Annotated in this window: 206 protein-coding genes, 2 pseudogenes and 1 riboswitch (2 of these 209 only partly in view); of the genes and pseudogenes, 122 read left to right on the top strand and 86 right to left on the bottom strand. The window is 68.6% G+C overall.

Annotated elements, in window-relative coordinates; all coding sequences use genetic code 11:
* Both ACYVKL_RS26765 and ACYVKL_RS26770 read left to right on the top strand, forming a co-directional pair.
* Positions 1-1,474, top strand: the 3' portion of a protein-coding gene (locus ACYVKL_RS26765; RefSeq protein ID WP_379165899.1) for an alpha/beta fold hydrolase. The gene continues 35 nt to the left of window position 1, outside the view; only the last 1,474 of its 1,509 coding nucleotides appear in the window; its start codon lies beyond the left edge, outside the window; its stop codon occupies positions 1,472-1,474.
* 204 nt (positions 1,475-1,678) lie between these two features.
* The gene (locus ACYVKL_RS26770; RefSeq protein ID WP_379165900.1) at positions 1,679-2,002 is read left to right on the top strand and encodes a nuclear transport factor 2-like protein; all 324 of its coding nucleotides are present in this window, start codon (positions 1,679-1,681) and stop codon (positions 2,000-2,002) included.
* A 22-nt stretch (positions 2,003-2,024) separates the two neighbouring features.
* Here the strand turns inward: ACYVKL_RS26770 and ACYVKL_RS26775 are convergent, their stop codons facing one another.
* The 3 genes from ACYVKL_RS26775 to cynR form a co-directional block, all read right to left on the bottom strand.
* Positions 2,025-3,443: a serine/threonine-protein kinase gene (locus ACYVKL_RS26775; protein WP_379165901.1), complete on the bottom strand. Its 1,419-nt coding sequence runs from the start codon at positions 3,441-3,443 to the stop codon at positions 2,025-2,027.
* Positions 3,444-3,569: 126 nt separating this feature from the next.
* Positions 3,570-3,857 carry a hypothetical protein gene (locus ACYVKL_RS26780; protein WP_379165902.1) on the bottom strand — a complete coding sequence of 96 codons (288 nt, stop codon included), beginning with the start codon at positions 3,855-3,857 and terminating at the stop codon, positions 3,570-3,572.
* A 100-nt stretch (positions 3,858-3,957) separates the two neighbouring features.
* Positions 3,958-4,875, bottom strand: coding sequence for a transcriptional regulator CynR (gene cynR, locus ACYVKL_RS26785; protein ID WP_379165903.1), 918 nt, complete (start codon positions 4,873-4,875; stop codon positions 3,958-3,960).
* A 123-nt stretch (positions 4,876-4,998) separates the two neighbouring features.
* Here cynR and ACYVKL_RS26790 point away from each other — a divergent pair, with 123 nt between their 5' ends.
* The 4 genes from ACYVKL_RS26790 (at position 4,999) to ACYVKL_RS26805 (ending at position 8,061) form a co-directional block, all read left to right on the top strand.
* On the top strand, positions 4,999-5,607 hold the full coding sequence (locus ACYVKL_RS26790) for a carbonic anhydrase (protein WP_379165904.1): 609 nt from the start codon (positions 4,999-5,001) through the stop codon (positions 5,605-5,607).
* A gap of 36 nt (positions 5,608-5,643) precedes the next feature.
* Complete coding sequence (gene cynS / locus ACYVKL_RS26795) at positions 5,644-6,114, top strand: cyanase (protein WP_379165905.1); 471 nt, start codon at positions 5,644-5,646, stop codon at positions 6,112-6,114.
* Between the two features lie 125 nt (positions 6,115-6,239).
* The gene (locus ACYVKL_RS26800; RefSeq protein ID WP_379165906.1) at positions 6,240-7,619 is read left to right on the top strand and encodes a metallophosphoesterase family protein; all 1,380 of its coding nucleotides are present in this window, start codon (positions 6,240-6,242) and stop codon (positions 7,617-7,619) included.
* Positions 7,620-7,788: 169 nt separating this feature from the next.
* Positions 7,789-8,061 carry a hypothetical protein gene (locus tag ACYVKL_RS26805; RefSeq protein ID WP_379165907.1) on the top strand — a complete coding sequence of 91 codons (273 nt, stop codon included), beginning with the start codon at positions 7,789-7,791 and terminating at the stop codon, positions 8,059-8,061.
* A gap of 70 nt (positions 8,062-8,131) precedes the next feature.
* On the opposite strand, the gene ACYVKL_RS26810 is transcribed toward ACYVKL_RS26805, so the two are convergent.
* From ACYVKL_RS26810 to ACYVKL_RS26830, 5 genes are all read right to left on the bottom strand, one after another.
* On the bottom strand, positions 8,132-9,325 hold the full coding sequence (locus tag ACYVKL_RS26810; RefSeq protein ID WP_379165908.1) for a hypothetical protein: 1,194 nt from the start codon (positions 9,323-9,325) through the stop codon (positions 8,132-8,134).
* Between the two features lie 222 nt (positions 9,326-9,547).
* Positions 9,548-13,831 (bottom strand): TIGR02680 family protein, encoded by a 4,284-nt coding sequence (locus tag ACYVKL_RS26815; RefSeq protein WP_379165909.1) that lies wholly within the window; start codon positions 13,829-13,831, stop codon positions 9,548-9,550.
* Complete coding sequence (locus ACYVKL_RS26820) at positions 13,831-15,246, bottom strand: TIGR02678 family protein (protein ID WP_379165911.1); 1,416 nt, start codon at positions 15,244-15,246, stop codon at positions 13,831-13,833. Before ACYVKL_RS26820 ends, ACYVKL_RS26815 begins: the two co-directional genes overlap by 1 nt.
* A complete protein-coding gene (locus tag ACYVKL_RS26825; RefSeq protein WP_379166656.1) occupies positions 15,246-16,772 on the bottom strand; it encodes a TIGR02677 family protein in 1,527 nt (508 codons plus the stop codon). The genes ACYVKL_RS26820 and ACYVKL_RS26825 overlap by 1 nt, the downstream gene beginning before the upstream one ends.
* A 217-nt stretch (positions 16,773-16,989) precedes the next feature.
* Positions 16,990-17,562: a GlcG/HbpS family heme-binding protein gene (locus ACYVKL_RS26830; RefSeq protein ID WP_379165912.1), complete on the bottom strand. Its 573-nt coding sequence runs from the start codon at positions 17,560-17,562 to the stop codon at positions 16,990-16,992.
* A gap of 206 nt (positions 17,563-17,768) precedes the next feature.
* On the opposite strand from ACYVKL_RS26830, the gene ACYVKL_RS26835 reads away from it, so the two are divergent.
* From ACYVKL_RS26835 to ACYVKL_RS26855, 5 genes are all read left to right on the top strand, one after another.
* Entirely contained in the window at positions 17,769-18,944 is a 1,176-nt protein-coding gene (locus ACYVKL_RS26835; protein WP_379165913.1) for a sensor histidine kinase, read from the top strand.
* A complete protein-coding gene (locus tag ACYVKL_RS26840; protein WP_379165914.1) occupies positions 18,941-19,582 on the top strand; it encodes a response regulator in 642 nt (213 codons plus the stop codon). Before ACYVKL_RS26835 ends, ACYVKL_RS26840 begins: the two co-directional genes overlap by 4 nt.
* 255 nt (positions 19,583-19,837) lie before the next feature.
* Positions 19,838-20,173, top strand: coding sequence for a YidH family protein (locus ACYVKL_RS26845; RefSeq protein WP_379166658.1), 336 nt, complete (start codon positions 19,838-19,840; stop codon positions 20,171-20,173).
* Positions 20,170-20,541: a DUF202 domain-containing protein gene (locus tag ACYVKL_RS26850; protein ID WP_379165915.1), complete on the top strand. Its 372-nt coding sequence runs from the start codon at positions 20,170-20,172 to the stop codon at positions 20,539-20,541. Before ACYVKL_RS26845 ends, ACYVKL_RS26850 begins: the two co-directional genes overlap by 4 nt.
* Positions 20,538-22,439 (top strand): alkyl/aryl-sulfatase, encoded by a 1,902-nt coding sequence (locus ACYVKL_RS26855; protein WP_379165916.1) that lies wholly within the window; start codon positions 20,538-20,540, stop codon positions 22,437-22,439. Before ACYVKL_RS26850 ends, ACYVKL_RS26855 begins: the two co-directional genes overlap by 4 nt.
* Before the next feature lie 75 nt (positions 22,440-22,514).
* Here ACYVKL_RS26855 and ACYVKL_RS26860 read toward each other — a convergent pair whose 3' ends face one another.
* The 3 genes from ACYVKL_RS26860 to ACYVKL_RS26870 form a co-directional block, all read right to left on the bottom strand.
* Positions 22,515-24,248: an FAD-dependent oxidoreductase gene (locus tag ACYVKL_RS26860; RefSeq protein WP_379166661.1), complete on the bottom strand. Its 1,734-nt coding sequence runs from the start codon at positions 24,246-24,248 to the stop codon at positions 22,515-22,517.
* Between the two features lie 141 nt (positions 24,249-24,389).
* On the bottom strand, positions 24,390-27,281 hold the full coding sequence (locus ACYVKL_RS26865) for a LuxR C-terminal-related transcriptional regulator (protein ID WP_379165917.1): 2,892 nt from the start codon (positions 27,279-27,281) through the stop codon (positions 24,390-24,392).
* A 207-nt stretch (positions 27,282-27,488) separates the two neighbouring features.
* Positions 27,489-28,085 carry a TetR/AcrR family transcriptional regulator gene (locus tag ACYVKL_RS26870; RefSeq protein ID WP_379165918.1) on the bottom strand — a complete coding sequence of 199 codons (597 nt, stop codon included), beginning with the start codon at positions 28,083-28,085 and terminating at the stop codon, positions 27,489-27,491.
* Positions 28,086-28,288: 203 nt separating this feature from the next.
* Between ACYVKL_RS26870 and ACYVKL_RS26875 the strand changes: the two genes are divergently transcribed.
* Both ACYVKL_RS26875 and ACYVKL_RS26880 read left to right on the top strand, forming a co-directional pair.
* Positions 28,289-30,364, top strand: coding sequence for an alkyl/aryl-sulfatase (locus ACYVKL_RS26875; RefSeq protein WP_379165919.1), 2,076 nt, complete (start codon positions 28,289-28,291; stop codon positions 30,362-30,364).
* Positions 30,365-30,420: 56 nt separating this feature from the next.
* Positions 30,421-31,473: an alpha/beta hydrolase gene (locus tag ACYVKL_RS26880; protein ID WP_379165920.1), complete on the top strand. Its 1,053-nt coding sequence runs from the start codon at positions 30,421-30,423 to the stop codon at positions 31,471-31,473.
* On the opposite strand, the gene ACYVKL_RS26885 is transcribed toward ACYVKL_RS26880, so the two are convergent.
* Positions 31,474-32,262, bottom strand: a complete 789-nt coding sequence (locus tag ACYVKL_RS26885) for a DUF2127 domain-containing protein (protein WP_379165921.1) — start codon at positions 32,260-32,262, stop codon at positions 31,474-31,476.
* Positions 32,263-32,319: 57 nt separating this feature from the next.
* Positions 32,320-33,459 carry an XRE family transcriptional regulator gene (locus ACYVKL_RS26890; protein WP_379165922.1) on the bottom strand — a complete coding sequence of 380 codons (1,140 nt, stop codon included), beginning with the start codon at positions 33,457-33,459 and terminating at the stop codon, positions 32,320-32,322.
* A gap of 246 nt (positions 33,460-33,705) precedes the next feature.
* Here ACYVKL_RS26890 and ACYVKL_RS26895 point away from each other — a divergent pair, with 246 nt between their 5' ends.
* On the top strand, positions 33,706-34,011 hold the full coding sequence (locus tag ACYVKL_RS26895; RefSeq protein ID WP_379165924.1) for a hypothetical protein: 306 nt from the start codon (positions 33,706-33,708) through the stop codon (positions 34,009-34,011).
* A gap of 117 nt (positions 34,012-34,128) precedes the next feature.
* Here the strand turns inward: ACYVKL_RS26895 and ACYVKL_RS26900 are convergent, their stop codons facing one another.
* Complete coding sequence (locus tag ACYVKL_RS26900; RefSeq protein ID WP_213555178.1) at positions 34,129-35,022, bottom strand: PAC2 family protein; 894 nt, start codon at positions 35,020-35,022, stop codon at positions 34,129-34,131.
* A 234-nt stretch (positions 35,023-35,256) separates the two neighbouring features.
* Here ACYVKL_RS26900 and metH point away from each other — a divergent pair, with 234 nt between their 5' ends.
* The 4 genes from metH to ACYVKL_RS26920 all read left to right on the top strand — a co-directional run bounded on the left by metH (position 35,257) and on the right by ACYVKL_RS26920 (position 41,803).
* Positions 35,257-38,835, top strand: coding sequence for a methionine synthase (metH, locus tag ACYVKL_RS26905; RefSeq protein ID WP_379165925.1), 3,579 nt, complete (start codon positions 35,257-35,259; stop codon positions 38,833-38,835).
* A gap of 78 nt (positions 38,836-38,913) precedes the next feature.
* Positions 38,914-40,587 (top strand): serine/threonine-protein kinase, encoded by a 1,674-nt coding sequence (locus tag ACYVKL_RS26910; protein WP_379165926.1) that lies wholly within the window; start codon positions 38,914-38,916, stop codon positions 40,585-40,587.
* A 123-nt stretch (positions 40,588-40,710) separates the two neighbouring features.
* Positions 40,711-41,385 (top strand): HAD family hydrolase, encoded by a 675-nt coding sequence (locus tag ACYVKL_RS26915; RefSeq protein ID WP_379165927.1) that lies wholly within the window; start codon positions 40,711-40,713, stop codon positions 41,383-41,385.
* 52 nt (positions 41,386-41,437) lie between these two features.
* Positions 41,438-41,803: an MmcQ/YjbR family DNA-binding protein gene (locus ACYVKL_RS26920; protein WP_213555181.1), complete on the top strand. Its 366-nt coding sequence runs from the start codon at positions 41,438-41,440 to the stop codon at positions 41,801-41,803.
* A gap of 71 nt (positions 41,804-41,874) precedes the next feature.
* Here ACYVKL_RS26920 and ACYVKL_RS26925 read toward each other — a convergent pair whose 3' ends face one another.
* Complete coding sequence (locus tag ACYVKL_RS26925; protein ID WP_379165928.1) at positions 41,875-42,999, bottom strand: epoxide hydrolase family protein; 1,125 nt, start codon at positions 42,997-42,999, stop codon at positions 41,875-41,877.
* 117 nt (positions 43,000-43,116) lie between these two features.
* Here ACYVKL_RS26925 and ACYVKL_RS26930 point away from each other — a divergent pair, with 117 nt between their 5' ends.
* On the top strand, positions 43,117-44,094 hold the full coding sequence (locus tag ACYVKL_RS26930) for a helix-turn-helix transcriptional regulator (protein WP_379165930.1): 978 nt from the start codon (positions 43,117-43,119) through the stop codon (positions 44,092-44,094).
* Here the strand turns inward: ACYVKL_RS26930 and ACYVKL_RS26935 are convergent.
* Positions 44,046-44,993, bottom strand: a complete 948-nt coding sequence (locus ACYVKL_RS26935) for a toprim domain-containing protein (RefSeq protein ID WP_379165932.1) — start codon at positions 44,991-44,993, stop codon at positions 44,046-44,048. The genes ACYVKL_RS26930 and ACYVKL_RS26935 overlap by 49 nt on opposite strands.
* A gap of 268 nt (positions 44,994-45,261) precedes the next feature.
* Here ACYVKL_RS26935 and ACYVKL_RS26940 point away from each other — a divergent pair, with 268 nt between their 5' ends.
* The 6 genes from ACYVKL_RS26940 (at position 45,262) to hisG (ending at position 51,557) form a co-directional block, all read left to right on the top strand.
* Positions 45,262-46,032: a HalD/BesD family halogenase gene (locus ACYVKL_RS26940; RefSeq protein ID WP_379165933.1), complete on the top strand. Its 771-nt coding sequence runs from the start codon at positions 45,262-45,264 to the stop codon at positions 46,030-46,032.
* A 14-nt stretch (positions 46,033-46,046) separates the two neighbouring features.
* A complete protein-coding gene (locus tag ACYVKL_RS26945; protein ID WP_379165934.1) occupies positions 46,047-46,874 on the top strand; it encodes a class I SAM-dependent methyltransferase in 828 nt (275 codons plus the stop codon).
* A gap of 64 nt (positions 46,875-46,938) precedes the next feature.
* Positions 46,939-48,300, top strand: coding sequence for an NAD(P)/FAD-dependent oxidoreductase (locus ACYVKL_RS26950; protein WP_379165935.1), 1,362 nt, complete (start codon positions 46,939-46,941; stop codon positions 48,298-48,300).
* Between the two features lie 187 nt (positions 48,301-48,487).
* On the top strand, positions 48,488-50,290 hold the full coding sequence (locus ACYVKL_RS26955; RefSeq protein ID WP_379165936.1) for a choline/carnitine O-acyltransferase: 1,803 nt from the start codon (positions 48,488-48,490) through the stop codon (positions 50,288-50,290).
* Positions 50,291-50,333: 43 nt separating this feature from the next.
* Positions 50,334-50,597, top strand: coding sequence for a phosphoribosyl-ATP diphosphatase (locus ACYVKL_RS26960; RefSeq protein ID WP_033085388.1), 264 nt, complete (start codon positions 50,334-50,336; stop codon positions 50,595-50,597).
* 108 nt (positions 50,598-50,705) lie between these two features.
* Entirely contained in the window at positions 50,706-51,557 is an 852-nt protein-coding gene (gene hisG / locus ACYVKL_RS26965) for an ATP phosphoribosyltransferase (RefSeq protein WP_213555187.1), read from the top strand.
* A 6-nt stretch (positions 51,558-51,563) separates the two neighbouring features.
* Here hisG and ACYVKL_RS26970 read toward each other — a convergent pair whose 3' ends face one another.
* Complete coding sequence (locus ACYVKL_RS26970) at positions 51,564-52,427, bottom strand: RecB family exonuclease (RefSeq protein ID WP_379165937.1); 864 nt, start codon at positions 52,425-52,427, stop codon at positions 51,564-51,566.
* A gap of 65 nt (positions 52,428-52,492) precedes the next feature.
* On the opposite strand from ACYVKL_RS26970, the gene ACYVKL_RS26975 reads away from it, so the two are divergent.
* Positions 52,493-53,326, top strand: a complete 834-nt coding sequence (locus ACYVKL_RS26975) for a tRNA (adenine-N1)-methyltransferase (RefSeq protein WP_379165939.1) — start codon at positions 52,493-52,495, stop codon at positions 53,324-53,326.
* 100 nt (positions 53,327-53,426) lie between these two features.
* Here the strand turns inward: ACYVKL_RS26975 and ACYVKL_RS26980 are convergent, their stop codons facing one another.
* Complete coding sequence (locus ACYVKL_RS26980) at positions 53,427-53,873, bottom strand: WKL family lipoprotein (RefSeq protein WP_357196158.1); 447 nt, start codon at positions 53,871-53,873, stop codon at positions 53,427-53,429.
* 242 nt (positions 53,874-54,115) lie between these two features.
* On the opposite strand from ACYVKL_RS26980, the gene arc reads away from it, so the two are divergent.
* Positions 54,116-55,876: a proteasome ATPase gene (gene arc, locus ACYVKL_RS26985; protein ID WP_379165941.1), complete on the top strand. Its 1,761-nt coding sequence runs from the start codon at positions 54,116-54,118 to the stop codon at positions 55,874-55,876.
* Between the two features lie 61 nt (positions 55,877-55,937).
* Here arc and ACYVKL_RS26990 read toward each other — a convergent pair whose 3' ends face one another.
* The gene (locus tag ACYVKL_RS26990; RefSeq protein WP_379165943.1) at positions 55,938-56,345 is read right to left on the bottom strand and encodes a hypothetical protein; all 408 of its coding nucleotides are present in this window, start codon (positions 56,343-56,345) and stop codon (positions 55,938-55,940) included.
* A gap of 174 nt (positions 56,346-56,519) precedes the next feature.
* Here ACYVKL_RS26990 and ACYVKL_RS26995 point away from each other — a divergent pair, with 174 nt between their 5' ends.
* The 5 genes from ACYVKL_RS26995 (at position 56,520) to ACYVKL_RS27015 (ending at position 63,052) form a co-directional block, all read left to right on the top strand.
* Positions 56,520-57,356, top strand: a complete 837-nt coding sequence (locus ACYVKL_RS26995) for a nitrilase-related carbon-nitrogen hydrolase (RefSeq protein WP_357196167.1) — start codon at positions 56,520-56,522, stop codon at positions 57,354-57,356.
* The gene (gene hydA / locus ACYVKL_RS27000) at positions 57,353-58,774 is read left to right on the top strand and encodes a dihydropyrimidinase (RefSeq protein WP_379165944.1); all 1,422 of its coding nucleotides are present in this window, start codon (positions 57,353-57,355) and stop codon (positions 58,772-58,774) included. Before ACYVKL_RS26995 ends, hydA begins: the two co-directional genes overlap by 4 nt.
* A 27-nt stretch (positions 58,775-58,801) precedes the next feature.
* On the top strand, positions 58,802-59,842 hold the full coding sequence (locus ACYVKL_RS27005; RefSeq protein WP_379165945.1) for a TIGR03842 family LLM class F420-dependent oxidoreductase: 1,041 nt from the start codon (positions 58,802-58,804) through the stop codon (positions 59,840-59,842).
* A 587-nt stretch (positions 59,843-60,429) separates the two neighbouring features.
* Entirely contained in the window at positions 60,430-61,380 is a 951-nt protein-coding gene (locus ACYVKL_RS27010) for an FkbM family methyltransferase (RefSeq protein ID WP_379165946.1), read from the top strand.
* Positions 61,381-61,624: 244 nt separating this feature from the next.
* The gene (locus tag ACYVKL_RS27015) at positions 61,625-63,052 is read left to right on the top strand and encodes a lipase family protein (protein ID WP_379165947.1); all 1,428 of its coding nucleotides are present in this window, start codon (positions 61,625-61,627) and stop codon (positions 63,050-63,052) included.
* A gap of 6 nt (positions 63,053-63,058) precedes the next feature.
* Here the strand turns inward: ACYVKL_RS27015 and ACYVKL_RS27020 are convergent, their stop codons facing one another.
* A complete protein-coding gene (locus ACYVKL_RS27020) occupies positions 63,059-63,577 on the bottom strand; it encodes an NUDIX hydrolase (protein WP_379165948.1) in 519 nt (172 codons plus the stop codon).
* Between the two features lie 199 nt (positions 63,578-63,776).
* Between ACYVKL_RS27020 and ACYVKL_RS27025 the strand changes: the two genes are divergently transcribed.
* The gene (locus tag ACYVKL_RS27025; RefSeq protein WP_379165949.1) at positions 63,777-64,160 is read left to right on the top strand and encodes a nitroreductase family deazaflavin-dependent oxidoreductase; all 384 of its coding nucleotides are present in this window, start codon (positions 63,777-63,779) and stop codon (positions 64,158-64,160) included.
* Positions 64,161-64,214: 54 nt separating this feature from the next.
* Here the strand turns inward: ACYVKL_RS27025 and ACYVKL_RS27030 are convergent, their stop codons facing one another.
* The gene (locus ACYVKL_RS27030) at positions 64,215-64,706 is read right to left on the bottom strand and encodes a nitroreductase/quinone reductase family protein (protein WP_379165951.1); all 492 of its coding nucleotides are present in this window, start codon (positions 64,704-64,706) and stop codon (positions 64,215-64,217) included.
* 293 nt (positions 64,707-64,999) lie between these two features.
* Between ACYVKL_RS27030 and ACYVKL_RS27035 the strand changes: the two genes are divergently transcribed.
* Positions 65,000-66,376, top strand: coding sequence for an alpha/beta hydrolase (locus ACYVKL_RS27035; protein WP_379166663.1), 1,377 nt, complete (start codon positions 65,000-65,002; stop codon positions 66,374-66,376).
* A 16-nt stretch (positions 66,377-66,392) separates the two neighbouring features.
* Here the strand turns inward: ACYVKL_RS27035 and ACYVKL_RS27040 are convergent, their stop codons facing one another.
* Positions 66,393-66,935 carry an NUDIX hydrolase gene (locus tag ACYVKL_RS27040; RefSeq protein ID WP_379165952.1) on the bottom strand — a complete coding sequence of 181 codons (543 nt, stop codon included), beginning with the start codon at positions 66,933-66,935 and terminating at the stop codon, positions 66,393-66,395.
* 184 nt (positions 66,936-67,119) lie between these two features.
* On the opposite strand from ACYVKL_RS27040, the gene ACYVKL_RS27045 reads away from it, so the two are divergent.
* Positions 67,120-68,664, top strand: coding sequence for a glycosyltransferase family 39 protein (locus tag ACYVKL_RS27045; RefSeq protein WP_379166665.1), 1,545 nt, complete (start codon positions 67,120-67,122; stop codon positions 68,662-68,664).
* Here ACYVKL_RS27045 and ACYVKL_RS27050 read toward each other — a convergent pair.
* The 4 genes from ACYVKL_RS27050 to ACYVKL_RS27065 all read right to left on the bottom strand — a co-directional run bounded on the left by ACYVKL_RS27050 (position 68,594) and on the right by ACYVKL_RS27065 (position 75,436).
* Complete coding sequence (locus tag ACYVKL_RS27050; protein WP_379165954.1) at positions 68,594-70,084, bottom strand: ABC1 kinase family protein; 1,491 nt, start codon at positions 70,082-70,084, stop codon at positions 68,594-68,596. The two genes, ACYVKL_RS27045 and ACYVKL_RS27050, sit on opposite strands and share 71 nt — an antisense overlap.
* 87 nt (positions 70,085-70,171) lie before the next feature.
* Positions 70,172-72,232, bottom strand: a complete 2,061-nt coding sequence (locus ACYVKL_RS27055; RefSeq protein ID WP_379165955.1) for a CocE/NonD family hydrolase — start codon at positions 72,230-72,232, stop codon at positions 70,172-70,174.
* 227 nt (positions 72,233-72,459) lie between these two features.
* The gene (locus ACYVKL_RS27060; protein WP_379165956.1) at positions 72,460-73,662 is read right to left on the bottom strand and encodes a PucR family transcriptional regulator; all 1,203 of its coding nucleotides are present in this window, start codon (positions 73,660-73,662) and stop codon (positions 72,460-72,462) included.
* A 10-nt stretch (positions 73,663-73,672) separates the two neighbouring features.
* On the bottom strand, positions 73,673-75,436 hold the full coding sequence (locus tag ACYVKL_RS27065) for an AMP-dependent synthetase/ligase (RefSeq protein WP_379166666.1): 1,764 nt from the start codon (positions 75,434-75,436) through the stop codon (positions 73,673-73,675).
* A gap of 287 nt (positions 75,437-75,723) precedes the next feature.
* Here ACYVKL_RS27065 and glnA point away from each other — a divergent pair, with 287 nt between their 5' ends.
* On the top strand, positions 75,724-77,160 hold the full coding sequence (gene glnA, locus ACYVKL_RS27070; RefSeq protein WP_379165957.1) for a type I glutamate--ammonia ligase: 1,437 nt from the start codon (positions 75,724-75,726) through the stop codon (positions 77,158-77,160).
* Here glnA and ACYVKL_RS27075 read toward each other — a convergent pair.
* Genes ACYVKL_RS27075 through ACYVKL_RS27085 form a run of 3 tightly spaced genes read right to left on the bottom strand, consistent with a single transcriptional unit; the run spans position 77,145 to position 79,658 of the window.
* Complete coding sequence (locus ACYVKL_RS27075) at positions 77,145-78,128, bottom strand: LysR family transcriptional regulator (protein ID WP_379165958.1); 984 nt, start codon at positions 78,126-78,128, stop codon at positions 77,145-77,147. The genes glnA and ACYVKL_RS27075 overlap by 16 nt on opposite strands.
* 55 nt (positions 78,129-78,183) lie before the next feature.
* Positions 78,184-79,308, bottom strand: coding sequence for a GGDEF domain-containing protein (locus ACYVKL_RS27080; RefSeq protein WP_379165959.1), 1,125 nt, complete (start codon positions 79,306-79,308; stop codon positions 78,184-78,186).
* Positions 79,309-79,346: 38 nt separating this feature from the next.
* On the bottom strand, positions 79,347-79,658 hold the full coding sequence (locus ACYVKL_RS27085) for a hypothetical protein (RefSeq protein ID WP_379165960.1): 312 nt from the start codon (positions 79,656-79,658) through the stop codon (positions 79,347-79,349).
* A 770-nt stretch (positions 79,659-80,428) separates the two neighbouring features.
* Here ACYVKL_RS27085 and ACYVKL_RS27090 point away from each other — a divergent pair.
* Positions 80,429-81,403 carry an AraC family transcriptional regulator ligand-binding domain-containing protein gene (locus ACYVKL_RS27090; protein ID WP_379165961.1) on the top strand — a complete coding sequence of 325 codons (975 nt, stop codon included), beginning with the start codon at positions 80,429-80,431 and terminating at the stop codon, positions 81,401-81,403.
* A gap of 329 nt (positions 81,404-81,732) precedes the next feature.
* On the opposite strand, the gene helR is transcribed toward ACYVKL_RS27090, so the two are convergent.
* Positions 81,733-83,910, bottom strand: coding sequence for an RNA polymerase recycling motor ATPase HelR (gene helR / locus ACYVKL_RS27095; protein WP_379165962.1), 2,178 nt, complete (start codon positions 83,908-83,910; stop codon positions 81,733-81,735).
* A gap of 178 nt (positions 83,911-84,088) precedes the next feature.
* The gene (locus ACYVKL_RS27100) at positions 84,089-84,562 is read right to left on the bottom strand and encodes a nuclear transport factor 2 family protein (protein WP_379165963.1); all 474 of its coding nucleotides are present in this window, start codon (positions 84,560-84,562) and stop codon (positions 84,089-84,091) included.
* 128 nt (positions 84,563-84,690) lie between these two features.
* On the opposite strand from ACYVKL_RS27100, the gene ACYVKL_RS27105 reads away from it, so the two are divergent.
* The 3 genes from ACYVKL_RS27105 to ACYVKL_RS27115 all read left to right on the top strand — a co-directional run bounded on the left by ACYVKL_RS27105 (position 84,691) and on the right by ACYVKL_RS27115 (position 87,781).
* Complete coding sequence (locus ACYVKL_RS27105; RefSeq protein WP_379165964.1) at positions 84,691-85,470, top strand: helix-turn-helix domain-containing protein; 780 nt, start codon at positions 84,691-84,693, stop codon at positions 85,468-85,470.
* A 299-nt stretch (positions 85,471-85,769) separates the two neighbouring features.
* Complete coding sequence (locus tag ACYVKL_RS27110) at positions 85,770-87,371, top strand: hypothetical protein (RefSeq protein ID WP_379165965.1); 1,602 nt, start codon at positions 85,770-85,772, stop codon at positions 87,369-87,371.
* 47 nt (positions 87,372-87,418) lie between these two features.
* Positions 87,419-87,781: an arsenate reductase family protein gene (locus ACYVKL_RS27115; RefSeq protein WP_357196228.1), complete on the top strand. Its 363-nt coding sequence runs from the start codon at positions 87,419-87,421 to the stop codon at positions 87,779-87,781.
* A gap of 244 nt (positions 87,782-88,025) precedes the next feature.
* On the opposite strand, the gene ACYVKL_RS27120 is transcribed toward ACYVKL_RS27115, so the two are convergent.
* Positions 88,026-88,481, bottom strand: a complete 456-nt coding sequence (locus ACYVKL_RS27120; protein ID WP_357196231.1) for a nitroreductase/quinone reductase family protein — start codon at positions 88,479-88,481, stop codon at positions 88,026-88,028.
* 130 nt (positions 88,482-88,611) lie between these two features.
* Here ACYVKL_RS27120 and ACYVKL_RS27125 point away from each other — a divergent pair, with 130 nt between their 5' ends.
* On the top strand, positions 88,612-89,301 hold the full coding sequence (locus tag ACYVKL_RS27125; RefSeq protein ID WP_379165967.1) for a TetR/AcrR family transcriptional regulator: 690 nt from the start codon (positions 88,612-88,614) through the stop codon (positions 89,299-89,301).
* Between the two features lie 18 nt (positions 89,302-89,319).
* Here ACYVKL_RS27125 and ACYVKL_RS27130 read toward each other — a convergent pair whose 3' ends face one another.
* Both ACYVKL_RS27130 and ACYVKL_RS27135 read right to left on the bottom strand, forming a co-directional pair.
* Positions 89,320-89,670, bottom strand: coding sequence for a DUF4873 domain-containing protein (locus ACYVKL_RS27130; RefSeq protein WP_379165968.1), 351 nt, complete (start codon positions 89,668-89,670; stop codon positions 89,320-89,322).
* On the bottom strand, positions 89,667-90,587 hold the full coding sequence (locus ACYVKL_RS27135; protein ID WP_379165969.1) for an AurF N-oxygenase family protein: 921 nt from the start codon (positions 90,585-90,587) through the stop codon (positions 89,667-89,669). Before ACYVKL_RS27135 ends, ACYVKL_RS27130 begins: the two co-directional genes overlap by 4 nt.
* Positions 90,588-90,682: 95 nt before the next feature.
* Between ACYVKL_RS27135 and ACYVKL_RS27140 the strand changes: the two genes are divergently transcribed.
* Together ACYVKL_RS27140 and ACYVKL_RS27145 are read left to right on the top strand one after the other, a co-directional pair.
* Positions 90,683-91,390: a TetR/AcrR family transcriptional regulator gene (locus ACYVKL_RS27140; RefSeq protein ID WP_246597647.1), complete on the top strand. Its 708-nt coding sequence runs from the start codon at positions 90,683-90,685 to the stop codon at positions 91,388-91,390.
* Between the two features lie 23 nt (positions 91,391-91,413).
* Positions 91,414-91,731: a hypothetical protein gene (locus ACYVKL_RS27145; RefSeq protein WP_379165970.1), complete on the top strand. Its 318-nt coding sequence runs from the start codon at positions 91,414-91,416 to the stop codon at positions 91,729-91,731.
* Here ACYVKL_RS27145 and ACYVKL_RS27150 read toward each other — a convergent pair.
* Positions 91,724-92,956 (bottom strand): DUF418 domain-containing protein, encoded by a 1,233-nt coding sequence (locus tag ACYVKL_RS27150; RefSeq protein ID WP_379165971.1) that lies wholly within the window; start codon positions 92,954-92,956, stop codon positions 91,724-91,726. The two genes, ACYVKL_RS27145 and ACYVKL_RS27150, sit on opposite strands and share 8 nt — an antisense overlap.
* Before the next feature lie 131 nt (positions 92,957-93,087).
* On the opposite strand from ACYVKL_RS27150, the gene dop reads away from it, so the two are divergent.
* From dop to ACYVKL_RS27215, 13 genes are all read left to right on the top strand, one after another.
* The gene (gene dop, locus ACYVKL_RS27155; RefSeq protein WP_379165972.1) at positions 93,088-94,587 is read left to right on the top strand and encodes a depupylase/deamidase Dop; all 1,500 of its coding nucleotides are present in this window, start codon (positions 93,088-93,090) and stop codon (positions 94,585-94,587) included.
* A gap of 194 nt (positions 94,588-94,781) precedes the next feature.
* Entirely contained in the window at positions 94,782-94,976 is a 195-nt protein-coding gene (locus tag ACYVKL_RS27160) for a ubiquitin-like protein Pup (protein WP_213555212.1), read from the top strand.
* Positions 94,973-95,833, top strand: a complete 861-nt coding sequence (gene prcB / locus ACYVKL_RS27165) for a proteasome subunit beta (RefSeq protein WP_379165973.1) — start codon at positions 94,973-94,975, stop codon at positions 95,831-95,833. The genes ACYVKL_RS27160 and prcB overlap by 4 nt, the downstream gene beginning before the upstream one ends.
* The gene (prcA, locus tag ACYVKL_RS27170; RefSeq protein ID WP_379165974.1) at positions 95,830-96,600 is read left to right on the top strand and encodes a proteasome subunit alpha; all 771 of its coding nucleotides are present in this window, start codon (positions 95,830-95,832) and stop codon (positions 96,598-96,600) included. The genes prcB and prcA overlap by 4 nt, the downstream gene beginning before the upstream one ends.
* Before the next feature lie 201 nt (positions 96,601-96,801).
* On the top strand, positions 96,802-98,160 hold the full coding sequence (gene pafA, locus ACYVKL_RS27175; RefSeq protein ID WP_213555214.1) for a Pup--protein ligase: 1,359 nt from the start codon (positions 96,802-96,804) through the stop codon (positions 98,158-98,160).
* 159 nt (positions 98,161-98,319) lie between these two features.
* A complete protein-coding gene (locus ACYVKL_RS27180) occupies positions 98,320-99,312 on the top strand; it encodes a helix-turn-helix transcriptional regulator (protein ID WP_379165975.1) in 993 nt (330 codons plus the stop codon).
* A gap of 241 nt (positions 99,313-99,553) precedes the next feature.
* Positions 99,554-100,483, top strand: a complete 930-nt coding sequence (locus ACYVKL_RS27185) for a helix-turn-helix transcriptional regulator (RefSeq protein WP_379166668.1) — start codon at positions 99,554-99,556, stop codon at positions 100,481-100,483.
* Entirely contained in the window at positions 100,480-101,529 is a 1,050-nt protein-coding gene (locus ACYVKL_RS27190; protein WP_379165976.1) for a 2-dehydropantoate 2-reductase, read from the top strand. The genes ACYVKL_RS27185 and ACYVKL_RS27190 overlap by 4 nt, the downstream gene beginning before the upstream one ends.
* Before the next feature lie 65 nt (positions 101,530-101,594).
* Positions 101,595-101,867 (top strand): Sec-independent protein translocase subunit TatA, encoded by a 273-nt coding sequence (gene tatA, locus ACYVKL_RS27195; protein ID WP_033089300.1) that lies wholly within the window; start codon positions 101,595-101,597, stop codon positions 101,865-101,867.
* Positions 101,868-101,990: 123 nt separating this feature from the next.
* Positions 101,991-102,965: a twin-arginine translocase subunit TatC gene (gene tatC, locus ACYVKL_RS27200; protein WP_357197489.1), complete on the top strand. Its 975-nt coding sequence runs from the start codon at positions 101,991-101,993 to the stop codon at positions 102,963-102,965.
* Between the two features lie 3 nt (positions 102,966-102,968).
* Positions 102,969-105,662, top strand: a complete 2,694-nt coding sequence (locus ACYVKL_RS27205; RefSeq protein ID WP_379165978.1) for a DEAD/DEAH box helicase — start codon at positions 102,969-102,971, stop codon at positions 105,660-105,662.
* A 112-nt stretch (positions 105,663-105,774) separates the two neighbouring features.
* Entirely contained in the window at positions 105,775-106,512 is a 738-nt protein-coding gene (locus ACYVKL_RS27210) for a DUF4333 domain-containing protein (RefSeq protein ID WP_379165979.1), read from the top strand.
* A 140-nt stretch (positions 106,513-106,652) separates the two neighbouring features.
* Positions 106,653-107,114, top strand: coding sequence for a hypothetical protein (locus ACYVKL_RS27215; RefSeq protein WP_379165980.1), 462 nt, complete (start codon positions 106,653-106,655; stop codon positions 107,112-107,114).
* Between the two features lie 53 nt (positions 107,115-107,167).
* On the opposite strand, the gene ACYVKL_RS27220 is transcribed toward ACYVKL_RS27215, so the two are convergent.
* Positions 107,168-107,812, bottom strand: a complete 645-nt coding sequence (locus ACYVKL_RS27220; RefSeq protein ID WP_379166669.1) for a lipase family protein — start codon at positions 107,810-107,812, stop codon at positions 107,168-107,170.
* Between the two features lie 79 nt (positions 107,813-107,891).
* On the bottom strand, positions 107,892-108,860 hold the full coding sequence (locus tag ACYVKL_RS27225) for a 5'-3' exonuclease (protein WP_379165982.1): 969 nt from the start codon (positions 108,858-108,860) through the stop codon (positions 107,892-107,894).
* Positions 108,861-109,134: 274 nt separating this feature from the next.
* On the opposite strand from ACYVKL_RS27225, the gene ACYVKL_RS27230 reads away from it, so the two are divergent.
* The gene (locus ACYVKL_RS27230) at positions 109,135-110,262 is read left to right on the top strand and encodes a M24 family metallopeptidase (RefSeq protein WP_379165983.1); all 1,128 of its coding nucleotides are present in this window, start codon (positions 109,135-109,137) and stop codon (positions 110,260-110,262) included.
* On the opposite strand, the gene ACYVKL_RS27235 is transcribed toward ACYVKL_RS27230, so the two are convergent.
* Together ACYVKL_RS27235 and ACYVKL_RS27240 are read right to left on the bottom strand one after the other, a co-directional pair.
* Positions 110,259-111,398: a serine hydrolase domain-containing protein gene (locus tag ACYVKL_RS27235; RefSeq protein ID WP_379165984.1), complete on the bottom strand. Its 1,140-nt coding sequence runs from the start codon at positions 111,396-111,398 to the stop codon at positions 110,259-110,261. The genes ACYVKL_RS27230 and ACYVKL_RS27235 overlap by 4 nt on opposite strands.
* Before the next feature lie 193 nt (positions 111,399-111,591).
* Positions 111,592-112,020, bottom strand: coding sequence for a PPOX class F420-dependent oxidoreductase (locus tag ACYVKL_RS27240; RefSeq protein WP_379165985.1), 429 nt, complete (start codon positions 112,018-112,020; stop codon positions 111,592-111,594).
* Positions 112,021-112,087: 67 nt separating this feature from the next.
* On the opposite strand from ACYVKL_RS27240, the gene ACYVKL_RS27245 reads away from it, so the two are divergent.
* Together ACYVKL_RS27245 and cbiE are read left to right on the top strand one after the other, a co-directional pair.
* Complete coding sequence (locus ACYVKL_RS27245; RefSeq protein WP_379165986.1) at positions 112,088-112,849, top strand: SDR family NAD(P)-dependent oxidoreductase; 762 nt, start codon at positions 112,088-112,090, stop codon at positions 112,847-112,849.
* The gene (gene cbiE / locus ACYVKL_RS27250) at positions 112,846-114,090 is read left to right on the top strand and encodes a precorrin-6y C5,15-methyltransferase (decarboxylating) subunit CbiE (protein WP_379165987.1); all 1,245 of its coding nucleotides are present in this window, start codon (positions 112,846-112,848) and stop codon (positions 114,088-114,090) included. Before ACYVKL_RS27245 ends, cbiE begins: the two co-directional genes overlap by 4 nt.
* Positions 114,091-114,286: 196 nt before the next feature.
* Here the strand turns inward: cbiE and ACYVKL_RS27255 are convergent, their stop codons facing one another.
* The gene (locus ACYVKL_RS27255) at positions 114,287-114,811 is read right to left on the bottom strand and encodes a hypothetical protein (RefSeq protein WP_379165989.1); all 525 of its coding nucleotides are present in this window, start codon (positions 114,809-114,811) and stop codon (positions 114,287-114,289) included.
* Between the two features lie 573 nt (positions 114,812-115,384).
* On the opposite strand from ACYVKL_RS27255, the gene ACYVKL_RS27260 reads away from it, so the two are divergent.
* The 3 genes from ACYVKL_RS27260 to ACYVKL_RS27270 all read left to right on the top strand — a co-directional run bounded on the left by ACYVKL_RS27260 (position 115,385) and on the right by ACYVKL_RS27270 (position 117,562).
* Positions 115,385-116,269, top strand: coding sequence for an alpha/beta fold hydrolase (locus tag ACYVKL_RS27260; protein ID WP_379165990.1), 885 nt, complete (start codon positions 115,385-115,387; stop codon positions 116,267-116,269).
* An 87-nt stretch (positions 116,270-116,356) separates the two neighbouring features.
* On the top strand, positions 116,357-117,103 hold the full coding sequence (locus ACYVKL_RS27265; RefSeq protein ID WP_379165992.1) for a pirin family protein: 747 nt from the start codon (positions 116,357-116,359) through the stop codon (positions 117,101-117,103).
* 255 nt (positions 117,104-117,358) lie between these two features.
* Positions 117,359-117,562 carry a cold-shock protein gene (locus ACYVKL_RS27270; RefSeq protein ID WP_213555228.1) on the top strand — a complete coding sequence of 68 codons (204 nt, stop codon included), beginning with the start codon at positions 117,359-117,361 and terminating at the stop codon, positions 117,560-117,562.
* A 91-nt stretch (positions 117,563-117,653) separates the two neighbouring features.
* Here ACYVKL_RS27270 and ACYVKL_RS27275 read toward each other — a convergent pair whose 3' ends face one another.
* Positions 117,654-118,418, bottom strand: a complete 765-nt coding sequence (locus ACYVKL_RS27275) for a lytic transglycosylase domain-containing protein (RefSeq protein WP_379165994.1) — start codon at positions 118,416-118,418, stop codon at positions 117,654-117,656.
* 51 nt (positions 118,419-118,469) lie between these two features.
* Between ACYVKL_RS27275 and ACYVKL_RS27280 the strand changes: the two genes are divergently transcribed.
* Both ACYVKL_RS27280 and ACYVKL_RS27285 read left to right on the top strand, forming a co-directional pair.
* Entirely contained in the window at positions 118,470-118,862 is a 393-nt protein-coding gene (locus ACYVKL_RS27280) for a hypothetical protein (protein ID WP_379165995.1), read from the top strand.
* Positions 118,863-118,868: 6 nt separating this feature from the next.
* Complete coding sequence (locus tag ACYVKL_RS27285) at positions 118,869-119,312, top strand: hypothetical protein (RefSeq protein ID WP_379165996.1); 444 nt, start codon at positions 118,869-118,871, stop codon at positions 119,310-119,312.
* 280 nt (positions 119,313-119,592) lie between these two features.
* On the opposite strand, the gene ACYVKL_RS27290 is transcribed toward ACYVKL_RS27285, so the two are convergent.
* The gene (locus ACYVKL_RS27290) at positions 119,593-121,623 is read right to left on the bottom strand and encodes a phosphocholine-specific phospholipase C (RefSeq protein ID WP_379165997.1); all 2,031 of its coding nucleotides are present in this window, start codon (positions 121,621-121,623) and stop codon (positions 119,593-119,595) included.
* A gap of 635 nt (positions 121,624-122,258) precedes the next feature.
* On the opposite strand from ACYVKL_RS27290, the gene ACYVKL_RS27295 reads away from it, so the two are divergent.
* The 4 genes from ACYVKL_RS27295 (at position 122,259) to ACYVKL_RS27310 (ending at position 127,561) form a co-directional block, all read left to right on the top strand.
* On the top strand, positions 122,259-124,466 hold the full coding sequence (locus tag ACYVKL_RS27295) for a helix-turn-helix transcriptional regulator (RefSeq protein ID WP_379165998.1): 2,208 nt from the start codon (positions 122,259-122,261) through the stop codon (positions 124,464-124,466).
* Between the two features lie 96 nt (positions 124,467-124,562).
* Positions 124,563-125,246, top strand: coding sequence for an alpha/beta fold hydrolase (locus ACYVKL_RS27300; RefSeq protein WP_379165999.1), 684 nt, complete (start codon positions 124,563-124,565; stop codon positions 125,244-125,246).
* 134 nt (positions 125,247-125,380) lie between these two features.
* Positions 125,381-126,121, top strand: a complete 741-nt coding sequence (locus ACYVKL_RS27305) for a COG4705 family protein (RefSeq protein ID WP_379166000.1) — start codon at positions 125,381-125,383, stop codon at positions 126,119-126,121.
* Between the two features lie 609 nt (positions 126,122-126,730).
* Positions 126,731-127,561, top strand: coding sequence for a SigB/SigF/SigG family RNA polymerase sigma factor (locus ACYVKL_RS27310; RefSeq protein WP_379166001.1), 831 nt, complete (start codon positions 126,731-126,733; stop codon positions 127,559-127,561).
* Here ACYVKL_RS27310 and ACYVKL_RS27315 read toward each other — a convergent pair.
* Both ACYVKL_RS27315 and ACYVKL_RS27320 read right to left on the bottom strand, forming a co-directional pair.
* On the bottom strand, positions 127,555-127,710 hold the full coding sequence (locus ACYVKL_RS27315) for a DUF6131 family protein (protein WP_379166002.1): 156 nt from the start codon (positions 127,708-127,710) through the stop codon (positions 127,555-127,557). The genes ACYVKL_RS27310 and ACYVKL_RS27315 overlap by 7 nt on opposite strands.
* Positions 127,711-127,801: 91 nt before the next feature.
* Entirely contained in the window at positions 127,802-128,617 is an 816-nt protein-coding gene (locus ACYVKL_RS27320) for a COG4705 family protein (protein WP_379166003.1), read from the bottom strand.
* A 142-nt stretch (positions 128,618-128,759) separates the two neighbouring features.
* Between ACYVKL_RS27320 and hypA the strand changes: the two genes are divergently transcribed.
* The 18 genes from hypA to ACYVKL_RS27410 all read left to right on the top strand — a co-directional run bounded on the left by hypA (position 128,760) and on the right by ACYVKL_RS27410 (position 144,802).
* Entirely contained in the window at positions 128,760-129,134 is a 375-nt protein-coding gene (hypA, locus tag ACYVKL_RS27325; RefSeq protein WP_357196350.1) for a hydrogenase maturation nickel metallochaperone HypA, read from the top strand.
* Entirely contained in the window at positions 129,092-129,910 is an 819-nt protein-coding gene (gene hypB, locus ACYVKL_RS27330) for a hydrogenase nickel incorporation protein HypB (RefSeq protein WP_379166004.1), read from the top strand. Before hypA ends, hypB begins: the two co-directional genes overlap by 43 nt.
* Before the next feature lie 124 nt (positions 129,911-130,034).
* Positions 130,035-131,090 (top strand): NADH-quinone oxidoreductase subunit B family protein, encoded by a 1,056-nt coding sequence (locus tag ACYVKL_RS27335; protein WP_379166005.1) that lies wholly within the window; start codon positions 130,035-130,037, stop codon positions 131,088-131,090.
* 13 nt (positions 131,091-131,103) lie between these two features.
* A complete protein-coding gene (locus ACYVKL_RS27340) occupies positions 131,104-132,900 on the top strand; it encodes a nickel-dependent hydrogenase large subunit (RefSeq protein WP_379166006.1) in 1,797 nt (598 codons plus the stop codon).
* 30 nt (positions 132,901-132,930) lie between these two features.
* Positions 132,931-133,848 carry a NifU family protein gene (locus ACYVKL_RS27345; protein WP_379166007.1) on the top strand — a complete coding sequence of 306 codons (918 nt, stop codon included), beginning with the start codon at positions 132,931-132,933 and terminating at the stop codon, positions 133,846-133,848.
* On the top strand, positions 133,845-134,480 hold the full coding sequence (locus tag ACYVKL_RS27350) for a DUF5947 family protein (protein ID WP_379166008.1): 636 nt from the start codon (positions 133,845-133,847) through the stop codon (positions 134,478-134,480). Before ACYVKL_RS27345 ends, ACYVKL_RS27350 begins: the two co-directional genes overlap by 4 nt.
* Positions 134,477-135,121, top strand: a complete 645-nt coding sequence (locus tag ACYVKL_RS27355; RefSeq protein ID WP_357196366.1) for a DUF6084 family protein — start codon at positions 134,477-134,479, stop codon at positions 135,119-135,121. The genes ACYVKL_RS27350 and ACYVKL_RS27355 overlap by 4 nt, the downstream gene beginning before the upstream one ends.
* Positions 135,121-136,446, top strand: coding sequence for a hypothetical protein (locus ACYVKL_RS27360; RefSeq protein ID WP_379166010.1), 1,326 nt, complete (start codon positions 135,121-135,123; stop codon positions 136,444-136,446). The genes ACYVKL_RS27355 and ACYVKL_RS27360 overlap by 1 nt, the downstream gene beginning before the upstream one ends.
* A gap of 15 nt (positions 136,447-136,461) precedes the next feature.
* Positions 136,462-136,581 carry a DUF6893 family small protein gene (locus ACYVKL_RS27365; protein ID WP_379166011.1) on the top strand — a complete coding sequence of 40 codons (120 nt, stop codon included), beginning with the start codon at positions 136,462-136,464 and terminating at the stop codon, positions 136,579-136,581.
* 21 nt (positions 136,582-136,602) lie between these two features.
* Entirely contained in the window at positions 136,603-137,061 is a 459-nt protein-coding gene (locus ACYVKL_RS27370; protein ID WP_379166671.1) for a hydrogenase maturation protease, read from the top strand.
* 5 nt (positions 137,062-137,066) lie between these two features.
* Positions 137,067-137,309, top strand: a complete 243-nt coding sequence (locus tag ACYVKL_RS27375; RefSeq protein WP_213555245.1) for a HypC/HybG/HupF family hydrogenase formation chaperone — start codon at positions 137,067-137,069, stop codon at positions 137,307-137,309.
* Complete coding sequence (hypF, locus tag ACYVKL_RS27380; protein ID WP_379166013.1) at positions 137,306-139,612, top strand: carbamoyltransferase HypF; 2,307 nt, start codon at positions 137,306-137,308, stop codon at positions 139,610-139,612. Before ACYVKL_RS27375 ends, hypF begins: the two co-directional genes overlap by 4 nt.
* 16 nt (positions 139,613-139,628) lie before the next feature.
* A complete protein-coding gene (locus ACYVKL_RS27385; RefSeq protein WP_379166014.1) occupies positions 139,629-139,961 on the top strand; it encodes a HypC/HybG/HupF family hydrogenase formation chaperone in 333 nt (110 codons plus the stop codon).
* On the top strand, positions 139,958-141,070 hold the full coding sequence (gene hypD, locus ACYVKL_RS27390) for a hydrogenase formation protein HypD (protein WP_379166015.1): 1,113 nt from the start codon (positions 139,958-139,960) through the stop codon (positions 141,068-141,070). Before ACYVKL_RS27385 ends, hypD begins: the two co-directional genes overlap by 4 nt.
* Positions 141,063-142,133, top strand: a complete 1,071-nt coding sequence (hypE, locus tag ACYVKL_RS27395) for a hydrogenase expression/formation protein HypE (RefSeq protein WP_379166016.1) — start codon at positions 141,063-141,065, stop codon at positions 142,131-142,133. The genes hypD and hypE overlap by 8 nt, the downstream gene beginning before the upstream one ends.
* A 45-nt stretch (positions 142,134-142,178) precedes the next feature.
* Complete coding sequence (locus tag ACYVKL_RS27400; RefSeq protein WP_379166017.1) at positions 142,179-142,958, top strand: DUF6390 family protein; 780 nt, start codon at positions 142,179-142,181, stop codon at positions 142,956-142,958.
* 95 nt (positions 142,959-143,053) lie between these two features.
* The gene (locus ACYVKL_RS27405; protein ID WP_379166018.1) at positions 143,054-144,364 is read left to right on the top strand and encodes a class I SAM-dependent methyltransferase; all 1,311 of its coding nucleotides are present in this window, start codon (positions 143,054-143,056) and stop codon (positions 144,362-144,364) included.
* Between the two features lie 180 nt (positions 144,365-144,544).
* The gene (locus tag ACYVKL_RS27410) at positions 144,545-144,802 is read left to right on the top strand and encodes a hypothetical protein (protein ID WP_379166019.1); all 258 of its coding nucleotides are present in this window, start codon (positions 144,545-144,547) and stop codon (positions 144,800-144,802) included.
* Between the two features lie 13 nt (positions 144,803-144,815).
* Here the strand turns inward: ACYVKL_RS27410 and ACYVKL_RS27415 are convergent, their stop codons facing one another.
* Both ACYVKL_RS27415 and ACYVKL_RS27420 read right to left on the bottom strand, forming a co-directional pair.
* Positions 144,816-145,304 (bottom strand): DUF1877 family protein, encoded by a 489-nt coding sequence (locus tag ACYVKL_RS27415; protein ID WP_379166020.1) that lies wholly within the window; start codon positions 145,302-145,304, stop codon positions 144,816-144,818.
* Positions 145,305-145,385: 81 nt separating this feature from the next.
* Positions 145,386-146,069, bottom strand: coding sequence for an alpha/beta fold hydrolase (locus tag ACYVKL_RS27420; RefSeq protein ID WP_379166021.1), 684 nt, complete (start codon positions 146,067-146,069; stop codon positions 145,386-145,388).
* A gap of 122 nt (positions 146,070-146,191) precedes the next feature.
* On the opposite strand from ACYVKL_RS27420, the gene ACYVKL_RS27425 reads away from it, so the two are divergent.
* Positions 146,192-146,776 carry an ATP-binding protein gene (locus tag ACYVKL_RS27425; RefSeq protein WP_379166022.1) on the top strand — a complete coding sequence of 195 codons (585 nt, stop codon included), beginning with the start codon at positions 146,192-146,194 and terminating at the stop codon, positions 146,774-146,776.
* Positions 146,706-148,925: a helix-turn-helix transcriptional regulator gene (locus ACYVKL_RS27430; protein ID WP_379166023.1), complete on the top strand. Its 2,220-nt coding sequence runs from the start codon at positions 146,706-146,708 to the stop codon at positions 148,923-148,925. The genes ACYVKL_RS27425 and ACYVKL_RS27430 overlap by 71 nt, the downstream gene beginning before the upstream one ends.
* 27 nt (positions 148,926-148,952) lie before the next feature.
* On the opposite strand, the gene ACYVKL_RS27435 is transcribed toward ACYVKL_RS27430, so the two are convergent.
* A complete protein-coding gene (locus tag ACYVKL_RS27435; RefSeq protein WP_379166024.1) occupies positions 148,953-149,816 on the bottom strand; it encodes an SDR family oxidoreductase in 864 nt (287 codons plus the stop codon).
* Between the two features lie 111 nt (positions 149,817-149,927).
* Here ACYVKL_RS27435 and ACYVKL_RS27440 point away from each other — a divergent pair, with 111 nt between their 5' ends.
* Entirely contained in the window at positions 149,928-150,590 is a 663-nt protein-coding gene (locus ACYVKL_RS27440) for a TetR/AcrR family transcriptional regulator (protein ID WP_379166025.1), read from the top strand.
* 127 nt (positions 150,591-150,717) lie between these two features.
* On the opposite strand, the gene ACYVKL_RS27445 is transcribed toward ACYVKL_RS27440, so the two are convergent.
* The 3 genes from ACYVKL_RS27445 to ACYVKL_RS27455 are packed head-to-tail and all read right to left on the bottom strand — an operon-like array spanning position 150,718 to position 155,478.
* Positions 150,718-152,145, bottom strand: a complete 1,428-nt coding sequence (locus ACYVKL_RS27445; protein WP_379166026.1) for a phytoene desaturase family protein — start codon at positions 152,143-152,145, stop codon at positions 150,718-150,720.
* The gene (locus ACYVKL_RS27450) at positions 152,142-153,983 is read right to left on the bottom strand and encodes a DUF3556 domain-containing protein (RefSeq protein ID WP_379166028.1); all 1,842 of its coding nucleotides are present in this window, start codon (positions 153,981-153,983) and stop codon (positions 152,142-152,144) included. The genes ACYVKL_RS27445 and ACYVKL_RS27450 overlap by 4 nt, the downstream gene beginning before the upstream one ends.
* A gap of 34 nt (positions 153,984-154,017) precedes the next feature.
* The gene (locus ACYVKL_RS27455; RefSeq protein WP_379166029.1) at positions 154,018-155,478 is read right to left on the bottom strand and encodes a class I adenylate-forming enzyme family protein; all 1,461 of its coding nucleotides are present in this window, start codon (positions 155,476-155,478) and stop codon (positions 154,018-154,020) included.
* A gap of 181 nt (positions 155,479-155,659) precedes the next feature.
* On the opposite strand from ACYVKL_RS27455, the gene ACYVKL_RS27460 reads away from it, so the two are divergent.
* The 6 genes and pseudogenes from ACYVKL_RS27460 to ACYVKL_RS27485 all read left to right on the top strand — a co-directional run bounded on the left by ACYVKL_RS27460 (position 155,660) and on the right by ACYVKL_RS27485 (position 161,516).
* Positions 155,660-156,940 (top strand): RsbRD N-terminal domain-containing protein, encoded by a 1,281-nt coding sequence (locus ACYVKL_RS27460; RefSeq protein ID WP_379166030.1) that lies wholly within the window; start codon positions 155,660-155,662, stop codon positions 156,938-156,940.
* 159 nt (positions 156,941-157,099) lie between these two features.
* On the top strand, positions 157,100-158,791 hold the full coding sequence (locus ACYVKL_RS27465) for a PHA/PHB synthase family protein (RefSeq protein ID WP_379166031.1): 1,692 nt from the start codon (positions 157,100-157,102) through the stop codon (positions 158,789-158,791).
* A gap of 38 nt (positions 158,792-158,829) precedes the next feature.
* Positions 158,830-159,282, top strand: a complete 453-nt coding sequence (locus tag ACYVKL_RS27470; protein WP_379166032.1) for a MaoC family dehydratase — start codon at positions 158,830-158,832, stop codon at positions 159,280-159,282.
* Positions 159,279-160,109 (top strand): annotated as a pseudogene (gene phaZ, locus ACYVKL_RS27475) (poly(3-hydroxyalkanoate) depolymerase); the annotation flags it as partial. The gene ACYVKL_RS27470 and the pseudogene phaZ, both read left to right, overlap by 4 nt.
* Positions 160,110-160,184: 75 nt before the next feature.
* On the top strand, positions 160,185-160,442 hold the full coding sequence (locus ACYVKL_RS27480; protein ID WP_379166673.1) for a (4Fe-4S)-binding protein: 258 nt from the start codon (positions 160,185-160,187) through the stop codon (positions 160,440-160,442).
* Between the two features lie 372 nt (positions 160,443-160,814).
* Positions 160,815-161,516, top strand: a complete 702-nt coding sequence (locus ACYVKL_RS27485; protein ID WP_379166033.1) for an SDR family NAD(P)-dependent oxidoreductase — start codon at positions 160,815-160,817, stop codon at positions 161,514-161,516.
* Between the two features lie 7 nt (positions 161,517-161,523).
* Here ACYVKL_RS27485 and ACYVKL_RS27490 read toward each other — a convergent pair whose 3' ends face one another.
* A complete protein-coding gene (locus ACYVKL_RS27490) occupies positions 161,524-162,114 on the bottom strand; it encodes a dihydrofolate reductase family protein (protein WP_379166034.1) in 591 nt (196 codons plus the stop codon).
* A 170-nt stretch (positions 162,115-162,284) separates the two neighbouring features.
* Between ACYVKL_RS27490 and ACYVKL_RS27495 the strand changes: the two are divergent.
* Positions 162,285-162,803: pseudogene (locus tag ACYVKL_RS27495) on the top strand (RNA polymerase subunit sigma-70); the annotation flags it as partial.
* Positions 162,804-162,924: 121 nt separating this feature from the next.
* Positions 162,925-163,338, top strand: a complete 414-nt coding sequence (locus ACYVKL_RS27500; protein ID WP_379166035.1) for a nuclear transport factor 2 family protein — start codon at positions 162,925-162,927, stop codon at positions 163,336-163,338.
* Here the strand turns inward: ACYVKL_RS27500 and ACYVKL_RS27505 are convergent.
* Complete coding sequence (locus tag ACYVKL_RS27505; RefSeq protein ID WP_213555253.1) at positions 163,323-163,745, bottom strand: VOC family protein; 423 nt, start codon at positions 163,743-163,745, stop codon at positions 163,323-163,325. The two genes, ACYVKL_RS27500 and ACYVKL_RS27505, sit on opposite strands and share 16 nt — an antisense overlap.
* 240 nt (positions 163,746-163,985) lie before the next feature.
* On the opposite strand from ACYVKL_RS27505, the gene ACYVKL_RS27510 reads away from it, so the two are divergent.
* On the top strand, positions 163,986-164,243 hold the full coding sequence (locus ACYVKL_RS27510; RefSeq protein WP_379166019.1) for a hypothetical protein: 258 nt from the start codon (positions 163,986-163,988) through the stop codon (positions 164,241-164,243).
* A gap of 159 nt (positions 164,244-164,402) precedes the next feature.
* Entirely contained in the window at positions 164,403-164,606 is a 204-nt protein-coding gene (locus ACYVKL_RS27515; protein WP_379166036.1) for a zinc transporter Slc39a7, read from the top strand.
* A gap of 50 nt (positions 164,607-164,656) precedes the next feature.
* Here ACYVKL_RS27515 and ACYVKL_RS27520 read toward each other — a convergent pair whose 3' ends face one another.
* The gene (locus ACYVKL_RS27520; RefSeq protein WP_379166038.1) at positions 164,657-165,109 is read right to left on the bottom strand and encodes an SRPBCC family protein; all 453 of its coding nucleotides are present in this window, start codon (positions 165,107-165,109) and stop codon (positions 164,657-164,659) included.
* Between the two features lie 33 nt (positions 165,110-165,142).
* On the bottom strand, positions 165,143-165,364 hold the full coding sequence (locus ACYVKL_RS27525) for a glyoxalase (RefSeq protein ID WP_379166039.1): 222 nt from the start codon (positions 165,362-165,364) through the stop codon (positions 165,143-165,145).
* A 250-nt stretch (positions 165,365-165,614) separates the two neighbouring features.
* Here ACYVKL_RS27525 and ACYVKL_RS27530 point away from each other — a divergent pair, with 250 nt between their 5' ends.
* The 5 genes from ACYVKL_RS27530 (at position 165,615) to ACYVKL_RS27550 (ending at position 170,625) form a co-directional block, all read left to right on the top strand.
* Positions 165,615-166,634 (top strand): alcohol dehydrogenase, encoded by a 1,020-nt coding sequence (locus ACYVKL_RS27530; protein ID WP_379166040.1) that lies wholly within the window; start codon positions 165,615-165,617, stop codon positions 166,632-166,634.
* Positions 166,635-166,682: 48 nt separating this feature from the next.
* Positions 166,683-167,423: an SDR family oxidoreductase gene (locus ACYVKL_RS27535; protein WP_379166042.1), complete on the top strand. Its 741-nt coding sequence runs from the start codon at positions 166,683-166,685 to the stop codon at positions 167,421-167,423.
* A 244-nt stretch (positions 167,424-167,667) separates the two neighbouring features.
* The gene (locus tag ACYVKL_RS27540) at positions 167,668-168,615 is read left to right on the top strand and encodes a universal stress protein (RefSeq protein ID WP_379166043.1); all 948 of its coding nucleotides are present in this window, start codon (positions 167,668-167,670) and stop codon (positions 168,613-168,615) included.
* Positions 168,616-168,692: 77 nt separating this feature from the next.
* Positions 168,693-169,691, top strand: coding sequence for an Acg family FMN-binding oxidoreductase (locus ACYVKL_RS27545; protein ID WP_379166044.1), 999 nt, complete (start codon positions 168,693-168,695; stop codon positions 169,689-169,691).
* Positions 169,692-169,725: 34 nt separating this feature from the next.
* Positions 169,726-170,625: a universal stress protein gene (locus tag ACYVKL_RS27550; protein ID WP_379166045.1), complete on the top strand. Its 900-nt coding sequence runs from the start codon at positions 169,726-169,728 to the stop codon at positions 170,623-170,625.
* A gap of 63 nt (positions 170,626-170,688) precedes the next feature.
* Here ACYVKL_RS27550 and ACYVKL_RS27555 read toward each other — a convergent pair whose 3' ends face one another.
* From ACYVKL_RS27555 to ACYVKL_RS27575, 5 genes are all read right to left on the bottom strand, one after another.
* Positions 170,689-172,416: a GAF domain-containing sensor histidine kinase gene (locus ACYVKL_RS27555; protein ID WP_379166046.1), complete on the bottom strand. Its 1,728-nt coding sequence runs from the start codon at positions 172,414-172,416 to the stop codon at positions 170,689-170,691.
* A gap of 207 nt (positions 172,417-172,623) precedes the next feature.
* Positions 172,624-172,800 carry a hypothetical protein gene (locus tag ACYVKL_RS27560; protein WP_357196482.1) on the bottom strand — a complete coding sequence of 59 codons (177 nt, stop codon included), beginning with the start codon at positions 172,798-172,800 and terminating at the stop codon, positions 172,624-172,626.
* Complete coding sequence (locus tag ACYVKL_RS27565; RefSeq protein WP_379166047.1) at positions 172,797-172,997, bottom strand: hypothetical protein; 201 nt, start codon at positions 172,995-172,997, stop codon at positions 172,797-172,799. Before ACYVKL_RS27565 ends, ACYVKL_RS27560 begins: the two co-directional genes overlap by 4 nt.
* A gap of 220 nt (positions 172,998-173,217) precedes the next feature.
* On the bottom strand, positions 173,218-174,096 hold the full coding sequence (locus tag ACYVKL_RS27570) for a DUF302 domain-containing protein (RefSeq protein ID WP_379166048.1): 879 nt from the start codon (positions 174,094-174,096) through the stop codon (positions 173,218-173,220).
* Positions 174,097-174,214: 118 nt separating this feature from the next.
* Complete coding sequence (locus ACYVKL_RS27575; protein WP_379166049.1) at positions 174,215-176,542, bottom strand: heavy metal translocating P-type ATPase; 2,328 nt, start codon at positions 176,540-176,542, stop codon at positions 174,215-174,217.
* A gap of 334 nt (positions 176,543-176,876) precedes the next feature.
* On the opposite strand from ACYVKL_RS27575, the gene ACYVKL_RS27580 reads away from it, so the two are divergent.
* Entirely contained in the window at positions 176,877-177,323 is a 447-nt protein-coding gene (locus ACYVKL_RS27580; protein ID WP_379166050.1) for a pyridoxamine 5'-phosphate oxidase family protein, read from the top strand.
* 44 nt (positions 177,324-177,367) lie between these two features.
* Here ACYVKL_RS27580 and mgtA read toward each other — a convergent pair whose 3' ends face one another.
* The 3 genes from mgtA to ACYVKL_RS27595 all read right to left on the bottom strand — a co-directional run bounded on the left by mgtA (position 177,368) and on the right by ACYVKL_RS27595 (position 182,175).
* On the bottom strand, positions 177,368-180,031 hold the full coding sequence (gene mgtA, locus ACYVKL_RS27585) for a magnesium-translocating P-type ATPase (RefSeq protein WP_379166052.1): 2,664 nt from the start codon (positions 180,029-180,031) through the stop codon (positions 177,368-177,370).
* 424 nt (positions 180,032-180,455) lie between these two features.
* Entirely contained in the window at positions 180,456-181,103 is a 648-nt protein-coding gene (locus tag ACYVKL_RS27590) for a response regulator (protein ID WP_379166053.1), read from the bottom strand.
* 73 nt (positions 181,104-181,176) lie between these two features.
* Positions 181,177-182,175, bottom strand: coding sequence for an Acg family FMN-binding oxidoreductase (locus tag ACYVKL_RS27595; RefSeq protein WP_379166054.1), 999 nt, complete (start codon positions 182,173-182,175; stop codon positions 181,177-181,179).
* 106 nt (positions 182,176-182,281) lie between these two features.
* On the opposite strand from ACYVKL_RS27595, the gene otsB reads away from it, so the two are divergent.
* Positions 182,282-186,283 (top strand): trehalose-phosphatase, encoded by a 4,002-nt coding sequence (gene otsB / locus ACYVKL_RS27600; RefSeq protein ID WP_379166055.1) that lies wholly within the window; start codon positions 182,282-182,284, stop codon positions 186,281-186,283.
* On the opposite strand, the gene ACYVKL_RS27605 is transcribed toward otsB, so the two are convergent.
* Positions 186,268-186,474, bottom strand: a complete 207-nt coding sequence (locus ACYVKL_RS27605; protein WP_379166056.1) for a hypothetical protein — start codon at positions 186,472-186,474, stop codon at positions 186,268-186,270. The two genes, otsB and ACYVKL_RS27605, sit on opposite strands and share 16 nt — an antisense overlap.
* A 230-nt stretch (positions 186,475-186,704) precedes the next feature.
* Here ACYVKL_RS27605 and ACYVKL_RS27610 point away from each other — a divergent pair, with 230 nt between their 5' ends.
* From ACYVKL_RS27610 to ACYVKL_RS27625, 4 genes are all read left to right on the top strand, one after another.
* Entirely contained in the window at positions 186,705-187,643 is a 939-nt protein-coding gene (locus ACYVKL_RS27610) for a universal stress protein (RefSeq protein ID WP_379166057.1), read from the top strand.
* Complete coding sequence (locus ACYVKL_RS27615) at positions 187,640-190,036, top strand: phosphoketolase family protein (RefSeq protein WP_379166058.1); 2,397 nt, start codon at positions 187,640-187,642, stop codon at positions 190,034-190,036. The genes ACYVKL_RS27610 and ACYVKL_RS27615 overlap by 4 nt, the downstream gene beginning before the upstream one ends.
* A 151-nt stretch (positions 190,037-190,187) precedes the next feature.
* A complete protein-coding gene (locus ACYVKL_RS27620) occupies positions 190,188-190,670 on the top strand; it encodes a DUF2231 domain-containing protein (protein ID WP_379166059.1) in 483 nt (160 codons plus the stop codon).
* A gap of 100 nt (positions 190,671-190,770) precedes the next feature.
* Positions 190,771-191,529, top strand: a complete 759-nt coding sequence (locus ACYVKL_RS27625) for a sigma 54 modulation/S30EA ribosomal C-terminal domain-containing protein (protein WP_379166060.1) — start codon at positions 190,771-190,773, stop codon at positions 191,527-191,529.
* Between the two features lie 169 nt (positions 191,530-191,698).
* On the opposite strand, the gene ACYVKL_RS27630 is transcribed toward ACYVKL_RS27625, so the two are convergent.
* The 15 genes from ACYVKL_RS27630 to ACYVKL_RS27700 all read right to left on the bottom strand — a co-directional run bounded on the left by ACYVKL_RS27630 (position 191,699) and on the right by ACYVKL_RS27700 (position 209,811).
* Positions 191,699-192,418, bottom strand: coding sequence for a sterol desaturase family protein (locus ACYVKL_RS27630; protein ID WP_379166061.1), 720 nt, complete (start codon positions 192,416-192,418; stop codon positions 191,699-191,701).
* A gap of 1,044 nt (positions 192,419-193,462) precedes the next feature.
* Complete coding sequence (nuoN, locus tag ACYVKL_RS27635; RefSeq protein WP_379166675.1) at positions 193,463-195,085, bottom strand: NADH-quinone oxidoreductase subunit NuoN; 1,623 nt, start codon at positions 195,083-195,085, stop codon at positions 193,463-193,465.
* Between the two features lie 11 nt (positions 195,086-195,096).
* Entirely contained in the window at positions 195,097-196,713 is a 1,617-nt protein-coding gene (locus tag ACYVKL_RS27640) for an NADH-quinone oxidoreductase subunit M (protein WP_379166677.1), read from the bottom strand.
* A 29-nt stretch (positions 196,714-196,742) separates the two neighbouring features.
* A complete protein-coding gene (gene nuoL / locus ACYVKL_RS27645; RefSeq protein WP_379166679.1) occupies positions 196,743-198,614 on the bottom strand; it encodes an NADH-quinone oxidoreductase subunit L in 1,872 nt (623 codons plus the stop codon).
* Between the two features lie 19 nt (positions 198,615-198,633).
* On the bottom strand, positions 198,634-198,933 hold the full coding sequence (gene nuoK / locus ACYVKL_RS27650) for an NADH-quinone oxidoreductase subunit NuoK (RefSeq protein WP_040808323.1): 300 nt from the start codon (positions 198,931-198,933) through the stop codon (positions 198,634-198,636).
* Positions 198,930-199,769: an NADH-quinone oxidoreductase subunit J gene (locus tag ACYVKL_RS27655; protein ID WP_379166062.1), complete on the bottom strand. Its 840-nt coding sequence runs from the start codon at positions 199,767-199,769 to the stop codon at positions 198,930-198,932. Before ACYVKL_RS27655 ends, nuoK begins: the two co-directional genes overlap by 4 nt.
* Positions 199,766-201,529, bottom strand: coding sequence for an NADH-quinone oxidoreductase subunit NuoH (gene nuoH / locus ACYVKL_RS27660; RefSeq protein WP_379166681.1), 1,764 nt, complete (start codon positions 201,527-201,529; stop codon positions 199,766-199,768). The genes ACYVKL_RS27655 and nuoH overlap by 4 nt, the downstream gene beginning before the upstream one ends.
* Positions 201,530-201,536: 7 nt before the next feature.
* The gene (locus ACYVKL_RS27665) at positions 201,537-204,005 is read right to left on the bottom strand and encodes an NADH-quinone oxidoreductase subunit G (RefSeq protein ID WP_379166064.1); all 2,469 of its coding nucleotides are present in this window, start codon (positions 204,003-204,005) and stop codon (positions 201,537-201,539) included.
* On the bottom strand, positions 204,002-205,324 hold the full coding sequence (gene nuoF / locus ACYVKL_RS27670) for an NADH-quinone oxidoreductase subunit NuoF (protein ID WP_379166065.1): 1,323 nt from the start codon (positions 205,322-205,324) through the stop codon (positions 204,002-204,004). The genes ACYVKL_RS27665 and nuoF overlap by 4 nt, the downstream gene beginning before the upstream one ends.
* Positions 205,321-206,016, bottom strand: coding sequence for an NADH-quinone oxidoreductase subunit NuoE (gene nuoE / locus ACYVKL_RS27675; RefSeq protein WP_379166066.1), 696 nt, complete (start codon positions 206,014-206,016; stop codon positions 205,321-205,323). The genes nuoF and nuoE overlap by 4 nt, the downstream gene beginning before the upstream one ends.
* Positions 206,013-207,344 (bottom strand): NADH dehydrogenase (quinone) subunit D, encoded by a 1,332-nt coding sequence (gene nuoD, locus ACYVKL_RS27680; protein ID WP_379166067.1) that lies wholly within the window; start codon positions 207,342-207,344, stop codon positions 206,013-206,015. Before nuoD ends, nuoE begins: the two co-directional genes overlap by 4 nt.
* Entirely contained in the window at positions 207,344-208,120 is a 777-nt protein-coding gene (locus tag ACYVKL_RS27685; protein WP_379166068.1) for an NADH-quinone oxidoreductase subunit C, read from the bottom strand. Before ACYVKL_RS27685 ends, nuoD begins: the two co-directional genes overlap by 1 nt.
* On the bottom strand, positions 208,117-208,671 hold the full coding sequence (locus ACYVKL_RS27690; protein ID WP_357196545.1) for a NuoB/complex I 20 kDa subunit family protein: 555 nt from the start codon (positions 208,669-208,671) through the stop codon (positions 208,117-208,119). The genes ACYVKL_RS27685 and ACYVKL_RS27690 overlap by 4 nt, the downstream gene beginning before the upstream one ends.
* A 74-nt stretch (positions 208,672-208,745) precedes the next feature.
* Positions 208,746-209,126, bottom strand: coding sequence for an NADH-quinone oxidoreductase subunit A (locus ACYVKL_RS27695; protein ID WP_213555296.1), 381 nt, complete (start codon positions 209,124-209,126; stop codon positions 208,746-208,748).
* 265 nt (positions 209,127-209,391) lie between these two features.
* Entirely contained in the window at positions 209,392-209,811 is a 420-nt protein-coding gene (locus tag ACYVKL_RS27700) for an Rv3143 family two-component system response regulator (RefSeq protein WP_379166070.1), read from the bottom strand.
* A 753-nt stretch (positions 209,812-210,564) separates the two neighbouring features.
* Between ACYVKL_RS27700 and ACYVKL_RS27705 the strand changes: the two genes are divergently transcribed.
* A complete protein-coding gene (locus ACYVKL_RS27705) occupies positions 210,565-210,993 on the top strand; it encodes a CBS domain-containing protein (protein WP_379166071.1) in 429 nt (142 codons plus the stop codon).
* An 8-nt stretch (positions 210,994-211,001) separates the two neighbouring features.
* Here ACYVKL_RS27705 and ACYVKL_RS27710 read toward each other — a convergent pair whose 3' ends face one another.
* Entirely contained in the window at positions 211,002-212,150 is a 1,149-nt protein-coding gene (locus tag ACYVKL_RS27710; RefSeq protein ID WP_379166072.1) for a phosphoribosylaminoimidazolecarboxamide formyltransferase, read from the bottom strand.
* A 28-nt stretch (positions 212,151-212,178) separates the two neighbouring features.
* A riboswitch (ZMP/ZTP riboswitch) is annotated at positions 212,179-212,259 on the bottom strand.
* Between the two features lie 76 nt (positions 212,260-212,335).
* On the bottom strand, positions 212,336-212,584 hold the full coding sequence (locus ACYVKL_RS27715; protein WP_379166073.1) for a hypothetical protein: 249 nt from the start codon (positions 212,582-212,584) through the stop codon (positions 212,336-212,338).
* A 35-nt stretch (positions 212,585-212,619) separates the two neighbouring features.
* Here ACYVKL_RS27715 and ACYVKL_RS27720 point away from each other — a divergent pair, with 35 nt between their 5' ends.
* The 3 genes from ACYVKL_RS27720 to ACYVKL_RS27730 all read left to right on the top strand — a co-directional run bounded on the left by ACYVKL_RS27720 (position 212,620) and on the right by ACYVKL_RS27730 (position 216,066).
* Positions 212,620-213,930 carry a helix-turn-helix domain-containing protein gene (locus ACYVKL_RS27720; protein ID WP_460773268.1) on the top strand — a complete coding sequence of 437 codons (1,311 nt, stop codon included), beginning with the start codon at positions 212,620-212,622 and terminating at the stop codon, positions 213,928-213,930.
* A gap of 120 nt (positions 213,931-214,050) precedes the next feature.
* Positions 214,051-214,392 carry a hypothetical protein gene (locus tag ACYVKL_RS27725; RefSeq protein ID WP_379166076.1) on the top strand — a complete coding sequence of 114 codons (342 nt, stop codon included), beginning with the start codon at positions 214,051-214,053 and terminating at the stop codon, positions 214,390-214,392.
* Positions 214,393-214,560: 168 nt separating this feature from the next.
* The gene (locus ACYVKL_RS27730; protein ID WP_379166077.1) at positions 214,561-216,066 is read left to right on the top strand and encodes an FAD-binding oxidoreductase; all 1,506 of its coding nucleotides are present in this window, start codon (positions 214,561-214,563) and stop codon (positions 216,064-216,066) included.
* A gap of 7 nt (positions 216,067-216,073) precedes the next feature.
* Here ACYVKL_RS27730 and ACYVKL_RS27735 read toward each other — a convergent pair whose 3' ends face one another.
* Together ACYVKL_RS27735 and ACYVKL_RS27740 are read right to left on the bottom strand one after the other, a co-directional pair.
* Positions 216,074-216,433, bottom strand: a complete 360-nt coding sequence (locus ACYVKL_RS27735; RefSeq protein WP_379166078.1) for a MarR family winged helix-turn-helix transcriptional regulator — start codon at positions 216,431-216,433, stop codon at positions 216,074-216,076.
* 101 nt (positions 216,434-216,534) lie between these two features.
* On the bottom strand, positions 216,535-218,301 hold the full coding sequence (locus ACYVKL_RS27740) for an MFS transporter (RefSeq protein ID WP_379166079.1): 1,767 nt from the start codon (positions 218,299-218,301) through the stop codon (positions 216,535-216,537).
* A gap of 476 nt (positions 218,302-218,777) precedes the next feature.
* Between ACYVKL_RS27740 and ACYVKL_RS27745 the strand changes: the two genes are divergently transcribed.
* A complete protein-coding gene (locus tag ACYVKL_RS27745) occupies positions 218,778-219,503 on the top strand; it encodes an MspA family porin (RefSeq protein WP_379166080.1) in 726 nt (241 codons plus the stop codon).
* 44 nt (positions 219,504-219,547) lie between these two features.
* Here ACYVKL_RS27745 and ACYVKL_RS27750 read toward each other — a convergent pair whose 3' ends face one another.
* Positions 219,548-220,033 (bottom strand): SRPBCC family protein, encoded by a 486-nt coding sequence (locus ACYVKL_RS27750; protein ID WP_379166081.1) that lies wholly within the window; start codon positions 220,031-220,033, stop codon positions 219,548-219,550.
* A 131-nt stretch (positions 220,034-220,164) separates the two neighbouring features.
* On the opposite strand from ACYVKL_RS27750, the gene ACYVKL_RS27755 reads away from it, so the two are divergent.
* Positions 220,165-221,130 (top strand): patatin-like phospholipase family protein, encoded by a 966-nt coding sequence (locus ACYVKL_RS27755; protein ID WP_379166083.1) that lies wholly within the window; start codon positions 220,165-220,167, stop codon positions 221,128-221,130.
* On the opposite strand, the gene ACYVKL_RS27760 is transcribed toward ACYVKL_RS27755, so the two are convergent.
* On the bottom strand, positions 221,127-222,002 hold the full coding sequence (locus ACYVKL_RS27760) for a LysR family transcriptional regulator (RefSeq protein ID WP_379166084.1): 876 nt from the start codon (positions 222,000-222,002) through the stop codon (positions 221,127-221,129). The genes ACYVKL_RS27755 and ACYVKL_RS27760 overlap by 4 nt on opposite strands.
* Before the next feature lie 124 nt (positions 222,003-222,126).
* On the opposite strand from ACYVKL_RS27760, the gene ACYVKL_RS27765 reads away from it, so the two are divergent.
* The 5 genes from ACYVKL_RS27765 to ACYVKL_RS27785 are packed head-to-tail and all read left to right on the top strand — an operon-like array spanning position 222,127 to position 227,137.
* A complete protein-coding gene (locus ACYVKL_RS27765) occupies positions 222,127-223,575 on the top strand; it encodes a form I ribulose bisphosphate carboxylase large subunit (RefSeq protein WP_213555308.1) in 1,449 nt (482 codons plus the stop codon).
* A gap of 16 nt (positions 223,576-223,591) precedes the next feature.
* Entirely contained in the window at positions 223,592-224,014 is a 423-nt protein-coding gene (locus tag ACYVKL_RS27770) for a ribulose bisphosphate carboxylase small subunit (protein WP_213555309.1), read from the top strand.
* A gap of 25 nt (positions 224,015-224,039) precedes the next feature.
* Positions 224,040-225,119 carry an AAA family ATPase gene (locus tag ACYVKL_RS27775; protein ID WP_379166086.1) on the top strand — a complete coding sequence of 360 codons (1,080 nt, stop codon included), beginning with the start codon at positions 224,040-224,042 and terminating at the stop codon, positions 225,117-225,119.
* A gap of 16 nt (positions 225,120-225,135) precedes the next feature.
* On the top strand, positions 225,136-226,212 hold the full coding sequence (locus ACYVKL_RS27780; protein WP_379166087.1) for a class 1 fructose-bisphosphatase: 1,077 nt from the start codon (positions 225,136-225,138) through the stop codon (positions 226,210-226,212).
* Positions 226,213-226,258: 46 nt separating this feature from the next.
* Complete coding sequence (locus tag ACYVKL_RS27785) at positions 226,259-227,137, top strand: phosphoribulokinase (RefSeq protein ID WP_379166088.1); 879 nt, start codon at positions 226,259-226,261, stop codon at positions 227,135-227,137.
* 72 nt (positions 227,138-227,209) lie between these two features.
* Here ACYVKL_RS27785 and ACYVKL_RS27790 read toward each other — a convergent pair whose 3' ends face one another.
* Entirely contained in the window at positions 227,210-227,797 is a 588-nt protein-coding gene (locus tag ACYVKL_RS27790) for an HdeD family acid-resistance protein (RefSeq protein WP_379166089.1), read from the bottom strand.
* Between the two features lie 71 nt (positions 227,798-227,868).
* Positions 227,869-228,540 carry a YoaK family protein gene (locus tag ACYVKL_RS27795; RefSeq protein ID WP_379166090.1) on the bottom strand — a complete coding sequence of 224 codons (672 nt, stop codon included), beginning with the start codon at positions 228,538-228,540 and terminating at the stop codon, positions 227,869-227,871.
* Between the two features lie 187 nt (positions 228,541-228,727).
* Here ACYVKL_RS27795 and ACYVKL_RS27800 point away from each other — a divergent pair, with 187 nt between their 5' ends.
* A protein-coding gene (locus tag ACYVKL_RS27800; RefSeq protein WP_379166091.1) for a thiolase family protein crosses the window boundary here: on the top strand, positions 228,728-229,580 show its 5' portion. It continues 314 nt past the right edge of the window; the window shows 853 of its 1,167 coding nt (coding positions 1-853); its start codon is at positions 228,728-228,730; its stop codon lies beyond the right edge, outside the window.

Below are 229,580 nucleotides of genomic sequence, written 5' to 3' on the forward strand. Positions count from 1 at the left end.
GGCCGAGGGGGCGGATCCCTATGAGGATTCGCTCGCGGAGGCAGCCGTAGCGCCTGTGCTGCAATGGGTGGACTGTGCCGAGGGGTTCGAGTGTTCGACTGCCGCGGTGCCGTTGGACTATCACCGGCCGCAGGAGGATCGGATCGAGCTGGCGGTGATCAAATTGCCTGCCACCGATCCCGGTAGCCGGAGCGGGACGCTGTTCGTCAACTTCGGTGGGCCGGGGCCGTCGGGCGTGGATCGACTACGGGAGCGGGCGCGGTGGCCGTGGTTGTTCTCGGCGGAGCTGCGGGAGCGGTTCGATATCGTGTCGTGGGATCCGCGCGGGGTGGCGCGGAGTGCGGCGGCCCGGTGCTTTCCGAACACCACCGAGCAGCTCGCGTTTCTCGGATCCTTCCCGGACATGCCGGGTGACCAGGCCGGGGAGGCGGATTTCTATGGCCGGAACCAGGAGTTGGCCGACCGCTGCCGCGCGCTGGCCGGGCCGGTTCTCGACCACGCCTCGACCGCCAATACCGCGCGGGATCTGGAGCTGCTGCGGCGCGCGGTCGGTGACGCGCAGCTGACCTATCACGGTATTTCCTACGGGACCCTGGTCGGCGCGACCTACGCCAATATGTTCCCCGGCCGGGTTCGGGCCATGGTGTTCGACGGGTCGATGGATTTCGACGGCAGTGTGAACGGCCATGGCGGACAGGGCGATACGGTTCCGGTGGATACCCGCCAGAATGTGGCCGCGGGTATCGCCACGACATTCGATGCGTTCCTGCGCGATTGCGCCGCGGCGGGTCCGAAGTGTGCGTTCTCGGCCGGTGATCCCGCACTGAAGTGGCCGGTGCTCGCGGAGCGGGCGCGGCTGGCGCCGATTCGGATGGCGGGAGAGACCTTCACCTATTCGTCGATAATCAATGCGGCGGCGAACCTTTCGCGCCCGGACACCTATCCGCAGCTCGCGACGCTGTTGCAGATGCTGTTCGACGCGGGCACCTCGTGGCCGGGCATTGTGCCCATCGCAGATCGAGAGTCCTATACCGGCAATCGCACCGAGGCCTTCTACACGACCCAGTGCGTGGACAGCGCCGTCCCCACCGATCTCGGCATCTACAGCCGCACCGCGATCACCGAGGATATGCGAGTTCCGTACTTCGGCCGCATCGGCGTCTTCGACATGATGGCGTGCGCGTTCTGGCAGGCTCGTGACGCCGACCGCTACACCGGCCCGTGGAATCGCCGCACCGCCGCACCGATCCTGGTGCTGAACAGCAGATTCGATCCGGCGACGCCTTTGCAGGGCGCGGTCACCGGAGCCGCTCAGCTGGCGCGGGCGCAGGTCGTGACGATCGAAGGCATGGGCCACAGCAGCATGTATGTGGCCAGCACCTGCGCCGAGCGCGTCAAACGCGACTACCTGTTCAGCACCGAACTGCCGCTGGCCGGAACCGGTTGCGCCGTCGACGCTGCACCGTTCAGTTGAGCGATCAGACGTTCGCCTCGATCGGTCGAGTCATGGTCGACTTGAACCGCGACAACTCCTTCAGGCAGGGCGGGTGGGGCGGCTGACGATCGTTGGTCGGCAGAGCCCTGATGCGGCTGACGAGGGTGGCCGATCATGTGATGGCTCGGCGTGCGATCATCGGATCGTCGAGTCAATCGCTTGTCGATGCAAGGGAGTGAACTCATGAGTATCGCCCTCGATCAGCTGACAGACCCTGCGGTGCGTGCGTTCGTTGCTGCGGTGAATGCGGGCGACCGCAAGGCCTTGGAATCGACCCTCACGCCCGGGGCGACGATGTCCGACGATGGTTCGGACCGCGATTTCGCGGACTGGGCCGAACGCGAGATCTTCTCGTCGGCTGGGCATATGGATGTGTTGACACAAACAGGCGACGGGCTGGGCCTGGTCGCCAACTACCGCAACGACACCTGGGGTGCGATGCGCACCGCTTGGCGGTTCACCGTCGACAATGGGAAGATCAGCCGCTTCGAAACCGGGCAGGCCTAGCGCGCGCCGTGCCGAGGCTCGCCTAGCGCGGGGGCAGACTCTCGAGGGCTGCCTTCGCGGGGGCGTAGCCGGCTTGCGCGGATTTGCGGTACACACGTTTGGCGGCGTCGGTGCGGCCCATGGACTTCCATTGGTCGCCCAACGCTTTCAGGGCGATCATGTCGCCATCTTGTTCCACCTGGCGGTAGAGGAGTTCGGCTCGGTCGTCCTCGCCCCGGGCCTCGTGAACCGCTGCCAGGTGGATCTTTCCGAGGACGTGGCCGTGGTCGACGTAGCGGCGGTACCAGTAGGCGGCTTGGCTGAGGTCACCCGTCTTCATGTACATATGGCCCAGGGTGAGCATCGAGAGCGTTTCGCCGCTCTCGGCGGCCTTGCGGTACCAGCGTTCGGCTTCGGTACGGGCGCCGCGGTTTTCGAGCAGTCGCGCCAGGAAGGACATGGAGAGGGCGTCGTTCATCGCTGCGGCCTGACGGAGTAGCCGTTCGGCTTCACCGATATCGCCGCGCTTCTGATGATCGCGGGCACGGGCCAGTAACTGGCCGACCTCGCCACGCCTGCGGCCGGCTCCCGGTGATCGTGAATTACCCTTGGGTGCTTCCGGTTTCGGTGCGAGCGCCGCCGGCGTCCGAGCCGCGAGCAGGGTCAGTGTCTCGGGGATGGAGGGGCGTAACTCCGGCTTCTTGTTCATCAGCCGGGTGAGGAGCTGGACGAGTTGCCCGGCGCGAGCGGGTGCGGGCGCCGCTGCGAACATCACCGCTTTCATGGTTCCGTGAATGGTGTCGCGACGGAATGGGGAAACCCCCTCCACCGCGTGGTAGAGCGTGACACCGAGGGAGTACAGGTCCCCGGCCGGTGAGTCCTCGCCGTCGATGCGTTCGGGCGCCATGTACTCGAACGAACCGATGATCGTCTCCTTGGCGGTCAGCGTGTGATCGGAATGGTGGCGGGCGGTTCCGAAATCCGTGAGCAGCACCTCGCCACCGGTGGCGAGCAGGATATTGCCCGGCTTGACATCGCGGTGGACCACGCCGGCATCATGGGCGGCCCGCAGGGCCTGCAACAATGCGGCGGCAATGGTGGTGGCCTCCTCGACGGTCACCGGCCCGTCGCTGTCGAGTTTCTGTTTCAGGGATCGGCCGGACACCAGGCGCATGACGATCCAGGGCGTCACGCCCTCGGTGACGACATCGAGGACACCGACGATATTCGGATGGTGGTGCAGCCGTGAGGCATTGCGGGCCTCGCGTTCGGCGCGCGCGACTCGCTCGGCGTGCTCCGTGCTCGATTCGGTGTACGGGAGCAGTACTTCCTTCACCGCGACATCGAGACGCAACTGCTCGTCGCGCGCTTTCCAGACGGTCCCGAATCCGCCACTGCCCAGCTTCTCGATCAACCGGTAGCGGCCGGCGAGCACCCAGCCCGGTCGTCCCAGCGCCGACATGAAGGCCCCTAGCGATTATGTGCCCCAGCAACATTCGGAACCAGACAACCGTACCCGAGTGCGAGCATTGCCGTCCGCGCTGTCGCTGGGACCCGCGCCGGCCGAATCGACCGGCGCGGGGGAGCCTCAGCCGGCGGTCAGGAAGTTGTGGACCGCCTCGAAGCTGATGCGGGGCTCATTGGCCACCCCCGCCTTCTGGAGCGCCGGCGCCAGTTGTTCGTTCGCGAAGCGCTGAAAATCGTCGGCCGAGTTCCAGACATCGGTGACCCGGACGCCGCCGTCCGCGGCGGTCACCCAGTGGAACAGGCCGCCCGCAGCCATGGGGCCGCCCGGTGTGAACCCCAAGATCTCGAGAATCGAGTCGTACTGTGCAACCGTGGTGTCGTCCAATTCGACGATGACGGCGACGGCCATGACGATCTCCTTTCGGGGTAGCGGCCCGCGCGGATGCCGGGCCCTGCGTCGAGAGTAGATCCGGCCGAGGCTTCGACTCGAGGTTTCGCGAAGCGGGCCATCAATCGCGGGGCGTGTCGGGGACTCGTGGGGGTGGGAGCCGGTCACTCACCCACCGGCGGGTCAGGTCGGTGAAGGCGCGGGCGGCGGCGGGCTGGTGGGCCGGCTCGCGGCGCAGCAGGGCGACGGTACGGGTCGGCATCGGAGGATCGAGGTCGACCGGGCGCAGGCCGGGGTGGGATGCGGCGATGGCAGGCGGGAGGACGGTGGCCAGGGTGGTGCCGCGGACAATCTCGATGACGGACTGGACGGCATTGGCGTGCACGGCGATTCGCGGGGTTACCCCGTGGGCGCGGAGGTAGTCGTCGACGTGGCCGCGGGTGGCGAAATCGGGGCTGAGGAGCGCTAGTTCCTGGTCGGCCAGGTCGGCGATCGGGAGGGGCGAGGCAGTCGCGTTGTGTTCGCCCACGACCAGACTGAGGCTTTCCTCGAACAAGGGGGTGGCCGCGATGCCAGGTGTGGTCGCGCCCAGGAAGGCGATGCCGAGGTCGATGTCGTCGGCGAGGATCGCCAGTTCCATGGCGTCCTGGGCGGATTCGCTGACCTCCAGGGTGATGCCGGGATGCCCGGCGTGGAATTCGGCGACGAGGGGGCCGATCAGATACGGGGTGAAGGTGGGGGTGACCGCCAGGCGCAGGGTGCCGCGCTCGAGGTCCTCGACATCGTGGACGGCGCGGTCCGCGGCGGCGAGTTCGCGCAGGGCGCGGCGGGCGTGGTCGGCGTAGACGGCTCCGGCGTCGGTCAGCCGGACCGACCGGCCGGTGCGGTCGAGCAGTCGCACCCCGACCAGCCGCTCGAGCTGGCGGATCTGCTGCGACAGCGTGGGCTGAGATAGATGCAGGTCCTCGGCCGCGCGGGTGAAATTGCCGTGCTCGGCGACCGCGAGCAGGTAGCGCAGATGCCGTAGTTCCGGGGTCACAGCCCGACTATAGACGACAGCAATCGGACCGATCGATATCAAGTCTTGGACACTATAGCCGCAGTTCGGGCAGGGTGAATGGCATCGGTCCACACCAGGCCGCCGCACCCGGAAGGAGTTCCCATGCCGAACCTCGCCGACGGTCTCGGACGGTTCCAGCGCGATGTCTTCCCCGCGAAGGCGGGCCTGTTCGCACGCCTGGCCGGCGACCACCGCCCGGGCGCGCTGTTCATCGGCTGCTCCGACGCCCGGGTGGTGCCCGAACTCATCACCTCCGCCGAAGCCGGTGAACTGTTCGTCATCCGCAACGCCGGCAACCTGGTCCCGCCGCACACCCCGGGCGCGGCCAGCGGTGTGGTCGCGAGCATCGAGTACGCGCTGGGCGTGCTGGGTGTCAGTGACATCGTGGTGTGCGGCCACTCGGCCTGCGGTGCGATGACCGCGCTCGCCGAGGGACAGGACCTCTCGGGTCTGCCCGCGGTCGCGGGCTGGCTGCGGCACGCCGACGCCGCCCGGGCCGCCATCGATCCCGAGATCACCGGCGCCGCAGCGGTTTCCGCGCTGGTTCGCCACAATGTGGTGGCACAACTGGCCAACCTCGCCACGCATCCCGCGGTGGCCCGGGCCCTGTCCCGGCGCACCCTCACCCTGCACGGCTGGGTGTACGACATCGGCACCGGGCGCGTCGAGGCGCTCGACGCCGACGGCGATTTCACCACCCTCGCCGCCTGATTCCCCCGAAAACCCTCACCAGAAGGAGACGCCACCATGGTGCACGCACAGTTCGATCCCACCGCCCGCGAAGCCCTCGCCGACGCCGCCGTCGCCGCCAAGATCGCCAAGGATCTGACCTGGCAGCAGATCGCCGACGCGGCCGGGCTCTCGCCCGCCTTCACCACCGCCGCCATCCTCGGCCAGCACCCGCTGCCGGAGAAGTCGGCCCTGGCCGTGGCCGAGCTGCTCGACCTGGACGCCGACGCGGCCAAGCTGCTGCAGACCATTCCGCTGCGCGGCTCGATTCCCGGCGGCGTGCCCACCGATCCGACCATCTACCGCTTCTACGAGATGCTCCAGGTGTACGGCACCACGCTGAAGGCCCTGGTGCACGAGCAGTTCGGCGACGGCATCATCTCCGCCATCAACTTCAAGCTCGATGTCAAGAAGGTCGCCGATCCCGAGGGCGGCGAGCGCGCGGTCATCACCCTGGACGGAAAGTACCTGCCCACCAAGCCGTTCTGATGCGCCGCTGCCCGGAGATGACCTGAATTCCGGAATCGGAAGCCGTTCGGTCATGTCCGGGCATCTGGCGGTTCAACTGGTCGCTCTACCGTCGCTTGTGGGGGAGCACAGCGGACGGAGATGTGATGCTGGAACCGCGACTTCGAACCATGTGGCTGGCCAACGCCGCGAGCGGGGCGGCGGCGGTCGCCGTGCGGACACCGCGCCCGGTGTTCGCCGACCGGACCCGCACCCCGCGCGAGACGGTGGTGGCCTCGGATCTGGAACTGGTGACGGTGACCGATCATTCGGCCGTCCTGACCTGGACCACCCGGGCTCGCAACCGGGCCGGGCGACTGCGGCCGGTCCCCGCCGACACCGAGGTGCGGATCACCCCCGCTGACTCGCGCGGCGTCCCGCGCACCTGGTTCTTCGAGGGGCTGCGAACCCCCTACCACTACGCCGAGATCCGGGGCCTGGAACCGGGACGCGCCTACCGATTCGAGGCGTACTCCGACGGTCGCCGCGCGGTGCCCGCCCGCACGCTGGTGACCCGTAGATCCGGAACCCCGGAATCCACCGGTGTGTTCACGACAGCCACCCCGCCGCCCGGACGGCTCATCCGCACCATCGCCCTCGCGAATGATCTGCACTACGGCGAACCGGCCAGCGGCCTGTTCGCGGGGCTGTTCGAGGGTGTGCGGCACGGCACCGACGAATACCCCGAATTCATGCTGCATGCCCTGCTCGAGGACCTGCGCCTGCCGGACCGGGCCGCGGACCACCTGGTGGTGGCGGGCGATCTGACCGATTCGGGCACGGCCGAGCAGGCCCTCGGCGTGCGGGCCCAGCTCGACGACTGGGGCGAACTGGGCCGGGACTACTTCGTGTGCCGCGGAAATCACGACGTGCGGCCTCCGGAGGAGACCGACCACTGGGGCAACGTTTTTCATCCGCGCGACCGCCTGCTCGAATACTTCGCGGGCGGACTGCGGATCATCGGCCTCGACACCACCCGGGTGCGTGGCGCCGGCGGCACCCTCGCGCCCGCGCAGCTCGCGCACCTGGGTGAGCTGCTGCGCGGCGAACCCGAGCGGCCGACACTGATTTTCGGGCACCACCCGGTGACCAGGCATGCGGCGGTGAGCAATCCGGGCGGTCCGGGTTTCGTGCTGGACCGCGCCAACGCGGCCGCGCTGCATCGCCTGTACGCGAGCGCGCCCGGCGTGTTCCTGCACCACAGCGGGCACACGCACCGGAATCGGCGCAGTCGTCCCGATTCCGGGATCGGGGTCGAGTTCCTCGAGGTGGGCGCGGTGAAGGAGTATCCGGGCGGGTACACCCTGATCCGGATCTACGAGGGCGGTTACATGGTCAACTTCTGGAAGACGCGCTCGGAGTCGGCACGGCGCTGGAGTACCCGGACCCGCAGCCAGTACCTGGGTTTGCATCCCGATCACGCACTGGGCAGCTGTGCCGATCGCAATCACGTTGTACTGCGGGATTTTTCGGGATTGTCCGGTTAGTCGACGGCAATCCGGCAGCCCCACCCGAAGATTCGGTCATTCCGACCCACAGGTCCGTGGCGTTGGGCATACTGCCTGGTGCGAGTCCGCACGGCGACCGCTCGACCACCTCTATGCGCATGCCGCGGGTTCGACTTCCTGAGTTCGGCACTTCTTCAGCAACGGAGGCATGGTGGGCAGGCAGGGCAGGCAGTACCGTACGAATCACGGCACGCTCCGGCACCAGCGCCCACCCGTCCGAGTCACCCGGCGTCCGGCCCATCCACTCAGAGATGTCGTCTTCGCCACCAGCTGGCTATTTTTCGAGTTGCCGACCGCGGTGCTGCTCGCCGTCTTCGTCGGCACCGGGTGGCTGGGCTACCTGCAGCACGCGGGCACTCCCGCGCAGCCGCGCTCGGCGATCGTGGTGCCGGCCGAGACCGCGCACCAGGACGGTCACTGACCCGGAGCACGAAAACATCGACCCCGGTGCCGCAGCTGGCGGCACCGGGGTCGATTCGATTCGACGACGCTCAGTCGTCGATGGAGCTGCCGTTGCGGGAGCGCGACGCGGCGCGGGCGCGGCGGCGGGCGGCCTGCAGTTCGGCGAGTTCCTGCTCGAGTGTTTCGGCGATGCGGAACTGGCCGGTGTCATAGACGTTCAGCGGCGGGACGGGATCGGTCAGATCGGCGAGCGGAGACCGTTCGTCCTCTTCGGACTTGCGACTTTTGCCCGTCGCCGAGCGACGCTCCTTGTCCGCAGGCTTCGCGGGTTCCGCCTGGCTTTCGGCCTTGGCGGTGGGTCGCGTCTCGACCACTTGGGGTTCTGCATCAACGGTCTTGTCGGCCTCGGCCGGAGCCGCGGTCAGTGCTGCGGGGCCGGCCGAGGCCGACGGCGGGGTGGGGCGGGTCGGCCAGGCGACCACGGTCGGCATGGCACGGCGGATCTGCTCGCCCGGATCCGGGAGGTCCCGGATCTGATCGGTGGCGCGCACGATGGCCAGCCCGTACCGGGAGGCCGCGGCATTGTGGATGAGCAGCGCCACGCCGATCATCACCGGCGCGATGGCGTGCACCGCGACGTCGTACCAGCTGCCGTTCTTCAGGTACGGGTAGGTGTTGAGGATGACGGTCAGGCTCAGCAGCGCCATCTCGGCCACCACGACCTGGCGGCGGCTGTCGATCACACCCCACTCGGCCACCTTGTTGGTGCCGATCATGATGATCACGAGGCAGACGCTGATCATGCCTTCGAGCAGGTAGCTGAACCAGTAGAGGGGATCGCTGGGTCCGCCGGGAGCGATGTTGTGCTGCACGTTGACCGCGGACCAGAGCATTCCGGCCGCGACCACACCGGCGAGCGCACGCTGGCTCCACGCCCGATGCTTGTACAGCGACGCCAGTTTGGCGTGCGGGCTCGATTCCCGCCGTTGTGCGGCGATCGCCTTGCGAGCGAGCAGCAAGTCGCGAATGTCTGCCTTCTCAATCTCTTCGGTGGTCTGGCGGGCGCGGTCCGCGGCGGCGGCGGTGGCTTCGGCGTACTTCCAGCGCTGGGCGCGCTCTTGTTCGCGAATACGCTCGGCGAGGTCACGCTCGGCGACGAGCTCGTTCTCCGACAGCGCGTCGGTCAGCGCGGGATCGTACTGATAGGCCAGCCGGCCTCGCGCCTTCTCGACGCGTAGCGCCAGCTGGGTGACATCGTCCTCGCGAGGGTTTTCGATCGTCAATTGGTCCCCCGTCCGAGGACTCCCGATGGCTGACACGTGATTCCGGTAGGCACGGAAGACATTTCTAGTCCATACAGGCCCAACCGCGAAACTGTTGGTTTGCCGTCGGTCCAATCCTTACGGCGCGCCGCGTTGCGACACGCGGAATCGGGTGTCCGTCAGGGCAGTACGACTGCGCTGCTCGAGGCCGTGTCCAGTGGGGTTGCCGACACCCGAATCCGGTCAATTGGTCAGTTCGAGTTCCTCGTCCATCGGGATCGCGCCCTCGAGGCCGTGCGGCAGGCGGCGGCGGTTGGGGGAACCCAGCGCGGAGGTGAGGTCGGTGCCGTCGTGCTCGGCGAGCAGATCGTCGGAGTCCCACACCAGCAGCGTGGCGCTGACGGTGTTCTCGGCCGCGGAGTGCGCCAGATCGTAGTGGGCGCAGGCGGGAACGTGCGGGTAGGTGATCCACAGGTCGTACCCCGTCATGAACAGGTCGAGGTCGAATTGCACCGACAGGCCCAGCAGTTCGCTGCGGCCGTTGTCGTCGACACCGGCGAACGCCTCGTCCAGCGCCAGCAGCCGCGGGGCCTGCGGGTCGGCCGAATCGAGCATCACGTGCGCGGCCGCGAACAGCGGAAGATGCAGTGAGACCGACTGTTCGCCGCCCGAGAGCGCGCTGTGGCGGGCCACCGTGAGGCGGTCCTCGGTGCCGTCGGCGGTGAGGATGGTGAACGAGAACACCCGCCAGGTGCGGTAATCGAGGGTGGCCGCGAGGATCTCGGGGAACGAGCGTTCCGGATGCGCGGCGCGGGCGGTGCGGATCTCGGCGGCGAAATAGGCGCGGACGGTGGACAGGTCCTCGGGGGTGAGGTCGGCCGAGTCGCGATCGAGCAGCTTGCAGACCGCGCGCGCCGGCTCGGAGAGGTTGTCGGCCAGCACCCAGTGCACCCCGATGGTGTTGCCCGAGGACATGCGCCGCTGCTTCATCTCCGCGCCCATGCGGGAGATGAGATCGCGGGCGTCGGAGGTGCGTTCGTGGATCTGCTGGGCCAGACCGGTCAGCAGCGCGTCCTCGAGGATGCGGCGTTCGGCGTCGGTGAGCAGCAGTTCCTGATCGCGGCGGGCCGCGCCGATGCGCTCGGCGAAATCGGCGAGGGAGGACAGGCCGTGGTCGTCGTGCACCTGCACCACGGTCAGACCGTCGGCGGCGTCCCAGTGCAGGCGGTAGTCCTGGCGGGCGGCGGCCAGGGCGGCGTCGAACTCCTGCAGGGCGGTGGTGACCGCGCTGCGGGTCGCTTTGCGCGCCGCCTCGCCCGCACGCACCGAAGCGGTTGCGGTGGCCAGGTTCTCGAACAGAGCGGCCACCTCGGCGGGCAGCACGGTGGGTTCCTGTTCGGGGTCGCCGTTCTCGATCCGGTACAGCAGCTGCTCGGGGGTCGACCAGGCGGCGTCGCTGGAGGGCCAGCGGCTGTCCGCGGGCGCACCGAGCAGGCTCAGCAGGTCCGGACGCGCGTAGGGGGCGAGATGGCGGACGTCGGAGAGCAATTCGGTGAGCGCGGTGCCCAGGGTGTCATGGGCGGCGCGGTGCGCGCCCTCGGCGGCGCCGACCGCCTCGATGGCCTCGGCGGCGGCCTTGCGGGCCGTCTTCTGCTCGGCGCGCGCGGCGTCGATGCGTTCGCGCGCGGACTCGAGTTCGCGATCGATGTCCGCGGCGCCCGCGCCGAGCGCCTCGCGCAGCGTCTCCAGCTTGCGCAGCTGCTCTTCGTATCCCGCGCGCGCGGCCTCGGCCTCCTCGGCGAACGCCTCGGCCAGATCCTTGGATTCGTCGAGGCGGTCGCCGGCCTCGCGGGCCCGCTCGTGCTCGCGCTGGTGGTCGCCGCGCAAGCGCAGCAGCGCGGTGCCGGCGTTCTCGAAATGCCGGACCGCGGCGGCCAGCGCGTCCAGTTCGGCGGGGTCGCGGGGCGCGCGGTGGTCGGCCGCGATGGCACGGACCTTCTTGTCCGCGTTGCCGTATTCGGTCACGGCCTGATCCAGATCCCGCTCGGCCTGTGCCGCGGCCTCGGACCGGGATCGCAGCATGCCCGCCGCCTCGGCCACGCCGCGCAGGGCGGCGGTGACGGCGGTGGTGCGCGGAAGCGCCTTGGCGGCGGCTGAAATCCGCCCCAGCTCCGCCGTAGCGCCCTGCTCCTCGCTCTGGGCGGTCTCGGCCTCGGTGACGGCCGATTCGACGGCAGCGGCCAGCTCGGCCAGCCGCAGTTCGCGTCGCCGGGCGCGGGCGGTGGTGCCCACGAATTCGGCGTCGGTCTTGAAATGCCGACCGGCCTGTACGCCTTGGCGATAGCGGCCGTCGGTCGCGATGGTCAGCTGCCCCTCGGGACCGACCGCCTGCGCGGCCGCCCCGGAGACGATGTGCGCCTTGTCCGCTCCCGCGCCGGTGGGCGTCGCGTGCGGGGAGTCGTGCAGGGCGATGGAGGCGAGTACCCCGGCGACGATCTCGCGCGGCACCGTCAGCGACGGCGAATCGTCCTCCACGACCAGCACATCGGCGAGGGTGCGTCCGGTGGGCCGCTGCGCGGGCGGCAGCGGAACCAGGAACTGGTCCGAGGCGTGTTGCGGCAGTTCGGTTTCCGTGGTCACCCAGGCGTCCAGCAGATTAGCGGCCTGCAGCGCGGCCTCGATGCCGGCGGCCTCCGGTGCGCCGACGCCGTCGGCGAAGCGGACCAGGCGCCACAGTGGCGCGCCGGACCGCTCCGGCCGGACATCGGTCCGCGCGGCGAAAGCCGGTGGCGCGTCATCGCGTTCGGCCGCGACCCGCTCCCGCTCGGCCCGCAGCTCGCCGGCCCGGGCAGCGGCCTGGGCGGCCCGGGTGCGGGCCTCCTGCCGCCGTCCCCGGATCTCCTCGGTCAGCGGCTCGGTGCGCTCGGCCAGCACTTCGGCCGGGGTCGCGGGGACGGCCAGGTCCGGCTCGGCGCCGACGTCGCCGAGCGACTCGTTCAGGGCCTCGAAAAGGCCGTCGCGGATGGGGGAGTAGACCTCGCGGTGGGTGTCCCACCAGTCGCGCAGGGCGACCGCGGTGTTCGAACGGGCCAGGGCCACGGTGGCTTCGGCCTCGGCCAGCTCGGCGGCGGCCGCGTCGCGCAGTTCGACGGCGCGGCCCGACGCCCGTTCGGCGCGGGTGCGTTCGGTGGCGGCCTGGTCGACCAGGGTCAGCGCGCGGCGCACCGCGCGGACATCGCCGTCGCGCTCCTCGGCGTGCGAGCGGACCGTGGTGGTGAGGTGGTCGGCGCGCGCGGACTCCGGCAGCGTGGTCCACGGAATGCCGGCTTCCTCGGCGACCGAACGCAATTCGTCCTCGCCGCGAGCCAGCGCCGAGCCGGCGTTCGCGACCGCGGCCTGGGCGCGCTCGGATTCCTCGAGCCGCTGGTCCACGGTCTGACGGGATTTCAGCGCCTTGTCGTGGTGCACGGCGGAGGAGGTCTCGAGCCGGCGCACCGCGTCGGCGAGATCGTCGAGCTGCTGCTTGCCCTCGTAGGCGCTGGAGCGCTGCAGTGTCTCGCGGTCGGCGAGGGCCTGTTCGTAGGCGCGGTCGGCGTCCTCGGCGCGGGTCTCGGCGGCGGCGCGTTCGGTGTCACGGCGGGTGCGCAGGGCGGCGGCCGCGTGCAGGGCGGTGCCGGCGTGGGTGACGGTGTCGAGCCGCACCCGCACCTGGTCGACATCGGTCTTCGCCTGCACGGCAAGGTATTTGCGGTACACGGTGACGAAATCGCGGGTCGCGGTGTCGGCCTGGATCAGGCCCTCGAGGGTGCGCCCGACCTCCTCCATATCGCTGAAGGAGCGGGCGGCGTCGAGGATCAGCTGCTCGTCGAGCGGGCGCAGACCGTCGGTGAGCGCCTGCGAGAGTCCGCGCGGATCCAGGTTCTTGGCCAGCTGTGGGCGGCGCAGCGTGAGGATCAGGTTGATGAGCTGGTCGTAGCGCTGCTGCCCCAACCCGAACATGCGGGCGTCGATCGCGGCCCGGTATTCCACCGGGCGGTCCACGATGGTGTCGGAGCCGATCTGCTCGGCCAGCTGCTTGCGGGTCAGCGGGCGGTCGTCGGGGCCCAGCAGCGAGAAGTCCACGCCCACGCGGCCGTCGGCCACGAAATACCAGCGGGTCACCTTGTCGTTGGAGCGGGTGGCGCGCATGCCGATACCGATGGTGACGGTTTCGGGGGAGTCCCAGTCGCCGCGCGCGAACTCCATCCACACGTACGAGTACGCCGATTCCTGCTTGCGGTAGAGCAGATTCGACTTCATGGTGCGTTCCTCGCCCGCGAACGGGTTGAGCCGGCGCGGCTCGATCCGGCCGTCGAACACGAACGGGAACAGCACCTCGAGCGCCTTGGTCTTCCCCGAGCCGTTGGGGCCGCGCAGCACCAGACGACCGTCGGCGAAGCAGAACTCCTGGTCGCGGTAGTCCCACAGGTTGATGATGCCCGCCCGGGTCGGGACGAAGCGCACTCCACCGTGAATGTGGTCGGCCATCAGTGCCCGGATCCCTTCTCTGTGCTGCGGTGCTCGGTGGTGCTGTCGAGTTGTGTGGGGGAGAGGAACAATTCGGACTCCGCGCGGGTGCGGATGGTGACGATCGCACCCCGGTAGCGGGCCAGCGCGGGCAGGATGAGCAGCCCGCCGTCGACCAGCTCCACCAGCCGTAGGCGTTCCAGCAGCGACACCACTTCGCCGGTGAGGCCGGTGAGGTCGGCCTGCCACTGGGCGGCGAAGGTGTTGCCGTAGCGGTCGGTGAGCATCTTGACGGTGTCGCGAATCCACGACGATTCCAGGAACGGGAACTCCGGGATCTCCGGTTCCTCGACCTCGGTGTCCGGATCCGGCTGCGCGCCGAACACTTCCAGCGGGTCGGCCAGTGGCGCGAACACCGTGGTCAGCGGGATGGCGCTGTCGAGTTGCGCCACCAGATCGGTGAACGGGCGCTCCGGGCGGGGCCGGTGCGGCACCGGATTGTCGATATCGAGGACCAGATCGGCGATCTCACCGGCCAGCAGCAACGCGACCTGCGCGAGCGTGCCGGTGCCGGGGAACCGCACATCGGAGAGCCGGCCCGAACTGTCGATCAGCGCAACGCCTTCCGCACGCCGCTCGGCCCGCAACCCGGTCAGGTACTCGACCTCGGTCACCAGCTTCTCCTGCGCCAGCAGCGAGCGCTCCGGCTCGTCGAACTCGTCGGCGTAGACGACCGGCTTCTCGACCAGCGCGCGGCGCACCCTGCGCGCGGCCGAAACCAGGGCGGGAGAACGGGTCTCGGCCGCGCCGCCCGCCGCCTCCGAGAGCAGCCCGGTCACGCTCCGCAGATGCTGCAGCGCGCGCGGCGGCCGGAACAGGGCGAACACGATGGCCCGGTCGATGTCGTAGAGCGCCTCCCCGGCCTCGGGGTCGCTGGCCCAGCCGCCGGCGTCACCGTCGGCCAGGGTGAGCGCGCCGCGTGCGGCCAGCCAGCCGATGGCGTCGACGAAAGCGTCGCGGTCCGGGGCCCGATCCGGCGCCAGTTCCAGGCCGTCCACCCGCTCGGTGTAGGCGGCCACCTGATCGGCCAACTCCGACAACGTGATCTGGTCCCCGGCGCGACCCAGTGCGGCCAGCGCCAGCGCCAGGTAGGCGTAGCGGCGGCGGTCGAACACCCGATCGCCGGTGGTGCGCGCGGGACGGCCCGCGTCGAGCTGATCGAGCACCGGGAACAGCCGGGCGGTGGTCTCGGTGACCTCGAGGCGGTAGCCGAACAGCTCCGCGAGATCCTCGCGCAGTTCGGTCGCCCAGCGCCGCAACAGCGGCAGCGCGATGCGGTCGGGGTAGGTGCGGGTCACCAGGTGATTGGCCAGGATGGTCCGCGCGGCGCGCTGGTAGCTGTCCAGGGCCAGCGAATCGATGGTGCGCGCGTGCATCAGCCGACCTCCTCGTTCCCGGAGTCGGTAGCCGGATGTGGTTTCGCAGCAGGGGATTTGCGTCCGCGCAGGGCGGCGGTCTCGCGCACCTCGAGGCGGCGGTTGTTCAGGTACAGCACGCCCTTGGCGGTGCGGACCAGGGTGGAGCCCTGGTGTTCGGAGACGGTGAGTGTCACCCCGTTGTCGGTACCCGAGGTGCCCGGCACCCGCCCGCTGACCGGCACCCAGGCGGTGGAGGCGGCGTCGAGCAGTTTGAGCAGGACCTCGGTTTCGCCCTCGTCGAGTTCGCGGTCGTGCAGGTCGGCGGTGGCCAGCGAGCGGGCCGCCTCGGCGCGGGCGCGCTGGGCGTCGAGCTGGGCCTGGCGCAGCCGGCGGATCCCGGCGTCGTTGCGCTGCAGGCGCGCGGGCGCGCCCGGCGTGGGCGGGCGGCCGGTCTCGGCGAGGGTGCGGGCGATCTCCAACGGCGGTGCGTCCCACCAGGATCGGATGGCCGGAATCACATCCGCGTCGGGATGCTGCATGGACAGGTGGCGGGGACGGCCCAGCCCGAACACCGCGTCGTAGAGGGCGTGCGCGGCGTCGGCGCTGGGTGCGGCGGTGAACCAGCCCGCCAGGTGCCGCAACGCCGATTCGCGGCTGACACCGCCCTTGCGGGTCTCGGTGACCCGCCGCAGCAGCGACAGCACCGCCGCGATGGCGCTCATGGTGGCCTCACGCAGCCGCTCGCACTCGGTGAGCCCGCCCTCGTCCTCGCCGATGAACCAGCCGCGCAGACCCTGCCAGCGGGCCCGCCAATCGGCTTGGCGCTCCGCGGGATTCAGCAGTACCCGCTCGTCGCAGCGGGCGGCGCGCTCGATCAGGTCGTCGACGCCGGTGGCCTCGACCTCGCGGATGGCGGTGGCCAGCCGCGGCGCGAAACGCGCCAGGTCCATGGAGAATTCGCGCATGTGCGCCAGCAGCGCGTCCTTGTGCGCGAGGAACGCCTCGGGGGTGGCCTCGGTGGTGCGCACCAGATCGCCGAGGGTCAGATAGAAGTGCGCGGCCCGCTCGGCCAGATCGCTCAGCGCCCGGTCGAGCCGGTTCAGCACGCGGTACACCCGCGGCGCGTCGGCGCCCTTGTTGGCCTCGGCGAGGGTGTGCAGATCGGCCAGCAGTTCGGGCAGCACCAGCCGGGAGAGCGAGGCCTCGTCGAGCCGGGCTTCCAGGACATCGGAGACCGCCCGGAACGCCTGATAGCCCGCCTGCGAGAACTGGTAGACGAAATGCCGGTTCCGATACTCGGCCAGCGTGGCCGCCCGCGTCCCGTCGTAACTGCGTTCCAGCACACCCCACTGATGCAGCTGCTCGAGCAGCGGTCCGACCTCGGTGGCGGTGAGCGCGGGCGCGCCCGGGCAACGATCGAGCGTGTCGGCCACGTCGGAGGCGTGCAACAGCACCACGTAGGCGGCGCGGGCGGTGTCGAAAGCCCGCAACACCCACAGGTAGTCGGCCCGTTTCTCGGCGGTGGCGAAGGAGAACAGCCGCAGCCGCTCGACGTCGCCGCGCCTTTCCGCGCGCGGAATCTCCTCGGACCCGACCCCCCTCGGGTCGGGCAGCAATCCGTCAGCGGACTCGGTCACCGGGAGAAGGTTAGTACCCCCTGCCGACCGGTTCGGAATCGTGCCGAGTGTCGGCGCGCCCGATCCGGGCCCGGTGACCGCTTCGTCCGCTCCCGGCCGTGGCGACCGGGTCCGCGGGCCGGGCTCAGTTGCCGAGCGCGGCCACGCCGGCCTGCGCGAACTTCTCGTCCTGATCACCGCTCGGCGCGCCCGCGACACCGATGCCGGCGATCGGAGCGCCGCCCTTGGCGGTCACCGGCGCGCCGCCGCCCAGGAACAGGGTGCCGTCGATGTCGGCCAGATGCGGGGCGTTGTCGAGGCGTTTGGCCAGCACCGAGGTCGGCGCGTTCCACGACACCGCGGTGAACGCCTTCTGCTGGGCGGAGGTGTAGGACTGCGGGCCCGCGCCGTCGCCGCGCAGGGTGACGACGGTATTGCCGTCGCGATCCACCACCGCGACCGTCACGTGCTGGTTCTCCTTGACCGCGGCGTCCAGGGCGGCCTGCGCGGCCTTGGTGGCGGCGGCGATGGTCAGGTGGGTGCTCTGCGCCAGGTTGCCGCCCGCGGCATCGGCGGCCACGGGGGTCTTGGTGCCCGGATCGGGATCCTGGGCGTTCACCGACACCACGCCGATCACGCCGGCGGCCGCCACGGCCGCGACCGCGCCGCCGATGATCAGGCGCTTGCGGGTGGTGTTCGAGGGCTGCTCGGTGGTCATGGGGTCCTCCCGGGGTGTGGTGAAAGCTGTTGGCTTCGTTCGTGTTCCAGCCTGCTGCTCGCGGCGTTCGGGCACATCGGCGCAGTGGATGGGAATCGGCGTGCGCTACGGCTGATCCCCGTATCAGCCGATCGGATGACCCGACCGGCACCGGTGCACGGCAGAATGAATTGGCTGTCCGCCCACGTCGCCGAGGAGGTGCTCGCATGCCGGTTCCGGACTTGCCGAGCCCACCGTCCCGTGACGACACCCGGCTGCTGGGCACCATCGTGCACAGCGCCTTCTACGTCCTGCTGGCCGCGTCGCTGCTGCGGTTCCTGCTGCGGCACCCCGAGAGTCCGCGCATGCCCTGGGTGATCGGGCTCTCGCTCGCGCTGGCCGTGCTCTACGTGGTGAGCGAACTGCGCGCCTCGGAGCGGCTGGTGTGGTTCGCGCTGCTGGTGACCGGCTGGGCGGTGCTGGTCGTGCTCGCACCCAGTTTCGCGTGGTGCGCGGTCCCGCTGCTCTACACCGGACTGCGGATCCTGCCGTTGCGGGTGGCGCTGGCTCTGGTCGCCGGGCTGACGGCGTTCGTGGTGTGGGCCCAGCTCGCGCTCGCCGACTGGGTCGATCCCAATCTGCTGCTCGCCCCGCCCGCGGTCGCCGCGCTGAGCACCGCGCTGTTCCTGGGCCTGCTGCGCACCACCGAACGGCAGGCCGCGCTGATCGACGACCTGCGCGCTACCCGCGCCGAACTCGCCGCCACCGAGCGCCGTGAGGGCACCCTCGCCGAACGTCAGCGCCTGGCCATGGAGATCCACGACACGCTGGCCCAAGGTCTTTCGAGTCAGCGCATGCTGCTGCAGGCGGCCGACCGGATCTGGGACAGCGATCCCGGCGCGGCCCGCGAGCACGTGCGGGGCGCGGCCGCGGTGGCCGAACACAATCTGGCCGAGGCGCGGCGCTTCGTCCACGACCTCGCGCCGACGGATCTGGCCGCGGGCGGATCGCTGGTCGCGGCGCTCGAGGCGATGGCCGAACGCGAAGGCGGCGACACCCTGCGCGTGCGCGTGCATGTCGAGGGAGTGCCGATGAGCCAGCCCGCCGGTGTGGAGGCGGCCCTGCTGCGGATCGCGCAGGGCGCGCTGGCCAATGCGCGCGAGCACGCCGCGGCCACCACGGTCACCATCACCCTGACCGACCTGGGCGACCGGCTCGTGCTCGACATCGCCGACGACGGAACGGGTTTCGACCCCGCCGCGCTGTCCACCCCCGCCGGTCGCGGGCACGGCCTGCCCGCCATGCGCGCCCGGCTGCGCCAGCTGGGCGGGACCCTGACCGTCGAATCCGCACCCGGTGACGGCACCGTCGTCTCCGCCGAAGTCCCCTTGGAGCGGCCGTGACCGAAGCGAAAACCGTTGTCCGCCTGGTGCTCTGCGACGACCACGTGGTGGTCCGGGCGGGCCTGCGCGCCCTGCTGGGCAGCGCCGGGGGCATCGAGGTGGTCGGTGAGGCGGGCAGCGGCCCCGAAGCGGTCGCCCTGGCCGAGCGCCTGCGACCCGACGTGGTCCTGATGGATCTGCAGCTCGGCGGCGACATGGACGGCATCGAGGCCACCCGCCGCATCACCACCACCCTCCGCCCGGCCCCGCACGTGCTGGTCCTCACCACCTTCGACACCGACGCCGACATCACCCGCGCCATCGCCGCGGGCGCGACCGGATACCTGCTCAAAGCCGAACGGCCCGAAGAACTCTTCGCCGCCATCCAGGCCGCCGCCCAGGGCCGCACCGCCCTGTCGCCCCCGATCGCGGACCGCGTCCTGCACCGCATGCGCAACCCGCAGCCCGCGCTGACGGCCCGCGAACTAGACATTCTCGGACAGCTCGCGCAGGGGCTGGGCAACCGCGAAATCGCCAAGGCGCTGCACGTCAGCGAGGCGACGGTGAAGACCCATCTGGGCCGCATCTATGACAAGCTCGGCGTCGACAACCGCGCCGCGGCTGTCGCGGTCGCGAATGAGCAGCGCCTGCTGAACTGACGCCTGGTCGATCCGGGCCGAATGCCTGCGGTTCCGGGTTGCCGTGAGTTCACCCGAAACGGGCGAGGCCCTCAGCCCGGCTCTCGGTCAGACTGCGGTGCATGTGTCACTTACCGGGCCCCGGCAGCGTGGGGTATCGACCGTCGCAGCGTCATCCGTGGAATGATTGCCCTTGCTGATCATTTGCTGTAATCGGACGACGCCTGCGACCCCGGACAGGTGGTGACAGTGGAAGACCAAGACCAGGAGCAGGGCGTGCCCGAACAGCCCCCGCTCGATTACCGATTCACCCTCGCGAACGAACGCACCTTTCTCGCGTGGATCCGCACCTCGCTCGGCCTGCTGGCCGCGGGTGTGGCGGTGCACACGCTGGTGCAGCCGTTCCATCACGTCGGCGTGCGGCGCGCGCTCTCGCTGAGCTGCATCGCGCTGGCGGTGGCGCTGGCCATGGGGGCGTACACGCACTGGCGTGATGTCCAGGTCCGGATGGAACGGGGTGAGCCACTGCGCAACCCGCTGCTGGTTCCGATTCTCGCGGCCGGCATCGCGGTGGTCTCGGTGTTCGCGGCCGTCGCGACGGTATGGCCGTGACCGCGCCGCCCACCTTCCCCGCCGAGCGCACCGCCCTGGCATGGCGGCGCACCGCCATCGCGGCCATGGGCACCGCGGCGTTGTTCGTCAACCACGCCGCCACCAGCGGCTGGCATCCGGCGGCCATCGGGCCCGCGCTGGCGGCGCTGGCCCTGCTGTTCCTGGCGGGCCTGAGCTTCGTGCGCCACAACACGCTCCACCACGGGCATTGGGCGCACGGCTCACGCGTCATCGCCATCGCCACGGTCGCCGTGGTCGTCGTGTGCGCGGTGGCGATGGTCATCGGTCTCACCGATCCCGGTAAGAAAGAAGCCTTTTCGACCCCAACGACGTCGGAGATTCCGGCAAGAGCAGGAGGCGGACAGTGAGTGCGGTTTCCGAACCGAGCAAGTTCATCATCGAACAGAACCAACGTGCCCTGAAAGAACTCCCGTTCGACAACACCGCCGACCAGGCCGACGCCGACCGCGGCTTCATCGCCAAGCTGGAGCCGGGAATCGTCAAGGACGACAAGGGAAATGTCGTCTGGGACGATGAATCCTACGGCTTCCTGCAGGGCTCCTGCCCGAACTCGGTGCACCCGTCGCTGTGGCGGCAGTCCGGGCTGGTCGTGAAACAGGGTCTCTACGAGGTGGTTCCGGGGATCTACCAGATCCGCGGCCTGGATCTTTCCAACATGACGATCATCGAAGGCAACACCGGGGTCATCGTCATCGACCCGCTGATCTCGACCGAGACGGCGAAGGCGGGCATGGACCTGTACTTCGCGCACCGCGGCCGGAAGCCGGTCACGGCCATGATCTACACCCACTCCCACGTCGACCACTTCGGTGGCGCGATGGGCGTGATGACCGCCGAAGACGCTGCCTCGGGCCGCATTCCGGTGATCGCCCCGGCCGGATTCCTCGAGCACGCGGTCGCCGAGAACGTCTACGCGGGCGTCGCCATGGCCCGCCGCGCCGCCTACATGTACGGCGCGGCGCTCCCGCGCGGCCCGAAGGGGCAGGTCGGCGCGGGTCTGGGGCAGACCACCTCGACCGGCACCATCACCCTGATCGCCCCGACCCACGACATCACCACCACCGGGCAGGAGATGACGGTCGACGGGGTGCGCATCGTCTTCCAGATCACCCCGGGCACCGAGGCCCCGTCGGAGATGAATTTCCACTTCCCCGACTTCCGGGCCCTGTGCATGGCCGAGAACGCCACCCACACCCTGCACAACCTGCTCACCCTGCGCGGCGCGCTGGTGCGCGACCCGCACGTGTGGGCCAAGTACCTGACCGAGTCGATCAACCTCTACGGCCGCGACTCCGATGTCGTGTTCGCCTCGCACCACTGGCCGACCTGGGGCACCGAGACGCTGGTCGAGTACATGGAGCTGCAGCGCGACCTGTACGCCTACCTGCACGACCAGACCCTGCGCCGGATCAACCAGGGCTATGTCGGCGGCGAGATCGCCGAGATGATGGATATGCCTCCGGCCCTGGCCGATTCGTGGGCCGCGCACGGCTACTACGGTTCGGTCAGCCACAACGTGAAGGCCATCTACCAGCGCTACATGGGCTGGTTCGACGGCAACCCCGCCCACCTGTGGGAGCACCCGCCGGTCGAGAGCGCCAAGCGGCACGTGGAATTCATGGGCGGCGCCGACGAGGTGCTGCGCAAGGCGCGCCAGTCCTTCGAGGAGGGCGACTACCGCTGGGTGGTGCAGGCGGTCAACTACGTCATCTTCGCCGACGACACCAACGAGGCCGCCAAGTCGTTGCAGGCCGACGCTTTCGAGCAGCTGGCCTTCGGCGCGGAGAACGGCCCGTGGCGCAACTTCTTCCTCTCGGGCGCCTACGAACTGCGCAACGGCAGCTTCGGCACCCCGACCAAGGAACTGCCCGAGACCATGCTGGCGGCCATGACCGTCGACATGGTGCTCGACGGCCTGGCGCTGCGGGTCGACGGCCCCAAGGCCTGGCACGAGAAGGCGGTCAGCGACTGGGTTTTCACCGACGAGAACCGCACCGTGCGGCTGCAGCTGCGCAATGGCGTGCTGCTGCACTGGGATCGGCACGACGGTGACAAGCTGCCCGCGGCCGACGTCACCTTCACCCTGACCCGCCCGACGCTGATCGGGATGCTGCTGGGCGGGCGCGATGTCGGGGAACTGGTGCAGTCCGGGGCGCTGGCGGTCGAGGGCGATGTCCAGTCCTTCGCCAAGCTGGTCGGCCTGTTCGACGCGCCGGACCCGAGCTTCAACATCGTGACACCCTAGTCACCGGAAAAGGTTGGGCCCGGTCGACTTTCGACCGGGCCCGACCTTCTTCACGAGAACTACGACTCGGCGCTGCTACGCATCCGCCGGACGCGCACCGCCCGTCACCCCGACGATCGGCAGCACCAGCGCGGCCGGGGCCCCGGCCGGGACGATCGGGGCGTGCGGAGCGACGGCCTCGATGCGCCGGTACGGATTCCCCTGCGCCGGACGGGTATCGGCCTCGCCCTTGTTGGGCCAGAACGACGCCGCCCGCTCGGCCTGCGCCGAAATCGTCAGCGACGGATTGACGCCCGGATTCGCCGAGACCGCCGCGCCGTCCACCACATACAGCGACGGGTAGCCGTGCACCCGGTGGTACGGGTCGATGACGCCGGCGCTCGCGTCCTCGCCGATCACGCAGCCGCCCAGGAAGTGCGCTGTCATGGGGGTTTTGAAGATGTCGGCCCAGGAGGCGCCCGGCTCGGCCTTCATCTTCTTCGCGATCCGCTTGGCCGCCTCGTAGCCCACCGGAATCCAGGTGGGGCTGGGGTCACCCTCACCCTGGCGGCTGACGTAGCGGCGGCCGAACAGGCCGCGGCGGGTGTAGGTGGTGATCGAATTGTCGAGGTTCTGCATGACCAGCAGCAGCATGGTGCGTTCGGACCAGTTGCGGACGTTCAACTCTCGCAGGAACCGGCCCGGATGGCGGGCGGCCAGTTTCGCCAGCCGGGTCAGCCGCGAGGACTTGTCGGCCGGGTCCTCGCCGTCGACCATCAAGGTCTGCAGCAGGCCCATGGCGTTGGAGCCCTTGCCGTAGCGCACCGGCTCGATGTGGGTGTCCGGGCTGGGATAGAACGAGCAGGTGATGGCGACGCCGCGGGTGCCGTCGTAGCCGGGGTCCACTTCGGGCTTGCACGAACCCAGGATGGCTTCGGAATTGGTGCGGGTCAGCTCGCCCAGCCGCCGCGAGAGCCGCGGCAGGATCTTGCGGTCGCGCATCTTGAACAGCAGCTTCTGGGTGCCGCGGGTACCGGCGGCCAGCACCACGTGCCGAGCGGTGAAGGTGCGCGCGCCCGCGCCGGGCAGTGTGCCGGTGCGCTTGGTGGCGACGGTCCAGCTGCCGTCGCGCTGCGGCGTGACCGCGGTGACCGTGGTGAGCGGGAAGATCTGCGCCCCACCGCGTTCGGCGAGGCCGAGATAGTTCTTCAGCAGCGTGTTCTTGGCTCCGTGCCGGCAGCCGGTGGTGCATTCGCCGCATTCGATGCAGCCGGTGCGGTCGGGACCGACACCGCCGAAGAACGGGTCCGGCACCGTCTTGCCCGGCTCGCCGAAGTACACCCCGACCGGTGTCTGAATGAACGTGTCGCCCACGCCCATCTCGTCTGCGACCGACTTCACCACCTCGTCGGCGGGCGTCCAGTACGGGTGGGTCACCACGCCGAGCATCTTGCGGGCCTGGTCGTAGTAGGGGAGCAGTTCGCTCTTCCAGTCGGCGATATGGGCCCATTGCGGATTGCCGAAGAAGCCGTCGCGCGGGACGTAGAGGGTGTTCGCGTAGTTCAGGGAGCCGCCGCCCACGCCGGCACCGCCCAGCACCACGCAATTGCTGAGCGGGTGAATGCGCTGAATTCCGTAGCAGCCCAGGGCCGGCGCCCACAGGAATTCGCGCAGATGCCAGCTGGTCTTGGCGAAATCGGCGTCGGCGTACCGTCGTCCGGCTTCCAGGACGGCGACCTTGTATCCCTTCTCCACCAGTCGCAGTGCCGTCACGCTCCCGCCGAATCCGGAACCGATGACGACGACGTCGAAATCATTGTTCTCATCCATTGCCACGAGCTCTACCTCCGGTTGTGCGGGCACATCACCGATTTGAGCTTAGCCAGAAAATAGCGGAAATTGGCTGGTAGGGCGAGCTTTCACCTGTTTCGGGTGAGGACGGCAGGCGGGTAATGATTAGCTTAGAGATTGCTAAAGCAATCCGGTTCGGCGTGCGCGATCGAGTGCATCGGTGCGGGAGCTCGAACCCAATTTCCCGTAGATGCCGCGCATATGGGTTTTCACCGTATTGATGGACACTCCGAGATCGTCGGCGATCTGCTGGGTCGTCCGCCCCGACGGAAGGTGTTTGAGCACCGTCAATTCCGTGGTCGTGAGCGCCGGAGCGGCCGCCGATCCCCGCGCGGCCGCCGGGTGATGGCGAATACGGCCGGCGAAGGCATCGTCATGCCCGAAACGTCCGGCGAAGGTGTCGAGCAGATCGAGCGCGCCCGGCACGTCCAGGAACGGGCGCACCAGATGCTCGGGCTCAGCGCAGCGCAGGGCCTTGGCCACCCCCTCATAGGCCTTGAGCGAATTGCCCAGCTCGGCGTGGGCGGTCGCGTCGAGCAGCCAACCCAGCACCGCCATCAGCGGATTCACCCGCGCCCCGGCCGCCAGCAGCGGTGCGGTCAGCGCGTGCACCGATCGCGCCTTGTTGGCGGCGCGCGCCAGCCCCGCCTCGCACAACGCGACCACCGGATGCGCGCCCACCGCCCGGTGTGCCTCGGCCACCAGTTGTTGTGCGGCGCGGCCGTCGGGCACCCGCAGCAGCGTCCACACCGCCTGCACCAGCAGGCCCAGGGTGAACGGCGGCTGCGAACGGTTGATCAGCACGGACATGCTGTGCCGCAACGACTGTGCCGCGCCGTAGCGGTCGGCGGCGGTGTCGAAGGCCAGCAGCTGCGCCACCACATGTTCGTGGCTCCCCGGCTCGAACGCCCCGCGGCGGCGGTGGCCGGTGAGCGCGTCGGCGAAATACCGGCCGGCGTGATCGTCACCCTGCACATGCGCCGCCAGCGCGGTCATCACCACCGCCTGCAACGCGTCGGTGGAATCCAGCAGCCGATGTGCGCCCGCGATATCGAGAGCATGCTGCGCCCGTTCCCGCATGGCGGCGATCGACCCCTCGATACCGGAGGCCACGGCAAGGCGATTCGCCGACCGCAATGCCAGCCGCGCATGCCGCGAATGTTCGGCCGACGCCAGCGTCCGCCGTAACTGCCGTTCACCGGCGGCCACCTCGCCCCGCCCCAGCAGCACGGTGGCGCGTTGCACCGCCGAATAGGCGTCGATGTCGTGATTGCCGGTCGGCGTCGGCTCGGGGCCGGGGTCCAGGTCCTCGGCGGGGCTGCCGACAGCGATCGCGAGTTCGATCGCCACCGCCCGACGCAGGGCACACAGCCACTGCTCGGGCACGCATGACCGGGCACCCGAGGGCTGCGATACCGATTCCGGCAGCGGCGAATCCATGATCGGCGTGGGCTGCCGGAGCTGCACGCCCGGCCCCGGCTCCGGGTGTCCGGTGGGAGCGCTGTCGTCGCGCGCCGCGTGTGTCAGCTCCAGCTGCGCGGTGGCGGTGTCGATCTCACCCCGGCCGAGGGCGTCCACGGCGCGCAGCAGTCGGACGTAGGGGTCGGCGGTGAACGCTGGACTGGCATGGTCGAGGCGGTCGAAGAGGGCCGGGCCGCCGCCGTCGAGCACCACGCCCAGCGCGTGGTCGCGCAGGAAGTCGCGGGCGGGGCCCGGGTCGGGAAGGTACAGCAGCTGTTCGAGGGCCGAGAGCGGTACTCCCGCACCGATATTCCAGTCCGCGATGGTCAGCCGGAGCCGGGTGAGCGCCGCGGGATCCATGCGGAGGGTCTCGCCCAGCAGGTGTGCGCGCACCAGCGGGGGATACGCGAAACACAGTGCGCCGTCGCGGTTCTCGTGGGTGTACGGAAAGTGCAACCGGGCGAGCGTGTCGAGCGTCCCGCGCGGGGAATGCTCGACCAGCCGCTCGGCCAGCTGCTCGGTGAAGGCGGCGGGAAGCGCGGTGCGGACCAGGAATTCGCGCACCTGCTGAGGCAGCGGCCCGATCACCTCCCGCTCCAGGAACGCCGAGATCGTGCGCGGCGAGCGGGCCAGCGTGGCCAGCGCCGTGCCTGGGTCGCGTGGCTGCCTCGCCAGATGCAGCGCCGCCAAACGCGCCAGTGCCGCCCACCCGCGAGTCAGCTCCAGCACCCGCGTCAGCATCCTGCCGTCGAGCGCGCACCCGTGCTGATCGCAGAGCTCCCGCACCTCCTCGGCGGTCAACGCCAGTTCCGCTGGCCCGAATCGCGCCAGCCTGCCCCGCAATTCGAGCGCATGCCACCGCAGGGCGGGTTCCACCCGCCCGGCGACCACCACGGTCACATTCGCCGGCGCGTGCCGCACGAGATACTCGAGCTCGGCTGACAGTTGTGGTTCGACGAGATCCTCCGCGGCGTCGATCACCAGGACGACGGGCGCGGACTCCGCACACAGTTCGTCCAGCAGTCGCGTGAGCGAGCTCCCGAACCCGACCTCGTCACCTTCCGCCAGACCGACGCTCGGCACGGACCGCACGTGGCTTTGCGGGACAACCGCATTCGAGCGATGCGCCGACCGATCGGCCGGGCGGCGGCCGGGTCGGGCGTCGCGTTGTCCGCTCGGCGGGGTGGAAACAGTCCTGAGGGCGGGGCCGGGGCGGTGCGGGCCCTCCGGGCCGGCGGCGGTCGGGGTGATGAGGTCGCGGTGCAGGTCGTCCCAGGGGGTGCCGCTGTTGTGCGCGTCGGCGGTCGCCCAGGCGGTGCGGGTGCCCGGGCGGGTGGTGCGGCGGTGGTCGAGCCAGGTCGCGAGCAGCACTGTTTTGCCGGTTCCGGCGGGGGCGTCGAGGAGGATCGTGTGGCCGGTGTCGGCGGCGGTATCGAGGGTCCGCAGCAGATGGGTGCGGGGGAGGGTGGGGAAGGCCAGGTCGGGGCCGGTGGTGGCCGGCTTCGCGGGTCTGGATTCGGACGGGATGTGGTGCTGTCCCGCGGTGCTCATTCTTCCTCCTGCTCCGAAGCGGGCAGCGCAGCGCCTGCCGTCACCAGCAACGTAACGGCAACCCGTCTGAAAATGGGAAATTTCGGACCATCGAGTCACCCGAAACGGGTGAGGCGGGGCGGGTGCGGGCACGCCAGAATGGCGCTGCAACCGGCCCGTTCAGTGAGAGGATCCCGCCGTTGTCGGTCTTCGGGTGTGATCCGGGCGTCAGTGCCCGGGCGCGAGCATGGTGGTGAGGGCGCGGCGGACCGCCTCGGAGGCGGCCCGGGCCGACAGGCCGCGCCGATCCATCAGGTGGTGGCGGTACGGCCAGCCCACGGTGGCGTCGATGAGGTCCAGCAGTTGGCCGGAGTCGGGCGCGCGGTCCAGTTCGGGTGCGAAGTCGCGGGCGAGGGCCTCGCGAATCCGCTTGTCGGTCAAGCGCATCCGGGCGTCCACGGCCGGTGTGCGCAGCGATTCGACCAGGCCGAGCACGCGGGGCTCGCGTTGCCGCGCGAAGATCGCGTCACCCTGGCGGACCACCGCGTCGATGCGCTCGGGCAGGGGCAGTGCCGGATCGACCTCGGCGATGAGCGCCTCGACCTCCTCGGACTGCTGGTCCACCACGGCCGTGATCAGCGCCGTGCGGGTCGGGAAGTGCACGAAGATACTGCGTTCGGAGACGCCGGCGCGCCCGGCGATGCTGCGCGTGGTCGGATCCAACTCGCCGTCGTGGACCGCCGACAGCAGGCCCTCGATGATCGCCCGGCGGGTCTGTTCGGGGTTGCGCCGCCGCCGGGGGCTGCCGCCCGTGCCCTCGCTCATACGCAGCATCCGATCACATCCGGTTCGGCGCCGTGCACGCAGGTCGGGTGGTGGTTCGCGGGGGATATGGGGGGAGTCACCCACTCATCGTATTGCAGAGAGACTGCAATAGTGATGTAGTGTGACCAACAGAGCAGAATCACAGCAATCGCTCGGCTATTGCTTTCTGTCCGTCACGACAACGCATGGACAGGAGAGCGCGCATGACCGACGAAGGCCTCACGAACAACGGGGACGACCGCACGCCCGGCCGATTCCAGGTATCGCGGCGCGGAGTGTTCGGGGTCGGCGCGGCCGCCCTGGTCGCCGCCGGAGTGGGCGCGGCCGTCACCGGATGCGACAGCAACAGCGACAACGGCTCGGCCGCGGAGAAATCCAGCAAGGACCCCGTCGCCCCCAGCGGTCACATCGAGGTCCAGCAGAAGCAGGCCCAGTCCTCGCTGCCCTTCTCCGACACCCAGGACTTCGCCGACACCGACAAGGGTTTCATCGCCAAGCTGCAACCCGACCAGGTCAAGGACGCCAAGGGCAATGTCATCTGGGACAACGATTCCTACGGCTTCCTGCAGGGCTCCTGTCCCAACTCGGTGCACCCGTCGCTGTGGCGGCAGTCGCAGCTGGTGGTGAAACAGGGCCTCTACGAAGTGGTTCCGGGCATCTACCAGATCCGCGGCCTGGACCTGTCGAACATGACGATCATCGAAGGCAAGACCGGCGTCATCGTGATCGACCCGCTGATCTCCACCGAGACCGCCAAAGCCGGCATGGACCTGTACTTCGCCAACCGCGGGCAGAAGCCGGTCACGGGCATGATCTACACCCACTCCCACGTCGACCACTTCGGCGGCGCGATGGGCGTCATCACCGCCGAAGACGCTGCCTCGGGCCGTATTCCGGTGATCGCCCCGCAGGGCTTCGTCGAACACGCCGTGGCCGAGAACATCTTCGCCGGCACCGCCATGGCCCGCCGCTCGGCCTACATGTACGGCGCGGCCCTGCCGCGCGGCGACAAGGGACAGGTCGGCGCGGGCCTGGGCATGACCACCTCGACCGGCACCGTGAGCCTCATCCCGCCCAACCGGGACGTCACCCGGACCGGGCAGGAGGAGACGATCGACGGGGTGCGCATCGTCTTCCAGATCACCCCCGGCACCGAGGCGCCCTCGGAGATGAACTTCTACTTCCCCGACTTCCGGGCCATGTGCATGGCCGAGAACGCCACCCACACCCTGCACAACCTGCTCACCCTGCGCGGCGCGCTGGTGCGGGACGCGCACGTGTGGTCGCAGTATCTGACCGAGACCATCAACATGTTCGCCGGCATCTCCGACGTCGCGTTCGCCTCGCACCACTGGCCCACCTGGGGTTCGGACAAACTCACCGAATGGCTGTCGCTGCAACGCGATACCTACGCCTACCTGCACGACCAGACCCTGCGCATGCTCAACCAGGGCTACACCGGCATCGAGATCGCCGAGCAGATCCAGATGCCGCCGGGCATCGAGCAGAAGTGGTACAACCACGGCTACTACGGGTCGGTCAGCCACGACGTGAAGGCCGTGTACCAGCGCTACATGGGCTGGTTCGACGGCAATCCGGCACACCTGTGGGAGCATCCGCCGGTCGAATCGGGCAAGCGGCACGTGGAGGCCATGGGCGGCGCGAGCGGCGTGCTGAAGGTGGCCCGCAAGGCCTACTCCGACGGCGACTACCGCTGGTGCGTGCAGGTACTCAATTATCTGATCTTCGCCGAGCCTGACAACGAGAAGGCGAAGATGTTGCAGGCCAGCGCCTTCGAGCAGCTGGGCTACGGCTCCGAGAACGGCACCTGGCGCAACTTCTTCCTCTCCGGCGCCTACGAACTGCGCAACGGCAACTTCGGCACCCCGACCAAGGCCAACTCCGCCTCCATGATCAGCGCGCTGAGCGTGGACCAGATCTTCGACGCCGCCGCCTTCCAGATCAACGGCCCCAAGGCATGGGATCTGCACCTGGTCGCCGACTGGGTGATTCCGGAGGAGAACAAGACCTACCGCACCGAACTACGCAACGGCGTGCTCATCCACTACGTGGTCCCGCCGGACTTCAAGGGCCCGGCCCCCGACGCCACCTTCACCCTGCCCCGGCTGGAGCTCATCGCGGTGATGACCCGCAGCAAGGACTTCGTCAAGGAAGTCGCGTCCGGCGCCATCAAGGCCAGTGGCGATCCGGCCAAGCTGAAGCAGCTGCAGGACGTCATGGACAAGCCCGACCCCAACTTCAATATCGTCACCCCCTGACCGGACGCCGAATATGGCAGAGTCGCTCTCACTGTTCGACGAGAGTGGGAGTGGCTGTGCGGAATCGACTGCGGAACGCGGTGATCGCCGGATGTCTGGCGATCGCCGCCGCCGTGCCGGGCGCGGCCCGGGCCACGCCCGGTGACTCGGTCGCCGAGACCACCGCGTACCTCACCGACGCCGTCAGCGTCGACGCCTCGAAGGTGGTGAGCGTCGAAGTCCTCGACGACCGCAACCTCGGCCTCGAGGTGTACTCCGCGGCCATGGACAAGACGGTGCACCTGGATGTGCTGCGGCCCGCCGACACCTCGCGCCTGCAGCCCACGCTGTATCTGTTCAACGGCACCGACGCCGGCTACGGCGACAAGAACTGGAAGACCCAGGTGCCGGAGGTCTTCGACTTCCTGGGCGCCAAGAACATCAATGTCGTGGTGCCCACCGGCGGGCTGGCCAGCTACTACACCGACTGGCGCGCAACCGATCCTGTGCTCGGAGTCAACAAGTGGAAGACGTTCTTCACCGAGGAGCTGCCGCCGCTGCTCGACGCGGGCCTGCGTACCAACGGTCGCAATGCCATTGCGGCGGTGTCGATGTCGGCGACCCCGGCCCTGAACCTGGCCCTGGCCAAGCCCGGGCTGTTCAAGGCCGCGGCCACCTTCAGCGGGTGCGTGCAGACCAGTGATCCGGTCGGCCAGGCGTTCGCCCGGATCGTCGTGGGCTCCGAGGGCGGCAACGCGGACAACATGTACGGCCCGGGCGAGGACCCGATGTGGGCCGACAACGACCCCTACCTGCACGCGGAGCGGCTGCGCGGCATGGAGCTGTACCTGTCCGCGGGCAACGGGATTCCCGGCCCGTACGACGTCGTCGACGGGAAGTTCGTCATCTTCCCCGGCGCGGCAGGCTTTCTGGTGCACATGATCTACGACGGCACCATCGAAGCCGCCACCGGCTACTGCACCCGCAACCTGGCCGCCAAGCTCACCGAACTCGGCATCCCCGCCACCGTGGACCTGCCGGCCAACGGCACCCACTCCTGGGGCGTGTTCCGCGACGAGCTGGTCAAGTCCTGGCCGGTGCTGGCGAAGGGGCTGCAGCTGCCCGCCTGATCAGTGCGCGGGCGCGGCTGCGGGTTCCTCGGGTCCGGCTGCGACAGCGGCGCGTTCGACAGTCATCAGACTCTCGGAGTGGTGCTCGGCGTAGTACTTCGCCGCGCCGCCGTTGAGGCCGAACAAGGACTTGCTCCACAGCAGCCAGATCACCGCGGCCAGGTTCACCAGCAGCGCGGCCACCCGCAGGAAGGTGATCTTCTCGGTCAGCTCGTAGACCTCGAGCGGCAGGAAGATGCTGGTGGCCACCACCGCGAAGTACTCGCCCCAGCGCTTGACCAGCCACAGGCCCACCGCCTCCACCAGTTGGATGGTGGCATAGGCGAACAGCGCCACCGCGATCCAGATCAGGACGGTCGGCGAGAGCGTGAACGCGGTGTCGATACCCCGGATGATCTTGGAATGGTCGGGGTTGAAACCGATCTGATCGGCCAGCTGCCGGATCAGCGGAAGATCCTTGTCCCAGCTGGCCTTCCAGTGCTCCCGTGAACCGCGCAGCTTCAGCACGCCCGCGCCCAGTAGCAGCAGGACCAGCGCGCGGCCGACCCGCTCGGCCGCCAGCAGCCGCATGATGATGCGGTCGCGCAGCAGGTGCCCGCGCGGCACCTCCGGCGCGTCGTCGGCGGGACCGGACCGGCGCGGCTCGCCCGGCACGAAATCGCCGCAGCGCAGGCACCGCCAGGATTCGCCCGCCGGGGTCGCCACGTGGAGGCGTACCGCGAGCTCGGGCTCGGTGGGGGCGTAGGTCTCGTGCCCTCGGGCAGCGCAGGTCCACAGACTGAAGTCCATGCGCTGGAGCGTACCCAGGGGCCCCGGCCGATGCCCGGGAACTGCGCCGGGCCCGCCTCAGCTCGCGGCGAGGGAACGGAGTTGGTCGAGATAGGTTCTGGTGCGCGGATCCCCGGGGAAGCGCGCGATCATCTCCCGGGCCGCCTCACCCGCGACCCACAACAGCGACGGCAGCGAGCGCCGCTTGCCGGTGAAGGCGCGCAGGCCTTCGTCCAGGGCGAGCTCCAGATTGCGATCGCGCACCGCTACCACCGCCAGCGTCAGGTGCGCCTCCGACACCCGCATGGGTTTGCGGACACTGCCGTCGGGCCGGGTCGAGGTCGCTATCACCTGGCGGGCATAGGTTTCCGCGAGCCGGTCGTCGCCGGCCACCCGGCAGCAGTCCATGGCGTAGAAGTCGAACTTCTGCGGGTCCACCACGAAATGGTTCTCCAGATTGGCCGGGTGCTCGATCGCGTCGAGGATCGAACGGCCCTGGGTGAGCGCCTTTTCCACCTCGCGGCGATCGCCGATCCGAGCCCAGGCCTTGGCCCGCTGGGCGGCGAGCTGCACCCCGACGCCCAGTCGGCCGGTGGTGGGCTGCGCGGCCTCGGCGCTGTCGATCGCGCCCCGGTAGTTGGCCTGGGTGAGGGCGAACCAGGCGGCCATTTCGGCTCCCCAGCCGACGATTTCGGCGTGGTCGGCCTCCTGGCCCAGCGACAGCGCGGCGCGCCGGGTGGCCTCGGCCGCGGTCCGCCAGCCCAGGTCGTAGTCGACGCAACCGACCAGCAGGGCGACCCATCCGGCCAGTACCAGCACTTCTCGATGCTGGGCCAGGGTCAGCCGGCCGTCGAGCAGCGAGGTGATGCGCCGCAGCCACGCCGTGCCCTCGGCATGTAGCTCGTGTGGATCGGCGCACGGGTAGTCCGAGCACAACCGGTCGGCGGTGATGCGGATGGCGTCGAGGGTGGAAGCCGACACATCGGACATCCGCAGCCGCCCAATGAATTCCAGGGTGTCCAGTCCGGTCGCCGAGAGCATTTCGTCATCCCGATTCGGCCTGGTCTTGGGGAAGAAGGCCGCCGTCACCGTGTCGAAAGCGGCCGCGATGATCGGGGCGTAGAAATCGTCGGGCCGGGATTCCCCGGATTCCCAGCGCCGCCAGTTACGCAACAGAGTGCTGTCGGTGGGGAGATTGTGAGTCGACTTGGCGCGCATGGCCCGAACCGCATCAGCTTGTGACCACCCCCGAGCATCACGTTCGGCTCGCATTCGGACAGCCCAGACAGGTCGATCGTCACCGGCGGACACGAACTGTAGTATCTCACCAGTTAACGTCGGATGGACCCGGATAGGGCATCTCGATGTCAGTGGGTTGACATCTGCAATTGCATTCGCGAGAACGCCAAGCTGATTACCAGGGCACACGTCAGAACAGCGATCCCCAATCCAACGGAGGTTCGGGTGGAAGCGTTGATCTATGGGTATGTGCGTGACGATTTGGCCGACGGCCGAAGCGATGAGCTGGAGAACGCCATGTGCGGGCTCGCTCAGTCCGCGGGCCTCTGCTTCGCCGCGACCTTCCATGAATCGACCGCCGGCGATGGCACCGCGTTCGCGGAGCTGACCGCCGAACTCAAACGCGCCGATGCCCACCACGTGGTGGTGCCGTCGCTCGATCACCTTGCGGGCCAGACCATTCCGCGCGACATCCTGATCGCGAAGCTGGCTCACGAGGCCGCCGCCCAGGTCTGGGCCCTCGAGCACTAGCCTGCCGCGGCGCCGGAAAAGACGCCGCACCTGCGTCGAGAACGCAGGTGCGGCAAGGGTTTCCAGGCGGTCCGGTTCGGGACATTCACCCCGAAACAGACATGATTGGACGAGGGGTCAGAGGCCGAAGCCGCCGCGTCCGCGCCGGCGCAGGTACTTCTCGAACTCGGCGGCGATGGCATCACCGTCGATCTTGGCCATGGCGTCGTTGATGTCGACCTCGGCGTCGCCGCGCTCCTCGAGCGAGCGCACGTACTCCGCGATCTCCTCATCGCCCGCGGTCATCTCGTTGACCGCGCCCTCCCACTCCTCGGACTGCTCGGGCAGCGCGCCGAGCGGCACCTCGACATCGAGGACGTCCTCGACCCGATGCAGCAGTGCGATGATTGCCTTCGGGTTGGGCGGCTGGGACACATAGTGCGGCACCGCGGCCCAGAACGAGATGGCCGGCACACCCGCGCGCACGCAGGCATCCTGCAGCACCCCGGTAATACCGGTCGGTCCCTCGTATCGGGTCTGCTCGAGGTTGAAGCGCTCGGCGGCTTCCTTGTTATATGCGGTGCCCGTCACAGGAACCGGGCGGGTGTGCGGGGTATCGGCCAGTAAAGCGCCGAGGATCACCACCGTGGACACCCCGAGCTGCTCGACGAACTCGAGGATGTCGTTGCAGAAGCTGCGCCAGCGCATGTTCGGTTCGACACCGCGCAGCAGCACCACGTCACGATCACTGCCCGGGGGCGAGCACACCGACAACATGGCCGAGGGCCACACGATCTCCCGTGTCACCCCGTCGACCTGGCGCACCGTGGGCCGGTTCACCTGATAGTCGTAGTAGTCCTCGGAATCGAGCTCGGCCAGCGGCTGGGAGTCCCAGATCAGTTCCAGATGTTCGACCGCGCCACTGGCGGCGTCGGCGGCATCGTTCCAGCCTTCGAAGGCGGCCACGAGCACCGGATCCCGCAGCGTGGGCAGGTCCGACTCGGGTGGCACCGGGGATTCACTGGCGTTCACCCGGTCAGCCTACGGTGTACGCACACCCGGTGTGCATGCGACGCGCAATCGCGCAATGGGCGCTGTGCGTCATGATCACCCGGTGGTTCACGGCCCGTCTCGTTCTGGACCGAGTGGAGCGGGGGAGCGAAGCGGAGGGAGGGAAGAACGAGACCTCCAGGGCCGCGAACCCGCCGGAGCGAAGCGGAGGCAGTCAAATTCAGCTTGTCGCTGCTTCCCACTACTCTTTAGTACATGTCTGTACGCAGCCGCGCCGAATTCGACACCACCTTCTTGGACACGCTCAGACGGCGTGTCGTAATCGGGGACGGTGCGATGGGCACGATGCTACAGGCCGCGGATCTCACGCTCGACGACTTCCGCGGCCTCGAGGGTTGCAACGAGATTCTCAATGAAACCCGCCCCGACGTGCTGCGACACATTCATCGCGCCTACTTCGAGGCCGGCGCCGACGCCGTCGAGACCAATACCTTCGGGTGCAATCTGCCCAACCTCGCCGACTACGACATCGCCGACCGGATCCGCGATCTGTCCGAGCGCGGCACCCGCCTCGCCCGCGAGGTCGCCGACGAGATGGGCCCGTCGGCCGACGGCACCCCGCGCTACGTCCTGGGCTCGATGGGCCCGGGTACCAAACTGCCCACCCTGGGCCACGCGCCCTACGTCTCCCTGCGCGACGCCTACACCGAGGCCGCGCTCGGCATGCTCGACGGCGGCGCCGACGCCATCCTCATCGAGACCTGCCAGGACCTGCTGCAGGTCAAGGCCGCGGTCACCGGCAGCCACAACGCCATGGTGAAGGCGGGTCGCCGGATTCCGATCATCACGCACGTGACGATGGAGACCACCGGCACCATGCTGGTCGGCTCCGAGATCGGCGCCGCGCTGACCGCGCTCGAGAAGCTCGGCATCGACATGATCGGGCTGAACTGCGCCACCGGCCCCGACGAGATGAGCGAGCACCTGCGCCATCTGTCCAAGCACGCGCAGCTGCCGGTGTCGGTGATGCCGAACGCGGGCCTGCCGGTGCTGGGCGCCAAGGGCGCGGAGTACCCGCTCTCGGCCGAGGACCTGGCGGTCTCGATGACCCAGTTCGTATCCGAGTTCGGATTGTCACTGGTGGGTGGTTGCTGTGGCACCACTCCCGAGCACATCCGGCAGATGGCCGAGGCGGTGCGCGAGGTCGAGCAGGGCAAGCGCAATCCCGTGCACGAGCCCAGCACCTCGTCGATCTACTCGGCGGTGCCGTTCGAGCAGGACGCCTCGATCCTGATGATCGGTGAGCGCACCAATGCCAACGGCTCCAAGGCTTTCCGTGACGCCATGCTGGCCGGCGACTGGCAGAAGTGCCTCGACATCGCCAAGGACCAGACCCGCGACGGCGCGCACATGCTGGACCTGTGCGTGGACTACGTGGGCCGCGACGGCGCCGTCGACATGCGTGAGCTGGCCTCGCGGCTGGCGACCTCCTCGACGCTGCCGATCATGCTGGACTCCACCGAAACCCCGGTGCTGAAGGCCGGTTTGGAGCAGCTGGGCGGGCGTTGCGCCATCAACTCGGTCAACTACGAGGACGGCGCGGGCCCGGATTCGCGGTTCCAGCAGACCATGGCGCTGGTCGCCGAACACGGTGCGGCCGTGGTCGCGCTGACCATCGACGAGGAGGGCCAGGCCCGCACCGCCGAGCACAAGGTGGCCATCGCCGAGCGGCTCATCGAGGACATCACCCAGAACTGGGGTCTCGAAGAGTCCGACATCATCATCGACACGCTGACCTTCACCCTGGGCACCGGCCAGGAGGAGTCGCGCCGCGACGGCATCGAAACCATCGAAGCCATCCGCGAACTCAAGAAGCGGCACCCGGAAGTGCAGACCACGCTGGGTCTTTCGAACATCTCCTTCGGCCTGAACCCGGCCGCGCGGCAGGTGGTCAACTCGGTGTTCATGCACGAATGCGTCGAGGCCGGTCTGGATTCGGCGATCGTGCACGCCTCGAAGATCCTGCCGATGGCCCGGATTCCGGAGGAGCAGCGCCAGGTCGCGCTGGATCTGGTCTACGACCGGCGCACCGAGGACTACGACCCGCTGCAGAAGCTGATGTCGCTGTTCGAGGGCGTCTCGACGGCCTCGTCGAAGGCGTCCCGTGCCGAGGAGCTGGCGGCGCTGCCGCTGTTCGAGCGGCTCGCTCGGCGCATCGTCGACGGCGAGAAGGCCGGGATGGAAGCCGATCTCGACGAGGCCATGGCGCAGGTGCCGCCGCTGCAGATCATCAACGAGACGCTGCTCTCGGGCATGAAGACCGTCGGTGAGCTGTTCGGTTCGGGCCAGATGCAGCTGCCGTTCGTGCTGCAGTCCGCGGAGACGATGAAGACCGCGGTCGCCTACCTGGAGCCGCACATGGAGGCCACCGACGACTCCGGCAAGGGTCGCATCGTGCTGGCCACCGTCAAGGGCGACGTGCACGACATCGGCAAGAACCTGGTCGACATCATCCTGTCGAACAATGGCTACGAGGTTGTCAATCTCGGTATCAAGCAACCGATTTCGACCATCCTCGACGCCGCCGTGGACAAGAAGGCCGACGTGATCGGCATGTCCGGGCTGCTGGTGAAGTCCACCGTGGTGATGAAGGAGAACCTCGAGGAGCTCAACTCCCGCGGTGTCGCCGAACAGTTCCCGGTGCTGCTCGGTGGCGCGGCGCTGACCCGCGCCTACGTGGAGAACGATCTCACCGAGGTCTACGCCGGCGACGTGCACTACGCGCGTGACGCCTTCGAGGGCCTGCACCTGATGGACGAGATCATGACCCGCAAGCGTGGTGGCGGGCTGGATCCGAACTCGCCCGAAGCCATCGCCGAACGGGAGAAGGCCGCCGAGCGCAAGGCGCGCCACGAGCGGTCCAAGCGGATCGCCGAGGAGCGCAAGGCCAAGGAGGTGCCCGTCGTGGTGCCCGAGCGTTCCGATGTGGCCGCGGACCTGCCGGTGCCGACGCCGCCGTTCTGGGGTTCGCGCATCATCAAGGGCCTGTCGCTGAGCGAGTACTCGGGGCTGCTCGACGAGCGGGCGCTGTTCCTGGGGCAGTGGGGCCTGCGCGGGCAGCGTGGCGTGGAGGGCCAGTCGTACGAGGATCTGGTGGAGACCGAAGGCCGTCCGCGGCTGCGGTATTGGCTGGACCGGCTGATCGCCGAGGGCGTGCTGCAGCACGCCGCGGTGGTGTACGGGTACTTCCCGGCGGTGTCGGAGGGCGACGATGTGATCGTTCTCACCGAGCCGAAACCCGATGCGCCGGAACGCTTCCGCTTCACATTCCCGCGGCAGCAGCGCGACCGGTTCCTCTGCATCGCCGACTTCATTCGCTCGCGCGAGCGCGCGATCGAGACCGGCCAGGTCGATGTGATGCCGTTCCAGCTGGTCACCATGGGTCAGCCCATCGCCGACTTCGCCAATGTGCTGTTCAAGGAGGACAACTACCGCGACTACCTCGAGGTGCACGGCATCGGCGTGCAGCTGACCGAGGCGCTGGCGGAGTTCTGGCACCGGCGGATCCGGGAAGAACTGACACTGGACGGGCATTCGGTGGCCGACGAGGATCCCGCCGATGTGCTCGACTACTTCAAACTCGGATACCGTGGCGCACGGTACTCATTCGGTTATGGGGCCTGCCCGGACTTGGAGGATCGGGCCAAACTCGTGGAGTTGCTCGACGCCAACCGAATCGGCGTGATCCTCTCCGAGGAACTGCAGCTGCACCCGGAGCAGTCGACCGACGCGTTCGTGCTGCTGCACCCGGAAGCCAAGTACTTCAACGCTTAATATCTTCACCAGGTTTCGGGCTTTCGCGCAGAGTGGCAGGGTGCTCGGCGCGAAAGCCAGCAGGAGGGGTACAACCACATGAGCTCAGACCGGCTGATTGCGGGGCGGTACCGGCTGACGGATCCGATCGGCACCGGCGCGATGGGGGTCGTGTGGCGTGCGACCGATGTTCGGCTCAGACGCACCGTCGCGGTCAAACAGCTGCTGCTGACGCCGGGACTGACCCGGGCGCAGACCGTGGAGGCCCGGATGCGGGCGATGCGCGAGGGGCGCATCGCGGCGCGCCTGCACCACCCCAACGCGGTCACCGTGTTCGACGTCGCCGAGGAGGACGGCCAGCCCTGGCTGGTCATGGAATACGTCGACGCGGTCAGCCTGGCCGCGCTCATGCGTGAGAAGGGGCGGCTGGCGCCGGTCGAGGTGGCGCGGATCGGCGCCAAGGTCGCCGACGCGCTGGCCGCGGCCCACAAGGCCGGGATCGTGCACCGCGACGTCAAACCCGCCAACATCCTGGTGGCCGACGACGGCACGGTGAAGATCACCGACTTCGGCATCTCCCGGGCCACCGGCGACGTCACGGTCACCTCGACCGGGTTCCTGGCGGGCACGCCCGCCTACCTCTCGCCCGAGGTGGCGCGCGGCGAGAACCCGGAGCCGACCTCCGACGTCTTCGCTTTGGGATCGACGCTTTACGCGTCCGTCGAAGGGAAACCGCCCTTCGGCGAAGGCGACAACCCCCTGGCCGTGCTGCATTCGGTGGCGCGGGCGCAGGTGCCGCAGCCCACGCATGCCGCGACGCTGGCGCCGGTACTGATGGATCTGCTGGCGGCCGACGGCGACGACCGGCCGACCATGGTGCAGGCCGCCGAACGGCTGCAGGCGGTGGCCGAGGGCCGGGCGCCCGCGGTGCCCCCGCAGCCGACCAAGGTGCTGCCGCCGGTGCATGCCGTGGACGCTGCGGCGGCGACCACGGTGCTGCCCGGATCCCGCACCAGTACGCCCAGCAATGCCACCGACGCCACGGTGCACGTCGACATGTCCCAGGGCGTGTCCGCCGCGGGCGGCTCGGCGCCGCCGCCCGGCATCGGCACCGGTGCGAAAACCGGTGGCGGGGACCGGAATCCACGGCAACTGCTACTCGTGGCGGCCGGAGTGGTGGCGGCCCTGGTGCTGGCGACCGTGATCGCCATGGTGGTCAGCCGCAACGGCGGCGACGGTTCGCCCCAGGCCGGGCAGGGCGGCGCGGCCACGGCCGCGGCCTCGTCTATCCCGGTGACCTCGCCGGACGACATCGGTGCGGCCGCGGGCGGCGGTCAGCAGTCCGGGGGTAGCGGCGACGCGGTCACGGCCACGCACGCCGCGACCACGACACCCAAACCCACGACCTCCTCGGCGGCCCCGAGCTCCTCCGCGCGGCCGACCACGACGACCACGCCGGCGGGCCCGCCGTCCGCCGCCTCGGTCGCCTCGTTCATCCAGGGCTACTACGGCATGCTGCCCGGCAATGTCGGCGGCGCGTGGGCGATGCTGTCGCCCGGCTATCAGTCGTCCACGGGCGGCTACAACAGTTACGCGCAGTTCTGGGGCAGCATCCGCTCGGTGAGCGTGGGCGCGGTCACGCCGCAGGGTGACAATCGCGCGGTCGTCATGCTCACCTACGTGTCCACCTCGGGGCAGGTGTCGACGGAGAACCGGTGGATCCAGACCGACTCCTCGAGCGGCCGGCTGCTGATCGCGGCCTCGGGACTGTGACCGCACACCGCGGTCATGTGACCGCACGGCTCGGGTCCGTGACCGCGCGCCGATAGGCTGAACCGGCTCCGCCCCCGGCGGAGCCGGTGCACGGGTCAGGGTTTGTGGAAGGAGTTCGAGTCGGTGGCGCGGTTGGACGCGGTGTTGTGGGATATGGACGGGACGCTGCTGGACTCGGAGAAGCTCTGGGACATGGCATTGCGCGAGCTCGCCGGGCAGTACGGGCGCGAGCTGACCGATGCGGTGCGGCACGCGCTGATCGGAGCGTCGGGACCGAACGCGTTTCGGATTCTGTTCGAGGGCCTCGACATCGAGCACACCCCCGAAGCAGTCGAGCAGGGCGCGGAGTGGATGGAAGCGCGAGTGACCGAGCTGTTCCAGGGCCCGGTGCCGTGGCGGCCCGGAGCCCGGGAAGCCCTGGACCTGCTGCGCGCGGCCGGGGTGCCGATGGCGCTGGTGACCAATACCAAACGGTCCCTTGCCGAGTATGGGCTGGACACCATCGGGCGCGAGTACTTCGGGGCCACCGTGTGCGCCGACGAGGTGCCGCACGGCAAGCCCGCGCCGGACGTGTACTTGCGCGCCGCCGAACTGCTCGGTGTCGCACCCGAACACGCGGTGGCCATCGAGGATTCGCCGACCGGATCGATCGCCGCGCAGGCCGCCGGCTGCGCGCTGCTGGTGGTGCCGTGCGAGGTGCCCGTCCCCGACGCGCCGGGCCGCACCTTCCGCGACAGCCTGGTAGGGCTCGAACTCGCGGATCTGGAAGACCTGGTGCGCGTGCACGCGAATTCCTGACGCGTTCCCATTCGTCCAAGGCGGGCCGGCGCTGGTCGCCTACGCTGCGGACATGGACAGCGTGCTGCAGTCGTTGCGCGGGGTGTGCGCCGCCCTGCCCGAGGTGAGCGAACGGGTCAGCCACGGCGAACCCGCCTGGTTCGCGGGCGGCAAGAAGATGTTCGTCATGTTCGCCGACCACCACCACGACGACCGACTCGGATTCTGGTGCGCGGCACCGCCCGGCGCGCAGGAAGACCTCGTCGCCGCCGACCCGCGGCGGTTCTTCCGGCCGCCGTACGTCGGGCATCGCGGCTGGCTCGGGGTGTACCTGGACGTCGCGGTGGACTGGGACGAGATCGGCGAGATCGTCGAGGACGCCTATCGGATGGTGGCGGCGAAGCGACTCGTGGCGGAACTGGATCGTCGAATCGCCTAGCGGTATCCCGGGATTCGTCCCGCGCCGACATCGGCCCGGCGAATTCGCCGGGCCGATCCTTGTTTCGGGCGTCAGTCGAGCGGGCCGAAGAACGTCCGCAGATCCCCGGCCAGGACCGCGGGCGCCTCCATGGCCGGGAAGTGCAGGCCGCGTTCGAATTCGGACCAGTGCGCGTCGGCCGGCGCGGGAACCACCCGGCGCACGGTCTCGTCCGCGCCGAAGACGGCGAAGCCCTGCGGCACCGACGGGGGAGCGCCCCACTCGGAGGAATGCGCCTGCTCGTAGAGGGTGTGGGCGGCGGTGGCGCCCGAACCGGTGAACCAGTGCAGGCTGACCGTGGTGAGCAGCTGATCGCGGTCGATCGGCAGGTCGGTCCAGGCCTCGAACTTCTCCGCGATCCAAGCCAACTGCAGCAACGGCGAATCCACCAGGCCGTAGCCGATGGTCTGCGGACGCGAATTCTGGATGGCCAGATAACCCGAGCCCTCCCGGCGGAAGGCATCCATCCGATCCAGGATCACCTTGTCCACCGGATCGTTCGGGTCCAGGCCGTCGGCCAGACCGGGCAGGAAGGTGGCCACATTCGCGGCGGTCAGCGGATCGGTGACCACGTGCACGCCGGTCACATGCTCCCCGTCCGAAGCGGCGACCAGACCGGACACACCGCCACCTACATCGCCGCCGTGCACGCCGTAGCGGTCGTAGCCCAGGCGGGCCATCAACTCGATCCAGGCGCGGGCGGTGCGGGCCATGGTCCAGCCCGTCGCGGCCAGCGGCGTGGACAGGGCGTAGCCGGGCAGCGACGGGGCGATCACATGGAAGGCCGGGCCCTCGGCCGGATCGGTGAGCAAGCCGATCAGGCCCAGGAATTCGGCGACCGAACTGGGAAAGCCATGCGTGATCAGCAGCGGCTTGGCGTCCGGGCGCGCGGATCGGACGTGCAGGAAGTGGATGGTCTGGCCGTCGATCTCGGTGGTGAACTGGGGGAACGCGTTCAACTTGGCTTCCTGTGCGCGCCAATCGAATTCATTGCGCCAGTAGGCGGCCAGTTCGCGCAGGCCGGACTCGGGGATACCGCGTTCCCAGCCGGTGCCGGGCAGTTGGGCGGCCCAGCGGGCGCAGTCGAGGCGGTCGTGGAGGTAATCCAGGTCGGACTGGGGGATTTCGAGGTGGAATGGGCGAATCTCGGTGCTCATGAAGGCGTTCCGTTCACTAGGAAGATCTCTTCCGAGGCTCTTCATCTTGCGCTTGAAACCCACGGTAGGAGCTATCGCGGAACGGTTCGTTCCGCAATCCGGAGATACCATCGGACCATGTTGGAGACCTCCGCCCGCCTGCTGCGACTGCTGTCGCTGCTGCAATCACGGCGCGACTGGACCGGGGCCGAACTCGCCGCCCGCCTGGACGTCACCGGGCGCACCATCCGCAAGGACATGGACCGGCTGCGCGAACTCGGCTATCCGGTGGAAGCGCGTCCCGGCGTCGACGGCGGCTACCGGCTCGGGCACGGCGGCGCGCTCCCGCCCCTGCTGCTCGACGACGACGAAGCCGTCGCGATCGTGATCGGATTGCGCACCGCGGCAAGCGGTTCCATCCTCGGCATCGAGGAGACCTCACTGCGGGCGCTCACCAAACTGCAGCAGATCCTGCCGTCGCGACTGCGCCACCGGGTGAGCGCGTTCCAGCACGCCGTGCCCGTCCCGCTGCGCGGCCCGCGCGTGAGCCCCGACGTGCTCACCGCCGTCGCCGCCGCCTGCCGCGACCACGAACGCCTGCGCTTCGACTATCGCACCCACGCCGGCGCTGCCGCCCGCCGCACGGTCGAGCCCTACCGGCTGGTCAACCACCGCCAGCGCTGGTACCTGCTGGCGTGGGACCTCGACCGCGCCGACTGGCGCACCTTCCGCGTCGACCGCATGGACCTCCGCACCCCCGCCGGACCCCGCTTCACCCCGCGCGCCCTCCCACCCGACCCCGAGATCGCCGCCTTCGTCGAACGCGGAATCGGCACGGCCACCTGGCGTTTCCGCGCCCGCGTCATCGTCCATGCCCCCGCCGCCCATGTCCGCGCCCGGCTACCGATCGCCCTCGACATCGAAGAACTCGACGACCACCGGTGCGCCTTCGAACCTGGCTCCGACCACCCCGAGATGCTCGCCCTCTACCTGGGCCTGCTCGACGCCGACTTCGACATCGTCGATTCCCCCGAACTGGTCGCGGCCCTGCGCACCCTCATCGACCGCTACCAGCGTGCCGTCACCACCTCCACGGGACCTCGGACGGGCCGATAATGCTCGTCCAGCACCGGAACCGGATCCAACTCCGAAATCTGATGCCCCGCATTGCAGTGATCGGTCAGATCCTTCCCGTCCCGCGCCTGCACCACCCGGATCTCCGCCACCGAATCGACCAGCGACTCGGCCACTTTCACCGCGTGCCGATACCCCGGCGCATCCCGATCCGCCACCACCCACACCCGTCGCGCCCCACGCAGCCACTCGGCGTGCTCGCGATACCATCCGCTCGCACCCCCGGCATTGCAGGTGGCCGTCAACCCGGCATGCGTGGCCGTGAGCACGTCCGCCTCACCCTCGCAGACGAAGATGTCCTGCCCCGCCGCCACGGCCTCGATCACCTCGGGCAGATGGAACGGCAGCCGCTCGAATCCGCCGAACTCCCACCCGTTCTCGGTCCGCCGCTGCTGATAGAAGCTCTTGACGTACCCCTGCCGGTGCAGTGCCCGAACCCGGACGACACACCCCGCCGGACTTCCGTCGGGCCACCGATAGATGTATCCGGCCATCCGCCGCGGCTTCCCGATCCGCGGCCCGAAATCCTTCTTGTGCACCGAAAGCGGCAGTCCCGCCGCCAGGATGGCCCGATCCGCGATCGCCGGCTCGGCCCGGCTGTGCGCCCGCCCTGTCGTCGGCGCAGCGGGCGCATCGAACAGGTCTCGCACCCGTAATCCGAGCCGCTCCAACACCTCCACATCCGAGCACCCCGCGAAACACCGAATCACGGTCCGCTGCCGCGACAGGTTGTACACCACGCCCAGCGAAGCCCGATGCCGCCGCCCGTCCGCCTCGTGCACCGGACACAAATAGGTGGTCCACTCCGTCCCGCGTCTCCCCGCCCCGGACACCCGATGCAGTGCCCGGTTGACGGTCTCCCACGATCCCTGACTGCCCATCCGACCGGTCCTCTCACTACCGGTGTACCCCTCTGAACAGGGTTGTCAAACGGTGCGGATCGAGGCGTGGCGTGCAGGTCTGTACCACATCAAAACTGGTGGGGCGCAGGAAAAGTGGCAATTCACAATCAGGGGACTTTTCGGGCGTGTCGGGCGGTCGGTTCGCAAGAATGGGCCCATGGTTGCGGTTGGGCAGGGGAGTGTACCGGGGGTTGACGTCGGGCGGTATCCACTGGATTCACCGGGTTCCGCGGGGTGGGCGGCGGCCGTGGCAGGAGCGCGGGCGGAGCTGGCGGCGGGCGGATGCTGCGTATTGCGCGGGTTCATCCAGCCCGAACTGGTGGAGACCCTGCGCAGCGAGGGGGAGGGGATGGCTCCGCGGGCGCACTACACCGTGGAGAACGTCAACGCCTACAACATCCCCTTCGACGCGGGGCTGCCCACCGACCACCCCGGACGGATCGTGCTGCAGCGCGGGAACGCCTTCGTGGCAAGGGATCTCATTCCGCGCGAGACGTTGATCCATCGGCTCTACACCGACACCCGGTTCCAGCGCTTCGTGGCCGACTGCTTCGGGCTCGACGAACTACACGAGTACAGCGATCCACTGGCGGGGTTGTGCCTCAACGTGGTCGCGCCGGGGATGTCGCATCCCTGGCACTTCGACACCAACGAGTTCACCGTCAGCATGCTCACCCAGGAACCGGAAGACGGTGGGGTGTTCGAGTACTGCCCGAACATCCGGTCGCGGGAGGCGGAGCACTTCGCCGACGTGCGAGCCGTACTGACCGGGTCCGGCGAGCGATTCATCCGTCGGCTGGCCCTGCGGCCGGGCGATCTGCAGTTGTTCCAGGGAAGGTTCTCGTTGCATCGGGTCGCACCGGTCCACGGTGCGGTGCAACGGCATTCGGCGATCTTCGCCTACAGCGACAGCCCGGGACTGATCGGCACCGCCGAACGGACCCGGCAGTTGTTCGGGCGGGTGACGCCGGACCATCTGGCCGTCGGAGAGATTCGCGGCGATCGATTGCTCGACTGAGAGGGGACCCGCGCGTGCCGGTTTCGTTACACAGTTCCACCGGAAAAGCCTCCTTCGACGACATCTACGAGCGGCCCGATCCACGCGAGTACTACGCGCGCATGGCCGAATTGGACTACCAGATACCGGAATTGGCGAAACCGCACTTCCAGAAACTGCTCGACGAATACCGGTCCGCCACCGGCATCACCGCCCCCGCGGTCCTCGACCTCGGCTGCTCCTACGGTGTGAACGCGGCGCTGCTGCGCCTGGACACCACCATGGCCGAACTGGCCGGGCACTACCGCGGTCGCGAGAGTGACGACACCGCCGCCCTCATCGAACGCGACCGCACCCTGCTCGCCGGCGACCGGCTGCCGGGCGTCCGCTTCATCGGCATGGACGCCTCCCGCCCCGCCCTCGACTACGGCCACGCCGCCGGCTTCCTCGAGGACATCGTGCACGCCGACCTGGAATCGGCCGACCCCACCGAGGCGCAGCGGCAGACCCTGGCCGGCGCCGACCTGATCATCTCCACTGGCTGCGTCGGCTACATCACCGAACGCACCCTGCTGCGGGTGGCCCGCGCGCACGGCGGAAAACTGCCGTGGATGGCACATTTCGTGCTGCGCATGTTCGCCTTCGACCCCATCGCCACCCACCTCGAAACCCTCGGCTACCAGACCGAGCGCGCACCGGGGGTGTACCGGCAACGACGGTTCGCCTCCCAGGACGAACGGACCCGGGTCCTGAACGCCCTGTCCGCCAGCGGAATCGACACCACCGACGCCGAAGCCGACGGCTGGCTCTACGCCCAGCTGTACCTGTCGCGCCCGAAACTCGGCCCCGAGAACGGACACTGAATCCCGCGGGCGCGGAAATCGCAGGATTCACCTGAAAGCCGCAAATGCCAGCTACGGTGAATTCGTGGCACCAGCGAAGATCGTGATCATCGGCGGTGGATTCGCGGGCGTGGAATGCGCCCGCGCTCTGGAGCGACGCCTCCGGCCGGAGGAGGCGTTCGTCCAGCTCGTCTCGCCCGACGCCGGACTGTTGTATCTGCCGCTGCTGCCGCAGGTCGCCTCCGGCGCGCTCAATCCGCGATCGGTGTCGGTGCCGCTGCGCCGGGTGCTGCGGCGGACCGAAGTGGTGCCGGGCATGGCCGTCGGGGTGGAACCGGGCACCCGGCGGGTGGTGGTGCGGCGCACCTCCGGATACGAGACCGCCCTCGAATACGACCAGCTGGTCCTGGCTCCCGGCTCCATCACCCGGATCATGGACGTGCCGGGTCTGCAGGAGCACGGCTTCGGCATGAAGACCCTCGCCGAGGCCATGTACCTGCGCGACCACGTGCTGCGCCAACTCGACGTGGCCGCCCTGCGCGGCGGACTCGACGAGGATCGGGAGCGGCTCAACTTCGTCACCATCGGCGCCGGATACGCCGGAACCGAGACCGCCGCCGTGCTCAACAAGGTGTGCCGGGCCGCGGCCGGGCGCTTCTTCCCCGAAGTCGAGGCGGGGATGGTGCGCTGGCACCTGGTCACCCACGGCGACCGCATCATGCCCGAACTCGGCGAGAAACTCGGCGCGGAGGCGAAAAGGATTCTGGCCGAACGCGGTATCGAACTCATCACCGGAGCCTCGGCCGCCGAAGTGACCGCCAACGGTGTGAAACTCACCAATGGGCGATTCATCCCGTCCCGCACCGTGTTGTGGACGGCGGGCGTCGCACCCAGCCCGCTGGCCGCGCATCTCGGCGCGGAAACGGAGAAGGGGCGCATCATCGCTCGGACCGACCTGTCGGTCCCCGGCCTGCCGGGCGTGTGGGCCATGGGCGACGCGGCCGCCGTGCCCGACATGGCCGACGGACAGGACCGGGTGTGCGCGCCCACCGCGCAGCACGCCATGCGCCAGGGGCGGCACCTGGCCAAGAACCTCATCGCGACCCTGCATGGCGCGCAGCCCGAGCCCTACCGGCACCCGGATCTGGGCATGGTTGTCGACCTGGGCGGGCGGGACGCGCTGGCCCGGCCGCTCGGCATCGGATTGCGCGGTGTGCCCGCGCAATTCGTGGCGCGCGGCTACCACCTCATGGCACTGCGCACCATCGTCGCGCGCGCCCGGGTGGCGTTCGACTGGACGGTGCACGGGCTCGGTGGCGACGACTTCCTGCGCATCGGCTACGGCGACCACAAGGTCCACACCATCGGTGGTTTCGAGCAGTCCGGCTGCTACCTGCCCGCCGACGAGGTGCCGCGGGTGGTGAAAGCGCTCGCCGAACCGGAGTAATCGGATAGTCGCATGAAAACTGTTGTGGCGCAGTAAAACCACATTCGGTGTCGGCGATGGCGGTTTCGCGCGAAAATCTGGCGCCCGGACGGTTTGGTTGGCAAGAATGGGTGCTGTTGCCGCCGGGGGACGGTGACACGTGTGCACAGCCAGGCTGCCCCAACCCCATCGACCATGAGGACACCCCTTGAGCGACAGCACCTTCGCCTTCGACGAGCAGCTGCCCCGCGTCCCGCTGCCCACCCTGGAGGAAAGCTGCACCCGCTTCCTGCATTGGAGCGCCCCGCTGCTGACCTCCGACGAGTACGCCGCCACCGCGGCCACCGTGGAGGACCTGCTGCGCCCCGACAGTCCCGCCCGCACCCTGCACGCCGACCTGGAGCGCTTCGACGCGACACCCGGCGTGGGCAGCTGGCTCGACGAGTTCTGGCCCTCGCGCTACCTGGGCCGGCGGGACCGAATCGCGTTGAACGCCAACTTCTTCTTCCTGTTCCGCGACGACACCGCTCTGGCCTCATCGACCAGCTCCGACCAGAGCGAGCGCGCCGCCGCCCTGATCGCCGCCGCGGTGAACTACAAGCTGCGTCTGGACGCCGAGACCATCGAGCCCGCCACCCAGCGCGGCACCCGGCTCAATATGGCGCAGAACAAGTTCCTGTTCTCCGAAACGCGCATTCCGGGCGCACCGCAGGACACCGTGCGGGTGCCCTACAGTGCGGAATGGCCCGGCCACTCCGAGGCCCGCCACATCGTGGTCTTCTACCGCGGCAACATGTTCCGGATGGACGTCATCGGCGCCGGCGACGTGCCGCACACGCCCGAGGACCTGGCCGACGGACTGCGCGCGGTGATGAAGGCCGGAACCCGCCGCGCGGCCACCAATGCCGCCGCCGGACACCTCACCACCCTGGCCCGCGCCGACTGGGCCCCGCTCTACTCCGCCCTGCGTCCCGCCAACGCCGCCGCCTTCGACACCATCGAGACCGCGCTGTTCTGCGTCTGCCTCGAGGACTTCGCGCCCCGCGACACCCTGCACGCCTGCGACCAGCTGCTGCACGGCGACAGCGGCAACCGCTGGTTCGACAAGGCGGTGTCGTTCGTGGTGTTCGCCGACGGCGAGGCCGGCATCAACGTCGAGCACTGCGGCCTGGACGGCACCACCATCCTGTCCTTCGTCGACACCTTGCTCGAGGCGCCGGTCGCCGACCACGCCGCGCAGTCGGGCGCCCAAGCCCAGGGCCTGCCCGCCCACGAGCCCATCGAGTTCACCTTCGGACCCGAGGCCCGCACCGAGATCGCCTCGGCTGCCGCGTCGTTCGCCCAGTTCGCCGCCGACACCGCCACTGCCACGGTGTCGTTCGACTTCGGCACCCAGCGCGCCAAGCAGCTGGGCATCTCCCCGGACGCCTTCGCCCAGCTCAGCTACCAGCTCGCCCACCGCCGCAGCAAGGGCCTCAACGGCGCCACCTACGAATCCATCGCCACCCGCCAGTTCCGCAACGGCCGCACCGAGGCCATGCGCGTCATCACCCAGGAGATGCTGGATTTCGTTGCCGCCATGGAGGATCCGGCCGTGGACCGGGACCGCAAACTGGTGGCCCTGCGCACCGCCGCCGAGGCGCACGTGCGCCGCGCCCAGGAATGCCAGCGCGGCGAGGCCCCCGAACAGCACCTGTGGGAACTGCAGTGGATCCAGCGGCGTCGCGGCGAGGAACTGGGCGCGAGCGCGCCGATGGCCTTCTACGACAGCCCCGGCTGGACCATCACCCGCGACGACTACCTGAGCACCAGCTCCGCGCCGTCGGTGAACATCCAGTACTTCGGTTTCGGCTCCACCAGCCCCAAGTGCATCGGCATCGCCTACGTGCTGCTGCCCGACCGCTGGAACCTGTATCTGGCCACCCCCAAGCACGTCGCCCCGGCCATGCACGACTTCGCCGACCAGCTGCGCGGGGCCGTGGCCGAACTCGCCGAACTGCTCACCGTATAACCGATTGCGGGGAGTGTGCGCTCGTCTGAGAGAATCACTCCCCGTGAAATCTTTCGAAGCCCTGTTCGCCGAGCTGCAGGATCGTGCCGCCAACCGCCCCGAGGGGTCGGGCACCGTCGCCGCCCTGGACGCCGGCGTGCATGCGCAGGGCAAGAAGGTGCTCGAGGAAGCCGGTGAGGTCTGGATCGCGGCCGAGTACCAGAGCGACGAGGAACTCTCCGAGGAGATCTCGCAGCTGCTCTATTGGGTGCAGGTGCTGATGGTGGGCCGCGGGCTGCGGCTCGAGGACGTGTACCGACATCTGTGACGCGCAGGTGTGCCGCACCCCGTGCCCGCCGACGGGCCGGGTGCGGCGCACCGCTCCGCCGTCCCCCTGTCGATCACGTCTTCCCATCCCGTTCCGAAAGGACCTCCCATGCTTCGCGTCGCCGTTCCCAACAAGGGCGCACTCTCCGAATCCGCGGTCGCCATCCTCACCGAGGCGGGCTACCGCAAGCGCACCGACTCCCGCGAACTGAGCGTGCTCGACCCGGTCAACCAGGTCGAGTTCTACTTCCTGCGGCCCAAGGACATCGCCATCTACGTCGGCTCCGGCGAGCTCGACCTCGGCATCACCGGCCGCGACCTGGCGCTGGATTCCGGTGCGCCGGTGCAGGAACGGATCGCGCTCGGCTTCGGCCGCTCCACCTTCCGCTACGCCGCCCCGGCCGGACGCGACTGGAAGGTCGAGGACCTCGAGGGCAAGCGCATCGCCGCCTCCTACCCGAACCTGGTGCGCGGCGACCTGAAGGCGCGCGGCATCTCCGCCGAGGTCATCCGCCTCGACGGCGCGGTCGAGATCTCCATCCAGCTCGGCGTCGCCGACGCCATCGCCGACGTGGTCGGCTCCGGCCGCACCCTGCGCCAGCACAACCTGGTCGCCTTCGGCGAGTCGCTGTGCGACTCCGAGGGCGTGCTCATCGAGGCCCAGGGCGCCGACCAGAACGACAAGGCCCGCAACCAGCTCGTCGCCCGCATCCAGGGCGTGGTCTTCGCCCAGCAGTACCTGATGCTGGACTACGACTGCCCCAAGGCGCTGCTCGACGAAGCCGTCAAGATCACCCCCGGCCTGGAGTCGCCGACCGTGTCGCCGCTCACCGACGCCGACTGGGTCGCGGTGCGCGCGCTGGTGCCGCGCAAGAACGCCAACGAGCTCATGGACCAGCTCGCCGACCTGGGCGCCAAGGCCATCCTGGCCACCGACATCCGGTCCTGCCGCGCCTTCTGACCCCGATCAGGACGGGCTGGGCTCCGGCTCCGGCTCGTCCTGCCCGGACGGGAAAGGTGGTGGCGTGCCGCCGAATTCGGGGCATAGTCGCTTGAAATCGCAGTACTGGCACATGAAGCCCGGACTGGGCGGGAACTCACCGGTCTCGGCGGCGGTCACGATCGCCGCCCACAGCGCCGACAGGATCCGCTCGAAGCGCAGCAGCTCCTCGGGATCGGGCGCGTAGGTCAGGGTGACCCCGTCGGCCAGGTACATCAGCCGCAGCTGCGACGGGGCCCGGCCCTGGGTGCGCAGCAGGACCAAGGCGTAGAACTTGAGCTGGAACAGTGCCCGCGTCTCGTAGTCCCGACCCGGGGAGCGGCCTGTCTTGTAGTCGATGACCTGCAATTCCCCGTCGGCCGAACGGTCGATGCGGTCCACGATGCCGCGCAGCGGGGTGCCGTCGGGCAGATCGGCCTCGATCAGGGTCTCGCACGACTGCGGATCGAAGCCGGCGGGATTCTCGAGCCGGAAGTAGACCTCGACCAGCTTGCGCACCTCGGTCAGGAACTCCGGCAGCTCGGCGTCGGGGATCAGCGACTCGACCTCGGGCCGGGACGCGCGCACCCCGGTCCAGGCGGGGTCGATGAGCGCGGCCGCCGCCGCGGCGTCCCGCTCGGTGGCGGGCAGCCCGAACAACGCCTCCAGCACGGCGTGCACCACCGTGCCCCGCACCGCCGCCCGCGAGGGCGGCTCCGGGATCCGATCGATGACCCGCAGCCGGTACTTCAACGGGCACTGCTTGAAATCGATTGCCCGCGAAGGCGACAGGGCGGGGCCACCCGGTCCCGATCGCTCTGTCTCCGGGGTACTGATCGCGTCGACCGACATACCTGGCAGGCTAAACGCAGGCACCGACAAGGTGCGCACGAATCAGACACGCAGAACGGAGTTTCATGACGGCCAGACGGACCGGCCCTTTCCAGATCGGTGACCGGGTACAGCTGACCGACGCCAAGGGGCGCAAGTTCACGGTGATCCTGGAGGCGGGCAAGGAGTTCCACACCCACGCCGGGCACATCAACCACGACGACCTCATCGGCTCCGACGAGGGCTGCGTGGTGAACTCCGCCAAGAACACCCCCTACCTGGCGCTGCGCCCGCTGCTGACCGACTACGTGCTGTCCATGCCGCGCGGCGCGGCGGTCATCTACCCCAAGGACTCCGCCCAGATCGTGCACGAGGGTGACATGTTCCCCGGCGCGAAGGTGCTCGAGGCCGGCGCCGGTTCGGGCGCGCTGACCTGCTCGCTGCTGCGCGCGGTCGGCCCCGAAGGCAAGGTCATCTCCTGGGAGATCCGCGAGGACCACGCCGAGCACGCGGTCAAGAATGTCGAGCGATTCTTCGGCGAACGCCCCGCCAACTGGGAACTCACCCTGGGCGATGTGGCCGAATACTCCGGCGAGCAGGTCGACCGCGTGGTCCTGGACATGCTCAAGCCGTGGGAGGCCCTGGACGCGGTCGCCAAGGCGATCATCCCCGGCGGCGTCTTCCTGGCCTACGTCGCCACCACCACGCAGCTGTCGGAGGTGGTCGAAGGACTGCGCCGGCAGGGCTGCTGGACCGAGCCCACCGCCTGGGAATCCATGGTCCGCCCGTGGCACGTGGTCGGTCTGGCCGTGCGCCCCGAGCACCGCATGCAGGGCCACACCGCCTTCCTGGTGAAGGCTCGCCGGCTGGCCGACGGCGTCACCGCGCCGCGCCCGCAGCGCCGTCCCTCGAAGGGCTGACGCGCGGCGCCGATCCGGCGCATCGAATCGCCGAGTGGCACATCAGCGAGGGCAATCCACACCCGTCCCCGCGCTGGTGTGCCATTCGGCGTATGCGGGGCTACTGGCAGGCGGCGCGGGCCATGCCCAGGACCGTGCAGGCGCCGGCGTCGGCCAGTTTCCAGGCGCCGTCGCTGTACTGGAAGGCCATCGGGACATCGGGCATGGTGCCGTGCGGCGAGGTCACCGCGACCTTGGCGTCGGCCTTGGTGCCGTCCTGCTTGATCTCGCCCACCGCGAAGGTGACCTGGTAATGGGCGAGTCCCTGATTCATGGTCTCGATATTTCCGAGACGTTTGTCGCCGTCGACGACTAGTTTGGCTTTGTCGGCAGCCGGTTTCGCCGGGTCGGCGAAGGCCGTGAGAACGCTCTGGAGGGCTTCCGCGGTCGGCGCGGGCGCGGCGGCAGCGGCCGACACGGTGGTAGTCGTGGACGAAGAACCCTTGTCGTCGGAGCCGCAGGCGGTCACAGTTGCGGTAACGGCCGCGAGGGCCGCGACGGTAGCCACGGAAACACGAAGCGTCCGCGTGACGTTGCGCATACCAGGAGTACGACTGGTGGGAAGGAGCATCAACGGCACCTTTCGGCTCGGCCGGCGATTAACTCGCCGGAAACAGGTTAGGGCAGGCTAACATGCTCGTCCGGCCGGTGGGCCGCAGCCTAGATGTGATCACGACGAAACCATGTCGGAAAGCGGGAACGGTTAGAGCCCGGTAGCGTTGATAGACCGGGACTGGGAGGAGCAGCATCATGAGCCCCATCGAACATTCGGATTCGGCAGCCTGGAGGGAACTCGAGGCCGTACGTGCCGAGGCAGCTGCACTCCGGAGGCAACTCGCCGACACGCCGGATCGCACACGGGAATTGGAAGCTCGTGTCGATTCGCTGACGATTCGCAACACCAAGTTGATGGATACCCTGAAGGAAGCGCGCCAGCAACTGGTCGCTCTCCGTGAGGAAGTGGATCGCCTCGGCCAGCCACCTTCCGGCTACGGCGTTCTCATCGGTGTGTACGAGGATCAGACCGTCGATGTGTTCACCTCCGGGCGCAAGATGCGGTTGACCTGTTCGCCGAATATCGACACCACCACCCTCACCTACGGCCAGACCGTGCGGTTGAACGAGGCGCTGACCGTGGTCGAGGCCGGGAACTTCGACTCCATCGGCGAGATCGGCACGCTGCGTGAGATTCTCGACGACGGCCGTCGGGCGCTGGTCGTCGGGCACGCCGACGAGGAGCGGGTGGTCTGGCTGTCGGGACCGCTGTCCGCGCTGGTGGATGTCGACAACCTCGAGGATCCGGATCGTCCCATTCGCAAACTGCGCCCGGGTGATTCGCTGCTGGTCGACACCAAGGCCGGTTTCGCCTTCGAGCGGGTCCCCAAGGCCGAGGTCGAGGATCTGGTGCTCGAAGAGGTGCCCGATGTCGACTACCACGACATCGGCGGTCTCTCGCGCCAGATCGAGCAGATCCGCGACGCGGTCGAATTGCCGTTCCTGCACAAGGATCTGTTCCGTGAGTACGCGCTGCGCCCGCCCAAGGGCGTGCTGCTCTACGGTCCCCCCGGTTGCGGTAAGACGCTGATCGCCAAGGCCGTCGCCAACTCCCTCGCGAAGAAGATCGCCGAGGCGCGTGGTGAGGATGCCAAGGAAGCCAAGTCGTTCTTCCTCAACATCAAGGGCCCCGAGCTGCTCAACAAGTTCGTGGGTGAGACCGAGCGCCACATCCGGATCATCTTCCAGCGGGCTCGTGAGAAGGCGTCCGAGGGCACCCCGGTGATCGTGTTCTTCGACGAGATGGACTCGATCTTCCGCACCCGTGGTTCGGGTGTCTCCTCCGATGTGGAGACCACCGTTGTGCCGCAGCTGCTCTCGGAGATCGACGGTGTCGAGGGCCTGGAGAACGTGATCGTGATCGGCGCCTCCAACCGCGAGGACATGATCGATCCCGCGATCCTGCGGCCCGGCCGCCTGGACGTGAAGATCAAGATCGAGCGTCCGGACGCCGAAGCGGCACAGGACATCTTCTCCAAGTACCTGACCGACACCCTGCCGCTGCGCGCCGACGACCTCGACGAGTTCGACGGCGACCGCAGCAAGTGCGTGCAGGCCACCATCGAACGCGTGGTGGACCGCATGTACGCCGAGAGCGAGGACAACCGCTTCCTGGAGGTCACCTACGCCAACGGTGACAAGGAAGTCCTGTACTTCAAGGACTTCAACTCCGGCGCCATGATCCAGAACATCGTGGACCGGGCCAAGAAGTACGCCATCAAGTCCGTCCTCGACACCGGCAACCCGGGTCTGAGCATCCAGCATCTCTACGATTCGATCGTGGACGAGTTCTCCGAGAACGAGGACCTGCCCAACACCACGAATCCCGATGACTGGGCTCGCATCTCGGGTAAGAAGGGCGAGCGCATCGTCTACATCCGCACCTTGGTGACGGGGAAGAACGCCAGCGCCAGCCGCGCCATCGACACCGAGTCCAACACCGGCCAGTACCTGTAAAGGCTCGGAAAAACCAAAGGGCCCGCTTCCTTTCGGAAGCGGGCCCTTTCGTGTGCGCCGATCAGCTGCCGGGAACGAAGCCCGGGTAGACCCAGTGGCTGACGCCGCCGCCGGGAGCGACGTTGCCGGTCAGGTTGGGGTAGTTCGCCGGCAGCCGCTTGAGCTGATGCGGGTTGCCGTCGGCGTCGGCCTGGTAGCAGCTGGTGTCCACGCCGTGGAAGCCGGAGCAGACGATCCGGGTCGAGTTGCCGTACGGCGAGGTGAGACGCGGGCGGTCGACCAGGGGGTTCCAGTAGTCGAGGTCGGCCGGAGTGAGGAAGCCGCTCACCTCGTGCACGTAGATCGCACTGTTGGGCTGCTGTACCGGCCAGTCGTCCGCGGCGGCGGTGCCGGTGCCCAGGGCCAGCGCGGCCCCGGTGACAGCGGCGGCCGCGGCCAGCCGGGCGACATTGCGGGTGATGGTGTTCATGTACCCCTCCATGGAACGTCGATAGACAAGGTGCATCGTTGAAGCCATCGCTGATGGCCCGGCGACTGTAACGGACTCCGCGGTCCCGATGACGGGAATCACACGCGGGAAACTGTTTCCCATTTGTCGCCGTGTTTTACCTGCCCGCAGTGATCCGGCGGGCACCATCGAAGGATGGCGAATGTGCGAGCGGCGCTGGTACAGACGAGCTGGACCGGCGACAAAGAGTCCATGATCAAGGCGCACGAGGATTATGCGCGGCAGGCGGCCGCGGCCGGGGCGAAGGTGATCTGCTTCCAGGAACTGTTCTACGGGCCGTATTTCTGCCAACTCCAGGACACCAAGTTCTACGACTACGCCGAATCGGTGCCGGGGCCGACCGTGGACCGATTCGCCGCGCTGGCCCGCGAACTGGGACTGGTCATGGTGCTGCCGGTGTACGAGCAGGAACAGCCGGGGCTGCTGTACAACACCGCGGCGGTGGTCGACGCCGACGGCCGGTATCTCGGCAAATACCGCAAACACCATATTCCGCACGTGCACGGGTTCTGGGAGAAGTTCTACTTCCGGCCCGGGAATCTGGGCTGGCCCGTCTTCGACACCGCGGTCGGCAGGATCGGCGTCTACATCTGCTACGACCGGCATTTCCCCGAGGGCTGGCGGGCGCTGGGCCTGGCCGGCGCGGAGATCGTATTCAATCCCTCGGCCACCTCGCGCGGACTGTCGAGCTATCTGTGGAAGCTCGAACAGCCCGCCTCGGCGGTGGCCAACGAATACTTCATCGGGGCCATCAACCGGGTCGGCATCGAGGAGTACGGGGACGACGACTTCTATGGCACCAGCTATTTCGTCGACCCCGAGGGGCAGTTCGTGGGGGAGGTCGCCTCCGGCACCGCGCCCGAACTGGTGGTCCGCGACCTGGACATGGACCTGATCAAGGTGGTGCGCGACCGGTGGGCCTTCTACCGCGACCGCCGCCCCGACGCCTACGGAAAGCTGGTGGAACCGTGAGCATCACCTTCATCCACGGCGGAACCGTGGTCTCCGCCACCGGGTCCCAGCCCCTGGACGTGCTGATCGACGGCGAAACCATTGCCGCCGTGGTGCAACCGGGATCGACCGCGCTCGGCACCGATCTGGCCGTGGCCGCCGACACCGTCATCGACGCCACCGGCAAGTACGTGATCCCCGGCGGCGTCGACGGCCACACCCACATGCAGCTGCCTTTCGGCGGCACCGAGGCCTCCGACACCTTCGAGACCGGCACCCGCGCCGCCGCGTGGGGCGGCACCACCACCATCGTCGACTTCGCGGTGCAGAAGCCGGGGGAGCGGGTGCAGGACTGCCTGGCGCTGTGGCACGAGAAGGCGGCCGGGAAGTGCGCGATCGACTACGGCTTCCATCAGATCGTCGGCTCGGTCGACGCCGAATCGCTCAAAGGGCTGAGCGAATTGGTGGCCGAGGGCGTCACCAGCTTCAAACTGTTCATGGCCTATCCCGGCGTCTTCTACTCCGACGACGGGCAGATCCTGCGCGCCATGCAAACCGCCGGTGACCTGGGGGCGCTGCTGATGATGCACGCCGAGAACGGGATCGCCATCGATGTGCTCGTCGAGCAGGCGCTCGCACGCGGGGAGACCGCGCCGGTGTACCACGGGCTCACCCGCCCGTGGCAGATGGAGGAGGAGGCCACCCACCGCGCGATCATGCTGGCCCAGTTGACCGGCGCGCCACTGTATGTCGTGCACGTCTCCGCCAAACAGGCCCTCGAGCAGATCGCGCAGGCGCGCGGCAAGGGACAGAACGTCTTCGGCGAGACCTGCCCGCAGTACCTGTACCTCTCGCTCGAAGAGAACCTGGCCGCACCGGGTTTCGAGGGCGCGAAATGGGTGTGCTCGACCCCGTTGCGCGCCCGGGCCGAAGGGCATCAGGACGAGCTGTGGCGGTACATCCGCACCGGCGACGTCTCCACCGTGGCCACCGACCACTGCCCGTTCTGCCTGAAGGATCAGAAGGAACTCGGTCTCGGCGATTTCAGCAAGATCCCCAATGGGATCGGCGGCGTCGAACACCGCCTCGACCTGATGTTCCAGGGCGTCAAGGACGGCCGCATCTCGCTCGAGAAGTGGGTGGAGGTGTGCTGCACCACCCCGGCCCGCATGTTCGGGCTGTTCCCGCGCAAGGGTGTGATCAGCCCCGGCGCGGACGCCGACGTGGTGATCTACGACCCGAACGGGCACACCAGCATCGGCGTGGGCAAGACCCACCACATGAACATGGACCATTCGGCCTACGAGGGCTTCGAGATCGACGGCCACGTGGACACCGTGCTCGCGCGCGGCCGGATCGTCGTCGATGCCGGGCAGTACCGGGGCAGCGCCGGTCACGGCCGGTTCCTGAAACGTGAGCTGTCCCAGTTCCTCATCTGACCCGCGCAACGAGGGGAGAAGGCCGACATGGACATCGGTGTGGTGTTGCAGTGCACGCCGCCCGCCTCCCGGGTGATCGAACTCGCGAGAATCGCGGAGACGCACGGGTTCTCGCACGTGTGGACCTTCGACTCGCACCTGCTGTGGCAGGAGCCGTACGTGATCCACAGCCAGATCCTGGCCGCCACCCGGCGAGTCGTGGTGGGGCCCATGGTGACCAACCCGGCGACCCGCGACTGGACGGTCACCGCGTCGACCTTCGCCACCCTCAACGAGATGTTCGGCAATCGCACCGTCTGCGGGATCGGGCGCGGCGATTCGGCGGTGCGCACCCTGGGCGGGCGGCCCGCGACCCTGGCCACCCTGCGTGAATCCATCGGCGTCATCCGGGAATTGGGCAACGGGCGCAGTGCGCGCATCGGCGACACCGAGGTCCGGTTCCCGTGGGCCGAGCAGTCGCGGCTGCCGGTGTGGGTGGCCGGCTACGGGCCGCGCGCACTGGATCTGACCGGGGAGGTGGCCGACGGGTTCATCCTGCAGCTCGCCGACCCCGATATCGCGGCCTGGACCATCGCCCGCGTGCGCGCCGCCGCCGAACGCGCCGGCCGTGACCCGCGGGAGCTCACCATCTGTGTGGCCGCGCCGGCCTACATCACCGACGGCACGCCCGCCGGGTTGACGCACGCCCGGGAGCAGTGCCGCTGGTTCGGCGGGATGGTCGGCAATCACGTCGCCGACATCGTGGCCCGCTACGGTTCCGACTCCGAGGTGCCCGCCGCGCTGACCGCCTACATCGCCGGCCGGCACGGCTACGACTACAACGAGCACGGCCGGGCGGGGAACCCGCACGCGGACTTCGTGCCGGACGAGATCGTGGACCGCTTCTGCATCCTCGGCACCCCGGACCAGCACCTGGCCCGGCTGCGTGAACTCGAGGCGCTGGGCGTCGACCAGTTCGCGGTCTACCTGCAGCACGACGCCAAGACCTCGACCCTCGAGGCGTACGGCGAGTCGGTGCTGCCGCGTCTGGCGCACGCGGTCGAGGCCACAGTCGACCACTCACTGTGATGTAGATCACAGTTTTATCAAAACGATATAAACCCTGATGGAACGCGTTCTACCGTGTAGCTCCGGTCGGGTTGCTGAAAGTTCCCTCGGTAAAGGGCTTCCCTTTGATTGTGAACCGTGGATGATTCACTTGCCCGACATGTCATTGATAGATGAGGAGTAGCAAGTGACCGGATCCGCTGAGGATTTCCTGGCTGCAGTTCTGATCAAGACCCTGCAGGGCCTGTTCAGCGGCAGCGCCGGTGGTAGCACCCAGCCGACCGCCTGAACCGCAGCAAGAAACCGACGGCCCATCGAATCGCGCGGGATTCGATGGGCCATCGGCGTTTCTGGGGGTCGCTCTACTCGGCCTCGACATCGTTCCTGCGACGCGCTATCTGAAGGCAATCCAGGGCCGTTGCCCGCTGTAGACCGGCTGGGCCGCGCGAGCCCGCTCGTGAACCGGGTTCGACCAGCTCCGAGGTATTTCACGGTTCGGTCTCGAAGTCTGCCCGCTTGTTGATCTTGGTCGGCGTGTGCCGAGACGGTTATCCAGATGATTGCTATGTTTTGCGGTCGGTTGGGGGCAGGGCATCGAGGAAGGCGTTGTGGGTCTTGCTTATCTGCGGTCGGACGCCGACCGGGCGTTCGGGGTCGGGACGGGGCGAGTCGTGGTGCGCGAGACCTTCTCCGCCGCGCGGGACATGGCGACCGGGGCTCGGACAGGGCGTGGCTGGAGTCGGGTACGCGCGCCGTACTGGATGGCGCGGCGGTTTCTGGGTGCGGCCGGGCGGCCGCTGTCGGCCGACACGCTGATTCGTCTGGACTTCGCGGTCCCGGGCGGGCGCGCGCCGATCGTGGTGCGCCGCAACCAGAGCGACCTGCTGATCCTCTGGCAGATCTTCCTACGGCGGTTCTACGAGCTGGACCGCGTCTACGCGCTCGACACCCGCATCGAGGCCCTGGACACCATCGTCGATCTGGGTGGCAACACCGGTCAGGCCGCAGCCTATCTGACCGCCCGCTACCGGCCGCGGCGCCTGCTGACCGTGGAACCGATCGCCGAGAGTCGTGCCGTGCTGCTCCGCAACCGCGAGCTGTCCGGCCTGGACTGGATCGTGGAGGACTGCGCGGTCGCGGGTACCGGCGGCGAACTCGAATTCGCGGTCAGCGCGTTCTGGGACACCTGCACCGCGGTGTCGGATGTGTACGAACTGCGCCGGCAGCGCCCATGGCGGTTGGAGAACGTGCTGCAGCGACCGCCCCGAAAGATCTACGCCCACACCGTCGGTCAGTTGTTCGACCGGCACGGCATCACCCACGTCGACTTGCTGAAGGTCGATGTGGAAGGCAGCGAAGTCGATATCTTCGCCGCGCCGCAACCGTGGATGCGGCAGGTGGACCGCATCGTGCTGGAGGTCCACGACAAGTACATCGACGGCGACATCGTGCGAAACGCCATGAAACAAGCCGGGTTCCACCGCATCGCGCCACGACTACCTGACCCGCCGGGCTTCAATCCGGTGGAACTCTATTGGCGCGATGGTCTTCCCGAGTGATTCCCGCCGTCCGCAAGTGGGTCGACGACATCGGCCTGGAGACCGGCCCGATACCGGTCGGTGGGGAGCCATCTTCATCGGGTTCTGGAACGCCGAGCACTGACTGCGACGGGCCTGCGGATCTAGTCATCCGCCCAGTTCAGGGCTGTTGTATGACATGTCATTCGGACCTTTCGGTCAGACACCATGACGACCCCGCCCGCCTCCCGCGTTTGCGTGTCTTCGTGTCGTAGCTTGATGCATCGTGAAGCATCTGACCGCGGCGATGGTGGTTTTGAGTCTTTCGATCACGATGGGGCAGACGGCTGCCCGGGTGGAGGCGGATCCGCCCGAACCCCCGGTGCCGGTGGCGCCGTCCGTCGGGGTGCCCGGGGTGCCGAATCCGTTGCAGCAGTGGATCGATGACCACGTGCCCGCACCGACGAAGGTGGTGCCGCACGCGGCGCGGCCGCTGGCGGCGCCGGGGGATCTGCCGCCGGAGTTGACCGAATTCTGGAGTGCGGTGCAGTCTCCGCCGACCGGTGATCCGCTGTTCGACGCGTGGCCGGCGAATCTCGCCGAGTACGCGCCCGGGGACATCCTGGATGCGCGGGACGTGACCGAGTCGGCGCGGCCGACGATGCTGCTGTTGAACCTCACCGGCATTGCGCGCGCCACGCTGCTGAAATTCCGGTCCACCAACTCCGCCGGCGAACCGTCCATCGGCACTGCGACACTGGTGCTTCCGCCGAAAGCGTGGTCGGGGCCCGGCCCGCAGCCGGTGCTGGTGAACGCGCCGGCCACCAATTCGCTCAACAAGCGTTGCACCCCCGGTTACGTGCTGTCCCACGGGATGGAGGTGCCGACCGGCAACGATTTCACGCCGTCGCCGACGACCTGGGCGCTCGACCACGGGTACGCGCTGATCATCCCCGACCACGAGGGCCCGCTGATGGCCTATTCGGAGCCGTCGGTCGCCGGGCACAACGTGCTCGACTCCATGCGCGCGGTTCGCCATTTCGCGCCGGATCAGTTCGGCGAGAGCCGGTTCGCCACCACCGGATACTCCGGCGGTGCGATCGCCTCGAACGCCGCGGCCATGCTGGTGTCGGATTACGCGCCGGAGTTGCTCCCGCAATTCGCGGGCGCGAGTTTCGGGGGACTGGTCAATGACTATCGGCGGTTCGCGCACACCTTCGACGGCTCCTACATTTCGGCGTTCCTGCTCAGCACCGTGCTCGCCGTCGGACGGGAGCACCCCGAAATCCTGGGCCTCATGAACCATCTGGCGCAATGGCTGGCGACATCACCGATCAAAGACAATTGCAGCGGCAGTTTCGGCGCGCTCGGCATAGCGCCCATCCCGATCGACACGATGGCCAGGGTCGACAAGTCGCTCGACAGCGCGGCGGCGGAGACGCTCTTCCAGGAGCTGAGTATGCAGGGCCGGAAATCGGGCGTGCCGCTGTTCATCTACCACGGAATCAGCGACCCGTGGATTCCCGTGGCGGAGGCCGAACAGCTGTGGAGCGAGCAGTGCGCGCTGGGGGTGGCGGCGACGAAGAACATCGTCGGCGGTGAACATCTGGCCGCCTACGTCAGCTCCTACGGCGCGACCATGGACTGGCTGGATCAACGCCTGCGCGGTGAGCCCGCGACCGGAACCTGCCCCGCGACACCGGCCCGGCGGTGAACGGATTCAGTGCAGCAGATCGCCGATGAGCTCCCGGGTATCGGGCACGAACGGCCAGGCCGGGTCCTCGAGGTGGGAGCGTAGCTCCTCGTCGGTCCACCACCAGCCGTCGACGATCTCCTCGGGCTGATGGGTGATCGGGCCGTCGTAGCGCAGCTCGTAGGCGAACAGGTGGCAGCGCATCGGCCGGCCCGCCCACTCGCCGTCCCAGGACTCGGCGGCCACCGGCAGCGGCCGATCCTGGTGCGGGCCCAGCACGATGCCCAGCTCCTCGCCCAGCTCCCGGACCGCGGCCTCGGCCGGATCCTCGCCCGGGCCCAGCACCCCGCCGGCCAGGCAGTCGTGCATGCCCGCGAACACCGCCTTGGTGTCGGTTCGCTTGTGCACGTACACCTTCGACCCGTCGAGCGAGCGCACCAGCACGCCCGCGCTGGCATGCCACAGGCCCCGCTCGTACACCACCGCGCGCTCCTCCGCGCCGACCTCGCGACCGGCGGCGTCGTACAGCGCGATCATCTCCGGCATCGACCGGGCCCTCCTCGCCTGTCGCGCCGCGGGACCCGGCGCTCTGAACAGCACTTTAGTGCCGCCGCCGGACGGTCGCGCGGGACGGTCGGGTACGGCCGCGTGTTGCTCGCCCGTGACCCCGCGCGATGGCGCACCGTCGCCCGTCCGGCGGCGTAGCCTCTGGGGCGCAACCGTTTTCGTCAGGGAGGACGAGACCATGCCGCTGCCGCGGATGCTCGCGCGAATCAATCGCAAGCTCAGCAATCCGGTGCTGGGGGTCGCGGCCCGGGTCGCACTGATGTTCGGCGTCGTGGTGCACCGCGGCCGCAAGTCGGGGCGGGTCTACCGGTCCCCGGTCATGGTGTTCCGGCGCGACGACGGCTACCGCATCGCCCTCACCTACGGGCGGGACGTGGATTGGCTGAAGAACATTCGTGCCGCGGGCAGCTTCGAATTCGAGACGCGCGGGCGCACCGTCACCCTCACCGATCCGGTGCTGGGGCACGACGCGTCCGCGTCCTGGGCGCCGCCGCTGGTGCGGCAGGTGCTGGTGGGTCTGAACGCCGCGGATTATGTCCAGGCCCGCCGGGTCGACAACTAGCGGGCGGCACGCTCGAAGTTTGCCGGCGGCCGCCCGGCCCGCGCCGGCGACCGTTCAGCGCACCGTCAACCGGAGGATGACCGTGCCCTGCTGCCAGCTCTGGTAGGCGTCGGCCAGATTCGGGTTGCCGTCGGCGTCGAAGCCCATGCCGTTGAACTTCGCCCACTGCTTGTTGTCGCGCGCGATGGCCTCCGAGAGCCGCACCACCGACTCCTCATCGGCGAGCACCTCGGCGTCGGCGGTGAGCCGGGGCCCGCCGAACGACACCTCGAGCGGCACGCCCTTGCGGATATTGCTCACCCAGGGGTGCTTGGCGGTGCCGACCAGGATGTCGCCGTCGTGGCGGGTGTAGGCGATCGGGACGTCGTAGTGCTTGCCGGACTTGCGGCCCACCACGTGCAGGACGCACAGCCGCTTGCCGACCTGCCGCGACAGCACCGGTACCCGCAGCAGGCCGCGAATGAAGGTATTGAGCAGGTTCTGATAGGAGCCGATGGGCGCGGGGCCGGTGGTGCTCGGAGTTCCGTACGGATTGGCTTCGGCCATGCCAGGCCTCCTTCGCTGAATTGCGTTGCGCGGCAGTCGACTGTCAAAACTACCGTTGTCACCACTATTGTGCGACGATTTATGTCCGGCAATAAAAGAACCGATCGGTATCCGCGCGGTTGGTGACGGGTATGCGCGTCCGCAAATCGATGAGAATTCTCGCGGCCGCCGTGACGCTCGTCGTCCCGGCGTGCGTCAGCTCGACAGCACCACCGGGATCGACGCGGACAGTGCAGGGTTACACCGCGCCGTTTGTCGAAGGTCCTTGTGCGACAACACCGCAACCGGTGGCGATGCTGTCCCGGGCGCGCTGCGGGGAGCTGGTGGTGCCGGTGGATCGGGACCGGACCGATGGACCGACCCTGCGGTTGGCCGTGGCCGTCATTCCCTCGGAGACGCAGCCGCCCACCGCGGATCCGATCGTGTTCCTGGAAGGCGGCCCGGGCCTGGACGGCATCGCGGTGCCCGCCGTCGCGCCCGATGTCGGGCTCGGGCGTAGCCGCGATCTGATCCTGATCGGGCAGCGGGGCACCCAGACGACGAGCACGCCGCTGCTGTGCCCGGAGCTCGACGAGTTCTACGCGCGCCGGCTCGGGCTGGTGTACGACGCTCCCGCCACCGGGGAACTCGACGTGCGAGCGGCGACCGCATGCCATGAGCGGCTGGCGACCACCGACCTGGCCGCCTACAACTCCACCGAAAGTGCTTACGACCTCATCGATTTGCGCAAGGCGCTGCATCTCGACACGTGGAGTGTGTTCGCGCACTCGTACGGCACCGACCTCGCGCTGCTCTACCTGAACATGGACGGCGCGGCTGTCACCTCGGTCGCGCTCGACGGGGTCACACCGCCCTCGGTCGCCGCACTGGGCTGGACGTGGCCGAGCGCGCGCGGCGCCTTGGACGGCGTGCTGCGGGCGTGCCAGACGCAACCCGCCTGCGCACAACGCTATCCCGGCCTCGGCGCGACGTTCGTCCGGCTGGTCGGTGAGCTGGAGCGTCGTCCCGTCACGACCACCGTCGATCTGCCCGGGCATCCCGGCACGCAGGTCGTCCTGGACGGCGGCACGCTGCTGGAGTGGTTCGTCGGCGCGGCCGGTCGCCTGACCGCGGGCATACCCGCCGCGATCGACGACCTCGACCACGGGAATCCCCAGGCTGTCGCCACGCAATACGCGGCCGGGTGGGTGAACACCGGACCGAGCAACGCGACCGTCGCCACCGGCCTCACCCTCAGCATCTGGTGCAGTGAATGGGTTCCGTACGAGACGGTCGACGATCAGATGCGCCAGGCGCGCAAGGCATTCCCCGAGTTCCCCGACTCGGTCTTGGCGCAAGCGCCGCAACTGGCCTTCCTGCGCGAGGAATGCGCGGTGTGGAACGTGCCGAAAGCTCCTGACTCTGTACGGGCGGTCACCCGCAGCGCCGTGCCCGCGCTCGTGATCACGGGCAGCCTGGATGCGCGGACCGGACCGTTGTGGGGCGAGTACGTCGCGAAGGACCTGTCCCGCTCGACTGTCGTGGTGCTTCCGGGGTGGGGGCACGGCGCGTTCCTGAATCCCTGTGGCGCGCAGGTGATCGCCTCGTTCTTCGGCAATCCGGCGCACCCCGACACGAGTTGCGTGGCCGCGATGACGGTGCCGGAGTTCACCATTGCCCCACCCCGGTGAGGAGCCGGGCGCGAATTCAGTGCAGCAGATCCGGGATCATCGGGCGGGTGGTGTGGGCGAAGTGCCAGCGCGGATCCGACAGGTGGGTGCGCAGTTCGGCGTCGGTCCACCACCAGCCGTCGGCGACCTCCTCGCGTTGATGCCGGATCGGCCCGTCGTAGCGCAGCTCGTAGGCGAACAGGTGGCAGCGGATCTGCCCGGCGGCCACCCGGCCCTGCCAGGAGGTGCAGGCCACCGGTAGCGGCCGGTCGTCGTGCGGTCCCAGTTCGATGCCGAGTTCCTCGCCGAGTTCGCGGATCGCGGTGTCGGCCGGGTCCTCGCCGGGTTCGACCGCGCCGATCGCCAGGCAGTCGTACATGCCCGCGAAGACCGCCTTGGTGTGGGTGCGGCGGTGCACGTACACCCGGGAGCCGTCGCAGGAGCGCAGCAATATGCCCGCACCGGCGTACCAGAGGCCCTCGGCGTAGACCCGGTCGCGTTCGGCGGCGCCGATGCTGCGCAGGGCGGCGTCGTACACCGCGATGATCTCCGACATGAACGGCGGCTCCTGTCCCGTCATCAGGTGTGAAGCGTGGTGCCGGAAACCCACGTAACCACGGGCGCCGGGGCGCCCGAAGCTGCGACACGCGACCGTTTCTGAAGTTGGTGGTCGTGCGGTGCTGCGTCCGAAGTTTGCTGGATCGAAGCTGTAGATTTCGACTGTTCGCCCCCGACCCGCCGGCGAGGAGTACGCGTTGACCGATGTGGTGAATCGACCGGCCCGGCCCGGCGGCGCCGGACGGCATGCCAAAGTCGAAGAGCGGCCGCCGTTCGCCTGGCTCACCGTGGCCGCGGTCGCGGTGCCCGCCGCCGTGGTGCTGCTGCTGTCCGCGCGCCGCTACGGGTACTTCGGCGACGAGCTGTACTTCCTGGCGGCCGGCCGCCGCCCTGCCTTCGGCTACGCCGACCAGGGGCCGGTGCTGCCGCTGCTGGCCCGGCTGATGGACACCATCGCGCCGGAGTCCTACTTCGTGCTGCGACTGCCCGCGGTCGCGCTGACGGTGACCGCGATCGTGCTGTGCGCCCTGCTGGCCCGCGAATTCGACGGCGGCCGCTGGGCGCAACTGCTGGCCGCCCTCGGCTACGCGAGCTCACCGTTCCTGCTGCTGCAGGGCACCATGCTCACCACCAACGCCGTCGACACCGCGCTGTGGGTGATCATCACCTGGCTGGTGGTGCGCTGGGTGCGCACCCGCAACGACGGGCTGCTGCTGGCCGCCGCGCTCGTCACCGCCGTCGACATGCAGGTGAAATGGCTGATCCCGTTCTTCTGGATCGCCGTCGCGATCAGCAGCATGCTGTGCGGGCCGCGGGAATTGGTGCGGCGGCCGCTGCTGTGGGCCGGCGGCGTCATCGTCGTGGTCGCGACCGTGCCCGAACTGCTCTGGCAGGCCCGCCATTCCTGGCCGCAGTTGAAGATGGGCGGGGTGATCGGGGCCGAGCAGGGGATCCTGGGCGGACGGCTGCTGTTCCTGCCGATGTCGATCAGCCTGGCCGGATACCTCGGCGCGCTGCTGCTGTTGTGGGGACTGTGGGTGCTGCTGCGCTGGGATGTGCTGCGGCCCTACCGGTTCCTGGGCGTCACGCTGCTGCTGTTGTTCGCCGCCTTCCTGATCACGGGCGGACGGATCTACTACGCGGCGGGCATGTACGCGGTCATGATCGCCGCGGGCGCGGTCGGCGTGGTCGGCACCGCCGAGCGCATCGCACCGCTGTGGCGGCGGCTGCTGACCGCCGGTGTGGCCGTACTCGCGCTGGGCGCAACGGCTTTCACCCTCTACTCGACACCGTGGCGGCCCGCCGAGGAGGTGCACCCGCCCAAGGACGACGCCGAGGCCGCCATCAATATCGGCGTCTACGGATCCTTCGGCTGGCACGAACTCACCGACGAGGTCACCCGCGCCTACGACGGGCTCACCCCGGCCGAACGCGCGCATGCGGTCATCATCACCGACACCTATTGGCAGGCCAGCGCTCTCGACGAGTTCGGCCGCACACACCTGCCGCCGCTGTACAGTCCCAGCCGCGGCTTCGGCTACTTCGGCACCCCGCCCGACGACGCGTCGGCGGTGCTGGCCGTCGGCGGCTACGAGGCGGTGCTGCGCAGCCAGTTCGAGCACGTCGACCCGGTCGGCAAGGTCGACACCCGCCTCGGGTTCAAGGGCAACACCCAGGACGTCACCCTCTGGAAGTGCTCGGCCCGGAAGAAGCCGTGGTCACAGGTGTGGCCGCAGTGGATGCATCTGTAGCCGGACGCAACGCGACCACGGTCGCCGCGCTCGCCTCGCGGTCGCGGCAGCGGCGCACCGCCGCCGCCAGATGCGGTAGCGGCGCGGTCAATTCGGCGCTCAACGGCCCGTGCACGCCGAGCTGGCACAACACACCGGTGGCGGCCAGGATGGTGCGGCCGATCGGCGCGTACTCCGGCCGCGTGGTGAGGTGGCGGGCCACATTGGACAGGCTCGGGTCGGTGGCGCGCCGCACCTGCGACCGCAGCCACGCCGGGGTCAGGTGGGCGTCGGGGCGCCGATACAGGTCCCGGATCGGGGCGACCATGGTGACCAGGGCGGCGATGTCGAATTCCCGTTCGGGGCGCACGAATTCGTGCCGGCGCAGCGCCGCCTCCAGATCCGCGTCGGCGCCGTTGAGGGCGGCCTCGCCGATATCGGCGACCAGATCGGGGAAGTGGGCCGGGAACGGTGAGCAGGCCCCGAAATCCAGGACGCCGAGGCGACCGTCGGGCAGCACCCGGAAATTGCCGGGGTGCGGATCGGTATAGAGCAGACCGGTTTTCGCGAAACTCGACATCACCAAGCGGGCCACCAGCAGCCCGACCCGGGTGCGCTCGGCCGGATCTCCCGAGGCGATGACCCGCTGCAGGGGAGTGCCGTCCAGCCATTCGGTGACCAGTACGTCGCCCTGCTGATCGACCACGGCCGGGATGTGGAAGTCCGGGTCGCCGGCGAAGGTTGCGGCGAAGCTGCGCTGGGTCGCGGCCTCGTCGGCGTAATCGAGTTCGGCGCCGATGCATTCGGCGAAGGCGTCGGTCACCGCACGCGTGTCGAGGTCGGGGGCGAAGACCTTGGCCAGCGGGGCCAGCCGGCGCAGGTGCTCGAGATCCGAGGCGACGGCCGCGCGCGCCCCGGGATACATGAGCTTCACCGCCACCCGCCGCCCGTCCGGCCACACCGCGCGATGCACCTGCCCCACCGAGGCGGCCGCCGCGGCGCGAGTGTCGAACTCGGCGAACCGATTCCGCCACCCGGGGCCCAGCGACGCCGCCATCGCCGCGTCGACCGCCGCGGGCAGCATCGCCGGAACCGAATCCTGCAGCCGGGTCAGCGCCTCCCGATACGGTTCCCCCAGCTCCGGCGGCAGCGCCAGCTCGTAGAGCGCCAGCAGCTGACCGAGCTTGGCCGCCACTCCCTTCAGCTCGCCCAGCACCTCGAACATGTGCTGGGCGGTGCGCGCCTGGATATCGAGTTCGACCTCCCGCGTGGGCGTTCCGAGCGCCCGCCGCCCCAGCCCGCCCACCCGGCGCGCGGCATACGCGACGGGCAGCGCGGTGATCTTGGCATTGCGGGCCGCGGCGCGGGTCGGCAATCCGTCGGCCGCCTCGGCCGTGCGGCGGCGCGCGCGCCGGAAACCGCCCTGGCGCGGTTCGAGCATCGAGAACCTCCGAAACGTCGAGAGCCTCACTGTGTCACGTCGACGATCTTCGCGGCTGGGCCGTGCCGACCGCAAGGCGCGCCGGGACTAGTGCCCGAAAGCGGCCGCCGGACCCAACGGCACCACCAGTGCCGACGGAAAGGCAGCAGTGCGCTGGATCTGCTGCGAGGTGCCCAGCAGGCGGCCCAGATCCGCCGGATTCGGGATCGTCGACGGGAAGGTGCCGGTGGTGATGCGCAGGCGCAACGCGTGACCGGGTTCGAGGCGGTGGAAGGCGGGCCGGATCTTGATCTCCATCCGCACCACGTCGCCCGGGGTGAGCAGCTGCTCGTTCTCCTTCAGCACGGTGTGCTCGGGGGCGTAGACGGTGCCGTCGGCGGCGCGCCAGGTCTTGCCGTCGTCGAGGGTGCGCTGACTGGCCAGCTGCGAACCGCCGGTGATGTTCACCGCCGTCCCGTCCGGCGCGACATCGTCGAGCCACACCTGGAAGGCGGCGTCGGTGCCGGTGGAGGAGGCGTACAGGGTGACCGCCGACGGACCGGCCAGCACGGTCGGCTCGGTGACCGGGTCCATGGTGTAGCGCAGGCCCGCGGTCGGATTCTGCACCCATTCGGTGCACGGGTTGGAGACGGTGAAGACGCGGAACACGAAGTCGAACAGGCCCGCGGCCCACTGACCCAGCGACTCACGGTTGCAGATGTTGTCGATCCCGGTGTAGTTCAGCCGATCCGCGGCGTCGGCGGCGGTGGGCTTGTCGGCCACCAGCCGGTCTCCGTCGAAGTAGCGCTGCTGGATCGCGGTCTGCTCGAACGGGTAGCGTGCGGTGTCGGCGGCGTTGTTGCCGGCGTCGATGACGTGCAGCGGGGTGCGGGTCTCGTCGACGCCGTTGTGAATGTCCTTGAGCCACCGGTCGAACCAGGCCAGGGTGATCTGATCGGTGTCCATCCGCGAGCCCGGCCCCAGGCCCAGGCCGACGTGATACCAAGGGCCCATGAGCAATTGGTAGCGGCCGTCGGCCGGCTGGTCGGCGGCCATCGGTGCGAACTGGTCGCGGCCGGCGGCCAGGTTCTGCAGCTGCGCGTAATTGCGCACCGCGCCTTCCTGATACAGGTCCCACCAGCCGTCGACCTGGTACATGGCGATGCCGTTGTCCACCAGGTTGTGCAGGTCGGTCTCGAAACGCCGCTCGCGCCACCAGGAGTTGTCGTAGGCGGTGGCGCCGCCGGTGTAGGCGTCGAAGAGCAGTTTCACGGTGCTGGTGTCGGGGCCGACCAGTGCGGCCAGGTGATCGCCGAGCGAACGCAGGAAGGTCTGCGGTGACAGCGGCGCGGTCAGGAACGGGCCGATCAGGCTCAGATACGGGACCATCAGTGAGATGACCGTCAGCAGTAGCGGGCTCATCATGCCGTCGTGGTTGAGCACCTCGTCGAAGATGTTGTTGGGCACCGCGAACGGCACGATCGCCTTCAACGGTGAATCCGGGCCCACGGTCTCGGCGGTGCGCATGGCCGACAGGCCCGGGAATGAATAGCCGTACATGCCGACCTTGCCGTTGGAGCCGGGCAGCCGGGCCGCCCAGTCCACCAGTTCCGCGCCGTCCTTGCCGTCCTGTTGGGAGGCCGGGCTCCACGCGCCGGTCGAGCCGCCGGTGCCGCGCACGTCCGCGGTCACCTCGATGTAGCCGTGCCGGACCAGCATGTCCTGCATGGAGGTGGCCTGATTGATGATGCGGCGGGCGTCCTTCAGCTGATCGGGCAGCTGGATGTGGAGTTCGTCGATCACCGAGGTGATGGCGGCGGTCAAGGCGCTGGCCACCGCGCCGTAGGTGGTGAAGTTGACGACCACCGGGAACTCGCCCGCCGCCCGCTGCCCGGTCGCCGGATCGGTCGGATACCGCACCTCGGCCTGCAACTGGGTGCCATCGGACAGCGAAACCACCTGCCCCAGTTGATAACCCACCCCGTACGGCGCGGGGGTCGGCTGATAGTCGGCGGGCAGGCCGAAATTGGCGGGCGCGTCGGGCACCGGCCCGAACACGGGCGCGGCCGCCGACGGCGTGGTGGCGGCGATGGTCATGGCCAGCACGGAGAAGCCGGCCACGGCCCAGGGGGCCAGGCGGCAGCGGCGCGGCCGGAAGGTGCTACTCAACGAAGTACCTCTGCGGATGGTCGGGAGGCCCGGCGGGCGCGGACCGGATGCCGCACCGCACGACCTCGTCGTCGGTGTTCAGCACACCGCACAGCGCCCGCGCGCCGGTATCGGCAATCACCAAGAGTGTGAACGAGAGCATTGTGCAGCCGACCAAACCGTGGCCCGGAGCAACAGCGGCCCGCCACGCGGACACGTGGCGGGCCGGGACGTACAGAGGGGGCGAACTACGGTGCGAAGCAGGCGGTTTCGAGGCGGCGGGCGATGCGGGCGGCCGACAGGGTCATGGCGTCGGTCGGGCGGTGCGGATCCAAGCCGGTCAGCTCGTACACGCGGGCCAGGCGGTAGGTGACGGTATTGCGGTGGACGTTGAGCAGGCGTGCGGTGGCCAGCTGGTTGAAGCCGGTGTCGACGAAGACGTCGAGGGTTTCGGTCAGCACCGCCTGGGTGTCGAGGGGTTCGAGCACCGCCGCCAGCCCACCGCGCGCGGAACCGCTCGCGGCGACGGTGTATTCGAACAGCAGTTCCGGGCGGCGGCAGACCGGATGCGGGCGACCCAAACAGCGGCCCAGTTCGGCCAGCGTGCGCGCCTCGGCGAACACCTCCGGGATCTGCGCGCGCGAGGCCGCGGTGGCCACACCCACCCAGAACGGCGCGGGCGACTCGGTTTGTGCAGACTGCCCGAGCGCGAGCCGGCCGGGGCCGGGCAGGCGAGCCGTCAGCGCCGCCAGCGTCGCGGTGCCGTCGTCGCCGGGCTGCAGGGGCAGCAGGGCCGTCCAGCCGCCACTGTCCAGGCGCAGGAACACACCCGGGATGGCTTCGATGCGGTGGCGCAGTTCGGCGGTGTCGGCGCCGTGCGCGGTGCCGAGGCGGAAGGCCGCGAGCAGGAACGCGTCCGGTACCGCCACCGCCGGTTCCCCGGCCCATTCGACGGGGTCGCGACCGGTGAGCAGCGCGTCGGCAATGGCGCGGCGGCGTTCGAGCAACTCCCAGCGCGGATCGTGGGCGCGCTGCACGCAGGCGGTGGCGATGCGGGTGGTGATCAGCGTGATGTAGCGCAGCAGCGTGATCGCGGCGTCGTCGAGCAGTTCGCGTTCGGGACCGTGGGCGGTCTCGCGCACCCGCGACCAGATCAGCTCCGCGCCCAGGCTGTAGCGGCCGAGCACTTCCTCGAGGGTTTCGCCGTCGCGGATGCGGCTCAACGCGATCTGCACCACCTCGGCGGTGTCCTCCGGGGAGGGAGCGTCTCCGGTGCGCAGGAAGTCGAAGAACAGGTCCACATTCAAGGCGGTGCCGCGTTCGAAACCGCTGGTCACGAGGGATTCCGGGAGTTTGGGGTAGGGCGGGGCGAGAGCCGGGAATTCCGCGCGCGCCACGACGGCACGTTGGTACAGCTCCTCGAGCGTCCGGTCCCGCAATCGCGCGTGCATAAGTCTCCTACTACCCGTACAGCGACTCGATAGTAGCGGCGTACGTGATTGCTATGGGTTTGCGTCTGAGCTTTCCGGTGGCCGTGAGGTGATCGGAGCCCGGCGCCCACACATCCGGCAGCACCGCGAACTTCTTGATCTGCTCCACCCGGGAGAGCTTGCTGTTCGCCGCGTCGACGCCTTCCTGCAGGGTCGCGAGCACGCGCGGATCGCGGGCCAGCGCCGGAATCTCCCGCTCGATTAGCTGGTGGCGCTCGGCGAAGGCGGCGGCCAGATCGGGGTCCAGGCAGATGAGGGCGGTGTTGTAGGCGCGGCCCTCACCGATCGCCACCACCGCGCCCGCCAGCGGCGTGTGCTCGGTGACGGTGTTCTCGATATTGGTCGGCGACATGTTCTTTCCAGCCGCGTTGATGATGAGCTCTTTCTTGCGGTCCACGATCCGCAGGAAGCCCTCGGCGTCGAGTTCGCCGATATCGCCGGTGTGCAGCCAGCCGTCGGCGTCGACGGTCTCGGCGGTCTTGGCGGGTTCGCCGCGATAGCCGCGCATCACGCTGCCGCCGCGCACCAGCACCTCACCGTCGCCGGCGATGCGGACCTCGGTGCCGGGGAACGCGGTGCCGACCGTGCCGATCTTGATGCGGGCCGGGCGGTCCATGGTGGCGCCCGCGGTGCACTCAGTCATGCCGTAGCCCTCGCACAGCGGCAGGCCCAGGCCGAGGAAGAACTCGTGGGTGTCCTTCGGGATCGGGGCGGACCCGGTGACCGCGATGCGAATCCGGTCCAGGCCCAGCTGCTCCCGGATGGCGGACAGCACCAGGCGATCGGCCAGCCGGAACCGCCAGGAGTCGATGACGCTCAGCACGCGTCCGTCCGACACGGCGCGCGCCCGCGCCCGGCCGCTCGCCACCGCCCACCCGATGAGCCGCCGCTTGACGGCGCTCGGCTCGGCGGCGAACCGTTCCTCCAGCGCCGCTTTGACTTTCACCCACACCCGGGGCACACCCATGAACACGCTCGGGTGCACCTCGGTGAGCGCGGCCGCGACCCCCTTCAGGTCCGGGCAGGTGGTGAGCTGCGCGCCGGTCAGGATCGAGAGATAGTGCGAGAGCCAGCGATTGGCGGCATGCGCGTCGGGGAGGTAGGAGATCACCCGGTCGTCGGGGGAGCCGCCCCCGAATTCGTCCACCACGCGGGCATTCTCGAGGAAATTCGTGTGGGTGAGCTCCACGCCCTTGGGTGGGCCGGTGGTGCCGGAGGTGTAGACGATGGTGAGCAGATCCTCGGGAGTCACCGCACGCCAGGCGGATTCGAAGTCGAACCCGCCGGGCGCGGTCGCCTCGAGCTCGGTCAGCGCGACGCATCCCGCGAGCGCCTCGTCGATACAGATGACGTGCTCCACCACACCGCCCTGCGTGGCGGCCCGCGCCACCGCCGCACGAACCTGCGGTGCGAACTGGGCCTCACAGATCACCGCCCTGTTGGCCGCGTTGGTGAACTGATAGGCCAGCACCTCCACCGGATTGGTGTTGTACACCGAGAACGGCGTCGCGCCGGTGTGCAGGATCGCGGTGTCGCACAGATGGAATTCGGGCCGGTTGGTCAGCATCAGCGCCACCGTGTCGCGCCGGCCGATGCCGAGTGCCGCGAGTCCGTTCGCGATGGCACGCACCCGGTCGGCGTACTCGCGCCAGGTGATCGAGACCGCGCCGCCGAGCGTGCGCAGCGCGACCGCGTCCGGATAGCGGGCCGCGGTGGCCTGGAATGCCTCGACCATGGTGCGCGGGGCCGTCCCCGCTACCGGTGTTGAACTCACGACCCACCTCTGACTCGAACATCGTCGGGGCGGCGCGGCCCCGGGGCTGTTCCAGCAGATCGCACAAAGCCAGGGGCGGGCCAGTGGCAATGCGGAAGAACCGGGACGGATCGTTTGTGCACTGTGACAAAAGCATTCAGGTCCGCGCGGGTGGCCCCGCGACGTATCGTGATTAGCACGAACAGGACCGCCGGACCCCGACCGGGCCGTCCGATCGGGTAGGCGTGCGCGGCCACTAGGAGGCAGCGGTGATCACCCCTACCGTCAACGGAGTACAGGACTACATCGATGCCGAGGAAGTCCGGTACGTCGACATCCGCTTCTGCGACGTCCCCGGCATCCAGCAGCATTTCTCCATCCCGGCGAGCATGTTCGGCCCCGAACTGGTCGAGGACGGCATCGCCTTCGACGGTTCGTCGGTGCGCGGCTTCCAGGCCATCCACGAGTCCGACATGCTGCTGCTGCCGGATCTGCGCACCGCGCAACTGGATTCGTTCCGCGCCGCCAAAACCCTCAATATCAGCTGCTTCGTCCACGACCCGCACACCCGCGCCGCCTACAGCCGCGACCCGCGCAATGTGGCCCGCAAGGCCGAGGAATATCTGCGCTCCACCGGAATCGCCGACACCGCCTATTTCGGGCCCGAGGCCGAGTTCTACATTTTCGACTCCGTCCGCTACGACACCAGCATGAATCGCGCTTTCTACGAAGTGGATTCGTCCTCCGCGGACTGGAATACCGGCGAGAAAACCAACCCGGACGGTACTCTCAATCGCGGTTACAAAGTGCGGCCCAAAGGCGGCTATTTCCCCGTCGCGCCCTATGACGCCGACGTCGATCTGCGCGACCTCATGTGCACCCACCTGCAGGAGGCCGGATTCGAATTGGAGAAGGGCCACCACGAGGTCGGCACCGCCGGACAGGCCGAGATCAACTACCGGTTCAACACCCTGCTCGCCGCCGCCGACGACCTCATGCTCTACAAGTACATCGTCAAGAACACCGCCTGGGCGGACGGCAAGACCGTCACCTTCATGCCCAAACCGCTATTCGGCGACAACGGTTCCGGCATGCACGTGCACCAATCGCTGTGGAAGGACGGCGCGCCGCTGTTCTACGACGAGGCCGGCTACGCGGGACTCTCGGACCTGGCTCGCCACTACATCGGCGGCCTGCTGCACCACGCGCCGTCGCTGCTGGCCTTCACCAACCCGACGGTGAACTCCTACAAGCGCCTGGTCCCCGGCTACGAAGCACCCGTGAATCTGGTGTACAGCCAGCGCAATCGGTCCGCCGCCGTGCGAATCCCGGTGACCGGCACCAATGCCCGCGCCAAACGGCTCGAATTCCGTTGCCCCGACTCCTCGGGCAACCCGTACCTGTCCTTCGCCGCCATGATGATGGCCGGACTCGACGGCATCACCAACAAGATCGAGCCCGCGCTCCCCGTCGACAAGGACCTCTACGAGCTCACCCCCGAGGAATCCGCCGAGGTCACCCAGACCCCCGGCAGCCTCGAGGAGGTCGTCAACCGCCTCGAGGCCGACCACGACTACCTCACCCAGGGCGGGGTTTTCACCGAGGACCTGATCGACACCTGGATCCGGCTCAAGCGCGACACCGAGATCGCCGAGATCAACCTCCGCCCCCACCCCTACGAATTCGAGCTCTACTTCGACGTGTAGGCCTGACCTGCGCGGACGCGGTCACGCGGTGGTACCGTGCCGTCCGCGAAATCGGGCTTCTGCAGTTGCTCGATCAGTTCCGGACGGGAGTCGCGCACCGAGCGGGCGATATCGACGAAAGAGCGGACCAGCGGGGTCTCGTGGTCGCCGCGCCAGCCGACCGCGACCTCGTTCGGTGGGGTGTCGGCGATCGGCACCAGACGAATGCCCGGGAACGGGATCCACCGGGCACAGGCCACCGTGAGCACCACCCCGGACCCGGTGGCGACCTTGTGGAACTCCCCGAGAAGCGAGTTCGATCGGGGCACGACCGGCGCGCTGCGCCCGTCACGATGAGCCTGCAACTCCCAGAAGGCATTCCACACCGGATCGGTGGTCGCCGCACCGAGCAGCGGTTCGTCGAGCACCTCGTGCGCGAACACTTCGGTGCGCTCGGCCAGGCGATGATTCGCGGGCACCATGACCACCAGCGGTTCGGCGAACAACGTCTCGAACCGGACCCCGTCGTCCGCGAACGGCCGTCGCACGAAGGCGACATCCACCAGGCCGCCGGTCAGGCCCGCCGACGGGTCCTCGTAGGTGAACTGCCGCCATTCCACCGTGATTCCGGGGTGGCGCTTCCGGAACGCCGCCAGAATGGGTTCGGTCAGGGTGAGCGCCGCACCCTCGAGCGCGCCCAGGACCAGCCGATCCTGTTCACCCCGGTGCGTCGCCCGCGCCCGCTCGACCGCGGCGTTCAATCCGGTCAGCATGCCGCGCAGATCCTGCAGGAATGCCTCACCGGCAGTGGTCAGTTCGACACATCGGGTCGTGCGAGAGAACAGCACGACGTTCATTCCGTGTTCCAGCTGTTTGATCTGGGTGCTCAGCCCCTGCTGCGATACGTGCAGCCGCTGAGCCGCTCGGGTGAAACTGAGCTCCTCGGCCACCGCGATGAAATAGTGCAGCTGGCGAGTGTGAATTTCCATGGTGCGCAACCTCTGACGACAGAACGGGCATTCGGATTCGTGGAGCCGTGCTCGGTCATTCCGCCATGGACACCCGGTTCCCGCCCGCGCGCTTCGCGCGGTACATCGCGGAGTCGGACCGGTGGACCAGGTCCTCGAGGCACGCGGCCGCAGTGCCGGCGACGGTGACGCCGATGCTCGCCGTCACCTGGACGCCGCCGGACCCGATGGCCCGGCACAGCCGCCCGGCCTCCACCACCGCGGCGTGCTCGGCGAGGCGAACGAGGACGATGAACTCCTCGCCGCCGCTGCGGGCGACCACCGCGCCGGCCGGCACCGTGGCCCGCAGGCAGGTCGCGACCTGGACCAGCGCCCGGTCGCCGACGGCATGGCCGTAGGTGTCGTTCACGTCCTTGAATCGATCCAGGTCGATGGTCATCAGGCAGATCGGCCCCTGGGCGCCGGGCCGGAACCAGGACGACACGTAGTAGTCCAGGCCCCGGCGGTTGAGCAGGCCGGTCAGCGGATCGGTCAGGGCGTCCATGCGCAGCACCCAGTAGCAGAAATGCAACGCCGGCATCAGCATGGCCGTCACTGCGGCCATGGTCAGCACCACCGACGCGGCCTCGGCGGTATCGCCGAGGCGCTGCCGGAGCACCATCCCCGCCAGGGTCAGCACCGATGCCAGCGACCAGCCGGCATGCAGCGCCAGCACCCGTGGGCCGTGGAACATGGCCAGGTATCCGCCGGTGAGGACCAGTTGCATCAGGCTCAGCGCACCGAACAGCCGGCAACTCTCGGCAAGGCCGCCGCCGGTGATGAGGACATTCGCGCCGGCCATCAGAACCAGGGAACGGCGTTCGCTCGGCCACCGCCCGAAGGCCCAGCTCACCGCCCAGGCCACCGCCATGGCGGTGGTGAACACGGTGACGTGCCTGGCCCAGCCTTGCGGACCGGCGGCGGAGAACAGGGTCAGCCCGGAGATCAGGGCCAGCGCGGCGCCGGTCATCGCGATGATGCCCTGCATCGTCGGCAGCGCCCCGCGGTGTTCCAAGGTGCGGATCAGCCATCGGTAGTCGAGGGGGTCGCGCCACCAGGCACGCACCGTGCCCCAACCTGTCGGCGCCGATCCGGCGGCAACCGTCGGGACCACGCGCAGGACCGGCGCGGCCACGACGGTCCGCTGGACTTCGATCGACATCGGCATGTCACTCCCTCCGGATCGCACGTCGTAGCGCCTCAAGCCGACAGTTCCCAGACGTGGGCGCTGCCGCGGGCAGCCAGATAGTCGAGCAGGCAGATCCGTGGAACCGCCATCCCGCCGAGGTGACCGGAGAAGGTGTACACGGTGTGCGCGCCGGAGCGCCGGCACTCGATGGTGAGCTCCGCGAACGCCTCGGGCAGGGCGGCGTTCTGCGGTGAGTCCTCGTAGAAGACCGTCGCCAGTTCGTGCCCGTGTTCGATGGCCGCCGCCATCAGACGGGTGACGGTTTCCGCCAGTCGCTGGGGGGAGAGCAGATCCGTGCGAAGGTAACCGTATGCCAATGGCATACACGGAGTTTTGTGACTCATCATTTCTTCCTGTTCTCAAGGCAGGCCGCACCCGCGTCTGCACTGAGATATTTGAGCGGTCAAATGTGGACCATTGGTATTTGTCAGCCAAAGACATCAGCTGCCCATGCGATATCACCGTGAAAATTCGGGGTGAAAGAGTCAGGCGATGCGAGCGCTATTCTCGGCGTACATAATTGCCTGTCACCGCATTTTCCGGCAGGTCGATCGAAATGCAGATCGTTCGCGGTAGAACGTAATTCCTATCGACCACGACAGCGAACTCCTCATGCACTATGCGGCTGCTTCGAAGTGGACGGTGAACGATCGGTGAGCTCAGATATTCATGTCCACGGGGGCGTTGCATCTCGAAACTTAATACGATCGGCGGGCTCGGAGCCGCTGACGGCCGAGGGTGGCGCGACAGGCCCCCTCCCCTGGCGTAACTTCCCCCCCTGGGCCGGGTCGGCCGTGCAGAGCCTGGTCGTCGCCGGGTGGGCGGGCAGGCCACGACGGCGACTCCGGTCAGCGCCCAAGGGTTGCTCGCCGACGAGCATCGTGTCGACACCGCCGGTCGCGGGCCGTTGCCGACCCGTAGCGACCCGCGTCCGGGGGCTTCCGAATGCAGTCATTCATTACGGGTGGCTTGGTAATATTTGCCCGATGGCCACTGTCCAACCCTCTGAGGTCCTTGAATGAGGAATGAGCTTCAGCAAGCTATTGTGAACGACCCCACACTGCAAGAAGCGGTTATTCCTGCGGGCATTGTGATGGGTGTACTCCAGTTCGCCGAGGAGCGCGGTGTGGACCCCGAGCCGTGGCTGTCGGGGACCGGGTTGACTCTCGGTCAAATCGACCTGCTGGAGACCCGCTTGTCGTACCGGCAGGTGTCGACGTTCCTGCATCGCGCTCTGCGCGCGCTCCCGCCAGGTCCGCTGGGTTTGCGGGTCGGCGCTCGCGACGTTCTCATGTCCTGGGGCCTGCTCGGTGTCGCCGTGCGTTCGTGCGGATCGGTCGGGGAGGCGTTCGGTGTCGGCCTCCAATTCCATCGGGCGACCGGCACCCTGCTGGACTACGCAATGGAGCCCGGACCCGACGAATTCGCGCTGCGTATCGACGAACGCACCCCCGACCCCGAACTCTTGCCGTTCCTGTGCGAGGAAACGTCCGTTTCCATCGTTTCCTTGCTGCGCTTGTCACTGGACAATCAGGTGACGCCCACGCGGATCGAGTTCGCCTATCCCCGACCCGACTACGCGGACGCCTACAGTCGCTTCTTTCGTTGTGCCGTGCACTTCGGCACGCCCGTCACGCGGATGTACTTCGCCACCGAACTGCTCGATCGCCGGATTCCCACGGCCAATCCGGGCCAACTCGACCTCGCGCTGGAGGCGGCGCGTCAACTCGCGGACCCCGGCAACCGGCACTCGGACATCGTCGTCGGGGTCGAGGGCGTGCTTCGCGCGAATCTGCGGCATCCGGTGACGATGGCGCTGGTAGCGGGGCGGTTGATGATCAGCGAGCGGACGTTGCAGCGTCGTTTGACCGAGGCGGGTGAGAAGTTCGGCGAAATTCGCGACCGGGTGCGCCTGCAGCGCGCCGCCACCCTGTTACGCGAATCGAAGCTGCCGATAGCAACGATCGCCGCCGAGGTGGGATACAGCGACAGCCGTGAGTTCCGGCGCGCGTACCAGCGGTGGACCGGCAGGACGCCGAGCGCCGAACGCGCATCGGCAAGGGCATAGGGAGCGTCCCGAGGGGGGTCTTTCGGCCATCGGCGGGGTCTGCCCCGACAGGCGCCGGCAACCTTGCAGACAGCGGATGGCCCGCGTCGTAGGTTCATGTCATGCCCCCAGAGGCGGTTCGCGAGGCGATAAGGAAATCGGCCGAGTGATGCGTCCGGTACGACGAAGTGCAGGACAGGTCAACGGAGACCGCGCAGCACTCGAGCCGACGACATCTCCGGCGTAGCGAATCTCCTCGGCCTCCAAGAGTTTCCGAGCCTGATGCTGCAGGTCGGTGGGTGCGGTCGACGCGACCGTCACCCACCAACCGGCAGGGCGCGGTTCGAGCTCTACTTCGAGGAGTGGAGACCGGCCAGGGCCTGCGGGAGCGGGCCCTGGTGCAGGACGGCCAGTCGCTGGGTGGCGCGGGTGAGGGCGACGTACAGTTCGGCCGCGCCGCGGGGGCCGTCGGCCAGGATGTGCTCGGGTTCGACCACCAGGACGGCGTCGAACTCGAGGCCCTTGGTCTCCGAGGCGGGGACCGCGCCGGGCATGCCGGGCGGGCCGATCACGATGCTGGTGCCCTCGCGCCCCGCCTCGTCGCGGACGAATTCCTCTATGGCGGCGGGCATCTCGGCGGGGGAGAGCTGTCGGCCCCAGGGCTGGACGCCGCAGGCGCGCACCGACTCCGGCGGCGTCACATCGGGGGCGAAATCGGCGAGCACCGCCGCCGCCACCGCCATGATCTCCGCCGGGGTGCGGTAGTTCACCGTCAGCGACCGGTAGAGCCAACGGCCGGGCACGTAGGTGTCGAGCATCTCCGCCCACGAGGTCGCGCCCGCCGCCGAACGGCGCTGCGCGAGATCGCCGACCACGGTGAAGGAATGGCTCGGGCAGCGGCGCATCAGCACCCGCCACTCCATCGCCGAGAGCTCCTGGGCCTCGTCGACCACGATGTGCCGGTAGGTCCAATCCCGGTCCGCGGCAGCGCGTTCGGCCAGCTCCCGGGTGTCGCGTTCGAGGAAACGCTCGGCCAGGTCCTCGCCGTAGAGCATGTCGGTGGCGAACAGGTGATCCTCGTCGTCCATGTGGTCGGCGCGGTTGACCAGCAGGTCGAGCACCTCCTCGGCGTAGGCGGCCTGCGCCTTGCGTTCCCGCTCGGCCGCCGCGTCCTCGGCGGAGGTGTCGCGGCCCAGCAGATCGATCAGCTCGTCGAGCAGCGGGACATCCGACACCGTCCACGCCTCGCCGTCGGCCCGCCACAGCGCGTCGTCGGCGCCGGCGTCGCGCAGCCGATCGGGCGACGAGAGCAGCTCGGCTAGTACCGATTCAGGGGTCAGGGTCGGCCACAGCTCGTCGAGCAGCGCGGTGAAGCCGTCGTGCTCGGCGAGTTCGGTGCGCAGGTCCGCGCGCATGTTCTCCCACGCCTCGCGGTCCGCGCGGGTCAGCCAGCCCTCGCCGATGCGGGCGATCGCGCGCTCGGTCAGCGCCCAGGTGAGGACCTCCACGAAGGTCGCGCGCGCCAGGTTGTGCGGCAACCCGCTCTCGCGCGCCTCCGACCGCGCCCAGTCCGCGACATCCGCGCCGACCCGCACCGTCACATCCGGCAGCTCGATGGTGACGGGCTGCTCCGGGACGCGTTGCCGGTCGGCGACCGCGGTCTTCAACACGTCGAGGATCCCCAGGGCACCCTTGAGCCGCGCCGCCTGCGGCTCGTCCTCCGCGGCGGCATGCAGACCCGGCAGCAGATCCGCGGTGGTGGTGAACACCACGTTCGTCTCACCGAGCGACGGCAGCACCCGCCCGATGTGCCGGAGGAAGGCCGTATTCGGGCCGACCACCAGCACCCCGTTGCGTTCCATCTGTTCGCGCTGGGTGTAGAGCAGATACGCCACCCGGTGCAGCGCGACCACGGTCTTGCCGGTGCCCGGCCCGCCCTCGATCACCAGCGTGCCCGGATGGTCGAGCCGGATGATCCGGTCCTGCTCGGCCTGAATGGTCGCCACGATGTCGCGCATACCCTCGCCGCGCGGGGCGTCGACCGCCGCCAGCAGCGCCGCGTCACCGCGCTCACCGTCACCGGGACGGCCGAACACCTCGTCGGTGAAATCCATCACCTGCCGCCCGCGCGTGTGGAATTGGCGACGCCGCCGCATCTGCTCGGGGCTCGCGGCGGTCGCGGTGTAGAACGCCTGCGACGCCGGCGCCCGCCAATCCTGCAGCAGCGGCTCGAACTCGTTCGCCTCGTCGTAGATGCCGATCCGGCCGATATAGGTGTGCTCGCCGGTCTCCCGGTCCAGCCGCCCGAAGCACAACCCGTTGTCGGCCACACCCAGTCGCGCCGACTCCTTGGCCAGCGCCCGCGCCTCGGCATCGCGCTCCACCATCACCGTGGCATTGCCGCGCACGGTCAGCGTCTCGCTGTAGCGGCCCTTGACCCGCGCCCGCTCGGCATCCAGCCGCGCGTACAGGCCGTCCACATAGTCCTGCTCCGACCGCAGTTCGTTCGCATATCCCTGATCCGACACCAGCACCACACCTTCCGCCCAGCAGATCCCCGGCCGCCACCCGCGCGACATCCGCGCAGGTTGCAGCCCTCGGCCAGCGATTGTGCGCCATCCCCGGGGCCTTGCCGCAAGCCCCCCGGTGCGATATATGTTGAAAGGGGAGGGACAACGATCCCTCCCGTTCCCGTCTCCCGGACCCTTACGCCGCGGTCGGACGCTGCCCACCGGACACCAGGTTCATGATGTCCTTGTTGCCGTCGGCCCACTGCGCGGTCATCACCATCGAATCCACCTTCCACTCGCCGTTTACCGGATGCAGGCCGATGCGGTAGGTGCCGCCCAGCGTCCAGCGCGGCGAGCCGAGCGGATTGGCCAGAATATGGACCGCCTGGAACACCGCGGTCAACTCGGCGCGATCGCCGTCCACGGTCACCAGATGATTGCCGAGCAAATGCTGGGTGGCGTCGAAGGCGCCGATCAGCTTCTCCCAGTCGGCCCGGATCTGTCCCGGCGTCACCCGCGCCGGCTCACCGCCCCAGACACTCGAATAGTCGAGGGTGACCTCGCCGGCGAAGACGCCCGGGAAGGCGTCCCAGTCGCGAATATCGATGAACCAGAACAGCCTGGTGGCGGCCTCGATGATGTCGGCGCGCTGCTGAGCGGAAGCACTCATGTCAAAACTCCTACCGTGCAAGGGAATCGGTGCCACCGATGCTGCGCGCGCCGGAAGCCGCCAACCAGGGCCGGTCGTGTCTGGTATCGCCGGGGCCACCCACCGCCGGACCGTGTAGAACTGCGTACATGGCGGTGCGCAAGGACCTGGCGGAATTCCTGAAGTCACGGCGCGCGCGGGTCGACCCGCAGACATCGGGCCTGCCGCCCTCCGGCCTTCGACGCGTCCCCGGCCTGCGCCGGTCCGAGCTCGCGCACCTCGCGGGCATCAGCGCCGAGTACTATCAGCGGCTCGAACAGCGCCGCGCCGCCAACCCGTCGGCCGCGGTGCTCGACGGCCTGGCCGCCGCGCTCGGGCTCGACACCGTCGAGACCGAACACCTGCACGCCCTGGCCCACCCGCCCCGCCCGGCCGCCGGCGTCGCGCCCGCTCCGCGGCCGGAACTGCTGCGCATGCTCGACCTGATCGACAAGGCCCCCGCGGCGCTGATCACCGACACCTTCGACGTCCTGGCCGCGAATCCCTTGGCGCACTATGTCTTCGGCGCCATGATCGCGGGCAACATGGCCCGCGCCCTGTTCGCGGACCCGGACGCACGCGACTTCTACGGTGACTGGGACGCCGTCGCCGCCGCCACCGTCGCGCAACTGCGCCGCGCCGCCGGACGCTACCCGGGCGACCCCGCCACCGCCGCACTGATCGACGAGCTGGCCGCCGACTGCGCCGAATTCGCCGCGCTCTGGGCCGCGGGCGACGTCGAGCACCGCACCCACGGGGTCAAACGGATCCGCCATCCATCGTCCGGCGAGCTGTCCTTCACCTACGAGAACCTCGAACTGCCGGGCGACCCTCGGCAGCGGATTGTCACCTTTATCCCGGCCCCCGGCAGCACTTTGCCCGCTCTGTAGGAGTCGATGCGATTCGCCCGCGAGTCCACCCCGACGCGCCGAGGGCGGTTACGTGTCCACTCGGTGTGTTGTCGTTACATTGGGGACCGGACGGATCGGTCGTGACGCGAGAATGACCCGCAGGGAGGCGGGTTCGCGGCGCGGCGCGGGAATACCGTTGTGACACAACGTGCCACGCGAATGACAACGCGTGGTCATGTGGGGTGGCGTCAAACTATGACCTTTACCTCAGTGACCACGCCGGGTCGTGGCACGGTCATACGATCCGGGGCTGACATATGCGGGAAGGCGAGTAGGCCATGGATCGAAATGCGTTCGTCGAGGTGATGAACGAGGCGAGCGGCATGCTGGAGACCGGTCGGGCCGAGGAGGCGCTGGCCCGGTTGTCAGCGTTCGACGACGAGCTGCTGGGGGTCCCCGATCCCAAAGAGTACGGCTGGATCGTGTCCTACCGCTTCCGATCCGCCTTTGCCGCGGGCGATTACGCCCAGGCCCTGCACCTGGCCGAACACGGACCGGCCCGCTACCCGGCCGACATCCCGCCCGCCACCCTGGCCACCATGTACTCGATGGCCGTCGAGGCCGCCACCCAGCAGGGCCTGCCCGACAGCGCCGTCCTGATGGCCGACCGCTGTATCGAGCTGCGCCGCACCCACGGCGAACACGCCGAGGTGCTGATGGCGGCCATGACCGCCTGCACCCTGCTCGGCGACCTCGAAAGACACGACCTGGCAAGCAGATATGCGCAGCTGCTCATCACCGAGGGCGTCGGCCACGACGACTACCGCGGCTACGGCTACTACGCGCTGTGCGCCGCCATCGAACAGGGCGTCGGCGAGCACCTGATCGACACCCTGCGGGCCGGGCGCGAATGGCTCGAAACCCAGGACAACGAATTCGCCCGGGTGGCACTGGAATATCTGCAGACCGCTCCCAGCCTGCGACCCCCGCTCGCGGTCGACCTGAACCTGGCGGACCCGCTCGGCGACGCGGTGTCGTTCCCGGAACCCGGCGCGGCACAGCCTGATCAGGTCTTTTCCGCATTCGACTCCGGTGCGGCACAGTCCACTGTCAATGGCGCGGAACTCGGCGTCGCGGGACCGGATTTCGGCGGGATCCTGCCCGGTCCGGACGCCGCGGCTCCCGATTTCGGCCTCGCACCGCTCGCCCCCGGCGTCGCACCGCCCGCCCCCGGCGCCGGGCAGCCCGAATCCGATGTGCCGCCGCTCGCTCCGCCCGTCGCGCTCGACGCCATGCAGACGCAGTACCTGCAGGTCGGTGACGGTGCCCCGCAGGCGGTGGCCGGGCCGGCGCAGCCGCCCGCCGAACAGCTTGCGGGCGGCGAGACCGCCGACGCGCTGATGGATGCCAACCGGCCCGGCATCGCAGCGGCCGCCTACCGGGCGCTCATGGACGACGCCGTCGGCACCGGTCGCCCGGACCCGCTCATCATGGGCAAGGCCACCCTGGGCCTGCTCACCGCGCTCATCTTCGACAATCGGGTCGGCGAGGCGCATTCGGTGTGGATCGACGAGCAGGGACCCACCTACCTGGGCATCTGGTCGCTCGAGAACGGGCAGACCTCGACGCACGACGCCATCGCCTACAACCTGGTCGCCGCGTTCCTGCACTCGCTGAGCACCGGCGACCCGAACGCCGCCAACCACGCCGTCGACAGCCTGATGACCCGAAATGTGGAGTGGGCCTACGAGAACGACCGCCAGGTCGTACCCGCCATGATCGGCAGCTGGCGCCGCCACCTGGTGGAGATCCACGGCGGCGAACCGGCCCCCGAATACCGCTGGCAGCTCACCCAGGCCGAACAGCGCTGGGGCGCGCCGATTCCCGACGGCGGCCTCTACTGGATGCGCCCCTACCGCTGGGTCGTGGACTGGCTCTGACCGTGCCGGTGACCGGGGGAGTACCCGCGGCGGCCTAGGCTGGCGGCATGGCAGCGACCGAAATCTGGCACAACCCGCAGTGCTCCAAGAGCCGCACCGCCAAGGCGGTGCTCGAGGAGACCGGCTCGGACTATGTCGAGCGCCGCTACCTCGACAACCCGCCCTCGGCCGACGAGATCCGCGCCGCCCTGACCAAACTCGGCCTGGAACCGTGGGACATCACCCGCACCGCCGAGGCCCAGGCCAAGGAGCTCGGCGTCGCCGCCTGGGGTCGCACCCCCGCCGACCGCGACCGCTGGATCGAAGCCCTCGCCACCCACCCCCGCCTCATCCAGCGCCCCATCGTCTTCACCGCCGACGGCCGCGCCTTCGTCGCCCGCGACGACGAATCCCTCGACGAACTGCGCTGACGCCCGGCCTGGAATTCCCGCACCGCCAGGTCGCTGGAATCGCCGACGGCTCACCGGGACTGCGCTGCGGTGACAACTGCGCTAGACAAGCAACGGGAGTCGGCTGATTTGCCACCGCCGGCGGATCCGGGCCCGGCGCGACATCGCCCCGGCGAGGCGGTAGGCCTTGCCGGGGCGATGTCGTGTCTTGCCGGGGTCGTGGTCGGACCCGGGTCTTGGTCGGGTCGGGGACCCCGGGGTGGCGTCAGGCCAGGGCGAAGACGGGGAATCCCGGTGCGATCTCGGCCAATTCGGCGTCGGTGGCGTTCTTGGTGACGCCTTCGAAGAAGCGGCCGACCTCCCAGCCCCAGCGGTCGAGGTAGGCGCGCAGGACGGGGATCTTGTCGGCGTCGGGGAGTTCGGTGGCGGTGAAGGTCTCCGACTTGCGGCCCAGGCGCAATTCGCCGGTCTTCGAGACGCGCAGGTTGCGGACCCACTGGGTGTGGCCGCGCGGCGCGACCAGATAGCGGGCGCCGTCGTCGGTGGTCAGGACATTGACCAGGGTGGTGCGCCATTCGCCGGACTTGCGGCCGCGCACCGCCAGCAGGCGGGAGCCGGCGATGCTGATGCCGAGCTTGGGGAGCATGTTGAAGAACCGGTTCATGTAGGGGTCGAGACCGGTGGGGCCGATGTAGCGGGTGGCAGCGGCGTGGGCGTCCATGGGATCTTCCTCTTCACTCTGCGAGAGCGGTGCTCTCTGTTGAGATCAGTGTGCATGCACGCCTTGCGGAATGTCAAGAGCGCTGCTCTCGAAATATTCAGGTGATCCGAAACGTGGCAGACTTGTCGGAATGAGCGTCCCCCGCACCGCCCGCGCCCGGGCCAGAGCTGAGATCACCCGCGAGATCACCGACGCTGCTCGCCGGCAGCTCGCCGAGTCCGGAGCGCCCGCGCTCTCCCTGCGCGCGATCGCGCGGGAACTGGGCATGGTGTCCTCGGCGCTGTACCGGTACTTCCCCAGCCGCGACGACCTGCTCACCACGCTCATCATCGAGGCGTACGACAGCATCGCCGACGCGGTCGAGAACGCGGTGGCCGCCGCGGACGCCCCCCGCGCCCAGTGGCGGGGGATGTCGCACGCGGTGCGGGACTGGGCCAAGGCCCACCCGCACGAGTACGCCCTGGTCTACGGCTCGCCGGTGCCGGGCTATCGAGCCCCCGAGTCCACCATCGGGCCCGCCGCCCGGGTGCCCGTCGCCGCGCTGGGCATCGTGAACCGGGCCTGGAAATCGGGCAGCCTCAGCGTGCCCGACGCGCCGGTCGACCCCGTGCTGGCCGCACAATCCGCCGGCATCGCCGAACAGGTCGCGCCCGGCCTGCCCGAGACCGCGGTGGTGCGCGGGGTGATGGCGTGGACGCAGCTCTACGGCACGGTCACCTTCGAGTTGTTCGGACAGCTCGACAACAGCATGGATCCGGCGGGACCGTTCTTCGCCTACTCCATCGAGGCCATGGCCGACTTCGTGGGCCTGACCCGCTGACGGGCGAATGCCGCTGCGCTACAGCGAGAACGGCGGCGCGCCGATCCCGGCGATCCGCAGATTGCCCCACGGATCGCGTTCCTGGAGCACGCCGGGCGTCGGGGTGCGGCCGGGGACGGTGAGAAAGACCTGCCCGCGACCGGGATCGGGCAAGGCTGTCCCGTCGGCGGCGGAAACCCGCCCGTACCAATGGAACTGGCCGTCGGTCGGGTCGAGGCGCCCGGTGAGGGCGACGTGCACCGCGACCTCGACGCCCGGCGCGTCGAGCAGCGCCGGGCCGGAATAGTCCGGAGCGGGTTCGGGATCGGGGTAGCTCTCGGTCGTGTCCGCGGCAGCCTGCCGGTCGCGGCGGGCCCGCCGCAATCTCACAGCAGTCCTCGGCGCCGCCAGACCCGTGTGCCGATCGGCCCGATCAACCCCTGCTTGTCCAGGAACGCACCGAGATTCGCCGCACCCAGCCCGAGCGCGCGCCGCGAATGCGGATTGGCGCGGGCCAGCCGCCGCGCCGCCCGCCCGTCCTCGACGCCCGCGCGGGCGTACATGTGCCAGTTGGTCATCAGATGCACGAACAGGGGAGCGGCCACCGCGACGCACAGTCGCGTGTAATGCAATTCGGCCCGGGACATGGTCGGCACCCGGTGCGCGAGCGCGTCACGCGCGAACCCGATGTGGCGCGCCTCCTCGGTGACGTGAATGCGCATGGCCCGCGCCACCAGCGGCTGCAGATCCGGATCGTCGAGGGTCCGCCGCTGTATCGCGTCGAAGATCTCCTCGCCGACCAGTGCGCCCACCCACACCATCGATCCGCGCAGGACCAGCTGCAGGCCGCTGATCGTCCAGCGCTCGAACCGGTTGGGCCAGTAGGGTCGCGCGCCGATGCGGTCGATGAGTTTGCCGAACATCATCATGTGCCGGCATTCGTCGCCCATCTCGGTGAGGGTGTAGTGCGCATGCCGCGAGGTCGGGTCGCCGGCCATGAGTTCGCGCAGCAGTAGCCGGTTGAGCAGGTTCTCGAACCAGATGCCGACCGAGAGCACATTGGCCAGCTCTTCGCGCGACAGTTCGCGGCGTTGCTCAGGGGTCATGGCGTCCCAGAGCGGGGTGCCGTAGAGCGAGATCACCTCGGGCGGCAGGAACAGCTGGTCCGGGTCCAGGGGCGCGTCCCAGTCCAGGTCGACGACGGGGTCGTAGGACTTCTTCACCGATCCGGTCAGCAAGCGCTGAGCGAAGGATTCGCGCGCGGCGTGCGCGGTGGCCGCCGGGGCCGAGGTCGCGTGGTCGCCCATGACAGCTCCTGACTCGTTTACTGATACAGGCTGTTACACTCAGATTAGTGGTACATGCTGTCTCGGTCAATGCGGAGGTGGGTATCGTGAGGCCCGTGACCGGCACCCGACGCAAGCAACCCGCGCCGCCCGCCGACGGCCGCAGCACCCGCTGGGACAGCCACAAGGCCCGTCGCCGCACCGAGATGCTGGATGCCGCGCTGGCCGTCATCGAGGAGAACGGCACCGAGATCTCGGTCCAGCAGATCGCCGACCGCCTGACCGTCCCGCGCCCGGTCGTCTACCGGCATTTCGACGGCCGCGCCGACCTCGACGAGGCCATCCGCCGTCACATCCTGGATTCGCTGACCGCGCAACTGCTTCCGCGCCTGCACCCCGAGGGCACCGTCCGCGACCTGGTGCGCGGCGCAGTCGGCACCTACGTCGGCTGGGTGGAACTGCACCCGAACCTGCACCGCTTCCTGGCCGCCGCCGACCCGCACGGCGAATCCTCCACCGCCCTGGCCGGCGCCCGCGACCGCATCGGCGGCCGGCTGGCCGACCTGTTCGCCGACGCCCTGAACCGCTTCGGCATCGACCGGAACCGGGCCCGCCCCATGGCCTTCGGCACGGTCGGTTTCGTCGACGGCGTGGTCAACAGCTGGCGCGCGGCGCCCACCCTGTCCTCCGAGCACATCGAGGGCATCCTCACCGAATCGGTGCTGTCGCTGCTCGAGGGCAATGCCCGTAGTCTGGACGTGCCGCTGACCCGCGACACCGTCGTCGCCGACCTGCTCTCGCGCACCGAGGCGGCGCGGGCGTGAGGTCGTTCGACCGGAGGACCCCGATGGCATCCCGCTCCCTGGCCCGGCTGGCCGTGCTCACCGCCGTTGCCGCGGCCGCACTGGCGCCGATGGCCGCGGCCGCCGCGGACGCCGACCTCCCCGACGGGCTGCACTGCGACGTCCTGGACTGCCGCAACGACACCGACCACGACTACGCGGTCTCGGGCACGATGCAGTGCGAGTACACCGACACCGACGGCAGCGGCAGCTCCATCGGCGAGGACTTCGCCGATATCGTTCCCGCGCACAGCCTCTACCGGCTCTCGGGCTGCCTCGGCGGGCAGTCGCCCTACCTGCGGTCCATCGACTGGATCAGGTAGTCGCGCGTGCCGCGCCGGTCAGGGCGCGGTAGCCGCGATGCCACAGCCACTCCACCGGCCCGCGCTCGAAGCGCCGCAGCCAGAGATGGGCGACGGTCAGCATCAGCGCGCAGACCAGCACGTACACGCCCACCGTGAACGGCACCCTCGCGTTGGCCGACACCAGGCTGGCCAGGCCGAGACCCCAGCCGTAGCACAGGAATCCGGACACCAGGTTCTGGAGGATGTAGCAGCTCAAGGCCATTCGCCCGACCTCGCCGAACCGGCGGCCCACCCAGCCGGGGCCGAGCCGGTGCGCGTAGATCTCGGCGACCAGGGCCAGGATGCCCAGCGCGACCAGGGGTGCGGTGCCGTAGCGGGCGAGCAGGATCAGATCGCCGCCGAGCATGCCCAGCAGTAGGTCGGTCGGCGCGGCGATGGCGAAGCCGATCAGCATGAGCCGCCGACGGATTCGCGCGCCCCTGGGTTCGAAGATCCCGGCCCGGAACAGGCGGGCGCCGAGCAGGAACAGGGCGATCGACATCGGGAAGATGAGGATCGGTTCGAGGCGGAACACCAGCAGGTGCTCCCACCGGAACGCCACCAGATCCCAGAACGAACCGTCGGCGTAGGGATTCGGATCCAGCGCCCGGCGGCCGCCGGAATCGTCGCCGCTGCCGAAGGCGATCGCGACCGCGAACAGCGTCAGCATGCTCAGGTGGATGCTCGCCTGCGCGATCAGCCAGCGCCGCTGCGTCTTCGGGCTCGTCGCCAGGATGAACGCCACCACCAGTCCGGTGACCGCGTACCCCATCAGCACGTCGAATTCGGCGACGAGGAAGTAGTTCACCAGCCCGTCGACGAACAGCAGCCCCGCCCGGATCGGGTACCCGCCCGGCCACGTCCGTCCGGCCCGTCGCGCCGATTGCTGCTGAATAGCCAATCCGATGCCGAACATGACGGTCAGCAGTCCCAGGAACTTGCCCTGCGCCAGCTGCTGCAGGAATCGCTCGACCCACAGCCACGCCCCGTGCGGCTCGTCACTGCGCGCGATATACCCGAGCAGCCCTTCGGCATTGGTGAAGATCCAGATATTGGTGCCCAGCGTGCCCAGGATGGCGATGCCGCGCAACACGTCCAGTGCGGCGACGCGGCTCGAATGCGACTGTGCGGGAACGGGAATCGGGTCGTCGGCGACCGTGCCGGCCGGGTGTGGAGGGCGCGGGGTGGAAGCCGGTTCGACCATGGAGGTGATTGTGCCGTCGCCCGGCCCGGCGCGGATCGCCCGTGAGAACGACCCCGGGTACGTCTCACGAATGAGATCGACCCGGACAGTCCACCCGCGTCCGGGGCCCCCTTTCGCCTAGGCTCGAAGCCATGCAGCGCATCATCGGAATCGAGGTCGAGTACGGCATTTCGACGCCTACCGAGCCGTCCGCCAACCCGATTCTCACCTCCACCCAGGCGGTGCTCGCCTACGCCGCGGCCGAAGGCGTGCCGCGCGCCAAGCGCACACGCTGGGACTACGAGGTGGAATCGCCGTTGCGGGACGCGCGCGGATTCGATCTCGGCAGGCTCAACGGGCCCGCGCCGGTGATCGATGCCGACGAGGTCGGGGCGGCGAACATGATCCTCACCAACGGGGCTCGCCTGTACGTCGACCACGCCCACCCCGAATACTCCGCCCCCGAGGTCACCGACCCGCTCGACGCGGTGATCTGGGACAAGGCCGGTGAACGGGTCATGGAGGCCGCGGCCCGCTACGCCTCCAGCGTGCCGGGCGCGGCGCGCATGCAGCTGTACAAGAACAATGTCGACGGCAAGGGCGCCTCCTACGGCACCCACGAGAACTATCTGATGAGCCGGGAGACCCCGTTCAACCAGATCATCGTGGGCCTGACCCCGTTCTTCGCCTCCCGCCAGGTGATCTGCGGGTCCGGGCGCGTGGGCATCGGTCAGTCCGGTGATACGCCCGGGTTCCAGCTCTCGCAGCGCGCGGACTACATCGAGGTCGAGGTGGGTCTCGAGACCACCCTCAAGCGCGGCATCATCAACACCCGCGACGAGCCGCACGCCGACGCCGACAAGTACCGCCGCCTGCACGTCATCATCGGCGACGCCAATCTCGCCGAATGGTCCACCTACCTCAAGGTCGGCACCGCGGCGCTGGTGCTGGACATGATCGAGGCCGGCGAGGACTTCTCGGATCTGCAGCTGGCCCGCCCGGTCACCGCCGTGCACACCATCAGCCACGACCCGACTCTGCGTGCCACCGTTGCCCTTTCCGACGGCCGCGAGCTGACCGGCCTTGCGCTGCAACGCATCTACCTCGACCGGGTCGAGAAGTTCATGGACCGCACCGGAAACGACGATCCGCGCGTGCAGGACGTCATCGAGAAGTGGGCGCACGTCCTCGACCTGCTCGAGCGCGACCCGTTCGAATGCGCCGACCTGCTGGACTGGTGCGCCAAGCTGCGCCTGCTCGAGGGCATCCGCAACCGGGAGGGCCTGACCTGGGCCGCGCCCAAACTGCACCTGGTCGACCTGCAGTACTCGGATGTGCGCCTGGACAAGGGCCTCTACAACCGCCTGGTGGCGCGCGGCTCGATGCAGCGGCTGGTCACCGAGCAGCAGGTGACCGACGCCATGACCAACCCGCCCACCGACACCCGGGCCTACTTCCGCGGGGAGTGCCTGCGCCGCTTCGGCGCGGATATCGCGGCGGCGAGCTGGGATTCGGTGATCTTCGACCTGGGCGGCGATTCGCTGGTGCGGATCCCCACCCTGGAACCGCGTCGCGGCACCAAGTCCCACGTGGGCAAACTCCTCGACGGCGTGCACACCGCCTCGGAACTGGTGCAGCAACTGACCCACTAGTCCCACGTGAGAGGGGTACGGGAACTGAATCCCGTGCCCCTTTTTCGTGTCCGCGACATGGCGTCGGGAAGATCGCGGGCACAGCACAATGACGCTTAATCCGGCATGTTGTCCCCGCTGGTGGGTACTGTTGACCTCACGAGCATCGGGTCTTCTCCGGTGCTCGCCGATGATCACAGAGGAGGTCGGCTGCTATGGCACAAGAGCAGACCAAGCGCGCCGGTGGCGGCGACGAGGACGAGGGCCCGGCCGGGGACGGCGGGGCTGGACAGGAGCGTCGCGAGAAGCTGGCGGAGGAAACCGACGACCTGCTCGACGAGATCGACGACGTGCTCGAGGAGAACGCGGAGGACTTCGTCCGCGCATACGTGCAGAAGGGCGGCCAGTGACCCAAGGTGACCCCCTGCGGCTCCAGTTGGGGTTCGCCCAATCCTCTTTCTCCGAGTACCTGCGTCTCCACGCTCCGGAATTGTTGCCCGGCAACGGATTCGGTTCCGGCGGCAATCACCCGAATCCGGGGGTGCCGTCGGACATCGCGCCGCACGGCACCACCATCGTCGCGGTCAGCTACCGCGGCGGGGTGCTGATCGCCGGTGACCGCCGGGCCACCCAGGGCAACCTGCTGGCCCAGCGCGACATCGAGAAGGTGTACATCACCGATACCTACTCCGCGGCCGGCATCGCCGGTACCGCGGGGATGGCGATCGAGATGATCCGGCTGTTCGCGGTCGAGCTCGAGTACTACGAGAAGATCGAGGGCGTTCCCCTCACCTTCGCCGGCAAGGCCAACAAGCTGTCGAAGATGGTGCGCGACAACCTCCCCGCGGCCCTGCAGGGGCTGGCGGTGGTCCCGCTGCTGGTCGGCTACGACCCGGACGCCCCGGACGCGGACCGTTCCGGGCGCATCGTGTCCTACGACGTGGTCGGCGGGCGCAGTGAGGAACGGTTCGGGTACACCGCGGTGGGGTCGGGTTCACTGTTCGCCAAGTCCTCGCTGAAAAAGACCTACACGCGCGGGCTCGACCAGGACCGGGCGCTGCGGATCGCGATCGAATCGCTCTTCGACGCTGCCGACGACGACACCGCCACCGGCGGTCCCGACACCATGCGCAACATCTACCCGACGGCGATCGTGATCGACGCCGAGGGCTCCGAGGAGGTCACCGAGGAGCGCCTCAAGGAGATCACCCGGGCGATGGTCGAGGAGCGGGCCGCGTTGGCGGCAGAGGGGATCGGCGAAGCATGACACTGCCGTATTACGCGTCGGCCGAACAGATCATGCGCGACAAGACCGAGCTCGCGCGCAAGGGCATCGCGCGCGGCCGCTCGGTCATCGTGCTGGTCTACGACAAAGGCGTGGTATTCGTGGCCGAGAACCCCTCGGCCACCCTCCACAAGATCAGCGAGCTCTACGACCGGGTCGGATTCGCCGCGGTCGGCAAATACAACGAGTTCGAGGCGCTGCGCCGCGGGGGCATCCTGCAGGCCGATCTGCGCGGTTACCAGTTCGATCGCCGCGACGTGACCGGCCGGTTCCTGGCCAACCTGTACGCCCAGAGCCTGGGCACCATCTTCACCGACCAGCTCAAGCCCTACGAGGTGGAGATCTGCGTCGCCGAGGTGGGGTTCCCGGAGCAGGACACCAACTCGGTGCTCTACCGCATCAATTTCGACGGATCCATCGTCGACGAGCGGGAATTCGTGGTGATGGGCGGCAACACCGAGCCGATCGCCACCGCCCTCAAGGCGACCTACAAACCCGGTCTGGACCTGCATTCGGCCATCACCACGGCGGTGGCCGCGCTGCAGAAGGCCGTCCCCGAGGGCGACAAGGACAAGGCGCGCACCGTGGGCGTCTCCTCCCTGGAGGTGGCAACCCTGGAGCAGTCCCGGCCGCGGCGGTCGTTCCGCCGTATCCAGGGCGCCGCGTTGCAGGAACTGATCACCGGCAAGGCGCCCACCGCGAAAGCGGCCGCCGAGGCCGACAAGCCGTCGAGCGGGGACCCGTCCTAAGGCCCCGCCGAGGCAGGCAAATCCCGCTATTCGGGATAAGGCTCCTTTGCACTCTCAATAGCAGAGTGCAAAGGAGCCTTGCTTTTTCGCAGGGTAGGACGCGTGCGGCGTTGCACCCCGTGCTAAATCGTTGTGAATACGTTTGCACAAGCTGTCCGACAAGGCCGTTACCGGGCACTATTCCGCTGTAATGTCGATAGGGTGCAGCGACGAATCATGGGGATCGAGACCGAATTCGGGGTGACGTGCACGTTCCACGGTCACCGTCGGTTGAGTCCTGACGAGGTGGCCCGGTATCTGTTCCGCCGGGTAGTTTCCTGGGGCCGTAGCTCGAACGTGTTCCTTCGTAATGGTGCCCGGCTCTACCTCGATGTCGGTTCCCATCCGGAGTACGCTACGGCCGAATGTGACAGCTTGGTGCAGTTGGTCACTCACGACCGCGCCGGCGAGCGGGTCCTGGAGGATCTGCTCATAGACGCCGAGCAACGGCTCGCGGAGGAGGGTATCGGCGGCGATATCTACCTGTTCAAGAACAACACCGACTCCGCGGGCAACTCCTACGGGTGCCACGAGAACTTCCTCGTGGTCCGGGCCGGGGAGTTCTCCCGCATCTCCGACGTGCTGTTGCCGTTCCTGGTTACCCGGCAGTTGATCTGCGGGGCCGGGAAGGTGCTCCAGACGCCGAAAGCGGCCACCTTCTGCCTGTCGCAGCGGGCCGAGCACATCTGGGAGGGGGTGTCCTCGGCGACCACGCGGTCGCGGCCGATCATCAACACCCGCGACGAGCCGCACGCCGACGCCGAGAAGTATCGGCGCCTGCATGTCATCGTGGGCGACTCGAACATGGCCGAACCGACGACCATGCTCAAGGTGGGCACGGCGTCGCTGGTGCTGGAGATGATCGAGGCGGGCGTCGCGTTCCGAGACTTCGCTCTGGACAACCCGATTCGCGCCATCCGCGAGGTGTCGCACGATCTCACCGGTCGCCGTCCCGTGCGGCTGGCGGGCGGGCGGCAGGCGTCGGCCCTGGAGATCCAGCGCGAGTACTACGCCCGCGCCGTCGAGCATCTGCGCAACCGCGACCGCGATCCGCAGGTCGACGCCGTGGTGGATCTGTGGGGCCGCACCCTCGACGCGGTGGAGGCGCAGGACTTCGCCAAGGTGGACACCGAGATCGACTGGGTGATCAAGCGCAAGCTGTTCCAGCGCTATCAGGACCGCTACAACATGGAGCTGTCCGATCCCAAGATCGCCCAGCTGGATCTGGCCTATCACGACATCAAGCGGGGTCGCGGCGTCTTCGACCTGCTCGCCCGCAAGGGTTTGGCCAAGCGGATCACCGAGGACGAGGCGGTCGACGCGGCGGTCACCACGCCGCCGCAGACCACCCGCGCCAAGCTGCGCGGCGATTTCATCACCGCCGCTCAGGAGGCGGGCCGCGACTTCACCGTCGACTGGGTCCACCTCAAGCTCAATGACCAGGCGCAGCGGACCGTGCTCTGCAAGGACCCGTTCCGTTCGGTCGACGAGCGCGTGGATCGGCTGATCGCCTCGATGTAGGGCAATCGCTCGAGCGGGCCGTGAACCAGCAGGTTCGCGGCCCGCTCTGCGTTTCGACCGCTTTGTCCGGTTCTGGGATCATCCGGCTCGGGGGCCGTCCGAGGAAAAACGAGACCGCCCATGCTTCACACCGGCGACGCTCCCATTACTCTCTACGGGGTGGCGATATCCAAGGTCGAGCGGTTGATGAATCTGGTTATCGCGCTGCTGTCCACCCGGCAGTTCCTGACCGCGGAGCGGATCCGGGAGTCGGTCGCCGGGTACGAGGAGTCCGCGAGCGACGAGGCCTTCAGCCGGATGTTCGAGCGCGACAAGAACGAGCTGCGCGATCTGGGCATACCCCTGGAGATCGGACCGGTGAGCCGGTTGTCGAGCGTCGAGGGCTATCGCATCAACCGGGACGCCTATGAGCTCCCGGACATCGATCTGACCAGCGAGGAGTCCGCCGCGGTCGCGGTGGCGGTGCAGTTGTGGGAGTCGCCCGAGCTGGCGGCCGCGGCCGAGGGCGGGCTGCTGAAGCTGCGGGCGGCCGGTATTCACGTGGAGCCCGACGCCGGGGTGTCGGCGGTGCCCGCGGTGCCGGCGCGCACGCGCGGGTCGGAGCCGGTGCTGGGCAAGCTGCTCGCCGCGATCGATGCCGGACGGTCGGTGCGGTTCAAACACCGTCAGTCGCACGGGGATCCGGTCGAACGCGACGTCCAGCCCTGGGGTGTGGTGACCCACCACGGCCGCTGGTACCTGGTCGCGCACGACAACGTGCGGGACGCGCAGCGGGTGTTCCGCATCTCCCGCATCGACGAGGACGTCACCGAATACGGCCCGGCCAACGCCGTGCACAAGCCCGAGAACCTGGACCTGCGCGCCGTGGTCGCCGAGGTCACCGCGCAGTCGCCGATCACCGGGTCGGCCACGGTATGGGTGGCCCAGGGCCGCGGGCAGGAGATCCGCCGCCTCGGACCGGTCATGGAGGACCGGGTACTGGGCGGCCGGGCCGGCTCGATCGTGGAAGTGCCGATCCGCTCGCGCGACTGGCTGGCCCGGCTCATCACCGGACTCGGCGCGGACGCCCTGGTGCTCGCGCCGGAAGACCTGCGCGACAACGTGATCGCGCGCCTGAAATCGGTGCTGGAGCGAACCGAGGTGACGGCGTGAGCGAGCGCGGCGAGGGAACCATGGATCCAGCGTGCTGCGCGCAGGCCGGATCCGAGCGGAGCGAGGTGACGGGGTGAGTGCGGCCGAGTCGCGGAAACGTCGGGGAGACAGCGTGATCGACAGTGCCCGCAAGGGCGGCAGCGGTGACGGCGCACGGGCGTCGGAGGGTGCGAAGGACCGGCGGGGGAGCGCGGCGGCCAGCACCAGCCGGCTCTCGACCCGGCTGGCCAGGCTGCTCAACATGATTCCGTACTTCCAGGCCAACCCGGGCATCGGTGCGGCCGAGGCGGCCGCCGAACTCGGCGTGTCCACCAAGCAGCTGATGGCCGACCTGAATCAGCTGTGGATGTGCGGCCTGCCCGGGTACGGGCCGGGTGATCTGATCGACCTGTCGTTCTCCGAGGAGAGCATCGAGGTCACCTTCAGCGCGGGCATCGATCGCCCGCTGCGGCTGACCTCCCTGGAGGCGACCGCGCTGCTGGTGGCACTGCGTTCGATCGCCGATCTGCCCGGCATGGTGGATCCGAGCGCCGCGCACGCCGCCACCGCGAAGATCGAATCCGCCATCTCCGGACGGGAATTCGCGGGCCCGGCGCTACCGCCGCCGGTGGAAGCACCCGCCGTGGCCACCGTCCGGTCCGCCGTCGAACACGGTCACGCACTGCGCCTGGTGTATTACTCGGCCAGTCGCGATGTGGTGTCCGAACGCGTCGTCGACCCGATCCGAATCGTGCTGGTGGACAACAACAGCTATCTGCAGGCATGGTGCCGGCAAGCGGAGGGCGTGCGGCTGTTCCGGCTCGACCGCATCGAGGAGGCCGCCGAACTCGACGAGCCGGCCCGCCCGCCCGCCGAGGCCGCCCTCGACGAGTCCGCCGCGCTGGACCTGTTCGTCGACGATCCCGCGGTCCCGCTGGCCCGCTTGCTGATTCGCCCCGACTACGCGTGGGTGCTCGAGCAGTATCCGATGCACAAGGTCACCACCCACCCCGACGGCAGCCTCGAGGCCACCATGCGCTTCGCCACCCTGGACTGGATGGCACGGCTGCTGCTCGGCTTCGGCGCGGGCGTCGCCGTGCTCGGCCCGGCCGAACTGGTGACCGCGGTGCGCGAGCGGTCCAGCTCGGCGCTGGCCGCCTACGCCGGGCTCGAGCAGGTCGGTCCCGCTTGAGGCCGGAGGCGGGTGCGGCGCCGCGGGTGACGGTGCTGGGTGCGGGCAGCATCGGGTGCTACGTCGGCGGCCGGCTGGCCGCGGCGGGCGCGGAGGTGACCTTCGTCGGCCGGCCGCGCGTGCTGGAGGAGTTGAACACCTACGGGTTGCGGCTCACCGATCTCGACGGCGACCATGCGCAGGTCGAGCCGACCGCCTTCCACACGGCCACCGAACCCACCGGGGACGCCGACCTGGTGCTGATCACCGTGAAATCCGCGGGCACCGCCACCGCGGCCGCCGAACTGGCCGGGGTGCTCGCGCCCGGCACGGTCGTGCTCAGCCTGCAGAACGGCATCGGCAACGACGCGGTCATCCGGGAGATCCTGCCCACCTGCGTGGTGCTGCCCGGCATGGTCATGTTCAACGTCGTCCACAACGATCAGGGCCACTTCCACCGCGGCACCGCGGGCACCGTCGACGTGGCCGACGATCCGGTGCTGAACCGGTTCAGCGGCGTCTTCGCCCGCTCCGGGCTGGGCTTCAAACGCCACGCTGACCTGCTGTCCATCCAATGGGCCAAACTGCTGCTCAACCTCAACAACCCGATCAACGCGCTCTCGGGCCGTCCGCTGCGCGAGGAACTCGGCAACCGCGACTACCGGCGCTGCCTGTCGATGGCCCAGCGCGAGGCCCTGGCCGCCATGGACGCGGCCCGCATCCGCCCGGCCCGGCTCACCCCGCTGCCGCCGGAGGTGATGGCCCGGCTGCTGACCGCCCCCGACGGCCTGTTCCGTAGGGTTGCCGCGAAAGTGCTGGCCATCGATCCGGTGGCCCGCTCGTCCATGGCCGATGACCTGGCCGCCGGGCGCGCCACCGAAATCCCTTGGCTGTGCGGAGAAATCGTGAGTCTCGGCGCCATGGTAGGAATACCCACGCCGGTGAACCAGAAGCTGATAGAACTCGTGTCAGCTGCGGAGAACGGCGACCGGCGCACCTGGTCGGGATCGGAATTGCTGGCACAACTCGAGAGCGCCGCGCGTGACGACGCGGCGAACAAGGGTTGACAACAAGGTTCGCCGTATGCGGGTCCGGTAGCATCGGACTCACCAGAGTCTTTGGAGGTAATGGAATGACAGGCGCCATCAGCCCGTGGCACTTGCTGATCGTTGTGCTGATCTTCTTGCTGTTCTTCGGTTCGAAGCGCATGCCGGACGCGGCCCGCAGCCTGGGTCGCTCGATGCGCATCTTCAAGACCGAGGTCAGCCAGATGCAGAACGAGGGCAAGACGGGCGAGGCCGCTCCCGAGGCCCAGGCCCAGCCGGTGCAGCCGCCGGCGCAGTTGCCGCCCGCCCAGCCGGTGCAGCAGCCCGCGCCGCAGCCGAACGACCAGCAGAAGGCCTGACACGGCCACCATCCGGGATGAGCGTGGCTCATCCCGGATGAGGCGTTGTCCGGGTCCGGGGCGTACCAGTGACGCCCGCGTCTTCTTTGGCCGCACGGCGGAGGCAGTCACACTCACATGCGTATGCGCATCCCGTTCGATCCCCGGCGCAGCAAGCGCCGCACGAACCCCGACGGCACCATGTCCCTGGTGGAGCACCTCGGGGAACTCCGCAAGCGCCTGCTCATCGCGCTGGCCTGGGTCGCTGTCGGCACCCTGTTCGGATTCTTCTGGTACTCGCACTCCCTGTTCGGGATCGAGAGTCTCGGTGAGATCCTGCGCGGGCCCTACTGTGCTCTGCCCTCGTCCTCGCGGGCCAATCTCTCCGCCGACGGCTCCTGCCGGCTCCTGGCGACCGCGCCTTTCGAGCAGTTCACGCTGCGCCTGAAGGTCGGCACCACCGCCGGCGTGGTGGTGGCCAGCCCGTTCTGGCTCTACCAGCTATGGGCGTTCATCACCCCGGGCCTGTACGCCAAGGAACGCAAGTACGCGATCTCCTTCGTGGCGGCCGGGGCGACCCTGTTCGTCGCGGGCGCGGTGCTCGCCTACTGGGTGGTCGCGCACGCGCTCAGCTTCCTGATGACCATCGGCAACAACGTGCAGATCACGGCGTTGTCGGGTGCGCAGTACTTCAGCTTCATCATCAAGCTGCTGGTGATCTTCGGCGTCAGCTTCGAAACCCCCTTGCTCATCGTGGGTTTGAACTTCCTCGGGGTGCTCACCTATGAGCGGCTCACCAAGTGGCGGCGCGGACTGATCTTCGGCCTGTTCGTGTTCGCGGCCATCGTGACCCCACAGGACCCGATCTCCATGCTGGCGCTCGCGCTGGCCCTGACGCTGCTGTTCGAGATCGCGGTGCAGTTCGCGCGCTTCAACGACAAGCGCAAGGCCCGCAACGCCGAGGCCTGGGACAAGCTGGCCGACGACGAGGCATCTCCGCTGGACACCGCCCCCGGCGGCGTCGACGCACCGACCCCGGTGCCGACCGCGGAGCCGGTCAGTGCCACACCGGTGGAGAAAACCACGGGAGTCGTGTCGGATTACTCCGATACCCTCTGACGGGTGACATCAAGGTCGCTCACTGGCGAACTGGCGGCATTCTCCGCCGAACTGAAATTCGAGCTCGATCCGTTCCAGCGGCAGTCGTGCGTAGCGCTCGAGGGCGGGCACAGTGTGCTCGTCTGCGCGCCCACCGGCGCCGGCAAGACCGTGGTCGGCGAATTCGCGGTACACCTGGCACTGGCCGCGGGCGGCAAGTGCTTCTACACCACACCCATCAAGGCGCTGTCGAACCAGAAGTTCGCCGACCTCACCGCCCGCTACGGGCGCGACGAGGTCGGGTTGCTGACCGGTGACCAGTCCATCAATCCCGGCGCGTCGGTGGTCGTGATGACCACCGAGGTGCTGCGCAACATGCTCTACGCGGGATCGGATGCGCTGCGCGGACTTTCGTATGTGGTGATGGACGAGGTGCACTACCTGGCCGACCGCTTCCGCGGCGCGGTGTGGGAAGAGGTCATCCTGCACCTGCCACCCGAGGTGCGCCTGGTCAGCCTATCCGCGACGGTCTCCAACGCCGAGGAGTTCGGCGCCTGGATGGAGACCGTGCGCGGCGACACCGCGGTCATCGTCGACGAGACCCGCCCGGTGCCGCTGTGGCAGCACGTGATGGTCGGCAAGCGCATGTTCGACCTGTTCGACCCGAAGTCCAGCGACGCCAAGGTGGTCGTGGACGAGGATCTGCAGCGCTACATCAAGCACCGCGAATCCGTTGACCGGATGGACAGTTGGGGTGTGCCCGGGCGCGGTCGCGGCGGGCCGCGGCGCTCGTTCCGGCCCATGCCGCGCCCCGAGGTGATCTCGCGGCTCGACGACGAGGGGCTGCTGCCCGCCATCACGTTCATCTTCAGCCGCGCGGGCTGCGACGGCGCGCTGGCCCAGTGCGTGCGCTCGCGACTGGACCTCTCGCGCGAGGACGATCGCGAGGTCGTGGACGCGATCATCGAGAAGCACACCGGGGATCTGCCCAAGAGCGACCTCGAGGTGCTCGGCTACTGGGAGTGGCGCGAGGGGTTGCACCGCGGCTTCGCCGCCCACCACGCCGGCATGCTGCCCGCGTTCCGGCACACGGTGGAAGAGCTGTTCGTGCGCGGGCTGGTGCGCGCGGTGTTCGCCACGGAGACACTGGCACTGGGCATCAACATGCCCGCGCGCACGGTGGTGCTCGAACGCCTGGTGAAGTTCAACGGCGAGAGCCACGCCGAGTTGACGCCCGGGGAGTACACGCAGCTGACCGGGCGGGCCGGGCGGCGCGGCATCGACGTCGAGGGTCACGCGGTGGTGCTGTGGCAGCCCGAGGTGGACACCAGTGCGGTGGCGGGTCTGGCCTCCACCCGCACTTATCCGCTGCGGTCCTCGTTCCGGCCGGGCTACAACATGTCGATCAATCTGGTCGATCGGATGGGCGCGGCGGAATCGCGGGCGCTGCTGGAGCGGTCCTTCGCCCAGTTCCAGGCTGATCGGTCGGTCGTGGGTTTGGTGCGGGGCATCGAACGCAACGAGGCCCAGCTGCGCAAACTGCGCTCGCAGCTCGGCGACGAGAGCTTCTTCGAATACATCCAGCTGCGCGAACGCATCCGGGAACGCGAACGGAACCTGGAACGCCAGGGCCGCACCGACCGCCGCCAAGCCGCGGTCTCCTCGCTCACCGCACTGCGGCGCGGGGACGTGGTGGCGATTCCGTCGGGCCGTCGCCAGGGACTCGCCGTCATCCTGGAACCCGATGCCACACCGGGTGATCCGCGCCCGCTGGTCCTCACCGAGGACAAGTGGGCCGGTCGCGTCTCGTCCGCCGACTTCCCGACCCCGGCCGAATCGCTGGGCCGGCTGCGGCTGCCCAAACACGTGGACCACCGCACCGCCCGGGTGCGCCGCGATCTGGCCTCGGCGCTGCGCAGCACCGGCATCGTCGTGCCGCGCCGCGCTCGCACCGGCGGCAAGTCCAAGGCCGCCGACGACCGCGACCTGCAGACCCTGCGCCGCGCACTGCGCAACCATCCCGCACACGCGCGCCCGGACCGAGAACAGTTGGCGCGCATCGGGGAACGCTACAACCGCCTCGAACGCGAAACCGAACACCTACGCCAGCAGGTGGCGGCCACCACCAACTCCCTGGCCCGCACCTTCGACCGCATCCTCGGGCTGCTCGAGGAACGCGGCTACGTCGAACACGGCGAGGTCACCCAGGACGGACGCCGGCTGGCGCGGATCTACGCCGAGGCGGATCTGGTTGTGGCCGAAAGCCTTCGGCAGGGACTGTGGCGCGGACTCGGCCCGGCCGAGTTGGCCGCGGTGGTGTCGATCCTGGTGTTCGAGTCCCGGCAGGAGGGCGGCTACCTGGGAGCTTCCGGCCCGACCGAGCCGATCCGCCGGGCCGTGGACGCCACTATCGGGGTGTGGTCGCAACTGCGCACCGACGAGTCCCGCCATCGGCTGGCGCCCACCCGCGAACCCGACCTCGGTTTCGTCACGGGCGTCTACACCTGGGCGCGCGGCGACGACCTCGCCGACGCGCTGATGGCCAGTGGCGATCGCGGAAACGCGCTGTCCGCGGGCGATTTCGTGCGCTGGTGCCGCCAGGTCATCGACCTGCTCGACCAGATTCACAACACCGCCGACGACGTCGAAGTGGCCGCGACGGCCAGTAAGGCGGTGCGCGCCATCCGCCGGGGTGTCGTCGCCGTGGACGCGGCGTAGTAGATACGACTGTGCTTTGATTCTTGGATGTACCGACCGCAGCGGGAGCATGCGCGTGTTCCCGCTCGGGGGGCTAGCGTGAGTACAACGGATTGCTATTGGAGGCAAGCAGATGAGCGGCCCGTACGGACCGAATGACGCCCCTGGTCAGGGGGGAGGCAACGATCCGACGCAGCAGTGGAGCGGACAGCAGCCCGCGCCCGGCGCCGGACCGACTCAGCAGTGGGCCGGCCAGCAGCCGGCCCAGCCGACCGCGCAGTGGGGCGACCCCTCGCAGCAGCAGCCCGGGCAGCAGCCGTGGGGTCAGTCCCAGCCGCAGCAGCCGGCCCAGCCGTGGGGACAGTCGCAGCCGCAGCAGCCGGCCCAGCAGTGGGGGCAGAGCCAGCCGCAGTGGCAGCAGCCGCAAGGTGAGCAGCAGTGGGGGCAGTCGCAGCCGCAGTGGCCGCAGCAGGGTCAGCCGGGGCAGCCCGGTCAGCCGGACTGGAACCAGCAGGCCGGGCAGCAGTGGCCGCAGCCGGGTTCGCAGGCGCCAGCGGGTAAGAAGAAGACCGGTCTGATTATCGGGGTGATCGCCGCGGTCGTGGTGGTGCTGGCCGCGGTCGGCGGTGGCCTGGCCTGGCTGTTGAGCAAGGATCAGCTCGACAACAGTGCCGTGCAGTCCGGGGTGCAGAAGGTCCTCAAGGACACCTACGGCATCGACGACGTGCAGGACGTGAAGTGCCCCTCGGGTCAGAAGGTCGAGGTGGACAAGACCTTCGACTGCACCCTCAAGGTGGGTGGCGAGAACAAGAAGGTCACCATCAAGATCACCAAGGATGACGGCACCTACGAGGTCGGCCGCCCGAGCTGATTTTTTTCCGGGGCAATTGTGTTGGGCCCGGGCGCGATTGGAGTCGCGCCCGGGCCTTTCCGTTTGCCAGGGGTTGTCTGAGCGCGTTCGGCGAGTAAGGTTGGCCGGAATCTACTGGTTGTTCGTGATCGGGGGGCTTTGTGAATCTCATCGTCAGGAGCATCGGGCTGACCGCGACCGCACTGGCGGTCGCGAGTGCGGGCCTGGCCACCACGTCCTGCGCCGGGGCTCAGTCCGCGGCCGGTACCGTGGCGAAGCCGGCCGCGGCGTCGTTCGCCGCCACCCAGGCTCCCGCCCCCGTGGTCAACGACTGCATCAGCAACCACACTGTCACGCAACCTTCGAGCATGCTGCTGGCCTGCGGGGACGGCGGCCTCAGCGTCCGTGACATCACTTGGAGCAGTTGGGGTCCCGACACCGCCGAAGGCGACGGCACCGAATTCCGCCGCGTCTGCGAGCCGAGCTGCGCGGCCGGGCACACCGCCAGCGGCGCCACCCACATCACCCTGCGCAAGGTCCAGGACGGCTACTTCACCGAAGCCGTCATCGCCGATCTCGACGGCAAGCCCGAAACCTGGCCGGTGGGACCGATCCGCCACTGACGGCAATAGCCGCCCCTCTCATGGGACGGCCATTATCCAGATCGTGCGGTGTATCAGCAGTTCGGAGTGGTGGGGCGGCCCATGACTCGATCGTCGAGCCACTTGTAGGCGCCGGGCATGCCGGCGAAGGCTTCGCCGACATGGTCGACACCCGGGCCGGCGGCGTACTCGACATCGACGCCGCGGCGGCAGTATTCCTGCACGACACCGGTCATTCCCCAGTCCGGGATGAGGGTGTCGTGGGTGTCGTGGAAGACGTAGAGCGGCATGGACGGCGTGGCCTCGGTGCGCGCCAGCGAGTTCTCCTCGATCACCTGCTTGACGCTGGGCAGTTCGAGGATGTTGCCGACCGTCGAGTACTGGTCCAGGCTGACGCCCTTGGTCTCTGCCAGCAGGTCCGAGAGGCAGCCGTCGGTCAGCGTCTCGGCGAACCCGATGCCCTCAGTGGTGAAATAGTCCTGCGGGCGGATCTGATCCGGGTACTCGCGGGCCAGGCCGAGCAGCGTTCCCCAGGCGGTGAACCCGGCGGCCGGCTGCTTCTCGCTCAGACCGGCGAGGTCACCCGGCACGCCGCCCTCGGCCGCGCCGAGCACGTTCAGTTCGGGCGCGAAGGACCGCTTCAGTTCGGCCGCCCACGCCGTGGCGTGACCGCCGCCGGAGTAGCCGTACATGACGACCGGCGAGTTCGAAAGACCCAGCGGGGCAAAGCAGACGCGCGCAACGTGAAATCAGGTTAGCCCGGCGGTTGCCGGTATCGGTCATCGGCGCGCGCGTGAATCAGCGTGCGGCCATGGCCTTGACGAGGCGTTTGACCGGGCTCTCCGCGTTGTAGGCGGCGGCCAGGGCGGTCAGTCGATCCGGATCCGCCGGGGTGGTGGGCAGGAGGTCCGGGCCGGAGTGGTCGACCTCGGCGTCGCGGACCACCCGGACCACCGGGGCGGCGGCCTTCAGATAGTCGTCGGCGGCAACGAGTTTCGCGCGCACGCCCTTGGCGAGATCGGAATCCGGGTCGGCGGCCGCGGACCGCAGCGCCTCCACCGAGCCGAACTTGGTGATCAGCTGGGCCGCGGACTTGTCGCCGATGCCCGCCACGCCCGGCAGGCCGTCGGAGGCGTCGCCGCGCAGGGTCGCCATGTCGGCGTAGGCGGGGCCCGCATTCTCCTCCGGCACACCGTATTTGGCCGACACCTCGGCCGGGCCCCACAACTCGGCCTTGGCCAGCCCGCGCCCGACATAGAACACCCGCACCGGCGGTGTCGGTGTATCGCGCACCAGCTGCAGCAGATCGCGGTCGCCACTGACGACGATCACCTCGTCGGTGCCCTCCCGCGTGGCGAGCGTCCCGATGACGTCATCGGCCTCCAACCCCGCCGCGCCCGCCGTCGCGATCCCCGCGGCCGCCAGCACCTCCATGATCATGTCGACCTGCGGTGTCAGCGTGTCCGGCACCTCTTCGGCCACCACCCCCGCGACCGGCTCACCGGCATCCTCGGCCACCCGATGCGCCTTGTACGACGGCAGCAGGTCCACCCGGAACTGCGGCCGCCAATCCAGATCCAGGCACACCACCAGCCGGCTCGGCCCGTGCTGCTTGACCAGCGCCGCGATCATGTCGGTGAACCCGCGCAGCGCATTCACCGGCCGCCCGTCGGGCGCGGTGATCTTCTCCGGGATCGCATAGAACGCCCGGAACCACAGACTGGCCCCATCGAGCAGCAGCAGCGGACCGGCGGCAGGGTTGCTCATAGCGCTCGACCCTACCGCCGACCTCCGACACCCCGGTGGATGGCGGTGCGGGGAGTCGGTCTTCGCTGGAACCTGCGGTGCGGCACGGTTGCCGGACGCCGACGCGCGCGGTGGGTGTCAGTGCGGCGCAGCGCACAAGTGACGTGTTCGCGGGGCGAAAGGTGGTCGGGGGCAGGGTGGTCGGGTGACCCGGGGGTGGTGGTACGGGGTGGCGGGGGTGCGAAGTTCGGCGGTGGCTGGAGGGTGGCGGGGTGGGGGAGTAGCGTCGTTGAGCATGAGCTCTCATGACGAGTCACGGTTCGCGGCGGAGGTCTACGGGGCGCGCCTGGAGGCGGCAGCCCGGTTGGCGCGGGATGCGCATCTGGACGCGCTGCTCATAACACCCGGCCCTGACCTGCGGTTTCTCATGGGGTCGCGGGCGCAGTCGTTCGAGCGGCTGACCTGCCTGGTGATCCCGGCCAGTGGGGAGACGCCGTCGGTGGTGATCCCGAAACTGGAACTCGCCTCGCTGCGCGGCTCGGCGGCCGGTGAGCTGGGGCTGCAGATCGTGGACTGGGTGGACGGGGTGGACCCGTATCGCATCGTGCGCAGCGTGCTCAATGCCGGTGCGCGCGTGGCGGTCACCGATGCCATGCCCGCCCTGCACCTGCTGCCCATCGCCGATCAGTTTGGCGCGCTACCGGTTTCGGCCACCCCGCTGCTGCGGCAGCTGCGAATGCGCAAGGACCCCAGCGAGACCGAGGCCCTGCGCCGCGCCGGCGCGGCCATCGACCGGGTGCACGCCCGCATGGGTGAGTTCCTGCGTCCCGGCCGCACCGAGGCCGAGGTGGGCGCCGATATCGCCGCGGCCATCGTCGAGGAGGGCCACACCGAGGCCGACTTCGTCATCGTGGGCAGTGGCCCGCACGGCGCGGACCCGCACCACATGGTCTCCGATCGCGTCATCGAGCCCGGCGACATCGTCGTGATCGACATCGGCGGTCCGGTCGAGCCCGGCTACTTCTCCGACTCCACCCGCACCTACGTGCTCGGTGAGCCCGACGAGGAGGTGGCCGCCCAGTTCGCCGAACTGGAACGGGCCCAGGCCGCCGCGGTCGCGGCCGTGCGGCCCGGCGTCACCGCCGAATCCGTCGACGCCGCCGCCCGCGACGTGCTCGCCGCCGCCGGTCTGGCCGACTATTTCGTCCACCGCACCGGCCACGGCATCGGCCTGTCCGTGCACGAGGAGCCCTACATCGTGGCGGGCAACGACCTCGTCCTCGAGGAGGGCATGGCCTTCAGCATCGAGCCCGGCATCTACTTCCCGGGCCAGTGGGGCGCCCGCATCGAGGACATCGTCATCGTCACCGCGGACGGCTGCGAGTCGATGAACAAGCGCCCGCACGGCCTGACGCCCCTCTAGGCCGCGTAGAGCCAGAAGTCGCGCATGATCTGCTCCGGCACCGGGCTGTCCGCGGCCACCTGGGTCAGCAGGATGGCGACGGTGCCGGTGGCGGGGACGATGTGCGCGCTGGTGCCGGTGCCGCCGACCCAGCCGTAGCGGCCCGGCGTGTTCCACGGATCGCGGCGCTCGATGTCGACCGATCCGCCGCAGCCCCAGCCCTGGCCCTCCAGGAAGAGATCTCCGAAGGCCCGTTGGGTCGCGGTGGTGTGGTCGGTGGTCATCAGGCGGACGGCATTGGCGGACAGCAGCTTCCGGCCGTCCGGGGTGAGTCCCTCGGCGAGTAGCAGCCGCGCGAAGCGCAGCCAGTCGCCCGCGGTGCCCGCCAGGCCGCCGTGTCCCAGCGGGAAGGCCGATGCTGTGCTCCACTGGCCGTCCGGGGCGTCGGCGAGTTCGAGGCCGGCATCGCCGCGACGGTAATAGCTGGTGAAGCGGTCACGCTTCGCGGTCGGGACGGTGAAACCGGTGTCCGCCATGCCCAGTGGCTCGAACAGTCGCTCGGCGAGGAATTCGGGCAGGGTCCGCCCGGACGCGCGGGCGACGAGCGCGCCCTGCAGTGTGGAGCAGGTGTCGTAGAGCCAGGCGGTGCCGGGCTGGGTCAGCAGCGGCAAGGCCGCCAGTTCCGCGAGCCATGCGTCCATCGCCGGGTAGCTCTGCGGCTCCCGGCCGTCCCGCTGCACCGGGAACAGCGCCTGCACCGCGGGCAACTCGAAATCGCTCGCCCAGCCGTAGCCGGCCCGGGAGGTGAGCAGGTCGAAGACGGAGATCGGGCGATGCGCGGGCACCACCTCGTCGAGGGGACTGCCCGGGGTGCGGACCACCCGGGGGTGGGTCAGTTCGGGCAGCCACGGGGCGATCGGGTCGTGCAGCCCGAACACCCCGTCCTCGACGAGCATCAGCACCGCCGCGGCGGTCAGCGGCTTGGTGATCGACGCCCAGCGGAACAACGAATCCGGGGTCATCGCCACCGCGCTGCCCGCGTGGGCCGACCCGACGGCGGCGGTCTCCACCCGGTCGCCACGCGCGATCAGGCCGACCGCACCGGGGACGCCGCCGGAGTCGACGTGTGCCTGCAACAGTTCTCGGAGCGTGGACATGGTTCTCCCTCTCGGATGCGCACTCTGGAGAAGGGACGTGCCGGGCGCCGGAAAGTAATCGGCCGCGCCCGGACCCGGACCGCGAGGATCCGACCGCGATCATCTCCGTGAGCCGTGAGCCGTGAGCCGTGAGCCGTGAGCCGTGAGCCGTGAGCCGGGAGCCGGGAGCCGGGAGTCTCGGCTCTGCGGCAGATCAGTGGCCGGCGGCGGGGCTGTCTCCCTTGAAGACGCTGCTGGCGAGGACACGCTGGACATCGATGGCGATGACGACGCGGGTCGGGTTCTCGCGGGGCTGGCGGTAGCGGCCGGCGTAGCGGTCGACGGCGTCGGCCACCGCGGCCGGGTCGTCGAGGACGGTGGCGGGGCCTTCGAGGGTGATCCAGCGGGGGCCGTCGACCTGGCTCACCGCCGCGTAGCCGGAGCGGCGCACATTGTTGACCTTCACCGATCCGTCGTTGGTGATGATGCGCGCGATCCCGGCCTCGGGGTCCCAGGTGAAGCCGACGGCGACGACGTGCGGGGTGCCGTCGGCGCGCAGGGTGGACAGGGTGGCCAGGTGGCGCTCGGTGACGAAGTCGGCGGCGGCGGGGGACAGTTCGGGGCGTGCGGCGGTGCTGGTCATGATTCGACGCTAGCAATCCACCGTCGGGGGCTCCGGACGGCGGGGCGTGGGTGGCAATATGTGGGCCATGGGTTTCGGATCGCGGGACGTCGACAAGGGCGTCGTACTGGTGCTGGGTGGGCGCAGTGAGATCGGGCTGGAAGTGGCGCGCCGGCTGTCGCCGGGCCGGGTGGTGATTCTCGCCGCGCGCGGCGCCGACCGGTTACAGGCGCAGACCAAGGAGTTGCTGATCGCGGAGGCCGCCGCGGTGCACTGCGTCGAGTTCGACGCCGACGACATGGCCTCGCACCAGCCGCTGCTGGAGAAGATCATCGCCGAGTACGGCAATATCGGCGTCGCGGTGGTGGCATTCGGCATTCTCGGGGATCAGGCTCGCGCCGAGCAGGATCCGGAACACGCCGTCGAGATCGTGCAGACCGATTTCGTGGCCCAGGTCAGCGTGCTGACCAGTCTGGCGAACCTGCTGCGCGAGCAGGGCGACGGGCAGATCGTGGTGTTCAGTTCCATCGCGGGCGTGCGCGTCCGGCGCGCCAACTATGTGTACGGGTCGGCCAAGGCGGGCCTGGACGGTTTCGCCACCGGCCTGCAGATGGCCCTCGAGGGCAGCGGCGTGCACCTGCTGATGGTGCGTTCCGGCTTCGTCATCGGCCGCATGACCGCGGGCATGAAGCCGGCGATCATGTCCAGCACCCCCGATCAGGTGGCCGACGCGGTGGTGGCGAGCCTGTACCGGCGCGCCCGCAATGTCGATGTGCCGCGCCGGATCCGGCTGCTGTTCACGGCCATGCGATTCACCCCGTACGCCGTGTGGCGGCGGGCCCGTCGATGACCGACACCCCGCTGCCGTCGCTCCCGATTCCGGTGATCGGAATCGGGGCCGACGGCTGGGACGGTCTGGGCGGCCCGGCGCGGCGTGCGATCGCCGCCTGCGAGGTATTGCTCGGTTCCGCACGGCAATTGGCGTTGATCCCCGAGGGTGAGACCGGCGCCGAACGCGTGCCGTGGCCTTCGCCGCTGGTGCCCGCGCTGCCGGGGCTGCTGCAGCGGTATGCGGGCCGCAAGCTCGGTGTCCTCGCCAGCGGTGACCCCATGTTCTTCGGCATCGGCGTGACCTTGACGAAACTGGTCGGGGCGCAAGCCTTGCGGGTGCTGCCGCAGCCGTCGTCGGTGTCGCTGGCGTGTGCCCGGCTCGGATGGGCGCTGGACGCGACCCCTGTGGTGAGCGCTGTCGGGCGGCCGGTGGAGACCGTGCTCCCGGAATTGTCCGGTGGCCGTAGGCTTCTCGTCCTGAGCTCCGACGAGCACACCCCGGCGTCGGTGGCCGCGTTGCTGGCGCGCAATGGATTCGGCGAGTCGGCCCTCACGGTTCTGGAGCAGTTGGGCGGACCCGGCGAACGCGTCCTGACCGGTTCGGCCGCGCATTGGGAGCATCCCGCCGGGGACGCGTTGAACATCGTCGCCATCGGCTGTGTCGCCGACCCGGCGGCCGCGCGCCTGACCCGCATCCCCGGCCTGCCGGACGAGGTTTACGGCGGTGACGGTCAGCTCACCAAGTCCGAGGTGCGCGCCCTCACCCTGTCCGCTCTCGCTCCCGCGCCCGGCGAACTGCTGTGGGACGTCGGCGGCGGTTCGGGCACCATCGCGATCGAATGGTGCCGCACCGACTCGTCCTGCCGCGCGGTCACCTTCGAACGCCTGGAAAGCCGCCGCAAGCAGATCGCCGAGAACGCCGCGGAGCTCGGCGTCCCGGCCGTCGGCGTGCACGGCGCGGCCCCGGCCGCCTTCGCCGACCTGCCCGCGCCGGATGCGATCTTCATCGGTGGCGGCCTGACCCAGCCCGGCATGTTCGACGCCTGCTGGTCCCGCCTGCGCCCCGGCGGCCGCCTGGTCGCGAGCGCGGTCACCGCCGAATCCGATGCCCTGCTGCTGCAACTGGCCGACCGCCACGGCGGCGCCCTGCGCCGCTTCCAGATCTACCGCGCCGAACCACTCGGCGGTTTCACCGCGTGGCGCCCCCAGCTCCCGGTCACCCAGTGGGCCGTCGTGAAGCCCACTGCGGCGCAAGGCTGAACGGGCTGGAAGCCGTTCGGGCTCCGGAGTTGGACAGGAACCGCGTGTCGGGCCACACGAGAAGCGCGCGCGGCGGCCTTCGATTGCGGCACGTCCCCGGCCGCCTGGTGGTCGGAGGCGTTGGCGGGGCGGGGGCCGCACCGCGGTGTCATCCGTGTCGATGGGTGGGTGTTACCGGATCACGCCCGCGAGGGCGTCAGCCGACCGGGGGCATGAGGGCGAGGGGGCCGGGTTCGAAGACGGTGACGAGGACGACGAGGTTGCCGTAGGGGGCCGAGCCGTTGGCGAGGCGGTGGGCGGCGCGGGCCAGGGACATGCGCCAGCCGTATTTGGCCTCGATGTCGGCCTGGATCTTGGCGACGAAGGCCTCCGTGCTGACCAGGCTGGCGTGGCCCATCAGCTGCCGGCTGCCGACCGAGGGGTTGCCGCGCCAGTCGCCGGGCTGTACCAGTACGCGATTGTCGTGGGCGAGCTGCTCGGCCTCCGCGGCGTAGGACGAGACCCGGAACGCGAGCCCGTTGTCACCGAACGGGATGACCAGTCGTGGCGCGGTCACCAGCTTTCGGTCTCCCAGGGCCCGGGTGACGAGCGCGGTTTTCGCGTCCTGCCAGACCGCGGCGGGTCCGGTCGCCGCCGCCTCGATCGTTATGGCCGCCGGTGTCGCCGTGGGTCGCGCGAACTGGGTGCGGGCGGGCGCCGCGCCGATCGTCATGTCGGTCATCGCCTTCGATCCTTCCGTGCCGATTCCACTGCCGGGCTCGGTGCCGGACGCGCGGCGAACCGGTGCGTCCACACACCACACAGAGTTTGCCGCACATTCGCTCATCAGGCGGCGACCTTGCAACTGTCGGCCGCTCCGCCTCATCGGCGCAAGCGCGACACACGGGGCCGCCCATTGAGTTTCACCACTTGTCACATGTGGGCCACGTTGTCCCAACGCATCTCGACAACGCCGAACCCTCTCAACCGATAGTCCCGGCGTTTCGCGATTCTGGCAACGTCACTGGTCAGACGGGTCTGGATATGTAGCCGAGAAGTCGCTCGCCCCGGCCTCGGTGCGCCGCAGGCACATCCGCGACAGCTTCGGGCCCGACCGGCTGACCTGCGTACCGGGCAAGATCCGCATAGGTCCGCGAGGAGCGGTCCACGCCTCGCGTGCCATGCCGCCGCGCGGTACAGAGCGGTCTGTGAACCGAAGCCTGTCGAGTGCGTGATCGGGGCCGAATTGCCTTCGCGCCGTGTGGAACAAGTCTGTTTGACCTGTTGGGGGCCGGTTTCGCCTAGGCTGACGCCCGTGAGTGCTGCCGTGTCGCGAACGATTGCTTTGCCGCACTGCCGGGTGAGTTACGCCGAGTACGGTGCGGAGAATGGGATGCCGGTGCTGTACTGCCACGGCGTACCTGGAACGCATGTGGAGGGTGAGGCGTTCCACGACGCCGGACAGGCGGCCGGGGTGCGCGTCATCGCGGTGGACCGGCCGGGCATGGCGCAATCGTCGCTACCGGCGGGGGAGCAGGTCGCGGACTGGGCGGCCACTGTGGCCGCGCTCGCGGACCAGTTGGGCCTGAACCGTTTCGGCGTGATCGGCGTGAGCGGCGGTGGACCGTTCGCCCTCGCCATCGCGGCCCGCCTGCCCGATCGGGTGACCGGCGTGGCCCTCGTGTCCGCGCCCGCCCCGTCGAGCGAGCAGCCCGACGCCGAGGAACTGGACTCGGTCGCGTTGCGCCGGCGCAAGGGCCTGAACGTCTTGCGCCGCGTCCCTTTTCTCGTGCATCCGATGGCGCTGGAGATGTCGGTGGTGATCCGCCGCCGCAATGGCGTGGCGGGTCTGGTGTCGCAGATGGCGCCGGTGGACCGTAGTCGCGTGGAGGCCGACCCGGAGTTGTCCGCCAAGCTCGACGTCAACCTCCGTCGGAGTTTCGAGCAGGGCAGTCGCGGTTTCGCCGCCGACATCCGTCTGGTCTTCACCCGCGCCTGGGGCTTCGACCTGCACGAGGTGCGGGTGCCGGTGCAGGTCTGGCACGGCGACGCCGACGGTAATGTCCCCGCCGCCGACGCCCGGCGACTGGCCGCCGCGCTGCCGCAGGCCCACCTGCACGTGGTGCCCGGCGCGGGTCATCTCCTCTTCGTGGATCGCGCCGCCGACATCCTGGCCTCCCTGCGCACCGAGGCGCTGTGAGCCGGATCGCCCGGCCGTAGCGTCCGGGAATGCCCGGGTTGCCGTGCCGCTTACAGCAGCGGGAGGGATCGGCTCTGGAGGCGAACGATGGCGGTGAGTGAGGCGGCGGTCCGGGTGGTGCCCGGCCCCGAGCGCGGGCACTGGTGGAACGAGTGGCTCGATTCCAAGCAGTCGTTCCCGGCCACCGGCAATTTCGACCTGGTGGCGAACGCACACGGTGTGCTCATGATCCACAACGAGGACGTGGTCGACCCCGGCGAGGGTTTCGACACCCATCGGCATCGGGACATGGAGATCGTGACCTGGGTGCTCGAAGGCACTGTCGTGCACCAGGATTCGGCGGGCCATTCGGGTCTGATCCATCCCGGCATGGCGCAGCGGATGAGCGCGGGCACCGGGATCCTGCATTCGGAACGCAATGGCGCGGGCCGCGCCGAGCGCGAGCGCCTGCACGTGGTGCAGATGTGGGTGCCGCCGCACGAGCCCGGGGTGACGCCCGGCTATCAGGAACTCGATATCGCCGCGGAGCTGACCGGAAACTCGCTGTTCACCGTCGCGTCCGGCCTGCCTCGCGACCGGGACCGGACCGCCATCACCATCGGCAACAAATACGCGGCGTTCCATGTGGCGAGACTCGAGCCGGGGCATTCTGTGCTGATTCCGGACGCCCCCTTCGGCCACGTGTTCGTGGCGCGGGGCAGTGTCGAGTTCGAGGGTTCCGGCGTACTGACTCAGGGCGACGCCGTCCGCCTGACCGCGACCGGTGGCCATCGGGTGACCGCTGTCGAGCCGAGTGAACTGCTCGTGTGGGAGATGCACGCGAGTTTCGCGTGAGTGCCCTCCGGGCCATGCACAGACCGCTCCGACCGGGTGGAAAACGCCCGGCAAACGCATCGCGACACGCCGGAGCGATCGAAATTGCGCGCCCGACGTCGGCATGGATGCCTGGTCAGGAGTAGTTCACTGGGTGAGCTCAATGTGTGCTCAGGCACCCTTTGCGGAGGTTGGCGCCGGAATGTGGCATGCTTAGCCATGGGCAAGGGCTATTGAAGTGATGGCTCAGCCTTCAACAGGAAGAAACAAAAAGCAATGACGCAAGGCACTGTGAAGTGGTTTAACGGCGAAAAGGGATTCGGCTTCATCGCCCAGGACGGTGGCGGCGCCGATGTGTTCGTCCACTACTCCGCCATTTCGGGCTCCGGCTTCAAGTCCCTCGAAGAGGGCCAGCGCGTAGAGTTCGAAATCGGCCAGGGCCAGAAGGGTCCCCAGGCTCAGGACGTTCGCGCTATCTGATTCGGATAGCCAGGGGCTATCCATTCGATAGCCAAAGAAACCCGCGCTACGGCGCGGGTTTTTTGCATTCCGGACCGGATTGCGGGGCTGGTCAGGCGTCATATCCGGTCGCAGCGGCACGAACCGAATCGACGTAGGCCCCCGAGTGGTTGTAGGACAGGATGGCTTGCCGCCAGTCCCGGGCGGTCGCCAGGTCGCGGCCACCGGCACACAGGTAGCGACCGGCGGCCAGGGCCGCGTCGTCGATATTGTCCGGACTGCCGGACAGGCTCGCGCCGGAGACGGGTTTGCCGGATTCCAGGGCCGAAGAGATGAGCCGGTAGTCCGCGTCGGCGTGGACACCCCAGCGCTGCCAGGTGTCGGGGATGAACTGGAACGGGCCCATGGCGCGGGCGTAGACACCGCCGCCGGAGCGGGCCGTCGGATCGACGATGACCGCATTGCCCGCGGTGCCGTCGAGCGCGACACCGCGGATCACCGGGCGCACCGAGCCGTCGGCGGCGATGACCGCCCCGCCGAAACGCGCGTGATTGCTTTCCACCCGGGCGATTCCGGCCAGGGTGGTCCAGCCCAGGTGGCAGCCGGGTTGCGCCTTGGCCATCACGACCGCGGCGTAACCGTAGGACTGCAAGGCCCGCAACGGAATTCCATACTTGTCCGACCGCATCCGTGCCCAGTCGTGGAGCTGGTCGAGCCGGTGCTCGACCGCTTCGAGCCGGATCGCCGGCATCGGGCCGCCGGCGCCCGGCGGCCCCGGATCGGGAGTCCGATCGAGGCTGCCGCAGCCGGCGAGGGTCACCGCGGCCGCGGCGACCAGCAGAGTCCGCAGGGCGGGCGACGGACGCGAGATGGTCATTGGCACTCCGAATTCACTGGCGCAGAAGTTGTTTCGGATCAGGTTGCTCAGTTGCACGCACGCGCTGTCGACGGATCGGCGATCGGCTTGGCCGCTGTCACCGGTGCGGGATGCGGCGGCGTCGTGGTCGGCGGGTTCGTGTGCGCGGACTGTGACGGCGGCTTGGGTGCGGTCGTGGACGGGGTGCTGCACCGCGGTGTCGTGGTGCGGGGCGTGGTCGACGCAGGACGGCTGGTGGTCGGCGTCGGGCGTGCAGTGGTGGGTGCCGGACGACTGGTGGTCGGCGTCGGCCGGGGAGTGGTCGTCACTCCGGGGGTTGTTGTCGCCGTGGGCGGCGTGGTTGTGACCGCCGTCGTGGTGACCGAAGCCGTCGTGGTGACCGGAGCCGTTGCGGTGACCGGGGGCGCACTTGTCGTGGTGGGCGTTGTAGTTGGCGGGACCTGAGTGGTCGTGACCGGAGTGGTTGTCGCGACCGGCGTTGTCGTCGTGACCGGCGTGGTGGTCGTGACCGGCGTGGTGGTCGCGACCGGCGTGGTCGGAGTGATGGTGACCGTGGTCGCCACGGGATCCGGCGTCGTCGTGGTGACGGTCGTCGTGACGGGCGTGGTGACGTCGGTGGCGGTGGGTGGGCTCAGCGACAGTGTCGCGTTGGCGCTCACGCTGATCGAGAGGCTCGGCTGCGTCGTCGTCCCCGGGTCGGTGGTCGTCGGCGGCGGGGTGTCGGTGGAAACAGGGGTATCCGTCGTGACCGGCGTGGTGGTCTCGGCTGCCGGGGTGGTCGCGCCGTCACCGGGGTCGCCGCCGGCGGGTGTATCGCTGCCCGGTTCGTCGGAGTCTGCGGGGACCGGCACGTCGCCCGGTGTTTCCGAGACCTCGGCCAGCGGGGTGACCTGACTCGAATCCAGTTGTGTGGAGGTGTCTTCGGTGGTCGAGGACGAGGCCTTGATATCGCCCGCCCCGTCCTCGGTGTGCGACTGTGCCGCGGCCACCGCGCCGATGGTGAGCGCCAGCAGTGCGCTGACGGCCAGGGCGCGCGGCAGGTACCGGGCCGGCCGGCGCCGGGTGGCGACGATGAAAGGTTCTGCGCTGGAATCGATCCGGTCGGTCGGGTTGCTGTCGGAGGGGTGCACCAGATGCGGCTTTCGATAGTCCTGGGTGGGTCGGTGATCGGGTTTCAGCCGCTGACGCTGGGCGAGCCGATCTCGATGTGTCCGGTGAAGCGCTGTGACCAGCTCTTATCGGAGCTGACGGTGACGGTGAAGTCGTACCAGCCGTTGTTGTAGGCGATGGCGTTGAAGTAGTCGCTGACGGTTTTGCCCGCTGCCACCGCATACGTCCAGGGGCCGTCGGTGCGGTAGTGGTTGGAGGTGATGGTGAAGGTGACCGAGGCGGTCCCGGAATTGGTCATGGCGAACCAGATCGCCTGCTTGCCGGTATTGGGCGCGTTGGAGTAGGAGCTGGTGACCTGGGCCGTCTTCCCGGCGGTGGTCACGTTGCCCTGGAAGCGGCGCAGGAACCGGTTGGGGCCGACCACGGTCAGGTCGTAGGCGCCGTTGCCGTAGCCGGTGCCGACTTCGTAGAAGTCGCCGGCGGTGCCGCCCGCGGGGACGGTGTACTGCCAGGGGCCGCCGCCGCGGAAAGCGTTGGCGTACACGGCGAAATGCGCCGCACGGGTCGCGGGTGTTCCGGTGTTCGCGAAGTTGATCCAGGCGCGGGCCTCGCCATTGGTCCCGAAGGTGTAGTGGTCGAGGTAGGCGTTGGGCTGATACGGCAGCGCGCGGGCCGGGCGGGTGCCGGATTCCTGGGCGGGCAGTGCGTTCGTGGTGGGGGAGGGTGACTTCTGGGTTGAGCATTTGGCCGGGCCGATCACCGTCGAGGTGTCAGGCAAGGTTGGCAGTCCGGTGACCGGGGCCGCGAAGTTGAACACTCCGGTCAGATCGCCGCACACCGAACGTCGCCAGGCGCTGATGTTCGAGCAGGTGGCCTTCTTGCCGAGGGCGGTGGTCCAGGTTTCCAGGAAGCGCAGCACCGAGGTGTGGTCGAACACTTCCGAACTCACCCAGCCGCCGCGCGTCCACGGCGAGATCACGATCAGCGGCACCCGGAAGCCGAGGCCGACGGGGACGCCGTTGATGAATTCGTCGGCGGTGCCGCCGGGCGCGATGGGCGGCGGCACGTGATCGAAGAGTCCGTCGTTCTCGTCGTAGTTGAGGATCAGGACGGTCGAGTTGAAGACGTTCGGATCGGCGTTGATCGCGTTGATCACGTTGTGTACGAAGTGGGCACCGTCGTTCGGCGGGGCGTCGGGGTGTTCGGAGGAACCCTGATCGGGCACCACCCACGACACCTGCGGCAGGGTGCCCGCGAGTACGTCGGCCTTCATGGCGGCCACGATGTCGTCGGGGGTCTTGCCGGTGGCCTTGGGCACCGAGCCCATCCCGTTCACCGCGAGCGGGCTGCCGGGCGCGGCGCTGGTGAACTGCTGGAAGTAGGCGAGTGCGTTGTCGCCGTAGTTGTCCGCCGCGTTCTGGTAGACCTTCCAACTGATTCCGGCGTTCTGCAGTGCCTCGGCATAGGTCTGCCAGCGCAGCCCCGACTCGTCGCCGCCGTCGCCGGCGGGTCCGCCCGCGGTGCCGGCCGGATCGATCCAGCCGCTCCAGTGGTAGGTGCGGTTGGGGCCGGTGGCGCTGAGCACCGAGCAGAAGTAGGAGTCGCAGATGGTCCAGTTGTCGGCGAGCGCGTAATGGAACGGAATGTCGTTGCGCGTCAGGTAACCCATGGTGCGGACGCTGCCCTTGGCCGACACCCAGGCGTCGAGACGGCCGTTGTTCCACGCGGCGTGCTGATCCGACCAGGCGTGCGGCAGGTCGCCGTCGCATTGTGCCGCGGTCAGGGCCGCCGCCCCGCCCGCCCCGCTCAGGGCCCAAGGGTATTGCCGCCCACCGCCATTGGGCTGATTGAACACGCTGTTGCCGCCGGACAGCAGGATGGTGCCGCGATCCCCGAAGCCCCGCACACCTTTGAGCGTCCCGAAATAGTGGTCGAACGAACGGTTTTCCTGCATCAGGATCACCACATGCTTGACATCGGCGATCGTCCCGGAGGCGGCGCCCGCGACCGCGGGCGGCAACCCGCCGGTGGCGACCACGCCGGCGGCCGCCGCGGCCGAGGCGCCGAGAAAACGGCGGCGATTCAAGGGTGACAAGACGAGTGCTCCTGTTCGGGTCGAGAACGCCAGAACGTTCGCACCGCCGCGTGGCCGTCTGTCCGCCTCTCCTTGGCCGCGAGGTGAAGCTTGTACTGCTACAGATGAATGACCAGTGAACCGCGCGCGAGTCGGCCACGGGTCTGGCCAACCACCACGGCAACGGCGGACGATGAATACATACCGATTGGTTCGTGGGCGTCTGCTTCCAGCGCCCCACTTTTGACGGCACCCTGGAGGTGTAGGCACAGCTCGGCATGAAGGAAATGTTCGAAATGACTGCCAGAATCGCGAGTTCGCTCGCCGCAACCGCAATCCTGCTAGCCCTCGGGGTCGGCGCAGCCGCCTCCGCGTCCGCTGTCGCTGGCGACGCTCAGCCCGTGGATGGATCGATCGGCCTCTGCTTCACCATCCCGGTGGGGTCGGCCGATCTGGTGTGGTGCTTGTGATTCAGCGCGATCGAGCGGGCCGCTGAGGTCGGCGACCGGCTCCGGCGAGGACTGACAACCCGATCCCGCGGCAGTGCTGCGGCAGGTCGGCGGGGAGGTCAATGTCGTTTGCGGACTGAGCGATTGACCTAGGGTGCGTAGATCGGCTCACGGCGAGACGGTACGGAGCAGGAAGGGCGGCATCCGGTGCTGGTCGGTCGTGGGGTCGAGATCGAGTTGCTGACCGCCTTCGTCACGGACGGGTCCGACGGGGACAACGTGCTGGTGCTGACCGGTGAGCCGGGGGTCGGCAAAACCGCCTTGTTGAATGCCGCAGTCGAGGTCGCGTGTTGGCACGGGGTGCGGGTGGTGCGGGCCGAGGCGCTCGAGTACGAGGCCGAATTGCACCATGTGGCCTTGAATCAACTGCTGCAGCCCGCCATCGAGTCGATCGACAGCCTCGACGAACCGCACCGGAGCGCGCTGCGGGTGGTGATGGGTTCGGCGGCGGGCACGCTCCCGTCACAGCTGGTGGCCGGTGCCGCGACGCTGGCATTGCTGCGCGCGTGGGTGCGGACCGCCGGGGCGCCGGTGCTGCTGGTCGTCGACGATGTGCAGTGGCTGGATCTCTCCAGCAGTATGGCGTTGATCTACGCGCTGCGGCGGTTGACGGGGACGGATATCCGGCTGCTCGCGGCCGTCCGCGTCGACGCCGGTGACGCGTTCACCCGCAGCGGTTTTCGTATCCTCGAGGTCGCGCCGCTGGATGATCACAGCGCCGAGGAGTTGTTGCGGTCGGCGTTTCCCGCGTTGCCGACGCCGGTGCGCGGACGGTTGCGCACGGACGCGCGAGGGAATCCGCTGGCGTTGCTGGAGCTGCCGGCCGCACTGGAAATGCGCAGCGGCTCGGCTCATGTCGGTGAGCTGCTGCCGCTCACACGTCGGTTGCAGCAGATGTTCGCCGGTCGGCTCGAGCACCTGCCGGACCGCACGCGGCAACGGCTGTTGTTGATCGTGCTCGCCGGCACCGAGGACCGCCGCACGCAGGGGCGAGTCCCTGCGGCATTGCAGGGGCACAGTGACCTGGAACCTGCCGAGCTCAGTCCCGACGAGAGCGACCGGGTGCGCCGCACCGCGCGAGCTGCCTACCTGGGTTCGCTGCTCACCGGTGAAGTCGCCGACACCGGTCGATTGCTGCGCGCCGCAACAGGATCCGGCACCGGCTGCTCCCTCGAGGTGGCGTTGGCCGCGTCCTTCCAGCTGCTGCACACCGAGGGTGATGTGGCGACCGCGAGCCGACTGCTGCTGGCGGCGTTGCGCCATACCGACGGGTCGCACCACGATGACCCGGACACCGTGATCGTGCGGACCGCGACGGCGGGTGCGTATCTGGATCGGATCGGCGGTGTACGCGAACCGCTGCAGCGGGTGATCGACGACGGCGGCGCGGTCGCCCGCTCCATCGACGCATTGTTCCTGCTCGGCAACGACGACCTGTTCCGCGGGAACTGGGATCACCTGATCGACGTCACGACCGAAGGCTTGCGCTTGTGCGCCGACCTCGGCTATTCGGTCACGGCGGGGGCGGGGAGGTTTCTGCGCGGGCTGGTCGCGGCGGCGCGCGGCGAGGACGAGCTGGTCGAGCAACTCAGCGAGCAGCTGCTGATGTGGGCCGCCCCGCGCAATCTGGTGACCCTCGCCCACTACGCGTCGCACATTCGATGCGTGCGCGCCTTGGGGAACTCGGATTTCGCCGACGCCTACCGGCACGCCGTCGCGATCAACCCGCCCGGCGTATTCCTGCCGCACAATCCGCACGCGGTGTGGCTGGTGCTCGAACTGACCGAGGCCGCGGCCCGCAGCGGACGCGTGCAGGATGCACAAGCCCATGCGCGCGCCGCGAAAGCCGCTGGGCTGGAAGAACTGTCGCCCCGGCTGGCGATGGTCACCATCGCCGCGCTCGCGCTCGCGCACCCCGAAGACGGCGCGGCGCTGTTCGAGCAGGCACTGGCCGTGCCCGGTGCGCAGCGCTGGGTCTTCGATCGAGCGCGGATCGAACTGCTCTACGGCGAACACCTGCGCCGCGTGCGCGCCACCACGGCCGCACGGCTGCATCTATCCACTGTCGCAACGACTTTCACCGAGTTGCGGGCCACACCGTGGATCCGACGCACGCAAGCCGAACTGCGCGCGGCGGGCGAGACCGTGTCACCCGAGGGATCGGACGCACTGACCGCCCGCGAACGATCCGTCGCCGAACTCGCCGCGGCGGGCATGACCAACAAGCAGATCGGGGAGCAGCTGTTCCTGTCGGCGCGCACCGTCTCCACACATCTGCACCATGTCTTCCACAAGCTCGGGATCACCCGTCGCGGTGCGCTGCGCGACGCGTTGGATCGCAGGGCGGCTCGGTGACTTCGTATGGGCGACTACGTCATTTGACGGATTAAGAGCCCCCGCGGGTGACCTAGCTTCGAACGTGTCCGACATCCTTCACACCGAGGAAACGACATGCCTTCAACTGACAAGACCATCGTCCTGGTGCACGGCGGCTTCGTGGACGGCTCGGGCTGGCGCGGCGTCTATGACGAGCTGACCCGCGACGGCTACGGGGTCCGGGTCGTCCAGAACGCCACGGTGTCACTGGCCGGCGACGTCGCCGCCACCACCTCCGTGCTCGACGACATCGACGGACCCGTCGTCCTGGTCGGGCATTCCTACGGTGGGGCCGTCATCACCGAAGCGGGCCTGCACGACTCGGTCACGGCGCTGGTCTACATCACCGCCTTCGCCCCCGACAAGGGCGAATCGGTGAACAGCCTGATCGCCACCTTCCCCCAGGACGGCCCGCAACCGCCGATCCTCCCGCCCCGCGAGGGCTACCTGTTCCTCGACCGCGCAAAGTTCCACGAATCCTTCGCCGGCGACCTGCCCGCCGCCGACGCCGCCTTCCTCGCCGACTCGCAGGTCCCCTGGGGACTGGAAGCCCTGGGCGGCACCATCAGTGAGGCCGCCTGGCGCATGAAGCCGAGCTGGTACCTGCACGTCACCGAGGACAAGATGATCCCTCCGGCCGCCCAGACCGCCATGGCCGAGCGCCTCGGCGCCACCGTCCGCGAAACACCGGGCAGCCACGCCATCTACGTCTCCCGCCCGGCTGCCGTCGCCGACATCATCCGCGCCGCAGCGCAATAGCCGCGGACCCGCTGCCGGGCCGGGTTGTCTGCGGGCCGCCGCCCGGCCCGGCTCACAGCGGTTTCTCAGCGGCCGGTCGGCAGGCTGTCGGCGTGATAAACCGTGCGACAGTGGATGTTTCGCCCACTCGATCGATGCTGAGCAAAGTTCCCGAGGTCAGTGCGCTGTTCTGGCTGATCAAGATCCTCTCGACCGGGATGGGGGAGACCTTCTCCGACTTCCTGGTCAACAGCCTGCCGCCGGAGCTCGCGGTCGGCGGTGGCCTGTTGCTGCTGATCGGCAGCTTGTGGTTGCAGTTCCGCGCACCCCGGTACTGGGTGTGGACCTACTGGACCGCGGTGGTGATGGTGAGCATCGTGGGCACGATGGTCGCCGACATCGTGGATTTCGTGCTGGGTATTCCGTTGCCCGCGTCCACATTCGCCTTCGCGGTGGTGCTCGCGGGAATCCTGGCCCTGTGGTTCCGTAGCGAGCGGACGCTGTCGATCCACAGCATCACGACCCGCCGCCGGGAGGGCTTCTACTGGGCGACGGTGATGACCACCTTCGCGCTGGGCACCGTCGCCGGTGACCTGACGGCGGCCACCCTGCACCTGGGCTATCTGCCTTCGGCGGTGCTGTTCGCGGTGGCGATCGCCGTTCCGGCCGCCGCCCACCGATGGTTCGGTATGGGCGCGGTAGCCGCGTTCTGGTCGGCCTATGTGGTGACCCGCCCGCTGGGCGCATCGATCACCGACTGGCTGGCGTCCTCGCGCGCGGACGGGCTCGGGTTGGGCACCGGCTGGGTGACACTGGCTGTCACGCTCCCGATGCTCGCGGGAATCGCGGTCCTGGCCCGGTCGAAGCATGTACTGCTACAGACGAACGACCAGTGAACCCTGTGCGCGTCGGCCGGCAGATTGGATCGACGATCATCGGGTAGTACCCGAACATGATGATGTCGAGCAAACACGGTTCACACCGGCGTAGACCGGTAGCCGCCGAAATCGCCGCGGTGTGGCCGGACCCGAGTCCGCTGAGCGAATGGTGGGATCACGTGATGCTCGCGGGGCGTTCGAGGTCGGCCGGCGATGGCGAAACCGCAGCTGGTTCAGGTGAATTCGAACCCGATGCCTGACCGGCGCCGGGCAGCCGACTGCATCGGACCGATCGCCTCGAACACCGAAGTTTCGTAGCCGACTTCACGCGCCACCCGGTCCATGGGCGTTGACTCGGTGGGCGGGGATGTTTGAAATCGGACAGAACGGGTACACCCATGTCATCGGTCGGAACTCGCTGCCCGAAGGTGCGAGTCCGAGAGCGAGCCGCGCCGGCTCGGCCCCACGGCTGGGCGGACGACGAATTCGTCTGGCGCCTCGAGATCGCGCGTCGGTAGGACGGCGATGGCCGATAACAGTCGCGTCTTGTCAAACAAGCGGCAGGATCACGATTCGACCACTCGGGCCGTCTTGCGCCCGAGTCGAATTCACGATCGAGGTTTCCCGATGATCGAGACGACAGCTCGAAATGAGCGGCCGAAATCCAGAACCACGACAGCGGACAGCTACGACAATATCGAGCCCTGGTTCGACAGACTCGCCGAACTGGACACCGGTGATGCGCACCGGCTCGTGATGCGGAACAAGGTTCTGCAGTTGTGCATGCCGCTGGCCGACCATATCGCCCGCCGATTCGCCGGCCGCGGTGAAGAGTTCGACGACCTGCAGCAAGTCGCCCGGCTCGGCTTGATTCAGGCCGTGGACCGGTTCGATGTGCACCGGGGCAGCTCGTTCCTGGCGTTCGCCGTGCCGACCATCATGGGTGAGGTACGCCGCCATTTCCGTGACCGGGCCTGGTCGGTGCGAGTTCCCCGGGGCCTCAAGGAAATTCACGGACGTCTCACCGCTGCCACCGAAGCGTTGTCGCAGCGGTTCGGGCGGGTGCCGACGGCTCGGGAGCTCGCCGCCGAACTCGACGTCGACCTCGACTCGTTGACCCAGGCGCTGGTGGCGCGCAACTCCTATCGAGCCGAGTCGCTGGATCGGCTCACCCGGGTGGATGGGCAGCACACGCCGCTCGCGGTGCTCGACGGGCTCGGCGCCGACGAACCCTGCTACGCGCTCACCGAAGACGCGATGGTGGTGCGTCCGCTGCTCGCGGCGCTGCCCGAGCGGGAACGCCACGTGCTGACCCTGCGGTTCTTCGGCTACCAGACACAGGCTCAAATCGCGGAGCGCTTGGGCGTTTCGCAGATGCAGATATCTCGAATCCTGAGCGGCACCCTGAACAAACTCCGGGCGCAGGCCCTGGGTGAATGCTTCGACCCGGGTCAGTAGTAGTGATTGCGGCCGGCGACGGGTCGGCCTACCCGCCCCAGCACCATCAGGACCGCGCCGACGATGAGCGCGATGACGCCGAGGGTGGTCAGGATGGGTATGCCGAGCAGGAATCCGGCGATGAGCAGGACGAGCCCGAGAATAATCATTTCGATTCCTTCGTGTGGATGTGTACGACACACCCGCTCTTCCCTGTTTGCCCGTGTTGAAACAACCTCATGGTGATTCCGTAGGCCCCGTCTAGACGTTGTCGAGAACCGCCGAGCGCCGACTCGACGGGATCGTCTGCCGGGTCCTGTTGTGGCTGTAGATGATTCCGGCGACGAGGATGGCGAGCAGCGCTGCGGTCGTGCCGTAGGTGCCGAATCCGAGCCCGCCCTTCTCGTGCGATTTGGACAGCAGATCGCCGACCGTGGCGCCTAGCGGGCGGGTGAGGATGAAGGCGAGCCAGAACAGCAGGACCCCGGAGATCGGGGTGAGGTAGTGGGCGGCCAGCAGCGCGATCATCACCGCGGCGATGAGGATCGCGCCGCCGGTGTAGCCGAGCCCCGAGCTGTCGGAGAGGTAGTCGCCGAGTGAGGTGCCCAGCGTGTTGGACAGCAGAATCGCTGTCCAGTACAGGATTTCGGCGCGGAAGCCGGTGATGCCGGCGACGTCGTAGGTCTGCCCGGTGAGCTTCCAGATCGCGAAAACGATCGCCAGGCCCGTGATCAGGATGGCGGCGCCGGCGCCGTAGCCGAGACCGCCGTCGGTGGAGGTGTCCGATCCTGGGCCGCGGTTGAGCAGATCGGAGATCGTCGTACCGGCGGTGGAGGTCGCCGCGATGACCGTCCAGTACAGGGCGGGATGGAAGCGCCGCGCCCGCAGTTGAGCCAGCAGGCTCACCGCGAAGATGGCGAGAAACAGTATCGACGCCGCGGCGTACCCGAGGTGCAGGGTCTGTGCCAGCAGGTCGCCACCGGTTTCGCCCAGTGTCGTCGCGGCGATCTTGAGTATCCAGAACAATGCGGTGATCTGAGGAAGCTTGTAGTCGCTGCGCGCCGGCGCGGTGGCCATGCCCGATCCCTTCTCAACGGCTGGAGTGGAAGCTCTGCGGAGTCTTGCATCCGATCGCTGAGAGCTCGCTGAGACTCGGGCCTCAGCGAATGATCGTGGCGGGGCGTAGGTTGAGGGGGTCCTTTCGACGAGGCGAGTGCGTATGCACGAGATGGCGATCACCCAGAGTGTCATCGATGCGATCGGCGAACACGCGGCCGGTCGCAAGGTGCACGGCGTCACCCTCGAGGTCGGTGCGCTGTGTGCGATCGTGCCCGATGCCATGCGTTTCTGCTTCGAGGTGGCCGCCGAGGGGACGGTGGCGGAGGGCGCGTTCCTCGACATTCGAATCATCTCCGGCACGGCCCGGTGCCGGACCTGTGGCAGCGACTTCACCCTGCCCGACCCGGTGTTGCTGTGCCCTTGCGGCAGTGCGGATGTCGAGGTGACCGCCGGCCGGGAGTTGCGAATACGATCGATGGAGGTGAGCGACCCATGTGTGCTACCTGCGGATGCGGCGGCGAGACGGCCGGACTGATCACCATTCCGCATACCCATGGCCCCGGCGAGGATCACGATCACGCCCATCACGACCATGGGCCCCACGGTCACGACCACGCGGACCACGAACACGGCGTGGACCACATCCACCTGCCGGTCACCGAGACGCTGTCGCTCGAGCAGAAGGTGCTGGCCAAGAACGACAGCTTGGCGCAGGAGAACCGGGAATGGCTGCGCGAGCGCGGCATCCTCGCCTTCAATATGACCAGCTCGCCCGGCGCCGGCAAGACCACGCTGCTGGTGCGCACCATCGGTGAACTCGATGCGGGCCCGATCGCGGTGATCGAGGGGGATCAGGAGACCCTGCTCGACGCCGAGCGGATCATGGCCACCGGATGCAAGGTCGCGCAGATCAATACCGGTGCGGGCTGCCACCTGGACGCGTCGATGACCAGGCGGGCCCTCGACCTGCTCGCGCCGGAGCCCGGAAGCCTGTTGTTCATCGAGAACGTCGGGAACCTGGTGTGCCCGGCGCTGTTCGACCTGGGCGAGAGCGGCAAGGTGGTGGTGATCTCGGTGACCGAGGGCACCGACAAACCGCTGAAGTATCCGCACATGTTCTCGGTGGCGACCCTGGTGCTGATCAACAAGATCGACCTGTTGCCCTACGTCGATTTCGACCCGGATCGCTTCGCAGAACTCGCACGATCGGTGAATCCCGGAGTCCGGATCCTGGAGATCTCGGCGTCGACCGGGGCGGGTCTGCCGCAGTGGTACGAGTGGCTGTCCGCGCAGCGCGTGCCGGTGCCGTGAACTCTTGAGGCGTCCTCTGGCCGCGCATAGACTGACGTGATCAGGCTCACATCCTGGTCGGTCGTTTTCGAGATAACGGCAACGTCCGAACGCTGGCACTTCGCTTCGAAGGGTGGCACCTTTCATGCCGACTAAAGAAGCAGTCGATGCGGAGCAGACGCTGATCCACGTTCTCTGGATCAACGCGGGACTCAGTTGCGATGGCGATTCGGTGGCCCTGACTGCCGCCACCCAGCCCAGTATCGAGGAGATAGCGCTCGGCTCCCTGCCTGGTCTGCCCAAGATCGCCGTACATTGGCCACTCATCGATTACGAATGTGGCCCGACCGGGGGAGCCGACGACTTCCTCGAATGGTTCTTCAAAGCCGATCGGGGCGAGCTCGAGCCCTTCGTCCTGGTCGTCGAGGGGTCGATCCCGAACGAGGCTTTGCACGCCGAGGGCTATTGGTGCGGGTTCGGCAACAATCCCGAGACCAACCAGCCCATGACCACCAGCGAATGGCTCGATCGGCTGGCGCCGAAGGCGACCGCGGTGGTCGCGGTCGGCACGTGTGCGACCTACGGCGGCATTCACGCCATGGCCGGCAATCCGACCGGCGCCATGGGCGTCCCCGACTACCTGGGCTGGGAGTGGAAGAGCAAGGCCGGCATCCCCATCGTGTGCGTGCCGGGTTGCCCGATCCAGCCCGACAATCTCTCCGAGACCCTGACCTACCTGCTCTACATGGCCACCGGCCAGGCCCCGATGATCCCGCTCGACGAGGTGCTGCGCCCCAAATGGCTGTTCGGCGCGACGGTGCACGAGGGGTGCGACCGCGCGGGCTACTACGAGCAAGGTGATTTCGCCACCGAATACGGTTCGCCGAAATGCATCGTGAAATTGGGTTGCTGGGGCCCGGTCGTGAAATGCAATGTGCCCAAACGCGGTTGGATCAACGGCGTGGGCGGCTGCCCGAATGTGGGCGGTATCTGCATTGGTTGCACCATGCCCGGATTCCCGGACAAGTTCATGCCCTTCATGGACCCGCCGCCGGGCGGCAAGTTCTCCTCCACCGCGTCGGGTTTGTACGGCTCGGTGATTCGCAGTCTGCGGCACATCACCGGCCGCACCGTGGACAAGGAGCCGAGCTGGCGGCACAAGGGCGACAAGCTGGATTCCGGCGCGGTCCGGACCTGGTAGGGAAGGCAATCCGATGACCGAGATCATTCCCGAGCCCTCGCACCGCCGGATCGAACCGGATTCCCTCGTCGAGATGGCCTGGGATCCGATCACCCGCATCGTCGGCAGTCTGGGCATCTACACCAAGATCGATTTCGCGAATCAGGAGGTGGTGGAGTGCCACAGCACCTCCTCGATCTTCCGCGGCTACTCGATCTTCCTGCGCGGCAAGGATCCTCGTGACGCGCACTTCATCACCAGCCGTATCTGCGGCATCTGCGGCGACAACCACGCGACCTGTTCGTGCTACTGCCAGAACATGGCCTACGGGGTGAAGCCGCCGCATCTGGGCGAGTGGATCGTCAATCTGGGCGAGGCCGCCGAGTACATGTTCGATCACAACATCTTCCAGGAGAACCTGGTCGGCGTGGACTTCTGCGAGAAGATGGTGTCCGAGACCAACCCGGGCGTGCTCGCGTTGGCCGAGAAGACCGAGGCGCCGCACGCCCAGGCGCACGGCTACCGCACCGTCGCCGACATCATGCGCGCGCTCAACCCCTTCACCGGCGACTTCTATCGCGAGGCGCTGCAGGTCAGCCGCTACACGCGAGAGATGTTCTGCCTCATGGAGGGCCGGCACGTGCACCCGTCGACGCTGTATCCCGGCGGGGTCGGCACGGTCGCCACCATCCAGCTGATGACCGACTACATGACCCGGCTCATGCGCTACGTCGAGTTCATGAAGAAGGTCGTGCCAATGCACGACGACCTGTTCGACTTCTTCTACGCGGCGCTGCCCGGCTACAACCGGGTCGGCCTGCGGCGCACGCTGCTGGGCTGCTGGGGCTCGTTCCAGGATCCGGAGGTGTGCAACTTCGCCTACAAGGACATGGAGAACTGGGGCAACGCGATGTTCGTGACCCCCGGCGTCGTGGTGGACGGCAAGCTGGTCACCCACTCGCTGGTGGACATCAATCTCGGTCTCCGAATCCTTTTGGGCAGTTCGTATTACGAGGACTGGACCGACCAGGAGATGTTCGTCTCGACCGATCCGCTGGGCAATCCGGTGGACCGCCGCCATCCCTGGAATCAGCACACCAATCCCAGCCCGCAGAAGCGCGACCTGGAGGACAAGTACAGCTGGGTGATGTCGCCACGCTGGTTCGACGGCAAGGATCATCTCGCGCTCGACACCGGCGGCGGCCCGCTGGCCCGACTGTGGTCCACCGCCCTGGCGGGGCTGGTCGACATCGGCTACGTGAAGTCCACCGGCCACAGCGTGCAGATCAATCTGCCCAAGACCGCGTTGCAGGGACCGGTCGAATTCGAGTGGACGATACCGGCTTTCGGCAGCAACACCATCGAGCGCAATCGCGCCCGCACCTACTTCCAGGCCTACGCCGCGGCGTGCGCGCTGCACTTCGCGGAGAAGGCGCTCGAGGAGATCCGGGCCGGCCGGACCAAGACCTGGGAGTCGTTCGAGGTGCCCGACGAGAGCATCGGCTGCGGTTTCACCGAGGCCGTGCGCGGCGTGCTGTCGCACCACATGGTGATCCGGGACGGCAAGATCGCCAACTACCATCCGTATCCGCCGACACCCTGGAACGCCAGCCCGCGCGACAGTTTCGGAACCCCGGGACCGTACGAGGACGCCGTACAGGGACAGCCGATCTTCGAGGAGAACGATCGGGAGCACTTCAAGGGCATCGACATCATGCGCACCGTCCGCAGTTTCGATCCCTGCTTGCCCTGCGGTGTGCACATGTATCTGGGTGGCGGCAAGTCCTTGGACCTGCTCCACTCACCCACCCAGGCGCTGACCGCTGAATAGCGGTCGCGCCGATACCGGGAGGCGAGCGCGGTGAACGACCGACCCGAGAACCACCGCGCTCCGACCGCCGACACCGATCGCGGGCGCGAGGCCGGCGAGCGGATCGACACGCTGCTGAGTGCCCTCTCCGCCGCCGGGCCGGTGGCGCGTGAGCGCGCGGAGGCGCTGGTCGGCGAGATCGTCGGGCTCTACGGCGCCGGGCTCGAACGGGTCGTCGGGCTGCTCGAGCCCGAGGCCGTCGAGCGGCTGGCGGCCGACGACCTGATCGCCAGCCTGCTGCTGGTCCACGGACTGCACCCGCACGACACGCTCACCCGGGTGCGCACGGCGCTGGACGGGGTCCGCCCGTACCTGGGCTCGCACGGCGGTGACGTGGCGGTGGTGGAGGTGGCCGGCGGCGTGCTGCGACTGGCGTTCTCCGGCAGCTGCCGCAGTTGCCCGTCCTCCTCGGTGACCCTGGAGCTGGCCGTGGAGGATGCGGTGCGCGCCGCCGCGCCGGAGATCGAGACCATCGAAGTGGTGGCGGCCGAACCGGATTCGAATGCCGGGGTGATCCCGGCGGAGTCGCTGCTGGCCCGCATCCACAGCAACGGCGAGCACGGCGGGCACTGGATCGGGGCGCCCGAACTGGCGCAGCTGGGCGCCGGTGAGGTGGGTGGTTTCGCGGTGGCGGGTGCGGCCGTGCTGGCCTGCAGGGTCGGCGACGACTTGTTCGTCTACCGCGATCACTGTGCGTCGTGCGGGAATTCGATGGCGGGAGCGGCGCTGCATCGCCGGGCCGGATTCGGGACGGGCGCGGCCGTGCTGCGCTGTCCGGTCTGCCGGGCGCACTTCGACGTCGTGCACGCGGGCGCCCGCCTGGACGGCGACGGGCATCTGGAACCGCTGCCGGTCCTGATCCGCTCGGGTACGCCACAGGTGGCGATGCCGATGGAGGCGGCCGGATGAATCCCGCTTTCGGCGTGCTGCGCAGGCTCGCGACGTCCCCGCCCGCCCCGGCGCCGGCGGGGGAGCGGTGTGAGATGTGCGGCGAGGGCATCGCCGACACGCACAGCCATGTCGTGAATATCGAAGGCAGGCAACTCATGTGCGTCTGCCGGGCCTGCTATCTGCTGTTCACCGACCGCACCGCGAACCTGCGCTATCGGGCGGTCCCGGATCGCTGCCTGGCCTTTCCAGGGGTGGGCATCGGCCCGGGGGAGTGGGATGCCCTGCAGATTCCGGTCGGCCTGGCCTTCTTTTTCCGCAACTCCGCGCTCGGGCGCACGGTGGCGTTCTATCCCGGTCCGGCCGGCGCCACCGAATCCGAACTGCCGCTGGACCAGTGGAACGCGATCCTGGATCGCCATCCCGAGCTCGCCCAGGCCGACGACGATGTCGAGGCGGTGCTGATCCACCTGCCCGAGCACGGTGGCTCCCCGACCTGTCTGTTGTTGCCGATCGACGCCTGCTACGAATTCGTGGGGCGGATGCGGTTGCTGTGGCGCGGATTCGACGGCGGGCAGGAGGCCCGCCGCTACATCGAGGACTTCCTGGCCGCCATGACCGCCCGGGCCCGGGTCGCGGGAGGCGCGTCGTGAGCCCGGCGTATTCGATCACCTTCGCGGTGCTGGGCATCCGGCCCGAACCGTATGCCGTGACGCCGACACTGTCGGCGCGGATCGGCATCGCCGCGCTGTCCGAGGAGCCGGTGCACGCCATCGCCCTGCGCGCCCAGGTGCGCATCGACCCGAACCGACGCTCCTACACCGACGAGGAGGGCGCGGGCCTGACCGATCTGTTCGGTCCCCGGGAACGCTGGGCCGACACCCAGCGCTCGTTCCTGTGGATGCATTGCGCGACCATGGTTCCCGGCTTCACCAGCGGCGGCACCGAGGTGGATCTGCCGATGCTGTGCACCTACGACCTCGAGGTCGCGGGTTCGAAGTATCTGCACGCGCTGCGCGACGGCACCGTACCGCTGTCGTTCCTGTTCAGCGGCACCGTGTTCATCCGGGGCGCCACCGGTTTCGCGGTGCAGCAGGTGCCGTGGGACCGCGACGACCGGTTCAACATGCCGGTGTCGGTGTGGCGGGATCTGATGGCCGCCCACTTCCCGGACTCGGGCTGGGTGCGATTGTCGCGCGAGACGCTCGATGCGCTGTCCGCCTTCAAATCCGGTCGCGGCCTGCTCGGCTACGACCAGGCGGTGCGCGACCTGCTCGCGGCGGGAGGCGCGTGATGAGCGCCGATATCGCCGCCCGGGCGGCGGCGCGCGCGGTGGCCGATGCGGTGCTCTACGAGGGATACCTGCTGTACCCCTACCGGGCGAGCGCCCGGAAGAACGTGTGCCGCTGGCAGTTCGGTGTGCTCGGACCCGAGCGGGCGGCCGCCGACGGGCTGGGCGAGGACTCCGAGCTCGCGACCCAGTTCCCGGTCACGGCCGGTGAGTCGGCGCGGATCAGCGTCGCGGTGCGGTTCCTGCACCGGCAGCGGCGCACGGTCCGGAGCCCGGACGGCACGCCCGTCGCGGAGTTGCATACCGCCGGGCGGTCCTGGCTGAGCTGGGACGAGGCCGTCGAACAGGAGCACGACATCGGCCCGATCCCGCTGGCGCACAGCGTGTTTCCGTTCACGATCCCCGGCGCCGAGGAGAGCGAGGCGATCAGCGACGACGCCGGCGGTGTGGTCGGTTCGCTGCTCCGCACCCGGGAACCGTTGCGCGGCGAACTCGAACTGTCGGTCGACGTTATCGACGGCTACCGGCGGGTGAGCATCGTCGTGCGCAACACCGGCGCGGCCGCCACCGACCCCGATGACGCGCTGGCCCGCTCGCTACTGGGCGCGCACTTGATCCTCGAGCTCGACGGCGGACGGTTCCATTCGCTCACCGATCCGCCGCCCGACGCTGCCGCGGTTGTCGAAAGCTGTTGCCAGCACCGCTGTTTCCCGGTGCTGGCGGGACCGCCCGGGCAGCAGGAGTTGCTGCTGGTCTCCCCGATCATCCTCTACGACCATCCCGAGATCGCCCCGCAGAGCCAGGGCCCGCTGTTCGACTCCACCGAGATCGACGAGATCCTCGCGTTGCGGGTGCTGACCATGACCGACGACGAGAAGCGCGAGGCGCGCGCCACCGACCCGCTCGCCGCCGAGATCATCGATCGCTGCGAGCGCCTCGACGCCGAGCGGCAGGAAGCCCTGCACGGAGTGCTGCGGGAGGACCCGTCCCCGCGGGTGCTGCCCGCCCTCGAGGACGGCGTCGACTGGTGGGATCCGCTGGCCGACAGCGCCGTCGCGCCCGACACCGACGCGGTGGCGGTGGCCGGGGTGCTGGTGCGCAAGGGCAGCCGGGTGCGGTTGCATCCCGGGCGCCGCGCCGACGCGCAGGACCTGTTCTATGCCGGGCGCACCGCCAGGGTGGTCACCGTGCACGAGGACGTGGACGGTGGCGTGCACGTCGGCGTGGTCGCCGAGGACGACCCCGCGGCCGAACTGCACGAATGGTATGGGCGCTACCTGTATTTCGCCCCCGACGAGATCGAGCCGCTGGACGGCTCGCCCGAATGAAAGGAAGGGCCCGAGATGGCAACGGTAGGAATGGTCGCGACGGCGATCGTCGCGGTGGTCGCGCTGGGCGCGGTCGCGGTGGGCGTGCTGTCCATCCCCGATATCCGCAGATACTTCCGGATCCGGCATATGTGAGCGGGTGATCACACGCCACGTCTGCTGGTCGCCGGGATCGGCAATATCTTCCTCGGCGACGACGGGTTCGGACCCGAAGTGATCCGGCGGCTGCCGCCGGATCGGGACCCGGCCGTGCGTGTCACCGACTACGGCATCCGAGGCCTGCACCTGGCCTACGACCTGCTCGACGGATGGGATGCGCTGGTGCTGGTGGATGCCATCCCCGACCGCGGCGAACCGGGCCGGGTGGAGGTCTTCCGCGCCGAGTCCGGCAGCGGCGCTGCCGCGTTCGACGGTCACGCCATGCACCCCGAGGCCGTGTTCGAGACCGTGCGCGCACTCGGCGGCACGGTGCCGCCGACGGTCGTGGTGGGCTGTCAGGTGGGCTCGGTCGACGAGCGCATGGGACTGACCGACCCGGTCGCCGCCGCCGTGCCCGACGCGGTCGCCGCGGTCGGCGACGTACTGGCCGAACTACTCGCCCGGCAGGAGGTGTGAGAGCCGTGTGCCTCGGAATTCCCGGCCAGGTCGTGGAGATTCTCGACGGCTACCACGACCAGATCGCGCTCGTCGACGTGTCCGGCGCACACCGGAAGGTGAATGTCGGCCTGCTGGACCAGGATCCGGTCCGGCCCGGCGACTGGGTGATCATTCACATGGGCCTCGCGGTGGAGAAGACCGACGCGGCCGGCGCCGCCGCGGCCCTCGACGGGCTGCGGCTGCTGCGCCAGGGAGACGCGCCGTGAGCGCCGGGCGCGGCCGCCGCCGCGTGGTGGTCCGCGGCGTGGTGCAGGGCGTCGGCTTTCGGCCGTTCGTCTACACCACCGCCGCCGAACTGTCGCTGACCGGATCGGTCTCCAACGACAGCTGCGGCGTGATCGTCGAGATCGAGGGCGCGACAGCGGATCTGGCGGAATTCGTGCGGCGGATGCGGTCGGATCCGCCGCCGCTGGCGGTCGTCGAATCCGTCGAGTGTGACGAGCTTCCGGTGCGCGGCGGCACCGGCTTCCACATCGCCGCGACCAGCCGGGACGGGACCGGGCGCACCCTGGCCTCACCCGATGTGGCGATCTGCGCCGAGTGCGTCGCCGATCTCTGCGATCCGGGCAACCGGCGCTACCGGCACCCGTTCGTGAACTGCACCAACTGTGGTCCCCGGTTCACCATCATCGCGAGCCTGCCCTACGACCGCGACCGCACCAGCATGGCCGGATTCCCGATGTGCGCGCGCTGCGCCCGCGAATACGCCGATCCCGCAGACCGTCGCTTCCACGCGCAGCCCATCGCCTGCCCCGACTGCGGTCCCCGGCTGTCCTACACCGGCCCGGGCGACGGTGATCCTGTCACCGCCGCGCGACAACTGTTGCGCGACGGCGGAATTCTCGCCGTCAAGGGGATCGGCGGATACCACCTGGCCTGCGACGCCGGGAACGAGGCGGCGGTCGCCGAGCTGCGCCGGCGGAAACGCCGCGGGGACAAGCCGTTCGCCGTCATGACGGCGGATCTGGAGACGGCACGGCGGATCACCGAGATCGACGAGACCGCGGCCCGGCTGCTGACCGGGCCCGCCAGGCCTATCGTGCTGCTGCCACGTGCCGACGATGAAACCCGTGGGCGTGCACCGGGATTCGCCATCGCGCCAGCGGTGGCCCCACGCAACCCCGATCTCGGTGTGATGCTTGGGTACACGCCGCTGCACCTGCTGCTGTTCGGCCTGCCCGGTGACCCGCCCGGCCCTCGGGTGCTCGTCATGACCTCGGCGAACCTCGGCGGCGAACCCATCTGCTACGACGACGCCGACGCCCGGACGCGGCTGACGGGTCTGGCGGACGCCTGGCTCGCGCACGACCGACCCATCCTGGTGCCCTGCGACGATTCGGTGCTGCGGGTGGTCGACGGCCTGGAACTGCCGCTGCGACGGTCCCGTGGCTTCGCCCCGCTGCCCCTGGCCCTGCCGCTGCCGGTGCAGCCCACGCTCGCGGTGGGCGCGGATCTCAAGAACACCTGCGCGGTCGGCGACGGCCGCTATGCCTGGCTCAGCCAGCACATCGGCGATATGGACGATCTGGCGACGCTGCGCGCCTTCACCGACGCCGAACAGCATCTCGAGGAGCTGACCGGCGTGCGACCGGTGGTGCTGGCCGCCGACGCCCACCCGCGCTACCGTTCCACCGCGTGGGCCCGGGAACAGGCGGGCGAGCGGCCGGTGCGCACCGTGCAGCACCATCACGCGCACATCGCGTCCGTCATGGGCGAGCACGGCCTCGACCCGTCCGCCTCCGTCCTCGGAATCGCGTTCGACGGCACCGGATTCGGGCCCGACGGCGCGATCTGGGGCGGCGAGGTGCTGGCGGCCGGATACAAGGGCTACCGGCGGCTGGCGCACCTGCGCTACGTGCCGCTGGCCGGCGGCGACGTGAGCGTGCGCCGCCCCTACCGCATGGCGCTGGCGCACCTGCGGGCCGCCGGAATCGAATGGACCGAGGACCTGCCCGCGGTGCGCGCGTGCCCGCCCGCCGAGCGCGCCGTACTAGCCCACCAGTTGGATACCGGACTGGGCAGCACGCCGACGTCGAGCATGGGCCGGCTGTTCGACGCCGTCGCGGCACTGGCCGGCGTCCGGTTCGAGGTCGACTACGAGGCGCAGGCCGCGATCGAACTGGAATGGCATGCGCGCGGGGTGGATCCGGGGCCCGTGCGTTACCGCTTCGCGCGGCCCGATGGCGCCGGGGAGGGTCCGTCGGTGTTCGACGCCGCCCCGGTGATCAGCGCCGTGATCGGTGATGTGCGAGCGGGCGTCCCGGTCGGGATCATCGCGGCGCGATTCCACGACGCGGTCGCGCGGCTGGTCCTCGACCTCGCGGCCGATTACGCCACCGCGGCCACCCCGGTCGTGCTGACCGGCGGCGTGTTCCAGAACGCGCTGCTGCTGTCGGCGACGCGTGGTTTGTTGTCGGACAACGGATTCGAAGTCTTGACCGTTCATCGGCTACCGCCCAATGACGGCGGCCTGGCATTCGGGCAACTACTCGCCGCCGAGGCGGGTTGAGCGAAGGGAGCAGCAAATGTGTCTGGCAGTCCCGGGAAGAATTCTCAGCCTGCAAGAACGCAACGGCACGCTGATGTCGATCGTGGACTTCGGCGGCGTGCAGAAGGACGTGTGCCTGCAATACATCCCCGATGCCACGGTCGGCGACTACGTGGTGGTCCACGTCGGTTTCGCCATTCAGCGGCTCGACGAGGAATCCGCGCTGCGGACCCTCGCGGAGTTCGAACATCTCGGTGTCCTGAAGGAGGAGTTCGGTAACGGATTCGAAATCGCGGCCCGGCAAGCGGGCCTGGCGAATCCCGAATCAGCGCAGCCACAGCAGTCGGACGAACCGGAGGTGAGGTCGTGAAGTACCTCGATGAATTCAGCAACCCGCAACTCGCCGGGATACTCCTCGAGCGCATCCGGGAGAGCGCCACCCGCCGCTGGGCGATCATGGAAGTCTGTGGCGGACAGACACATTCGATCATCCGTCATGGCATCGACCAACTGCTGCCCGACACGATCGAGATGATCCACGGACCGGGTTGCCCGGTGTGTGTGACCCCGCTCGGCATGATCGACAAGGCACTCGACATCGCCGCGCAGCCCGGGGTGATCTTCTGCTCGTTCGGCGACATGCTGCGAGTACCGGGCAGCTCCAAGGATCTGTTCCGGGTCAAGAGCGAAGGCGGAGACGTCCGGGTGGTGTACTCGCCGCTCGACGCGCTCGAACTGGCGCAGGCCAACCCGGATCGGCAGGTGGTGTTCTTCGGCATCGGGTTCGAGACCACCGCGCCCGCCAACGCGATGACCGTCTATCAGGCGAAACGACTGGGCATAAAGAACTTCTCGCTGCTCGTCTCGCACGTGCTGGTGCCGCCCGCCATCGCCGCGATCATGGAATCACCGGACTGCCGGGTGCAGGCGTTCCTCGCCGCCGGGCACGTGTGCACGGTCATGGGCACCCGCGAATACCCGCCGCTCGCCGAGAAATACGAGGTGCCGGTCGTGGTCACCGGGTTCGAGCCGCTCGACATCCTCGAAGGCATCCGGCGCACCGTCATCCAGCTCGAATCCGGACGGCACGAGGTGGAGAACGCCTACCCGCGCGCCGTCGCCGAAGCGGGCAACCCGGTCGCGAAGCAGATGCTCGAAGACGTCTTCGATGTCACCGACCGGGCCTGGCGCGGGATCGGCGTGATACCGCGCAGCGGCTGGCGGCTCTCGGACCGCTACCGCGAGTTCGACGCCGAACAACGCTTCGCTGTCGGCGATCTGCAGACCGCCGAGTCCTCGATCTGCCGTTCCGGTGAAGTGCTGCAAGGGCTGATCAAGCCGCACGAGTGCGCGGCGTTCGGCAAGCAGTGCACGCCACGCAACCCGCTCGGGGCCACCATGGTCTCCTCCGAGGGCGCGTGCGCCGCCTACTACCTGTACCGGCGCCTGGACCTGCCCGCGGAGGTGGCACATGCGTGAGGACGTCTCGGGCCCCGTCGACCTGGCGAACTGGGTGTGCCCCATGCCGTTACGGGATTCACCCACCATCGTCATGGGGCACGGCGGCGGTGGTGCGATGTCGGGCGAACTCGTCGAGCATCTGTTCCTGCCGGCCTTCGGCGCGGCCGCCGAGGCCGGCATGGGGGACGCGGCGGTGGTCACCGTCGGGTCGTCGCGGCTCGCGTTCAGCACCGACTCGTTCGTGGTCAAGCCGATGGTGTTCCCCGGCGGCTCGATCGGCGAACTCGCGATCAACGGCACGGTCAACGACCTGGCCATGGCCGGTGCGCGACCACTGGCGCTGTCCACGGCGTTCATCCTCGAAGAGGGCACCGCGCTGGCCGAGATCGCCCAGATCGCCGCGGCCATGGGTACCGCCGCGCTGGGCGCGGGCGTCACCCTGGTCACCGGTGACACCAAGGTGGTCGACGCCGGGCACGGCGACCGGGTGTACATCAACACCACCGGTATCGGCGTGATCGACGAGGGCGTGGACATCCGTCCGCAGCGCGCGAGCGCCGGGGACGTGGTGATCGTCAGCGGCGACATCGGCTTGCACGGCGTCGCGGTGCTGAGCTGTCGCGAGGGACTGGAATTCGGGACCACCGTCTGCAGCGACACCGCACCGCTGCACGGCCTGGTCGCCGCCATGCTCGCCACCGGCGCGGACCTGCACGTGCTGCGCGACCCCACCCGCGGCGGCCTGGCCGCATCGCTCAACGAGATCGCCCGCACCGCGAAAGTCGGTGTGGCACTGGTGGAGAACGACCTCCCGATCCCGGCCGAGATCCGCGACGCCTGCGGCCTGCTCGGACTGGACCCGATGTACGTCGCCAACGAGGGCAAGCTGGTCGCCTTCGTCGCACCCGAGGACGCGGACCGGGTACTGGCCGCCATGCACTCCCACCCACTCGGCACTCGCGCCGCCGCCATCGGCGTCTGCGTGCCCGAGCATCCCGGCATGGTGGTGGCCAAGACTGCCCTCGGCGGCACCCGGGTAGTGGATCTGCCGGCCGGCGAACAGTTGCCCAGAATCTGTTGAGGCGGAAGGAGAATCACCCGCCACCGGTGCATCGGAGGTGAGGTCATGGAAAGCCCGGACCCGGTCCTCGACGGGACCGATATGTTCGCGCGCTACGCGTACGCGCCGAACGCGCTCGGCTACTGCGGGCCGCCCGACACGGCCGGGCTGCGTGGCGGGTCGAGCGCGGCGGTGCGGGCGACCGCACCGCTGTTCTCCGGGGCGTGGCCGTACCTGTGCGTGCTGGCCACGCTGACCGGTATCGACGATCCGCTCGACGCCCGGCTGGTCGAATCCTATTGGCTCGGAGGCGGTATCGGAGCCGCACTGGATCCGGCCGAGTTCGGCGCCGCCCTGCTCGACCGCATCGGTCCGATCGCCGGACAGTACTGGGCACACCTGGGCGCCGGCCTGACCGCAGAAGCCGCCCCCAACCACAGCTTCCACGTGTTCGGCGTCTACCCCTGGTCCCGGCTACTCGACCCGACGGGCCGGGGCCCAGCCCTGCGAATCCTCGACGACTGCCGAATCAGCTGGGGGCGAGTGATCGATGTCGACCGCTCACAGGTTCTGATCCGGTCTCAGCGCCTGACCTGGAACGGCCTGAGCCTCAGCCTGTCCCGGCCCGAGGACCGGTCCTTGGCCATGTGGGAGGACGGCTACGCCGCCGTCCCGGACCTCGAGGTCGGTGACCTCGTCGCGACCCACTGGAATCACCTGTGCGGGCGACTGCGACCCGAGCAATCGGAAGCGCTCGAGACCTCGACCCTGCGGCAGATCCGGGTGACCAACGAACGGCTGGACCACGACCGCGCCGCCACGTCGGCCGGCTCGACACGAGAGTGAACGGCGATACCGGAATCGACAGTCGGACGCGCGATGCGCGAATAACGGCTCTCGAATTCCCCGCTCCCTGATGTTCTTCGGGCGATAGTGGTCCTATGGGCAAAAGTGGGACAGTTGCGGCCGCTTTCACACCCCTGCTGGAACTCGCGTTCGGGTCGCGGCCACCATTGCGGTTCGAATTCTGGGACGGCAGCGCGGTGCAGCCTGATATCGACAATCCCGGCACCATGGTGATCCGATCGAAGGACGCGCTGAACCATATGGTCTGGGCCCCGGGCGAACTCGGTCTGGGCCGCGCCTACGTCGCCGGCACCGTGGACCTCGAGGGCGATATCTTCCAGGTCCTGCGCGCCCTGCAGTCCGCCGTGCCGGGCGACGCCCGCCTCGGGATGGCAGGCGCCTGGCACGCCCTCGGGGCGGCCCGGCGGCTGGGCGCGCTCACCCGTCGTCCGAAGCCGCCGCCCGAGGAGGCGCGGCCCCCACGCGGCCGGCAGCACACCCGCCACCGCGACGCAGCGGTGATCAGTCATCACTACGACGTCGGCAACGACTTCTACCGCCTCGTGCTCGGCCCGAGCATGACCTACTCGTGCGCGCGGTTCGCCGCCGCGGACGACGACGGCCGGGCTGCCGCGGACCCCACCGTCTCGCTCGAGGATGCCCAGCACGCCAAGCATGATCTGGTGTGCCGCAAACTCGGCCTGACCGAACGCCCCGGAATGCGGTTGCTGGATATCGGATGCGGGTGGGGGTCGATGGCGATGCACGCGGCCTCGGTCTACGGGGCGCGGGTCGTAGGCGTCACGATCAGCGGCACGCAAGCCGAACTCGCCCGCAAGCGCATCGCCGAGGCCGGGCTGTCCGCCGCTGTCGAGATCCGGCAGACCGACTATCGCGACCTGCGCGGTGAGCAGTTCGACGCCATCTCCTCGATCGGCATGTTCGAACACGTCGGGGCCAACCGCGCCGACGAATACTTCGACACCCTGCGGGCCCTGCTCCGGCCCGAAGGCCGCCTGCTCAACCACGCCATCTCGTCGGCCGGTGGGTCGAAGATCCGCCCCCGATCCTTCATCGGCCGCTATGTCTTTCCCGACGGCGAACTCCTCGACGTCGGCGAGGTCGTCCTGGCGATGGAACGAGCCGGATTCGAAGTCCGCGACGTCGAAGCCCTGCGCGAGCACTACGCACTGACCCTCCGCGATTGGGTCGCCAACCTGGAAACCGGCTGGGATCAGGCGGTTTCACTGGTGGGTGAAGGCCGCGCCCGCATCTGGCGCATTTATATGGCCGCCTCCGCCCTGGGATTCGAAGACGGCGGCCTCGGCCTCCACCAGGTCCTCGGCGTCGTCCCAAATTCCCACGGCCGCTCCGGATTCCCCGCCACTCGCCGCGCTTGGGGCTAGGCGCGCAACCGACTCATCGTGCCGCCGGCAGCGTCCACCGGGATGTGGTTACTCGGCGATCGGGCCGGAAAAGTTGGCATTCCCAAGAGGTCCGCGTAACGCGCGGGTTTGCGGGTACTGCCTCAGTGACGCGCCTGATCCGATTCGCGGCGACGGTGCGGGCCGAACCTGGGAGTGATCATGGGACCTTACGCCGAAGACCGTTGGCGCTACGGCAGGCGGTCGGCCACGGGTGGTGGCTTCACCTTGCTGTTGTTCATCTGGCTGATCATCGGTGGTGTCGCCGCTGGGCAACGACACTATTTCGACAGTGCCCCGACCAACTGCGCGAGCACGGGAACGATCGCGGTGACCATTCTCGCGGGGCCGCTCAACTACATGGGGGTCAACCCCAAAGTCGAGGACTGCCACGTCAACATCCCGCAGCCGAGTCAATAGCGCGTGAGCTCGCCTATGTCGCGGTGAAGATGACGGATCGTCGCGCGGCGGCCGCGCGGTCGTAGAAAGCCCGGACGTCCAGGAAGTTGCTCCAGGTGTACTCGAAGTCTTCGTCATCGAGCGCCCCGGCATACTCCTCGTCGTCGATGGCATCGAACGCCGCGCGCATGCCCGCTCGCTCCACCTCGTGCAACGCTGTCGCCAAATACCGAACTTGCTCCGCGCTCACGTACACCGCGTAGTAATCGTCGTGCAGGTGCCGTCCACCGATGATGGCGGGCGAGAGCGGGTACTGCCCGCTGCTCGGGCCGAGGGTGCCGTCGGTCAGGCTGCGATGGATCGCATCCCAGGCCTTGTCGGTGTCGATTTTCAGGTCGTCCTCCGCCCAGGATTCCTCCATCGCGCTGAGCAATTCGTCGATCGCGTCCGCGTCGTCCAGATCGTCTGCGCTCAGTAGCGCCCGCTCCTGCTCCGCGGTAATCGCGAAATGCACTCCCAGCATGGATTCGATGGTAGGCCCGGGGGCGTCCGGGGCGGGGTAACCGGGTGTGCCGCCCGATGATTCGAGCGGCACACCGGAACCTCACTGGAGCGTCGCTGCGGCCTTCTTGATCAGGTCGGCGACCACGCCGGGCTGCGAAACGTAGATCGCGTGGCTGCCGGGTGTCTCGACCACGGTGGCCCCGATGCGCTGCGCCATCGAGCTCTGCGCGGCCGGCGGGATCATGCGGTCTTCGGTGACGTGGAGGTACCAGCTGGGCTTGGATTGCCAGGCGGCCTTGGTCACCACGCCGCCGAGTGCGTCGAGGCCCCACGGCACTTGGGAGTCGGCCATGAACGCCGCCTCCTGCTCGGAGACGTCGGCTGCGAAGGATTCGGCGAACTTGTCGCGGTCCAGGAACAGATAGCCGTTGACCGGCGGCAGGATGGGGGGCTGGGGCCCGTCGGTCGGGAAGGTCCCGAGCAGCGTGTTGACCGATTCGCCTTGGTCGGGGGCGAAGGCGGTCACGTAGACCAGCGCGCCGACCTTGTCGTGGTTGCCGGCCTCGGTGATCACGGCACCGCCGTACGAGTGGCCGACGAGGACGACGGGGCCGTCGATACCGTCGAGTACGTCGCGCGTCGTGGCCGCGTCGTCGGCCAGCGACTTCGTCGGGTTCTGCACGATGCGGACATCGAAGCCGTCGGCGGTCAGCACGTCGTATACCCCGCGCCAGCCGGCGCCGTCGACGAAACCGCCGTGTACGAGAACGATGGTGGCACTCATCTTGTCTCCTTCGAAACCTGGTGGACAGCAATGAATCTACGAACTCCGGCAGCCACTACGAATCGGTCAAATGACTGTCTTCGGCAGTCCGAACGCCGTCTCGCCGGTAGTAGGGTCTGGATGTGCAGGGTTGGGTGTCGCCGGGACGGCTGGTAGGACGTACGCGCGAGCTGGGCCTGCTGTACGGCTTCGTCGAATCCGCGGTGGCCGAGGGCGGGGCGCGGCTGGTGGTCGGCGAAGCGGGCGTCGGGAAGACCGCGCTGCTCGGCGCGGCGGCCGCCCACGCGGCCGAACTCGGTGCGCGTGTGTTGCGTGCGTCCGGTGTGGAATTCGAGGCGGAGGTGAGCTTCGCCGGCCTGAACCAACTGATCGCTCCGCTGTCCGCCGAGGTCGCGGTAATCCCGCCCGACTCTCGACGCGCGGTCGGCGTTGCCATGGGCGTTCAGGAGGGGCCCGCGCCCGATCAACTCGCGCTGACGAACGCACTGCTGACTCTGCTGTCGGCTGCCGCGACGGAGTCCCCGCTGCTGGTGGTGGTCGATGACCTGCAATGGCTGGATCGAGCGAGTGCCACGCTGTTCGGCATCCTCGCGCGGCGGCTCGACGGCACCGGCGTCGGCTTTCTCGGTGTGGTGCGTGCGGGGGGAGGGCAGCATATTCGAGGATGCCGGGCTTCCGGAGATCGCGGTCGGACCGCTCGACGATGACGCTGCGGCGGAGCTGCTGACCGAGGCCTTCCCGGAGCTGCCGCCGCGGGCCGTGCGGCGGGTACTGGCCGATGCGCAGGGAAATCCGTTGGCACTGATCGAGCTTCCGACGCCCGGCGGCCCGGCCCCTGCCGACCCCGGTCTCGGTCGTACACCCGTTGGCCGACGACTACGCCAGACCTTCGCCCGGCGCATCGAAGGGCTGCCTGCCGAGACAAGGACCCAGCTGCTGCTCGCGGCACTCGACGGTACCGGCGAGCTGTTCCCCGCGATCTCGTTCGGCGCACTCGAACCCGCCGAGCGCGCCCGGCTGATCCGGGTTCATCCGGTGACCCGCGGGGTCCAGTTCCGGCATCCGCTCACACGTTCCGCGGTGGTCGATCTGTCGACCGACCAGGAGAGACGCGAGACGCATCGACGGTTGGCGATGCGGCATCCGGCCGACTCCGAAAGGCGCGCTTGGCATCTCGCGGAAGCGGCTTCGTCGCCGGATGAGCAGATCGCGCAGCTGCTCGAGGAGGCCGCGTTGAAGACCAAGGGGCGTGGTGACCCGGTCGGTGCGATCGACCTGCTCCTGCGGGCCGCCGAGCTGAGTCCGGGTGCCGACGACCACGACCGCCGTGCCATGTTCGCGACCTACCTCGGCGCCGACGTCACCGGAAATCTTCTGGACCCGCGAACGTTCGGCGCCGGGCGCGGCGTGCCGGGGCGGTCGGTGGAGTCCGCCGTAGCCGCGGCGGCGTACATGGTGAACAGCGGCGGCGATATCGACACCATCCACAGGGTCCTGCTCGGCGCGGTCCGCAACGTCGGACAGCCGGCGCGAGGCTGGGACGCGCCGCTGAGCGAAATCGTCTATGTGCTGCAGGCGAACTGCTCGTTCGGATCCCGTGCCGATCTGCTCGACGAATACCAGGCCGCGCTCGACGGACTCGGTCTCGAACCCCCGGAGATCTTGACGCTGCTCGGCAGCACATTCCTCCAGCCCGCGCGGCTGGCGGCACCCTCGCTCCCGCGACTCGACGACGCGATCGCCGGTATCGGTGACGAATCCGATCACGTCCACGCGGTGCGGCTCGCCATCGCCGGCATGTACGTGGACCGGTTGGCCGGCTGCCGCAACGCCCTGTGGCGGGTGGTCGAACACGGCCGTGCCGGCGGCGCGATCGCCTCGGCGATCAAAGCCTTTGCGCTGCTGGGATTCGACAGCGTACTGAGCGGCGACTGGGACCGTGCGCTGAGACTGGCCGACGAGGGTCTCGCGCTCACGACCAGGCACCACTATCGACTGCTCGGCGGCTTCCTGCACTACGACCGGGCCATGGTCGCGGCCGCCCGCGGCGATCGTGCGACCGCACGCAGCCTGACCGACGATCTGGTGGGTTGGGCGGCGCCGAACCGCATCGGCTTCGTGCTGCAGTTGGCTGCGCACGCGAAGGCCGTCGACGCCCTCGGCCACGGGGAGTTCGAGAGCGCATACCGTCACGCGGTCGAAATCTGTTCACCGGAAACGGTTCCCGTCCACAAACCCGTCGCGCTGTGGGTCCTGCTGGATCTGGTCGAAGCGGCAGTCCGCGCCGAGCGGATGACCGAGGCGCGGGCCCACGTCGCCGACATCCAGCGGGCAGCCGTCGCCGACCTCTCGCCCCGGCTGGCGCTGATCACGGCCGGCGCCATGGGAATGACCGCCCCCTCCACCACCTTCCGCGAGGCGTTCGACACCGCGCTCGCGACCCCCGGGGCGAACCGATGGCCGTTCGCGCACGCCCGGATCCAATTCGCCTATGGCGAACGGCTGCGCAGGGCGAAGTCGCCATCCGAGGCCCGTCGCCATCTGACCGATGCACTCGACACCTTCGAACGGCTCGGCGCGGTCCCGTGGGCGACCCGCTGCCGCGCCGAACTACGCGCGAGCGGACTGACCGTCGCCGACCACGCCGCGGAGACACCAGACCCGCTGACTCCGCAAGAGCGCGAGATCGCCGACCTGGCCGCCGCGGGCCTGACGAACAAGCAAATCGGCGAACGGCTCTACCTCTCGCCGCGAACCATTGGCGCTCATCTGTACCGGGTGTTCCCGAAACTCGGGATCAGCTCGCGAGCCGCGCTGCGCGACGCCCTCGAAAGACTGTCGAGCCCAACGGCGTAAAGCCGCCGGCCGGGATTCGCAGGGCCTTCAGGCAGTCGGCGAGCTCGCTACCGGCTGCGGCATCAAGGCCCGCCACAATGGGGTCGAGTCGCCATGGGTGGCTCGCCGGAATTCCTCCCAGTACCAATCCTGTCCGAGCAGTTGCTTGACGCGGGGGATGGCCTCGCCGTCGGGGCCGCTGTAATAGCGAACCTTGCGGGTGTTGCCGTCGGTGACCATCCGGAAGATCACGTCGGCAGTCAAGGCCGGGTCGGAGCGGACCAGGTTCAGCGAACCGAAACGCGCCATGGAGTCCAGGTATTCGGCCGGGATGTTGGTGGCGCGGTCGACCTTGTCGAAGATGCGGGTATCCATGCTGCCGGGCAGCAGCGCCTTGACGACGACGCCGAACTCGGCGAGTTCGGTGTGCAGACCCTCGCTGAGCGAGACAACCGCCGCTTTCGAAGCCTCGTACACCGAGGTGTACGGATACCCCTGGTCGGCGCTGATCGAGCCGACATTGACGATCACACCGGACCCCTGCTTGCGCAGGATCGGGATGAACGCCTTGTTGAGCGCGATGAGCCCGAACACATTGGTCTGGAACTGCCGGTGCGCCTGGTCCATGGTCGTGGCCTCCAACGGTCCGGCCTGGTAGTAGCCGGCATTGTTGACCAGAGCGTCGATCCGACCGAACTGCGCGAGCGCGAGTTCACCGAAGGCGAGATCGGCATCCTCGTCGTTCACGTCGAGCAGCAGCGTCGCGACATTGTCGATTCCCTTGTGTACCTCCAGATCCGATTCCTTGCGGACCGTCGCCACGACGTTCCATCCGCTCGAGGCGAAGCGCGCGACGCTGAGGCGTCCGAATCCGCTCGAGGTGCCGGTGATCACGATGGTGGGCTGGGACATTTCCACTCCTCGCTGGTGGGTGCTGGTGGGCGGAGAGGCCTCCGAACCCACTGGAATTAGTACAACACCGTTTTGTTAATAGCGCAACAGTGTTGCGCTATACTGAAGGCCATGACTCCCACGCCACCTCTGCGTGCCCGCAGTGCCGAGGCCAAACTGCATCGTGAACAGGCGATTCGCGATGCCGCGCGGACGCTCGCCGGTGAGCGCAGCGTGCGTGAGGTCACGCTCACCGATATCGCCGCCGCCGTCGGCATGCACAAATCCGCCATGCTGCGCTATTTCGAGACGCGGGAGCAGATCTTCCTGGCACTCACCGCCGAGGGCTGGCGGGACTGGTCGGCCGAGGTCCGAACCCGGCTGGCCGAACCGGCCGAGCGTGAACCCGGGGCGATCGCGTCCGTACTGGCGAATTCACTCGTCGCGCGCCCGCTGTTCTGCGACCTACTCGCGCAGGCCCCGATGAACCTGGAGCGCAACGTCTCCCTCGACACCGCCTACGCGTTCAAGACCGAGGTGCTCGCCGAAGTGGCCACTCTGACAACGGCATTGCGCCGACTGCTGCCGATCACCGAGATCGCGGCTATCGACGTCATCTCCACAGCCACCAGCATGGCCGGGGCTCTGTGGCAGATGGCCGCGCCCGGCACCGGCCTGCGTGCGCTCTATGAGTCCCGCCCCGAACTGGCTCACGCCGTGGTCGACGTCGAGCCGAAACTCACCCGCATCCTGACGGCCCTGCTGATCGGGCTCGAAAGCGACCGCACTTCCTGACCCGTGTGGTAGCCGATGAGCGGTGGCGCGGTGTGCTGATGTCTCGGTCGCGAACGTCTACCCCTGGCGCAGGTCCGCGAGGCCTACACCGAGCTCGAACGTCGCCACACCCACGGCAAGATCGTCCTCACCATCTGACGATGCGGGAGAGATATTCCAATGCCTGCTCGGCCGCGTTGGCTCCGCACATGCCGTGGGCTCCCGGGCCGGGCGGGGTGGCGGCCGAGCAGAGGAACATGCCCGGTACGCCGATCGAGTAGGGGGACAGGGTGATTCGGGGGCCGAAGACGAGCTGGCGGATGTCTTTGGCTCCGGTCATGATGTCGCCGCCGGTGAAATTGGGGTTGTGGGCGGCGATGTCGGCGGGGTCGCGGACGGTGTAGCCGATGATGCGATCGCGGAATCCGGGGGCGAACTGTTCGATACGGGCGATGATCGCCTCGGTGGCGTCGCCGGTATAGCCGTGGGGGACATGGGCGTAGGCCCAGAGTGGATGGATGTCGCCCGCCGATCGCTGCGGGTCGGCCAGGTACTGCTGGCCCACCAGGACGAACGGTCGTTGCGGGAGGCGGCCGGCGTGGATGTCGCGTTCGGCGGCGGCGAGTTCCGGGTAGGGGCCGCCGAGGTGCACGGTTCCCGCGCGACGCGCGTCCGGATTGGTCCACGGCACGCCCTCGGCGACCGCGAAATCGACCTTGAACGCCCCGGGGCCACGCCGGAAGTCGCGATAGGCCTTTCTGATTCGCGGCGAGAGCTGGTTGCCGAGGATGTCGGCGACGGCCGCGGGCGCGAGATCGAACAGCGTCACGTCCGCGCACGGCAACTGCGAGCGCGCGGTGATCCGGACGCCGGTTTCGATCTTCCCGCCGAGATCGGCGAGCAACGCCGCCAGCGCCCGCGGGATGGACTGCGACCCACCGGCGGCGACCGCCCAGCCGTGCCGGTGGCCCGCGGTCAGGATGCCCATGCCGATCGCCGAGGTCATCGGCTGGTGTAGCGGCCGGAAGGCGTGGGCGGCGACACCCCCGAACAGGGCGCGCGCTTCCTCGGTGCGGAAGAACCGGGCCAATGCGGAGGCGGGCAGCAGGGTGGGGGCGCCGAAGCGGGCCAGGGTCAGCGGGTGCCAGGGCATGTGCAGCAGCGGCTGCAGAATATCCTCGGCGAGGGCGTCGTAGCGCTCGGAGGGTCTGCCGAACAACAGCTTCCAGCGTCGGTCGTCGCGCCCCAGTCCGGCGGCGGTGTGCTCCACCGAGCGGTGCAGTACCCCGGCCCGGCCGTCGGCGAGCGGATGGACGCAGTCGATCTCCGGTGTGCGCCAGGACAACCCGTACCGGTCGAGGCCGAGTTCGGCCAGGAACGGCGAGCCCACGGCCATGGGATGCACCGCCGCGCAGCGGTCGTGCAGCAGCCCGGGCACGATGTCCTCCACCGTGCGGGTGCCGCCGCCGACCTCGGTGTCGGCCTCCAGCACGGTGACCTGAACACCCGCACGGGCGAGGGCCACGGCGGCGGCGAGTCCGTTGGGGCCGCCGCCGACGACGGTCGCGGTGCTCATGCCAGCGCTCCGTGCTCGTGGTCCTGCTCCGAGCTCGACCGTATGTCTTCGGCGTGAGATCCGCTGGGGAGCTGTGGGTTCGGTTCGGTCCGTGACCACAGGACGGACAACGGGATGGGCCCGTTGGGCAGCCAGGGTTGTTCGGCCACCGCGTCGGCGACCCGCCAGGTCCCGCGTTCGATCACGCCGAGCGCCGCGTCGATCACCTGATAGTGCTGGACCTTGCTGCCCCAGGCCTGGGACTCGACCCAGACCACCACGGCCTCACCGGGTTCGAAGCAGGCCTCGCGCTGCACGGCGGCAATGAAATTCGCGTCGTGCAGGTGACCGTCGCCGAAGTTGAAGCCGATCACCGAGTTACAGAGGAATTCGCCCTCGCGCACGGTGCGGCTGTCGAGATCGGGCAGCGTGCGCAGCAGCACCGAGAACAGTCCGCGACCCTGGCTGTGCATGGTGCGCCAGGCGATGACCTGCTGCATGGTGACCTCGGCCCACATCGGTTCGTAGCCGAACTCGACGAACTGGTCGACCTGATTGCGGGCTGTTCGCGTCACCCGATCCAGTTTGCCCTCCGCGCCCGGGGTGAAGGCCCACACCGCCGAGGCCCAGTTCCCGGCGTACTGCCGCATGGACGGCAGGAACGACACCTTGTCGGGCCGGAAGTTGCCGAGCACCGGGAAGAACAGCAGCCCCGCGATCAGCGCCGCCGCGAGCCACGGCGAGGAGATATCGAACAGCCCGAAGCCGTCCTGATTCGGGAAGCCGAGGAACAGGAACATCGAGGCGTAGGCGAAGAGCACGTTCCATTCCAGGGGCACCGCCAGCGGGAAGGTCGACACGATGAACAGGTGGAACACCACCATCACCGCGACGCCGGCCACCGTGAGCCAATGGTTGCCCGAGAACAGCAGCACCAACGGAATGATGATCTCGACCGTGGTACCCCCGGCGTGCGCCATCAGATCCGCGATCCGCGACGGCCGCAGATCACGTGGGAAGTCGCGATAGTGCGCGCGCTTGAACCAGGCGAACGGCACCGATGGGCTGTTGCTGACCATGGGTGGCACCACCAGCGCGAAATGCTTGCCGAACTTGGACACCCCCGCGCCGACCCAGACCACGACGATCAGCAATTTCAGCGCGATGATCATGTCCACGAAGGGCAGTACGGCGAAGAAGAGCAGCGCGGGCAGATACTGTTCGCCGCGAGCCCCGAGGAAGATCGTCTTGTCCCGCAGGCCGTTCAGGATCAGCAGCACGATCGGCGCGATGAGCAGTGCGGGATTCACCAGCCCGGAGCTGTTGCCCGGGACCGCAGCGGACAGCGAATCGCTGTGCACGCCAGGCGATAGCAGTGCGACGGTCACACTCACCAGCAGGGCGAGGTACACGGAGATATCGAACCACCCGCGGCGATCGCCGCCGGTGAACGGCACCCACTTCCAGGGCCGCAGCCGGATGGTGCCCGGCCGGGCCCAGAACAGGATGCCACCGGTCATCGGTTTCACCTTGCCCGCCAACGGTCCCCAGGATCCGGCGATGCCGATGCTCTCCAGCAGCACTGTCCACAGGATCGCCTTCTGATAGACGATCGGCTGGTTCCACCACTGGCTCACATGCCAGAAGGCGGGCAGGTGCGAGGTGGTGGTGGCGACGACCACGCCGCCGAGGGCGTACAGCACGATCAGCTTGAGGATGTAGATCGTGTGCACCATGCGCGGTGAGCCGAAGCCGTGTTCGGCCCAGTTGACGGCGAGGATCCGCATGCGCTCCATGAGCGGCAGTCGCAGGAAGGTCTCCGGTTCGACCGCGGGCAGATCCGGTTTCGTGAAGCCCATGACAATTCTCCTGACTGATGAATAGGGTTGGGGTTCAGTGGGTTCGAGCGTCGAGTCGCCGCAACGCGGGTTTGTCGATCTTGCCGACGGCGTTCTTGGGCAGCTCGTCGAGAACCCGGATCGATACGGGCAGTTTGAATTTCGCGAGACCGGTACGGGCGTGCTCGCGAATGGCGGTGGCGTCCAGGGTGGCGCCGGCGGTGAGCGCGACGAACAGGATCGGCTGTTCGCCGTAGACGGGATCGGGGCGGCCGACCACGGCGGCCTCGGCGATCCCGGGCAACCGGTAGACGACGGTCTCGATCTCCTTGGGGTAGATGTTCTCGCCGCCGCGGATGATCATGTCCTTGGCGCGGTCCACCAGGGTGAGGTAGCCGTCGGCATCGAGCTGCCCGATATCGCCGGTGTACAGCCAGCCGTCCATGACGGTGGCGGCGGTCGCCAGGGGCCGATTCAGGTAGCCGCGCATGATATTCGGGCCGGAGACCAGCACCTCGCCGATCTCGCCCGGCGCCGCGTCGTAGCCGTCGGCGGTCAGGACGCGGATGCGCTGGCCTGGGAGGGGCAGGCCGACGGTGCCCGGTTTCCGCGGTCCGGCAAGCGGATTGATGGTGCACGCGCAGGTGCATTCCGACAGTCCGTAGCCCTCGATGATCGGGATGCCGTAGCGGGCCTCGAATCCGGCGAGCAACTCTGCGCTCGCCGGCGCGGCCCCGCAGATCGCGAAACGGATCGAGGAGGTGTCCGGGCGGACGCGGGCGGGCAGGCCGGCCAGCATCGTGTAGATGGTCGGTACCGCCGAGAAATAGGTGGGGCGCGAGGACTCGATCCGGTCGAAGAAGCCGGCCGTGTCGAAGCGGCCCGCCACGGTGGTGCGCCCGCCCGCCAGCAGCGGCGACAGCACACTCACCACGATGCCGTTGACGTGGAACAGCGGCAGGATCAGCAGGCTGTGGTCGGCGGCGGTCAACTCCAGTGCGTCGATGACCATGCCGGACATGGCGAGCAGATTGGTGTGGTCGAGCATGACGCCCTTGGGGCGGCCGGTGGTGCCGCTGGTGTAGATCAGCAGGGCGAGGGCGTCCGTGGGCGTCGCGGCGGGTGGGGCGGCGGGCTCGAGCCCGCCGGCGCGCAAACGCTCGACGGAGACGACCGTGCCCACGGAGCCCGTGAACGCCCGGTCGGTGACGAGCACCTTCGCGCCCGCGTCGGCGACCTGGAAATCGATCTCCTCCGCGGTCAGGGCCGGATTCACCGGGGTCGCGGCCGCGCCGAGCCGCCACGCGGCGAACAGCGCGACCACCAGATCGGCGGTATTGGGCAGCATGACCGCCACGACATCGCCGGTCCCTACGCCGACCTCACCGAGCATCGACGCGGCTCGCTGGACCGCCGCGAGGAAACCGGTGTTGTCGAGCGCGACGCGATCGTCGGCGAGCGCCGGGGCGTCCGGAGCCGTCGCGGCTCGGCGATCGGGGAGTTCGGAGAGATTCATGGGCGTGGTCCTTGGCGGAGGTCGAATGCGATGGCGACCACGGTAGGAATTTCCGGTCCCTCTGCCACCGTCGTGCGTGAACGAAGTTCGGGCCGGCCGTTGTCTCCGGAGGACAAGACCGGTGTCCCGGAAACCCCGCAAAGCACTCGCCATCACCTTGGCCGGAACTACCGTGGGAAGGGTGACGGTTGCGCGGCGCGGCGAGCAGGCCGCGGCAGACCGCTATGTGGAATCGATAGCCGCCCGGATGAACGCCAGGGTGACGCAGTTGAGCGCGGCCATCCGCGCCGCCCTCGAAGAGGACATCAGCGCTCTGCGGGGTGACACCCGCACCGCCGAACTCCTGGGCGCGAGCGTCGAAGCCAATGTCGACACCCTGCTGCACGCGCTGCGTCACGACATCCCGATGGAGAGCATCCAGGCCCCAGCCGCCGCCGTCGAATACGCCAGACGCCTTGCCCAGCAAGGTGTTCCGTCCCATACCCTGGTACGTGCCTACCGGCTGGGGCAGCGTCGCCTGACCGAACTGGTCTACGATGAACTCCAAGAAATGGCGATCCCGCCCGGCGACCGGCTCACCGCCATCGAGCGCATCACCGGCATCCTGTTCGACTACATCGACCGCATCACCGAGCAGGTCATCGTCATCTACGACGACGAGCGTGAACGCTGGCTCGAAACCCGCAACAGCCTGCGCGCCCTGCGCGTGCGCGAATTGCTCGACAGTCGCAAGCCCGTGGATCCGGACGCCACCTCCACCACCATCCGCTACCCTTTGCGCTGGCATCATGTCGCCCTGGTCCTGTGGTACCCGGATGCCGAGGACGACCACATCCCGCGTCTGCAGCAGTTCGTCCGCGAACTCTCCCGAGACCTCGCCACCGACGCTCCGCCCCTGTTCGTCGCCGCGGATCCGACGTGCGCGTGGGCCTGGTTGCCCTACCGGGGAGCCCCGCCCGATCCCGCCGTCCACCTGCGGACCGGAGCGTTGGCCGGAACCGGTGTGCCCGGCATTTCGATCGGCTCGGCCGCCGCCGGGGTCGAGGGCTTCCGGACGTCGCATCGGCAGGCCGAAGCCGCCCATATGGTGGCGCTCGCGCGTGGAACGGCGAATCCGATTGTGTCCGCGTCGGATCCGGGACTGTTGACGGTGGCGCTTCTGGGCGGCGACCTCGCCGAGACCCGAGACTGGGTGCGGGGGGTGCTCGGGGACCTTGCCTATGACACCGAGAGCGATGAACGGCTGCGGGAGACGCTGCGCGTATTCCTGGGCAGCGGTTCGAGTTTCAAGGCGGCGGCTGGGGAACTGGATCTGCACTTCAATTCGGTGAAGTACCGGGTCGGTCGGGCCGTCGCGCGACGTGGCAGGCCGATCGCGGGGGACCGTATCGACATCGAACTGGCGCTGCTGGTGTGCCATTGGTACGGGCCGGTGGTATTGCGGCACGATCAGCCGGACTGACCCCGTCCGCTGGGATTCCCGGTGCGGCCCACCACCATCGAGAGATCGCTCACCCCGGCCGAGACAATGACCGGCCGATTCTTCGTCTCGCCGAGACAATGGCAAGCCGCGTGTCCGCGCCTACCTTTTCGCCATGAACTCGAACATGGGAGTGAAGTCATGGTGACCGATACCGCGCACGCCGAAGAACTGGCCGCACCGCTGGATCTGCTGCTGACCAGCTCGGCCATGGGCATGGGACGACGCATGATGCCCAACGACTCCTGGAGCCGGCTGGCCGTGCATCTCGCCCGCCGACCCGGGGTGGTCGGCAAGCGCGCCTCCGCTCTGGGCCGAGAACTGGTCGAGATCGCGCGCGGCCGCTCCGCGCGGGCTCCGGCCCGATCCGACAAGCGGTTCGCCGATCCGGCCTGGCAGGGCAATCCGCTGCTCAAACGCGCCATGCAGGCGTACCTGGCGGCCGGTGGCGCCGCCGAGACCCTGCTCTCGGACGCCGACCTCGACTGGCGTGACGAGCTGTGCATGCGGTTCGTCGTCGACAATGCCGTCGAAGCGCTCGCACCGAGCAACAATCCGCTGCTCAATCCGCTGGGCTGGAAGGCGCTCGTCGACACCGGCGGACTCAGCGCGGTCCGCGGACTACGGCACTTCCTCGGCGACATGGCCAGTGCGCCACGCATTCCCGCCATGGTGGCGTCGGACGCTTTCACCGTCGGCGAGAACCTCGCAGCCACCCCGGGATCGGTGGTGTTGCGCACCGACGTCTTCGAACTCATCCACTACACGCCGACGACCCAGCAGGTGCGCACGGTGCCGTTGCTCATGGTGCCGCCGGTGATCAACAAGTACTACATCATGGATATCGCGCCCGGCCGTAGCATGATCGAGTATTTCCTGTCTCAGGGACAACAGGTGTTCGCCATCTCGTGGCGCAATCCCGGTGCGAAGCAACGCGACTGGGGATTCGACACCTACGGGCAGGCCATCCTCGACGCGCTCACCGCGGTGGAGAGCGTCACCGGCTCCGAGCGGACACACCTGCAGGCCTCGTGCTCGGGCGGGATCCTCGCGGCCATGACCGCCGCCCACCTCGCCGAGATCGGGCAGGAAGATCGACTGGCGAGCCTCACGCTCATGGTGACGGTGCTGGACCAGTCCCATGCGGGCTTCGCCGCGGCCGCCCTCGACGAGGAGACCGCGCACCTGGCCATCGCCGCGTCGGCCCGCAAGGGGTACCTCGACGGTGCGGCGCTGGCGGAGATGTTCGCCTGGCTGCGGCCCACCGATCTGGTGTGGCGGTACTGGGTCAACAACTATCTGCAGGGCCGTGAACCTGTGCCCTTCGACGTGCTGTTCTGGAACGCCGACACCACGCGCATGACCGCCGCCCTGCACCGCGACATGGTCTTGCTGGGCCTGCGCAACGGGCTCACCGAACCCAATTCGGTCAGCTTGCTCGGCACACCCGTCGATCTGTCGCGAGTGACCGTGGACAGCTACGTGGTGGCGGGACTGACCGACCACATCTCGCCCTGGCAGGCGTGCTACCGCAGCGCCCGGCTGCTGGGCAGCAAGGACCCGCGGTTCGTGCTGTCCACCAGCGGGCACATCGCGGCGCTGGTCAATCCGCCCGGAAACCCCAAGGCCGCCTATCGGATCGGCGCCCCCGACGACACCGATCCGGGCCGATGGGTGGATTCGGCCGTGCAACAGCAGGGTTCGTGGTGGCCCGACTTCACCGACTGGCTCGCCGACCGCAGCGGCCCGCTGCGCGACGCCCCGGCGACGCTCGGTACCGCGGAACTACCGCCGCTGGCCCCCGCACCCGGACGATACGTGCTCTCCCGCTGATCCGCGCAGCCACGCGCTCATCTACCGAAAGGACCATCATGACAACCCGACTCGACGCACCCGCCGACCTGATCGGCCTCACCGGACAGCAGCTCGGCGTCACCGAATGGATCGAGATCACCCAGGAACAGGTGGATCTGTTCGCCGACGCCACCGACGACCACCAGTGGATCCACACCGACCCCCGGCGTGCGGCGGCCGGACCGTTCGGCGGCACCATCGCCCACGGCTACCTCACCCTGTCGCTCGCACCGGTGGCCATCGCCGACGTCCTCGAGATCCGCGACCTCACCGCAGCCCTCAACTACGGCCTGAACAAGGTGCGCTTCCCCGCACCGGTGCCCGTGGGGTCGAAGATCCGGACGGCGGTGACAGTGAAAGATGTGCAGCAGAAGACATCCGGGATCGAAGCCGTCTTCGGGCTCACCTACGAGATCGACGGCGGCAGCCGCCCGGCCTGCGTCGCCGACGTCGTCGTCCTGTACCCGTGAGCGCACCGGTGCCCGACAACGGAGTCGAGCAGCGGCTGATACCGGTACTGGGACAGCAGATCCGGGTCAGCATCCGCTGGGGGAGCGGGGTGCCGCTGGTGGTGTGCAACGGGATCGGGGCCGCCCTCGAGGTACTCGACCCGCTGGTGGACGCCCTGGATCCGGACACCACCGTGGTGCGGTTCGACGTGCCCGGCACCGGCGGCTCACCGGATTCGCCACTGCCGTACGGCTTTCCGTACCTCGCGGCGGTGCTGCGCGGGCTGCTGGGCAGGGTCGGCGTACACGGGCAGGTCGATGTGCTGGGTCTGTCCTGGGGCGGTGCGCTGGCCCAGCAGTTCGCCTTCCAGTACCCGCTGCGCTGCCGTCGCCTGATCCTGGCGTCCACCGGAACCGGTGTCCTCATGGTGCCCGGGCGGCCGCGCGTACTGCTGAAAATGCTCACCCCGCAACGTTTTCTCGATCACCGCTACGCGGCCCGGATCGCGGGCGAGCTCTACGGTGGCAGCGCCCGCAACGACCCCGGCATCGTCGAACGGCTCTTCGACCGGCAGCTGATGGCCGGTTCTCGCATCGGCTATCAGCATCAGCTCCTGGCCGGTTCGGCATGGACGAGCCTGTTCGCCCTCCCGCTCATCCGCCAGCGCACCCTGATCGTGGCCGGGACCGACGACCCCATCGTCCCGGTCGTCAACGCCCGCCTCATGGCCCGTCTCCTGCCACACGCGACCGTGCACCTGCACCCGGGCGGACACATCGATCTCATCGTCGACGCCCCCACCCTCGCTCCGGTGATCGAGCGATTCCGGCACGATCAGCGGAACCGATCCGCCGGGAATGCCGGGCATTCCGCGAGGTTTACAGTGGCGAGAGGGATCGGCCCGCCGACAGAAGGAGATCTCATGGCGCACGAGGGATCGGACGCGATTCGCGAGTACACCGCGCCCGGCATCACGATCACCTGGGAACCGGGCCGCTGCCGCCACGCCGCGGAATGCGTCCGCGGCCTCCCCCCGGTCTTCGACCGCGACCGGCGGCCGTGGATCGACCCGGCCGCCGCCTCGGTCGACGACATCGTCGAAGTCATCGACCGCTGCCCGAGCTACGCCCTCGGCTACCGCACCGACGACGGCCGAGCCCGGACCGCCCCGCCGGAGTAGCTTCGAGCCACCGCCTATCTCGCGAAATACCCGCCGAACCACCGGGGCTGGGTGAACGGCCATCTGAACGAGGTGACTCGAACCGCGACCGAGTCCGTTCCTGCCCGCGGAGGTGCTCGATCACGCGACGACGCCCGAGCAGATCGCCGACCAGTTGGTGCACCTCGTCACCGAATCCGGTGCCCCGGTCTCCGGCGCGATCCTCCCCGCCTACGGCTTCTGAGAAACCAGCAACCCGAACGGAATACACGATGAGCGACACCACCCCCGCCGCGGTCTTCGAGCGCAGCCTCGACGCCCTCCTCGCCAAGGACATGCGGGCCCTCGAGGGTGTCGCCGTCGGGTAATCCAACGGACCAGAGGAGCACGCAGATGTCTGTCAGTAGCGACCGAACCGGACGGGTCGCCGTCGTCACCGGGGGAGCGGGGGCGATCGGCGGAGCAATTGTCGAACGACTGGCCGTCGATCACACCGTCGTCGTGCTCGGGTTCGACGGCGACGTCCAGGTCGATCTCGCCGACGCCGAGGCGGTGCGGCGTGCGGCGCGAGAGGTCCTGTCGGAGTACGGCAGGGTCGACGTCCTGGTGCACGCCGCCGCAATGGTCGCCTTCACACCCATCGATGAGATCGACCTCGACGTCTGGCGGCAGGTACATGCCGTCAATGTCGAATCCGCGCTCCTGCTGACCCAGGCGTTCGTGCCGGGAATGCGGGAGCGCGGGTTCGGCCGCCTGATCTTCGTTGTCTCCAACACCTTCTGGCGTCCCGCCGGCGGCCACCAGATCGCCTATGTCGCGTCCAAGGGCGCGCTGATCGGGATGATGCGAACGATGGCCGTCGGGCTCGGCGCCGACGGAATCGCCGCCATGGCCGTCGCCCCCGGCCTCACCCGGACTCCCGCCACCACCGTGGTTCCCGCGGAGGAGTTCGAGGACGTCGCCGCCCACCAGTCCTTGCCCCGGCCACTGATTCCCGACGACACCGCGGCCGTCGTCGCGATGCTCGCCCGCGACGACGCGGCCGCGATGACCGGTCAAACCCTCATCGCGGACGGGGGCTTGGTTCTTCGGTAGCGGCCGCTCACCCTTGCGTGAATGCGTAGGTGCAGAACATCAGGCCATCACCGATCCTTCGGGTGTCGACCAGGTGCAGCGGCTTGTTGTCGCCGGTCTCGTCGAAGAGGCGCAGACCGGCGTCCAGCACGACGGGGAAAACCACCAGCCGCAGTTCATCGGCCAGGTTCTGTTCGATCAGTGTGCGAACCAGCTGATAGCTGCCGTAGACCAGGATTTCCCCGTCGACCGTCCGCTTCAGCTCCGAAATCTCCTTTGCCGCATCGCCGTTGAGGACCGTGACGTTGCTCCACCGAGGATGCTCGAGCGTCGACGACACGACGTACTTGGGGATGCTGTTCATCCTGTCCGCCCACTCGGGGCTCACGCGGACCTCGCTCGACGGCATCCGGGACGCGAACCACTCACAGCTCCGCCTGCCCAGCAGGAGTGCCGCGGCACCCAGCACTTCTTCCGTCTCCCGGGCGACCCATTCTGCGAGGTCCGTGTCTCCCACGGACTGGCGGAACCAGCCGCCCAGCTCGAAGCCTTCCTGGCCATCCGGGTCTTGGACCACCCCGTCGAGGGTGGCGTTTGCGCTGATGACGATCTTTCCCATTTCGGTGCTCCTTCGACCATGTTTTCGGCTATCACTGGTTCGGACGCTGCGGCATAGGAAAAGGGGTCGCTCCGCGACCGCCCCTTTCCCGCAACGGCCGGCGTCCATACCGCATGGAACTGCGCACAATGAATGAGGTGGCGGGAGTGGGGTCGGCGAGAACGGACCTGATGTCGAGGGCGCGGGCCGGCGACGGCGAGGCATTCCGAGCGCTGACCGAGCCACACCGTCGCGAGCTCCAGGTGCACTGCTACCGGATGCTCGGATCGTTTCAAGATGCCGAGGACGCCCTCCAGGACACGATGCTCGCCGCCTGGCGAGGTCTCGAGCGATTCGACGGGCGCGCCTCCCTGCGCACCTGGCTCTACCGCATCGCCACCAACCAGTGCCTCGACGCGCTGCGCTCCGCTCGCCGCCGTCCCGCGAAGCAGTGGGACATCCCGGGAATCGAACCACCCGAACCCGCCGGATACGGCGAAATCCACTGGCTCGAGCCCTATCCCGACGCCCTCCTGGACGGAGCGATCAGTGTGCCGCTCGGTCCGGAAGCGCGCTACGAGCAATCCGAATCCATTTCCCTGGCCTTCGTGACCGCCCTGCAGATCCTGCCGCCCCGCCAGCTCGCCGTCCTCATCCTGCGCGACGTCCTCGGATTCCACGCGAACGAAGTGGCCGACATGCTGGACACCACCGTCGAATCGGTCAAAAGCGCTCTCAAGCGTGGGCGCGCGGGAATGCAGCGTCGACTAGCCGGTGACCACGGCCCGAGAACGGCCGTCTGCAGCCAACTCACCTGCCGAGGACGCGATCGTGGCAAAGTTCGTCACCGCCTACGAATCCGCCGACATCGACGCACTGGTTGCTCTGTTGACCGACGACGTCTTCATGTCGATGCCACCGATCCCACTGGAATACCGGGGCAGAGACAGCGTGGCCCGCTTCTGCGCCTTCATCTTCGGCTCGGCACCGACATACGAACTCGTAGCCACGCGCGCCAACGGCCAGCCGGCCTTCGGCGTCTACCGCCACACCCCCACCGGCATCCACGGATCCGGCCTCTTCGTCCTCACCCTCGCCGGCGACCGAATCGACGCCATGACCGTCTTCGAAAACACCGTCCTACCCAGATTCGGCCTGCCAATAGAGTTGGACGGCAACGGGACCTGTGCGACAGATGGTGCACGGGTCCCGTTGTGTCCTCGACCGGATCAGCCCTGCGGCTGAGAGAAGCGCAGGTGGTTGCCCCACGGGTCGGCGAAACCGCAGTCGCGCATGCCGTACGGCTGGTCGATCAGGGGCTGCTCGACCGGGACACCGGCCGCTTCGAGGCGCTTGAAGGTCGCGTCGACGTCCTCGGTCACGAAGATCAGTGTGCCCATGGCGCGGCTCTCCAGGCGGGCGCGATTGGCCTGCACGGCGGCCTCGTTCGGGTTCATGGTGGGGGTTTCGAGCAGGAACTCGATGCCGGGCTGCGTGGCCGGGCCGACGGTGAGCCAGCGGACGTCGCCGAAGAACGGCATGTCCTGGCGTACCTCGAGGCCGATCACGTCACGGTAGAACTCCAGGGCTTGCTGCTGGTCGCCGACCAGTACGGCAACGTGGCTGAGGACGAGGTCTTTTCCGGTGGTCATGATGTCCTTCTTCCTTGCGGTAACCAGGGTCAGGGATACAGACGGAGCCGCACGCACAAATTAATCGGCGCATCCGACAGATGGGGACAGCGGCGCACAGTGGGGGTTTCGGCAACAGGCTGACGTGAGCCGCGGTGAGTAGCCGAGAGGTCCGCTTAACGCGCGGGTTTGCGGGTACTGCCTCAGTGACGGGCCTGATCCGATTCGCGGCGACGGTGCGGGCCGAACCTGGGAGTGATCATGGGACCTTACGCCGAAGACCGTTGGCGCTACGGCAGGCGGTCGGCCACGGGTGGTGGCTTCACCTTGCTGTTGTTCATCTGGCTGATCATCGGTGGTGTCGCCGCTGGGCAACGACACTATTTCGACAGCGCCCCGACCAACTGCGCGAGCACGGGAACCATCGCGGTGACCATTCTCGCGGGGCCCCTCAACTACATGGGGGTCAACCCCAAAGTCGAGGACTGCCATGTCAACATCCCGCAGCCGAGTCAGTAGCCGGCAGCGCGTGAGCTCGCCTATGTCGCGGTGAAGATGACGGATCGTCGCGCGGGTAGGCACCCGCCGACCGAACGGGCATCCCGGATATCACCGCACCCCGGTGGTATGAGTATGCGTTGCCGTAGAACTCACTCGATACGGAAGAGGAATAGGGATATGACCGACGAACACCCGCACGTCGAGCCCCATGCCCACGCGCACCGTCACGGCACCCTCACCCATACCCACGTGCACAGCACGCACGAGCATGACCACACCGAGCACGAGCACACCCATACACACGACGATGGGACTGTGCATTCGCACAGTCACGTGCATCAAAGCGACCTACTCGACGATCACTCACACACCCACGGCTGAGCTGTGCGGTGCGGGAACCCGTGCGGTCCAACCGAATTGGTCGACGACCGTCACGAGCGCGGTTCCTCCCGGGCTTCGATCGCGGACACCGAATTGCGGAACGCTTTGGTGAGCACGCTCTTTCCGACGGTGGCGAGTACCGCTCCGAGGAACCAGCCGCGCAGGTTCTTGCCCTCGCGGACGACGGTGTAGTCGATATCGGTGGTGCCGTCGGCGCGCGGGGTCAGGTCGTATGTGTGTCCGGAGGCGTGGCCCCACGCGTTGGACTCGGTGGTGGTCAGCACGACGTGCTGCGGGTTGGTCCAGTCGTACTGGAGCCGCTCCCAGATTCCGCTGGATCCTTCGGTGACGTCCGCGTGGCGGTCGTCGCGGCCGTGCACCGCGAGGTAGGCGTTCTTGCTGTTGCCGAACAGCTGCGAACGGTCGGGACCGAAGTCGGTGAGGGCCGCCACGTATTCCTCGGGTGTCACATGTGCGTTCGCGTGCATGTGAAGGGTGGTCATTGTTTTCTCCTTGCTCGATGTCGTGCTGGTCCGTTATTCGGGCAGCTTTTCGCCGTGGTGTTCGGCGACCATGTAGGCCGCGTACCACTCGGGCCAGGCCGTGTCGTACTGGCCGCCGTTGCGGGCCTCGTGTTCGCCGTGGGCGGCAGCGGCGCGCTTCAGTGCGTCGACCAGGTCGCTGGTGGTGGCGTAGGACGTCTCGGTGGCCTCGACACGCCCCGGGATACGGGTGGTGACTTCTTCTGCGGCGTTCATTGCCTGCACTCCTCGTCCTCCTGTTGCCGGCCGGTTGCTTACATCTCCCAGTGTGCGATCCGGGCGGTGTCGCCGAAAGGGCCGAACCCTGGTTGGTCCCCGGCCGTCGAACCGGCCTTCGTCTCGACCCGGACCGGCGGGGGCATTACCCTCGAAGGTGCCCCGGTTCTGTTCGATGCCAACCGATCTCTGTAGCGATTCTGCGCGAAATGCCTGGCACGCCCGCTCACAGCCGGAGGGAGTTCTTCCGATGCCCAGCATCCGATCCGTCCAGGTGGACCATCCGGACGGCGAACTGTTCCTGACCACTCGCGATATCCCCGATCCAGGACCGGGGCAGGTGCGGGTCACCGTTGAAGCCTGCGGCATCTGCCACTCCGACAACGCGTTCGTAACCAATGCGTTGCCCGGCGTCACGTTCCCGCTGACGCCAGGCCACGAGATCGCGGGTCGCATCGACGCGGTCGGCGACGGCGTCGCCCGCTGGCGTCCCGGCGATCGGGTGGCCGTCGGCTGGTTCGGCGGTGCGTGCCTGTACTGCGACCACTGTCGTGACGGGGACTTCATGCATTGCGAGAACCTCCAGGTGCCGGGCTGGCAGTATCCGGGCGGCTACGCCGAAGCCGTGGTCGTCCCGGCCAGCGCGATCGCCCGCATCCCCGACGAATTCACCGCGGTCGACGCCGGACCGATGGCCTGCGCGGGAGTGACCACCTACAACTCGCTGCGCCGCAGCCAGGCCCGCCCCGGCGATCTGGTCGCGATCCTCGGCATCGGCGGGCTCGGGCACCTCGGTGTCCAGTTCGCCGCGAAGATGGGCTTCGACACCGTCGCGATCGCCCGGGGGCAGGACAAGGAACCGCTCGCTACGAAACTCGGGGCCCGGCACTACATCGACTCCACAACCCAGGATGTCGCCGCCGAACTCCGCCGCCTCGGTGGCGCCCGCGTCGTGCAAGCCACCGCCGCGAGCTCCGAGGCGATGGCCGCCACGATCGACGGCCTGTCCACCGACGGCGAACTGATCGTCATCGGCGCGGTTCCGACGCCCATCCCGGTCAGCCCCTTCCAGCTGATCTTTCAGTCCCGGGCCGTGCGCGGGCACCCGGCCGGCACCGCCCGCGACGTCGAACGCACCCTCGACTTCGCCGCCATGACCGGCATCCGGGCCATGATCGAGGAGCGGCCGCTCGACGACGCGGCCGCCGCATACCGCCACGCCCTCAGTGGCAAAGCCAGGTTCCGCGTGGTCCTGACGACAGGACTGTGATCGCAGCCCAGCCGGCGTCCCGCAAGGGCTCGAATGGAGGAGTGAGCATTGAAGATCGTCGTGATCGGTGGCACCGGGTTGATCGGTTCGAAGGTCGTAGCCCGGCTCGGCGAAAATGGGCACGAGGCGGTTCCGGCTTCGCCCAGCAAGGGAGTGAACACACTCACCGGCGAGGGCGTGAAGGAGGCACTGCACGATGCGAACGTGGTGGTCGACGTCTCCAACTCGCCGTCGTTCCAGGACGACGACGTCCTGGAATTCTTCCGAACCTCCACCAGGACACTTCTCGATGCCGCCGGCGCCGCCGGTGTCGGGCACTACGTGGCGCTGTCGGTGGTGGGCGCCGACCGGCTGCCGGAATCCGGGTACCTCCGGGCGAAGGTGGCGCAGGAGGAGCTCATCACAGGTTCCGCGCTGCCGTACTCGATCGTGCGCGCCACCCAATTCTTCGAATTCGCCGGGCAGATAGCCGATTCCGCAACCGCCGACGGCAAGGTGCGGCTGTCCGGCGCGGCCGTGCAGCCGATGGCCGCCGAGGATGTGGCCGCCGCCGTCAGCGGGACCGCAGCGGGCGCCCCGGTGAACGGCATGGTCGAGGTTGCGGGGCCGGAGGTATTCGGCTTGGACCAATGGATCGGCACAGTGCTGACCGCCCGCCACGATCCGCGCACGGTGATCACCGACCCACAGGCCCGGTATTTCGGGGCGTTGCCGGACCGCGAGCTGGTACCGGGGCCGGGTGCGAGCCTCGCCCGGACGCGGCTGTCGGAGTGGCTGACCCGCCAGTGAACCGGTGTACTGCGCGTACAGGCTCAGGGGATCGGTTGTGGCGTGAATTCTGTTGCGGAGCAAGTTGATTGGCTGATAGTGGATCCGTCGTTGGCGGGTTCCCGACCGTCGAATCCCCAGCGATCGGCAGGGCCCTAGGTCCATGGAAGTAGTGCAAGGCCGGTGATTCAAGGAGTGACATTGTTCCCTGTGCCGGGTCCGGTGCGGGAGGGATGCTCGGGGCATCGCCGAGTCAGGAGATGCCATGGAAGAGAACGCCGTCCCCGCAACGAGTGTCGACCGTTCGGATCATGATGATCTGGGGATCGTCGTCGGCACCGATGGGTCCGAGATCTCGTATCAGGCGGTGGCGTGGGCGGCCGTCGAGGCGCAGATGCGGGGTTGTCCGCTGCGGATCGTCACCTCGTACGCGAATCCGATCGTGCCGGGAGCCATGGAGTTGGGGCCCGACGATATGCGGGACCTGCGGGCGGAAGGGCAACAGGTGCTGGCCGACGCCGCGCGGATTGCCCTGCATGCCGTGCCGGGAGAAAGTCTGCGCATCAGCACCGAACTCATCTTCGACATGATCACCACCGCGCTGATCGATCGATCGCGCCGGGCTCGATTGCTGGTGGTCGGCAATCGGGGGCTCGGCGCTGTCCGGCGTGCGGTGCTGGGATCGGTGAGCACTGTGCTGGCCCGGCAGGCGCACTGCCCGGTGGCGATCGTGCACGGCGTCGCCGAGACGGACGTGGAGTCGGTATCAAAGCCGGTGGTGGTCGGAGTGGACGGGTCGGCGAACAGTGCGCCGGCCATCGAGTTCGCCTTCGGGGAGGCGTCGCGGCGCAAGGTGGACCTGATCGCGGTGCACGCCTGGAACGACACCACCGGCTTCGATCTGCCCGTGGTGGGCTGGGAATCGATCCGCACGACCGAGGACGTGCTGCTGGGCTCGGCACTGGCCGGCTACGAAGCGCGGTATCCGGAGGTGACGGTGCACCGGGTCGTCGCCTGGGATACGCCGGTACGGGTGCTGTTGGAGCATGCGGAGCGGGCCCAGCTGGTGGTGGTCGGCAGCCACGGCCGCAGCGGGTTCACCGGGATGCTGCTGGGCTCGGTGAGCACCGCGCTGCTGCATATGGCGCGGTGCCCGGTGCTGGTAGTCCGCCAGCCCTCACAAAACCAGGTCGAACAACCCGAAGAGGAGTGACTTTCGGCCGTCACCCGCGGCCCCCGCGAGGGCCATGCTGAAGCCAACAGCACGCGAATTCCGAGGAAGGACACGCGATGTCGAAACACCCCGATCTCGATACCGTCCACGCCGCCCTGGCGCTGGCGGTGCGGGCGCCGTCGGTGCACAACACCCAGCCCTGGCTGTGGCGGGTCGGGGACACCACCGTGCACCTGTACGCCGACGACAGCCGGCGCCTGCCCCACACCGACCCCGACAGCCGTGAGCTCGTCGTGAGTTGCGGTGCGGCGCTGCATCATCTGCAGATCGCGCTGCGCGCGTTCGGCTGGGACGCGGTCGTGCACCGGTTCCCGAATCCGGCCGAACCGCGGCACCTCGCCTCGGTCGAGTTTCGGCCGGGTGCCGTCGACGAGGCGGCGGTCCGGGCGGCCCGGGCGATCGCGCAGCGGCGCAGCGACCGCCGCCGGTTCACCTCGTGGGCGGTTCCGCCGGCGCAGGTGTCCGCGATCGCCGCCGCCGGTGCCGACATCTCGGGAGTTCAGGTCCGCGAAGTCGATGCGACGGGTGAACACGCGCGTTTGCTGCGCGCCTTCGTCGATGCCGCGACCGCGCATCGCGGCGACGCGGCCTACAGCGCCGAACTGGCGCAGTGGAGCGGGCATCACGCCAGCGCGCAAGGAGTGCCGGCGCGCAATGCGGTGGTGCCGTCGGACCCGACGGTGCGGCCCTTCGGCGACCCGCACCTGTCCGAGGCGGTCGTCCGGGACACCGAGGAGGCCGCTCGGATGCTGATGGTGTGCACCGCCGCCGACGATCTGCGCGGCTGGCTGGGTGCCGGCGAGGCGGCGAGCGCGGTGCTGCTCGAGGCCACGGTGCGGGGCCTGGCGACTTGTGCGCTCAGCGAACCGCTGGAGGTCACCGGCGTGCGGACCCGAATCCGCCGAGAACTGCTGGGCGACTTCGGTTATCCGCAGTTGATCATTCGGATGGGCTGGGGAGCGACCAGCGCCGTCCCGGTACCGGCCACCCCCCGACTGCCCCTGCACGACGTCGTGTGGCCGCTCGAGCCCGCGACCTCGTCCGGCGAGCGCTGACGCAACTCGAATACGGAGAACAGGAGAGTTCATCATGACCGACAACACTGCCCCGCAGGCGAATCCGAATCCCGCGATCGTCGTCGCGGTGGACGGTTCCGCAGTCTCGTACCAGGCCGTGGCGTGGGCTGCGCTCGACGCCGCACGGCACGGTTGTCCGCTGCGCATCGTGACCTCGATCTGCGCGCCGGTCGGTCCGCCGCCGACCGCAGTACTCGGTGCCTCCGATATCGCGTGGCTCGAGTCGGAGGGCGAGCGGATCGTGGGTGAGGCGACCCGGATCGCGTCGGAGACACTGACCGGAGAGGGCGTCGCGATGTCGTCCGAGGTCACGGTCGAACCGATCATTTCCCATCTGATCGAGCTGTCACGGCACGCCCGGATGGTAGTGCTCGGCAGCCGCGGGCTGGGGGCGTTGCGGCGCGGGCTCCTCGGTTCGGTCACCTCCGCGGTGACCCATCACGCGAAGTGCCCGGTCGCGGTGATCCACACGACCGCGGCTGCGGACCCGGTGTCGGCCCGGCAGCCGGTGCTGGTCGGCGTGGACGGAACCTCGAACAGTGTTGCGGCACTGGAGCTCGCGTTCGAGGAGGCGTCGCTGCGCAAGACCGGGCTGACCGCGGTGCACGCCTGGAGCGACGTGTCCGGCCCCTATATGCCGATGTCCGGCTGGGAGACCGTGGAGGAGCAGGAGGACGCGATCTTCGGCGAGGAGATGGCCGGCTACGCCGAGCGCTATCCCGACGTCGCGGTTCGGCGAATCCTGGTCAAGGACAGGCCGGTTCGGTTCCTCGTGGACGAGGCCGAACACGCGCAGCTGGTCGTCGTGGGCAGCCACGGCCGCGGTGGCTTCACCGGCATGCTGCTGGGGTCCACCAGCAATGCCCTGCTGCACAGCGTCGACTGCCCGATCATCGTCGTTCGCGGCGAGTGAATTCACCACTGCGAGCGGGTGTGCTGTCGACCGGTCCATCGGGCCGGCGGCACACCCGGCTGTTCACTTGAACGGCACGGCCCAGCGCACCAATGTCCCCGCGCCCTCGGGGTTGTCACCGAAACAGAATGTGCCGCCCAGCTGCTCGGCCCGGCGCGCCAGGTTCCCCAGGCCGCTCGTGGTGATGTTGGCGGGAATCCCGCGGCCGTCGTCGGCGATCAACAGGGTGAGGTCGTCGGAGACGTCGATGGTGACCGCGATCGTTTCGGCGTGCGCGTGACGGACCGCGTTGGAGACCGCTTCGCGCACCACGGCTTCGGCGTGGTCGGCCAGTTCGGCCGCCACCACCGACAACGGCCCGGAGATCCGCAACGAGGTGCGAATTCCGGTGTCCGCGGTTTGCTTTCGGATCACCTCCTCGATCCGCTGGCGTAGCCGGGTGCTGCCCTCGGCGCCGCCGTGCAGGTCGAAGATGGAGGTCCGGATCTCCTGCACCACGTCCTGCAGGTCGTTGATGACGTCGGAGATCCGTTCCCGGATCTCGGCGGACCGGGCGCGGGCGACGGTGCCCTGCAGGCTCAGTCCGGCCGCGAACAGTCGCTGGATGACGTGGTCGTGCAGATCGCGGGCGATGCGGTCACGATCGGTCAGCACGTCGAGTTCACGCATGCGCTGCTGCGCTTCCGACAGCTGGATGGCCAGAGCGGCCTGATCGGTGAACGCCGCGGCCAGACCTTGCAGTTCGTCCGAGAACGGGGGAGCGCCGGCCGGGCGGACCATGACCAGCACCCCGAAGGTCGAGTCCTGTGCGTGCAGCGGCAGCACCAACGCCGGCCCGGCGTCGAGCGCGGTGTCGAGGCCGAGATCGTCACCGCTGTCGAGGCTTTGGGGCCGGCCCTGGCGAAACGCCCGCCCGACCGCCGTCCCGGAGGTACGGACGAATCCGCCGTGCGTCCTGCCGTCGGGCCCCGCGCACTGACTGATCCGCAGCCCCTCCACAGCATCGGTGTCGCTCTCGGGGTCATCGTCGAGGGCCAGGAAGGCCCAGGTCGAATCGGTGAGGGTGCGGGCGTGCACGACGACGTGGGCGAGTACCTCCGCGGGCGCGGTTCCGGCCAGGAACTCGGTGGCGACGTCGCGGGTCGCCTCGATCCAGGCCTGGCGGCTGCGGCTGGATTCGTAGAGCCGCGCGTTGTCGATGGCGGTGCCGGCGGCCGCGGCGAGCGCCTGCACGATCACCTCGTCGTCCTCGGTGAAGGGCTGTCCGCCGGCCTTCTCGGTCAGATACAGGTTGCCGAAGACCTCGTCGCGGATCCGGACCGGGACGCCCAGGAAGGTGCGCATCGCCGGGTGGTTGGCCGGAAAGCCCACCGAGGAGGGGTGATCGGCGATGTTGTCCAGGCGAATGGTTTTCGGTTGGGTGATCAGCAGCCCCAGGACGCCACGGCCTTCGGGCAGCTCACCGATCTCGGCGCGGGTTGCCTCGTCGATGCCCTCGTAGATGAACTGCTCGAGCGGATCCTGCCCGTGCTGATCCTGCCCGCGCACGCCCAGAGCGCCGTAGCGGGCGTCGACGAGACTGATCGCGGTGTGCACGATGGTGCGCAGGGTCTGGTCCAGATCGAGCCCGGAGGTCACCGCGAGCATGGCCTCGACCAAGCCGTCCATCCGGTCGCGGGCGTCGATGATCAGCTCGACCCGGTCCTTGACCTCTACGAGCAACTCCCGCAGCCGCAGCTGGGAGAGGGTATCGCGCACCGAGTAGGAGCCGTCCTGGGGCTCAACGGTCATATCGTCTTCCTGTACGTGTGGAATCCGCCCACGTTTTGTCCATTACGGCCTTCACCGATTCTAGGTCGGCATCCGATCTTAGGGCCCCGTCGGCACGGACAGCGCCTGGTCCGGCAACACTCGCCGCTCGGCGACGGCGACCGCGCGGCCGGTGCGGTCGACAGCGTCCGGGTAGACCGAAAAAGTTCATCGACGGTAGCGACTTAGTCACCCATGGCTACTCCAGTTGTTCTTCGATCCCGGCAGTAGCAGCAGGAGCAGGATCGGGATGGTGAGGACGAGCAATGCGCACAGCAGCACCGCCGGCGATGCGCCGGCGAGTTCGAGGCCGGTGACGACGAAGGGGAGTGCGATCACGAACAAGGGGGCGTGGCGAATGGTCACGGGCGGCCCTCGGGCGTCTCGAAAATGCCTGCCGCGGTCGGAATGTCGCTGAAGTCGGCGCCGAGCAGCACCCGTCGTAGCGATGTGGGCAGTTGCGCGGTCATCCGGTCGTCGGAGCCCGGACGGTCGGCGACGGTGCGCAACCAGACGTTGCCGGTATGGATCGCGGGACCGAACGGGTCGGTGTGATGGCTCATCGGGTTGGCTTCTCTCGCGGACTCAGGTCAGGGGTGGGTCGGGATAGCCTGCGCCCTGGGCAGTTTCAGCTCCTGGGCGATGGTGTCGATCCAGGCCGTGATGGCGGGCCGGTCGCGTAGGTCGCTGTGGTTTCCATAGGTCGAGCCTGCTCGTGCGGTCGAAATTCGGTGAGAGGACTCGGACCCGCCTCGGCCGGGACCATGGTCCCCGGCATCATTGTCAGCCTGCGGCGGCCGCGGGACGGGCAAGACCCGACAGCGCCGAGGCGAGCATCCGTCGCATCTCCTCGGCCGAGGCGGCCAATTCGCGCCGCGCCAGGACCTGGACGAGCAGAGTGGGATCGACGGCCTCGACCAGCACACCTGTCTCGTCGGCTCGGACGACCACGGTGCAGGGCATGACCAGCCCGGCCTCGCGATCGGTGGCCAAGGCCAGGCTCGTGAGCTGGGGCTGGCAGACGCCGAGAATCAGATACTCCTCGATGTGTTCGCCCGTCCGCTCACGCAATGCCGCCTGTACGTCGAACTCGGTGACGACGCCGAATCCGGTTTCCTGCAACGCTGTTCGGGTTCGATCCACGGCATCGGGAAATGAAGTCATGAGGTGGACGGCGATGGCCGGGGCCGGGGTCACCGGGATCCGGATCTCGGTGATGAGCATCCGGGGATCGCTCACCTCGTCCGGCCCGATCAGATACGCTTCAGTCGGCGGACCGGCGGGACGATAGCCGGCCTGCTGCAACCATTCCCGCAGGGCGCGGTAGGCCGCGTCGATGCCGCGATAGCTGCCCCTGTGACTGGTGCGGGCCACCAGCGTGGGGGACTGGATGACCAGTTCCGCGCCGGAACTCGGTCCGAGCGCCGGTGCAGCCTCGATCGGGAGCCCGAAGTCGACGACGATTGCGTCCTCGGCGAGCAGCTCCCGGTGAAATGTGATCGTCGGTGCCCCATTCGCGGTGAGTCCCGCCTTCTCGGCGACCTCGGTCAGCCGGCCCATCCCGCCGATGATGCCCTCGCTCAACAGATCCGGGCGGATCTCCAACGGTATACGCAGGACCGCCTGGGGTGGTGTCTCGCAGACGTTCACCCGGTATTCCATCGCGCGCCTCCTTCGATAGTCGTGTCACCAGCCTGTGCGCGGCCACCTTGCGGTTCCAGAGGAGAAAGTCCCGGTGGAGCGGGAACAAGTCGATGACCGTCCCGCGGTGGTCGTCCCATCACAGCGTGTCGTCGGTGGCGAGAACGAAGTAGTTCTCCTCCTCTTGCAGGAAGTGCAAGCGCAGCACGGCGTGCAGGCCGTACAGGCACGCGAGCAGATCGTCGATCTGGTCGGGGTCGAAACCTCCACGGGCCCGGGCGAATTCGAGGTGGGTGCCGATTCGTGTGGTCAAGCGCTGGATCTCGGCGTGCGCCCGGCTCATCGTGGCTGTGGCCTCGGATCCGCCGAGCGGCTCGGCGAGCGCGGGGTAGAGCGTGGTCTCCTCGGCGCGCTCGTGCGGCAGCAGGTCCTCGACCAGGAATCGGTGCGTGGTCTCGAGGGCCTTCAGGGCTTCGGCGTCGGGGCGTTCGGCGATGCGATCGGCGACCGCGCGCAGGGCCGTGAGCGCGTCGCGCAGCGCATCGTGTTCGGCGGCGAAACGGCGCAGCAGATCGTCGGTGTCGGCCGGCATCGCGCGTCCGGCGGCCGGGCCGCCGCGCAGCGCCCGCAGCGCGTTCAGAATCACGGTGACGTCGATCGCCTCCTGGAGCAGCGCGCCCGCCGCGGGCGGCAGCCACCCGCAAGCGGCGACGACCATGGCCAGCAGGGACAGCGTCATACCCACGGTCGCGCTCTGCACGGCGATGCGCCGCGACCGGCGCGCGATGTCCATGGCGTCGGCGAGCCGGTCCAGCCGGTCGGTGGTGAGCACGATATCGGCGGCTTCCGACGAGGCCGTCGATCCGCGCGCGCCCATGGCCACGCCGACGGTGGCCGCGGCGAGGGCCGGGGCGTCATTGATGCCGTCGCCGACCATGACGGTCACCTGCCGGGCGCTCTCCCGCCGCACGGCCTCGACCTTGTCGGCCGGACTCTGGTCCGCGAACACCTCGTCCAAGCCCAGCACCGTGGCGACCTCCCGCGCGGGTTCGGGCCGATCGCCGGTCAGCATGACGAGCCGGTTCAGTCCCGCCTCGCGCAATCGCCGCAGCGTGCGGGGCGCGTGGCGGCGCAACGGGTCGCGCAGCAGCACGGCCCCGAGCGGCTCGTCGTCGACGGTGATCCAGGCGATCGCGGCGGAGTCCAGCCGGGCGCGATTCATGACCGGCCGGGCCCATTCCGGGACGACCGTGCTCTCGGGCAGCTTGCCGACCTGTACGCGACGGCCATCGACCACGCCGCTCACGCCGTGGCCCGCGCGCTCGGAAACCGCCGTGGCGACATCGAGTCCCAGGCCCCGCGTCAGCGCCTCGGTGACGATCGCAGCGGCCAGCACATGCGGCGACAGCTGATCGACCGAAGCCGCCAGCCGCAGCAGCCACGTCCCATCCGTGCCGGGGGCCGCGGCGACCTCCGTGACGACGGGCCGCCCGGCGGTGACCGTGCCCGTCTTGTCCATGACCAGAGTGGTTGCGCGGCCGAGGTTTTCCAGCGCTCCACCGCCGCGGACCACGACGCCGATCCGAGAGGCACGCGAGAGTCCCGAGACGATCGCCACCGGCGCGGCAAGCAGCAACGGACAGGGCGTCGCGACCACGAGCACCGCCACCGCGCGGGTGAGCGACCCGCTGAACCAGTAGGACGCCGCGGCGACAGCCAAGGTCAGGGGCAGAAACCAGGCGGCATACCGATCGGCGAGCCGGACGGTGGGCGCGGTGGCGGCCCCGGCTTCGCGGGCCAATCGCACGATGCCGGCGTAGGTGCTCTGGTCGGCGGTCGCGGTGGCACGCATCTCGAAGACGCCGCCGGCATTGAGCACGCCGCTGCGCACCGGTTCCCCGGCCGCCCGTTCGATCTGCAGCGGTTCCCCGGTCAACGCCGATTCATCCAGCACCGCAACCGAATCCAGAATTCTGCCGTCGGTCGGCACCACCTCCCCGGCGGCGACGACCAGGACGTCACCCACGACGATCTCGTCGAGTCCGACCACCCGCACCGTCGCCCCGCGCCGCCGTCGCGCCGAGCGCGGGGCCCGTTCGAGCAATGCCCGCAGGTCCCGCGTCGCCCGCCGCTCGGCCGCGGCGTCGAGCGCGTGCCCACCGCTGAGCATGACCGCGATCAATGCCCCCGCGAGATATTCGTGCACCCACAGCGTCCCGGCCAGCGACAGCACTGCGATGAGATCGACCCCCGCCCGCCCGCGCCGCAGCGCCGAGACCACCCACCACAGCGCGGGGACGATGGCCACCACCGTGCCGGCGGCCCAGCACCATCCGGCGACTTCGATCGCGCCACAGACCCAGGCGATCGCTCCCGCCAGCAGCGGCGTGATCGTGCCGATGAGCAGCACCGCGCTCACGACACCGGCGCGCTGCTCCCCCCGATTCCGTTCTCGTGAATCGGGCATCACGGTGCCCCCTTCCCTTCCGGACCGAGCTCCTCTGAAGTCCACCGCACGACTTGGGTGCACCACAGGGCCACAGTTCCTCGAAAGGCGCTGTCTTTGGACCCGTCGGCCGGTAGCGCTCCGCGCGGGTGCCGGAAGGACGTTCGAGACGGGACCTTCGGCCCTGTGAGGATCGGGGTGCCGATGCTGACATTGATCGGGAACGCATCATGCAAGGGGGCCGGGTAAGGAAGGGTTGTCAGTTCATGCACGTGTACGAAGCTCCATCGGTCCGAATTCGCTTGCGGCCGGAGGTATCCGGCCGGCGAGCGGGTCGGGCGCTGGGGGCTTGCGCATGAACGCGACCTCCGACCGCTCGTTCGATCCCCGCGCCACGGTGGCCATGGGCCGCGAGGAGGCGCTGCGACTGCTGGCGAGCGTGCCGTTCGGGCGGGTGATCTTCACCCGTGACGCGTTGCCCGCCGTACGCCCGGTGAATCACCTGGTCGAGGACGGTGAGATCGTCATCGTACGGACCCGGCTCACGTCGCGGCTGACCTCGACGGTGCGGGCCGACTCGAATGTCGTGGTGGCCTACGAGGCCGATGACATCGATCCGGTCGAACAACTGGGGTGGTCGGTGGTGGTGACGGGCATCGCGCGTCCGGTGACCGATCCCGAGCGCGTCGCTCGTTACGAAGCGCTGCTGCGACCGTGGGTCGACGGGATGATGGATTCCATCGTCGCCATCGAGCCGACCTTGGTGACCGGGGTGCGACTCGTGGCGAAGCAGGCGAGCTAGCGGCGCCTGCTCAGGCGTACGGGTCGTCGATCTCCCATTCTCGATCAGGCGGAAGTCCCCGGCGCCGGGCGCGTCCCCGCGGCGAAACGTGCTGCGCGCCTCCGCAATCGGTGGTCGGTGCGACGGTCTCGGACGGCCGGCACCGGGCCGGAGGCGTGGAAGAACCAGCGTTTGGCGGCCTCGGCCAGCGCGAGATACACCAGGATCATGACGAGCAGCGCGGCGAAGAACCCGGCGGGCAGGGGCTGGAACCCCAGCGCGGCGGCCAGGGGGGTCACGGGCAGCGCCGCGCCGAGCCCGACCGCGGCGAGTGCGGCGGTCAGCAGGACCGCACTGGGGCGGCTGCGGAAGAACGGTGTCCTGCGGGTGCGGATGACGAACAGCACCAAGGTCTGGGTGGCGAGCGATTCGACGAACCAGCCCGTGTGGAACAGTGTTTCGCCGGCGTGGAAGACCCAGAGCATGATCCCGAAGGTCGCGAAGTCGAAGATCGAGCTGATCGGGCCGAACACCAGCATGAACCGCCGGATCAGTGCGATGTCCCAGCGCGAGGGGCGCGCCAGCTGCTCCTCGTCGACGTGGTCGGTGGGGATGGCGAGCTGGCTGGAGTCGTAGAGCAGGTTGTTGAGCAGGATCTGCGAGGGCAGCATCGGCAGGAAGGGCAGGAAGGCCGACGCGCCGGCCGCGCTGAACATATTGCCGAAATTGCTGGAGGTACCCATCAGGACGTACTTCATGGTGTTGGCGAAGACGCGCCGGCCCTGGGTGACTCCGTCGGCCAGCACCTGCAGGTCCTTCTCGAGCAACACCACGTCGGCGGCGTCCTTGGCGACGTCGGTGGCGGCGTCGACGGAGATCCCGACATCGGCGGCGTGCAGGGCGAGCGCGTCGTTGACACCGTCGCCGAGGAATGCGACATCGACGCCGAGCGAGCGTTGCGCGCGCACGATGCGCGCCTTCTGCTCCGGGTCGATGCGCGCGAAAATTGTGGTGGCGCCCAATCTCCCGGCGAGCTCGGCGTCGGTGAGCCGGTCGATATCGGTGCCCGAGAGCGTGCCGTCCAGGCGCAGGCCGAGGCGTTCGCAGACCTGCGCGGCCACACCCGGATGATCTCCGGTGATCACCTTGACCGCGATGCCCAGGCTCGTCAGCCGGGTGATGGCCGCGCCGGCAGTGGATTTCGGCGGATCCAGGAAGACGAGGAAGCCGGCCAGCCGCAGCCCGGTCTCCTCGGCGGTCGTCAGCGCCGCGGTGCCGACCGCGGAACGGGTGGCCACCGCGACCACGCGATGCCCGGCCGCGAACTCGCCGTCGAGGGCCCTGGCCGCTGATTCGGGCACATGTTCACAGCAGGCGAGCACGGCTTCCGGGGCGCCCTTGGTGATGAGGACCCGCTCGCCCGCGGGCGACTCCACCAGGACCGACACCATGCGGCGCCGATGATCGAAAGGCAAGGCGGCCAGCCGCGAATACCGGCCGGCCGCTGCCCGCTGTGCGATGGGCGCCGCCCACAGCGCGGTATCGAGTGCGTCGCCGCCCACCAGGGCGCCATGCTCGATCGAGCCGTCGGTACACACCAGTCCGAGCGTGGTGGTGTCGGCGCCGTCGGACGCCGCGTCGGCGGGGACCGCGCGCAGGAACTCGATCCGGCCTTCGGTCAGTGTCCCGGTCTTGTCGGTGAACAGCACCTCGATATCGCCGAGATCCTCGATGCAGACCAGCCTTTTCACCAGTACCTTGCGCTGGGCCAGCAGCCGAGACCCGGCCGCGAGGCTGGTGGACACCACCGCCGGGAGCAGTTGGGGCGAGATCCCGACCGCGATCGCCAGCGAGAACATCAACGCGTCCAGGATCGGCCGGTGCAGCACCAGGTTCACCGCGAAGATGCCGATCGTCAGCGCGGCGGCGACCCGGACCAGCAGCATCGAGAACCGGCGCAGCCCGACCTGGAACTCGGTCTCGGGCTCCTGGTGCGCCAAACCGGCTGCGATGCGCCCGAATTCGGCATCACCGCCGGTCGCGATCACCACACCGCGGCCGGTACCGGCGGCGACGACCGTGCCCATGAGAGCGCAGGATGACAGCTCGGCGATCGGGCTGCCCGCGGGCACCACGTCCGGCGACTTCGGCGCAGGCTCGGCCTCCCCGGTGAGCACCGACTCGTCGCAGTGCAGACCGGTGGACGAGAGCAGCCGCAGATCGGCGGGCACCAGTTCTCCCGGTCGCAGCTCGACGACGTCGCCGGGAACCAGCTCCGCGAGGTCGATCGATCGAGCCTGTCCGTCGCGTAGCACCACGACCAGGTGTCGGACGCGGTCGTGCAAGGCATCGGCGGCCCGTTCGGCGCGAAACTCGTTGACGGTGCCCAGCCCCACCGACATCGCCACGATCACACCGATGACCACCGCGTCGGTGCGCTGGCCGAGGAAGAACGACGCCGTGGCGGTCACGGCCAGCAGCAACAACAGCGGAGAACGCAACTGCCGGGCGGCGACCGGCCCGATTCGCGCGCGATGCGTCCGTACGGCATTGGGACCGGACGTGACGGCCCGGCGGGCGTATTCGGTCTCGGTGAGACCGGCCACGCCGGTTCCCAATGTGGTCAGGACCGTCTCGGCGGGCAAGGATGCGGCGATCGCCGCGGATATCGCGTGATCCGGGTGAAGCGGCGCGGCATTCGCGTCGGCCGGGGGCGCGGGGAGGGACATGACTTCGAGGGTTCCGCTGGATCCACCGAATCGATAGGGCAGGCTCGCACGCACACCGGGGACCAAAGACCTTGTAGCCGAGGACTTGCCGCCGGTGTGGCCGGTAGGCGCCCCGTCGCATAATTGGCGGGTCGGTCCCCGAGGTCCAGGGTCGGTCCGGAAGCGCGACGCCAGCGGACCGCAAGCCGGATTGCGCTGTGCACCTGTGGATTCGACCCTCCGCCGCGACGTGACACCTGCAAGTCACGGGAGACGATCACCGGCCCGGCGACGCCGGTGCGGCCCCGTCAGCGGTCGTCGCCACTTGATCGCCAAGGCCTCGGGGGCCGGCTTGCGACACTCGCCGCCGCGGAACCGAGACCCGCCGGAACCGAAACCGCCGCGCCCCGTTCGGGAGGCGCGGCGGATCGCTGTCGACGTCGATCTAGACCGGGTGTGGGTGTTCGCCACGCAGTTTGGAGGCGTACACCGCGGCCTGGGTACGGCGTTCCATGCCCAGTTTGGAGAGCAGGCGCGAGACGTAGTTCTTGACCGTCTTCTCGGCGAGGAACATGCGTTCGGCGATCTGACGGTTGGTCAGGCCCTCGCCGAGCAGGTCGAGGAGTTTGCGCTCCTGCTCGGTCAGCCCGGCCAGCGGGCCGTCCGACTGGGTGCTGCGCCGCAGCCGGTCCATGAGCGCGGCCGCGGCGCGGTTGTCCAGCAGCGAGCGACCGGCCCCGATCTCCTTGATGGCCTTGGCCAGTTCCATGCCCTTGATGTCCTTCACCACGTACCCGCTGGCCCCGGCCAGGATGGCGTCCATCATGGCCTGTTCATCGGTGAACGAGGTGAGGATCAGGCAGCGCAGCCCATCCAGGCGCGAGAGCAGATCGCGGCACAGTTCGATGCCGTTGCCATCGGGCAGCCGGACGTCGAGGACGGCGACATCGGGTTTGAGCGCGGGAATGCGGGCCAGCGCCTGCGCGGCGTCGGCGGCTTCACCGACGACGGTGATTTCCGGATCGCTCTCGAGCAAGTCGACGAGCCCCCGGCGAACGATCTCGTGGTCGTCTACGAGAAAAACGGTGGTCATGGCCGGTTCCCATCTTCTTGGGCTGTCAGGTCAAAGATAACCCGCGGGCCTGGCCGCGGCGAAACGCCGATACTCATTCGGATGTCGCGGCGGCGGGTGCGGTGACCTGGAGGATCTGAGCGAGGGGCAGCCGCGGTGTCCGGGGTTGATGTTGCTCGGACGCGGGGACGCCGCCGATGCGGATCAGGACCTGTGGCTGCTCGTCCCGGCCGGTGAGCGTACGGATGAGCGCGCGACTGCGCGGCAGTTCGGTGACATGGGTCAGCAGGCATGTGGCGTAGCCGGCGACCGTGCATTCGAGCAGGATGTTGGACAGCGCCTCGCCGCAGCGCAGGTGGTCGGCGGAGCTGTCGCCGCTGGATACGACCACGACGACGGATCGGTCGTCGTCGAGCTCGGTGCGGCGTGGTTCGCCGGGGACGGCGGGGAGGACACGGTTCACCTCGACGCGCTCACGCTCCTCGGCGGAGAGCCGGGCCGTCGGTGGAATGCCCTCGGCGTCCAGTGAATGTCCTGCCCACCACTGCAATTCGGCCTGATAGCCGGAATCGTAGCGCCGCATGGCCGCGGTGAGCCGTGAGGCGTGAGCCAGCTCGGAGCGGGCCTCGGGCGGCAGGACGGTGACCACGGCGTCGAGCGGGTCGACGATGACCGGCAGTACCGGTTCGAAGTCGCGCCAGTCGTCCGGAGCAGTGAACGGGAGGCGATCGGTGTACCGCGTCTCGATGGCGGCCGCGCGGTCCAGGTCGGCGTCGGTGACGATGCGAGAGGGTTCGAAGGTGACCGTCGCGAGATGGTCGTGGCGGGTGGGATTCGGGAAGTAGGCGACTTGGGTTTGCCATCCGGCCGCTGCGAGCGCGGCCCGCAGGTGGCCCAGCGCAAGACCGCAGCTGATCAGCATCTGCCGTCCGGACTCGTCGGTGGCGGGCAGGATGCGCTCGCGCACCGAGAACAGGTGCAGGGTGGCGCCGTCGAAGACCCAGTGCCACGGTTGGCTGTTGTGCAACGAGGGTGCGCGACCGGACAGCCGGACGGCCTGCTCGATCGTGTCACCGCTGGGTAGTGGGCTCATGGACTCACGCTAGGACGGGGGCCGTCCTGGCCGCAGGGGCCGTTGGTCCTCGTTACGGTGCTACTGGACCCTTGGCTTCGCCGCGCGCGCGTCGCAGGCTGAAGTCGTGGACGAGCACACACAGGCCGCGCCGCTGATCGATGCGCGGCGCCACGATGCGGTGATCTTCGATATGGACGGGGTGGTGACCGACAGCGCTTCGGTCCACGCGGCGGTCTGGAAAGAAGCGTTCGACGACTTCTTGGACCATCGTTCGGTCGTGGTCGGCGAGGATCGGTCACCGTTCGGCGCCGACGACTATCTGCGCTGGGTCGACGGCGTCCCCCGATACCAGGGCGTCACCAATTTTCTTGCCGCGCGCGGCATCTCGCTCCCGTACGGCGATCCCGCCGACGGCGAGGACGCCGGGACGGTCTGCGCGCTGGGCAATCGCAAGGACCGGCTGTTCAAGGCCCGGCTCACCCGCGACGGAATACCCGCCTTCGATACCACCGTGGCGCTGGTGCGCCGCCTGCAGGCCGCGGGCATCGGCGTCGCGGTCTTCTCGGCCAGCCGCAACTGCGCCGAGGTCCTGCGCGCGGCCGGCATCGGTGATCTGTTCGGTGTGCGCGTGGACGGGATCGTCGCCGACGAGCTGGGATTGGCGGGCAAACCCGACCCCGCGATGCTGCTCGAGGCCGCACGCCGGCTCGGCGCCGAACCGGAACGGACCATCGTCGTGGAGGACGCGGAGGCCGGCGTGGCGGCCGGGCGCGCAGGCGGTTTCGGTCTGGTGATCGGCGTGGACCGGGGCGGGCACGGGGACCGGCTCGCCGAACACGGAGCCGATGTGGTGGTCGCCGATCTCGGACAGGTGGGGCTGCGCAGCGGTTTCCGGCGGATGTCGGAGCTGCCCGAGGCGAGCCCGGCCCGGCTCGGCGACCTGCTCGATACCGAAAAGGCTTCGGTCCTCCTCGATTTCGACGGCACGCTGTCGGCCATCGTGCCGGATCCGGGCGCCGCGGCCCTGGTGGACGGCGCCGCCCCGGCGCTGCAGCGGTTGGCCTCGCGGTGCCCGGTGGCCATCGTGAGCGGTCGTGAGCTCGCGGATCTGCGTGAGCGGGTGGGGGTGGACGGACTCTGGTACGCCGGATGTCACGGATTCGAATTGCTCGCCCCCGACGGTACGACCCACGTGCACGATGCGGCGCCGGGCGCGGAGCTCGCCCTCGCCGCGGCGGCCGCGGAACTCGAGCGGTCACTGCGCGATATCCCCGGAGTTCTGGTGGAGCACAAACGGTTCGCCGTCGCGGTGCATTACCGGCGCGTGGCTCCGGATCGGGTACCCGCGGTGACGGCCGCGGTGCACGCTCGAGCGCGCGATCGGGGCCTGCGGGTGACGGGTGGGCGCAAGGTCGTGGAACTGCGACCGGATGTGGACTGGGACAAGGGAACCGCGCTGCGCTGGATCCTGGGCCACCTCACCACGCCGACCCTGCCGATCTACCTCGGCGACGACCTCACCGACGAGGACGCCTTCGACGCGATCGAGGCCGAGGGGATCTCGGTGGTGGTCCGCCACGACGAGAACGGGGACCGGCGCACCGCCGCCCGCTTCGCGCTGCCGGGACCTGACGGCGTGCGTGCGTTCCTCGACGACCTGACCGGGCTGTTGGACGCCGAATCGACCGGGGCCGTATCGGATGCGTGGGTGCTCGCCTTCGATGGGTACGACCCGGCGCACGAGCGCCTGCGCGAGGCGTTGTGCACGGTCGGCAACGGCTACCTCGCCACCCGGGGCGCCGCGCCCGAATGCGCGGCCGGGGCGCACCACTATCCGGGCACCTATGTGGCCGGGACCTACAACCGGCTCTTCGACCAGGTCGCAGGGCGGACCGTGGGCAACGAGAGCCTGGTGAACCTGCCGAACTGGCTTCCGGTCACCTTCCGCATCGGTGACGCGGACTGGCTCGACATCGATTCCGTCGAATTGCTTTCCTACCGGCAGGAATTCGATCTGCGGCGGGCGGTCCTGCTGCGTCGGTTCCGCTTCCGCGACGCCGCCGGGCGTATCACGCGGGTGAGTCAGCGTCGTTTCGCGGCCATGCACTCCCCGCACCTGTGTGCGCTGGAGACAGCGGTGACCGCCGAGAACTGGTCGGGCACCGTGGTCTTCCGATCCATGGTGGACGGCGGCGTGCGCAACGGCCTGGTGGCACGGTACCGCGAACTGTCGGGCGAGCACCTCGAGCCGGTGTCGGCGCGCGAGCTGTCGCCCGAATCGGTGCTGCTGGTCGTGCGCACCGGGCAGTCGGGGATCCCGGTGGCGACCGCCGCGCGCGGCACCCTGCACCGGGACGAGGTGAAACTTTGTCCCGCAACCGAACTCGTGGAAGCGCAGGGGGCGATCGGACACGACCACGGTGTCGCGCTGGCCGAGGGGGACACGGTCGTGCTGGAGAAGGTCGCGGCCGTGGTCACCGGCCGCGACCACGCCGTCTCGGCCCCGGACGACGAGGCCGCGCGGGCGTTGCGCGGTGCCGGCGGCTTCGCGGAGCTGCTCGAATCCCACACCGCGGCCTGGGAACACCTGTGGGATCGGCTGCGCATCGACCTCGACGGCGGTGACCGGGCGACCCGGGTGATCCGGTTGCATCTGCTGCACCTGGTGCAGACCCTGTCGCCGCACACCGCCGACCTCGATGTCGGGGTGCCCGCACGCGGCCTGCACGGCGAGGCGTATCGCGGGCATGTCTTCTGGGACGAGCTGTTCGTGTACCCGGTCCTCACCCCGCGCTTCCCGAGACTGGCCCGTGGACTGTTGCGGTACCGGTACCGGCGACTGCCCGAGGCGCGCCGGGCGGCCGCCGCGGCGGGTCAGCGCGGAGCGATGTTCCCGTGGCAGTCGGGTTCCGACGGACGCGAGGAGAGCCAGCTCCTGCATCTGAATCCGCTGTCGGGGCACTGGAATCCGGATCCGAGCCCTCGCGCCCATCACATCGGCAGCGCCATCGCCTGCACCGTGTGGCAGTACTACCAGGCGACCGGCGACATCGAATTCCTCACCGACTACGGGGCCGAACTACTGGTCGAGATCGCCCGATACTGGGCGAGCCTGGCCGATTACGATCCCCGGCACGACCGATATCACCTGCGCGGTGTCATCGGACCCGACGAATTCCACACCGGTTCGCCCGGTGCGCCCGGGTCCGGTGTCGACGACAACGCCTACACCAACGTGATGGCGGTGTGGACCTTGCTGCGCGCCCAGGAGGCATTGGAGCGGCTGACCCCGCGGGCGCGCGCGGAGCTGCTGGAATCACTGCGCGTCGCGCCCGCGGAGGTCGCCCGATGGGAGCACGTGAGCCGCCGCATGTTCGTGCCGTTCCACGACGGCGTCATCAGTCAGTTCGACGGCTACGAGCGGCTGGACGAACTCGATTGGGACGGCTATCGGCAGCGCTACGGCGAGATCCAGCGGCTCGATCGCATCCTCGAGGCCGAGGGCGACGACGTCAATCGGTACCGGGCCGCCAAGCAGGCCGATGTGCTGATGTTGTTCTACCTGCTCTCGGCCGACGAATTGCGGGACGTGCTGGAGCGTCTGGGGTACGAGCTGCCGGGGGAGATGATCCCGCGGACCATCGACTACTACCTGGCCCGGACCTCACACGGCTCCACGCTGAGCGCGCTGGTCCACGCGTGGGTGCTGGCTCGCGCGCACCGGGTGCAGGCCATGGACTTCTTCGACCGGGTCCTCGACTCCGATGTCGCCGACATCCAGGGCGGCACCACGGAGGAGGGAATTCATCTGGGCGCCATGGCCGGCAGCGTCGACCTGGTGCAGCGGTGCTACACCGGGATGGAGATCCGGTCCGATCGCCTGATCTTCAACCCGTGCTGGCCGAGCGGACTGGGGGAGCTGCGCTACTCGATCATCTACCGGGGTCACCGCCTCGCGATCCGGATCAGCGCCGGCCTGCTGGAGGTCGCCGCGGACGCGGGCCGCGCCGATCCCGTCGAGATCCACTGTGACGGCGTCACCACGATGCTGGCGGCCGGCGCCACCGTGCGAATCCCGCTGGGGACAGCGGATTTCGTGCCCGATCGTGATCAGGAACGCAACTGATGGACGCCCCATCGGGCCAGCCCCACCGCGACCGCCAGATATTCGACGAACGCGAGGTAGACCAGCACCGCGCCGTACATCCGCGCCCAAGCGGACAGGTAGACGGTGGCTGCGGGGATCGCGACGACCATGACCGTGCCGAGGACCAGTGCCGCGATCGCGGCGGTGTGCGCGGGTGCGGGAGAATCCATGGCAGTCAGCCTGGCCCGCGGGGCGGGGCGGGCAGCAGGGCCATTGTCCTCGATCCGGTGGTGACCAATGGCGGCTGAAGTCCCATCACCTGGTCAGAGCCGCCGCGCAGAGGCCTTTGGTCCCCGGTTCGAGGACGATCGCCCGCAGTCGTGAGGCAGGTCGCGTTCCTACCGTGAGAGAACCAGCCCGATACGGGTGCCGACGACTTCACCTCACTCCGGAGGTCACGATGACACAGCAGCAATTCGACGATCCGCATCGGCTGGCCGCGGCGCCCGTGGTGGTGGGCGTGGACGGCTCGGAAGGCGCTGCGCGTGCCCTGCGCTGGGCGGTGGAGTACGCCGCGCAGCACCGGCGGCGACTGCACATCGTCCACGGCATGGACCTGGTGGGCGTCAGCCGCGGCGTCGGTACCTACGCGGTCGCGACGCAGCCGCTGATCGACAGCGTCAAAGCAGCCGGCCAGGCGCTGATCGCGCGGGCGCTGGTGGTCGCGGGCGAGTACGACCCGGCGGTGCAGGTCACGTCGTCGATGTCCGGCGACACCGCCGCTCAGCTGCTGATCGAGGACAGTGCCAACGCCTTCGCCGTGGTGATCGGCGCGTCCGCTACCGCCGGAACTCTCGCGCATCTCGGTTCGACCCTGTTCGCGGTCACCAGCCACGCGCGCGGCGCGATCATCGTGGTGCGGCCGGACCCCTACACCGGCGGCGCGGTCCGCACCACCGGTCCCGTGGTGGTCGGCGTGGATGGAAGCAAGACCAGCGAGGTCGCCATCGCCGCGGCGTTCGCCGAGGCCTCCGAGCGGCGCACGGGCCTGGTCGCGATGCATGCGTGGAGTGATTGGGATACCGGGCAGTTCGCAGGGGACGTGAGCGCGGCGATGACCGGGAACCTCGACGATATCGAGGAGGCCGTGCTGGCCGAGCGGCTGGCGGGCTGGCAGGAGAAGTACCCGGACGTCGAGGTGACCCGGGAGGTCGCTGTCGCCGGGCCCGCGGCCGAGTTGACCGAGCTGTCGAAGACCGCGCAACTGGTCGTGGTCGGCAACCGCGGTCGCGGCGGGTTCGCCGGCCTGCTGCTCGGATCCACCGCTCACTACGTGATTCAGCATGCGCACTGCCCGGTGATGGTCGTGCACGACGACGGCAAGGAGACCAAGCGATGACAAGGACCATGCCCGGCTCCGAAACCGGAATCCGGGACGATCTGGTCGATCTGGACGCGTGGTGGCGGGCGGCGAACTACCTCGCCGCCGGTCAGATCTATCTCATGGACAACCCGCTGCTCACCGAAAGGCTTCGGCCCGAACACATCAAGCAGCGGCTGATCGGGCACTGGGGCACCGTGCCCGGGGTGACCCTGACCTACGCCCACCTCAATCGCGTCATCATGCGCACCGGGCAGGAGATGCTGTTCGTGCTCGGCCCCGGCCACGGCGCGGCGGCGCTCACCGCCGCGACCTGGCTCGAAGGCACCTACTCGCTGCGGCACCCGGAGGTGGGGCAGAACCTGGCCGGGATGCGGGAGCTGTTCCGGCAGTTCTCGTTCCCCGGCGGAGTGCCCAGCCATGCCTCGCCGCATCTGCCGGGCTCCATCCACGAGGGTGGCGAACTGGGCTACTCGCTCGCCCATGCCACCGGTGCGGCACTGGACAATCCGAATCTGGTGGTGGCCTGCATGATCGGTGACGGCGAGGCCGAGACCGCCGCGCTGTCCACCAGCTGGCACGGGTCGATGTTCCTCGATCGCGTCACCGACGGGACCGTGCTGCCGATCCTGCACCTCAACGGCTACAAGATCGCGAATCCGACGCTGCTGGCGCGCATGTCGCGCGGTGAGCTCGACGCGCTGCTCAGCTCGCAGGGCTGGGAGCCGATGTATGTGGAGGGCTCCGATCCGGCCGAGGTGCACGCACGATACGCGACCGTGCTCGACGAGGCGATGGCACGGATTCGCGAGATCCGCGACGACGCCGAGTTCGGACTCGGTCCGCGCGACCCGTGCCGGCCGATGATCGTGCTGGTGACCCCGAAGGGGTGGACCGGCCCGGCGACGGTGGACGGCGTCCGCGTCGAGGGCACCTTCCGGGCCCACCAGGTGCCGCTCGCGGGCGTCCGTGAGAATCCGGAACACCTTGCGCAATTGGAGGACTGGCTGCGCTCCTATCATCCCGAGGAGCTTTTCGACGCCGCCGGCCATCCGGTGGAGCGGATCGCGGGCCTGCACCCGAAGGGCCTGCGGATGAGCGCCAACCGCGCCGCGCACGGCCACGACAGCGCCGACCTGCAGCTACCCTGCCCGACCGACTACAGCCTCCGATTCGCGACGCCCGGAACCGAATCGGCCGAGGCCACCCGGGTGCTGGGCGGTTACCTGCGCGATGCGCTGGTCGAGAATCCACACAACCTGCTGTTCTTCTCCCCGGACGAACACACCTCCAATCGGCTGGACGCCATTCTCGAGGTCACCGGCCGACGCTGGCGCGAACGGCGCATCGCCGGCGACGACCGGCTCTCGCCGGATGGCCGTGTCTTCGAGGTGCTCTCCGAACACCTGTGCCAGGGCTGGCTCGAGGGCTATCTGCTGACCGGTCGCCACGGGGTGTTCTCGACCTACGAGGCGTTCGCGCACGTCATCGACTCGATGGTGGTACAGCACGCCAAATGGCTGCACATGGCGGCCGAATTTCCTTGGCGTGAGCCCATTCCCAGCCTCAACTACCTGATCACCTCGCATGTGTGGCGGCAGGACCACAACGGAGCCTCGCATCAGGATCCCGGCTTCATCGACCACGTGCTCAGCAAGCGACCCGAGGTCAGCCGGGTGTATCTGCCGCCGGACGCCAACTGCCTGCTGCACGTCTTCGATCATTGCCTGCGCAGCCGCGGCCGGGTCAATGTCGTGGTCGCGGGCAAGCAGCCCGCGCTGCAATACCTCGACGACAACGCGGCTCGCACGCACTGCGAACGCGGACTCGGCGTATGGCGGTGGGCGAGTACGGATTCCGATCGTCCTGCCGAGGTCGTGCTGGCCTGTGCGGGCGACGTCCCCACCCAGGAGACCCTGGCCGCGGCGGCGCTGCTGCGGGACACGGTGCCGGACTTGGCGGTTCGCGTGGTCAACGTGGTGGACCTGGCCCGCCTGTTCCCGCCCGACCGTCACCCTCATGGCATCTCCGACGCCGACTACCGCTCCGTCTTCACCGACGCCCCGGTGATCTTCGCCTTCCACGGCTACCCGTGGCTGATCCACCGCATCGCCTACCGCCGCCCGGGCCACGACGGTATGCACGTCCACGGCTTCACCGACAACGGCACCACCACCACACCGTTCAGCATGTGCGCGATGAACGGCATCGACCGCTTCACCCTGGCGGCCGCCGCCCTCGCCGAGGTGCCTCGCCTGGCCGAACAGCTCGCACCGCTCACCGAGCAGTTCGCCGCCCGCCGCGAAGCCGCCGACGTCTACGCCCGTCGCTACGGCGTCGACCCGCCGGAGATCGCCGACTGGCGCTGGCCGGAGGGGACTGCGGCACCGGACGCGGCCGCTGCGAACTGAGCGTCACCGACGATGCGGCGCACAGGTCATCGAGCTGTGCGCCCTTCGTTCGCAGTTCGCTCCCAGCGGTCTCGCGCGGTGGCCTCAGCGTTCTCACAGCGGGTCTGTGAAAGCTTGTCCGCAATGCCGCCGATCCGAACGGAAGTCGCTGATGTCCACGATCAATGGGCTTCCGGCCCACCTACTGCTGGTCCACGCCGTCGTGGTGCTGGTGCCGCTGACCGCACTGCTGGCGATCCTGTCGGCGCTGTGGCCGGCCGTGCGGCGGCGCCTGGTCTGGCTGACGGTCGCGCTCGCGGTCGTGATCGCGGTGCTGACACCGATCACCACGGAGGCGGGCGAGTGGCTCGAGCGGCGGGTCGGGCGGAACCCGGACCTGCGCAGCCACACTCACCTCGGCGACACGTTCATCTACTTCGCGCTCCCGTTGCTGGCCGTGGCGATCCTGCTGGCCGTGATCCACGTCAGCGAGAACCGGGGTCGCGCGCTGTCGCGGACGCTCGTCGGCGCGGTGGCCGTGCTGACCATCGCGGCGGGCGTGGCCGCGACCGTCCAGGTCTATCGCATCGGGGAATCGGGTGCACGGGCCGGCTGGAGCGGGGTGGCGACGGCCCCGGTGCGCTCCGGGAAGTGACCCGCGAGGACCTTGGACCCTGTTCCGGGGCGAACGCCGGATGGTGGCATGGGGGGCGTTGCCATTCGGCGGCATCGGCAGGGAACGAGGGGCGTGATCGATGAATACGGAAAAGGTGGCGGTTTCGGGGCCCACGGTCGCAGTGGTGTCGCGCGGACCGATCACCGCCATGGAGCAGGTGCGAGCCGACCGAGTGATCCGGTCCGTGCTGCGGCGGCACCATATCGAGTCTCCGGCGAGTGTCCGGCTCGCGCGGAGCGGGACCTTCGGCGCGACGACGATCGCGCAGGTGAACACGCGGTTTCGCGGGACCGCGATCCGCGTACAGGCCGAAGGACCCGGCGGGTTCGCGCTCACCTTCGCCGCCGAGCGACTCGACCGCCAATTGGACCGGCTCACCGGCACAGCGGAGCCGCGCTGGGCACCGGATCCGGGCCGCGCGGCGCCGGCGTTCGTGAGCGACGATCGGGCGATCGTCCGGCGTAAGCACTGTCACCTGAACGTGTTCGATCCGGTCGGTGCGACCGCGGCCATGGACCGCATGGACTTCGACGCCCACCTGTTCACCGACGCCGAGACCGGAGAGGACGCGGTCGTGTATTGGGCCGGGCCGCTGGGGGTCCGGATGGCCCGGCAGCGGCAGCTGCGTCCGCCCCTCACGGCAACCTGGCGGCCTCTGACCATGAACCCCCGTCCGACAAGGGATTTCACCGAAGCGGAGGCGATCACCCGACTGTGCGCCCACGGCCTGCCCTTCCTCTTCTTCACCGATCCGTCCGATCGACGCGGCCGCCTGCTCTACCGCCGCTACGACGGGGATCTGGGACTCGTTGCCGGAAACGATGTCCCGATCGAGTGACGAGGACGCCAGTGCGGCCCGGTGCAACCAGTCCGGCCGGGCCGCATCTCGAGCCGGCTCAGACCTTCAGGTCGTTGCGGGTGACGTAGATGGTGTGGAAGGTGATGAGGAGGGCGAGGACGGCCAGCCATTGGAGGGTGGTTGCGGCGGAGACCGGGCGGTTGCTCAATCAGGCAATCGAGTCGACCCGAGCGGTAGGCGGGCCGAATACCGCGCGCAGCGTCGGCCGCGCACCCCGAGCCTGGCCGATGTCCGCCAGCATGGCCATGAACTCGTGATAGTTCGTCTTGATCGGATTGAAGGTCCCGATGTTCTTCGTCAATCCGTAGGTCACGGGGGTGGATTCATGGGCGTAGGTGCCGAACATGCGGTCCCAGATGATGAAGACGGCACCGTAATTCTTGTCCAGGTAGGGATTGTCGGCGCCGTGGTGGACGCGGTGGTGCGAGGGGGTGTTGAAGATGTACTCGATCGGTGCAGCCAGGAAGCCGATGCGCTGGGTGTGTATGGGCCACTGGTAGATCGAGCTGGCGAACTGCCAGAAGAAGATGATGTACGGCGGGACGCCGATCAGGGCTGCGGGCATGAACGCGGCATTATGGAGAAAAGTTGCGTAGGGCATCAGGAATGGCATCCGGATCCCGGTGGTCAAATTGAACTGCTCACTGGAGTGATGCACACTGTGCGCCGACCACAATATGCGAACCCGGTGGTCGGCCCGATGTCCCCAGTAGTAGCAGAAATCGGTCGCGATCAGTCCGATGCCCCAGGTCCACCATCGATCGGCGGGCAGCTGAATCGGCGTCAGAACGGCCCCGACGAGGACGAAAGAGAATGGGACGAGCAGGTTCTCCAGCGAACGGGTAACCCTGCTCGCGATACCGATCACCACACTGTTCCAGGTATCGGGACGATAGAATCCACGCGTCCGATCCCCGCCCGCACTGCGACGCCAGGAAGCCCATTCGATGACTATTGTGAACAAATATGCCGGTATCACCAACATGAAGATGCGAGTGTAATCCACCGTGGGGCCCTTGTCGGAGTTGCGTGGCGGGGTAGGGGACTTCGACTATCCGACGCCGGACCCTCGAGGGCATTGCGAAATCAGCGAACCGCCACATCCGAACAGCGCATTCAGGAGCGGAGCCAGCGGCGACGCGTACAGTGCGCTCGAACCCGTGGCCAACACGGGCAGCGAGTCCGAGGACATCGATGCGAAATTACTCGCCGACCCGCTCGTCGCGACTGGCTGAACGCTGGTCGGAGTGGCGGCGACTGCTATCCCCTTGGCGGCGGCCAGGCCGGTGAAAAGCACAGCGACAGCGAGTGTTCCGCGAAGCCTGCTCCGATTATGAGATCCGGACACTGTGAGTCTCCCAGTTCGTTTGGTTAAGAGTTCCCCGCCGCAGGAATGTGCGGGATTGACGTGGTGACGATAGAAATCAGAACGATCCGTTTGTCCCAGGAGGGCAATTCGATACCAAATGACCGCCACATCCGAAGAGCATTTGCAGGGTCGGCCCGAGTAGGGACGACGACCATGCATCGGCCGAACCCGCAGTGATTCCGGCCGAACCGTCATTGATCACCGGTACCATCTCCGCCGACATTGTCCCGGAGGCACTCGCGGACCCGGTAGACGCGGCGGGTTGCACATCGGCCGGTGCGGCAACCGCGGCGCCTTCGCCCACAGTCAGGCCGGTGAGAAGTGCCGCGGCGGCTAATGTTCCGCGAAGTTTGGCTCGACTATTCAGATTGGGCACTGATGGTCCTCTCGGTTCAGCAGGGTCGAGGGCCGAGGTTATCGACTGTGAAGCAAGCGTGGGTCAGATTGTGTGCCCTGAGTTCCTTGGGCATCGATACCCGGGGCGGGGGAACGAAAAGAGCGGGCCCGCTGCGTGATTCGCAGCGGGCCCGCTCTTTCGGTGATTCAGTGCGTGAAGGTGGCGGCGTTCTCGGCGAGGTCGAGGAGGGGCTGGGGGAAGATGCCGAGGACCAGGGTGGACGCGGCGGTGAGGGCGATGACGGTGCTGGTGAGGGTGGGGTAGACGACGGTGGGTGGGGTGGTGGGGGCGTCGGTGAAGAACATCAGGACGATGACGCGGATGTAGAAGAAGGCGGCGATGGCGCTGGAGATGACACCGACGATTACGAGGGTTGCCGCTTCGCCGCCGGTGGCTGCGGCGAAGACGCCGAATTTGGCGATGAAGCCGCTGGTGAGGGGGATGCCGGCGAAGGAGAGGAGGAACAGGGAGAAGGTGATGGCCAGCCAGGGGGAGCGGCGGCCCATGCCCGCCCAGGCGGGGAGAGCTGTTGCCTCGTCGCCGTTTTCGTCGCGGACCAGGCTGACCAGGGCGAAGGCGCCGACGGTGCCGAGGCCGTAGACCGCCAGGTAGAAGAGTGTGGAGGAGATGCCGGCGGTGGTGGCGGAGACGATGGCGGTGAGGATGAAACCGGAATGCGCCACCGAGGAATACGCGAGCATGCGTTTCATGTCGGTCTGGGTGATGGCGAGGATCGCGCCGACAACCATGGTGGCGATGGCTACGGCCGCGAAGACCGGCCGCCAGTCGTTGCGCAGGGCGGGGACCGCCACGTACAGCACCCGCATCAAGGCGCCGACCGCGGCGATCTTGGTGGCGGCGGCCATGAATGCGGTGACGGGGGTCGGGGCGCCCTGATACACGTCGGGGACCCAGGACTGGAACGGGACCGCGCCGATCTTGAAGAGCAGGCCCACCGCGAGCATGGCGACGCCGATGACGGCCAGGGTGTGGGACTGTCCGCCGTCGCGGGCCACCGCTTCGGCGATGCCTTGCAGCCGAATGGTGCCCGCGTAGCCGTAGAGCAAGGCCATGCCGTACAGGAAGAAGGCCGACGAGAACGCGCCCAGCAGGAAGTATTTCAGCGCGGCCTCCTGCGACAGCAGGCGACGCCGGCGGGCGAGCCCGCACAGCAGATACAGCGGCAGCGACAGCACTTCCAGCGCCACGAACATGGTCAGCAGATCGTTGGAGGCGGGGAAGAGCATGAGGCCCGCGAGCGCGAACATGGTGAGCGGGAAGACCTCGGTGGTCGCGATTCCCGCTTTCGTGGCGGCGATTTCATCGAGGCTGCCCGGAGTGGAGGCCGCCTGCGGCGCGAAGGCATCCACCCCGCCCCGCGACGCCGTGAGGCTCCAGGTGCCGGGCCCTTCGCGCCGGACCGGCATCCGGTCCGCGCGCCGCTCGGCGATGAACAGCAACCCGAGGATGCCGACGACCAGGATGGTGCCCTGCAGGAACAGGGAAACCCCGTCGATGGCAACGGCTCCCACCACCGCGGTGGCGGTGACGTCGCGCAGCCCGATGACCGCGCCCAGCGCGACCGCCAGTCCGCCCAGCCCGAGCACCAGGTGGATCAGATATCGCGACGCGCGCGGCGTGAACGCCTCCACCAGCACCCCCGCCACGGCCACGCCGAACACGATGAGCATCGGTGACAGATACCGGTATTCGATGCTGGGCGCCGGGACGGTCGCGGCGAGCCGCGTCTCGAATCCGGCGGTGAGCAGCAGACCTCCACTCATTTGTGGGCACCTCCGGGGTTCGTCTGGGCGGCTTCCGGCTGCACGGCCGGGGCCGGATTGTGCTGTCCGATGGTGGTGAGGGTGCGGGCGACGGCCGGGTCGATCCGGTCCAGCGCCGGCTTGGGGTACGCGCCGAGGAACAGCAGGGCGATGATCAGCGGGACCACGACCACCATTTCGCGGGGGAGCAGGTCGTAGAGGCGCTCGTTGCCTTCCTTGACCGGGCCGGTCATCATCCGCTGGTACATCCACAGCACGTACAGCGCGGCGAGCACCAGGGCGGACGCCGCGATCACGGCGGCTACCGGGTAGCGGGTGAAAGTGCCGATCAGGACCAGGAATTCGCTGATGAACGGTGCCAGGCCGGGGAGTGACAGGGTGGCGAGTCCGGAGATGAGGAAGGTGCCCGCCAGCACCGGCGCGACCTTCTGGACCCCGCCGAAGGAGTCGATGAGCCGCGAGCCCCGCCGCGACACCAGGAACCCGGCGATGAGGAACAGTGCGGCGGTGGAGATCCCGTGGTTGACCATGTACAGCGTCGCCCCGGTGCCGCCCTGGGTGGTGAGCGCGAAGATGCCCAGGATGATGAACCCGAAGTGCGAGATCGAGGTGTAGGCGATCAGCCGCATGACGTCGGTCTGCCCGATCGCGAGCAGCGCCCCGTATACGATGCCGATCACCGCGAGCACGCTGATCAGTGGCGCGTAAGTCGAAGTGGCCGAGGGGAACAGCAGCAGGCAGTAGCGCAGCATGCCGAAGGTGCCGACCTTGTCGACCACCGCCATCATGAGCACCGCGCTGGCGGGGGTGGCTGCGACCGCGGCGTCCGGCAGCCAGGTGTGCAGCGGCCAGAGCGGGGCCTTCACCGCGAACGCGAACATGAATCCGAGGAACAGCGCGTTCAGCACCGCCGGTGTGGCGCCGAGCTGCCCGGAGTTGGCCGCTTCCATGACGGTCCGGAAGTCGAAGGTGCCGCCGCCGTGGCTGCCCAGCTTCTCGCGCGCGGTGATGACGTAGAGGCCGATGACCGCGGCCAGCATGATGAGCCCGCCGAACAGGTTGTACAGCAGGAATTTCACCGCCGCCCGGGCCCGCTGCCGGCGCGCCGCGACATCCCCGGTGCGGGGGCCGAAGCCGCCGATGAGGAAGTACATCGGGATGAGCATGACCTCGAAGAACACGTAGAACAGCAGAATGTCCAACGCGGTGAACGAGACCAGCACCATCGATTCCACGACGAGGGTGAGCGCCACGTAGTAGTGCGCGACCCGCGGCCCGGTGCCGACGTCCCGTTCGTCCTGCCATCCGGCGATGAGCAGCAGCGGCACCAGTCCGGCGGTCAGCAGCACCAGCACCAGCGCGATCCCGTCGAGGCCGACCGTGTAGCTCGCCCCGAACGCCGGGATCCATTGGCGGTCCTCCACGAACTGGTATTGCGCCCCACCGGTTTCGAACCGGGTGGCCAGCCAGATGCCGATGCCGAGGGTGCCCAGCGACACGATCAGCGCGAAGGCTCGCACCGCGGTGCGCTGACCCGCCGGGAACAGCAGCGCGAGCGCCGCTCCGGCGAGCGGCACCGCCCACAGCACGGTGAGCCAGGGGAAGTCGCTCACCGAGTTCAGCGGTGCGTTGGCAAGATCGTTCACAGGAACCTCACCGCCAGCAGGGCGGCGACCACCAGGGCCGCGCCGGTGAACATGGACAGGGCGTAGGAGCGCACGAATCCGGTTTGCACGCGCCGGATCCGGGCCGACAGACCGCCGATGACCGCGGCCGTCGTGTTGACCAGACCGTCGATACCGCGGTTGTCGACGAACACCAGCGACCGGGTCAGGTGCTGACCGGGACGCATGAACGCGGCCTCGTTGGCGACGTCGCCGTAGAGGTCGCGGCGGGCGGCTTCGACGAGCGCGGGTCCGGCGGGCGCGGTTTCGGGGATCGGGGATTTCGCGTACTGGTCGTAGGCCACCCACACGCCGGCCGCGACCACCGCGAGCGCGAAGAAGGTGATGGCCCAGGCGGGAATCATCGGTTCGCCGTGGTGTTCGCCGACGACGGGCGCCAGCCAGTTGGTGAGCGCGGACCCGTAGGCGAACAGCATGCCGGAGAACACCGACCCGAACGCCAGCAGGATCATCGGCCCCGTCATGGAGGCGGGCGCCTCGTGCGGGTGGGTGCCTTCCTTCCAGCGGCGCTCGCCGAAGAAGGTGAAGATCATGACGCGGGTCATGTAGAACGCGGTGATCCCCGCGCCGCTCAGCGCGGCCAGACCGGTGACGACGCCGCCGACCCCGCCGTGCGCGAACGCCGCCTCGATGATCCGGTCCTTGGACCAGAACCCCGCGAACGGCGGAACACCCAGGATCGCAAGGTATCCGAGCCCGAAGGTGGCGTAGGTGATCGGCAGCAGCGTGCGCAGTCCGCCGTAGCGGCGCATATCGGTCTCGTCGTTCATGGCGTGCATGACCGAGCCGGCGCCGAGGAACAGTCCGGCCTTGAAGAAGCCGTGGGTGAGCAGGTGCATGATGGCCGCCGCGTACCCGACCGGGCCGAGCCCGGCGGCGAGCACCATGTAGCCGATCTGGCTCATGGTCGAGGCGGCGAGGGCCTTCTTGATGTCGTCCTTGGCGCAACCGATGATCGCCCCGAAGAGGAGAGTGACCGCGCCGACGGCCATCACGGCCGCCTGCGCGCCCGGCGCGAGGTCGAAGATCGGGTTGGAGCGGGCGATCAGGTAGACGCCGGCGGTGACCATGGTGGCCGCGTGGATGAGCGCCGACACCGGGGTCGGGCCCTCCATCGCGTCCCCGAGCCAGGACTGCAACGGCACCTGCGCGGACTTGCCGCAGGCCCCGAGCAGCAGCAGAAGTCCGATGCCGGTGAGGATTCCGGTGCTCGCCTGATTCGCGGCCCCGAACACGGTGCGGAAGTCGACGCTGCCGAAGGTGGCGAACATGATCATCAGTGCGATGGCCAGCCCCATGTCGCCGACCCGGTTCACCACGAACGCCTTCTTGGCCGCCGTTGCGGCGGAAGGCTTCTGGTACCAGAACCCGATCAGCAGGTAGGACGCCAGACCCACGCCTTCCCAGCCCAGGTACAGCACCAGGAAGTTGTCGGCGAGGACCAGCACCAGCATGGCGGCCAGGAACAGGTTGAGGTAGGCGAAGAATCGCCGCCGTCCCGGATCGTCGGCCATGTAGCCGATCGAGTAGATGTGGATCAGTGACCCGACACCGGTGATCAGCAGCGCGAAGCACATCGACAGCTGATCGAGCTGCAGCGCGAAGTCCACCTTCAGCCCGGTCACCGGGGCCCACTCGAACAGGTTGTAGTGCACGGCCCGTTCCGCATCGAGCCGGTCCAGCATCTCGCTGAACGCCCACGCCGCGACCCCGAACGAGCCCAACGCCAGCAGGGTGCCGGGAATGTGGCCCCACTTGTCGCTGGTCTTGCCGATCAACAGGAGGAATACGGCGCCGCCGAGCGGGAGCGCCGGCAGCAGCCACAGCATCGTCTGTGCGGTATCCATGTCAGTACCGCAGCAGGTTCGCGTCGTCGACCGAGGTCGAGCGGCGGGCACGGAAGATGCTCATGATGATGGCCAGCCCGACCACGACCTCGGCGGCGGCCACCACCATGGTGAAGAACGCGAAGACCTGGCCGTCGAGGTTGCCGTGCACGCGGGCGAAGGTGACGAAGGCCAGGTTCACCGCGTTGAGCATCAGCTCGATGCACATGAACACCACGATGGCGTTGCGCCGCACCAGGACTCCGGCCGCGCCGATGGTGAAGAGCAGGGCCGAGAGATACAGATAGTTGTCCGGATTCACCGCTGGCCTTCCTCATGGGAGTTGTTGCCGTTCCGGCCGTCGAGGTCGCCGCCGTCGCCGACGGTCAGCACCACGGCTTCGGTGTGGGCGCGATTGCGGCGGTGCCGCAGGATGGTGCTCACCGACAGCTCCTCGAAGGAGCCGTCGGGCAGCCGCGCGGGCGCGTCGACGGCATTGTGGCGGGCGTACACGCCGGGTGTGGGCAGCGGCGTGACCCGCGTGCCCAGGCGGAAGCGTTCCTTGGACAGCGTGCGCTGATCGGTCGGCGGCCCGAACCGCTCGCGGTGCGCGAGCACCATGGCGCCGATGGTGGCGGTGATCAGCAGCGAGCCGGTCAGCTCGAACGCCCACACGTAGCGCACGAATATGAGTTCGGCCAGCGCCCCGATGGAGTAGTTGCCGCCCAGGCCGGGCCCGGTCTCGGCGACGCTCTTGCTCTCCATGCCGCGGGCGATGCCGCCGATGAGCAGCATCCCGAATCCGATGCCCACCACCACGACCGCGAGCCGCTGCCCGCGCAGCGTCTCCCGCAGCGACTCCGCGGAATCCACGCCGACGAGCATGAGCACGAACAGGAACAGCATCATGACCGCGCCGGTGTAGACCACGATCTGCACGATGCCCAGGAACAGCGCGCTCTCGGCGATGTAGAACGCCGAGAGCGTGATCATGCTGGCGGCCAGGCACAGCGCCGAGTGCACGGCCTTGCGCGCGCAGACCATGCCGAGCGCGCCGAGCACCGCCACCACCGCGAGGATCCAGAACTGCACGGCCTCACCGGTGGAGGTGTGGGTGACGATCTGCTGCGCGGGTTGGGCCATCAGGTCGGTGATCATGATTGCTTGGTCCCTTCCGCTTCGGCGAGTTCGCTTGCCGCGCCGGGGACTTCGCCGCGGTAGTAGGAACCCTCGTCCGCGCCGGGGTACATGGCGTGCGGCGGGGCGACCATGCCCGGCTGCATCGGGGCGAGCAGATCCTGCTTCTCGTAGATGAGCCCGGCGCGATTGTCGTCGGCCATCTCGTACTCGTTGGTCATGGTCAGCGCCCGGGTCGGGCACGCTTCGATGCACAACCCGCAGCCGATGCAGCGCAGGTAGTTGATCTGGTAGACGCGGCCGTAACGCTCACCGGGAGAGAAGCGTTCGTCCTCGCTGTTGTCCGCGCCCTCGACGTAGATGGCGTCGGCGGGGCAGGCCCAGGCGCACAACTCGCAGCCGATGCACTTCTCCAGCCCGTCCGGGTGCCGGTTGAGCTGGTGCCGGCCGTGATAGCGCGGCGCGGTCGGGGTCTTGACCTCCGGGTACAGCTCGGTGTTGGGCGTCTTGAACATGGTGGAAGCGGTGACCATGAACCCGCCCAGCGGCGCCAGCAGATCCGGCTTCGGGGTGGACGCCATCGGTGTGGCCGGCATCGGCGGCACCGGGAAGTCCGAGTACATCCGGGTGGAGTCCGGGTCCGGCGAGGCGTTGGCACGGTCGTAGCCCGCGCGCCCGGCCCGGATCACCAGTCCCAGCAGGACGGCCGCGACCACCAGCCCGCCGATCACCATGCCCGCGGTCTGGATGTGGATCCCGTTGTTCTGCAGCACCTTCAAGGTCGCGACGAACATGACCCAGGCCAGCGACACCGGGATCAGCAGCTTCCAGCCCAGGTTCATGAACTGGTCGTAGCGCAGCCGGGGCAGTGTGCCGCGCAGCCAGATGAACACGAACAGGAACGTCCACACCTTGGCGGTGAACCACAGCATCGGCCACCAGCCCGAGTTCGCGCCCGCCCACAGGCTGATCGGGAACGGCGCGTGCCAGCCGCCGAAGAACAGCGTGGTGGCCAGCGCGGACACGGTCGCCATATTGATGTACTCGGCCATCATGAACATGGCGAACTTGAGCGAGGAGTACTCGGTGTGGAAGCCGCCGACCAGCTCGCCCTCGGCCTCGGGCAGGTCGAAGGGCGCACGGTTGGTCTCGCCGACCATGGACACCGCGTAGATCAGGAACGACGGCAACAGCAGGAAGACGTACCAGGTTCCGTTCTGCGCCTTGACGATTCCCGAGGTGGCCATGGTGCCCGAGAGCAGGAACACCGCCGCGAAGCACAGCGCCATGGCGATCTCGTAGGAGATCACCTGCGCGGTGGAGCGCAGTCCGCCCAGCAGTGGATAGGTGGAGCCCGACGCCCAGCCCGCCAGCACGATGCCGTACACCCCGACCGAGGCCATGGCCAGGATGTAGAGCACACCCACCGGCATATCGGTCAGCTGCAGCATGGTCTTGTGCCCGAACATGGAGACCTGCGGTCCGAACGGGATGACCGCGAACGCCATGACGGCCGGGATCAGCGAGATCACCGGCGCGAGAATGAAGATCGGCTTGTCCACGATGGCCGGGATGATGTCCTCCTTGAGGAGCATCTTCACGCCGTCGGCGATGGACTGCAGCGAGCCGCGCGGCCCGACCCGGTTGGGTCCGACGCGCATCTGCATGAACGCCACGATCTTTCGCTCGGCGTACACCGCCAGCATCGGGATGAGCAGCAGGAATACGAAGATGCCGATGGATTTCACCAGCACCAGCCACCACGGATCGTGGCCGAACATACTCAGGTCACTCACGGTGATCCTCCCGTCGGATGCGCACGAGGTGGCCGGGTGTGGTGCCGAGCTGCACCAGCACGTCGGAACCCGGGGAATTCATGGGCAGCCACACCACGCCGTCGGGCATCTCGGTGATGACCAGGGGCAGGGTGATGTGGCCGTGATCGGTGGCGGCGGTCACCGGATCGCCGGTGGCGGCGCCGATCTCGGCGGCGGTCACGGCCGAGAGCCGCACCACGGGGGTGCGGGCGGTGCCTGCCAGGTTGGGTTCCCCGTCCTGGAGGCGGCCGCGGTCGATCAGCATGCGCCAGGACGCGAGGACCGCGTGACCCGAGTGCGGCCGGGTCAGCGGATGCGGGCGATGCACCGGCGTCGGCGCCGGAGCTCCGTCCCACACGCCGAGGTCGGCGAGTTCGGCGCGGGCGCCGGCGGCGTCGCGCAGGCCCAGCGGGGTGCCCATCTCGGCGGCGATGGCGTCGAGGACCCGGTATTCGGGCATCGGCGCGGCCTCGCGGCGCACGGTGGAGTCGCGCAACGCGGCCTCGAACTGGCGGTGGCGGCCCTCCCAGGTGAGGAAGGTGCCGGCCTTCTCCATGGCCGAGGCGACCGGGAAGACGACGTCGGCGCGGTCGCTGATGTCGCTGCGGCGCAACTCCATCGACACCACGAAGCCGGCGGCGTCGATGGCCTGCAGCGCGGCGTGCGAGTCGGGCATGTCGCCGACCTCGACGCCGCCGATGAGCAGCGCGCCCAGGGTCGGCGCGGCGGCGAGGATGGCGGCGGTGTCGCGACCGGGCGTGCCGGGCAGTTCGGCCGCGCTCCAGGCGTCCCGAACCTGTTTGCGCGCACCGGGATCGGTGACCGGCCGCCCACCGGGCAGCAGCACCGGGAGCGCACCGGCCTCCAGAGCGCCACGCTCACCGGCCCGGCGCGGGATCCAGGCCAGGGTGGCGCCGGATTCGTCGGCCAGGCGCGCGGCCGCGGACAGTCCACCGGGAATTCCGCCGAGCCGTTCGCCGGCCAGGATCAGCGCACCGGGCTCGCGCAGCAGGTCCGCGACCTCACGCAGCCGGGTGTATCCGGCGGTGACGTCACTGGATTCACCGGTCCGGATCGCCTCGAGCACATGCGGCTCGGCGCCCGGGGCGACCGGCAGCAGCGTGCCCGACAGTCGTTGCAGACCGCGGGTGACGTACGGGGCCAGCGAGTAGATCGGAGTGCCGTTGCGGCGTGCGGCCTTCCGCAGCCGCAGGTACACCATCGGCGATTCCTCTTCGGCCTCGAAGCCCACCAGCAGCACGAACGGCGCGCGTTCCAGGGCCGCGTAGTCGACCGTGATGCCCTGACCCGCGACCCGGGCGGCCAGGAAGTCGGCCTCCTCGGCGGAGTGCTCGCGGGCCCGGAAGTCGATGTCGTTGGTGTTCAACGCGACCCGGGCGAACTTCGAGTACGCGTAGGCGTCCTCCAAGGTGACCCGGCCGCCGACCAGCACGCCCGCGTTGCCGCGCGCCGCCGCCAGCCCGCGCGCGGCCGCGCCGATCGCCTCGGACCAGGACGCGGGTTGCAGGCTGCCGTCCCAGCTGCGCACCAGCGGGGTGGTGAGCCGGTCCTTCTCGGTGAGGTAGGCGAACGCGAAACGACCCTTGTCGCAGTTCCATTCCTCATTGACCTGCGGGTCGTCCCCGGCGAGGCGCCGCATGACCTTCCCGCGCCGGTGATCGGTGCGCTGGGCGCAGCCGCTCGCACAGTGCTCGCACACCGCCGGACTCGACACCAGGTCGAAGGGCCGGGCGCGGAAGCGGTAGGTGCTGCCGGTGAGCGCGCCGACCGGGCAGATCTGCACGGTGTTGCCGGAGAAGTAGGAGTCCATGGGCTCCCCGGCGGCCGTCCCGACCTGTTGCAGCGCACCACGTTCCATCAGATCGATGAACGGATCACCGGCCACCTGCTGTGAGAAGCGGGTGCAGCGCGCGCACAGCACGCAGCGTTCCCGGTCCAGCAGGATGGCCGAGGACAGCGGAATCGGCTTGGGGTAGGTGCGCTTCTCACCGTCGAAGCGGGATTCGGCGCGCCCCGCGGACATGGCCTGGTTCTGCAGCGGGCATTCGCCGCCCTTGTCGCACACCGGGCAGTCGAGAGGATGGTTGATCAGCAGCAGCTCCATCACTCCCTCCTGCGCCTTGGCCGCGACGGGCGAGGAGACCTGGGTGCTGATCACCATGCCGTCGGCGACGGTCTGGGTGCAGGAGGCGACCGGCTTGCGCTGCCCCTCGACCTCCACCAGGCACTGCCGGCACGCGCCGACCGGGTCCAGCAGCGGATGGTCGCAGAAACGCGGGATCTGGACGCCGATCAGTTCGGCGGCGCGGATCACCAGCGTTCCGGCGGGCACGGAAACCTCGGTGCCGTCGATGGTTACGGTCACCATGTCGGCAGGGGTCACCCCGCCGCTGGTGCTGGAGCTGACTGTCGAGGTCATCGCACTCCTTCGTCGGCCCAGGCCGTGGTGCGGGCCGGGTCGAGCGGGCAGGCGCCGAGGCGGATGTGCTCGGCGTACTCGTCGCGGAAGTACTTCAGGGAGGAGAAGATCGGGCTGGCCGCGCCGTCACCGAGGGCGCAGAACGATTTGCCGTTGATGTTGTCGGCGATATCGGCCAGCTTGTCCAGGTCGGTCGGGTCGCCCTGGCCGTTCTCGAGCCGCTGCAGCAGCTGGACCAGCCAATAGGTGCCTTCGCGGCACGGGGTGCATTTGCCGCAGGATTCGTGGGCGTAGAACTCGGTCCAGCGCAGCACGGCTCGCACGACGCAGGTGGTGTCGTCGAAGATCTGCAACGCCTTGGTGCCGAGCATGGAGCCGGCCGCGGAGACACCCTCGTAGTCGAGGGGGACATCGAGGTGTTCGGCGGTGAACAACGGGGTCGACGAGCCGCCCGGGGTCCAGAACTTGAGGGTGTGCCCCGCGCGGACGCCGCCGGCGTAGGTCAGCAACTCGCGCAACGTGATTCCGAGGGCCGCTTCATACTGCCCCGGTCGCGTCACGTGACCGGAGAGCGAGTAGAGGGTGAAGCCCGGCGACTTCTCGGTGCCGAACGACCGGAACCAGTCCACGCCATTGGCCAGGATGAGCGGCACGGACGCAATGGATTCCACATTGTTGACCACGGTCGGGCAGGCGTACAGGCCCGCCACGGCCGGGAACGGAGGTCGCAGCCGCGGCTGGCCGCGCCGGCCCTCCAGCGAATCCAGCAGCGCCGTCTCCTCACCGCAGATGTAGGCGCCCGCACCGGCGTGCACCACGATCTCCAGGTCGAAGCCCGAACCCTGGATATTGCGGCCCACATACCCGGCGTCGTAGGCCTGCTGGACCGCGGCCTGTAAACGCCGCAGCACCGACACCACCTCGCCGCGCACGTAGATGAACGCGTGTGAGGCGCGGATGGCGTAGGCCGCGATGATCACGCCCTCGATGAGGGTGTGCGGTGTGGCCAGCATGAGCGGAATGTCCTTGCAGGTGCCCGGTTCCGACTCGTCGGCGTTGACCACCAGGTAGTGCGGCTTCGTCGTGCCGTCGGGCCCGGGACCTTGGGGGATGAAGCCCCACTTCATGCCGGTCGGGAACCCCGCGCCGCCGCGGCCACGCAATCCGGAGTCCTTGACGGTGGCGATGACCTCGTCCGGGTTCATGCGCAGCGCCTTCGGCAGCGCGCGATAGCCGCCCTGGCCGCGGTAGGACGCCAAGGTCCAGCCGTCCGGATCCGCCCAGTGCTTGGTGAAGACGGGTGTCAGGGCAGTCGTCACCGCGCGCCTCCGTCGGTCGAATGCTGTTCGGCGGCACGCAGACCGGCCAGCGAAGCGGGTCCGGCCACGCCGTCGGTGGCGCCCGGCCGCTGGTCCGGGTAGCCGGCGAGAATGCGGGCGGTCTCGCGGAAGGTGCACGGCGGGATGCCGCTGCGCGAACCCGTCGGCGGCTGCTCGCCGCGCAGCGAATCCACCAGCGCCCTGGCCGATTCCGGGGTCTGATTGTCGAAGAACTCCCAGTTGACCATGATGACCGGCGCGTAGTCGCAGGCGGCGTTGCACTCGATGTGCTCGAGGGTGACCATGCCGTCGGCGGTCGTCTCACCGTTCTTGACGCCCAGGTGCTGCTTCAGGTCGGCGAGGATCTGATCGCCGCCCATGACCGCGCACAGCGTGTTCGTGCAGACCCCGACGTGATAGTCGCCGGTGTTCGTACGCCGGTACATGGAGTAGAAGGTGGCCACCGCCGTGACCTCGGCATCGGTCAAACCCAGCTGCTCGGCGCAGAATTCGATGCCGGTGCCCGACACGTACCCCTCCACCGATTGCATCAAGTGCAACAGGGGAAGCAGTGCCGAACGCGGATGCGGGTACCGGGCGATGATCTCCCGGGCCTCCACCTGCAGCCGGTCGTGCGCCTCCGGCGGGAACGGGATCGGCCGCGTGGTCAGGTTCAGCAGGATCTCGGTCATCGGTCCACACCTCCCATTACCGGGTCGATGGAGGCGACGGACGCGATCACGTCGGCGACCAGGCCGCCCTCGCACATCGCCGCCACCGCTTGCAGATTCGTGAAGGAGGGGTCGCGGTAGTGGACCCGGTAGGGGCGGGTGCCGCCGTCGCTGACCATGTGCACGCCCAGCTCGCCGCGCGGAGACTCGACCGCCACGTACACCTGGCCGGGCGGGACCCGCAGACCCTCGGTCACCAGTTTGAAGTGGTGGATCAGCGATTCCATGGAGGTGCCCATGATCTGGCCGATGTACTTCGGCGAGTTGCCGAGGCCGTCCGGCCCCAGCTGCAAGTCGGCAGGCCAGGCAATCTTCTTGTCCTCCACCATGACCGGGCCCGGCCGCAGCTTGTCGAGGCACTGCTCGACGATCTTGACCGATTCCTTCATCTCGTTGACGCGAATCAGGTAGCGGCCGTAGCAGTCGCAGCCGGTGTCGGTCTGCACCTCGAACTCGTAGTTCTCGTAACCGCAGTAGGGCTGGGACTTGCGCAGATCGTGCGGCAGGCCGGTGGAGCGCAGCATCGGGCCGGTGATGCCGAGTGCCATGCAACCGGTCAGGTCCAGGTAGCCGACATTGCGGGTGCGGGCCTTCCAGATGGGGTTCTCGTTGAGCAGCATTTCCATGTCCCGCAGCCGGGTCGGCAGCAGGTCGAGGAGTTCTCGCACCTTCTGCACGCCGTCGTCGGGCAGGTCCTGGGCCAGGCCGCCGGGACGGATGTAGGCATGGTTCATGCGCAGACCGGTGATGGTCTCGAACACGTCGAGGATGAGTTCGCGTTCACGGAAGCCGAACAGCATCGGGGTCAGCGCGCCCAGTTCCATGCCGCCGGTGGCCAGCGCCACCAGATGCGAGGAGATGCGGTTCAGTTCCATGAGCATGACCCGAATGACATTGACCCGCTCGGGGATCTGGTCGGTGATGTCGAGCAGCTTCTCCACCGCCAGGCAGTACGCCGTCTCGTTGAAGAACGGCGACAGGTAGTCCATGCGGGTGACGAAGGTGGTGCCCTGCACCCAGCTGCGGTATTCGAGATTCTTCTCGATGCCGGTGTGCAGATAGCCGATGCCGCAGCGGGCTTCGGTGACGGTCTCACCCTCGATCTCGAGAATCAGCCGCAGCACTCCGTGCGTGGAGGGGTGCTGCGGGCCCATGTTCACGACGATGCGTTCCTCGGCGACCCCGTCCAGGCTCGCGGAGATCTCGTCCCAATCGTTTCCCACCAGGGTGACCGCTCGCTCGGGCCGTTCCTCGGTGTTGCGACGGGACTCGGTGTCGATGTTGTTCATCAGGAGTACGTCCTCCGCTCGTCGGGCGGGGGGATGCGCGCGCCCTTGTATTCCACCGGGATTCCGCCGAGCGGATAGTCCTTGCGCTGCGGGTGGCCACGCCAGTCGTCGGGCATGGCGATGCGGGTCAGCGACGGATGACCGTCGAAGAGGATGCCGAAGAAGTCGTAGGTCTCCCGCTCGTGCCAGTCGACGGTGGGGTACACCGAATACAGGGACGGCAGGTGCGGATCACTGTCCGGCACAGAGACTTCCAGCCGCAGGCGGCGGTTGTGGGTGATCGAGTTCAGGTGGTAGAGCGCGTGCAACTCGCGCCCGGTGTCCTCCGGATAGTGCGCGCCGCTGGCGCCCAGGCACAGTTCGAAGCGCAGGGCTTCGTTGTCGCGCAACGTCTTCGCGACCAGCACCAGGTGATCGCGGCGGATGTGCAGGGTGAGTTCGCCGCGGAACACGACGATCTTCTCCACCGCCTCGTCGAAGGTCTTCGCCAGCGCCAGGCGCAGATGCGCGATGACCTCGTCGAAGACCGGGCCGTAGGGGGCGGGGGTGCCGCCGGGCATGGCGACGGTCTGGACCAGGCGGCCGTAGCCGGAGGTGTCGCCGGTGCCGGTGACACCGAACATGCCCTGACGGACGCCGATCACCTCGTCGGCGGGCGGCGTGGGCCGGGCCGTCGGTCCGGATGGTGCGGTGTCGGCGGATTCCGGTGTGTTCTCAGTGGGTTCCACGGCCGCCTCCGGGGGGCTCTCCGTGCCGACAGGTGCGTCGAAGCTCATCGCAGCAGCCCCTTCAGCTGAATGGTCGGGGTGCTGGCGAGCGCGGCGGCTTCGGCCGCGCGCACGGCCTCTTCGCGATTGACGCCGAGCGGCATCTCCTGAATCTTCTCGTGCAGCTTCAGGATCGCGTTCAACAACATCTCCGGCCGCGGCGGGCAGCCCGGCAGGTAGATGTCGACCGGCACGATGTGGTCGACGCCCTGCACGATGGCGTAGTTGTTGAACATGCCGCCCGAGGATGCGCAGACACCCATGGCCAGCACCCATTTCGGTTCGGTCATCTGGTCGTACACCTGACGCAGCACCGGGGCCATCTTCTGGCTCACCCGGCCCGCCACGATCATCAGATCGGCCTGGCGCGGGGAGGCGCGGAACGCCTCCATGCCGAAGCGGGCGATATCGAATCGCCCGCCGCCGGTGGCCATCATCTCGATCGCGCAGCACGCCAAGCCGAACGTCGCCGGCCACAGCGAACTCTTGCGCAGATAGCCGGCCATATCTTCCACCGTGCTCAGCAGGAACCCGCTGGGCAGTTTCTCCTCGAGACCCATGTGCGACTACATCTCCCGGATCGGGACACCCCGCCTCGCACGGGGTGTGTCATTGGAAATCCCCTGTGCGCCAATCAATCCCAGCTGAGACCACCACGCCGCCACTCGTAGGCGTAGGCGACCGAGACGTTGAAGATGAACAACGCCATGGCGGCCAGCCCGAACACTCCGAGTGCGTCGAAGTGCACGGCCCACGGGTAGAGGAAGACGATCTCGATGTCGAAGATGATGAACAGCATGGCGGTGAGGTAGTACTTCACCGGAAAGCGCTGGCCCGCAGCATTTCCCGGCCCACCGGAGACGGCGTGCGGGGTGGGTTCGATGCCGCATTCATAGGCTTCGAGCTTGGCCCGGTTGTAGCGTTTGGGGCCGATCAGGGCCGCCAGGAAAATGGAGAACACCCCGAACGCGGCGGCGACCGCGCCGAGAACCAGGGTCGGTACCTCGATATTCACTTCAGCACTACCCCTCCTGCGAACTGGACGACGCACTACGGACGGCAGCGGGCGCGGAGGGGTGATGATGTCAGTGGTGCATGGCAGTCATGCATCTCCCCGCGCTCCTGTGAGCTACGGCACAGATTACAACTCGCACGAGAAGATACATGACGATTCGCGATCGCGTTTGATCGAATTCGGAACGGTCTTTTATGACCGATTGGACGCAATCACTTTTGTCCCGTGACACGGGTTTGCCCTGGTCGCACCGGGCAGTGGAAGATCAGACCGCGAAGCTATTACCGAGCACACTCAGGACAGCGTCGGTCAGCCGGATGGGGTCGATCGGGTGCGGCACCGCCGCCTCCGCGCGCGACCAATTCGCCAGCCAGGCATCATCGGGCCGGCCGGTGAGCACCACGATCGGCGGGCACTCGGCGATCTCGTCCTTGAGCTGCTTGGCCAGGCCGAGCCCGCCCTCCGGGGCCGACTCGCCATCGAGGATCAGCAGATCCAGTCCGCCGGCGTCCATCCGCTCCAGGACCACCGGCCCCGTCGCCACCTCGATGTAGTCGATCGGCGGCAACTCCGGATGCGGCCGTCTACCCAGCGCCGTCATGACCTGGCTGCGGGTATCGGCATCACTGCTGTAAACGAGGACCCGCACGGCGGCGGGACGTTTGGCATCGGCCACGTTCCGCATGCTACGTCGCAGATGGGGGAGCGTGGGGCAGCTTCACCGGAACTCGTGCACGCGTCGCGGAATCGCCTGTCGCGCAATGCGTCGATCGCGGGTGGTTCATAATCCGCGACCGGTAGCGTCCCGCGAATGGGGGGAGGCATCACGCAACGCCTCATCGAAACCGACGTGTGGACGGACGAGCTGGTGGGGCAAGCGAATCGCATTCCGTAGCAACCATGTTCACATCGCCCTCGGGTATTCGGGCGCCTGCGAAGCGTTGCGGCGGCGGCCCGGGACCGCGATGGTGCGCGGCTGAAGAGTTGCCAGTCGTTAGCTGCAATGGCTGATCGATGCCCGGGACCGGCTTCGGCTCGATACTCGGATCCTGCATCTGTTCCGCACCTACGTGTCGGGAGGGGCTGCACGGTCGGGATGCGGGATTCAGTGTTGACCGGGGGAGGCCGCCTCCCCGGTCAACCGGGTATGACGACGGGGAGGCGACCTCCACCCCTCGAACAGTCCCGGGGCGCATGAGCCCAGGAACCGTCGCACAATCTAGCGCGACCGAGCCGCTCTTTCGGCTCGACACTTGCGACGGATCGTGCCATTCACCCGACTTCGCGCGCCGAATCCAGCCGTCTATCGGGCTACCGAATTCGTCGTCGATGCCCTCACGGCCGCTTATGCATCGAATCGCAATCTTTGCTGGTCACGGGCGGCTATCAGCGGCATCCTAGTAGTCATCGACAGTCCCGAGCGTTGGGCGGTGGGCATATGCGAATCTCTGAAATCCTGCGCCGGAAGGGCAGTGAAGTCGTCACGATTGCACCCGATGCAACAGTGCGCGAACTGCTCGACACCCTGGCCGTAAACAACGTGGGCGCGGTCATCGTCTCCACGGACGGCGTCGCCATGACGGGCATTGTTTCCGAACGAGACATCGTCCGCAGCCTGCACCGCGACGGCGCCGCCCTCCTCGACGCCCCCGTCGCCACCATCATGACCGCCGCGATCCACACCTGTTCCCCCGACGACCACGTCGAAACCCTCAACGCCACCATGACCGAACACCGCATCCGCCACCTCCCGGTCCTCCGAGACGGCCAGATGATCGGCATAGTCAGCATCGGCGACGTAGTGAAGAGCCAAATCTCCGAACTCGAAACCGAACGCGACTCCCTGGTCCGCTACCTCCACGGCTGACTGGGCGGTCAGTGGTGGAACATGCGGAGGTCGGTGCGGGTCAGGGATATGTGGTGGTCGCGGCACGCGGCGGCGATGGTGTCGTGTTGGAGGGCTCCTGTTGGTTCGACGATCGCCGATACACCGAATGCTGCGGCGGCGTCCACGTTGTCCCGGAACGGGAGGTAGCCGTCGGAGACCATGGTGAGGCCGGTCAGTCCTCGGGCCCATTCGGTGCGGTCACGCTCCTCGATCGGGGTGCCCGGGCGGGTCAGGAGGTTCGCGAGTTCACCGTTTTCTCGGGTGGTGACGGTGCCCGCGGCGAGGCCGATCTGCCAGTTCAGCCGTTGCTGGCGGGGCATATCCGTCGGGAGTGGGAGGGTTCGGATGTTGTGGTGGCGGCGCATCCACCAGGTGCGTGCCTTGGCACCCGCGAGGTGGGTGCAGTCGATGCGTGACTGCTGGCCGGCTCCGACTCCGACGGTCATTCCGTCACGGATGAGAACCACCGTGTTCGACTGGGTGAAACGGGCGGTGATCATGCCCAGCAGCGCGTCAGTGGTGGAGCTGTCGGAGAACGCCGGTTCGCCGACGGGGTGGAGCAGCTCGGCGGTGATCGGCTCACGATCGTGGTCCTGCTCGATCGCGACACCGAACACCGTGCGGATCTCGGTAGCCGGGGGACGGAAGTCGGGGTCGATGTCGACCACCAGGAAGCGGCCGCGTTTCTTGCGGGCCAGCTTGGCGACGGTGCCCGGCGCGTAACCGGGCGCGATGATGCCGTCGGACACCACCGTCGCCAGCAGGTCGGCCAGCTCGTCGTCCACGGGATCGGAGACCGCGATCAGGTCTCCGAAAGACGATCGCGGGTCGGCGTCGCGGGCCCGGACATACGCCGCGGCAACCGGTCCCAGCCCTGCCGTGCCCAACCCCCAGGTCTCGCACATGGTTTCGTCGAGCATCCCCGCCACTGCCGCCCCGGCCGGGGAAACATGCTTGAACGAGGCAGCGGCCACCTTGCCCGTCGCGCTGCGCGCCTCGGCAACCAACTGCCAGGCATTCAACGCATCGAGGTAGTTGATCATCGACGCCGACCCGTGCAGCACGCGGACATGCCGGTCACTTCCATCGACGATCCGGGCCCGCTGATGAGGATTCATGCCGTACCGCAAATCCATGTGGTGCACCACTTCCTGAACTCAGGTTCGGGAGCACCCAGGCGGACGACGCTCCGATCTCGCGCTTCCTCGTGGTGAGACCCACGTGACGCCAGTCGCACCCGCCACTCTAGATCACGCCGCCGATGGCCGGGGATCGGGTGATTGTGGCCCGGGCGGGGTGCGCGCGGGCCACGGGCCGGGTGTCAGTCGGTCCAGATGGACAGGTACCACTGGCCGTCGGCGCCCTGGGTGCATTCGTAGATGTCGTCGCCCGGGGTGAGCTGGGTGCCGTCGGGGCGGGTGAAGGTGCCGGTCTCGCCGTCGGCGTCACAGGCGGCTTCGGTGGGGTAGCTGCCATCGACCTGCCATTCGGTGTCCTTGCCGGCATGGGCGGTGCCCATCGCGGCAATCAGACCGAGGGTGACCAGGGAGGTCGTAACAAGCTTCTTCATACGTCTTGCATCCTTTTCACGAAAGAGCCCGGTCGATGGTCTCAGGTGAGATCGTCTGGCCGGGCCGCCACACGGATACTCCACCACGGAGGTCCGACAATTCCGAAACCGCCTGCCAGACCCCTTGCCGCTCAGAACCTTCCGCTCCCAGGCCGCTGCTGCGCGGGCGGCCTAGGCTGGGCGATATGAGCGGCGACCTTGGTCAGCGCGTGCAGTCGGTTCGGAAGCGTCGCGGTCTCACACAGCGCGAACTGGCTGCGAACTCAGGTGTTTCGCTATCGCTGATTCGGAAGATCGAGCAGGGGGAGCGGGACGATACCCGCATCGAGACGCTGCGGCGGCTCGCTGTCGCGTTGGGGTGCCCACTCACCGCGTTGATCGGTTCGGCACCACGTGCGCCGGAGAGCAGAAACGGCGCGATGTGGATGGCGACTCGGCGGGCGATCGAGGCACCCGCCGAGCGAGTCCGGGCGGCGCCGCCCGCGGAAGGCGATGTGGCCGAGACACTTGCCGCGGCGGTCCGGCTCTATCACGAGAATCGATATGAGCTCCTGGCGAGAATTCTGCCGGGCCTGGTGGCGGACAGCGAGGTCGTCTCGCCGCAGCTGCGGGGCCGCATTCTGCAATTGACCGGCTCGGTCCTGGTGCAGACACGGCAATTACGCACCGCGCGCACCGTTCTCGACCGCGGGCTCGCGGCGGCTCAATCGAGTGAGGACGTTCTCGACAGCGCGTCCATGGTCGTCACGCTGTGCTGGCTCCTTCTGGTGGAGGGGCGGTTTCAGCAGGTCGACGAATTGGCGATCGAATGGGCGGACAGGATCGAGCCGCGGATATCGACCGGCACCGAACGTGAACTCTCCACTTGGGGGTGGCTGCTGCTGCGCGGATCGGCCGCGGCGATACGCGACAACCGGCCCGATGACGCCGACGACATGATGCGCTTCGCTCAGGCGGCCGCGGTGGCCGTCAAACGGGAACCACGTGGATATCAGGACTATTGGACGACATTCGGTCCGGCCACGGTGGCGATGAAGCGGGTCGAGAATGCGGTCATCGACGACCGGCCCGATCTCGCGGTGCGCCTGGCCCGCGAAGTCCCCTCCGGGTTGCGCCCGACCTCCGACAATCGCAACCGGCACCTCCTCGATGTCGCTCGCGCCCATCTGGATCTCGCTCGCCCCGAACCGGCCCTGGAGATCCTGCTCAGGCTCTCGAATGAGGCCCGGCCCTGGCTGATCGAGCAGCGGCTCGCCAAGGACCTGCTCACCAGCCTCATCGGCAGACGCCGGACCCTCACCACGGAAATGCGCGGTCTTGCCGACCTGATCCACCTCGAATACTGAGTGCGCTCGTGGCACTTTCGGGCGTGGTCGCTCGAAAGTGCCATTGCCGCCGGATTTCTGCGGGCCGATCCTGGGCTCAGCATCCACCGGCAGCACGATCGACGAACGAGAGGGCGAATCATGAACCCCGGGGCGCTGGGTTTTCTCCGCGAAGATGTGTCCGGGTCACGCCGGCAGTGGGATGAACGGCAGATTCGGGTTCTGGCGGAGCGTTTGGGGTATGACCTTCGGAAGATTGCGGTGCTGGGGGCTAATACAGACCGGCCGGTTTATCGGTTGCAGGTGTTGGTGGGCAATTTGGGAGTTGACGCGGTGATCGTGCCGAGCCTGGCGCATTTCGAGGATGGGGTGGTGCCGGGCGAGTTGGTGGAGCGGGCGGATGTCATTACGGTCAGGCCGGAGGAGACTTACGCTCGATGGCTGATTCCGCCGGATGCACCGGCGGATAGTGGGTCTCGGTAGGCGGCGTGGGGTTGACACGCCAAAGCTCGTTTCGCCGAATGAGGGATCGGTGAATCATGATCAACTGGTGCCGTGTCGTCCGATGGGAATAGGTGGGTCGCGAACGTTGATGTCGAAAGTGAATAACTCGGCGGCGCAGCGGTTCTCGACCGGTTCGGGGAGCCTGGTATGAGGCCCCACTTCTCTCGCAGCACGTTTCTGCGCGGCGCGTTCGGAATCGCGGTCGCCGGTGTGGGATTCGCCGGGGCGACCCGGCTGCCCGCCTCGGTCGCGGCGCCCGACACCGGATCCGCGGGCGGGAACGCGGGGGCCGCCGGCAGCGCTTCGGGGTCGGGCACCGGCAGCTTCGACCCGAAATGGCGTGCATTGCAGGGCAAGCTGCGCGGTCGGCTGATCACGCCCGGTGACCTGGGCTATTCGGACGCCAAGCAGGTCTTCAACACCCGGTTCGACCCCGACATGCCCGCGGCGGTCGTGCAGGTCGCCGAGACCGGCGATGTGGCCACGGCCTTCGAATTCGCGGCCGAGAACGACCTGCGGGTGGCCCCGCGCGCCGGCGGCCATTCCTATGCGGGGGAGTCCACGGCGACCGGCACCCTGATCATCGACGTGCGCGGGCTGCGCGGCGTGCGGGTCCAGGGCGAACAGACCGTGGTCCGCGCGGGGCACACCCTGTACGAGATCTATCAGGAACTGGACCGGTTCGGGCGGAGCCTGCCGACGGGCATGTGCCCCACCGTCGGCGTCGCGGGCCTCACCCTGGGCGGCGGGCTCGGATTCGAATCCCGCGCCTACGGACTCACCGGTGACCGTCTCACCGCGGCGACCCTCGTGCTGCCGGACGGCAGCATCACCGAAGTCTCCGACGGCAACCGACCGGACCTGTTCTGGGCGCTGCGCGGCGGTGGCACACTGCTCGGCGTCGTCACCTCGCTGACCTTCGACACCATCCCCGCCACCCCGAAAGATGTGGTGCGCCTGACCTTCTGGGGCGAGGACGCGGAACACGTCATCAGCGGCTGGCAGGAATGGCTGCGTGCGGCCCCGCGCGAGCAGTGGGCCGATGTCAGTGTGGACGCCGACGGATCCGGCGGACTGCACTGCTGGTTGCAGTTGGTCTGCCCCGCGGGTTCCGCCGAACCCGTGACGGCCGCACTCGTCGACGCGATCGGCATCGCGCCGCGGGAAGCCGACGTCCGCACCCTCAGCCACATGGAGACCGTGCTGTACCTGGCAGGTGGCGTCGTCGACCAGCCCCGCGCGGAATTCACCAACGGCTCCGACATCGTCCCGGCCCTCACGCCCGACGTCACCGCCGCCATCCTCGACGTGATGACCCGGTTCTCCAGCGTCGGCGGCACCGGCTGGGTCCAGATCAACACCCTCGACGGCGCCATCCGCGACCTCACCCCCACCGCGACCGCGTTCCCGTGGCGCGAGCACGCGGCGCTGGTGGAATGGGGTGCGTTCGAACCGATCCCGCACGACTCCGCCCTGACCTGGCTGTCGGACGCGCACGCCACCCTCGCCCCGCATTCGGTCGGCGCGTACGTCAACTATCTGGAGCCGGGCGACCCGCTGTCGCGCTACTACGGCGCGAACTACCCGCGCCTGGCGAAGCTCCGCAACCTCGTCGACCCGAACACCCTGATCCACTCGACCCTGGCACCCTGACCCGGCGCTACTGGTCCAGGGCCTCGATGAGGGTGTCGAGGCCCGAGCCGACCGATGCGCGCTGGGCGGGAGTGAGGGTTTCCAGGGCGGCCGCGAATCGTTGGATTCGCGCAGAGGTGAGGCCGGTGACCAGGTCGTGGGCCGCCGCGGTGGCGGTGAGGAGCTGGGCCCGGCCGTCCTCGGGATCGGCGCCGCGAGTCAGGTAGCCACCCTTTTCCAGGCCCGTCACTATGCGGGACATGGTGGGGGCGCTGACCCGTTCGATATTGGCCAGATCGCCGAGGCGCAGGGGGCCCGAGCGGGCCACCGTCGCCAGGGCGGAGGCCGCGCCGGAACTCAACGCTCCGATGTCGCCGGCGTGACGCAACAGGCGCAGCAGGCGGCCGATGGAGTGATACAGGTCGGCGGCCTCGGTGAGCAGTTCGGGGTCGGCGACACTGGCGGGCTCGGGCAGCGTGATCTCCTCCGTCAGATTCCCTCGCGGGCGGCTTCACGCAATTCGGCCGCCTCGTCCGTGACAGTCGGGCTACCGGCGAACCAGGAGGCCGCCGCGCCGATCAGCATCATAATCGCGGCTCCCAGGAAGACCACGACCAGTCCCGAGTGGAACGGGCCGGAGATCAAGTGCGGGAAGAACTCCTGACCGGTCAGCACGTCACCGTGGACGCCGGGCTGATCGAGAGTGCCGGTGGGGCCGAGCAATTCCTTGATCGGGTTGTAGCCCAGGAACGCCGCGAACAGGCTGCCCACCGGAGGCATGTCCGAGATCGCCGCGGCCGCCGGCGCGGGCACACCCTGCTGCTGCAGGCCCGTATTCATGGCGTCCGGCAGCGTATTCGACAGGCCGATGATCATCAGCGAGAAGAACAGGCCGATCGACAGCGCCATACCGCCGTTGAACAGCGTGCCGCGCATGCCCGAGGCCACACCGCGCTGGGCGGCCGGCACCGACGACATCACCTCGGCGGTGTTCGGCGAGGCGAACATACCCGAGCCGAGACCGTTGAGGGCGATGACGAGCGCGAACACCCAGTAGTCGAAGTCGACCGGCAGCACCACCAGCAGCACGAACGTCAAACCGGTGATCAGCATGCCCACGGTGGCGAACAGCCGCGCCCCGTACTTGTCCGACAGCTTGCCCGAAACCGGGCCCGCGATAAGGAATCCCACGGTCAGCGGCAGCAGGTAGATGCCCGCCCACAGCGGCGTCTGCTCGAAGGAGAACCCGTGCAGCGGCAGCCAGATGCCCTGCAACCAGATGATCAGCATGAACTGCAGACCGCCGCGGCCCAGTGAGGACATCAGCCCGGCGATATTGCCCAGCGCGAACGCCCGGTTCTTGAACAGCGCCATATTGAACATCGGCTGCGCGACCTTGGTCTCGATCACGTAGAACACCGCCAGCAGCGCGATGCCGCCGATCACCGCGCCCAGCACCCACGGGTTGGTCCAGCCGGTCTTCGAATCCCCGTGCGGCTGAATGCCGTAGGTGATGCCGGTGAGCAGCGCCGTCAGACCCAGCGCGAAGGTGATGGTGCCCGGCAGATCCAGTGAGCCCGGGTTGCGCTGGCCATTGTCGTGCAGCGAGCGGTACGACCAGATGGTGCCGAGGATGCCGAACGGCACGCTCACCCAGAAGATGGCCTTCCAATCCCACTGCGACAGCACGCCGCCCATGAGCAGACCCAGGAACGAACCCGCCACGGCCGCGACCTGATTGATGCCGAGCGCGAACCCGCGTTCCTGGGCCGGGAACGCGTCGGTGAGGATCGCGGTCGCATTGGCCATCAGCATCGCGCCGCCGACACCCTGGATCACGCGCCAGGCGATCAGCCAGACCGCGCCGCCGCCGTGCGTGAACGGATCGAACGACAACGCCACGGCCGCAAGGCTGAACACCACGAACCCGTAGTTGTAGATCTTCACCCGCCCGACCATGTCGCCGAGCCGCCCGAACATCACCACGAGCACGGCCGAGGACAGCAGGAAGCCCATCATCAGCCACAGCAGGTAGCTGACGTTGGCCGGTTCCAGGGGGTTGAGCCCGATGCCGCGGAAGATGTCCGGCAGCGAGATCGTCACGATCGACGAGTTGATGGTGACCATGAGCATGCCCAGCGTCGTATTCGACAGGGCCACCCACTTGTACCGCGGGTGATCGTGCTCGATCCGGAGTCGTCTCCGAATGGTCTGGACGTCACCGGCATCCAAACCGGTGGTAGGGGCCGCAGCCATCAGAGCCTCCCGCAAGTCTACGAACGAACTACGCAAATATAGTTGCATGTCGCTAACTAATGAAATCGGATGAGGCTCACTGACCGGGCCGGGTCGTCGGGAATACCCGGTCCGGCCAGGTCAGGCGTGCGGCCCTGCGACTTCAGCGCGATCGAGGAACCGGGAGGTTGGGAGTGATAAAAGGCCGGGGGAGAGGGTGAACGTCGGCACGACGAGGGGGTTCGGGGAGGGCCGCGGCGGGGGGATCGGATCGGTGGTCGACGATTTCGGCGGGCCGCCGGGGCGAGCCGACTTCTCCTGTGTGGCACGGCTTCCCCAGCGGGGTCACAGATTCGACACACCCGATTTCGGCCCCGGTCAACACGCGTGTCGCAGCGCACCTGTCTGGCATGAAATGCAGTTACGCTGCTATTCGGGATCTCCGCCTGCGGTATCGAGCTCGTACGCCTCTTCGAGAACGAGAACAGGATCCAGTTATGCGACATGCGCTCATGACCGCCACGGCCGGGACTGCCGCGGTCAGTGTGACTCTGGCCGGCCTATGGGCCTGGGGTGCCGACCCGGTCCGGGCTCAGGCGCCCGCCGGGGATATGTCCGGCGCGGGAATCCACATCGTGGCGTCGGTCGACACCGTCGGGGTGAATCCGCCCGGTAACCGGACGCCGAACTTTCTGATGACGTTCTCGCATGCCGCGCAGATGTCGGGCAATTACTCGGTCACCGTGGACGGTGGCCCGATCTCGTCCGGTCAGGCCGTCGCGGGCTTCATCCTCGGCTGCGGGATCACCGTGGCCGGCGGCGTCACCGTCGGAATCGAGCCCAACCAAGGTTTGGCTGCCGCCATCTCCCCATCGGTGACCCCGCCGAGCGCCTCCGTCAGCCCGCCGAGTGGGACGGTCACACCCAGCGCTTCGGTCACCCCACCCGACATCAGCCTCGGCCCCAGCGTGGGCGGGGCGCTGGGGTTGACCGAAGTCTTGACGGCGACCTTGGGGCCCGGTCAGGTCACCACCGCGACCACGGCGACCGCGGCGCTGGACAACACCACCGAGTTCCCGTATCAGATCATGTTCAACAACGCCGCGTTGAACGTCGCCCAATGCGCGTCGCCGGTGTCGGCGGTCCCCTTCGTCACCGCCACCGTGGCAACCCCGAGGGGCGTGGTGCAGACCACCGCCTACGGCGACCAGTTCACCTTCTGAACCCTGGTCGGCGCGCCGATCGGGCGCCCTGCCTGCCGCCGAACCTACGGCGTGGGCAGTTCGGGGCGCGGCTTACCCGGGGCGACGGTGCGGGCCAGAATGCCGAGGGTGGCGCGCAGTCCGCTTTCGGGGATGACCGGGAAGATCTTGGCGTCCTTGAATTCCTGTGGAACGGCGGACCAGTCGTAGTAGGACGTCACGAGGGTGCCCGCCTCGATCGGCTCGAGCCGGTAACCGTAGACGTGGCCCGGTTCGACCCGCCCGCGTACGGTCCAGGCGATCTCCCGCTCCGGCTCGAAGGTGACGATTTCGACGGTGACGTCGTACAGGCCCAGCGGATAGTCGTTGAGGGCCTCGCGGTCCATGTGCACGACGAAGGTGTCACCGACTCCGGTGACCACCTCGCCTTTCGCGGCCATCAGCATGCCGGAACTGTCGATGGCGACGTGCCCCTGCGGGTCGGTGAGAATGGCGAAGACCTCGGCCGGTGTGGCAGCCACGGCTCGCTCCACTCGAAATTGTTCTGACACAACAAGATCCTATCGGCGCGGGCCGACCGCGGTCGAGCCGAACCCTGCGCGACGGCGCATCGAATACCTCGGTGGGCGGAAGATCCACGACACGACGCGGATCGCCACAAGTCGCTGGGAAGGACGTCGGAATGTCGGGAACCGGAACCAAATCCGTCGATCTCGTACTCGAGGGTGGCGGCGTGAAAGGAATCGCACTGGTCGGTGCGGTGCTGAGCCTGGCCGAGGCGGGCTATCGGTTCGAGCGGATCGCGGGGACCAGCGCCGGAGCCGTCGTCGGGGCACTGACCGCCGCCTACCAACAGGCCGGACGCGATCTCGGGGACCTGCATCCGATCATGCAGAGCCTGGACTATCGGCGATTCGAGGACGGTTCGATCGCGCAGCGGGCGCTCGGGCGGCTCGGGGACGGCTTGGCCGTGGTGTTCCAGGACGGCGCGCACTCCGGCGACTATCTGGTGCGGTGGCTGACCCCGCTGCTGTCCGACGTCGGGGTCCGGACCTTCGGCGACCTGCGCGTCACCGACGACCCCGGCACCGGTCTCGCCGCGCACCAGCGGTACCGGCTGGTCGTCAACACCACCGATCTCACCCGCCGGGCCCTGGTGCGCCTGCCCTGGGACTACGCCCAATACGGCAAGGACCCGGACATCGAACTCGTCGTGACCGCCGTGCGGGCGTCGATGTCGGTGCCGTTCTTCTTCCGCCCGGTCACCGTCACGACCCAGCACGGCGAGGCCACCTGGGTGGACGGCGGTCTGCTGTCGAACTTCCCGATCACGGTGTTCGACCGCACCGACAACAAGCCCGAGCGGTGGCCCACCTGGGGCATCAAGCTGTCGACCGAACCGTCCACCCACGAATTCGACCGGCCGGTGAAAACCGCTGCGCAGCTGGCGTTGGCGTGCCTGCACACCGTCATCAACGACGACGCCAACCAGTACGCGTACGCCGACGAGGGCATCAATCGGCGCACCATCTTCATCGACACCAGCGGTACCGAATCGCTCGACTTCGCCATCACCCGGACAGCCCAGGCCGCCCTCTACCGGGCGGGCCGTGACGCCGCCGAACAGTTCCTGCAGCGACAGGCCTAGACACCGCGAAATGCTTTGTCGCCGACCCGATCCGGGTCGGTGATGTGGGACAGGAACAGGCGCGCCGCCGGGGTGGGCGTGCGCGTGGTCACCGCATGCCAAGGCCGCGTCAGCGGGGTGCCCTCGACGGGGAGGAGCTCCAGGTGGCCCGCCGACAGGTCGGCGGCGACGGCGTCGGAGTGGATGAGGGTGATGCCCAGGCCCTCGCGGGCGGCGGCGAGGGCGGCGCCGTGCGTGCCGAGAGTCAGTGTGGGCGGCCGAATTTGGAGACGGTCGAAGAGGGCGAGGGTGGTGTCTCGGGTGCCTGAGCCTTTGCCACGCAGCAGCCAGGTGGCCGCACAGGGGTCGGGCCAGCGGTCGGGGGCGCCGACGACGACGAGTTGGCAGGGGCGGCGGGCGCGGGTGACGAGGCCGGTTTCGCGGGGCGGGCGGCCCGCGACGACGAGATCCGTTTCGTGGTGGGTCAATTCGAGGAACAGGACGTCGCGGGGCTGGATGGACAGGCTCAGTTCGATGTCGGGGTAGCGGGTGCGGAAGGAAGCGAGCAGGCGGAGCAGCACGTATTCGCCCGCGGTGGCGACGACGCCGATGCGCAGGCGGCCGGTTTCGGCTTCGCGGACCGCGGCGTGCGCTTCCTTCATCAGGCCCAGGATGCTGCGGCAGTAGTCGGCGTAGACGCGGCCGGCTTCGGTGAGGGCGATGCCGCGTCCGGCTTTGGTCACCAGTTTCGCGCCGAGTTGTTTCTCGATGTGTGCTACGGCCGCCGACGCGGCGGCTTCGGTGATGTGCAATTGGGCGGCGGCGCGGCGAATGCTGGAGTGTTTGGCAACGGCGAGAAAGGTTTCCATGCGCACCGCGCTCACCGTACCCATCCACAGACGGTAGCAAACTCTACGAAAGGGTTGAGCGAGACCAGAAACAATCGAATTGTTTGTCGTTAACGACGCCGTCATCCTGGGAATCGCAAGTAGCCCAACCCGGTTCGCAGGAGGAAAGATGGCGGGATCTGGCGATGATCAGCGCAGTCGGTGGGATCCGGGCGTACAGTCGTACGCGTCGATGGGATACTACGCCCCCGACTATCAGCCCAAGGACACCGATGTGCTGGCGGTTTTCCGGGTGACTCCACAGCGGGGCGTCGACCCGGTGGAAGCCTCGGCGGCGGTGGCCGGCGAATCCTCCACCGCCACCTGGACGGTCGTCTGGACCGACCGCCTCACCGCGCACAACCGCTACCAGGGCAAGTGCTATCGCGTGGACGAAGTGCCCGGCCGGCCAGGGGAGTACTTCGCCTACGTCGCCTACGATCTCGACCTGTTCGAGGAGGGCTCGATCACCAATCTCACCTCCTCGGTGATCGGCAATGTCTTCGGCTTCAAGCCGTTGCAGGCATTGCGCTTGGAGGACATGCGGATTCCCGTCGCATATGTCAAGACCTTTCAAGGTCCTGCGCACGGAATCGTTATGGAGCGCGAGTATCTCAACAAATACGGTCGCCCGCTGCTCGGCGCGACGGTGAAACCGAAGCTCGGGCTGTCGGCGCGCAATTACGGGCGCGTGGTGTACGAGGCGTGCAAGGGCGGCCTCGATTTCACCAAGGACGACGAGAACATCAACTCGCAGCCGTTCATGCGCTGGCGCGACCGATTTCTGTTCGCCATGGAAGGCGTGAACCGGGCGATTGCCGAAACCGGTGAATTGAAGGGCCATTACCTCAACGTCACCGCGGCGGACATGGAGGACATGTACGAGCGGGCCGAGTTCGCCAAGTCGCTGGGCAGCTGCATCATCATGATGGACCTGACGGTCGGCTACACCGCCATGCAGTCCATGGCCAAGTGGGCGCGGCGCAATGGCATGTTGCTGCACCTGCACCGGGCCGGGCATTCCACCTACACCCGGCAGAAGACGCACGGCGTGAGCTTCCGGGTGCTGGCCAAGTGGTGCCGGCTGATCGGCGTGGACCACGTACACGCCGGGACCGTCGTCGGAAAGCTGGAGGGCGACCCGCACACGGTGCGCGGCTTCTACGACACCTTGCGCGACGGCCACGTGCCCATGAATCCGGCGAACGGCATCTTCTTCGACCAGGATTGGGCGAGCCTGCCGGGCGTCATGCCGGTGGCCTCCGGCGGCATCCACGCCGGGCAGATGCATCAACTGCTGGACCTGTTCGGCGATGACGTGATCCTGCAGTTCGGCGGCGGCACCATCGGCCACCCGATGGGCATCGCCGCGGGCGCCGAAGCCAACCGGGTGGCGCTGGAAGCGGTGGTGAAGGCGCGCAACGAGGGTCGCGATCTGCTGAAGGAGGGCCCGGACGCGCTGCGTCGCGCCGCCGAGATCTGCCGGCCGCTCGAGGTCGCCCTGCAGACCTGGGGTGATGTCACCTTCGACTACACCTCCACCGACGCCCCCGACGCCGTTCCGACGGCCACGCGCTGAAAGCCGAGGAATCCCCATGCGTTTGCGCCAAGGCACCTTCTCGCACCTGCCGGACCTCGACGACACCGAGATCGCCGCACAGGTCCGCTACGCCCTGCTCAACAACTGGCCGGTGTCCATCGAGTACACCGACGACCCGCACCCGCGCAACAACTACTGGGAGATGTGGGGCCTGCCCCTGTTCGATCTGGACGAGCCCGACGGTGTGCTCGCCGAGATCAACGCCTGCCGGGCCACGTTCCCGCGCCACTACATTCGCGTGAACGCCTACGACGCCTCCTACGGCCGCCAGACCACGGCCGTGAGCTTCCTGGTGCAGCGGCCCGAGCACGAGCCCGGCTTCCGGCTGGACCGCACCGAATCCGACGATCGCCGCCAGCACTACGGCTTCCACGCCTACGCCACCGACGACCGTCCCGACGAAAGGTACAGCCGCTGAACGCGTTTCAGGGCAGGAGGATACTGTGAGCGCGGAACACCCCGCGGCATCGGGCGGCCGGCGGCCTGCAGCCGACCGCCCGGCGGGCGGGTTCCAGATGCACCGGCCCGGGGCCACGAGCCCCGCGCCGCTGCGCGGTACGGCCGCCGAGGTGTCCACCCGACCGGAGGATGCGGCGGCCGACCACCTGCGCGGGTCCGAACCGCTGGCCGACGACGCCCTGCTGGACCTGTCGACCGACGTCGCCGGCAAGGACGTCGAGGACACCCTGACCCGCCTCGACGCCGAACTGGTGGGCCTGGCCAACGTCAAACGCCGGGTGCGCGAGATCGCCGCGCTGCTGCTCATCGATCGCGCCCGGCAGCGTTTCGGGCTCCAAGCCACCCGCCCGACCATGCACATGAGCTTCACCGGCGGCCCCGGCACCGGCAAGACCACCGTCGCGCTGCGCATGGCCGAGATGCTGTACGCGCTCGGGTACATCCGGAAACCCAAGGTGCACACCGTCACCCGCGACGATCTGGTCGGCCAGTTCATCGGCCACACCGCGCCCAAGACCAAGGAGGCGCTGGCCAAGGCCGCCGGGGGAGTGCTGTTCATCGACGAGGCCTACTACCTGTTCCGCCCGGAGAACGAGCGCGACTACGGGCAGGAGGTCATCGAGATCCTGCTGCAGGAGATGGAGAACGAGCGCACCAGCCTGGTCGTCATCTTCGCCGGCTACCCCGACCGCATGGACACCTTCTTCTCCGCCAACCCCGGCCTGTCCTCCCGGGTCGCCCACCACATCGAATTCCCCGACTACACCCACGACGAACTCCTGGCCATCGCCGAACTCATGGTGCGCCAGGAGAACTTCCGCTTCGATCCCGAAGCGGCACAGGCGTTCTCCCGCTATCTCCGGCTGCGCATGACCCGCCCCCGCTTCGCCAATGCCCGCAGCGTGCGCAATGCCCTCGACCGCTGCCGGCTACGCCAGGCCAAACGCTTGGTCGAGCTGCACCGGCCGGTCGGCCGCACGGATCTGATCACCCTGACGGACGCCGATGTCCTCGGCAGCAGTGTGTTCACGGACGCCCCCGCCGACGAGGGGGCTTCTCCATGACGAAATGAGAGCGATTGTGCCCGAAGGATTGAAGACCCTCACCCGCTACACCATCGAGTCCGAGCATCGGCAGCCCGGCGCGTCCGGAGAGTTCTCGGCGCTGCTCAACGTGCTCGCCACCGCCACCAAAATCATTGCGAACCAGGTCACCCGGGGAGCCATTGTCGGCTCGCTGGGTGCCACCGATGCCGGAAATCTGCCGGTGACGGTGCACCGGCGGATGGATGCCATCGCCAACGACATCATGGTGGCCGAGAGTCAGTGGACCGGGCCGCTGTCGGCGCTGATGTCGGAGCAGATGCGTGACCCGCACCCGGTGCCCAGCGAGTACCGGCGCGGCAAGTATCTGCTGGTCTTCGATCCGCTGGACGGCTCGAGCAATATCGATGTGAACCTGCCGGTGGGAACGATCTTCAGTGTGCTGCGGGCCCCCGAGGACGGGCGCGAGCCCACGCGCGCGGACTTCCTGCAGCCGGGCGTGCAGCAGGTGTGCGCCGGGTTCACGCTCTACGGGCCCGCGACCATGCTGGTGCTGACCACCGGCAGCGGCGTGGACGGATTCACCCTCGACCGCGAGGTGGGCGCGTTCGTGCTCACCCATCCGCGCATGCGGATCCCCGACGACACCTCCGGATTCGCGATCAATGCCGCCAACGAGCGGTTCTGGGAACGGCCGGTGCGCCGCTACGTCCACGAATGCCTCGAAGGGCTGGACGGGCCGCGCGGGCGCGACTTCAACATGCGCTGGGTCGCCTCGCTGGTCGCCGACACCTTCCACATCCTCACCCGCGGCGGGCTCTACATGTACCCGCGCGACACCCGCAATCCTGAACGGCCGGGCCGTGTTTCGCTGCTGTACGGGGCCAATCCGATCGCCTTCGTGGTCGAGCAGGCCGGCGGCGCCGCCTCCACCGGGCACGAGCGGGTATTGGAGGTGCGGCCCGAGGAGCTGCATCAGCGGGTGCCGTTCATCTTCGGATCCCGCAACGAGGTCGAGCGGATCGAGCGCTATCACCGCGAGCCGGAGGAGGGGCCGAGTTTCGACGCCTCGCTCTTCGGCTCCCGCTCGCTGTTCCGCGTGGCCCGTCATTGAACGGCCGGACGCCTGAAACCCGCTGTCCGGCAATCGAGGAGGTGCCATGTCGGTCAAACATCCCGTGGTCGCGATCACCGGGTCGTCCGGTGCGGGGACGACCAGCGTCACGCGAACCTTCCAGGAGATATTCCGCCGCGAGGGAATCAACGCGGCCATCGTGGAGGGGGATTCGTTCCATCGCTTCGACCGCAACGAGATGAAACTGGCCATGGCCGAGGCCGAACAGCAGCGCAACCTGACCTTCTCGCACTTCGGGCCCGAGGCGAACCTGCTCGCCGAACTCGAGACCCTGTTCCGCGATTATGGGGAGACCGGGGTGGGGGCGGTGCGGCGCTACCTGCACGACGACGAGGAGGCCAAACCCTTCGGGCAGCCGCCGGGCACGTTCACGCCGTGGACGGAGCTGCCGCCGGGCAGCGACCTGCTGTTCTACGAGGGCCTGCACGGGGCCGCGGTCGGCGAGGACATCGATGTCGGCCGGTACGCCGACCTGCTGGTGGGCGTGGTGCCGATCATCAATCTGGAGTGGATTCAGAAGGTGCACCGCGACAAGACCGAACGCGGCTACTCCAGCGAGGCCATCATCGACACCATCCTGCGGCGCATGCCCGACTACGTGAAGCACATCTGCCCGCAGTTCTCGCGGACCTATGTGAACTTCCAGCGGGTGCCCACGGTGGACACCTCGAATCCCTTCACCGCCCGCACCATTCCGACCGCGGACGAGAGTTTCGTGGTGATCCGCTTCGCCGACCCGAAGGTGATCGACTTCCCGTATCTGCTGTCCATGCTGCACGATTCGTTCATGTCGCGGCCCAACAGCATCGTGGTGCCGGGCGGCAAGATGGATCTGGCGATGCAGCTCATCTTCACGCCGTTGATCCTGCGACTGATGGACAAGCGGCCCAAGCGGCTGCGCTGAAACGACCGGTCCGGCAACGACAATGGCGGCCGCCCCGGATCGGGGCGACCGCCATTCTTGTGGTTGCAGGGTTTATAGGTTCGCGGCGACGCGCTTGGCGGTGCTCTTGACCTGGAAGGCCGAGATGACCTCGAAGATGCCGATCACGATCAGCCAGCAGCCGACCACGACCACCAGGGTGGTGATCGAGCGGAACGGCTCCACGATCAGCAGACCACCACCGACGATCAGCAGGATGCCGAACAGGATCTGCCAGCCCCGGCCCGGAAGCGCGGAGTCGGACACCGCGGCGACCAGCACCGCGGTGCCGCGGAAGATCCAGGTGATGCCGATCCACAACGCCAGCAGGCCGATCGCCTGGAACTCGTTGCGGAAGCAGAAGAAGCCCAGGATGAACGACAGGATGGCGGTGATGAACGACAGCACCCGCATCCAGGTGCTGACGTGCAGACCGAACGCCGCGATGAGCTGGAAGACGCCGGATACGAGTAGGTAGATACCGAACAGAACACCGGCGACCACCAGGGTCGGTCCGGGCCACACCAGGATCAGGATGCCCAGCACCACCGAGAGAATGCCGGTGACCAGGATCGACTGCCACGCGCTGCGGGCCAGTGCTTGAACCGGCCCTTCGAAAACTCCCTCTTTGCTGGTTGTCATGTTTTGCAGGATATGACCAGTTCGCGTCGTTTGCGGTTAATTTGCCATGTGTTGCGTGGCTGTGACCTGGCTCAGTCCCCGTCGGCGGCCCGGCGGACCGTGCGGCGCACCCAGCGAACGTCGGCCCGCCAGGTGTACGTGGCCACCAGCGCCGAGCCCGCGACGGCCGCATTGAGCATGTAGGCGCCGTCCACCACCAGCGACACCAGGCCACCGATGAGCGCGCCCGTACCGAACGAAACGTATTGTGTCGCATAGCCCAGCCAGTCGCGGGCGCTGCCGCCGCCGAAGGCGTGCCGCTCCACGCCCTGCGCGAACTTCACCAGCGTGCCGGTGACATAACTGACGGGGATCGAGACCTCGCCGTTCTTGACGAACGAGGTGTTGAGCGAGCCCATGCCGAAGGCGACGAAAAGGATAGGCACCAAGCCGATGCCTCGGTCATCGAGCACGTTGTCCACGATGGCCGCGGCCATCAGGGCGGCGGTGGTGAGCATGGTTGCACCGTGCGGATGGTTGGTCCACCAGTAGCGACGGCACACCGAGGCGAGGAAGACGCCGGCGAGGAAGCTGGCAATGATCGTCGCCGCGCCGAGCGCGAGGGTGTGATCGCCGGCGAAGTTGCCGAGGATGGCGCGTTCGGTATTACCGGTCATGAACGTGACGAAGTAGCCCTCGGAGTGGGTGTAGGCGGCCGCGCCGATGTATCCCGCCAGCACCGACAGCACCGCGGACAGCCGCATCTCGAGGCTCCAGAAAGGGGTGCTTGGTCGATTGCTGGTCGCAGTCACAGCAACAGGCTAGCAATGCGAATCGAGGAGGTCGGGAGGCGGAAAAACCGGCCACTTACGGTGCACCACGCCGTGCGGTACAGTGCCTATGTTAACCGGAATTCACACCCGGATCGTCCATTGGGAACAGGGAGAAGTCATGACTTCCGCCGTCATCGTCGACGCCATTCGCACCCCCTCCGGAAAAGGGAAAGCCGGTGGCGGCCTGTCGGAAGTCCATCCGGCGACGCTGCTCGCGGGCGTGCTGGGGAACCTGATCGAGCGCACCGGAATCGATCCCGCGCTCGTCGACGATGTGATCGGCGGTTGCGTCACCCAGAGCGGCGAGCAGGCGTTCAATATCTCGCGCACCGCGGTGCTGGCGGCGGGGTTCCCCGATGCGGTGCCCGCCACGACGGTGGACCGACAGTGCGGATCCTCACAGCAGGCAGCCCATTTCGCGGCACAGGGCGTCATGGCCGGGGCCTACGACATCGCCATCGCGTGCGGCGTGGAATCCATGTCGCGGGTGCCCATGTTCTCCAACGCCCAGGGGCAGGACGCCAACCGCGGACCGATCGCACACCGGTACCCGGACGGGCTCGTGCAGCAGGGCATCGCGGCCGAGGTACTGGCCGCACGCTGGAAGCTGGACCGGGCCGCCCTCGACGAATTCGCCGCGCGCTCACACCGATCGGCCGCGGCCACCGCCGCTGCCGGGGGCTTCGACAACGAACTCGTGGCCGCGGGGACGATCACCGCCGACGAGACCATCCGGCCCAGTACCTCGGCCGAGGGCCTGGCCGGACTGAAGCCCGCGTTCACCGACGCCGAATTCAAGGCCCGCTTCCCCGAGATCGAATGGTCGATCACCCCCGGCAACTCCTCGCCGCTCACCGACGGCGCCTCCGCGGCGCTCATCATGAGCGAGGAGAAGGCCGACCGGCTCGGTCTGAAGCCGCGCGCCCGCTTCCACTCCTTCGCCGTCACCGGTGACGACCCGCTGCTCATGC

It is taken from the genome of Nocardia tengchongensis (assembly GCF_054781395.1).

Excerpts from the sequence above, each read along its gene's own strand:
- ACYVKL_RS27005 (WP_379165945.1), top strand. The coding sequence starts at position 58,802 with ATGGACATCGGTGTGGTGTTGCAGTGCACGCCGCCCGCCTCCCGGGTG.
- ACYVKL_RS27485 (WP_379166033.1), top strand. The coding sequence starts at position 160,815 with ATGTCTGTCAGTAGCGACCGAACCGGACGGGTCGCCGTCGTCACCGGG.
- ACYVKL_RS27110 (WP_379165965.1), top strand. The coding sequence starts at position 85,770 with ATGGATCGAAATGCGTTCGTCGAGGTGATGAACGAGGCGAGCGGCATG.
- ACYVKL_RS27740 (WP_379166079.1), bottom strand. The coding sequence starts at position 218,301 with ATGGCTGCGGCCCCTACCACCGGTTTGGATGCCGGTGACGTCCAGACC.
- ACYVKL_RS27050 (WP_379165954.1), bottom strand. The coding sequence starts at position 70,084 with ATGCTCGAACCGCGCCAGGGCGGTTTCCGGCGCGCGCGCCGCCGCACG.
- ACYVKL_RS27310 (WP_379166001.1), top strand. The coding sequence starts at position 126,731 with ATGATCGAGACGACAGCTCGAAATGAGCGGCCGAAATCCAGAACCACG.
- ACYVKL_RS27100 (WP_379165963.1), bottom strand. The coding sequence starts at position 84,562 with ATGAGTGCTTCCGCTCAGCAGCGCGCCGACATCATCGAGGCCGCCACC.
- ACYVKL_RS27525 (WP_379166039.1), bottom strand. The coding sequence starts at position 165,364 with ATGAACGCCGCAGAAGAAGTCACCACCCGTATCCCGGGGCGTGTCGAG.
- ACYVKL_RS27420 (WP_379166021.1), bottom strand. The coding sequence starts at position 146,069 with ATGAGTGCCACCATCGTTCTCGTACACGGCGGTTTCGTCGACGGCGCC.
- ACYVKL_RS27210 (WP_379165979.1), top strand. The coding sequence starts at position 105,775 with ATGAGCGGCCCGTACGGACCGAATGACGCCCCTGGTCAGGGGGGAGGC.
- ACYVKL_RS26920 (WP_213555181.1), top strand. The coding sequence starts at position 41,438 with ATGGACAGCGTGCTGCAGTCGTTGCGCGGGGTGTGCGCCGCCCTGCCC.
- ACYVKL_RS27700 (WP_379166070.1), bottom strand. The coding sequence starts at position 209,811 with ATGCGGAACGTGGCCGATGCCAAACGTCCCGCCGCCGTGCGGGTCCTC.
- ACYVKL_RS27075 (WP_379165958.1), bottom strand. The coding sequence starts at position 78,128 with ATGGAAATTCACACTCGCCAGCTGCACTATTTCATCGCGGTGGCCGAG.
- ACYVKL_RS27185 (WP_379166668.1), top strand. The coding sequence starts at position 99,554 with ATGATTCCGTACTTCCAGGCCAACCCGGGCATCGGTGCGGCCGAGGCG.
- cbiE (WP_379165987.1), top strand. The coding sequence starts at position 112,846 with ATGACCGACACCCCGCTGCCGTCGCTCCCGATTCCGGTGATCGGAATC.
- ACYVKL_RS27480 (WP_379166673.1), top strand. The coding sequence starts at position 160,185 with ATGGCGCACGAGGGATCGGACGCGATTCGCGAGTACACCGCGCCCGGC.
- mgtA (WP_379166052.1), bottom strand. The coding sequence starts at position 180,031 with ATGTCCCTCCCCGCGCCCCCGGCCGACGCGAATGCCGCGCCGCTTCAC.
- ACYVKL_RS27565 (WP_379166047.1), bottom strand. The coding sequence starts at position 172,997 with ATGAGCCATCACACCGACCCGTTCGGTCCCGCGATCCATACCGGCAAC.
- ACYVKL_RS27725 (WP_379166076.1), top strand. The coding sequence starts at position 214,051 with ATGAACCCCGGGGCGCTGGGTTTTCTCCGCGAAGATGTGTCCGGGTCA.
- ACYVKL_RS26770 (WP_379165900.1), top strand. The coding sequence starts at position 1,679 with ATGAGTATCGCCCTCGATCAGCTGACAGACCCTGCGGTGCGTGCGTTC.
- hisG (WP_213555187.1), top strand. The coding sequence starts at position 50,706 with ATGCTTCGCGTCGCCGTTCCCAACAAGGGCGCACTCTCCGAATCCGCG.
- ACYVKL_RS27530 (WP_379166040.1), top strand. The coding sequence starts at position 165,615 with ATGCCCAGCATCCGATCCGTCCAGGTGGACCATCCGGACGGCGAACTG.
- ACYVKL_RS26860 (WP_379166661.1), bottom strand. The coding sequence starts at position 24,248 with ATGGATGAGAACAATGATTTCGACGTCGTCGTCATCGGTTCCGGATTC.
- ACYVKL_RS26870 (WP_379165918.1), bottom strand. The coding sequence starts at position 28,085 with ATGAGCGAGGGCACGGGCGGCAGCCCCCGGCGGCGGCGCAACCCCGAA.
- ACYVKL_RS26815 (WP_379165909.1), bottom strand. The coding sequence starts at position 13,831 with ATGGCCGACCACATTCACGGTGGAGTGCGCTTCGTCCCGACCCGGGCG.
- ACYVKL_RS27690 (WP_357196545.1), bottom strand. The coding sequence starts at position 208,671 with ATGGGTCTCGAGGAGAAACTGCCCAGCGGGTTCCTGCTGAGCACGGTG.
- ACYVKL_RS27705 (WP_379166071.1), top strand. The coding sequence starts at position 210,565 with ATGCGAATCTCTGAAATCCTGCGCCGGAAGGGCAGTGAAGTCGTCACG.
- ACYVKL_RS27575 (WP_379166049.1), bottom strand. The coding sequence starts at position 176,542 with ATGCCCGATTCACGAGAACGGAATCGGGGGGAGCAGCGCGCCGGTGTC.
- ACYVKL_RS26805 (WP_379165907.1), top strand. The coding sequence starts at position 7,789 with ATGGTGGGCAGGCAGGGCAGGCAGTACCGTACGAATCACGGCACGCTC.
- ACYVKL_RS27515 (WP_379166036.1), top strand. The coding sequence starts at position 164,403 with ATGACCGACGAACACCCGCACGTCGAGCCCCATGCCCACGCGCACCGT.
- ACYVKL_RS27265 (WP_379165992.1), top strand. The coding sequence starts at position 116,357 with ATGGCGGTGAGTGAGGCGGCGGTCCGGGTGGTGCCCGGCCCCGAGCGC.
- ACYVKL_RS26910 (WP_379165926.1), top strand. The coding sequence starts at position 38,914 with ATGAGCTCAGACCGGCTGATTGCGGGGCGGTACCGGCTGACGGATCCG.
- ACYVKL_RS27795 (WP_379166090.1), bottom strand. The coding sequence starts at position 228,540 with ATGCGGCTGTCCGCGGTGCTGTCGGTGCTGGCGGGATACATCGGCGCG.
- ACYVKL_RS27440 (WP_379166025.1), top strand. The coding sequence starts at position 149,928 with ATGACTCCCACGCCACCTCTGCGTGCCCGCAGTGCCGAGGCCAAACTG.
- hypE (WP_379166016.1), top strand. The coding sequence starts at position 141,063 with ATGCGTGAGGACGTCTCGGGCCCCGTCGACCTGGCGAACTGGGTGTGC.
- ACYVKL_RS27400 (WP_379166017.1), top strand. The coding sequence starts at position 142,179 with ATGGAAAGCCCGGACCCGGTCCTCGACGGGACCGATATGTTCGCGCGC.
- ACYVKL_RS27105 (WP_379165964.1), top strand. The coding sequence starts at position 84,691 with ATGGCGGTGCGCAAGGACCTGGCGGAATTCCTGAAGTCACGGCGCGCG.
- ACYVKL_RS26790 (WP_379165904.1), top strand. The coding sequence starts at position 4,999 with ATGCCGAACCTCGCCGACGGTCTCGGACGGTTCCAGCGCGATGTCTTC.
- arc (WP_379165941.1), top strand. The coding sequence starts at position 54,116 with ATGAGCCCCATCGAACATTCGGATTCGGCAGCCTGGAGGGAACTCGAG.
- ACYVKL_RS27385 (WP_379166014.1), top strand. The coding sequence starts at position 139,629 with ATGTGTCTGGCAGTCCCGGGAAGAATTCTCAGCCTGCAAGAACGCAAC.
- ACYVKL_RS27320 (WP_379166003.1), bottom strand. The coding sequence starts at position 128,617 with ATGGCCACCGCGCCGGCGCGCAGCGACTACAAGCTTCCTCAGATCACC.
- ACYVKL_RS27135 (WP_379165969.1), bottom strand. The coding sequence starts at position 90,587 with ATGGGCGACCACGCGACCTCGGCCCCGGCGGCCACCGCGCACGCCGCG.
- ACYVKL_RS27120 (WP_357196231.1), bottom strand. The coding sequence starts at position 88,481 with ATGGACGCCCACGCCGCTGCCACCCGCTACATCGGCCCCACCGGTCTC.
- ACYVKL_RS27275 (WP_379165994.1), bottom strand. The coding sequence starts at position 118,418 with ATGACCATCTCGCGTCCGTCGCCCGCCCTGCGGACTCTGCTGGTCGCC.
- ACYVKL_RS27625 (WP_379166060.1), top strand. The coding sequence starts at position 190,771 with ATGAATACGGAAAAGGTGGCGGTTTCGGGGCCCACGGTCGCAGTGGTG.
- hypB (WP_379166004.1), top strand. The coding sequence starts at position 129,092 with ATGTGTGCTACCTGCGGATGCGGCGGCGAGACGGCCGGACTGATCACC.
- ACYVKL_RS27655 (WP_379166062.1), bottom strand. The coding sequence starts at position 199,769 with ATGATCACCGACCTGATGGCCCAACCCGCGCAGCAGATCGTCACCCAC.
- ACYVKL_RS27360 (WP_379166010.1), top strand. The coding sequence starts at position 135,121 with ATGAGCGCCGATATCGCCGCCCGGGCGGCGGCGCGCGCGGTGGCCGAT.
- ACYVKL_RS27125 (WP_379165967.1), top strand. The coding sequence starts at position 88,612 with ATGAGCGTCCCCCGCACCGCCCGCGCCCGGGCCAGAGCTGAGATCACC.
- ACYVKL_RS27150 (WP_379165971.1), bottom strand. The coding sequence starts at position 92,956 with ATGGTCGAACCGGCTTCCACCCCGCGCCCTCCACACCCGGCCGGCACG.
- ACYVKL_RS27710 (WP_379166072.1), bottom strand. The coding sequence starts at position 212,150 with ATGGATTTGCGGTACGGCATGAATCCTCATCAGCGGGCCCGGATCGTC.
- ACYVKL_RS27300 (WP_379165999.1), top strand. The coding sequence starts at position 124,563 with ATGCCTTCAACTGACAAGACCATCGTCCTGGTGCACGGCGGCTTCGTG.
- ACYVKL_RS27755 (WP_379166083.1), top strand. The coding sequence starts at position 220,165 with ATGTCGGGAACCGGAACCAAATCCGTCGATCTCGTACTCGAGGGTGGC.
- ACYVKL_RS27490 (WP_379166034.1), bottom strand. The coding sequence starts at position 162,114 with ATGGGAAAGATCGTCATCAGCGCAAACGCCACCCTCGACGGGGTGGTC.
- ACYVKL_RS27520 (WP_379166038.1), bottom strand. The coding sequence starts at position 165,109 with ATGACCACCCTTCACATGCACGCGAACGCACATGTGACACCCGAGGAA.
- ACYVKL_RS27545 (WP_379166044.1), top strand. The coding sequence starts at position 168,693 with ATGTCGAAACACCCCGATCTCGATACCGTCCACGCCGCCCTGGCGCTG.
- ACYVKL_RS27665 (WP_379166064.1), bottom strand. The coding sequence starts at position 204,005 with ATGACCTCGACAGTCAGCTCCAGCACCAGCGGCGGGGTGACCCCTGCC.
- ACYVKL_RS26830 (WP_379165912.1), bottom strand. The coding sequence starts at position 17,562 with ATGACCACCGAGCAGCCCTCGAACACCACCCGCAAGCGCCTGATCATC.
- ACYVKL_RS27270 (WP_213555228.1), top strand. The coding sequence starts at position 117,359 with ATGACGCAAGGCACTGTGAAGTGGTTTAACGGCGAAAAGGGATTCGGC.
- ACYVKL_RS27315 (WP_379166002.1), bottom strand. The coding sequence starts at position 127,710 with ATGATTATTCTCGGGCTCGTCCTGCTCATCGCCGGATTCCTGCTCGGC.
- ACYVKL_RS27410 (WP_379166019.1), top strand. The coding sequence starts at position 144,545 with ATGGGACCTTACGCCGAAGACCGTTGGCGCTACGGCAGGCGGTCGGCC.
- ACYVKL_RS27445 (WP_379166026.1), bottom strand. The coding sequence starts at position 152,145 with ATGAGCACCGCGACCGTCGTCGGCGGCGGCCCCAACGGACTCGCCGCC.
- prcA (WP_379165974.1), top strand. The coding sequence starts at position 95,830 with ATGACACTGCCGTATTACGCGTCGGCCGAACAGATCATGCGCGACAAG.
- ACYVKL_RS26875 (WP_379165919.1), top strand. The coding sequence starts at position 28,289 with ATGACCGACGAAGGCCTCACGAACAACGGGGACGACCGCACGCCCGGC.
- ACYVKL_RS27540 (WP_379166043.1), top strand. The coding sequence starts at position 167,668 with ATGGAAGAGAACGCCGTCCCCGCAACGAGTGTCGACCGTTCGGATCAT.
- ACYVKL_RS27685 (WP_379166068.1), bottom strand. The coding sequence starts at position 208,120 with ATGAGCTTCGACGCACCTGTCGGCACGGAGAGCCCCCCGGAGGCGGCC.
- ACYVKL_RS27080 (WP_379165959.1), bottom strand. The coding sequence starts at position 79,308 with ATGTCGATCGAAGTCCAGCGGACCGTCGTGGCCGCGCCGGTCCTGCGC.
- ACYVKL_RS27555 (WP_379166046.1), bottom strand. The coding sequence starts at position 172,416 with ATGACCGTTGAGCCCCAGGACGGCTCCTACTCGGTGCGCGATACCCTC.
- ACYVKL_RS27035 (WP_379166663.1), top strand. The coding sequence starts at position 65,000 with ATGCTGTCCCGGGCGCGCTGCGGGGAGCTGGTGGTGCCGGTGGATCGG.
- ACYVKL_RS27435 (WP_379166024.1), bottom strand. The coding sequence starts at position 149,816 with ATGTCCCAGCCCACCATCGTGATCACCGGCACCTCGAGCGGATTCGGA.
- ACYVKL_RS26930 (WP_379165930.1), top strand. The coding sequence starts at position 43,117 with ATGTTGGAGACCTCCGCCCGCCTGCTGCGACTGCTGTCGCTGCTGCAA.
- ACYVKL_RS27580 (WP_379166050.1), top strand. The coding sequence starts at position 176,877 with ATGAACGCGACCTCCGACCGCTCGTTCGATCCCCGCGCCACGGTGGCC.
- ACYVKL_RS26990 (WP_379165943.1), bottom strand. The coding sequence starts at position 56,345 with ATGAACACCATCACCCGCAATGTCGCCCGGCTGGCCGCGGCCGCCGCT.
- ACYVKL_RS27065 (WP_379166666.1), bottom strand. The coding sequence starts at position 75,436 with ATGGTCGAGGCATTCCAGGCCACCGCGGCCCGCTATCCGGACGCGGTC.
- nuoH (WP_379166681.1), bottom strand. The coding sequence starts at position 201,529 with ATGTTCGGCCACGATCCGTGGTGGCTGGTGCTGGTGAAATCCATCGGC.
- nuoE (WP_379166066.1), bottom strand. The coding sequence starts at position 206,016 with ATGACCGAGATCCTGCTGAACCTGACCACGCGGCCGATCCCGTTCCCG.
- ACYVKL_RS27610 (WP_379166057.1), top strand. The coding sequence starts at position 186,705 with ATGACACAGCAGCAATTCGACGATCCGCATCGGCTGGCCGCGGCGCCC.
- ACYVKL_RS27745 (WP_379166080.1), top strand. The coding sequence starts at position 218,778 with ATGCGACATGCGCTCATGACCGCCACGGCCGGGACTGCCGCGGTCAGT.
- ACYVKL_RS27785 (WP_379166088.1), top strand. The coding sequence starts at position 226,259 with ATGTCGGTCAAACATCCCGTGGTCGCGATCACCGGGTCGTCCGGTGCG.
- ACYVKL_RS27235 (WP_379165984.1), bottom strand. The coding sequence starts at position 111,398 with ATGTCCACGCTCCGAGAACTGTTGCAGGCACACGTCGACTCCGGCGGC.
- ACYVKL_RS27040 (WP_379165952.1), bottom strand. The coding sequence starts at position 66,935 with ATGACGGGACAGGAGCCGCCGTTCATGTCGGAGATCATCGCGGTGTAC.
- ACYVKL_RS27415 (WP_379166020.1), bottom strand. The coding sequence starts at position 145,304 with ATGCTGGGAGTGCATTTCGCGATTACCGCGGAGCAGGAGCGGGCGCTA.
- ACYVKL_RS26890 (WP_379165922.1), bottom strand. The coding sequence starts at position 33,459 with ATGCGCGCCAAGTCGACTCACAATCTCCCCACCGACAGCACTCTGTTG.
- ACYVKL_RS26935 (WP_379165932.1), bottom strand. The coding sequence starts at position 44,993 with ATGGGCAGTCAGGGATCGTGGGAGACCGTCAACCGGGCACTGCATCGG.
- dop (WP_379165972.1), top strand. The coding sequence starts at position 93,088 with ATGCAGCGCATCATCGGAATCGAGGTCGAGTACGGCATTTCGACGCCT.
- ACYVKL_RS26835 (WP_379165913.1), top strand. The coding sequence starts at position 17,769 with ATGCCGGTTCCGGACTTGCCGAGCCCACCGTCCCGTGACGACACCCGG.
- tatA (WP_033089300.1), top strand. The coding sequence starts at position 101,595 with ATGACAGGCGCCATCAGCCCGTGGCACTTGCTGATCGTTGTGCTGATC.
- ACYVKL_RS27405 (WP_379166018.1), top strand. The coding sequence starts at position 143,054 with ATGGGCAAAAGTGGGACAGTTGCGGCCGCTTTCACACCCCTGCTGGAA.
- ACYVKL_RS26995 (WP_357196167.1), top strand. The coding sequence starts at position 56,520 with ATGGCGAATGTGCGAGCGGCGCTGGTACAGACGAGCTGGACCGGCGAC.
- ACYVKL_RS26970 (WP_379165937.1), bottom strand. The coding sequence starts at position 52,427 with ATGTCGGTCGACGCGATCAGTACCCCGGAGACAGAGCGATCGGGACCG.
- ACYVKL_RS27350 (WP_379166008.1), top strand. The coding sequence starts at position 133,845 with ATGAATCCCGCTTTCGGCGTGCTGCGCAGGCTCGCGACGTCCCCGCCC.
- ACYVKL_RS27615 (WP_379166058.1), top strand. The coding sequence starts at position 187,640 with ATGACAAGGACCATGCCCGGCTCCGAAACCGGAATCCGGGACGATCTG.
- ACYVKL_RS27455 (WP_379166029.1), bottom strand. The coding sequence starts at position 155,478 with ATGAATCTCTCCGAACTCCCCGATCGCCGAGCCGCGACGGCTCCGGAC.
- ACYVKL_RS27550 (WP_379166045.1), top strand. The coding sequence starts at position 169,726 with ATGACCGACAACACTGCCCCGCAGGCGAATCCGAATCCCGCGATCGTC.
- ACYVKL_RS27765 (WP_213555308.1), top strand. The coding sequence starts at position 222,127 with ATGGCGGGATCTGGCGATGATCAGCGCAGTCGGTGGGATCCGGGCGTA.
- ACYVKL_RS27465 (WP_379166031.1), top strand. The coding sequence starts at position 157,100 with ATGGTGACCGATACCGCGCACGCCGAAGAACTGGCCGCACCGCTGGAT.
- hypA (WP_357196350.1), top strand. The coding sequence starts at position 128,760 with ATGCACGAGATGGCGATCACCCAGAGTGTCATCGATGCGATCGGCGAA.
- ACYVKL_RS27365 (WP_379166011.1), top strand. The coding sequence starts at position 136,462 with ATGGCAACGGTAGGAATGGTCGCGACGGCGATCGTCGCGGTGGTCGCG.
- ACYVKL_RS26975 (WP_379165939.1), top strand. The coding sequence starts at position 52,493 with ATGACGGCCAGACGGACCGGCCCTTTCCAGATCGGTGACCGGGTACAG.
- ACYVKL_RS27510 (WP_379166019.1), top strand. The coding sequence starts at position 163,986 with ATGGGACCTTACGCCGAAGACCGTTGGCGCTACGGCAGGCGGTCGGCC.
- ACYVKL_RS27340 (WP_379166006.1), top strand. The coding sequence starts at position 131,104 with ATGACCGAGATCATTCCCGAGCCCTCGCACCGCCGGATCGAACCGGAT.
- ACYVKL_RS27090 (WP_379165961.1), top strand. The coding sequence starts at position 80,429 with ATGGGTGTACTCCAGTTCGCCGAGGAGCGCGGTGTGGACCCCGAGCCG.
- ACYVKL_RS26820 (WP_379165911.1), bottom strand. The coding sequence starts at position 15,246 with ATGCACGCGCGCACCATCGATTCGCTGGCCCTGGACAGCTACCAGCGC.
- nuoL (WP_379166679.1), bottom strand. The coding sequence starts at position 198,614 with ATGCTGTGGCTGCTGCCGGCGCTCCCGCTCGGCGGCGCCGTATTCCTC.
- ACYVKL_RS27060 (WP_379165956.1), bottom strand. The coding sequence starts at position 73,662 with ATGCACGCGCGATTGCGGGACCGGACGCTCGAGGAGCTGTACCAACGT.
- ACYVKL_RS27240 (WP_379165985.1), bottom strand. The coding sequence starts at position 112,020 with ATGACCAGCACCGCCGCACGCCCCGAACTGTCCCCCGCCGCCGCCGAC.
- ACYVKL_RS26775 (WP_379165901.1), bottom strand. The coding sequence starts at position 3,443 with ATGTCGGCGCTGGGACGACCGGGCTGGGTGCTCGCCGGCCGCTACCGG.
- ACYVKL_RS26780 (WP_379165902.1), bottom strand. The coding sequence starts at position 3,857 with ATGGCCGTCGCCGTCATCGTCGAATTGGACGACACCACGGTTGCACAG.
- ACYVKL_RS27335 (WP_379166005.1), top strand. The coding sequence starts at position 130,035 with ATGCCGACTAAAGAAGCAGTCGATGCGGAGCAGACGCTGATCCACGTT.
- ACYVKL_RS27025 (WP_379165949.1), top strand. The coding sequence starts at position 63,777 with ATGCCGCTGCCGCGGATGCTCGCGCGAATCAATCGCAAGCTCAGCAAT.
- ACYVKL_RS27590 (WP_379166053.1), bottom strand. The coding sequence starts at position 181,103 with ATGACCACCGTTTTTCTCGTAGACGACCACGAGATCGTTCGCCGGGGG.
- ACYVKL_RS27605 (WP_379166056.1), bottom strand. The coding sequence starts at position 186,474 with ATGGATTCTCCCGCACCCGCGCACACCGCCGCGATCGCGGCACTGGTC.
- metH (WP_379165925.1), top strand. The coding sequence starts at position 35,257 with ATGTCTGTACGCAGCCGCGCCGAATTCGACACCACCTTCTTGGACACG.
- ACYVKL_RS27620 (WP_379166059.1), top strand. The coding sequence starts at position 190,188 with ATGTCCACGATCAATGGGCTTCCGGCCCACCTACTGCTGGTCCACGCC.
- ACYVKL_RS27730 (WP_379166077.1), top strand. The coding sequence starts at position 214,561 with ATGAGGCCCCACTTCTCTCGCAGCACGTTTCTGCGCGGCGCGTTCGGA.
- ACYVKL_RS27505 (WP_213555253.1), bottom strand. The coding sequence starts at position 163,745 with ATGACCACCGGAAAAGACCTCGTCCTCAGCCACGTTGCCGTACTGGTC.
- ACYVKL_RS27715 (WP_379166073.1), bottom strand. The coding sequence starts at position 212,584 with ATGAAGAAGCTTGTTACGACCTCCCTGGTCACCCTCGGTCTGATTGCC.
- tatC (WP_357197489.1), top strand. The coding sequence starts at position 101,991 with ATGCGCATCCCGTTCGATCCCCGGCGCAGCAAGCGCCGCACGAACCCC.
- ACYVKL_RS27305 (WP_379166000.1), top strand. The coding sequence starts at position 125,381 with ATGCTGAGCAAAGTTCCCGAGGTCAGTGCGCTGTTCTGGCTGATCAAG.
- ACYVKL_RS26800 (WP_379165906.1), top strand. The coding sequence starts at position 6,240 with ATGCTGGAACCGCGACTTCGAACCATGTGGCTGGCCAACGCCGCGAGC.
- ACYVKL_RS27225 (WP_379165982.1), bottom strand. The coding sequence starts at position 108,860 with ATGAGCAACCCTGCCGCCGGTCCGCTGCTGCTGCTCGATGGGGCCAGT.
- ACYVKL_RS27230 (WP_379165983.1), top strand. The coding sequence starts at position 109,135 with ATGAGCTCTCATGACGAGTCACGGTTCGCGGCGGAGGTCTACGGGGCG.
- ACYVKL_RS27570 (WP_379166048.1), bottom strand. The coding sequence starts at position 174,096 with ATGGAATACCGGGTGAACGTCTGCGAGACACCACCCCAGGCGGTCCTG.
- ACYVKL_RS27160 (WP_213555212.1), top strand. The coding sequence starts at position 94,782 with ATGGCACAAGAGCAGACCAAGCGCGCCGGTGGCGGCGACGAGGACGAG.
- ACYVKL_RS27760 (WP_379166084.1), bottom strand. The coding sequence starts at position 222,002 with ATGGGTACGGTGAGCGCGGTGCGCATGGAAACCTTTCTCGCCGTTGCC.
- ACYVKL_RS27255 (WP_379165989.1), bottom strand. The coding sequence starts at position 114,811 with ATGACCGACATGACGATCGGCGCGGCGCCCGCCCGCACCCAGTTCGCG.
- ACYVKL_RS27790 (WP_379166089.1), bottom strand. The coding sequence starts at position 227,797 with ATGACAACCAGCAAAGAGGGAGTTTTCGAAGGGCCGGTTCAAGCACTG.
- ACYVKL_RS27245 (WP_379165986.1), top strand. The coding sequence starts at position 112,088 with ATGGGTTTCGGATCGCGGGACGTCGACAAGGGCGTCGTACTGGTGCTG.
- ACYVKL_RS26925 (WP_379165928.1), bottom strand. The coding sequence starts at position 42,999 with ATGAGCACCGAGATTCGCCCATTCCACCTCGAAATCCCCCAGTCCGAC.
- ACYVKL_RS27450 (WP_379166028.1), bottom strand. The coding sequence starts at position 153,983 with ATGGGCTTCACGAAACCGGATCTGCCCGCGGTCGAACCGGAGACCTTC.
- nuoD (WP_379166067.1), bottom strand. The coding sequence starts at position 207,344 with ATGAACAACATCGACACCGAGTCCCGTCGCAACACCGAGGAACGGCCC.
- cynS (WP_379165905.1), top strand. The coding sequence starts at position 5,644 with ATGGTGCACGCACAGTTCGATCCCACCGCCCGCGAAGCCCTCGCCGAC.
- ACYVKL_RS26865 (WP_379165917.1), bottom strand. The coding sequence starts at position 27,281 with ATGAGCACCGCGGGACAGCACCACATCCCGTCCGAATCCAGACCCGCG.
- ACYVKL_RS27030 (WP_379165951.1), bottom strand. The coding sequence starts at position 64,706 with ATGGCCGAAGCCAATCCGTACGGAACTCCGAGCACCACCGGCCCCGCG.
- ACYVKL_RS27145 (WP_379165970.1), top strand. The coding sequence starts at position 91,414 with ATGGCATCCCGCTCCCTGGCCCGGCTGGCCGTGCTCACCGCCGTTGCC.
- ACYVKL_RS27720 (WP_460773268.1), top strand. The coding sequence starts at position 212,620 with ATGGTCTCAGGTGAGATCGTCTGGCCGGGCCGCCACACGGATACTCCA.
- ACYVKL_RS27020 (WP_379165948.1), bottom strand. The coding sequence starts at position 63,577 with ATGCCGGAGATGATCGCGCTGTACGACGCCGCCGGTCGCGAGGTCGGC.
- ACYVKL_RS27595 (WP_379166054.1), bottom strand. The coding sequence starts at position 182,175 with ATGAGCCCACTACCCAGCGGTGACACGATCGAGCAGGCCGTCCGGCTG.
- ACYVKL_RS26885 (WP_379165921.1), bottom strand. The coding sequence starts at position 32,262 with ATGGACTTCAGTCTGTGGACCTGCGCTGCCCGAGGGCACGAGACCTAC.
- ACYVKL_RS27770 (WP_213555309.1), top strand. The coding sequence starts at position 223,592 with ATGCGTTTGCGCCAAGGCACCTTCTCGCACCTGCCGGACCTCGACGAC.
- ACYVKL_RS27085 (WP_379165960.1), bottom strand. The coding sequence starts at position 79,658 with ATGCCATTGGCATACGGTTACCTTCGCACGGATCTGCTCTCCCCCCAG.
- ACYVKL_RS27470 (WP_379166032.1), top strand. The coding sequence starts at position 158,830 with ATGACAACCCGACTCGACGCACCCGCCGACCTGATCGGCCTCACCGGA.
- ACYVKL_RS27115 (WP_357196228.1), top strand. The coding sequence starts at position 87,419 with ATGGCAGCGACCGAAATCTGGCACAACCCGCAGTGCTCCAAGAGCCGC.